Source organism: Streptomyces sp. NPDC006372, assembly GCF_040612515.1.
In the GTDB taxonomy this organism is placed as follows: Bacteria; Actinomycetota; Actinomycetes; order Streptomycetales; family Streptomycetaceae; genus Streptomyces.
Genome location: NZ_JBEXQJ010000007.1, coordinates 1 through 228,753, shown reverse-complemented (window position 1 = coordinate 228,753; position 228,753 = coordinate 1). Strand labels below are relative to the sequence as shown.

At 71.3% G+C, this 228,753-nt stretch carries 207 protein-coding genes, 1 tRNA gene, 2 pseudogenes and 1 riboswitch (1 of these 211 only partly in view); of the genes and pseudogenes, 83 read left to right on the top strand and 127 right to left on the bottom strand.

Annotation, left to right across the window (positions count from 1 at the left end):
• The 8 genes from tpiA to uvrC form a co-directional block, all read right to left on the bottom strand.
• On the bottom strand, positions 1–672 hold the 5' portion of the coding sequence (tpiA, locus tag ABZ016_RS15115; RefSeq protein WP_356917087.1) for a triose-phosphate isomerase. It extends 84 nt beyond the left edge of the window; only the first 672 of its 756 coding nucleotides appear in the window; it begins with the start codon at positions 670–672; its stop codon lies off the left edge, out of view.
• 42 nt (positions 673–714) lie between these two features.
• Entirely contained in the window at positions 715–1,926 is a 1,212-nt protein-coding gene (locus tag ABZ016_RS15110) for a phosphoglycerate kinase (protein WP_356917035.1), read from the bottom strand.
• Between the two features lie 143 nt (positions 1,927–2,069).
• Positions 2,070–3,077 carry a type I glyceraldehyde-3-phosphate dehydrogenase gene (gap, locus tag ABZ016_RS15105; RefSeq protein WP_033310742.1) on the bottom strand — a complete coding sequence of 336 codons (1,008 nt, stop codon included), beginning with the start codon at positions 3,075–3,077 and terminating at the stop codon, positions 2,070–2,072.
• A 243-nt stretch (positions 3,078–3,320) separates the two neighbouring features.
• Positions 3,321–6,275 (bottom strand): M14 family zinc carboxypeptidase, encoded by a 2,955-nt coding sequence (locus ABZ016_RS15100; RefSeq protein ID WP_356917034.1) that lies wholly within the window; start codon positions 6,273–6,275, stop codon positions 3,321–3,323.
• 151 nt (positions 6,276–6,426) lie between these two features.
• A complete protein-coding gene (gene whiA / locus ABZ016_RS15095) occupies positions 6,427–7,419 on the bottom strand; it encodes a DNA-binding protein WhiA (RefSeq protein WP_003989467.1) in 993 nt (330 codons plus the stop codon).
• Positions 7,410–8,489: a uridine diphosphate-N-acetylglucosamine-binding protein YvcK gene (yvcK, locus tag ABZ016_RS15090; protein WP_356917033.1), complete on the bottom strand. Its 1,080-nt coding sequence runs from the start codon at positions 8,487–8,489 to the stop codon at positions 7,410–7,412. The genes whiA and yvcK overlap by 10 nt, the downstream gene beginning before the upstream one ends.
• A complete protein-coding gene (rapZ, locus tag ABZ016_RS15085; RefSeq protein WP_356917031.1) occupies positions 8,486–9,445 on the bottom strand; it encodes an RNase adapter RapZ in 960 nt (319 codons plus the stop codon). Before rapZ ends, yvcK begins: the two co-directional genes overlap by 4 nt.
• Positions 9,442–11,553: an excinuclease ABC subunit UvrC gene (gene uvrC, locus ABZ016_RS15080; RefSeq protein WP_356917029.1), complete on the bottom strand. Its 2,112-nt coding sequence runs from the start codon at positions 11,551–11,553 to the stop codon at positions 9,442–9,444. Before uvrC ends, rapZ begins: the two co-directional genes overlap by 4 nt.
• Before the next feature lie 263 nt (positions 11,554–11,816).
• Between uvrC and ABZ016_RS15075 the strand changes: the two genes are divergently transcribed.
• The 4 genes from ABZ016_RS15075 to ABZ016_RS15060 all read left to right on the top strand — a co-directional run bounded on the left by ABZ016_RS15075 (position 11,817) and on the right by ABZ016_RS15060 (position 15,394).
• Positions 11,817–11,969: a hypothetical protein gene (locus ABZ016_RS15075; protein WP_356917028.1), complete on the top strand. Its 153-nt coding sequence runs from the start codon at positions 11,817–11,819 to the stop codon at positions 11,967–11,969.
• 251 nt (positions 11,970–12,220) lie between these two features.
• Entirely contained in the window at positions 12,221–13,168 is a 948-nt protein-coding gene (locus tag ABZ016_RS15070) for a hypothetical protein (protein WP_356917026.1), read from the top strand.
• 277 nt (positions 13,169–13,445) lie between these two features.
• Entirely contained in the window at positions 13,446–14,489 is a 1,044-nt protein-coding gene (locus ABZ016_RS15065; protein WP_356917024.1) for a LacI family DNA-binding transcriptional regulator, read from the top strand.
• A complete protein-coding gene (locus ABZ016_RS15060; protein WP_356917023.1) occupies positions 14,486–15,394 on the top strand; it encodes a carbohydrate kinase in 909 nt (302 codons plus the stop codon). The genes ABZ016_RS15065 and ABZ016_RS15060 overlap by 4 nt, the downstream gene beginning before the upstream one ends.
• A 43-nt stretch (positions 15,395–15,437) precedes the next feature.
• Here ABZ016_RS15060 and ABZ016_RS15055 read toward each other — a convergent pair whose 3' ends face one another.
• Positions 15,438–16,301, bottom strand: a complete 864-nt coding sequence (locus tag ABZ016_RS15055; protein ID WP_356917021.1) for a helix-turn-helix domain-containing protein — start codon at positions 16,299–16,301, stop codon at positions 15,438–15,440.
• Positions 16,302–16,402: 101 nt separating this feature from the next.
• Between ABZ016_RS15055 and ABZ016_RS15050 the strand changes: the two genes are divergently transcribed.
• A complete protein-coding gene (locus tag ABZ016_RS15050) occupies positions 16,403–16,966 on the top strand; it encodes a YceI family protein (protein ID WP_356917020.1) in 564 nt (187 codons plus the stop codon).
• A gap of 66 nt (positions 16,967–17,032) precedes the next feature.
• On the opposite strand, the gene uvrA is transcribed toward ABZ016_RS15050, so the two are convergent.
• Positions 17,033–20,044, bottom strand: coding sequence for an excinuclease ABC subunit UvrA (gene uvrA / locus ABZ016_RS15045; RefSeq protein ID WP_356917019.1), 3,012 nt, complete (start codon positions 20,042–20,044; stop codon positions 17,033–17,035).
• Positions 20,045–20,266: 222 nt separating this feature from the next.
• Between uvrA and ABZ016_RS15040 the strand changes: the two genes are divergently transcribed.
• From ABZ016_RS15040 to ABZ016_RS15020, 5 genes are all read left to right on the top strand, one after another.
• A complete protein-coding gene (locus ABZ016_RS15040) occupies positions 20,267–20,956 on the top strand; it encodes a maleylpyruvate isomerase family mycothiol-dependent enzyme (RefSeq protein WP_356917018.1) in 690 nt (229 codons plus the stop codon).
• A 10-nt stretch (positions 20,957–20,966) separates the two neighbouring features.
• On the top strand, positions 20,967–21,623 hold the full coding sequence (locus ABZ016_RS15035) for an MBL fold metallo-hydrolase (protein WP_356917017.1): 657 nt from the start codon (positions 20,967–20,969) through the stop codon (positions 21,621–21,623).
• Between the two features lie 148 nt (positions 21,624–21,771).
• Positions 21,772–22,617, top strand: coding sequence for an ABC transporter substrate-binding protein (locus ABZ016_RS15030; protein WP_356917086.1), 846 nt, complete (start codon positions 21,772–21,774; stop codon positions 22,615–22,617).
• Positions 22,614–23,528, top strand: a complete 915-nt coding sequence (locus ABZ016_RS15025; RefSeq protein WP_356917016.1) for an amino acid ABC transporter permease — start codon at positions 22,614–22,616, stop codon at positions 23,526–23,528. Before ABZ016_RS15030 ends, ABZ016_RS15025 begins: the two co-directional genes overlap by 4 nt.
• A complete protein-coding gene (locus ABZ016_RS15020; RefSeq protein WP_356917015.1) occupies positions 23,525–24,277 on the top strand; it encodes an amino acid ABC transporter ATP-binding protein in 753 nt (250 codons plus the stop codon). Before ABZ016_RS15025 ends, ABZ016_RS15020 begins: the two co-directional genes overlap by 4 nt.
• Positions 24,278–24,317: 40 nt before the next feature.
• On the opposite strand, the gene aroQ is transcribed toward ABZ016_RS15020, so the two are convergent.
• Positions 24,318–24,791 (bottom strand): type II 3-dehydroquinate dehydratase, encoded by a 474-nt coding sequence (gene aroQ / locus ABZ016_RS15015; protein ID WP_356917014.1) that lies wholly within the window; start codon positions 24,789–24,791, stop codon positions 24,318–24,320.
• Positions 24,792–24,903: 112 nt separating this feature from the next.
• Here aroQ and ABZ016_RS15010 point away from each other — a divergent pair, with 112 nt between their 5' ends.
• Both ABZ016_RS15010 and ABZ016_RS15005 read left to right on the top strand, forming a co-directional pair.
• Positions 24,904–25,950, top strand: coding sequence for a S66 peptidase family protein (locus ABZ016_RS15010; RefSeq protein ID WP_356917085.1), 1,047 nt, complete (start codon positions 24,904–24,906; stop codon positions 25,948–25,950).
• Positions 25,951–26,045: 95 nt separating this feature from the next.
• Positions 26,046–27,320, top strand: coding sequence for an MFS transporter (locus ABZ016_RS15005; protein WP_356917013.1), 1,275 nt, complete (start codon positions 26,046–26,048; stop codon positions 27,318–27,320).
• On the opposite strand, the gene ABZ016_RS15000 is transcribed toward ABZ016_RS15005, so the two are convergent.
• The 6 genes from ABZ016_RS15000 to ABZ016_RS14975 all read right to left on the bottom strand — a co-directional run bounded on the left by ABZ016_RS15000 (position 27,310) and on the right by ABZ016_RS14975 (position 35,644).
• On the bottom strand, positions 27,310–28,410 hold the full coding sequence (locus ABZ016_RS15000; RefSeq protein ID WP_356917012.1) for an ionic transporter y4hA: 1,101 nt from the start codon (positions 28,408–28,410) through the stop codon (positions 27,310–27,312). The genes ABZ016_RS15005 and ABZ016_RS15000 overlap by 11 nt on opposite strands.
• Positions 28,411–28,546: 136 nt before the next feature.
• The gene (locus tag ABZ016_RS14995) at positions 28,547–29,548 is read right to left on the bottom strand and encodes a TerC/Alx family metal homeostasis membrane protein (protein WP_356917011.1); all 1,002 of its coding nucleotides are present in this window, start codon (positions 29,546–29,548) and stop codon (positions 28,547–28,549) included.
• Between the two features lie 225 nt (positions 29,549–29,773).
• Positions 29,774–31,789 (bottom strand): TerD family protein, encoded by a 2,016-nt coding sequence (locus ABZ016_RS14990; RefSeq protein ID WP_356917010.1) that lies wholly within the window; start codon positions 31,787–31,789, stop codon positions 29,774–29,776.
• 76 nt (positions 31,790–31,865) lie between these two features.
• Complete coding sequence (locus ABZ016_RS14985) at positions 31,866–32,444, bottom strand: TerD family protein (RefSeq protein WP_356917009.1); 579 nt, start codon at positions 32,442–32,444, stop codon at positions 31,866–31,868.
• 139 nt (positions 32,445–32,583) lie between these two features.
• Positions 32,584–34,731, bottom strand: coding sequence for an excinuclease ABC subunit UvrB (gene uvrB, locus ABZ016_RS14980; protein ID WP_356917008.1), 2,148 nt, complete (start codon positions 34,729–34,731; stop codon positions 32,584–32,586).
• Between the two features lie 40 nt (positions 34,732–34,771).
• On the bottom strand, positions 34,772–35,644 hold the full coding sequence (locus ABZ016_RS14975) for an MHYT domain-containing protein (RefSeq protein ID WP_356917007.1): 873 nt from the start codon (positions 35,642–35,644) through the stop codon (positions 34,772–34,774).
• A 283-nt stretch (positions 35,645–35,927) separates the two neighbouring features.
• Here ABZ016_RS14975 and ABZ016_RS14970 point away from each other — a divergent pair, with 283 nt between their 5' ends.
• The gene (locus ABZ016_RS14970; RefSeq protein WP_356917006.1) at positions 35,928–36,812 is read left to right on the top strand and encodes a glycerophosphodiester phosphodiesterase family protein; all 885 of its coding nucleotides are present in this window, start codon (positions 35,928–35,930) and stop codon (positions 36,810–36,812) included.
• 47 nt (positions 36,813–36,859) lie between these two features.
• Entirely contained in the window at positions 36,860–37,414 is a 555-nt protein-coding gene (locus tag ABZ016_RS14965; protein WP_356917005.1) for a methylated-DNA--[protein]-cysteine S-methyltransferase, read from the top strand.
• 14 nt (positions 37,415–37,428) lie between these two features.
• Here the strand turns inward: ABZ016_RS14965 and ABZ016_RS14960 are convergent, their stop codons facing one another.
• On the bottom strand, positions 37,429–37,857 hold the full coding sequence (locus tag ABZ016_RS14960; RefSeq protein ID WP_356917004.1) for a VOC family protein: 429 nt from the start codon (positions 37,855–37,857) through the stop codon (positions 37,429–37,431).
• A 106-nt stretch (positions 37,858–37,963) separates the two neighbouring features.
• Here ABZ016_RS14960 and ABZ016_RS14955 point away from each other — a divergent pair, with 106 nt between their 5' ends.
• Positions 37,964–38,872 (top strand): pseudouridine-5'-phosphate glycosidase, encoded by a 909-nt coding sequence (locus ABZ016_RS14955; RefSeq protein ID WP_356917003.1) that lies wholly within the window; start codon positions 37,964–37,966, stop codon positions 38,870–38,872.
• Entirely contained in the window at positions 38,869–39,789 is a 921-nt protein-coding gene (locus ABZ016_RS14950) for a PfkB family carbohydrate kinase (protein ID WP_356917002.1), read from the top strand. Before ABZ016_RS14955 ends, ABZ016_RS14950 begins: the two co-directional genes overlap by 4 nt.
• Positions 39,790–39,814: 25 nt before the next feature.
• On the opposite strand, the gene ABZ016_RS14945 is transcribed toward ABZ016_RS14950, so the two are convergent.
• A complete protein-coding gene (locus tag ABZ016_RS14945; RefSeq protein ID WP_356917001.1) occupies positions 39,815–40,609 on the bottom strand; it encodes a methyltransferase in 795 nt (264 codons plus the stop codon).
• Positions 40,610–40,882: 273 nt separating this feature from the next.
• Here ABZ016_RS14945 and ABZ016_RS14940 point away from each other — a divergent pair, with 273 nt between their 5' ends.
• Positions 40,883–42,010, top strand: coding sequence for a magnesium and cobalt transport protein CorA (locus ABZ016_RS14940; RefSeq protein WP_356917000.1), 1,128 nt, complete (start codon positions 40,883–40,885; stop codon positions 42,008–42,010).
• 63 nt (positions 42,011–42,073) lie between these two features.
• On the opposite strand, the gene ABZ016_RS14935 is transcribed toward ABZ016_RS14940, so the two are convergent.
• Positions 42,074–42,502, bottom strand: a complete 429-nt coding sequence (locus ABZ016_RS14935; RefSeq protein ID WP_356916999.1) for a CBS domain-containing protein — start codon at positions 42,500–42,502, stop codon at positions 42,074–42,076.
• A 128-nt stretch (positions 42,503–42,630) separates the two neighbouring features.
• Complete coding sequence (locus tag ABZ016_RS14930; protein WP_356916998.1) at positions 42,631–43,263, bottom strand: uridine kinase; 633 nt, start codon at positions 43,261–43,263, stop codon at positions 42,631–42,633.
• 65 nt (positions 43,264–43,328) lie between these two features.
• Here ABZ016_RS14930 and ABZ016_RS14925 point away from each other — a divergent pair, with 65 nt between their 5' ends.
• The 3 genes from ABZ016_RS14925 to ABZ016_RS14915 all read left to right on the top strand — a co-directional run bounded on the left by ABZ016_RS14925 (position 43,329) and on the right by ABZ016_RS14915 (position 46,384).
• Positions 43,329–44,027, top strand: a complete 699-nt coding sequence (locus tag ABZ016_RS14925) for a DUF2293 domain-containing protein (protein ID WP_356916997.1) — start codon at positions 43,329–43,331, stop codon at positions 44,025–44,027.
• 260 nt (positions 44,028–44,287) lie between these two features.
• Complete coding sequence (locus ABZ016_RS14920) at positions 44,288–44,767, top strand: anthrone oxygenase family protein (protein WP_356916996.1); 480 nt, start codon at positions 44,288–44,290, stop codon at positions 44,765–44,767.
• Positions 44,768–44,893: 126 nt separating this feature from the next.
• A complete protein-coding gene (locus tag ABZ016_RS14915; RefSeq protein ID WP_356916995.1) occupies positions 44,894–46,384 on the top strand; it encodes a glutamate synthase subunit beta in 1,491 nt (496 codons plus the stop codon).
• 66 nt (positions 46,385–46,450) lie between these two features.
• Here ABZ016_RS14915 and ABZ016_RS14910 read toward each other — a convergent pair whose 3' ends face one another.
• Entirely contained in the window at positions 46,451–46,954 is a 504-nt protein-coding gene (locus ABZ016_RS14910; RefSeq protein ID WP_356916994.1) for a carboxymuconolactone decarboxylase family protein, read from the bottom strand.
• Between the two features lie 47 nt (positions 46,955–47,001).
• On the opposite strand from ABZ016_RS14910, the gene ABZ016_RS14905 reads away from it, so the two are divergent.
• Positions 47,002–48,414, top strand: a complete 1,413-nt coding sequence (locus ABZ016_RS14905) for a PLP-dependent aminotransferase family protein (protein WP_356916993.1) — start codon at positions 47,002–47,004, stop codon at positions 48,412–48,414.
• Between the two features lie 35 nt (positions 48,415–48,449).
• Here ABZ016_RS14905 and ABZ016_RS14900 read toward each other — a convergent pair whose 3' ends face one another.
• The 3 genes from ABZ016_RS14900 to ABZ016_RS14890 all read right to left on the bottom strand — a co-directional run bounded on the left by ABZ016_RS14900 (position 48,450) and on the right by ABZ016_RS14890 (position 50,472).
• Positions 48,450–49,262 carry an SAM-dependent methyltransferase gene (locus tag ABZ016_RS14900; RefSeq protein ID WP_356916992.1) on the bottom strand — a complete coding sequence of 271 codons (813 nt, stop codon included), beginning with the start codon at positions 49,260–49,262 and terminating at the stop codon, positions 48,450–48,452.
• Positions 49,263–49,356: 94 nt separating this feature from the next.
• Positions 49,357–49,611, bottom strand: a complete 255-nt coding sequence (locus ABZ016_RS14895; RefSeq protein WP_356916991.1) for a DUF397 domain-containing protein — start codon at positions 49,609–49,611, stop codon at positions 49,357–49,359.
• Positions 49,612–50,472 (bottom strand): helix-turn-helix transcriptional regulator, encoded by an 861-nt coding sequence (locus ABZ016_RS14890; RefSeq protein WP_356916990.1) that lies wholly within the window; start codon positions 50,470–50,472, stop codon positions 49,612–49,614.
• A 248-nt stretch (positions 50,473–50,720) separates the two neighbouring features.
• On the opposite strand from ABZ016_RS14890, the gene ABZ016_RS14885 reads away from it, so the two are divergent.
• From ABZ016_RS14885 to ABZ016_RS14875, 3 genes are all read left to right on the top strand, one after another.
• Entirely contained in the window at positions 50,721–51,383 is a 663-nt protein-coding gene (locus tag ABZ016_RS14885) for an ATP-binding protein (protein WP_356916989.1), read from the top strand.
• Positions 51,380–51,814: a hypothetical protein gene (locus ABZ016_RS14880; protein ID WP_356916987.1), complete on the top strand. Its 435-nt coding sequence runs from the start codon at positions 51,380–51,382 to the stop codon at positions 51,812–51,814. Before ABZ016_RS14885 ends, ABZ016_RS14880 begins: the two co-directional genes overlap by 4 nt.
• 250 nt (positions 51,815–52,064) lie before the next feature.
• Complete coding sequence (locus tag ABZ016_RS14875; protein ID WP_356916986.1) at positions 52,065–54,044, top strand: ABC transporter ATP-binding protein; 1,980 nt, start codon at positions 52,065–52,067, stop codon at positions 54,042–54,044.
• A gap of 23 nt (positions 54,045–54,067) precedes the next feature.
• Here the strand turns inward: ABZ016_RS14875 and ABZ016_RS14870 are convergent, their stop codons facing one another.
• From ABZ016_RS14870 to ABZ016_RS14860, 3 genes and pseudogenes are all read right to left on the bottom strand, one after another.
• Entirely contained in the window at positions 54,068–54,250 is a 183-nt protein-coding gene (locus tag ABZ016_RS14870; protein ID WP_003989511.1) for a hypothetical protein, read from the bottom strand.
• A 158-nt stretch (positions 54,251–54,408) separates the two neighbouring features.
• Positions 54,409–54,886: pseudogene (locus ABZ016_RS14865) on the bottom strand (DUF899 family protein).
• A 126-nt stretch (positions 54,887–55,012) separates the two neighbouring features.
• Positions 55,013–56,377 carry an amidohydrolase gene (locus tag ABZ016_RS14860; RefSeq protein WP_356916985.1) on the bottom strand — a complete coding sequence of 455 codons (1,365 nt, stop codon included), beginning with the start codon at positions 56,375–56,377 and terminating at the stop codon, positions 55,013–55,015.
• Positions 56,378–56,429: 52 nt separating this feature from the next.
• Between ABZ016_RS14860 and ABZ016_RS14855 the strand changes: the two genes are divergently transcribed.
• Positions 56,430–57,374, top strand: a complete 945-nt coding sequence (locus ABZ016_RS14855; RefSeq protein WP_356916984.1) for an endonuclease/exonuclease/phosphatase family protein — start codon at positions 56,430–56,432, stop codon at positions 57,372–57,374.
• A 99-nt stretch (positions 57,375–57,473) separates the two neighbouring features.
• On the opposite strand, the gene ABZ016_RS14850 is transcribed toward ABZ016_RS14855, so the two are convergent.
• Positions 57,474–59,372 carry an FUSC family protein gene (locus ABZ016_RS14850; RefSeq protein ID WP_356916983.1) on the bottom strand — a complete coding sequence of 633 codons (1,899 nt, stop codon included), beginning with the start codon at positions 59,370–59,372 and terminating at the stop codon, positions 57,474–57,476.
• 255 nt (positions 59,373–59,627) lie between these two features.
• Between ABZ016_RS14850 and ABZ016_RS14845 the strand changes: the two genes are divergently transcribed.
• Positions 59,628–60,605 (top strand): expansin EXLX1 family cellulose-binding protein, encoded by a 978-nt coding sequence (locus tag ABZ016_RS14845; RefSeq protein WP_356916981.1) that lies wholly within the window; start codon positions 59,628–59,630, stop codon positions 60,603–60,605.
• Positions 60,606–60,611: 6 nt separating this feature from the next.
• Here ABZ016_RS14845 and ABZ016_RS14840 read toward each other — a convergent pair whose 3' ends face one another.
• Complete coding sequence (locus ABZ016_RS14840) at positions 60,612–61,388, bottom strand: nucleotidyltransferase domain-containing protein (protein ID WP_356916980.1); 777 nt, start codon at positions 61,386–61,388, stop codon at positions 60,612–60,614.
• Positions 61,389–61,532: 144 nt separating this feature from the next.
• Between ABZ016_RS14840 and ABZ016_RS14835 the strand changes: the two genes are divergently transcribed.
• Together ABZ016_RS14835 and ABZ016_RS14830 are read left to right on the top strand one after the other, a co-directional pair.
• Complete coding sequence (locus ABZ016_RS14835) at positions 61,533–61,946, top strand: RidA family protein (RefSeq protein WP_356916979.1); 414 nt, start codon at positions 61,533–61,535, stop codon at positions 61,944–61,946.
• A gap of 10 nt (positions 61,947–61,956) precedes the next feature.
• A complete protein-coding gene (locus ABZ016_RS14830; RefSeq protein WP_356916978.1) occupies positions 61,957–62,562 on the top strand; it encodes a gamma carbonic anhydrase family protein in 606 nt (201 codons plus the stop codon).
• Between the two features lies 1 nt (position 62,563).
• On the opposite strand, the gene ABZ016_RS14825 is transcribed toward ABZ016_RS14830, so the two are convergent.
• Both ABZ016_RS14825 and ABZ016_RS14820 read right to left on the bottom strand, forming a co-directional pair.
• The gene (locus tag ABZ016_RS14825; protein ID WP_356916977.1) at positions 62,564–63,286 is read right to left on the bottom strand and encodes an aspartate/glutamate racemase family protein; all 723 of its coding nucleotides are present in this window, start codon (positions 63,284–63,286) and stop codon (positions 62,564–62,566) included.
• Between the two features lie 5 nt (positions 63,287–63,291).
• Positions 63,292–64,743: an NCS1 family nucleobase:cation symporter-1 gene (locus ABZ016_RS14820; protein ID WP_356916976.1), complete on the bottom strand. Its 1,452-nt coding sequence runs from the start codon at positions 64,741–64,743 to the stop codon at positions 63,292–63,294.
• Between the two features lie 169 nt (positions 64,744–64,912).
• Here ABZ016_RS14820 and ABZ016_RS14815 point away from each other — a divergent pair, with 169 nt between their 5' ends.
• The gene (locus ABZ016_RS14815; protein WP_356916975.1) at positions 64,913–65,569 is read left to right on the top strand and encodes a GntR family transcriptional regulator; all 657 of its coding nucleotides are present in this window, start codon (positions 64,913–64,915) and stop codon (positions 65,567–65,569) included.
• Positions 65,570–65,583: 14 nt separating this feature from the next.
• Here the strand turns inward: ABZ016_RS14815 and ABZ016_RS14810 are convergent, their stop codons facing one another.
• Positions 65,584–66,288, bottom strand: a complete 705-nt coding sequence (locus ABZ016_RS14810; protein WP_356916974.1) for a uracil-DNA glycosylase — start codon at positions 66,286–66,288, stop codon at positions 65,584–65,586.
• 109 nt (positions 66,289–66,397) lie between these two features.
• Here ABZ016_RS14810 and ABZ016_RS14805 point away from each other — a divergent pair, with 109 nt between their 5' ends.
• The gene (locus ABZ016_RS14805) at positions 66,398–66,937 is read left to right on the top strand and encodes an RNA-binding S4 domain-containing protein (protein WP_356916973.1); all 540 of its coding nucleotides are present in this window, start codon (positions 66,398–66,400) and stop codon (positions 66,935–66,937) included.
• An 18-nt stretch (positions 66,938–66,955) separates the two neighbouring features.
• Here the strand turns inward: ABZ016_RS14805 and ABZ016_RS14800 are convergent, their stop codons facing one another.
• Both ABZ016_RS14800 and ABZ016_RS14795 read right to left on the bottom strand, forming a co-directional pair.
• Positions 66,956–67,429: a DoxX family protein gene (locus ABZ016_RS14800; protein ID WP_356916972.1), complete on the bottom strand. Its 474-nt coding sequence runs from the start codon at positions 67,427–67,429 to the stop codon at positions 66,956–66,958.
• 144 nt (positions 67,430–67,573) lie between these two features.
• A complete protein-coding gene (locus ABZ016_RS14795) occupies positions 67,574–68,254 on the bottom strand; it encodes a class I SAM-dependent methyltransferase (RefSeq protein ID WP_356916971.1) in 681 nt (226 codons plus the stop codon).
• A gap of 161 nt (positions 68,255–68,415) precedes the next feature.
• Here ABZ016_RS14795 and ABZ016_RS14790 point away from each other — a divergent pair, with 161 nt between their 5' ends.
• Positions 68,416–68,679, top strand: a complete 264-nt coding sequence (locus tag ABZ016_RS14790; protein ID WP_356916969.1) for a DUF6343 family protein — start codon at positions 68,416–68,418, stop codon at positions 68,677–68,679.
• An 83-nt stretch (positions 68,680–68,762) separates the two neighbouring features.
• On the opposite strand, the gene ABZ016_RS14785 is transcribed toward ABZ016_RS14790, so the two are convergent.
• From ABZ016_RS14785 to rpsA, 4 genes are all read right to left on the bottom strand, one after another.
• On the bottom strand, positions 68,763–69,143 hold the full coding sequence (locus tag ABZ016_RS14785; protein WP_356916968.1) for a tetratricopeptide repeat protein: 381 nt from the start codon (positions 69,141–69,143) through the stop codon (positions 68,763–68,765).
• A gap of 50 nt (positions 69,144–69,193) precedes the next feature.
• Positions 69,194–69,814: a dephospho-CoA kinase gene (coaE, locus tag ABZ016_RS14780; protein WP_356916967.1), complete on the bottom strand. Its 621-nt coding sequence runs from the start codon at positions 69,812–69,814 to the stop codon at positions 69,194–69,196.
• Positions 69,815–69,936: 122 nt separating this feature from the next.
• Positions 69,937–70,875: a PAC2 family protein gene (locus ABZ016_RS14775; RefSeq protein WP_356916966.1), complete on the bottom strand. Its 939-nt coding sequence runs from the start codon at positions 70,873–70,875 to the stop codon at positions 69,937–69,939.
• A 177-nt stretch (positions 70,876–71,052) separates the two neighbouring features.
• The gene (rpsA, locus tag ABZ016_RS14770; protein ID WP_356916965.1) at positions 71,053–72,552 is read right to left on the bottom strand and encodes a 30S ribosomal protein S1; all 1,500 of its coding nucleotides are present in this window, start codon (positions 72,550–72,552) and stop codon (positions 71,053–71,055) included.
• 361 nt (positions 72,553–72,913) lie between these two features.
• On the opposite strand from rpsA, the gene ABZ016_RS14765 reads away from it, so the two are divergent.
• Positions 72,914–73,726 carry a class I SAM-dependent methyltransferase gene (locus ABZ016_RS14765; protein WP_356917084.1) on the top strand — a complete coding sequence of 271 codons (813 nt, stop codon included), beginning with the start codon at positions 72,914–72,916 and terminating at the stop codon, positions 73,724–73,726.
• 113 nt (positions 73,727–73,839) lie between these two features.
• Positions 73,840–76,380, top strand: coding sequence for an ATP-dependent helicase HrpB (gene hrpB, locus ABZ016_RS14760; RefSeq protein WP_356916963.1), 2,541 nt, complete (start codon positions 73,840–73,842; stop codon positions 76,378–76,380).
• Here the strand turns inward: hrpB and ABZ016_RS14755 are convergent.
• The 3 genes from ABZ016_RS14755 to ABZ016_RS14745 form a co-directional block, all read right to left on the bottom strand.
• Complete coding sequence (locus ABZ016_RS14755; RefSeq protein ID WP_356916962.1) at positions 76,370–77,362, bottom strand: DUF3068 domain-containing protein; 993 nt, start codon at positions 77,360–77,362, stop codon at positions 76,370–76,372. The two genes, hrpB and ABZ016_RS14755, sit on opposite strands and share 11 nt — an antisense overlap.
• Before the next feature lie 25 nt (positions 77,363–77,387).
• Entirely contained in the window at positions 77,388–77,522 is a 135-nt protein-coding gene (locus tag ABZ016_RS14750) for an SPW_0924 family protein (protein ID WP_345665400.1), read from the bottom strand.
• Between the two features lie 138 nt (positions 77,523–77,660).
• Positions 77,661–79,424 (bottom strand): lytic transglycosylase domain-containing protein, encoded by a 1,764-nt coding sequence (locus tag ABZ016_RS14745; RefSeq protein ID WP_356916961.1) that lies wholly within the window; start codon positions 79,422–79,424, stop codon positions 77,661–77,663.
• Between the two features lie 335 nt (positions 79,425–79,759).
• Here ABZ016_RS14745 and ABZ016_RS14740 point away from each other — a divergent pair, with 335 nt between their 5' ends.
• Positions 79,760–80,617 (top strand): DUF4184 family protein, encoded by an 858-nt coding sequence (locus tag ABZ016_RS14740; protein WP_356916960.1) that lies wholly within the window; start codon positions 79,760–79,762, stop codon positions 80,615–80,617.
• A gap of 513 nt (positions 80,618–81,130) precedes the next feature.
• On the opposite strand, the gene polA is transcribed toward ABZ016_RS14740, so the two are convergent.
• On the bottom strand, positions 81,131–83,857 hold the full coding sequence (polA, locus tag ABZ016_RS14735; protein ID WP_356916959.1) for a DNA polymerase I: 2,727 nt from the start codon (positions 83,855–83,857) through the stop codon (positions 81,131–81,133).
• A gap of 176 nt (positions 83,858–84,033) precedes the next feature.
• Here polA and ABZ016_RS14730 point away from each other — a divergent pair, with 176 nt between their 5' ends.
• The 7 genes from ABZ016_RS14730 (at position 84,034) to ABZ016_RS14700 (ending at position 93,562) form a co-directional block, all read left to right on the top strand.
• Positions 84,034–86,313 carry an FdhF/YdeP family oxidoreductase gene (locus ABZ016_RS14730; RefSeq protein ID WP_356916958.1) on the top strand — a complete coding sequence of 760 codons (2,280 nt, stop codon included), beginning with the start codon at positions 84,034–84,036 and terminating at the stop codon, positions 86,311–86,313.
• Positions 86,314–86,369: 56 nt separating this feature from the next.
• Positions 86,370–86,858 (top strand): hotdog fold thioesterase, encoded by a 489-nt coding sequence (locus ABZ016_RS14725; protein WP_356916957.1) that lies wholly within the window; start codon positions 86,370–86,372, stop codon positions 86,856–86,858.
• A 799-nt stretch (positions 86,859–87,657) separates the two neighbouring features.
• Complete coding sequence (locus tag ABZ016_RS14720; RefSeq protein WP_356917083.1) at positions 87,658–88,887, top strand: branched-chain amino acid ABC transporter substrate-binding protein; 1,230 nt, start codon at positions 87,658–87,660, stop codon at positions 88,885–88,887.
• A gap of 323 nt (positions 88,888–89,210) precedes the next feature.
• Positions 89,211–90,140: a branched-chain amino acid ABC transporter permease gene (locus ABZ016_RS14715; protein ID WP_356916956.1), complete on the top strand. Its 930-nt coding sequence runs from the start codon at positions 89,211–89,213 to the stop codon at positions 90,138–90,140.
• 4 nt (positions 90,141–90,144) lie between these two features.
• Positions 90,145–91,959 (top strand): branched-chain amino acid ABC transporter permease, encoded by a 1,815-nt coding sequence (locus ABZ016_RS14710; RefSeq protein ID WP_356916955.1) that lies wholly within the window; start codon positions 90,145–90,147, stop codon positions 91,957–91,959.
• A gap of 5 nt (positions 91,960–91,964) precedes the next feature.
• Complete coding sequence (locus tag ABZ016_RS14705; protein ID WP_356916954.1) at positions 91,965–92,849, top strand: ABC transporter ATP-binding protein; 885 nt, start codon at positions 91,965–91,967, stop codon at positions 92,847–92,849.
• Positions 92,846–93,562 (top strand): ABC transporter ATP-binding protein, encoded by a 717-nt coding sequence (locus tag ABZ016_RS14700; protein ID WP_356916953.1) that lies wholly within the window; start codon positions 92,846–92,848, stop codon positions 93,560–93,562. The genes ABZ016_RS14705 and ABZ016_RS14700 overlap by 4 nt, the downstream gene beginning before the upstream one ends.
• A 70-nt stretch (positions 93,563–93,632) precedes the next feature.
• Here ABZ016_RS14700 and ABZ016_RS14695 read toward each other — a convergent pair whose 3' ends face one another.
• Positions 93,633–94,289: a response regulator gene (locus tag ABZ016_RS14695; RefSeq protein ID WP_356916952.1), complete on the bottom strand. Its 657-nt coding sequence runs from the start codon at positions 94,287–94,289 to the stop codon at positions 93,633–93,635.
• Positions 94,290–94,390: 101 nt separating this feature from the next.
• On the opposite strand from ABZ016_RS14695, the gene ABZ016_RS14690 reads away from it, so the two are divergent.
• Positions 94,391–94,474, top strand: a tRNA-Leu gene (locus ABZ016_RS14690).
• Positions 94,475–94,559: 85 nt separating this feature from the next.
• Positions 94,560–95,348 carry a helix-turn-helix domain-containing protein gene (locus ABZ016_RS14685; RefSeq protein ID WP_356916951.1) on the top strand — a complete coding sequence of 263 codons (789 nt, stop codon included), beginning with the start codon at positions 94,560–94,562 and terminating at the stop codon, positions 95,346–95,348.
• A 4-nt stretch (positions 95,349–95,352) separates the two neighbouring features.
• Here ABZ016_RS14685 and pyk read toward each other — a convergent pair whose 3' ends face one another.
• Positions 95,353–96,789 carry a pyruvate kinase gene (pyk, locus tag ABZ016_RS14680; RefSeq protein ID WP_356916950.1) on the bottom strand — a complete coding sequence of 479 codons (1,437 nt, stop codon included), beginning with the start codon at positions 96,787–96,789 and terminating at the stop codon, positions 95,353–95,355.
• A gap of 211 nt (positions 96,790–97,000) precedes the next feature.
• Here pyk and ABZ016_RS14675 point away from each other — a divergent pair, with 211 nt between their 5' ends.
• Complete coding sequence (locus ABZ016_RS14675; protein WP_356916949.1) at positions 97,001–97,447, top strand: GNAT family N-acetyltransferase; 447 nt, start codon at positions 97,001–97,003, stop codon at positions 97,445–97,447.
• A gap of 24 nt (positions 97,448–97,471) precedes the next feature.
• Here the strand turns inward: ABZ016_RS14675 and ABZ016_RS14670 are convergent, their stop codons facing one another.
• Complete coding sequence (locus ABZ016_RS14670; protein WP_356916948.1) at positions 97,472–98,191, bottom strand: SIMPL domain-containing protein; 720 nt, start codon at positions 98,189–98,191, stop codon at positions 97,472–97,474.
• Between the two features lie 165 nt (positions 98,192–98,356).
• Here ABZ016_RS14670 and ABZ016_RS14665 point away from each other — a divergent pair, with 165 nt between their 5' ends.
• Positions 98,357–100,159, top strand: a complete 1,803-nt coding sequence (locus tag ABZ016_RS14665) for a 5'-nucleotidase C-terminal domain-containing protein (RefSeq protein WP_356916947.1) — start codon at positions 98,357–98,359, stop codon at positions 100,157–100,159.
• 16 nt (positions 100,160–100,175) lie between these two features.
• On the opposite strand, the gene ABZ016_RS14660 is transcribed toward ABZ016_RS14665, so the two are convergent.
• The 6 genes from ABZ016_RS14660 to ABZ016_RS14635 form a co-directional block, all read right to left on the bottom strand.
• Complete coding sequence (locus ABZ016_RS14660) at positions 100,176–101,642, bottom strand: SidA/IucD/PvdA family monooxygenase (protein WP_356916946.1); 1,467 nt, start codon at positions 101,640–101,642, stop codon at positions 100,176–100,178.
• Positions 101,639–103,156 carry an aminotransferase class V-fold PLP-dependent enzyme gene (locus tag ABZ016_RS14655; protein WP_356916945.1) on the bottom strand — a complete coding sequence of 506 codons (1,518 nt, stop codon included), beginning with the start codon at positions 103,154–103,156 and terminating at the stop codon, positions 101,639–101,641. The genes ABZ016_RS14660 and ABZ016_RS14655 overlap by 4 nt, the downstream gene beginning before the upstream one ends.
• A 114-nt stretch (positions 103,157–103,270) precedes the next feature.
• Positions 103,271–104,104 carry an NAD(P)H-binding protein gene (locus ABZ016_RS14650; RefSeq protein ID WP_356916944.1) on the bottom strand — a complete coding sequence of 278 codons (834 nt, stop codon included), beginning with the start codon at positions 104,102–104,104 and terminating at the stop codon, positions 103,271–103,273.
• Between the two features lie 113 nt (positions 104,105–104,217).
• Positions 104,218–106,710 carry an aminopeptidase N gene (gene pepN, locus ABZ016_RS14645; RefSeq protein WP_356916943.1) on the bottom strand — a complete coding sequence of 831 codons (2,493 nt, stop codon included), beginning with the start codon at positions 106,708–106,710 and terminating at the stop codon, positions 104,218–104,220.
• A gap of 67 nt (positions 106,711–106,777) precedes the next feature.
• Positions 106,778–107,329 carry a response regulator gene (locus tag ABZ016_RS14640; protein ID WP_356916942.1) on the bottom strand — a complete coding sequence of 184 codons (552 nt, stop codon included), beginning with the start codon at positions 107,327–107,329 and terminating at the stop codon, positions 106,778–106,780.
• A 142-nt stretch (positions 107,330–107,471) separates the two neighbouring features.
• Positions 107,472–107,822, bottom strand: a complete 351-nt coding sequence (locus tag ABZ016_RS14635) for a chorismate mutase (protein ID WP_356916941.1) — start codon at positions 107,820–107,822, stop codon at positions 107,472–107,474.
• Between the two features lie 112 nt (positions 107,823–107,934).
• On the opposite strand from ABZ016_RS14635, the gene ABZ016_RS14630 reads away from it, so the two are divergent.
• Complete coding sequence (locus ABZ016_RS14630; protein WP_356916940.1) at positions 107,935–108,822, top strand: hypothetical protein; 888 nt, start codon at positions 107,935–107,937, stop codon at positions 108,820–108,822.
• A 112-nt stretch (positions 108,823–108,934) separates the two neighbouring features.
• On the opposite strand, the gene ABZ016_RS14625 is transcribed toward ABZ016_RS14630, so the two are convergent.
• The 5 genes from ABZ016_RS14625 to ABZ016_RS14605 form a co-directional block, all read right to left on the bottom strand.
• Complete coding sequence (locus tag ABZ016_RS14625; protein WP_356916939.1) at positions 108,935–110,590, bottom strand: cytochrome bc complex cytochrome b subunit; 1,656 nt, start codon at positions 110,588–110,590, stop codon at positions 108,935–108,937.
• 74 nt (positions 110,591–110,664) lie between these two features.
• Positions 110,665–111,393, bottom strand: coding sequence for a VWA domain-containing protein (locus ABZ016_RS14620; RefSeq protein ID WP_356917082.1), 729 nt, complete (start codon positions 111,391–111,393; stop codon positions 110,665–110,667).
• A gap of 344 nt (positions 111,394–111,737) precedes the next feature.
• Positions 111,738–113,201 carry a glutamate synthase subunit beta gene (locus ABZ016_RS14615; RefSeq protein ID WP_356916938.1) on the bottom strand — a complete coding sequence of 488 codons (1,464 nt, stop codon included), beginning with the start codon at positions 113,199–113,201 and terminating at the stop codon, positions 111,738–111,740.
• Positions 113,194–117,801, bottom strand: a complete 4,608-nt coding sequence (gene gltB, locus ABZ016_RS14610) for a glutamate synthase large subunit (RefSeq protein WP_356917081.1) — start codon at positions 117,799–117,801, stop codon at positions 113,194–113,196. The genes ABZ016_RS14615 and gltB overlap by 8 nt, the downstream gene beginning before the upstream one ends.
• 384 nt (positions 117,802–118,185) lie before the next feature.
• Positions 118,186–118,917 (bottom strand): VIT1/CCC1 transporter family protein, encoded by a 732-nt coding sequence (locus ABZ016_RS14605; protein ID WP_356916937.1) that lies wholly within the window; start codon positions 118,915–118,917, stop codon positions 118,186–118,188.
• Between the two features lie 227 nt (positions 118,918–119,144).
• Between ABZ016_RS14605 and ABZ016_RS14600 the strand changes: the two genes are divergently transcribed.
• The 6 genes from ABZ016_RS14600 to ABZ016_RS14575 are packed head-to-tail and all read left to right on the top strand — an operon-like array spanning position 119,145 to position 125,963.
• Positions 119,145–120,194: an ADP-ribosylglycohydrolase family protein gene (locus ABZ016_RS14600; RefSeq protein WP_356916936.1), complete on the top strand. Its 1,050-nt coding sequence runs from the start codon at positions 119,145–119,147 to the stop codon at positions 120,192–120,194.
• Positions 120,191–121,399 (top strand): ADP-ribosylglycohydrolase family protein, encoded by a 1,209-nt coding sequence (locus ABZ016_RS14595; RefSeq protein ID WP_356916935.1) that lies wholly within the window; start codon positions 120,191–120,193, stop codon positions 121,397–121,399. Before ABZ016_RS14600 ends, ABZ016_RS14595 begins: the two co-directional genes overlap by 4 nt.
• Positions 121,400–121,406: 7 nt before the next feature.
• Positions 121,407–122,576: an ADP-ribosylglycohydrolase family protein gene (locus ABZ016_RS14590; RefSeq protein ID WP_356916934.1), complete on the top strand. Its 1,170-nt coding sequence runs from the start codon at positions 121,407–121,409 to the stop codon at positions 122,574–122,576.
• Complete coding sequence (locus ABZ016_RS14585; RefSeq protein WP_356916933.1) at positions 122,564–123,964, top strand: ADP-ribosylglycohydrolase family protein; 1,401 nt, start codon at positions 122,564–122,566, stop codon at positions 123,962–123,964. The genes ABZ016_RS14590 and ABZ016_RS14585 overlap by 13 nt, the downstream gene beginning before the upstream one ends.
• Entirely contained in the window at positions 123,961–125,148 is a 1,188-nt protein-coding gene (locus ABZ016_RS14580) for a CoA transferase (RefSeq protein ID WP_356916932.1), read from the top strand. Before ABZ016_RS14585 ends, ABZ016_RS14580 begins: the two co-directional genes overlap by 4 nt.
• Positions 125,145–125,963: a CoA ester lyase gene (locus ABZ016_RS14575; protein WP_356916931.1), complete on the top strand. Its 819-nt coding sequence runs from the start codon at positions 125,145–125,147 to the stop codon at positions 125,961–125,963. Before ABZ016_RS14580 ends, ABZ016_RS14575 begins: the two co-directional genes overlap by 4 nt.
• A gap of 56 nt (positions 125,964–126,019) precedes the next feature.
• Here the strand turns inward: ABZ016_RS14575 and lgt are convergent, their stop codons facing one another.
• The 11 genes from lgt to hisI all read right to left on the bottom strand — a co-directional run bounded on the left by lgt (position 126,020) and on the right by hisI (position 134,746).
• Positions 126,020–126,991: a prolipoprotein diacylglyceryl transferase gene (gene lgt / locus ABZ016_RS14570; protein ID WP_356916930.1), complete on the bottom strand. Its 972-nt coding sequence runs from the start codon at positions 126,989–126,991 to the stop codon at positions 126,020–126,022.
• An 84-nt stretch (positions 126,992–127,075) separates the two neighbouring features.
• Positions 127,076–127,852, bottom strand: a complete 777-nt coding sequence (locus ABZ016_RS14565; protein ID WP_356916929.1) for a thioredoxin domain-containing protein — start codon at positions 127,850–127,852, stop codon at positions 127,076–127,078.
• A gap of 86 nt (positions 127,853–127,938) precedes the next feature.
• On the bottom strand, positions 127,939–128,757 hold the full coding sequence (gene trpA, locus ABZ016_RS14560) for a tryptophan synthase subunit alpha (RefSeq protein ID WP_356916928.1): 819 nt from the start codon (positions 128,755–128,757) through the stop codon (positions 127,939–127,941).
• A complete protein-coding gene (gene trpB / locus ABZ016_RS14555; RefSeq protein ID WP_356916927.1) occupies positions 128,754–130,040 on the bottom strand; it encodes a tryptophan synthase subunit beta in 1,287 nt (428 codons plus the stop codon). Before trpB ends, trpA begins: the two co-directional genes overlap by 4 nt.
• Before the next feature lie 107 nt (positions 130,041–130,147).
• Positions 130,148–130,312: a hypothetical protein gene (locus ABZ016_RS14550; RefSeq protein ID WP_356916926.1), complete on the bottom strand. Its 165-nt coding sequence runs from the start codon at positions 130,310–130,312 to the stop codon at positions 130,148–130,150.
• A 21-nt stretch (positions 130,313–130,333) separates the two neighbouring features.
• Entirely contained in the window at positions 130,334–131,143 is an 810-nt protein-coding gene (gene trpC / locus ABZ016_RS14545; RefSeq protein ID WP_356916925.1) for an indole-3-glycerol phosphate synthase TrpC, read from the bottom strand.
• A 139-nt stretch (positions 131,144–131,282) separates the two neighbouring features.
• Complete coding sequence (locus ABZ016_RS14540) at positions 131,283–131,717, bottom strand: DUF2752 domain-containing protein (RefSeq protein ID WP_356916924.1); 435 nt, start codon at positions 131,715–131,717, stop codon at positions 131,283–131,285.
• A gap of 84 nt (positions 131,718–131,801) precedes the next feature.
• Positions 131,802–132,053, bottom strand: coding sequence for an HGxxPAAW family protein (locus tag ABZ016_RS14535; protein ID WP_356916923.1), 252 nt, complete (start codon positions 132,051–132,053; stop codon positions 131,802–131,804).
• Between the two features lie 109 nt (positions 132,054–132,162).
• Positions 132,163–132,804: a TIGR02234 family membrane protein gene (locus ABZ016_RS14530; RefSeq protein WP_356916921.1), complete on the bottom strand. Its 642-nt coding sequence runs from the start codon at positions 132,802–132,804 to the stop codon at positions 132,163–132,165.
• A gap of 41 nt (positions 132,805–132,845) precedes the next feature.
• On the bottom strand, positions 132,846–134,339 hold the full coding sequence (locus ABZ016_RS14525; RefSeq protein ID WP_356916920.1) for an anthranilate synthase component I: 1,494 nt from the start codon (positions 134,337–134,339) through the stop codon (positions 132,846–132,848).
• A gap of 11 nt (positions 134,340–134,350) precedes the next feature.
• Positions 134,351–134,746 (bottom strand): phosphoribosyl-AMP cyclohydrolase, encoded by a 396-nt coding sequence (hisI, locus tag ABZ016_RS14520; protein WP_356916919.1) that lies wholly within the window; start codon positions 134,744–134,746, stop codon positions 134,351–134,353.
• Positions 134,747–134,829: 83 nt separating this feature from the next.
• Here hisI and ABZ016_RS14515 point away from each other — a divergent pair, with 83 nt between their 5' ends.
• Positions 134,830–135,465 carry a TIGR03085 family metal-binding protein gene (locus ABZ016_RS14515; protein ID WP_356916918.1) on the top strand — a complete coding sequence of 212 codons (636 nt, stop codon included), beginning with the start codon at positions 134,830–134,832 and terminating at the stop codon, positions 135,463–135,465.
• Between the two features lie 54 nt (positions 135,466–135,519).
• Here ABZ016_RS14515 and hisF read toward each other — a convergent pair whose 3' ends face one another.
• From hisF to hisD, 8 genes are read right to left on the bottom strand one after another with little or no spacing between them, the layout of a single operon-like run.
• The gene (gene hisF / locus ABZ016_RS14510; RefSeq protein WP_356916917.1) at positions 135,520–136,275 is read right to left on the bottom strand and encodes an imidazole glycerol phosphate synthase subunit HisF; all 756 of its coding nucleotides are present in this window, start codon (positions 136,273–136,275) and stop codon (positions 135,520–135,522) included.
• On the bottom strand, positions 136,272–136,673 hold the full coding sequence (locus ABZ016_RS14505; RefSeq protein ID WP_003989582.1) for a RidA family protein: 402 nt from the start codon (positions 136,671–136,673) through the stop codon (positions 136,272–136,274). Before ABZ016_RS14505 ends, hisF begins: the two co-directional genes overlap by 4 nt.
• On the bottom strand, positions 136,670–137,395 hold the full coding sequence (gene priA / locus ABZ016_RS14500; RefSeq protein ID WP_356916916.1) for a bifunctional 1-(5-phosphoribosyl)-5-((5-phosphoribosylamino)methylideneamino)imidazole-4-carboxamide isomerase/phosphoribosylanthranilate isomerase PriA: 726 nt from the start codon (positions 137,393–137,395) through the stop codon (positions 136,670–136,672). Before priA ends, ABZ016_RS14505 begins: the two co-directional genes overlap by 4 nt.
• 3 nt (positions 137,396–137,398) lie before the next feature.
• Positions 137,399–138,040, bottom strand: coding sequence for an imidazole glycerol phosphate synthase subunit HisH (gene hisH / locus ABZ016_RS14495; RefSeq protein ID WP_356916915.1), 642 nt, complete (start codon positions 138,038–138,040; stop codon positions 137,399–137,401).
• A complete protein-coding gene (locus tag ABZ016_RS14490) occupies positions 138,037–138,201 on the bottom strand; it encodes a hypothetical protein (RefSeq protein WP_003989585.1) in 165 nt (54 codons plus the stop codon). The genes hisH and ABZ016_RS14490 overlap by 4 nt, the downstream gene beginning before the upstream one ends.
• Positions 138,198–138,791 (bottom strand): imidazoleglycerol-phosphate dehydratase HisB, encoded by a 594-nt coding sequence (gene hisB, locus ABZ016_RS14485; protein WP_030248649.1) that lies wholly within the window; start codon positions 138,789–138,791, stop codon positions 138,198–138,200. Before hisB ends, ABZ016_RS14490 begins: the two co-directional genes overlap by 4 nt.
• Positions 138,788–139,894, bottom strand: a complete 1,107-nt coding sequence (locus tag ABZ016_RS14480; RefSeq protein WP_356916914.1) for a histidinol-phosphate transaminase — start codon at positions 139,892–139,894, stop codon at positions 138,788–138,790. The genes hisB and ABZ016_RS14480 overlap by 4 nt, the downstream gene beginning before the upstream one ends.
• Complete coding sequence (gene hisD, locus ABZ016_RS14475) at positions 139,891–141,216, bottom strand: histidinol dehydrogenase (RefSeq protein WP_356916913.1); 1,326 nt, start codon at positions 141,214–141,216, stop codon at positions 139,891–139,893. The genes ABZ016_RS14480 and hisD overlap by 4 nt, the downstream gene beginning before the upstream one ends.
• Positions 141,217–141,393: 177 nt before the next feature.
• On the opposite strand from hisD, the gene ABZ016_RS14470 reads away from it, so the two are divergent.
• From ABZ016_RS14470 to ybaK, 4 genes are all read left to right on the top strand, one after another.
• Complete coding sequence (locus tag ABZ016_RS14470; protein WP_356916912.1) at positions 141,394–142,971, top strand: oxidoreductase; 1,578 nt, start codon at positions 141,394–141,396, stop codon at positions 142,969–142,971.
• 158 nt (positions 142,972–143,129) lie between these two features.
• Entirely contained in the window at positions 143,130–144,161 is a 1,032-nt protein-coding gene (locus tag ABZ016_RS14465) for a hypothetical protein (RefSeq protein ID WP_356917080.1), read from the top strand.
• Between the two features lie 11 nt (positions 144,162–144,172).
• A complete protein-coding gene (locus ABZ016_RS14460; RefSeq protein ID WP_356916911.1) occupies positions 144,173–144,913 on the top strand; it encodes an LON peptidase substrate-binding domain-containing protein in 741 nt (246 codons plus the stop codon).
• Positions 144,914–144,924: 11 nt separating this feature from the next.
• Complete coding sequence (gene ybaK / locus ABZ016_RS14455) at positions 144,925–145,428, top strand: Cys-tRNA(Pro) deacylase (protein ID WP_356916910.1); 504 nt, start codon at positions 144,925–144,927, stop codon at positions 145,426–145,428.
• A gap of 138 nt (positions 145,429–145,566) precedes the next feature.
• On the opposite strand, the gene ABZ016_RS14450 is transcribed toward ybaK, so the two are convergent.
• The 4 genes from ABZ016_RS14450 to ABZ016_RS14435 all read right to left on the bottom strand — a co-directional run bounded on the left by ABZ016_RS14450 (position 145,567) and on the right by ABZ016_RS14435 (position 149,550).
• Positions 145,567–146,271, bottom strand: coding sequence for an AAA family ATPase (locus ABZ016_RS14450; RefSeq protein WP_356916909.1), 705 nt, complete (start codon positions 146,269–146,271; stop codon positions 145,567–145,569).
• A gap of 56 nt (positions 146,272–146,327) precedes the next feature.
• Positions 146,328–147,149 carry an ABC transporter permease gene (locus tag ABZ016_RS14445; RefSeq protein WP_356916908.1) on the bottom strand — a complete coding sequence of 274 codons (822 nt, stop codon included), beginning with the start codon at positions 147,147–147,149 and terminating at the stop codon, positions 146,328–146,330.
• Positions 147,150–147,240: 91 nt separating this feature from the next.
• Complete coding sequence (locus ABZ016_RS14440) at positions 147,241–148,215, bottom strand: ABC transporter ATP-binding protein (protein WP_356917079.1); 975 nt, start codon at positions 148,213–148,215, stop codon at positions 147,241–147,243.
• Between the two features lie 123 nt (positions 148,216–148,338).
• Entirely contained in the window at positions 148,339–149,550 is a 1,212-nt protein-coding gene (locus ABZ016_RS14435; protein WP_356916907.1) for an NYN domain-containing protein, read from the bottom strand.
• 222 nt (positions 149,551–149,772) lie between these two features.
• Here ABZ016_RS14435 and ABZ016_RS14430 point away from each other — a divergent pair, with 222 nt between their 5' ends.
• Entirely contained in the window at positions 149,773–149,937 is a 165-nt protein-coding gene (locus tag ABZ016_RS14430; protein ID WP_356916906.1) for a hypothetical protein, read from the top strand.
• 114 nt (positions 149,938–150,051) lie between these two features.
• Here the strand turns inward: ABZ016_RS14430 and dnaE are convergent, their stop codons facing one another.
• Entirely contained in the window at positions 150,052–153,594 is a 3,543-nt protein-coding gene (dnaE, locus tag ABZ016_RS14425; RefSeq protein WP_356916905.1) for a DNA polymerase III subunit alpha, read from the bottom strand.
• 216 nt (positions 153,595–153,810) lie between these two features.
• On the opposite strand from dnaE, the gene ABZ016_RS14420 reads away from it, so the two are divergent.
• The 5 genes from ABZ016_RS14420 (at position 153,811) to ABZ016_RS14400 (ending at position 159,031) form a co-directional block, all read left to right on the top strand.
• Positions 153,811–155,136, top strand: coding sequence for a DUF2252 domain-containing protein (locus ABZ016_RS14420; protein ID WP_356916904.1), 1,326 nt, complete (start codon positions 153,811–153,813; stop codon positions 155,134–155,136).
• Between the two features lie 79 nt (positions 155,137–155,215).
• Positions 155,216–155,908, top strand: coding sequence for a hypothetical protein (locus ABZ016_RS14415; RefSeq protein WP_356916903.1), 693 nt, complete (start codon positions 155,216–155,218; stop codon positions 155,906–155,908).
• Positions 155,909–155,986: 78 nt separating this feature from the next.
• A complete protein-coding gene (locus ABZ016_RS14410; protein ID WP_356916902.1) occupies positions 155,987–156,796 on the top strand; it encodes a thioredoxin domain-containing protein in 810 nt (269 codons plus the stop codon).
• A 92-nt stretch (positions 156,797–156,888) separates the two neighbouring features.
• Complete coding sequence (locus tag ABZ016_RS14405) at positions 156,889–158,559, top strand: alkaline phosphatase D family protein (RefSeq protein ID WP_356916901.1); 1,671 nt, start codon at positions 156,889–156,891, stop codon at positions 158,557–158,559.
• A 115-nt stretch (positions 158,560–158,674) separates the two neighbouring features.
• The gene (locus tag ABZ016_RS14400) at positions 158,675–159,031 is read left to right on the top strand and encodes a hypothetical protein (RefSeq protein WP_356916900.1); all 357 of its coding nucleotides are present in this window, start codon (positions 158,675–158,677) and stop codon (positions 159,029–159,031) included.
• A gap of 15 nt (positions 159,032–159,046) precedes the next feature.
• Here the strand turns inward: ABZ016_RS14400 and ABZ016_RS14395 are convergent, their stop codons facing one another.
• Positions 159,047–159,616 carry a dienelactone hydrolase family protein gene (locus ABZ016_RS14395; protein ID WP_356916899.1) on the bottom strand — a complete coding sequence of 190 codons (570 nt, stop codon included), beginning with the start codon at positions 159,614–159,616 and terminating at the stop codon, positions 159,047–159,049.
• A 108-nt stretch (positions 159,617–159,724) separates the two neighbouring features.
• Here ABZ016_RS14395 and ABZ016_RS14390 point away from each other — a divergent pair, with 108 nt between their 5' ends.
• Positions 159,725–160,849: a mechanosensitive ion channel domain-containing protein gene (locus ABZ016_RS14390; RefSeq protein WP_356916898.1), complete on the top strand. Its 1,125-nt coding sequence runs from the start codon at positions 159,725–159,727 to the stop codon at positions 160,847–160,849.
• Positions 160,850–160,901: 52 nt separating this feature from the next.
• Here the strand turns inward: ABZ016_RS14390 and ABZ016_RS14385 are convergent, their stop codons facing one another.
• The 6 genes from ABZ016_RS14385 to ABZ016_RS14360 all read right to left on the bottom strand — a co-directional run bounded on the left by ABZ016_RS14385 (position 160,902) and on the right by ABZ016_RS14360 (position 166,881).
• Entirely contained in the window at positions 160,902–161,642 is a 741-nt protein-coding gene (locus ABZ016_RS14385; protein ID WP_356916897.1) for an SDR family oxidoreductase, read from the bottom strand.
• A gap of 38 nt (positions 161,643–161,680) precedes the next feature.
• Positions 161,681–163,267 (bottom strand): Na+/H+ antiporter, encoded by a 1,587-nt coding sequence (locus tag ABZ016_RS14380; RefSeq protein ID WP_356916896.1) that lies wholly within the window; start codon positions 163,265–163,267, stop codon positions 161,681–161,683.
• A 96-nt stretch (positions 163,268–163,363) separates the two neighbouring features.
• The gene (locus tag ABZ016_RS14375; RefSeq protein WP_356916895.1) at positions 163,364–163,843 is read right to left on the bottom strand and encodes a GNAT family N-acetyltransferase; all 480 of its coding nucleotides are present in this window, start codon (positions 163,841–163,843) and stop codon (positions 163,364–163,366) included.
• Positions 163,840–164,784 (bottom strand): RluA family pseudouridine synthase, encoded by a 945-nt coding sequence (locus tag ABZ016_RS14370; RefSeq protein WP_356916894.1) that lies wholly within the window; start codon positions 164,782–164,784, stop codon positions 163,840–163,842. Before ABZ016_RS14370 ends, ABZ016_RS14375 begins: the two co-directional genes overlap by 4 nt.
• Before the next feature lie 64 nt (positions 164,785–164,848).
• On the bottom strand, positions 164,849–165,541 hold the full coding sequence (gene lspA / locus ABZ016_RS14365; RefSeq protein ID WP_356916893.1) for a signal peptidase II: 693 nt from the start codon (positions 165,539–165,541) through the stop codon (positions 164,849–164,851).
• Positions 165,542–165,630: 89 nt separating this feature from the next.
• A complete protein-coding gene (locus ABZ016_RS14360; protein ID WP_356916892.1) occupies positions 165,631–166,881 on the bottom strand; it encodes a TraR/DksA family transcriptional regulator in 1,251 nt (416 codons plus the stop codon).
• A gap of 627 nt (positions 166,882–167,508) precedes the next feature.
• On the opposite strand from ABZ016_RS14360, the gene ileS reads away from it, so the two are divergent.
• A complete protein-coding gene (ileS, locus tag ABZ016_RS14355) occupies positions 167,509–170,652 on the top strand; it encodes an isoleucine--tRNA ligase (protein ID WP_356916891.1) in 3,144 nt (1,047 codons plus the stop codon).
• Positions 170,653–170,818: 166 nt separating this feature from the next.
• Here ileS and ABZ016_RS14350 read toward each other — a convergent pair whose 3' ends face one another.
• From ABZ016_RS14350 to rsmH, 17 genes are all read right to left on the bottom strand, one after another.
• Positions 170,819–171,946, bottom strand: a complete 1,128-nt coding sequence (locus tag ABZ016_RS14350; protein WP_356916890.1) for a DivIVA domain-containing protein — start codon at positions 171,944–171,946, stop codon at positions 170,819–170,821.
• 55 nt (positions 171,947–172,001) lie between these two features.
• Positions 172,002–172,289 (bottom strand): YggT family protein, encoded by a 288-nt coding sequence (locus tag ABZ016_RS14345; RefSeq protein WP_356916889.1) that lies wholly within the window; start codon positions 172,287–172,289, stop codon positions 172,002–172,004.
• 59 nt (positions 172,290–172,348) lie between these two features.
• The gene (gene sepF, locus ABZ016_RS14340; RefSeq protein ID WP_356916888.1) at positions 172,349–172,990 is read right to left on the bottom strand and encodes a cell division protein SepF; all 642 of its coding nucleotides are present in this window, start codon (positions 172,988–172,990) and stop codon (positions 172,349–172,351) included.
• Between the two features lie 127 nt (positions 172,991–173,117).
• Positions 173,118–173,837 (bottom strand): YggS family pyridoxal phosphate-dependent enzyme, encoded by a 720-nt coding sequence (locus tag ABZ016_RS14335; protein WP_356916887.1) that lies wholly within the window; start codon positions 173,835–173,837, stop codon positions 173,118–173,120.
• Positions 173,838–173,843: 6 nt separating this feature from the next.
• A complete protein-coding gene (pgeF, locus tag ABZ016_RS14330) occupies positions 173,844–174,575 on the bottom strand; it encodes a peptidoglycan editing factor PgeF (protein ID WP_356916886.1) in 732 nt (243 codons plus the stop codon).
• A gap of 10 nt (positions 174,576–174,585) precedes the next feature.
• Positions 174,586–175,779 (bottom strand): cell division protein FtsZ, encoded by a 1,194-nt coding sequence (gene ftsZ / locus ABZ016_RS14325; protein ID WP_356916885.1) that lies wholly within the window; start codon positions 175,777–175,779, stop codon positions 174,586–174,588.
• 288 nt (positions 175,780–176,067) lie between these two features.
• Positions 176,068–176,862: an FtsQ-type POTRA domain-containing protein gene (locus ABZ016_RS14320; RefSeq protein ID WP_356916884.1), complete on the bottom strand. Its 795-nt coding sequence runs from the start codon at positions 176,860–176,862 to the stop codon at positions 176,068–176,070.
• 26 nt (positions 176,863–176,888) lie between these two features.
• Complete coding sequence (gene murG / locus ABZ016_RS14315) at positions 176,889–177,986, bottom strand: undecaprenyldiphospho-muramoylpentapeptide beta-N-acetylglucosaminyltransferase (protein WP_356916883.1); 1,098 nt, start codon at positions 177,984–177,986, stop codon at positions 176,889–176,891.
• A 6-nt stretch (positions 177,987–177,992) separates the two neighbouring features.
• Positions 177,993–179,357, bottom strand: a complete 1,365-nt coding sequence (ftsW, locus tag ABZ016_RS14310) for a putative lipid II flippase FtsW (RefSeq protein ID WP_356916882.1) — start codon at positions 179,355–179,357, stop codon at positions 177,993–177,995.
• A gap of 134 nt (positions 179,358–179,491) precedes the next feature.
• Positions 179,492–180,934, bottom strand: a complete 1,443-nt coding sequence (gene murD / locus ABZ016_RS14305) for a UDP-N-acetylmuramoyl-L-alanine--D-glutamate ligase (protein ID WP_356916881.1) — start codon at positions 180,932–180,934, stop codon at positions 179,492–179,494.
• Entirely contained in the window at positions 180,916–182,007 is a 1,092-nt protein-coding gene (gene mraY / locus ABZ016_RS14300; protein WP_356917078.1) for a phospho-N-acetylmuramoyl-pentapeptide-transferase, read from the bottom strand. Before mraY ends, murD begins: the two co-directional genes overlap by 19 nt.
• Positions 182,007–183,422, bottom strand: coding sequence for a UDP-N-acetylmuramoyl-tripeptide--D-alanyl-D-alanine ligase (gene murF / locus ABZ016_RS14295; RefSeq protein WP_356916879.1), 1,416 nt, complete (start codon positions 183,420–183,422; stop codon positions 182,007–182,009). Before murF ends, mraY begins: the two co-directional genes overlap by 1 nt.
• Positions 183,423–183,450: 28 nt before the next feature.
• Entirely contained in the window at positions 183,451–184,971 is a 1,521-nt protein-coding gene (locus tag ABZ016_RS14290) for a UDP-N-acetylmuramoyl-L-alanyl-D-glutamate--2,6-diaminopimelate ligase (protein WP_356916878.1), read from the bottom strand.
• A gap of 180 nt (positions 184,972–185,151) precedes the next feature.
• On the bottom strand, positions 185,152–186,915 hold the full coding sequence (locus tag ABZ016_RS14285) for a penicillin-binding protein 2 (protein ID WP_356916877.1): 1,764 nt from the start codon (positions 186,913–186,915) through the stop codon (positions 185,152–185,154).
• A 5-nt stretch (positions 186,916–186,920) separates the two neighbouring features.
• Entirely contained in the window at positions 186,921–187,115 is a 195-nt protein-coding gene (locus ABZ016_RS14280) for a hypothetical protein (protein ID WP_356916876.1), read from the bottom strand.
• Between the two features lie 9 nt (positions 187,116–187,124).
• Positions 187,125–187,574, bottom strand: coding sequence for a septum formation initiator family protein (locus tag ABZ016_RS14275; RefSeq protein WP_356916875.1), 450 nt, complete (start codon positions 187,572–187,574; stop codon positions 187,125–187,127).
• Between the two features lie 54 nt (positions 187,575–187,628).
• Positions 187,629–188,585 (bottom strand): 16S rRNA (cytosine(1402)-N(4))-methyltransferase RsmH, encoded by a 957-nt coding sequence (rsmH, locus tag ABZ016_RS14270; RefSeq protein ID WP_356916874.1) that lies wholly within the window; start codon positions 188,583–188,585, stop codon positions 187,629–187,631.
• A gap of 418 nt (positions 188,586–189,003) precedes the next feature.
• On the opposite strand from rsmH, the gene ABZ016_RS14265 reads away from it, so the two are divergent.
• The 4 genes from ABZ016_RS14265 (at position 189,004) to ABZ016_RS14250 (ending at position 194,672) form a co-directional block, all read left to right on the top strand.
• Positions 189,004–189,555, top strand: coding sequence for a carbonic anhydrase (locus tag ABZ016_RS14265; RefSeq protein ID WP_356916873.1), 552 nt, complete (start codon positions 189,004–189,006; stop codon positions 189,553–189,555).
• A 349-nt stretch (positions 189,556–189,904) separates the two neighbouring features.
• Positions 189,905–190,921, top strand: coding sequence for a MoxR family ATPase (locus tag ABZ016_RS14260; RefSeq protein ID WP_356916872.1), 1,017 nt, complete (start codon positions 189,905–189,907; stop codon positions 190,919–190,921).
• Entirely contained in the window at positions 190,921–192,279 is a 1,359-nt protein-coding gene (locus tag ABZ016_RS14255) for a DUF58 domain-containing protein (protein WP_356916871.1), read from the top strand. Before ABZ016_RS14260 ends, ABZ016_RS14255 begins: the two co-directional genes overlap by 1 nt.
• Positions 192,279–194,672: a DUF3488 and transglutaminase-like domain-containing protein gene (locus ABZ016_RS14250; RefSeq protein ID WP_356916870.1), complete on the top strand. Its 2,394-nt coding sequence runs from the start codon at positions 192,279–192,281 to the stop codon at positions 194,670–194,672. The genes ABZ016_RS14255 and ABZ016_RS14250 overlap by 1 nt, the downstream gene beginning before the upstream one ends.
• 179 nt (positions 194,673–194,851) lie before the next feature.
• On the opposite strand, the gene ABZ016_RS14245 is transcribed toward ABZ016_RS14250, so the two are convergent.
• The 3 genes from ABZ016_RS14245 to ABZ016_RS14235 form a co-directional block, all read right to left on the bottom strand.
• Positions 194,852–195,250 (bottom strand): DUF3040 domain-containing protein, encoded by a 399-nt coding sequence (locus ABZ016_RS14245; RefSeq protein WP_356916869.1) that lies wholly within the window; start codon positions 195,248–195,250, stop codon positions 194,852–194,854.
• 278 nt (positions 195,251–195,528) lie between these two features.
• Entirely contained in the window at positions 195,529–196,335 is an 807-nt protein-coding gene (locus ABZ016_RS14240) for a methyltransferase (RefSeq protein ID WP_356916868.1), read from the bottom strand.
• 171 nt (positions 196,336–196,506) lie between these two features.
• Positions 196,507–197,070, bottom strand: coding sequence for an SAV_6107 family HEPN domain-containing protein (locus ABZ016_RS14235; RefSeq protein ID WP_356916867.1), 564 nt, complete (start codon positions 197,068–197,070; stop codon positions 196,507–196,509).
• Positions 197,071–197,261: 191 nt separating this feature from the next.
• Here ABZ016_RS14235 and ABZ016_RS14230 point away from each other — a divergent pair, with 191 nt between their 5' ends.
• The 4 genes from ABZ016_RS14230 to ABZ016_RS14215 all read left to right on the top strand — a co-directional run bounded on the left by ABZ016_RS14230 (position 197,262) and on the right by ABZ016_RS14215 (position 202,805).
• Complete coding sequence (locus ABZ016_RS14230; protein WP_356917077.1) at positions 197,262–198,077, top strand: ATP-binding cassette domain-containing protein; 816 nt, start codon at positions 197,262–197,264, stop codon at positions 198,075–198,077.
• Entirely contained in the window at positions 198,049–200,133 is a 2,085-nt protein-coding gene (locus ABZ016_RS14225) for a YhgE/Pip domain-containing protein (protein ID WP_356916866.1), read from the top strand. Before ABZ016_RS14230 ends, ABZ016_RS14225 begins: the two co-directional genes overlap by 29 nt.
• Before the next feature lie 47 nt (positions 200,134–200,180).
• On the top strand, positions 200,181–200,810 hold the full coding sequence (locus ABZ016_RS14220; protein ID WP_356916865.1) for a TetR/AcrR family transcriptional regulator: 630 nt from the start codon (positions 200,181–200,183) through the stop codon (positions 200,808–200,810).
• 486 nt (positions 200,811–201,296) lie between these two features.
• Positions 201,297–202,805, top strand: a complete 1,509-nt coding sequence (locus tag ABZ016_RS14215; RefSeq protein WP_356916864.1) for an NAD(P)/FAD-dependent oxidoreductase — start codon at positions 201,297–201,299, stop codon at positions 202,803–202,805.
• 21 nt (positions 202,806–202,826) lie between these two features.
• Here ABZ016_RS14215 and ABZ016_RS14210 read toward each other — a convergent pair whose 3' ends face one another.
• The 6 genes from ABZ016_RS14210 to ABZ016_RS14185 all read right to left on the bottom strand — a co-directional run bounded on the left by ABZ016_RS14210 (position 202,827) and on the right by ABZ016_RS14185 (position 208,088).
• Entirely contained in the window at positions 202,827–203,765 is a 939-nt protein-coding gene (locus ABZ016_RS14210; protein WP_356916863.1) for a hypothetical protein, read from the bottom strand.
• A 56-nt stretch (positions 203,766–203,821) separates the two neighbouring features.
• Positions 203,822–204,745 carry a methylenetetrahydrofolate reductase [NAD(P)H] gene (metF, locus tag ABZ016_RS14205; RefSeq protein WP_356916862.1) on the bottom strand — a complete coding sequence of 308 codons (924 nt, stop codon included), beginning with the start codon at positions 204,743–204,745 and terminating at the stop codon, positions 203,822–203,824.
• 122 nt (positions 204,746–204,867) lie between these two features.
• Positions 204,868–205,527 carry a thiamine phosphate synthase gene (gene thiE / locus ABZ016_RS14200; protein WP_356916861.1) on the bottom strand — a complete coding sequence of 220 codons (660 nt, stop codon included), beginning with the start codon at positions 205,525–205,527 and terminating at the stop codon, positions 204,868–204,870.
• A gap of 481 nt (positions 205,528–206,008) precedes the next feature.
• Positions 206,009–206,374: an Rv2175c family DNA-binding protein gene (locus tag ABZ016_RS14195; protein ID WP_345665298.1), complete on the bottom strand. Its 366-nt coding sequence runs from the start codon at positions 206,372–206,374 to the stop codon at positions 206,009–206,011.
• 89 nt (positions 206,375–206,463) lie between these two features.
• The gene (locus tag ABZ016_RS14190; RefSeq protein ID WP_356916860.1) at positions 206,464–207,705 is read right to left on the bottom strand and encodes an FAD-dependent oxidoreductase; all 1,242 of its coding nucleotides are present in this window, start codon (positions 207,703–207,705) and stop codon (positions 206,464–206,466) included.
• Positions 207,706–207,737: 32 nt separating this feature from the next.
• Positions 207,738–208,088: a hypothetical protein gene (locus tag ABZ016_RS14185; protein WP_356916859.1), complete on the bottom strand. Its 351-nt coding sequence runs from the start codon at positions 208,086–208,088 to the stop codon at positions 207,738–207,740.
• Between the two features lie 56 nt (positions 208,089–208,144).
• Positions 208,145–208,256, top strand: a riboswitch (TPP riboswitch).
• Here ABZ016_RS14185 and thiO point away from each other — a divergent pair.
• From thiO to ABZ016_RS14160, 5 genes are all read left to right on the top strand, one after another.
• Positions 208,254–209,423 carry a glycine oxidase ThiO gene (gene thiO / locus ABZ016_RS14180; RefSeq protein ID WP_356916858.1) on the top strand — a complete coding sequence of 390 codons (1,170 nt, stop codon included), beginning with the start codon at positions 208,254–208,256 and terminating at the stop codon, positions 209,421–209,423. (Overlaps the previous riboswitch by 3 nt.)
• Complete coding sequence (gene thiS / locus ABZ016_RS14175; protein ID WP_356916857.1) at positions 209,420–209,620, top strand: sulfur carrier protein ThiS; 201 nt, start codon at positions 209,420–209,422, stop codon at positions 209,618–209,620. The genes thiO and thiS overlap by 4 nt, the downstream gene beginning before the upstream one ends.
• 2 nt (positions 209,621–209,622) lie before the next feature.
• Positions 209,623–210,420: a thiazole synthase gene (locus ABZ016_RS14170; protein WP_356916856.1), complete on the top strand. Its 798-nt coding sequence runs from the start codon at positions 209,623–209,625 to the stop codon at positions 210,418–210,420.
• Between the two features lie 209 nt (positions 210,421–210,629).
• Complete coding sequence (gene pknB / locus ABZ016_RS14165) at positions 210,630–212,564, top strand: Stk1 family PASTA domain-containing Ser/Thr kinase (protein WP_356916855.1); 1,935 nt, start codon at positions 210,630–210,632, stop codon at positions 212,562–212,564.
• Positions 212,565–212,623: 59 nt separating this feature from the next.
• Entirely contained in the window at positions 212,624–213,502 is an 879-nt protein-coding gene (locus ABZ016_RS14160) for a deoxyribonuclease IV (protein WP_356916854.1), read from the top strand.
• A 13-nt stretch (positions 213,503–213,515) separates the two neighbouring features.
• On the opposite strand, the gene ABZ016_RS14155 is transcribed toward ABZ016_RS14160, so the two are convergent.
• Positions 213,516–214,166 carry a sulfite oxidase-like oxidoreductase gene (locus ABZ016_RS14155; RefSeq protein ID WP_356916853.1) on the bottom strand — a complete coding sequence of 217 codons (651 nt, stop codon included), beginning with the start codon at positions 214,164–214,166 and terminating at the stop codon, positions 213,516–213,518.
• A 172-nt stretch (positions 214,167–214,338) separates the two neighbouring features.
• Between ABZ016_RS14155 and bfr the strand changes: the two genes are divergently transcribed.
• On the top strand, positions 214,339–214,815 hold the full coding sequence (bfr, locus tag ABZ016_RS14150; RefSeq protein ID WP_356916852.1) for a bacterioferritin: 477 nt from the start codon (positions 214,339–214,341) through the stop codon (positions 214,813–214,815).
• Positions 214,816–214,831: 16 nt separating this feature from the next.
• Here bfr and ABZ016_RS14145 read toward each other — a convergent pair whose 3' ends face one another.
• Positions 214,832–215,056: a (2Fe-2S)-binding protein gene (locus tag ABZ016_RS14145; protein ID WP_356916851.1), complete on the bottom strand. Its 225-nt coding sequence runs from the start codon at positions 215,054–215,056 to the stop codon at positions 214,832–214,834.
• Positions 215,057–215,214: 158 nt separating this feature from the next.
• The gene (locus ABZ016_RS14140; protein WP_356916850.1) at positions 215,215–216,567 is read right to left on the bottom strand and encodes a class II 3-deoxy-7-phosphoheptulonate synthase; all 1,353 of its coding nucleotides are present in this window, start codon (positions 216,565–216,567) and stop codon (positions 215,215–215,217) included.
• Between the two features lie 96 nt (positions 216,568–216,663).
• Here ABZ016_RS14140 and ABZ016_RS14135 point away from each other — a divergent pair, with 96 nt between their 5' ends.
• Positions 216,664–216,720: a trp operon leader peptide gene (locus ABZ016_RS14135; RefSeq protein ID WP_071528813.1), complete on the top strand. Its 57-nt coding sequence runs from the start codon at positions 216,664–216,666 to the stop codon at positions 216,718–216,720.
• A gap of 103 nt (positions 216,721–216,823) precedes the next feature.
• Complete coding sequence (locus ABZ016_RS14130) at positions 216,824–218,680, top strand: anthranilate synthase family protein (protein ID WP_356916849.1); 1,857 nt, start codon at positions 216,824–216,826, stop codon at positions 218,678–218,680.
• 39 nt (positions 218,681–218,719) lie between these two features.
• Here ABZ016_RS14130 and ABZ016_RS14125 read toward each other — a convergent pair whose 3' ends face one another.
• Genes ABZ016_RS14125 through ABZ016_RS14110 form a run of 4 tightly spaced genes read right to left on the bottom strand, consistent with a single transcriptional unit; the run spans position 218,720 to position 222,533 of the window.
• Positions 218,720–219,748, bottom strand: coding sequence for a 6-phosphofructokinase (locus ABZ016_RS14125; protein ID WP_356916848.1), 1,029 nt, complete (start codon positions 219,746–219,748; stop codon positions 218,720–218,722).
• Positions 219,749–219,801: 53 nt separating this feature from the next.
• The gene (locus ABZ016_RS14120; protein WP_356916847.1) at positions 219,802–220,491 is read right to left on the bottom strand and encodes a response regulator transcription factor; all 690 of its coding nucleotides are present in this window, start codon (positions 220,489–220,491) and stop codon (positions 219,802–219,804) included.
• Positions 220,488–221,714: a DUF5931 domain-containing protein gene (locus ABZ016_RS14115; protein WP_356916846.1), complete on the bottom strand. Its 1,227-nt coding sequence runs from the start codon at positions 221,712–221,714 to the stop codon at positions 220,488–220,490. Before ABZ016_RS14115 ends, ABZ016_RS14120 begins: the two co-directional genes overlap by 4 nt.
• Positions 221,715–221,741: 27 nt before the next feature.
• Positions 221,742–222,533: a lysophospholipid acyltransferase family protein gene (locus ABZ016_RS14110; RefSeq protein WP_356916845.1), complete on the bottom strand. Its 792-nt coding sequence runs from the start codon at positions 222,531–222,533 to the stop codon at positions 221,742–221,744.
• Between the two features lie 202 nt (positions 222,534–222,735).
• Between ABZ016_RS14110 and ABZ016_RS14105 the strand changes: the two genes are divergently transcribed.
• Together ABZ016_RS14105 and ABZ016_RS14100 are read left to right on the top strand one after the other, a co-directional pair.
• Positions 222,736–223,533, top strand: a complete 798-nt coding sequence (locus ABZ016_RS14105; RefSeq protein ID WP_356916844.1) for an alpha/beta fold hydrolase — start codon at positions 222,736–222,738, stop codon at positions 223,531–223,533.
• Positions 223,526–224,137, top strand: coding sequence for a hypothetical protein (locus ABZ016_RS14100; protein WP_356916843.1), 612 nt, complete (start codon positions 223,526–223,528; stop codon positions 224,135–224,137). Before ABZ016_RS14105 ends, ABZ016_RS14100 begins: the two co-directional genes overlap by 8 nt.
• Here ABZ016_RS14100 and ABZ016_RS14095 read toward each other — a convergent pair.
• The 6 genes and pseudogenes from ABZ016_RS14095 to ABZ016_RS14070 all read right to left on the bottom strand — a co-directional run.
• Positions 224,134–224,880: an endonuclease/exonuclease/phosphatase family protein gene (locus tag ABZ016_RS14095; RefSeq protein ID WP_356916842.1), complete on the bottom strand. Its 747-nt coding sequence runs from the start codon at positions 224,878–224,880 to the stop codon at positions 224,134–224,136. The two genes, ABZ016_RS14100 and ABZ016_RS14095, sit on opposite strands and share 4 nt — an antisense overlap.
• Positions 224,881–224,990: 110 nt before the next feature.
• Positions 224,991–225,944, bottom strand: a complete 954-nt coding sequence (locus ABZ016_RS14090; RefSeq protein WP_356916841.1) for an ROK family glucokinase — start codon at positions 225,942–225,944, stop codon at positions 224,991–224,993.
• 144 nt (positions 225,945–226,088) lie between these two features.
• Complete coding sequence (locus ABZ016_RS14085; RefSeq protein WP_356916840.1) at positions 226,089–226,589, bottom strand: DUF5304 domain-containing protein; 501 nt, start codon at positions 226,587–226,589, stop codon at positions 226,089–226,091.
• Between the two features lie 68 nt (positions 226,590–226,657).
• Positions 226,658–227,833 (bottom strand): ArsA-related P-loop ATPase, encoded by a 1,176-nt coding sequence (locus tag ABZ016_RS14080; RefSeq protein WP_356916839.1) that lies wholly within the window; start codon positions 227,831–227,833, stop codon positions 226,658–226,660.
• Positions 227,834–227,948: 115 nt separating this feature from the next.
• Positions 227,949–228,386: an SRPBCC family protein gene (locus tag ABZ016_RS14075; RefSeq protein ID WP_003989665.1), complete on the bottom strand. Its 438-nt coding sequence runs from the start codon at positions 228,384–228,386 to the stop codon at positions 227,949–227,951.
• Between the two features lie 111 nt (positions 228,387–228,497).
• Positions 228,498–228,753 (bottom strand): annotated as a pseudogene (locus ABZ016_RS14070) (metallophosphoesterase); the annotation flags it as partial.

The window sequence follows — 228,753 nt, the reverse complement described above, 5'->3', positions numbered from 1 at the left end:
CTGGGCCATGATCTCAGCGACGTTGCCGGACTTCACGGAGCCGCCGTACTGGATGCGGACCTTGTCGGCCAGGTCCTGGGAGTACAGCTCGGCGATCTTGCCGCGGATCGCCGCGCAGACCTCCTGGGCGTCCTCGGCGCCGCAGACCTTGCCGGTGCCGATGGCCCAGACGGGCTCATAGGCGATCACGACGGTTTCGGCCTGCTCGGCGGAGAGGTCCTTCAGACCGCCCTCGACCTGGGTGAGGGTGTGGGAGACGTGGTTGCCCGCCTCACGCACCTCCAGCTCCTCGCCGACGCACAGGATGGGGGTCAGGCCGTGCTTGTAGGCGGCCTTGACCTTGGCGTTCACCAGCTCGTCGGTCTCGCCGTGGTACTGGCGGCGCTCGCTGTGGCCGATGGCGACGTACGTGCACTTCAGCTTGGCCAGCATCGGCCCGGAGATCTCACCGGTGAAGGCGCCGCCGTCGTGCGCCGAGATGTCCTGGGCGCCGTACTTGATCTTCAGCTTGTCGCCGTCGACCAGGGTCTGCACGGAGCGCAGGTCGGTGAAGGGCGGCAGGACGGCGACCTCGACGGCCTCGTAGTCCTTGTCGGCCAGGGCGAAGGCGAGCTTCTGGACGTGGGCGATGGCCTCGAGGTGGTTGAGGTTCATCTTCCAGTTGCCCGCCATCAGCGGCGTGCGCCCGGAAAGATTAGATGGAGCCATGAAAGGTCAGTCCTCCAGTGCGGCGAGGCCGGGGAGCGTCTTGCCCTCGAGGTATTCGAGGGAGGCGCCGCCACCGGTCGAGATGTGGCCGAATGCGTTCTCGTCGAAGCCCAGGATGCGCACGGCCGCGGCGGAGTCGCCACCACCGACCACCGTGAAGGCCTTCGAGTCGAGGAGTGCCTGGGCGACGGCCTTGGTGCCCTCGGCGAAATCGGGGTGCTCGAAGACGCCCATGGGGCCGTTCCAGAAGACGGTGGCGGCGTCGGTGATCTTCGAGGCGTACAGTGTGCGGGACTCGGGACCGATGTCCAGGCCCATCTGGCCGGCCGGCATGGCGTCCGCGGCGACCGTGCTGGGCCGGGCCGGAGCCTTGGTCTTGAGGTCCGGGAACTCCGGCGCGACCACGACGTCCACGGGCAGGACCAGCTCGACGCCGCTCTTCTCGGCGCGCTCGATGTACTCCCGGACGACCGGGAGCTGGTCCTCCTGGACCAGGGACGAGCCGATCTCGTGGCCCTTGGCCTTGAGGAAGGTGAAGACCATGCCGCCGCCGATGAGCAGGCGGTCGGCCTTGCCGAGCAGCTGGTCGATGACGGCGAGCTTGTCGGACACCTTGGCGCCGCCCAGGACGACGGCGTAGGGCCGCTTGACGTCGTCGGTGAGCTTCTTCAGGACACCGACCTCGGTGGCGATGAGGTAGCCGGCGTAGTGCGGCAGGCGGGCCGGAAGGTCGAAGACCGAGGCGTGCTTACGGTGCACCGCGCCGAAGCCGTCACCGACGTAGAGGTCTGCGAGGGCGGCGAGCTGTTCGGCGAAGGCGCCGCGCTCGGCGTCGTCCTTGCTCGTCTCACCGGCGTTGAAGCGCAGGTTCTCGACGAGGGCGACCTGGCCGTCGGCGAGGCCGGCGACGGTGGCCCGGGCGGACTCGCCGACCGTGTCGGTCGCGAAGGCCACGTCCGACCCGAGGAGCTCACCGAGGCGCGCGGCGGCCGGGGCGAGGGAGAAGGCCGGGTCCGGGGCACCCTTGGGGCGGCCCAGGTGCGAGGCGACGACCACGCGGGCGCCCGCGTCGGCGAGAGCCTTGACGGTGGGCAGCACGGCGCGGATACGGCCGTCGTCGGTGATGGTGGTGCCGTCCAGCGGCACGTTCAGGTCGGCGCGGACGAAGATCCGCTTGCCCGCCACCCCTTCGGCAAGGAGTTCGTCGATCGTCTTCATGCAGGGACTCCTGAAAGAGCTCGTGATCGCTCGTAAGCGCTCGTGATCGAACAGCTCTGATCTGTACGTGAGTCAGGGCTCGGACAGCGCGACCGCGCGCTGCCCGAGCCCTGCTCTCACATCGTGGTGCCTGATCTATTCGATCAGAGCTGGTTACCGACGAAGACCGTCAGGTCGACGAGGCGGTTGGAGTAGCCCCACTCGTTGTCGTACCAGCCGATGACCTTCACGTTCTTGCCCTCCTGGACCATGGTCAGGGAGGAGTCGAAGGTGCAGGACGCCGGGGCGTTGACGATGTCGGAGGAGACGATGGGGTCCTCGGTGTACTCGAGGATGCCCTTCAGCTCGCCCTCGGCGGCCTTCTGGAAGGCGGCGTTGACCTCTTCCTTGGTGACCTCGCGGCCGAGCTCCAGGACGAGGTCGGTGACCGAGCCGGTCGGGACCGGGACGCGCATCGCGATGCCGTCCAGCTTGCCCTTGAGCTGCGGCAGGACCAGCGCGGTGGCCTTGGCGGCACCCGTGGTGGTCGGGATGATGTTCTCGGCGGCGGCGCGCGCCCGGCGCAGGTCCTTGTGCGGGAAGTCCAGGATGCGCTGGTCGTTGGTGTACGCGTGCACCGTGGTCATCAGGCCCTTGACGATGCCGAAGTTCTCGTCGAGGACCTTCGCCATCGGCGCCACACAGTTGGTGGTGCAGGAGGCGTTGGAGATGACGTGGTGGTTGGCCGCGTCGTACTTGTCCTGGTTGACGCCCATCACGATGGTGACGTCCTCGTCCTTGGCGGGAGCCGAGATGAGGACCTTCTTGGCGCCGCCCGCGATGTGCTTCTCGGCGTCGGCCTTCTTGGTGAAGATGCCGGTCGACTCGATGACGATGTCGACGCCCAGCTCGCCCCACGGGATGTCGGCGGGGTTGCGCTCGGCGAGGACCTTGATGGTCTTGTCGCCGACGGTGATGGTGTCCTCGGTGTGCGAGACCTCCTGCTTGAGGCGGCCCAGGATCGTGTCGTACTTCAGCAGGTGAGCGGTGGTCGCGGTGTCACCCAGGTCGTTGACAGCCACGATCTCGATGTCTGCACCCTGCTCCAGGAGCGCGCGGAAGTAGTTACGCCCGATGCGGCCGAAGCCGTTGATGCCTACGCGGATCGTCACGAACCGATCTCCTCGTTGGTACGCCGGCCATGAGGTGCCGGCGAGCTCTGTTTGGGATGTCCCCGACCGCCTCCGACCCTACCTCCCTGAGGCCCCGGTGGTGACATCCAGATGCCCCATACACGGCAGGGCGGTCCGTACCGGCCAGTAGGGGTACGGACCGCCCGCCGCCGAGAGCAAGATCACTCGATTTCGCTACCCGGCGTGGTGCCTGTTGACCGAGAGTTCCCTGGTCCCGGGAGGTCACACGTCGAGGGAGGCGAGCGCCTTCCTCATCAATGCCGCGCGGTCGGCCGCGGTGACGACGTGCTCCAGACCGAAGCCCAGCAGCACGGTGTCGTCGGTGGTGACCGCGCCGTAGGTCTGGAAGAGGGCCCCGGTGCGGGCCCAGTCCTTGAGGACGGCCGGGCTGCCCGCGGGCGGTCCGGCCACCTTCCAGGCGCCGAGCGAGGTTTCGAAGCCCTCGGTCTCCTTCGCCGTGCCGCCGACGACGAGCGAGGCCTCGTCGGCGAGGACGCCGTACCCGCCGGTGCCCGGGTCGGTGACGTAGCTGATCGAGAGCTCGACCGACTTGCCGGCGTACGCGCTCAGGTCGAAGTTCACCTGCTGCCAGCCTCCGGAGGACCCGGTGATGCTGTACCACTGCCCGGTGCTGCCGGTCGCGGTGCAGCCGCCGTCCGACAGGGTCAGGTAGTGCTTCAGCCAGGGGTGCTCGCGGACGTAGAAACCGCCCTCGCACTCCGTCGGCACGGTGGCCTCGGTGGCGCCGCCCTTCTCGGGCAGGGTCGTCCAGTCGTCGGCGCCCGTGGTGTGGGCCTCGACCAGGACGTGGTCGTAGCCGGACTCGGTGTTCCACATGAGCTGGGTGCGCAGCGCGGGCTGGTCGGCCGCGGTGACACCCGTGAGGTCCACGGTGCGTGTGAGGCGCTTGTAGGCGTCGTCGGTGTGGACGGCGGCGGCCATCGAGGAGCCCGCGTACGGACCGTACGGGTTGACCGCCCCGGCGAACTGTCCGGCGCCCTTGCTCGCGAACCGCGGGTACTGCTCGGCCGGCAGTTCGTCGGAGGTGACGTTGTACCGGCCCGCCTTGTCCAGCGGGTTCCCGGGCGCGTCGGTGAGCGGGCCCGTGAAGCCGCTCAGCTCCCCGGAGCCGGTGAAGCCGGTGGCCCCGGAGGCCGTGGTACGGCTGTAGGCGCCGAGGTAGTACTGGCTGAAGTCGTTGGACAGGGTGCCGCCGCCGAGGTCGACGCTGCCGCCGGTCTGCTCACCGGCCTCGATCAGCCTGCCGCCCGCGTTGAGGAAGGCGCGCAGTTGCAGCTGCGTGGCGTTGCCGGGGACGCTCGCGCCCGTGTAGTGCACGACGGTGTCGAAGTGGCTCAGCACACCGAGCGCGTCGGGTGCACCCTGCCGGGCGACATCCCAGACGACGGCCTTGCGGCCGTTGGCCTTGAGCGCGTCGACGTACTTCTGGGCCTGTGTGGCGGTCGCGCCCTCCTCGGCGACGACGAGGGTGTTCGCCCGGGGCCGCTCGGCGACGGTGTAGGTGAAGCGCTCGCTGGAGACCTTCTTGCCGTTCCTCGTCTCCGCGGTGAACCACACCTCGACCCGGTCGCCCGGGTCGCCGTCCTTCACCTTGGCCCGGTACTCGTCGAAGTAGAGGTTGTCCTCACCGCCGTAGGTCTCGCCGCCCTTCCAGGGCCGGAGCGCCATGTCATGGGTGCGGCCGCCGTTGACGCGGTACCTCAGTTCCTTGTCCCGCAGCGACTTCCGCGCCACCACGGAGACCTCCTGGTCACCGCCGCGGGCGTACGACGTCGGGAACGCGGCCGGGGTGAAGTCGGCGGCGCTCTGTCCGACCGACGAGGACGGCCGGTCGGGGTGGGAGGCGGACTCGGCGACGGAGAGCGCGAACGGGACGTTCTTGGCGAACTCCTGCTGGATCAGCTTCTCGTCGTCCGGGAAGGTGAAGACCGACCGGCAGTCGGCCGCCTTCCACTCGTCGTTCGGGTCGGCGTTCGAGGCCGTCTGACAGGTCGACATCTCAGGGGTGAACATCGCGATGCCGTTGACGTTCGCCGCGTGGCCGTCCGCCTCGCCGTTGGTGGTGTACAGCTCGGAGGAGAGCTGCGGGTGGTAACCGGGGATCGCCGAGTTCTCGGGCGTGCCGGCGAGCGCCTCGTACAGGACGTCGTCCGGCGTCGGCGTGGCCACCTGCCAGCCCACTCCGTACAGCAGCAGTTCGGCGGCGGAGTGGTAGTTGATGCCGTACGTGAAGCCGATCCGCTTCTCGAAGGCGTGCAGGGCCTTGGTCTCCGGCTCAGAGTTCGGGCCCGGGCCACGGTAGGTCTCGCTGGTGGGGTTGGGGGACGAACCCTCGTCGTCATAGCCCCACTTGTAGGCGAAGTTGCGGTTGAGGTCGACGCCGTCGCCGGGGCCGATGACGCCGTCGCCGTTCATGTCGCGCAGGTTCTTGCGCCACATGCGGTTGTCGTCGGCGGCGAAGGTGTAGTCGTAGCCGTCGGGGTTGGCCGAGAGGACGAACCACAGTTCGGTGGAGTCGACGATCTTCTTGATCCGCCGGTCCTTCTTGTAGTTGTCCAGGTAGTGGTGCATCAGCCGCCGGGTCATCTCCGGCGTGATCCACTCGCGGGCGTGCTGGTTGGACATGTAGAGGACGGAGGGCTTGGAGCCGTCCTTCGCCTTCTTCGCCCCCCGGGTGAGCTTCAGCGCGAGGATGTCCTGGCCCTTGACGGTCTTGCCGATGGAGACGACCTTGGTGAGGTCCGGGTTCTCCTGAGCGGCCTTCAGGATCTCCTCCTTCAGGCCGCCCTTGCCGCTGTACGGGCGAAACACACCTTCGGCGGCTTCCCCGACGCGGGCCTTCGCCCTGGTGGAGAGGTCGTGCTCGGTGAGGTCGACGCCCTGCTGCTCCAGCTTCTTCGCCTGCCGGCCGGTCAGGTAGACCTCGACGGTGGCGGTGCCCTTCGCGGGTACCCGCTCGCTGAGTTCGTGGCCGTCCTGGCCGGCGGCGAGCAGCAGGGGTACCTGCTGCCGGGTGACGTCGGCGCGGAAGACCTTGACTTCGTCCGGGTCGGACGGGGCTGTGCTGTCCGGTTGTGCCTGGGCGATGGGTGCGATGCTCGCTCCGCCGATCAGGAGCGCGCCGACAGCGAGGATCGATCTCGCTCTTCGTCTCATGAACCCCCCTAGCGTGGGTCCGCCACAGCAGCGAACAGATGCCAGGCTCATGACAGTCCATGATCGAGTCAAGAGCGCCTGGACGACACGCAAAAGCCGGTGCCGATCACCCAAGTGGGCGCCGACCCCGGCTTTTTGACGGACTGTGGGATCAGCCCACGAGGTTGTCGGCGAGCTCCTCCTCGGCGAGGTTGGCCTCCGTGCCCGGGATGCCGAGGTCGGAGGCGCGCTTGTCGGCCATGGCGAGCAGGCGGCGGATCCGGCCGGCGACGGCGTCCTTGGTCAGCGGCGGGTCGGCGAGCGCGCCCAGCTCCTCCAGGGAGGCCTGCTTGTGCTCCATGCGCAGCCGGCCGGCGGCGGCGAGGTGCTCCGGGACGTCGTCGGCGAGGATCTCCAGGGCGCGCTGGACACGGGCACCGGCGGCGACGGCCGCGCGGGCCGAACGGCGCAGGTTGGCGTCGTCGAAGTTGGCGAGCCGGTTCGCCGTGGCACGCACCTCGCGGCGCATCCGGCGCTCCTCCCAGGCCAGCACCGACTCGTGGGCACCGAGGCGGGTCAGCAGGGCCCCGATCGCGTCACCGTCGCGGACGACGACCCGGTCCACACCGCGCACCTCACGGGCCTTGGCGGCGATCGACAGGCGGCGGGCGGCGCCCACCAGGGCGAGCGCGGCCTCGGGCCCCGGGCAGGTCACCTCGAGGGAGGAGGAGCGGCCGGGCTCGGTGAGCGAGCCGTGCGCCAGGAAGGCTCCGCGCCAGGCGGCCTCGGCGTCGCAGGTGGCCCCCGAGACCACCTGCGGGGGCAGGCCGCGGATCGGGCGGCCCCGCCCGTCGACCAGGCCGGTCTGGCGGGCCAGCTGGTCACCGCCGGCGACCACGCGCACCACGTAACGCGAGCCGCGGCGCAGTCCGCCCGGTGCCATCACGATCAGCTCGGAACTGTGCCCGAAGATCTCCAGGATGTCCCGCTTGAGGCGGCGGGCCGCCATGGCGGTGTCCAGCTCCGCCTCGATCACGATCCGACCGCTCACCAGGTGGAGGCCGCCGGCGAACCGCAGGATGGCGGAGACCTCCGCCTTTCTGCAGCAGGTCCGGGTGACGGGGAGCCGGGAGATCTCGTCCTTCACCGCTGCCGTCATCGCCATGGGCCGATCCTTCCATGCATCCGAAAAATACGGTCGTACGCGGCGGCCAACAGCTCCGGGTCGTGCCTCGGGGTCCCGTCGGGCCGGGCCACCGGCGCCAGCTCGACCGCGGCCCCGAACCGCTTGGCGGCGTCGGTCAGGGAGTCACGGTCGGGCACGGCGGCCTCGTCGGCCAGCACCACGTCCAGGGCGAGTTTAGGGGCGTGTCGTCCCAAAACCTCCAAATGACGCTGCGGGGAGAAGCCCTCGGTTTCTCCGGGCTGCGGGGCGAGGTTCAGGGAGAGTACCCGGCGGGCCTTGGTCTGGGTGAGCGCGTCCAGCAGCTCGGGCACGAGCAGGTGCGGGATGACCGAGGAGAACCAGGAGCCGGGACCGAGCACCACCCAGTCCGCGTCCAGGACGGCGTCGACCGCCTCGGGCACGGCGGGCGGGTCGTTCGGCACCAGGTGCACGGACTGCACTTCGCCCGGGGTGAGGGCGACGGTGGCCTGGCCGCGGACGGTGTCGACCTCGTCCGGGCGATCCGGGTCGTGGCCCTTGACCAGGGCCTGGAGCTCCAGCGGGACGGCGGACATCGGAAGCACCCGCCCCTGGGCGCCCAGCAGGCGACCGACCAGGTCGAGGGCCTGGACGTGGTCGCCGAGCTGCTCCCACAGGGCGACGATCAGCAGGTTGCCGACCGCGTGCTCGTGCAGGTCGCCCTTGGACTGGAAGCGGTGCTGGATGACACGCGCCCAGGTCTGGCCCCAGTCGTCGTCGCCGCACAGGGCGGCCAGCGCCTTGCGCAGGTCGCCGGGCGGCAGCACGCCCAGCTCGTCCCGGAGCCGGCCACTGGAGCCGCCGTCGTCGGCCACGGTGACGACGGCGGTGAGGTCACCGGTGATCCGGCGCAGCGCGGCCAGCGAGGCGGACAGGCCCATGCCGCCGCCGTGGGCGACGACCTTGGGCTGGGCTCCCCGGCGGCGCGGTCTGCCGCCCCGGGCTTCGGCGGGCCGGCCGGCCTTCCCGCCGGTGTTTCCCTCGGGCGTCACCCGGCGCAGCCCCCTCAGCCGGGGAGTACGTCGTGTCATTCGCGTCCCATGTCCCGGTGGACGACCACCGTCTCCACGCCCTCGGCCGCGAGCCGGGCCGCCAGCTTCTCCGACATGGCGACCGAGCGGTGCTTTCCGCCCGTGCAGCCCACGGCGATGGTCACGTAGCGCTTGCCCTCACGGCGGTAGCCGGTGGCGACGAGCTGGAGGAGCTCCGTGTAGCGGTCGAGGAACTCCTTGGCGCCGGGCTGGTTGAAGACGTACCCGGAGACCTCCTCGTTGAGGCCCGTGAAGGGGCGCAGCTCCGGGACCCAGTGCGGGTTCGGCAGGAAGCGGCAGTCGACGACCAGGTCGGCGTCGACCGGCAGGCCGTACTTGTAGCCGAACGACATGACCGTGGCCCGCAGCTCCGGCTCCTCCTCGCCTGCGAACTGGGCGTCCATCTTGGCGCGCAGCTCGTGCACGTTCAGGCTGGAGGTGTCGATCACCAGGTCGGCGTCGCCGCGCAGCTCGCGCAGGAGCTCGCGTTCGGCGGCGATGCCGTCGACGATGCGGCCGTCGCCCTGGAGGGGGTGCGGGCGGCGCACCGACTCGAAGCGGCGCACCAGGGCGTCGTCGGAGGACTCCAGGAAGACGATCCTCCGGGTGACGTTCTTCGCCTCCAGGTCGGCGAGGGACTCGCGGAGGTTGTCGAAGAAGCGGCGGCCGCGGACGTCGACGACGACGGCGATGCGGGCCACGTTGCCCTGGGAGCGGGCGCCGAGCTCCACCATGGTGGGGATCAGCGCGGGCGGCAGGTTGTCGACGACGAACCAGCCGAGGTCCTCCAGGCACTTCGCGGCCGTCGAGCGGCCCGCCCCGGACATGCCGGAGATGATCACCAGCTCGGGGATGGCCGCGTCCGGGGCCGTGGCCTTCTCGTTGGGCGTGCCCGTAGTCACCTGTGCTCCGTCTCCGGCTTGCTCTGTGCTGCTGTCGTGCTCGTTCACATTCATGTCTCCTGCCCCCGTCGTTCGTCCGGGGCTCCCGTCCTCACGGGTTCCCCACTGGAACCCATGGTGCCGGGTTCCTCTTCCATGATCTCCCCAGTCGCCGTGTTGACGGCGGGTGCGGCCGGGGCCGCCTGGGCGAGGGCCGCCGCGATCGTCTCGGCGGTCTTGCGGCCTATGCCGGGGACCTCGCAGATCTGGTCGATGGTGGCGGATCGCAGTTTCTTCAACGAACCAAAGTGCTTCAGAAGTGCCTGCTTGCGGGTGTCCCCGAGGCCCGGGACGTCGTCCAGGGGGCTGGACCGGAAGCGCTTGGACCGCTTGGTGCGCTGGTAGCTGATCGCGAACCGGTGGGCCTCGTCACGGACGCGCTGGAGCAGGTACAGGCCCTCGCTGGTGCGGGGCAGGACCACCGGGTCGTCGTCGCCGGGCAGCCAGACCTCCTCCAGGCGCTTGGCGAGGCCGCACACGGCGATGTCGTCGATGCCGAGGTCGTCCAGGGCCCGGCGGGCGGCCGCGACCTGGGGGGCGCCACCGTCGACGACCACGAGCTGGGGCGGGTAGGCGAACTTCTTGGGGCGGCCGTCGTCCTCGGTGAGGGTGTTCGCGGTGTCGGCGGGGTCCGTGCCGGTGAGGGGGCTCTCACCGTTCCCGGTCGTCTCGGCGGTCTCGGTGGTCTCGGTGGTCTCCCCGTCCGTCCACTCGCCCGTCTTCTCCTTCTCGGCGAGGTAGCGCCGGAAGCGGCGGGTGATCACCTCGTGCATGGAGCGGACGTCGTCCTGCCCGGCGAAGCCCTTGATCTGGAAGCGGCGGTACTCGCTCTTGCGGGCCAGCCCGTCCTCGAAGACGACCATGGAGGCCACAACGTCGTCGCCCTGGAGGTGGGAGATGTCGTAGCACTCGATCCGGAGCGGCGCGCTGTCCAGGTCGAGCGCGTCCGCGATCTCCTCCAGGGCGCGCGAGCGCGTGGTCAGGTCGGAGGCGCGCTTGGTCTTGTGCAGCACGAGCGCCTGCTGGGCGTTGCGCTGCACCGTCTCCATGAGGGCCTTCTTGTCGCCGCGCTGCGGGACGCGCAGGGAGACGCCGGAGCCGCGCCGCCCGGCGAGCCACTCCTGGACGGGCTCCACGGGGTCGGGCAGGGCGGGGACCAGGACCTCCTTGGGGACGGCGTCGCCGGTCTCCTCGCCGTACAGCTGCTGGAGCGCGTGCTCCACGAGGGCGCCGGTGGTGATCTCCTCCACCTTGTCGGTGACCCAGCCGCGCTGGCCGCGCACCCGTCCGCCGCGCACGTGGAAGATCTGGACGGCCGCCTCCAGCTCGTCCTCGGCGACCGCGATCAGGTCGGCGTCGGTCGCGTCGGCGAGCACGACCGCGTTCTTCTCCATGGCCTTCTTCAAGGCCTCGATGTCGTCGCGCAGCCTGGCCGCCCGCTCGTACTCCATCTCGTCGGCCGCTTCCGCCATCTGCTTCTCCAGACGGCGGATGTACGTGTTCGTCCGGCCGGTCATGAAGTCGCAGAACTCGTCGGCCAGTTCCCGGTGCTCCTCGGCGGAGACCCGGTCCACGCAGGGGGCCGAGCACTTGCCGATGTATCCGAGGAGGCAGGGGCGGCCGGTGCGGGCGGCGTTCTTGAAGACGCCGGCCGAGCACGTGCGCACGGGGAAGACGCGCAGCAGCAGGTCGACGGTGTCGCGGATCGCCCACGCGTGCGCGTACGGACCGAAGTACCGGACGCCCTTCTTCTTGTGACCGCGCATCACCTGCACGCGCGGGTACTCCTCGTTCATCGTCACCGCGAGGTAGGGGTAGCTCTTGTCGTCGCGGTACTTGACGTTGAACCGGGGGTCGTACTCCTTGATCCAGGAGTATTCCAGCTGGAGCGCCTCGACCTCCGTGGACACCACCGTCCACTCCACGGACGCGGCCGTGGTCACCATGGAGCGGGTGCGCGGGTGCAGGCCCGCCAGGTCCTGGAAGTAGTTCGCCAGGCGCTGGCGCAGGCTCTTCGCCTTCCCGACGTAGATCACCCGGCGGTGCTCGTCGCGGAACCTGTAGACCCCCGGCGAGTCGGGGATCTCACCCGGCTTGGGGCGGTAGCTGGAGGGGTCGGCCATGTCTCACACCCTACTGGCGAGCACCGACACTCCGGCGGGGCCGCGGGACCCGATCACGGGCCCGGCGGGGTGGCAGTTTCCAACGGCATGCGCCGCCCCGGGGTTACGGCCCGCCGGGAGCGGGAATGGGGGTCACCCACGGGACACGGCGACGTCCGGCGGACGAAGCCCGTCCCGGTGCAGGCACAGGTTGTCGGTGCGGACCGCCGTTCCCGGTGCGGAACGAGCGGGCCACGGGTCGGAGGGCTGCGCGGATGAAGCGGATGCGGATCGAGAAAACCCGGCGGGCGGCCCGTGCCCGCCGGTACACGGACGAGCCGTTGGCACTGCGCGACGCCCTGGACCCACGCGATCCCGACATCACGCGGGCCAAGCGTCTGGCCCTGCGGGAACAGGGCGGAAGCGACCACTCCTAGCGGGCCACGGATCCGCAGCGAAACGCCCGGGGTGCGTGCCCCGGGCGTTTCGCATGTCCGGGTGGGCCCGGCCGGGAGTACGTCACTGTCCGGCATCAGGTGTTGTCGGGACCAGGTCAACACGCTTCAATGCGGGGGAACTCGGGGCGCTGAACGACGGCGTACGGATGTGAAGGCCTGCCCTGCGCCGGTGGGACCGCCCCGCGCGAACGGTCTGACCAGCCGTTGCCGACTCAGAGAGAGGCCCCTGCATGCCGCACGCCCCACAGCACGCGGACGTCGCCACCGCGGAACTGGACTCGGCCCTGCGAGGCGGCCCCTTCCACGTCGCCCTGCGCGCCGCGATCGCGGCCCGCGGGCTGCCGCTGCAACGCGTGCAACACCATCTGTCCCGCCACGGCGTGAAGGTCGGCGTCACCAGCCTGAGTTACTGGCAGCAGGGCGCCAGGCGCCCACAGCGCCCCGAGTCGCTGCGGGCCGTACGGGCGCTGGAGGAGATCCTGGAGCTGCCCGAGGAATCGCTGCTCCGGCTGCTCGCCGAGTCCGGCGAGAGCCCGTCCGGGCATCGGGCGTCGGCCCGGTCCTACCGCTCCCTGGTGGAGGCCTCCGGGGTTTTGGACCAGCTGCTGGCCGAGCTGAACTGTCCGCCGGACGGCGGCCTGCACACCCTCGGGCACCACGAGCGGCTCCGTATCGGGGCCGGACGCGAGCTGGCCGAGCGTGAGTCGCACCACATCGTGCGCGCCCACCGGGACGGCGTCGACCGTTTCGTGGCCGTCCACCACGGCGACCGCGGAGCCGAGCCGGAGCACATGCGGGTGCACGCCCTGGAGAACTGCCGGACCGGACGTGTCCGTTGGCACGGCGACACCGGTCTGCTCGCGGCCGAGCTGCTCTTCGACACCCGGTTGCGGGCCGGGGACACGTTCCTGTTCCGCTACGGGGTCGAGGACGGCACGGCGGGCGTGTCACGCGAGTACGTCCGCGGTTTCGACTCCCCCGGCGGCCAGTACGCGCTCCAGGTGTGCTTCGACGCGGCGGCCCTCCCGCTGCGCTGCCACCGGTTCGCCCAGCAGACGACGGCGGCCCCGCGCACGGGGTGCCAGGAGCTGGCACTGAGCGGGCAGCACCGGTCCGTGCACCTGGTCGAGCCGCGGGCGCGGGTCGGGTTCGTGGGGATCGGCTGGGACTGGGATTGAGGTCCTCTCCTGCCCGAGGGCAGGAGATTCCGGCCCGTACCGCTACGCGGCACCACCATGGGTTCCTGTTTCACAGGCCACCGCCGACCGGTGGGGGTCGGTCTTACACAGCCAGCGGGGCGGGTCGGGGCGGCCCCGGCGGCTGGTCCGAGGGCGGGGGCGGGTCCGGGACCGGTGACCGTCCCCGGTTCGAGGCCGGACGTAAACGCTTGCGTAATCGTTTACGTCCCGCCTGGGATGCGGTACCTTCCTCGCCGGAAGCGGAGGAGGGAACGCCATGGCGACCATGGCCGACGTCGCACGCAGCGCCGGTGTCTCGGTGGCGACCGTGTCGCACGTGCTGAACGGCACACGGCCGGTGCTGCCGCACACCCGCCAGGCGGTCCTGGACGCCGTGGAGCAACTCGGCTACACCACGAACACGCTGGCCCGTTCTCTGGTGACGTCCCGCACCCGCTCCATCGGGCTGGCGGTGTCGGCGATCAGCAACCCGTACTTCACGGAGATCCTCCAGGGGGTCGAGGCCGCCGCGCTGGAGGCCGGCTACAGCCTGCTCATCGCCGATCCCCACGACGACCCGGACCACGAGCGCAAGGTCGTCCAGCTGCTGCACGAGCGCCGGGTGGACGGCATGATCGTCGCGCCCTCCGCGGATCCGCGCGGGCTGCTCGCGTACCTGGGGCGGCACGACGTACCGGCCGTGTTCCTCGACCGGCTCGTGGACGCCCCGGAGACGGACGGCGGCCCGCGCTTCGACCAGGTCTGCGCCGACAACGCCGAACCGACGTCCCGCCTGGTCACCCATCTCGCGGGGCTCGGCCACCGGCGGATCGGGCTGGTGGCGGGGCTGCCGGGGCTCAGCACCACGAGCGAGCGGATCACCGGCTACCGGAGCGGCCTCGCCTTCGCGGGCCTCCCCTACGAGGAGCGGCTCCTGGTGCACGGCGACTCGGAGTCGGCCGGCGCCGAACAGGCCACCGCCACCCTGCTGTCCCTCGCCGTGCCGCCCACCGCGCTGGTCACCGGCAACAACGCGATGACCATCGGCGCGCTGCGCACCCTGCGCGCCCACGGCCTGTCGGTGCCGGGCGACATCGCGCTGTGCTGTTTCGACGACTTCACCTGGGCGGACCTGTTCTCGCCCCGGCTCACCGCGATCGCGCAGCCCAGCAGGGAGATCGGCGCGCAGGCCGTACGCGTGCTCCTGGAGCGTCTCGCCGAGCCGGACCGGCCCGTCCGGACCGTGCGGCTGCCCTGCGCCTTCGTCCACCGCACGTCGTGCGGCTGCCCCGAACCCTCCGAGGAAGGACCCCTGTCGTGATCGTCGTCGCCGGTGAGGCACTGATCGACCTGGTACCGCAGGGCACGGGGGCCCTGGCGGCGCTCCAGCCGGCGCTCGGCGGCGGCCCCTACAACACGGCGGTGGCGCTGGGCCGCCTCGGCTCCCCCGCCGCCTTCTGCTCCCGGGTGTCGTACGACGCCTTCGGCGAGGCCCTGCTGGACCGGCTGCGCGAGACCGGAGTGGACGTGTCGTCGGTGCAGCGGGGCGCCGAGCCCACGACACTCGCCGTCGCCACCGTCGGCGAGGACGGCTCGGCGGCGTACTCCTTCCACGTCGAGGGGACGGCGGACCGGATGTTCACGGCGCCCTCCGCCCTGCCCTCCGGCACCCGGGCGGTCTCCTTCGGCACCTGTTCGCTGGTGCTGGAGCCGGGGGCGAGCGCATACGAGGAGCTGATGCGTACGGCGGCCGGGCAGGGTGTGTTCACCGCGCTCGATCCGAACATCAGGGCCGGGCTGATCCCGGACGCGGACGCCTACCGGGCGCGGTTCAAGAGCTGGCTGCCGTCGGTGTCGCTGCTGAAGCTGTCGGCGGAGGACGCCGAGTGGCTGGGCGGCACGCCGTGGGAGTGGCTGTCGGCCGGCCCGGCGGCGGTCGTGATCACCAGGGGCGGCGAGGGGCTGACCGCCTACACCGCCGACGGTGGGGCCTACGCCGTGCCGGGCGAGCGGGTCGAGGTCGTGGACACGATCGGCGCGGGTGACACGGTCAACGCCGCGCTGCTGCACGGGCTGGCGGTGCGGGACGCCCTCAGCCGTCCGGCGCTGGCCGCGCTGGGGTCCGACGGCTGGGCGGAGCTGCTGGGTTTCGCGGCCCGTGCGGCGGCGATCACCTGCTCCCGGGCGGGTGCGGAGCCGCCGTACGCCCACGAACTGGACGGCTGACGCGAGCCGGGCTCCGGACACGGGCCCGCCCGGCGCGCATCGCTCAGCCCGTCTCCCCCACCGCCCTCAGCGCGCCGGGGCGGCGGCCGTCGAGGCGGTCCAGGGCGGCGGCCGTGGCCTCGTCCGCGGGCAGGTGGACGACGACGGTCTGCCCCTCGTCGGACAGCGAGAGCGTCTCGAGCAGCAGCCTCAGCGAGCCGGCCTCCGGGTGTTCGAGGTGCTGGGAGCCCGTCCGCCGGGGCGTCAGGGCCAGATCGGTGAACCGGTCGGCGAAGTCCGCCCCCGCCGTCACCGTCAGCTCGTCGGCCAGCTCGGCGAGGTACGGGTCCCGCAGGGGGACGCCGTGCCGGAGCCGGGCGACGAGGTCGTCGGCCACCCGGTCCCAGTCGCGGTAGGCACCGCGGGCCCGTTCGTCGGTGAACAGGTACCGGAGCAGGTTGGGCCGCTCGTCGTCGAGCAGGCCGATGGGGCCGACCAGTCGCTGGTAGCCCGCCGTGTGGGCGAGGACGTCGCCGATCCAGTTGACCACCACGGCGGGGGCCGGCTCCAGACGGTCCAGGACGGCCCGTACGGTGGGGCGTGCGGTGCGGCTGAGGGACGGGGCCGCCGCGCAGATCAGCGGGTCGCCGCCGTCCGCCTCCTTGGTCAGGCGGCGCAGCAGCATCCGGTCGGTCAGGGACAGGCTGAGGGCGTCGGCCAGGGCACCGAGCACCTGGGCGGACGGGTTGCGGTCCCGGCCCTGTTCCAGCCGGGTGAGGTACTCGACGCTGATCCCGGCGAGCGTGGCCAGTTCGGCCCGCCGTAGCCCCGGGGTGCGGCGCCGTGCACCGGTGGGCAGGCCCACTTCGGCGGGGCTGACGGCTTCGCGCCAGGTGCGCAGGAACGTGCCCAACTCGTTGTCGCTCACCCGCCGAACGTACATCGGGAGCGAGCGCGGATCGTGGCCCTGCCACTACCAGGCTCCGGCCGGTCTCCCTCACGGGCCGCGCGGGCCTCAGGGTGGAGGGCATGACGAATGACACCGCCACCGCCGCTTCCGCCGCCGCCCTGCCGCTGGTCCCGGGTGACTGGGCCCTCGACCCGTTCCACTCCTCCGTGAACTTCACCGTCCGCCACCTGGGCATCGCCAAGGTGCGGGGGCGCTTCCAGCGGCTGGAGGCCGAGCTGTTCGTCGGGGAACGGGTCGAGGACGTGCGGATCTCCGCGACCGTCGACCTGGCCTCGATCGACACCGGCAACGCCGACCGGGACGCGCATGTGCTCGCCCCCGACCTGCTCGACGTGGAGAAGCGCCCGACGATGACGTACCGCTCGACGCGGGTGACGGGCGAGGGCGAGGACTGGACGATGGAGGGCGAGCTGACGATCGGCGAGGTGACCCGGCCGGTGACGCTCGCGGTGGAGTTCGGCGGGCTGGTCGACACGCCCATGGGCGGCGGCCGGCACGCCGGGTTCGACGCGACGGGCGAGATCCGGCGCAGCGAGTTCGGGCTCGACTTCGCCCCCGGTCTGCTCGGCGAAGTGGTGAAGATCCAGCTCGACATGCAGTTCGTGGAGCCGAAGAACGGCTGACGGACACACGCCGACGCGCCGTGCCCCCAGGTGTCCGCCCGGGGGCACGGCGCGTCGGTACCGCTCTCAGCCCTTGGCCGTCCGCGTCGTCTTCTTCGCGGCGGTCTTCGTGGTCTTGGCCGTCGCCTTCTTGGTGGTGCTGCTGTCGACCGTCCTGGCGGCGGTCTTCTGCGCCGGGACGGTCTTCTTCGCCGTCCTCTTGCGCGGGGCCTTCACCGAGGACGCGTCGCTGACCCGGTCGGCGCCGAGGATCTCGCGCAGGAACTTGCCGGTGTGGCTGGCCGGGATCCCGGCGACCTGCTCCGGCGTGCCCTCGGCGACGACCAGGCCGCCGCCGGCGCCGCCTTCGGGGCCCATGTCGACGACCCAGTCGGCCGTCTTGATCACGTCGAGGTTGTGCTCGATGACGATGACCGAGTTGCCCTTGTCGACCAGTCCGGACAGGACCGTCAGCAGCTTGCTGATGTCCTCGAAGTGCAGACCGGTGGTCGGCTCGTCCAGGACGTAGACCGTGCGGCCGGTGGAACGGCGCTGGAGCTCGCTGGCGAGCTTGACGCGCTGGGCCTCACCGCCGGACAGGGTGGTGGCGGACTGGCCGAGCCGGACGTAGCCGAGGCCGACGTCCTTCAGGGTCTTCATGTGGCGGGAGATCGAGGGAACGGCCTCGAAGAAGTCGGTGGCCTCCTCGATCGGCATGTTGAGGACGTCGGCGATGGACTTGCCCTTGTAGTGGACCTCCAGGGTCTCCCGGTTGTACCGGGCGCCGTGGCAGACCTCGCACGGGACGTAGACGTCCGGGAGGAAGTTCATCTCGATCTTGATGGTGCCGTCGCCCGAGCAGTTCTCGCAGCGGCCGCCCTTGACGTTGAAGGAGAAGCGGCCGGGCAGGTAGCCGCGGACCTTCGCCTCGGTGGTCTCGGCGAACAGCTTGCGGATGTGGTCGAAGACGCCGGTGTACGTGGCCGGGTTGGAGCGCGGGGTGCGGCCGATGGGCGACTGGTCGACGTGCACGACCTTGTCGACGAGGTCGTCGCCGTCCACACGCGTGTGCCGCCCGGGCACGCTCCGCGCGCCGTTCAGCTCGCGGGCCAGGTGGGTGTAGAGGATGTCGTTGACCAGGGTCGACTTGCCGGAGCCGGACACGCCGGTGACGGCGGTGAAGACGCCCAGCGGGAACGAGACGTCGATGTCCTGGAGGTTGTTCTCCCGGGCGCCGTGCACCGTGAGCTGCCGGGACGGGTCCACGGGGCGCCGGATGCCGGGCAGCGGGATGGCCTTCTTACCGGACAGGTACTGACCGGTGTACGACTCGGCGTTGGCGAGCAGCTCCTTCAGGGAGCCGCTGTGCACGACCTTGCCGCCGTGCTCACCGGCGCCGGGGCCGATGTCGACGATCCAGTCGGCGGTCTTGATGGTGTCCTCGTCGTGCTCGACGACGATGAGGGTGTTGCCCATGTCGCGCAGCCGGACCAGGGTCTCGATCAGCCGGTGGTTGTCGCGCTGGTGCAGGCCGATGGACGGCTCGTCGAGGACGTAGAGGACGCCGACGAGGCCGGAGCCGATCTGGGTGGCCAGCCGGATGCGCTGGGCCTCGCCGCCGGAGAGGGTGCCGGCCGCGCGGTTCAGCGAGAGGTAGTCCAGGCCGACGTCGACCAGGAACCGCAGTCGCTCGTTGACCTCCTTCAGCACGCGCTCGGCGATCTTCTTGTCGCGGGCGGTGAGCTTCAGCTCGCCCAGGAAGTCGGCGCAGTCGCTGATGGACATCGCGGAGACCTCGGCGATGGACCTGCCCATGATCGTGACCGCGAGGACGACCGGCTTCAGGCGCGTGCCCTCACAGGTGGGGCAGGGCACCTCGCGCATGTAGCCCTCGAAGCGCTCGCGGCTGGAGTCGCTCTCGGCCTCGCTGTGCCGGCGCTTGACGAAGGGGACGGCGCCCTCGAAGGCCGTGGTGTAGCGGCGCTCGCGCCCGTACCGGTTGCGGTAGCGGACCTCGACCTGGGTCTTGTGCCCGTGCAGCAGGGCCTTCTTCGCGCGCTGCGGCAGGCCCGCGAAGGGGATGTCCGTGCGGAAGCCCAGGGCGTCGGCGAGGGCACCGATGAGGCGGCCGAAGTAGTCCTTGGTGTGGCCGTGCGACCAGGGGTGGATGGCGCCGTCGTCGAGGCTCTTGTCCGGGTCCGGGACGATCAGCTCCGGGTCGACCTCCATGCGGGTGCCGATGCCGGTGCAGTCCGGGCAGGCGCCGAAGGGCGAGTTGAAGGAGAAGGAGCGGGGCTCCAGCTCCTCGAAGGAGAGGTCGTCGTACGGGCAGTACAGGTGCTCCGAGTACATGCGCTCGCGCTCGGGGTCGTCCTCGGGGAGGTCGACGAAGTCGAGCACGACCATGCCGCCGGACAGGCCGAGGGCGGTCTCGACGGAGTCGGTGAGGCGGCGTTTGGCGCCGTCCTTGACGGTGAGGCGGTCGACGACCACCTCGATGGTGTGCTTCTCCTGCTTCTTCAGCGTCGGCGGATTCGACAGCTGGATGGTCTCGCCGTCCACCCGCGCGCGGGAGTAACCCTTGGTCTGGAGGTCGGCGAAGAGGTCGACGAACTCGCCCTTGCGCTCGCGCACCAGCGGCGACAGCACCTGGAAGCGGCTGCCCTCGGGCAGTTCCAGGACCTTGTCGACGATGGCCTGCGGCGACTGGCGCGAGATCGGGCGGCCGCACTCGGGGCAGTGCGGCTTGCCGATGCGCGCGAAGAGCAGGCGCAGGTAGTCGTAGACCTCGGTGATGGTGCCGACCGTGGAGCGCGGGTTGCGCGAGGTCGACTTCTGGTCGATGGAGACCGCCGGGGACAGACCTTCGATGAAGTCGACGTCCGGCTTGTCCATCTGGCCGAGGAACTGCCGGGCGTACGAGGAGAGCGACTCCACGTAGCGCCGCTGCCCCTCGGCGAAGATGGTGTCGAAGGCCAGCGAGGACTTGCCCGACCCCGACAGGCCCGTGAAGACGATGAGCGAGTCGCGCGGGAGGTCGAGCGAGACGTTCTTGAGGTTGTGCTCGCGCGCTCCACGAACGATGAGACGGTCGGCCACGCCGGTCCGCACCTTTCTTGAGAGAAATGACAGGGGCGGGGCCCCCGTCTTTCTCAGACTAGGGGGAGCCACTGACAACGCCGGTCGGGTTCACGGGTTGCCAACAAACCCCGGCTCTCCAGCATGCCCGACGCCACGTCCGACCATATAGCACGTGCATTCGATTTACGGCACTCGTTCACCACCTTCACCCGAAGGTGTGGCGAGGCTAGGGTCAGCACCATGATGGATCACGCGCATGACCTGGAGTCTGTACGTGACGCGACCGAGCGGCTGCTCCTCGCAGTCGGCAAACTGGACAACGCGTCTGTGACGGAGCCGTCACGCCTGCCCGGCTGGACCCGCGGCCACGTCCTGGCCCACCTCGCCCGCAACGCCGACGCCCTCGTGAACGTCCTCGACGGCCGGCCCATGTACGTCTCCGGCGAGGCCCGGGACGCCGACATCGAGCGGGACGCCCCGCGCCCCCTCGACGTGCACATCACCGACCTGCGTGAGAGCGCGGCCCGCTTCCAGGAGACCGGGGCCGCTCCCGCGGACTGGTCGCGCACGGTGGAGCTGCGCAACGGGGTCACGGACTCCGCGTCCCGGGTGCCGTTCCGGCGGTGGGTGGAGATGGAGCTGCACCACGTCGACCTGGGGATCGGGTACGAGCTGGAGGATCTGCCGGCGGACTTCACCGAGCGGGAGATCGACTTCCTGGCAGACCGGTTCGCCGGGCACCCCGGCGTACCTCCCACCCACGTCACGGACGGCACACGCGCGTGGCGCACCGGACGGGAGTCGGAGGACGGCGCCGAGGTGACCGTCACCGGCTCCCCGGCGGAGCTGCTCGGCTGGCTGGCCGGACGTCGCGACGGGTCCGCGCTGACGGTGGACGGCGCCCCGCTCCCGGCGCTGCCCCCGCTATAGGCTGGCGGACATGACGTACAGCGGCGAGGTGACGGTCGGCGGACCTGCCGACGTGCACGAGCTCAAGGACCTGATGATCACCAAGATCGCGGTGGGTCCGATGAACAACAACGCCTATCTGCTGCGCTGCCGGGCGACGGACGAGCAGTTGCTCATCGACGCCGCGAACGAGGCGCACACCCTGCTCGGCATGATCGGTGACGACGGCATCGCGTCCGTCGTCACGACCCATCGGCACGGTGACCACTGGCAGGCGCTCGCCGAGGTCGTGGCGGCCACCGGCGCCCGCACGTACGCGGGCCGCGAGGACGCCGAGGGCATCCCCGTACGGACCGATGTGCTGGTCGACGACGGGGACGTCATCCGGGTAGGGCGCGTGGAACTCACCGCGCGCCATCTGGTCGGGCACACACCCGGCTCGATCGCTCTCGTCTACGACGACCCGCACGGCCATCCCCATGTGTTCACCGGGGACTGTCTCTTCCCCGGCGGTGTGGGCAACACCCACAAGGACCCCAAGGCGTTCGCCAGTCTCCTCCACGATGTGGAGACAAAGATCTTCGACGTGCTTCCGGACGAGACGTGGGTCTACCCGGGGCACGGCAACGACACCTCACTGGGCGCGGAGCGTCCGCAGCTGCCGGAGTGGCACGCGCGCGGGTGGTGACCGCTTGCGCGGGGCGCATGCGCTGTTGAGTAGTGAGCCGCGCACGCGCCCCGTGTGAATCGTTCGCACACGCCGGGGTCGCACATGCGCTCCCCTCTCCCCCGGTTGAGCGGTCAACTGGAAGGAGCCCCGCGCAGGATGACGGCTCCTGGGCGGATGGGCCGTCGTCCTCCTCGCCGCCGCCGTGAGTTGTGCACCGCAGCCGGAGGCGTCGGACAAGCCTTCGGCGTCCGGGAACAACACCTGCGAGAAGGGCGAGCAGGCCACCCGGACCTCGGGCAAGCTGACCATCGCCACCGACGAACCCGCCTATGAGCCCTGGTTCAAGGACGGCGATCCCGCGAACGGCAAGGGATTCGAGTCGGCGGTCGCCTACGCCGTCGCCCGGCAGCTCGGCTACGGCAAGGACCGGGTCGTCTGGCAGACCGTCCCGTTCAACAAGGCCTTCGCACCCGGCGAGAAGACCTTCGACTTCGACATCAACCAGGTGTCCGTGAGCGCCGAGCGGAAGAAGGCCGTGGACTTCTCGTCCGGTTACTACGACGTGCGCCAGGCCGTCGTCGCACTCAAGGGCACCAAGGCCTCGAAGGCCACGGGCATCGCCGGTCTCAAGGGCTTGAAGCTGGGCGCCCAGGTCGGCACCACCAGCCTCGACTACATCGAGAACGTGGTGAAGCCGACCCGGCAGGCCGCCGCCTTCGCCAAGAACGACCAGGCCAAGTCCGCCCTGAAGAACGGCCAGGTCGACGCCATCGTGGTCGACCTGCCGACCGCCTTCTACATCACAGGCGCCGAGGTCACCGACGCGACGATCGTCGGCCAGTTCGAGAACCAGGGCGGCACACCGGAGCAGTTCGGTCTGGTGCTCGACAAGGGCAGCGCCCTCACCCCGTGCGTGACGGACGCGGTGGACGCGCTCCGCGAGGACGGCACGCTCGCGAAGATCGAGCAGCAGTGGCTGTCGGACGCCGTCGACGCTCCGGTGCTCAAGTGACGGTCACCGAAGAGGAATCCGGGGCGGACTCGGGCAAGGGCTCCGGTGAGGAGGGCGTGCGCGACGCGTACGCCCCGTCGCGGCGGCGGATCGAGCGCGAGCGCTACAAGCGTGCCCGGGCCCGCCGGGCCACGGCGATCGCCGCTCTCTCGACCCTGGTCACCGGAGCCGTCCTCTACCTGGTCGTCGTCAATGCCCCGGGCTGGCCGCGCACCAAGGAGACCTTCTTCGACGGGGGGTACGCGCGCGAGGCGTTCCCCAAAGTCCTCGAAGGGCTGTGGCTGAACGTCCGGCTGCTGCTGGTCTGCGGGGCCGCGGTGCTCGTCCTCGGCATGCTGATCGCCGTCGCCCGTACGCTGCGCGGGCCGGTGTTCTTCCCGCTGCGGGCCCTGGCCGCCGCGTACACCGACTTCTTCCGGGGGCTGCCGCTCATCATCAACCTGATGATCGTGGTCCTCGGTGTCCCGGCGCTGCGACTCCAGGGCGTGACCGTCGACCCGGTGCTGCTCGGCGGCGCCGCGCTCACCCTGACGTACTCGGCGTACGTCGCCGAGGTGTTCCGGGCCGGCATCGAGTCCGTGCACCCCTCGCAGCGCGCCGCGGCCCGCTCGCTCGGGCTCAGCAACCGGCAGGCCCTGCGGTACGTGGTGCTGCCTCAGGCGGTGCGCCGCCAGGTGCCGCCGCTGCTGAACGACCTGGTGTCGCTGCAGAAGGACACCGGGCTGGTGTCGATCGGCGGGGCGGTGGACGCCGTACGGGCCGCCGACATCATCGTCGGCCGCAGCCTCAACTACACGCCGTACATCGTCGCCGGTCTGGTGTTCGTCGCGCTGACCATCCCGATGACCCGCCTCACGGACTGGGTGACAGCGCGGATGGACCGCCGCCGGGCCCAGGGAGGAGCCACATGAGCGAGACGCCCGTGTTGCGGATGGAGTCCGTCCGCAAGACCTTCGGCGGCTCGGTCGTGCTGCGGGACATCGACCTGGAGGTCGCCCCGCACACGGTCACCGCGCTGATCGGCGCGTCCGGCTCCGGCAAGTCCACGCTGCTGCGCTGCGCGAACCTGCTGGAGGAGATCGACGACGGGGCGATCTGGCTGGACGACGAGGAGATCACCGACCCGCGCGTCGACCAGGACACCGTGCGCCGCCGGATCGGCGTGGTGTTCCAGGCGTACAACCTGTTCCCGCACATGACGGTCCTGGAGAACATCGCGCTCGCCCCGCGCCGGGTGCACGGCGTGCCCCGGGCCGAGGCCGAGGCACGCTCACGTGAGCTGCTGGAGCGGCTCGGGCTGGGCGGCAAGGCGGACGAGTATCCGGACCGGCTGAGCGGCGGCCAGCAGCAGCGGGTGGCGATCGTCCGCGCCCTGGCCGTCCGGCCCCGGCTGCTGCTGTTCGACGAGATCACCGCCGCCCTCGATCCGGAGCTGGTGGGCGAGGTCCTCGCCGTCGTCCGCGGGCTGAAGGACGAGGGCATGACCATGGTGCTGGCCACGCACGAGATGGGCTTCGCGAGGGAGGTCGCCGACCAGGTGTGCTTCCTGGAGGGCGGTGTGGTGCTGGAACGCGGCACGGCCGAGCAGGTCTTCGGGGAGCCGCGGCAGGAGCGCACTCGGCGCTTCCTGCGGCGGGTCGTGGAGGCGGGACGGCTGTAAGGGGCGCCCGCCAGGGTCTGCGGGGCTTGCCTTCACCGGGTCACGTGTCTGCCGTGCCCGCCCCCGCCAGCGCCGCGACCCGCTCCACGCCGAACACGTACCCCTGCACCCCGCAGCCCGCGATGACCCCGTCGGCGCGCAGCGACACGTAGGAGTGGTGCCGGAACGACTCGCGCTTGTGGATGTTGGAGATGTGGACCTCCAACACCGGCATGCCGTCGCAGGTGTTGAGCGCATCCAGGATGGCGACGGAGGTGTGCGAGTAGGCGCCCGGATTGATCACGATCCCGCAGTGGTTCAGCCGCGCCTCGTGGATCCAGTCGACGAGTTCGCCCTCGTGGTTGGACTGGCGGAAGTCGACCGTGCCGCCGTGCGCGGCCGCCGCCTTGGCGCACAGGGTCTCGACGTCGGCGAGGGTGTCGGAACCGTAGATCTCCGGCTGGCGCTGGCCGAGCAGGTTCAGGTTGGGGCCGTTGAGGATCATGATCGGGGCGTTGGCCAGGGTGCGGGGCACGGTTCCTCCGGTCCGGTCGGGGTCGGGCGGCCCGTGGCGGACCGCTGCTCACAGCCGGTTTATCACGGTGCGCCGGAGGGTCGCCGGGCCGTAGCCTCCCGGCATGACGAGCCTGACCAGCCCGAGCTACCCGCCCAAGCCGTCCCCTGGTGACCGCATCGCCGTGATCTCACCGTCGTCCGGTCTGCCGGGGCTCTTCCCGCTCCCCTACGAGCTGGGCCTGGAGCGGCTGCGCAAGGAGTACGGGCTGGAGCCGGTCGAGTACCCGGCGACCCGCACGATGGGCGCCACGCCCGAGGAGCGGGCCGACGACATCCACGCCGCCTTCGCGGACCCGGACATCAAGGCGATCATCGCGTCGATCGGCGGGGACGACCAGATCACGGTGCTGCCGCACCTGGACCGGGAGTTGATACGGGCCAACCCGAAGCCGTTCTTCGGGATGAGCGACAACACGAACCTGCTCGCGTTCCTGCGCACCTGCGGCATCGTCGGCTTCCACGGCGGGAGCGTGATGTGCGAACTGGGCCGCCCCGGGGCCATGCATCCGCTGACGGCCGAGTCCTTGCGGGCGGCCCTGTTCACCTCCGGACCGTACGAGCTGCGCCCCGCCGAGCGGTGGCGTGACGTCGACCGGGACTGGGCGGATCCGGCGACCTTCGACGCCGAACCGGAGACACGGCCGGGGACCGGCTGGACCTGGGTCAACCCGGACCGGGTGGTCGAGGGCCGTAGCTGGGGCGGCTGCCTGGAGATCGTCGGCCGGCTGCTCATGGCCGACCGCGAGATCGCGCGCGACCTGTCCGAGTACGACGGCGGTGTGCTGCTCCTGGAGACCTCGGAGGACATGCCGAGCGCCACGGAGGTCTTCTCCACCCTGCGGAACATGGGCGAACGCGGGCTGCTCCGGCGCTCCTCGGCCCTGCTGATGGGCCGCCCGAAGACCTGGTCCTTCGAGCGGCCCAACAGCCCGGAGGAAGCCGCCCGTTACGCGTCCGACCAGCGTGCGGCGGTGCTGCGCGCCCTGCGCGCCTACGCCCCTGGCACCACGATCGTCTTCGACGTCGACTTCGGACACACCGATCCACAACTGGTGATCCCGTACGGCGGCACCGTACGTGTGGACGGTCCTGCCCGGCGCATCACGGTCACGTACTGAGGACCCCCCGGGCCCTCCACGCGCCCCCGTAACCCACCGTCACCGTGGGTAGTTGACGCGGCATGCACGACGTACGCACCGTAAGGGCACCTTCCATGCCGCGCCTGGCGGCCGCCTCGCTCGCCGGCACGGCCATCGAGTTCTACGACTTCTTCGTCTACGGGACCGCGGCGGCCCTGATCCTGGGACCGCTGTTCTTCCCGACCTTCTCGCCGGTGGCGGGGACGCTGGCCGCCTTCGCCACCTTCGGCGTGGGCTTCGTGGCACGGCCCCTGGGGTCGGTGCTGTTCGGGCACATCGGGGACCGGCGGGGACGGCGGCCGGTCCTCGTCGCCTCCCTGCTGCTCACCGGCGCCTCCACGGTCGCGGTGGGCTGTGTGCCGACGTACAGCGCGATCGGCGTGGCCGCTCCTCTGCTGCTCCTGGTCCTGCGTTTCCTCCAGGGTCTCGGGCTCGGCGGGGAGTGGGGCGGGGCGGTGCTGCTGACGGTGGAGCACGCGCCCGCCGGACGGCGCGGGCTGTGGTCGAGCTTCCCGCAGGTCGGGCCGGCGCTGGGGTTCCTGCTCGCCAACGGTGTGGTGCTGGGGCTGTCGGCGACGCTGTCCGAGGCCCAGTTCGCGGCGTGGGGGTGGCGGGTGCCGTTCTGGGCGGCGGGGGTGCTGGCCGTCGTGGGGCTGTGGCTGCGCTCCTCGCTCGCCGAGAGCCCTCGTTTCCTGGAGATCGACGACCACGCGCGCGTGCCGCTGGCCGAGGTCCTGCGTGACCACTGGCGCCTGCTCCTGCTGACCGGTGGGGCGCTCGCGATCGGCTACGCGATCTTCTACGCGGTGACGACCTGGTCGCTCGCCTACGGCACGGAGCAGCTGGGGGTGAGCCGCAGTGTCATGCTGACCTGCATCATGGCCGCGGTGGTGGTGAAGGGCGCGCTCACGCCACTGGCGGCGGTGCTCGGGGATCACTACGGCCGGCGTCCCCTGTGCCTTGCCGGGTGCGCGGCCGCCGCCCTGTGGATGTTCCCGATGGTCGTGCTCCTCGCCACCGGCGATCCGCTGCCGATGTTCCTCGGCTTTCTCGGGGCGATGCTCGCGTTCATCACGATGTTCGCCGTGATCGCGGCGTATCTGCCGGAGCTGTACGCGCCGCGGGTGCGCTGCACGGGCGCCGCCGTCGGATACAACCTCGGCGGGGTGATCGGCGGCGCGCTCACCCCGATCGTGGCGACGGCGCTCGCCGAGCAGGGCGGGCGGGTGCCCTGGGGCGTGGCCGCCTATCTGACGGCGATCGCGCTGCTCAGCCTGGGGTGCTTCGCGCTGCTGCCGGAGACCCGTCCGGTTCCCGCGGCGGCGGGGGCGGAGGCGGCTACGGGTTGACGGCGAGCTCCAGATAGGCCGCGAACAGCACCAGATGGACCCCGCCCTGGAGCGGCGTGGCCCGGCCCGGCACCACGGTCAGCGAGGCCACCACCACGGTCAGGGCGAGCAGCAACATGTGCGTGGCGCCGAGACCGAGCACCAGCGGGCCGGAGAGCCACACGGACGCGAGCGCGACCGCGGGAATGGTCAGTCCGATGCTGGCCATGGCCGAGCCGAGGGCGAGGTTCAGGCTGGTCTGCACCCGGTCGCGGCGGGCGGAGCGCAGCGCGGCGATGCTCTCCGGAAGCAGCACCAGCAACGCGATGATCACGCCGACGACGGCCTGGTGCAGCCCGGCTGCCGCCACCCCGGACTCGATGGTGGGCGAGACCCCTTTGGCCAGACCGACCACGCCGATCAGCGCCAGGCCCAGCAGCCCGAGACTGATCAGGGCGGTGCGGGCCGTCGGTGCCTCGGCGTGCTCCTCCGAGGTGATCACCTCGCCGTGCCGGGTGATCGGCAGGAAGTAGTCCCGGTGCCGCACGGTCTGCGTCGCGACGAACAGGCCGTACAGGACCAGTGAGGAGAGCGCGGCGAACGTCAGCTGGACGGTGGAGAACTCCGGGCCGGGCTTGCTCGTGGTGAACGTAGGCAGGACCAGGCTGAGCGTCGCCAGGGTCGCGACGGTCGCGAGCGCGGCGCCGGTGCCCTCGGGGTTGAAGACGGCCGTGCCGTGCCGCAGGGAGGCGACCAGGAGGCAGAGGCCGACGATGCCGTTGCAGGTGATCATCACGGCTGCGAAGACCGTGTCGCGGGCCAGTGTCGAGGTCTTGTCCCCGCCGTCGGCCATCAGGGTGACGATGAGGGCGACCTCGATGATCGTGACGGCGATGGCCAGCACGAGGGATCCGAAGGGTTCGCCGACCCGGTGCGCCACCACCTCGGCATGGTGCACGGCGGCGAGGACGGCTCCCGCGAGGACCAGGGTCACCAGCGCGACGATCACGCCGGGCAGATCACGCCCCCAGGTGAGGACGAGCAGCACGACCGCGAGCAACGGCACCAGGGTCGTCCACTGCGTCGTGAGCGGCCTGCGCCGAGCGGTCATGGAGTTGATCGTCGCAGACGCCCGGGGGGCCCGCACTCCGGTCGTGCGGGCCTTTCGAGCCACAAGCACCGGGACCGGTGGTCGGCAACTCGCCGCGCACCGGTCCCGGTGATGGTTGTTCCTACGTCCGACGTGGTCAGACGTCGATGCTGTCCTTCGGAGCGCTTCCGCTCTGCCCCTGCGCCGCCTCGGCCGCCGCCTGCTTCTTGGAAGCCCGCAGGCTGGTGATCGTGGTGACGATCAGGACGGCACAGATCACGCCGAGCGAGACCGGAATGCTGATCTCGGGGACGTGCACCCCGGACTCGTGCAGAGCGTGGAGCACCAGCTTCACTCCGATGAAGCCCAGGATGATCGACAGGCCGTAGCTGAGGTGGACCAGCTTCTTCAGCAGGCCGCCGATGAGGAAGTACAGCTGGCGCAGGCCCATCAGGGCGAACGCGTTGGCCGTGAAGACGATGTACGGGTCCTGCGTCAGGCCGAAGATCGCCGGAATGGAGTCCAGGGCGAACAGCACGTCCGTGGTGCCGATCGCGAGCATCACGACCAGCATCGGGGTCATGACCCGCTTGCCGTTCTCCTGGATCCACAGCTTGGTGCCGTGGTAGCGGTCGGCCACACCGAAGCGGCGCTCGGCGGCCTTGAGCAGCTTGTTCTCCTCCCAGTCCTCGTCCTCCTCGTCCGCGCGGGCCTCCTGGATGAGCTTCCAGGCGGTCCAGATGAGGAAGGCGCCGAAGATGTAGAACACCCACGAGAAGCTGGCGAGGATCGCCGCACCGGCGGCGATGAAGATGGCCCGCAGGACCAGGGCTATGAGGACACCGATCAGCAGCACACGCTGCTGATACTGCGAGGGCACCGCGAACTTCGCCATGATCAGGACGAAGACGAAGAGGTTGTCGACGCTCAGCGACTTCTCGGTGATGAAGCCCGCGAAGAACTCACCGGCGGGCTGGCCGCCGCCGAAGAGGAGCAGGCCGAGCCCGAAGAGCGCGGCCAGGACGATCCAGACGATCGTCCAGATCCCGGCTTCCTTGATCGACACGTCGTGCGGCTTGCGGCCGATGAAGAAGTCGACCGCGATCAGGGCGGCGAGGCCCACGATCGTCAGGACCCATAGGGTCACGGAAACATCCACTGCGCCTCCGGCAGTCGTTAACGGCAAATGTCAGCGTCGTCGCTGCCGGAGGTCTCTTCCACCCAAGGATGGGCCGACGCCCCGGGATCTGGCCTGATCCGTATTGACGGGAACGCCGCAGCAGACAGGGAGTACTCCCCTCCGTGCCGACAACAGTACCGCAATCACCAAGAAAAGGTAAAGCGCTCGGCAAAAGAAAGGGAAAAGCGCCTGGTCAGTGGCCCTTTACGTGTACTTGGTGCGGGCGGCCGCGACCTGGCTGAGCACCTGCTGGAGCACCTGGCTGCCCGGCGGCACGAGCGAGGGCTCGTACGTCCAGGCGTGACCGACCCACGGGTCGGCCAGGTGGTCGTCGGCCACCGGGGTCAGTCGCAGCAGCGAACGCCACAGCGGGTCGAGCAACGGTCCGTAGGCGGAGGACTCCTCCCGGTCGGCCACCATCATCAGGTGGACGCCGAAGGCGGGGCCCTCGTCGGCGAGGTAGCGCAGCTGGTTCACGGCCCGGTCGTCGAAGCCGTGCGGGAAGTCGTTGACGATCAGCAGCTGCTGCGAGGTGTCGAAGCCCGGCGGGAGGGAGTCGGCGGCGCCGCCCCGCACCGCCATCTGCACCAGGTCGACCCGCTGGGTGAGCCGGGCCAGCACGTCGGCCACCCCTGCGGCGCCGAGCGCGGGCGGGGCCGCGAGCACACCGCTCTGCACGAGGGGCACCAGCGGTTGTCCCCCTGAACCGGCCGGGTCGATGACGTGGACGGTGAACTCGCCCGCCGGGTACACCGCGAGCAGCCGGGCCGCGTGCGCGACCGCCGTCTCCATGGCCAGACGTCCCATGGCGTGCGCGTCGGTGAGCGAACCGTCGAAGGACGCGGTCCGGCCGCTGTCGATCCACAGACCGCGCTCCAGCGGCAGCCGGACCAGCATCGGGATGCGGATCCGGTCGGCCTCGGGGAGATGGAGGTCGCCCAGGCGCAGAGCCATGGGAATCTCCATCGGTACGCGGTAGGCGTGCCACACGGGGTTGTCCCAGCGGGCATACGCCGGCGGCAGGGCCGGTTCGACGACCTCGGTTTCCGCCGTGAGCTGGGCAAGGTCCCGGTCGAAGGCCTCCCTGGCCTGGGCGACGAGCTGGGCGTGCCGGGCCCGGGCCGCCTCACGGGCGGCGTCTCCCTGACCGCCGATCCGGCTGCGCGGGTCGGACAGGAGCTGCTCCAGCTCCTTGTCCATGCGTGACTCGGCGAAGTCCACGGCGCTGCGATAGGCGGCGGTGGTGCGGGCGAGGTCCTCGAACATGCCCCACACCTGGTTGTAGAGCCGCTCGTCCATGGACCAGCCGGTCGCGTCGCCCGCGACGGGCTGTGCGGGCTGCCCGGGTGCGGCCGGGGGTGCGGTGGGCGGAGGCGGGGGCGGGGCGGTGTTCTGGCGGCGCGGGTGGCTGTAGTCGATCGGGCCGCCGCCCGCCGTGGGTGCGGAGGGCTGGGTGACGGAGGAGGGGTCCGGTGCGCCGGGGGGATACGCCGGCGGCGGTGGTGCGGGCTGTCCCGGCGCGCCGGGGGTCTGCCCGCCGTAGGGGGAGACCGGGGGTACGCCCTGGGGAGCGGTGCCGCTCTGGTCCGGGCCGAGGGCCGGGGCGGCCGCCTGCCGGGAGCGGTCGCCGTCCGCCGTTCGGGGCGGGGGCGCCTGCACCGAGCGGGTCAGGCCCTGGGCCACCGCGTCGTCGATGCTGCCGGCGAGCTGCTGGGCCTGCGGCAGTCCCTGGTCGGTGAGGAGTTCGGCGAGGCCGCCCGCGTACCCCTGGCCGATCGCCCGGACCTTCCAGGCGCCCTGCCGGCGGTACAGCTCCAGGGCGACGACCGCGGACTCGGTGTCCAGACCGGTGATGGTGTAGCCGGCGATCTCGCCGCCGTCGAGGCCGGTGACGGCGACGAACGGCGCGGCCACGGCCCCGAACCGCACGGGACCCGGTCCACCCGAGGGCAGGGCGAGCAGCACGCTGACACGGTGGACGGCCTCCGGCACGGCACCCAGGTCCACCGCGAGCCGGTGGTCGGCGGCGGCCTGCCGGGAGACCTCGAGCCCCGGCTGGGTGGGGGCGCCCGGGTGGGCCACCCACTCCACGCCGCGGATTCTGCCGTTCTCGTCACTGAGCGCGGCCGCGGCCACGATCGGCGTGCCGGCCGAGACCCTGATCTCGAGACGGACCTGGGAGAGCGGGTGGTTCTGCCCCCGCACCAGCTCGGCCGTCATCGCCTTCGTCCCCCTGTGTCGTTGTCTGGTGTCGTGTGCCCCTCGACGGCCTGCCCGGGCCGCCTGGCCCGGGGTCCTAGAGGACGGGCAGGATCGCCGGCATCAGGTCCTGGAAGGTACGGCCGTTGGCCGGGTTGCCGAGGGCCGTCATGCTCCAGCCCTGACCCGAACGGTGCACCTTGGCCATGATCTGGGCCGTGTACTGACCGCCGCCGGCCAGCGTGTAGCGGGCGAGCTCCTGGCCGTTGGTCTCGTCGACCAGGCGGCAGAACGCGTTCTGCACCTCCTGGAACGTCTGGCCCGTGAAGGAGTTCACGGTGAAGACGATCTGGTCGATGTGGACCGGGACACGCGAGAGGTCGACGAGGATCGCCTCGTCGTCGCCGCCCTGGCCGACACCGCCGACGAGGTTGTCGCCGGTGTGGCGCACCGAGCCGTCGTCACTCACCAGGTGGCGGAAGAAGACGACGTCGACCGGCTGCTTGTCCGCGAACAGGACGGCGGACGCGTCGAGGTCGATCTCACGCGTACGCGAGCCGAACAGGCCGCGCCGGGGGGCCGCCTGCCAGCCGAGACCCATGCGCACCGCGGTCAGGCTGCCACCGTCGTTCTTCTGCAGACTGATGGCCTGACCCTTGGTCATGTTGACGGTCACGCGCTGATTCCCCTCTCGAACGTCCCCTGTTGCCGCGAAGTCGCGGTTGATCAGAACCCTACGCAGGGGGACTGACAGTGCCGTACCCCGGTCCGCACTTTGTGTCGGTCTTGCAACACTGCGCGTACGCGGTGCGCTGTCAGGCCAGTCCGGCCTCCTTCATCTGGCGCAGTTCCTTCTTCATCTCGGAGACCTCGTCGCGCAGCCGGGCCGCGATCTCGAACTGGAGCTCCGCGGCGGCGGCCCGCATGCGCGTCGTGAGCTCCTCGATCTGCTCGGCGAGTTCGGCCGCGGGACGGTCGGTCGGCACCGTTTCCTTGGACCTGCCCTTGCCCTTGGCGGCCTTGGTGGCCTCGGCCGCCTTGCCGCCGAGGGACGGCACGGGTGCCTTGGTGCCCCCGCCGTCCTTCCGCCCCTTGCGGTAGCCCGTGCCGAGCAGCTGCTCGGTGTCGACGTCCTCGCGGGCGATCTGGGCGACGATGTCGTTGATCTTCTTGCGAAGCGGCTGGGGGTCGATGCCCTGCTCCGTGTTGTACGCGATCTGCTTCTCCCGGCGCCGGTTGGTCTCCTCGATGGCCTTCTCCATCGCCGGAGTGATCTTGTCGGCGTACATGTGCACCTGGCCGGAGACATTGCGCGCGGCGCGGCCGATGGTCTGGATCAGGGAGGTGCCGGAGCGCAGGAAGCCCTCCTTGTCGGCGTCCAGGATCGCCACGAGGGACACCTCGGGCAGGTCGAGCCCCTCCCGCAGGAGGTTGATGCCGACCAGCACGTCGTACTCGCCGGAGCGCAGTTCACGGAGCAGTTCGACACGGCGCAGGGTGTCGACGTCGCTGTGCAGATAGCGCACCTGGATGCCCAGCTCCAGGAAGTAGTCCGTGAGGTCCTCGGCCATCTTCTTGGTGAGGGTGGTGACCAGGACGCGCTCGTCCTTCTCGGTGCGCTGCCGGATCTCGTGCACCAGGTCGTCGATCTGGCCCTCGGTGGGCTTGACGACGACCTCCGGGTCGACGAGGCCGGTGGGGCGGATGATCTGCTCGACGACCCCGTCCGAGCGGGACATCTCGTAGTTCCCGGGGGTGGCCGACAGATAGACCGTCTGGCCGATGCGCTCCTGGAACTCCTCCCACTTCAGGGGGCGGTTGTCCAGGGCCGAGGGCAGCCGGAAGCCGTGGTCGACGAGGGTGCGCTTGCGGGAGGCGTCGCCCTCGTACATGGCGCCGATCTGCGGGACGGTGACGTGCGACTCGTCGATGACGAGCAGGAAGTCGTCCGGGAAGTAGTCCAGCAGGGTGTTGGGCGGGGAGCCGGGCAGGCGGCCGTCGAAGTGCATCGAGTAGTTCTCCACGCCGGAGCAGGTGCCGATCTGGCGGAGCATCTCGATGTCGTAGGTGGTGCGCATCCTGAGGCGCTGGGCCTCCAGGAGCTTGCCCTGCTTCTCCAGCTCCGCCAGGCGCTCGCCGAGCTCCTTCTCGATGTCGTTGACGGCCCGCTCCATGCGCTCGGGGCCGGCGACGTAGTGGGAGGCCGGGAAGACGTACAGCTGCTCGTCGTCGCTGATGATCTCGCCGGTGATCGGGTGCAGGGTGGACAGCGCCTCGATCTCGTCGCCGAACATCTCGATGCGGACGGCCAGCTCCTCGTAGACCGGGAAGATCTCGATGGTGTCGCCGCGGACGCGGAAGGTGCCGCGGGTGAACGCCATGTCGTTGCGCGTGTACTGGATGTCCACGAAGCGGCGCAGCAGCTCGTCGCGGTCGATCTCCTCGCCGACCTTGAGGGGGACCATGCGGTCCACGTACTCCTGCGGGGTGCCGAGGCCGTAGATGCAGGATACCGAGGCGACCACGACGACGTCGCGGCGGGTGAGCAGCGAGTTGGTCGCGGAGTGGCGCAGGCGCTCGACCTCCTCGTTGATCGAGGAGTCCTTCTCGATGTAGGTGTCCGACTGCGGGACGTAGGCCTCGGGCTGGTAGTAGTCGTAGTACGAGACGAAGTACTCGACCGCGTTGTTCGGGAGCAGCTCGCGGAACTCGTTCGCCAGCTGGGCGGCCAGCGTCTTGTTCGGCGCCATCACGAGCGTGGGGCGCTGGAGCTTCTCGATCATCCACGCGGTGGTGGCGGACTTGCCGGTGCCGGTCGCGCCGAGGAGGACGACGTCCTTCTCGCCTGCCTGGATGCGCCGGGCCAGCTCGGCGATGGCCGTCGGCTGGTCGCCGTTCGGCTGGTAGGGGCTGACGACCTCGATGGGCGCCACCGTGCGTTCGATGTGGGAAACGGGCCGCATGGAATCCACCGTACGACCCCGCACTGACAACGGGCTCCGATCAGCGGTTCTGCGGGGTTCGGGAGCCTCGGTGCGCCACCGGGCGGCGGGGGCGGAACCGCAGGCGGCGGGGGTTGTGGTGGGCGGCGCTGTGGGTGTGGGCCGGGATGCCGGGCTTGTGCTCGACGGGGGCGACGGTGGGCTTGCCCATGACCATCAGCGGGTCGAACATCACCACGACGCCCGCGAGGAGGAGGAAGGCGAGCGGTCCGATCAGCATGGGCGCGAGCAGGGAGGCGGGCGACTCGCCCGTGGTGGGTGCGGCCGTGCCGTGCACGTGGACGTCGAGGGCCGCCATGCCGGTGTAGTGCATGCCGGTGACCGCGAGCCCCATCACGAGGCTGGCGCCGACGCTCCACAGGAATCCCCTGACCTGGCCGGCCGCCCACAGGGCGGCGGTGGCAGCGCCCATGGCGATCGCGACGGAGATGCCGACGGTGAACGTGTTGTACTCGAGCTTCCCGTCCAGGCGCATGCTGGCCATGCCGAGGTAGTGCATCGACGCGATGCCCAGGCCCGTGATGGTGCCCCCGGTGAACAGGGCCGTCCCCCGGGCTCCCTTGTAGCCGACGATGAAGATCCCGACGCCCACCATCACGATCGCGACGGCCAGGCTCGCGAAGGTCATCGACTTGTCGTAGTGGATCGGGGTCCCGCTGACGGTGAACCCCATCATCGCGACGAAGTGCATGGTCCATATGCCGGAGCCGATGGCGGCCGAGCCCAGGGCGAGCCAGCCGGGGCGCCAGGACTGGGCGACGAGCATGGATCTGGTGGTGCAGCGCAGGCCCAGGGCGCCTCCCAAGCAGGCCATGAGGTAGGCCACCAGGGGTGTGACCAGGCCGTAGCTGAATCCGTCGACCGTGCCCTGCATGCGCGGCTGCCCTTCCCGCCCTTTGCGTCCCGGAATTCCTGATGTGCGCCCCCTCCCAGGACCGCACAGCGGTCAGGGTTGACGCAGAGAGTATGACCCCCACCGGAATGGTCGAACGACTTTCCGGCAAAGAAACACGGCCCTGCCCCAGTTGTGCGGCACCAGTGAGCGGAGTGGGGTCATCTCCGTTCAACCTGTGGCCATCCTGTACCCCTCTCGCGTTGACCCTCTGCTGTCAGAGTTGAGCTGTCTGTAACGTGATCGCTCGACGTGAGGAGTACGCATGCACGCGCGCGCTGTTGCCGCCTCCACCACCGCACTCCTGGGGACCGCCGGCCTCCTCTTCCCCGTCTCCCCCGCGGCCGCGGCCGACGCCCGCACGGCACCGCTGGTCATCGCGCACCGCGGTGGCTCGGCGTACGCGCCGGAGAACACGCTGGCCGCCGTGGACAAGGCGGCCGAGCTGGGCATCGGCTGGGTGGAGAACGACGTCCAGCGGACCTCGGACGGTGAGCTCGTCGTCGTCCACGACGACAATCTGCGGCGGACCACCGATGCCGAGGAGGTCTTCCCCGGCCGGGCTCCCTGGAAGGTGAAGGACTTCACCGCCGCCGAGATCGCCCGTCTCGACGCGGGCAGCTGGTTCAGTCCCGCGTACGCGGGCGCGCGTGTGCCGACGCTGAAGCAGTTCGTGCACCGTGTCGAGCGGCATCACCAGAAGCTGCTTCTGGAGATCAAGAACCCGGAGCTGTATCAGGGCATCGAGCAGCAGACGCTGAAGGTCCTCAGCAACGAGGGCTGGCTCGACCGGTCGCACCTGGCGGACCGGCTGATCGTGCAGAGTTTCAGCGCGGGCAGCGTGCGGGCGGTGCACGAGCTGAAGCCCGGCGTGAAAACCGGCCTGCTCGGCACACCGCCGGTGCGGGACCTGCCGGACTACGCCGATTTCGCCGACCAGATCAATCCCTCGTACAGCACCCTCTCCACGGCGTACGTCTCCTCCGTCCAGGCGTTCGACGGGCCGCACGGCAGTCCGATGGAGGTCTTCGCCTGGACGGTGGACGACGCGGCGACGGCCCGGCGGGTCGCCCGGTACGGCGTAGACGGGATCATCACGAACAGGCCGGACGTGGTGCGGGAGGCCGTGGGAGGCTATTCCCGCTGGTGAGGCCGCGGACGCGGGGCGTTGTCAGTGGCGGGTCGTACCGTGGGCGCATGGACAGTCAGGGGCAGGTCGAGCCGCGGGTCGTGTGGGCGGTCGTCGAGAGCGGAATCGGGCCGTTGCTGCTGGCCGCGAGTCGGGACGGCCTGGTCAACGTCGTGTTCCACGCCACGGACGCGGTGCGGGACCGGGCGGTCGAGCGGCTGGCGTCGCGGTTCGGCACCGAGCCCGTCGAGGCGCCCGGCTCTCCGCTGCTGGCCGAGGCGATACGCCAGGTCGAGGGGTACTTCGCGGGTCGGCGCCGCGATTTCGACCTGCCGCTGGACTGGTCGCTGATCTCCGGCTTCAACCGGGAGGTCCTGCGCGAACTGGCCTCAGGCGTGCCGTACGGCACCGTCGTCGGGTACGGCGATCTGGCCGGGCGGGTCGGTCAGCCGGGAGCCGCCCAGGCGGTGGGCACGGCGATGGGCGCCAACCCGCTGCCGGTGGTCGTGCCGTGTCACCGGGTCGTCGAGAGCGGGGGCGGCATCGGCGGCTTCGGGGGCGGTCTGGAGACGAAGCGGAAGCTGCTCGCCCTGGAAGGGGTGCTGCCCGAGCCTCTCTTCTGAGGCCGCGGTCCCGGTCAGTCGTAGTGCCGTGCCTCGAAGACGTTTCCGTCCGGGTCACGGAAGTAGAAGCTGCGCGTGGACTTGCCCCGGGCTCCGAAGGAGTCGTACGAGAGGTCCGACACCGGCACGGAGCGTTCCTCGAGGCGGCTCAGGAGCGCGTCGAAGTCCTGGCGGGGCAGCGACAGGCAGACGTGGTTGACGGGGTGCCCCGCGCTGTCGGCGGCACCGGGCAGCATCGTCATGCGTTCGGCGAAGGTCAGCGGCATGAGGTCGAGGATGGTCTCGTCGTTGACGCGCACGGAGGGGAAGGGTGCCTGCCCCGCGGCGAACTCGGTGAGCCTGAGCGTCTCCATGCCGACGGCCTTCTCGTAGAAGTCGGCGGCGGCGACCGGGTCGCGTACCCAGAGGACGACGTGGTCAAGACGTGCGGTGTGGTCCGTCATACCCCCAGGCTCGTGACGCCTCCGGCGGCCCGCAAGGGTTTGGCCCGGCGCGCCGCCCGCCAGAGATGAGGGAAGACCGACTGACCGACTGACAGGAGGCAGGCGCGTGGTGCTGGTGGTGTCCGAAGAAGTGCGGGAGGCGATCGACGCGCGTCGACCCGTGGTGGCCCTGGAGTCCACGATCATCGCCCACGGGCTGCCGCGTCCGCGCAACCTCCAGGTGGCGCTGGAGTTGGAGACGGCCGTACGGCAGGAGGGCGCGGTGCCCGCGACGATCGCCGTGCTGGACGGGCGGCCTCGAGTCGGCCTGGACAAGGATCAGCTGGAGCGCGTCGCGAACGAGGACGGGATCCGCAAGCTGGGTCACCGGGACCTGCCGCTGGCGGTGGCCTCCGGGGCGAGCGGGGCGACCACGGTGTCGGCGACGGCTCTGCTGGCGGCCCTGGCGGGCGTACGGGTGTTCGCGACCGGCGGGCTCGGCGGGGTGCACCGGGAGTGGACGGTGACGCAGGACGAGTCGGCCGACCTGGGTCTGCTGGCGCGGACCCGGATCACGGTGGTGTGTGCCGGGGTGAAGTCGATCCTGGACGTGCCGGCGACGCTCCAGCGGCTGGAGACGCTGGGTGTCGCGGTGGCCGGGTACGGCACCGGCCGGTTCCCCGGCTTCTACCTGTCCGACTCGGGGCATCCGGTGGACTGGACACTGGAGTCGCCGGAGCAGGTGGCGGGCGTCATGCGGGCCCAGGACGCGCTCGCCGGGCCGGAGTCGGCGCTGATCGTCGCCAACCCCGTCCCCGAGGCGGAACAGCTCGATCCGGAGCTGCACGCGCGGGTGCTCGCGGACGCGCTGCACGCGTGCGAGGCGGAGGGGATCACCGGCCAGGCGGTCACGCCGTTCCTGCTCGATCACCTGGTACGGCACACCGACGGTGCCTCGTTGAGCGCCAATTTGGCGGCGGTCCGCGGCAACGTACGCCTGGCGGCGCGGATCGCGGCGGCCTGGGTCCGGGGATGACGGGAGGCGGGTGCGAGGGTGGGGCGCTGCTGGTCGTGGGGGACGTCGTCACGGACGTCGTGGCACGGCACCGGGGGCCCCTCGCGGCCGGGACGGACACGGCTGCCTCGATCCGGACGGTGCCGGGCGGGGCGGGTGCCAACGTGGCGTGCTGGGCCGCTGACCGGGGTGCGACGGAGGTGCGGCTGCTCGGGCGCGTGGGGGCGGAGGCCGCCGCCTGGCACGAGCGGGAGCTGGCGGCCCACGGTGTGCGGCCGCGGCTCGTCGTCGACCCGGAGGCGCCGACCGGCACGGTGATCTGCCTGGTCGACGGGGGTGCTTCGGCGGAGCGGACGTTTCTCACCGACAGCGGGGCGTCGCTGCGGCTCGAACCGGCCGACTGGTCGGACGCGCTGCTCGACGGAGCGGCCCGGCTGCACCTGTCGGGTTATCTGCTGTTCTCGGAACCGAGTCGCGCCCTGGTGGCGGTGGCGCTGGAGGCGGCACGCGCGCGGGGCGTGCCGGTCAGCCTGGACCCCGCCTCGGCCGGGTTCCTGAAGGAGCTGGGCGCCGAGCGCTTCCTCACGCTCGCCGACGGAGTGGACGTCCTGCTGCCCAGCCGGGACGAGGCGTGCCTGCTGACGGGGCGGAGCGACGCGGCCGAGGCGGCTGCCGAGCTGAGCCTGCGCGTTCCGCTGGTGGTCGCCAAGCAGGGCCATGAGGGGGCGGTCGTGGCCCGTTCGGGACGGGTGTACGCGCGCGTTCCGGCCGTGCCGGCGACGCCGCGGGACACCACGGGCGCCGGTGACGCCTTCACCGGCGCCTTCCTCGCCGCCCTGCTCGCGGGTGCCGGCCCGCAGGAGGCGGCGGAGGAGGGCTGCCGGGCGGGCGCGAGGGCGGTGGAACATGTGGGCGGCAGACCGCCCCGGTCCGGCTGATGTCTCGTGTCCCGCTCGGCCCGGGCTACGGTTTGCGCCCCCACGCGGAGATCATCGGAGCCGTCGTCAGGTCGAGGACGCCGGACGTGACGTTCGTGAGGTGGCGGTTGATGTCCTGGTCCGTGGCGAGGCCCGCGGCGACCAGCTGGTCGCGGATCTGGCGGATGGTGAGGGACTCCAGGGCGGCACAGGCCGGCGAGGCGATGGGGAAATAGGCGTCGGCCTGCACGCGGGTCAGGCCGGCCTCCCGCAGCAGGCGCGGGAGGGTGCGGCCGCAGGGAAGCTCGGTCCCGCGGTCGGCGAGCAGTCGCCGGAAGCCCTGCCGCAGCCGGTTCGCGAGCTGTTGCTCGGAGCCGCACTCGTCGGGGCAGAGCAGGGGCTGGAGGGCGGGGTCGGCGTCCTCGACGAGGAGGCGGCCGCCGGGGCGCAGCGCCTTGACCATGGTCCGCAGCGCCCGTTCCCGGTCGGGCGTGTGGACGAGCGCGAGGCGTGCGTGCACCAGGTCGAAGCCCTCCCCCGGCGGCTCCTGCCCGACCAGGTCGTGCACGAGCATCCGGACGGGCGGACGGGGGGCCGGGAAGAGCCGGTCGGGATCGGCGTCGGTCGCGACGACGCGGCCGGTCGGGCCGACCTTCTTCGCCAGCCAGGACACCACGGAGATGCCGCCGGCACCGACCTCCCAGCACCGCCAGCCGGATCCGACGCCGAGTGCCTCGAGATGCTGGAACGTCGTGGGGTCGAAGAGAGCGGCGAAGGCGCTGAAGTGCTCTGCCGCCTCGGTCTGCCTGTTGTCGAGGAGGTACCCATCGGTTCGCGTCATGCCGTGATCATCCCAGTTGTCCCACTTGTCCGTGATGGTCGACGCTCCGACACGGAGAACCGCACCGCGTCGGCACGCGTCGCTGCCTTCGTCGGCATCACCGTGTCCGGCAGGCGCCGATGGCTTGGCCCACGGCGCCGACGGCTTCTCCACAGCCGGGAACAAAGCGGAACGAGCCGTTTCCACAGGCTTACCCGCAGCTCACGTCGGCCTGGCAGACTGGCGCGCCAAGGCGCAGGAACGGCGCGAGGAGATCCACGCAAGGAGATCCAGATGTCCATGGCAGGGAATCTGCGGAAGGTCACGAGCCTCGGTGGGGTCGGCGGCCTCCGCAAGGTGGCTCGGCTGGCTCGGCGACGCCCGCGCGTCGACCTGAGTCACCCGGCCCGCTCCCCGCTGGGCTCCTCGGTGGTGAACTGCGTGACGTACCGGGACGGTGTCCGCACCCCCGCGCGCGGAGACCTGGTGGACGTCGTGGAGCAGATGCGCAAGAGCCGGGAGGGCTTCGTCTGGCTCGGTCTGCACGAGCCGACCGACCAGGAGATCGCGGGCATCGCCGAACTCTTCGACCTGCACCCGCTGGCCGTCGAGGACGCCGTCGAGGCCCACCAGCGCCCCAAGCTGGAGCGGTACGGCGAGACGCTGTTCGCGGTGTTCAAGACGGTCTGCTACGTGGAGCACGAGGAGCTCACGGCCACCAGCGAGGTGGTGAACACGGGCGAGATCATGGTCTTCGTCGGCCGCGACTTCGTGATCACGGTGCGGCACGGCCGGCACGGCTCGCTGGGACCGCTGCGCGAGGAACTGGAGTCGGACCCCCGCCAGCTCGCCAAAGGCCCGTCCGCGGTCCTGCACGCCATCGCGGACCATGTGGTGGACGACTACCTGACCGTCACGGACTCGGTCCAGGAGGACATCGACCAGGTCGAGACGGACGTGTTCGCGGAGACCGGCGCACGGGCGGATCCCGGGCGCATCTACCAGCTCAAGCGTGAACTCCTCGAGCTGAAGCGGGCGGTGGTGCCGCTCAGCCGGCCCCTGGAGGATCTCGCCACACGGCCGATCCGGACGGTCGACCCGGAGATACAGGCGTACTTCCGCGACGTCTCGGACCATCTGCTGCGCGCGAAGGAGCAGATCGCCGCCTTCGACGAACTGCTCAACTCCATCCTTCAGGCGCACCTCGCGCAGGTCACGGTCGCGCAGAACGAGGACATGCGGAAGATCACGGCGTGGGCCGCGATCATCGCCGTGCCGACGATGGTCTGCGGGGTGTACGGCATGAACTTCGACCACATGCCGGAACTGCACTGGCGATACGGCTACGGCATGGTCATCGGCGTCATATCCGTCGCGTGCCTGGTGCTGTACCGGGGCTTCCGGCGCAGCGGCTGGCTCTGACGACGACCGGGACCTGCGGGGCGACCGCGGAGTGATCGCGGCCGACCGGGGCGGCCCGCGAGGTCAGCCCCGAACGGTCCGGGCGTAGACGCTCCCGGCCCAGGAGGCGATCTGGTCGTCCGCCAGATGCCGGGCCAGGTCGGCCTCGCTGATCATGCCGACCAGGCGCTTGTCCTCGATCACGGGCAGCCGGCGGATCTGGTGCTCCCGCATCTCGCGGAGGACCTCACCGACATCGGCGTTCGCGTCGATCCAGCGGGGCGTGCCCTTGGCCATCTCGCCCGCTGTCACCCGGGCCGGGTCGTGGCCCATGGCGACGCAGCCGACGACGATGTCGCGGTCGGTGAGGATGCCGCAGAGCCGTTCGTTCTCGTCGCTGATGGGCAGCGCCCCGACGTTCAGTTCACGCATGAGCTGGGCGGCGCGGTCCAGGGTCTCGTGGGCGGGGATCCACTGGGCGCCGCGGTGCATGATGTCTCCGGCGGTGGTCATGAAGTACCTCCCGGTGCCGGACGGCCGGCGCGGTACGGGACGCACCGCGAGTCCCGACGCTCTTCATTCTTGCCGCGCGGTCCGGCCCTCGCACACGGAACGGCGTCCCGCGCCGGCCCGGCAGCGGCTCAGCCGCCCCATGCCGGGTGGCGCGGATCGTCGGCCCGTACCAGGACGTCGGCCGCGCCGGCCGGGCCGGTCTCCTGCTCGTAGCGCTCGAAGGCCGGGAGGGTCCAGTGCTCGGCCTCGGGTGTGCGGCGGCGCAGGGCGCCCGGGGAGAGCAGGACGTGGACGCTCAGATCGAAGGGGAACCAGTGCCGGAGGAGGAAGGGCCCGTGCAGCAACAGCACGCCGCCGGGCGGGAGTCGGACCTTGGGGCTGCGGGTGGCCCGGTCGGCGGCCGGGTCCCACAGGTCGGGCAGGACACTGCCGTCGCCGCCGGCTTCGAGCGGGCCGAACACCTCGCGCCACAGGGCGCCGGTGTCGTACCAACCGCTGTAGTAGGACTCCACGTCCCGGTGGCCGTACTCCAGTCGCACGGAGGCGGGGCGCAGGAAGCCCTCCGTACCGACGACGAGGGAGGAGCGGCCGCGGATGCGCAGCGCCTCGGAGACGCGCTGGGCGAGGTCCCCCGGGCGCGCGGCGGGGGCGCCGTCGAAGGCGATGCGCGGCCAGGGGCTGCCGTCGGCGGGCTTCAGGTCGAGCAGACGCTCGGCGAGCAGGTCGCCGAGCCTGTCCCAGGTGATCGCTTCGAGTCGCACAGGCCCATGATGCGCCAGGCCACGGCAGGCGTGCCGGGCGCGGTCCGCGGGGGAATGAACCACACATGGCCCCGCGTGCGACGCTCCCGCCCCACACCGGACTTCTCGCCTTTCAGCCCCTCAGGAGGCGGCACTGCGCCGAGTGCCGGCAAGGGCCGCTGCCGCTGCTCGTCCTGGAGGACGGCGCCCCGCGGTGCCTCGACTGCGCCGACCTCGCGCATCTGGTGTTCGTGCCGCGCGGCGACACCGCGCTGACCCGCAGAGCGCGGGAGGAGAGCGGGCTGTCGGCGGTGGTCGTGCGGTTCAACCGGCGCAAGAGCCGTTACGAACGGCAGGGCGTTCTGGTCGAGGAGGCGGCACTGGCGAGGGCGGAGCAGCGGTGCCTCGCCGACGCGGAGGCCCGACGGCAGCGCCGGGTGCGGGACGCACGGCGGCGGGCGGCCCAGGACGAGCTGTTCGTCCAGGCGTTCGCGGCGGAGATACGGCGGCTGTTTCCCGGGTGCCCGGCCGCGCGGGCACAGGCCGTCGCCGCGCACGCCGCGGAGCGGGGCAGCGGGCGGGTGGGGCGCAGCGCGGCGGGGCGGGCGCTGACCGAGGGGGCCGTGACCTCGGCGGTCGTGGCGTCCGTGCGGCATCTGGACACGCCGTACGACCGGCTGCTGATGAGTGGCGTACCGCGGTACGAGGCGCGGCGGCGGATCGCGCCGATGGTGGAGACGGTGCTGAGGGGGTGGGCGGTGGAGGGGCTCGGTTCCACGGGGTGAACGGCGAGGGCCCCGGCGTGCGGGAGCCTGCCGCGCGACTCCTCGGCAGGTCGCCGCACCGGTGTGCGAGGTCGGCCGTACGGTGGGCCACGCGCGCCGACCGGCCCGTCAGGCCCAGGTCAGAGCCGGTCGGCGAGTCCTGGACGTTCGCGCATGCCCCCGCGCCGCTCAGCCATGGTCACCGTGCTCGTACGGCTATTCACTTGTGGTGAGGAAGGGTGCCGGGCAGGATCCCGGCTCTACGGGCGGGAGAGCCTGACATGATCGACGGACCGTACTTCGTACTGACGGTGCTGGGCGTGCTCGGGACCGGTCTGGTGGCCGGGGTGTTCTGCGGCTTCTCGACCTTCGTCATGCGGGGCCTCGCCGCGCTGCCGCCCGCGCAGGGGGTGGCCGCGATGAACGCGATCAACGTGGCGGCGGTGACACCGCCCTTCATGGTGGTCTTCCTCGGTACGGCCCTGGTGTGCGCGGTGATCGCCGTGGTGACGTTCGTGCTGTGGCCGGACGAGGGGACGGTCGAGCTGCTGGTGGGCAGCGCGCTGTACCTGTTCGGCTCGTTCGGGGTCACCATGGTCGCGAACGTGCCGCGCAACGACACGCTGCTCGGGCTGGATCCGGGCACGTCGGAGGGGGCGGCGTACTGGCCGGTGTACGTGCGTGAGTGGACGATGTGGAACCACGTCCGCACGGCCGCCTCGGCCGGGGCGGCGGTGGCGTTCGTGCTGGCGCTCACCTGACGCCTCCGGCCTGCGAGAACGTGCTGTCCGCCACCCTGCGGCCGGGCCGCAGCGGACGTATCGTGGCCGCAGGAGTGCCGCCCGGCGACGCACGGCCCGCGACACGCGTACGCAAGGAAGACGGCCATGGCCGATCCCAAGGGTTTCATGACCACCCCCCGCCGGGAGTGGCCGCGCAGACCCGTCGAGGAGCGGGTGCGCGACTGGAACGAGGTCTACGTACCCGGGGCGCTGCTGCCGATCATCAGCAAGCAGGCCGACCGCTGCATGGACTGCGGTGTCCCCTTCTGCCACGAGGCCTGCCCGCTGGGCAACCTGATCCCCGACTGGAACGACCTGGTGTCCAGGGAGGACTGGCGGGCGGCGGCCGACCGGCTGCACGCCACCAACAACTTCCCCGAGTTCACCGGCCGGTTGTGCCCGGCGCCGTGCGAGGCGGGGTGTGTACTGGCGATCAACCAGCCGGCCGTCACCATCAAGAACGTCGAGTGCGCGATCGCCGACCGGGCCTGGGAGGAGGGCTTCGCGCCGCCACGGCCGCCGGAGCGGCTGTCCGGCAAGACGGTCGCGGTCGTCGGTTCGGGGCCCGCCGGACTGGCCGCGGCCCAGCAGCTCACCCGGGCCGGGCACACGGTCGCCGTGTACGAGAGGGACGACCGGCCCGGCGGGCTGATGCGGTACGGCATCCCCGAGTTCAAGATGGAGAAGCACCACCTGGAGCGGCGGCTGGAGCAGATGCTGGCCGAGGGGACCAAGTTCCGTACGTCGACGGCGGTCGGACGGGATGTCGGGGCAGCCGACCTGCGGAGTCGTTACGACGCCGTGGTGATCGCCACGGGGGCGACCGCCTGGCGTGAACTGCCCGTGCCGGGAAGGGAGCTGACGGGAGTTCACCAGGCGATGGAGTACCTCCCGCTGTCCAACCGTGTCCGCGAGGGCGATCTGGAGACGTCCCCGCTGTCGGCCGCCGGTCGGCACGTCGTCATCATCGGCGGCGGCGACACCGGGGCGGACTGTCTGGGCACGGCCGTGCGGGAGGGCGCCGCCTCCGTGACCCAGCTGGACATCTACGCGCTGCCCGGCGCGCAGCGCGACGAGGACACCGAGCCCTGGCCGACCTACCCGGTGCGGGTCTACCGGTTGTCCGCCGCCCACGAGGAGGCCGGTGACCTGCGGACGGCTCCGGTCGCGGACGCGGACGCGCGGCTGTTCGCTGCGTCCACGCTGCGCCTCGACGGGGACGGGGAGGGACACGTGCGGTCGCTGCACCTGGTCGAGGTGGACGCGCGGCGCCGCCCGGTGGAAGGCACCGGGCGGACGCTCCCCGCCGACCTCGTGCTGCTCGCCCTCGGCTTCACCGGGCCCGACCGGCAGGACGGGCTCGTCGACCAGCTGGGGCTGGAGATGGAGCCCCGGGGCACGATCACGCGTGACGCCGGTTTCGCCACGAACGTGCCGGGCGTCTTCGCCGCGGGAGACGCCGCACGGGGCCAGTCGCTCATCGTCTGGGCGATCGCCGAGGGGCGGGCGGTGGCGGCCGCCGTCGACCGCCACCTGACGGGCGGTTCGACGCTGCCCGCTCCGATCGGGCCGTACGACCGGCCCATGGTGGTCTAGCGCCCCGGGCATGAGGCCCGCCCGGACACCAGGCCACCGCGCCACCGGGCCCGGGCCACCGGAACGTCACCGCTCGTCCCTGCCGGCCACCTTCCCGGTCGACAGCGCCACCCGGTTCCACGTGTTGATCGTGCAGATCAGGGCGAGCACCTGGGCCAGTTCCCGCTCGTCGAAGTGGGTCGCGGCCTGTGCGTAGACGTCGTCCGGGACGCCCGCGTCGGCCACGAGGGTCATCGCCTCCGTGAGGGCCAGGGCCGCCTGCTCCCGCTCGGTGAAGAAGTGGCGGGCCTCGCGCCACACGGCGACCATGTGCAGCCGGTCCTCGCTCTCACCGGCCTTGCGGGCGTCGCCCGTGTGCATGTGGAGGCAGTACGCGCAGTGGTTGAGGTGCGAGGCGCGGATCTGGATCAGTTCGACGAGGGCCGGGTCGAGGCCCTCACGAGCGGCGGCGTCGAAGGCGACGAGGGCCCGGAAGGCCTTCGGGGCGGACTTGGCGAACTCCAGCCGGGGCGCCTTCACCTGCGCGGGGTCCGTGTTCGTGTTCGGCGTCGTGTGCGTGTTCGTCGTCATGTCCTTCAACCTATGGGCCGGAAAGACCCGCTGTAGGGTGCACTTCTGTGGCTGATTCATGGGTCAATTCCGCGGAACGGATCGGGGCCGACCTCCATCTGGAGCTGACCGGGCCGGGTGGTCGGCGTGCGGCGCTGATCCGTGCCCTGCGCGAGGCCGTACGCAGCGGGCGGCTCGCTCCGGGCACGCGGCTGCCGCCGTACCGGTCGCTCGCTGCCGACCTCGGTGTCGCCCGCAACACGGTGGCCGACGCGTACGCGGAACTCGTCGCGGAGGGCTGGCTCACCGCACGTCAGGGTTCGGGCACCCGGGTGGCGGAGCGTGCGCAGCCGCTGCGGCCGGCCGCTCGTGTGCCCCGGAAGGCACCGCCACGCGTGCGTGGACCCCGGCACGACCTGACGCAGGGCACCCCGGACGCCTCGGCGTTCCCGCGCACCGCCTGGCTGGCCTCCTACCGAAGGGCCCTCCAGCAGGCCCCCAACGAGGTGTTCGGCCCGGGTGACCCCGCCGGCCGGGCGGAACTGCGGGAGGCGCTCACGGAGTACCTGGCACGCGCGCGTGGCGTGCGGACCGAGCCGGGCCGGATCGTGATCTGCTCCGGATTCGCGCATGCGCTGCGGCTGCTGTTCGGAGGCGGCGTCCTGCGCGGGCCCCTGGCGGTGGAGGCGTACGGGCTCGGGTTCCACCGGGAGGTCCTCGCCGCCGCCGGTGTGCGGACCGTGCCGCTCCCTCTCGACGAACACGGCGCCCGGGTCGACCGGTTGGGGCACGAGCGAGCCGTGCTGCTCACCCCGGCGCACCAGTTCCCGACCGGGGGGCCGCTGCAGCCCGCGCGCCGGACGGCCGTGATCGACTGGGCACGCACGCGTGGCGGGCTGGTCCTGGAGGACGACTACGACGGGGAGTTCCGCTACGACCGCAAGCCGGTCGGCGCGGTGCAGGGACTCGACCCCGAGCACGTGATCCACATCGGCTCGGTCAGCAAGAGCCTGTCACCGGCGGTGCGGCTGGGCTGGATGGTGCTTCCGGAGCGCCACGTCGGCGCCGTTCTGGCCGCCAAGGGGGAACGGGAGGCGTGGGCGAGCGTCCTCGACCAGCTGTGCCTCGCCGACTTCATCACCTCCGGGGCGTACGACCGTCATGTACGGCGTATGCGGCAGCGGTACCGGCGCCGCCGGGACCGGCTGGTCGCGGCGCTCGCCGCGCACGCGCCGCACATCGAGGTCACCGGCGTCGCGGCCGGTCTGCACGCGGTGCTGCGGCTGCCGCCCGGCACCGAGGCCTCCGCGGTCAAGGCCGCCGTCTGGCAGGGCGTCTGTCTCGACGGCCTCGCCGCGTTCCGGCACCCGGCCGCGGACACGGCGGCGGGCGACGGCCTGGTCGTGGGGTACGCGACCCCCTCCGAGCATGCGTACGGGCCGGCCCTGGAGGCGCTGTGCCGAGCACTGCCACCGCCCTGACCGGCCCGAAGCCCGACCGGGAAGCCCTCGGGGTCCTACGGCTTGCGCGCCACCGCCCCGTACCCCGGGATCACCCCGTCGTCCTGGCCGGGCACCGGCTCACCCAGTTCGGGGTGCCAGCGGTGGGGCACCTCGATGCCGGGCTCGACGAGGTCGAGGCCGTCGAAGAAGCGGGTGAACTCCTCGCGGGAACGCAGGGCCAGGGTGACGCCGGCGGCGCGCAGCTTCTCGGTGGCCGCCTTCGACTCCTCCGGAGTGAAGTCGGCGGTGGCGTGGGTGATGACCAGGTAGCTGCCGGAGGGCAGTTCGGCGAGCAGGCGACGCACCAGGTCGTGGGCGCCGTCCTCGTCGGAGACGAAATGCAGCAGGGCGACGAGCGACAGCGCGACGGGCCGGGTGAGGTCGAGGACCTTCCTCGCGCCCTCCAGGACGGCGTCCGGGTCACGCACGTCGGCCTGGAGATACTCGGTGGCCCCCTCGTCCGTGCCGCGCAGCAGGGCGGCCGCGTGGGCCAGCACGATGGGGTCGTTGTCGCAGTAGACGACCCGGGTGTCGGGGGCGATTCCCTGGGCGACCTGGTGCAGGTTGGGCTCGGTCGGGATGCCGGTGCCGACGTCGAGGAACTGCCGTACGCCGCTCTGCGCCAGCCAGCGCGTGGCCCGTTGCATGAAGGCGCGGTTGACCCGGGCCATGACCGGCACCCTCGGGTCGAGGGTGAGCATCTGCCGGCCCATCTCCTCGTCGACCGGGTAGTTGTCCTTGCCGCCGAGGTACCAGTCGTACATCCGCGCGGGATGGGGTCTGGTCGTGTCGATCTGGACGGCCGAGGCGGGGTTCTGCCCGGTCATGAGGCACTCCGTAAGGCGCGAGGGGTGGTCGATTCAGCACCACCGTATGGAAGTTGAGCGAGATGGAAGTTGAGCGAGAACAACGGCGAGCACCTCACGACAGCAGGAAGTCCGCGTCCCCCGCCTTGGCCCCCTCGATGAAGGCCGTCATCTCGGCGGTGGTGTAGATCAGCGCCGGGCCGTCGGGGTCGGTGGACTGACGGACGGCGATCCGGCCGTCGGCGAGCTTCATCGCCTCCAGGCAGTTCCCGCCGTTCCCACCGCTCCAGGGCTTGTGCCAGCCTTCGCTGCCCAAGTCACGCGCGGGCATGCCGTTGTAGACCTGTTTGCGCGGCTTGATGCGATCCATTCAGAGCTCCTTGCGGAGATCCCGGAGGATCTCCTTCGTGCGATGTGCCGTAGCGGCCTGCGCCGCCATGCGGTCCATGACCTCGAGGTGGGTCGCCACCTCGGCGCGCGCGTCCAGGTAGACCGCGCCGGTCAGGTACTCGCTGTAGACCATGTCCGGAAGTTCGGGCATGGCGAATCGGAACAGCACGAACGGCCCGTACGTACCCGGGTGCGGCCCGGCCTCGAACGGGGCCACCTGCAGCGTCACGTTGGGCAGCTTCGTGGCCTCGAGCAGTCTGTCGATCTGGGCACGCATCACCTCCGGGCCGCCGACCGGGCGCCGCAGCACGGTCTCGTCCATCACGACCCACAACCGGGGCGCGTCCGTCCGGGTGAGCAGTTTCTGGCGCCGCATGCGCAGGGCGACATGACGCTCGATGTCGTCGGGCCGGGTCTGCCCTATGGCGCCCGAGCGGAGCACTCCGCGCGCGTAGTCCTCGGTCTGGAGCAGCCCGGGGACGAAATGGGGCTCGTAGCTGCGGATGACGCCGGCCGCGCCCTCCAGGCTCACGTACATCGAGAACCAGCCGGGCAGAATGTCGTGGAAACGCTGCCACCAGCCGGGCTTGTTGGCCTCCTCGGCCAGCTGGACGAAGGCGTCGGCCTCCTCGTCGGAGATTCCGTAGGCCTTCAGGAGCAGTTGCAGGTACGGGATTTTGAGCGCGACCTCGGCCATCTCCATACGGCGGACGGTGGCGGGAGCGACACGGAGGATGCGGGCGGCCTCCTCGCGCTTCATCCCGGCGCTCTCCCGCAGGTCCAGCAGGCGCCGGCCGAGGACGACCTGACCGACCGTCGGCGCGGACCGCGGTTCACTCACGCTCCACCTCCACCAAGAGTTCTGACGAACCGGCCACACAAGAACGCTGACAGCCCGGCGGCGCCATGCGAAGACCCTGACCGAAGTAACCAAGTTTCCGAACAAACGTTCCGAACAGTTCTTCGACGATCTCAACTGGCGCCGCGCGGGGTGCTGTTGCGAGCAGTGTGCCACGGCCTTCCAGACCGTCACACAGCACTCTGCAATTTTCAGAGTGACACTTGCCAAGTGTTCACGGCGCGGCGATAGTGGCAAGCGTGATTCCGTCCGCGCCCTTAGGAACAGATGCCGCCGCAGGCCCTCACGGCCTCGGTACCGCCACGGAAGCAGTCCCCGCGGGGGCCGCCGCCGGGCGCCGGTTCCGTTTCGAACTGGCCGCACACCCGGGTTCCCCCGCACAGGCCAGACGCCTGACGCGGGCCCGGCTGACCGGCTGGTCGGTGTGCGAGGACACCTGCGACAGCGCGGCCCTGGTGGTCTCCGAGCTGGTCACGAACGCCATCGTGCACACGGCGAGCACGCACATCGTGTGCGAGCTGCACGACGGCGACGACCTGGTGCGGATAGCCGTGCGTGACGAGGGCTGCGCACCGGGCCAGCCCCACGCGGCCGGCCGCACCCGGCCCGAGGAGGAGCACGGGAGGGGACTGCTCCTCGTCGACGCCCTCTGCGACGCCTGGGGTGCCCATGAACACGGCCCCGGGCTGCTGGTCTGGGCCGAACTGCCGCGGACGGCGGACACTCCGCACGAGCCGCCGGAGCCCCGGAACGACCTCGGCTGGGGCGCCCGTCCGAAGCCGGGCCCGTCCGACGGCCGGGGCGACGGGGACGAGGCGCACCCGGCACGTCACACCAAGGGCATGGACCAGGTCCCCGCGCAGGAGCGGCGCGGACAGCGGAGGCCCGTATGAGCCCCGGGCGCGCCGGCCGCGTCCTGAACCTGGACACCCTGGCCCGCCTCCAGCACGGGCTGCGCGCACCGAGCCGGGCACTGCGCCTGCCCGTGCCCGACGGCATGACCGCCCCGCTCGGCTGCGACGCGATCGCCGTACCCGCCCGTCTCGGCCCGTTGGTCATGCCCCGGCTGCCCCGCGTGGGCTGCGTCTACGCCGACGGGACGACCTGGTGGTGGCTGGTGCCGTCCGACTCCGACCACGCCCTGGAGTGGCCGGCCCCCGCGCACTACGCCAACGGCGCGGTCGTCCCGGACCTGCCACGGCTCCCCGACCTGATCCACCGCCCGGACGGCACGCTTCCGTACACCCCGCCGATCCCGCTGTACCTGGCTCTGTGCCGCGTGACGGGAACGGCTCCGGCCTGGTCGCGACAGGTCAGCGCGTAGGACCGGACGAACACGGGGCCGACCGGGCACCACCAGACCCGACGAGCACCCCAGCCCGGTCGAGCAGCCGAGCGAACGCTCACTCTCCCGCACCACACCACGACCCCGCACCGCCCCACGCCTCCCCCGGTCAGGTCGTGCGCCCGCGCGCATCCGGCGCCCCGGGCTGCGCCCTGCCCGGACGGGCTCCGCCCCCGCCATAGTGGTCCGCCTCACAAGCGGGGCACGAGGTGGGGGAGGTCGGTCGACCGTGGGGAAGAAGCGGACCGCGCCGGAGGTGTCCGAGTCGGAGCGGCTGCTCTTCGGCGGACCGCTGCGCTACGACATGGGCTGGAACCAGCACGCCGACGCGTTCCTGGAACTGAACTTCCGAGCCATGATCACCAGGCTGCCGTCCCTGCTGACGTCCAGCCTGCGGCTCGCCCGGCAGGCCGACCGGGGGGCCGCCCGGATCGTCCTGGCCGCCGAGGCCGGCCGGGGTGTGGCGCAGGCGGTGAGCCTGCTCGCGGTCAACAGCGTGCTGGCCGGGCTGATGGGCGGCGGCCCGATCGGGGACCGGCTGCGCGGAGCCGTGCCCGCGCTGGTGACGGTGGCCGTCGTGATGCTGCTCGCGGCACTGCTGCGGGCCGCGAGCACGTACGCCACCGGCCGCCTTGAGCCCAAGGTGGAACGGGTGGCGACCGAGCTCTACCTGGAGCGGGCCGCGGCCGTCGAGCTGGCCGCGATCGAGGATCACGCCTTCCACAAGCTGCTGGACACCGCCCAGTACGGCGCCGCATCCGCCCGCCGGATGATCATGTACGGGACGCGGGTGATCAACGCGATGATCTCGCTGGTCGCGGCGGCCGGCGTGCTGACCGTGCTGCACCCGGCGCTTCTGCCGCTGCTGGTGACGATGACGGTGCCGAGCGCGTGGAGTGCCCTGACCGTGGCCCGGCGGCGCTACGAGTCCTTCCACACCTGGGTGCAGCACGTACGCGCGGGCCATCTGCTCGGCAACCTGCTGATCGAGCCCGAGGCCGCGCCCGAGATCCGGGTGCACGGCGTGGGCGCGTTCCTGCTGCGGCACTTCCGTGCGATGTCCGAGACGGCCGAGGCCGAGCAGGCCCGCCTCGCCCGGCTCGCCGCGCGCACCGGGCTGATCGCCGCGGCGTGGACGGGCCTGGCGACGGTGGCGACGTACGCGACGCTCGGCGGGCTGCTGCTGGCGGGGGCGATGGCCCTGTCGGTGGCGGGTACGGCCGTGATCGCGATCCGTACCGGCTCCCAGAGCCTCGACACGCTCGTGGTGGAGGTCAACGCGCTGCACGAGGAGGCCCTCTTCGTCGGCGACCTGCAACGGCTGTACACGGAGGCGGCGCAGCGGGCCATCCCGGTGGGAGGGCGGGCGCTGCCGGAGAACCCGCGCGAGATCCGCTTCGAGAACGTCACGTTCCGTTACCCGGGCGAGTCCGCCCGGCCCGCCCTCGACGACGTGACGCTCACCCTCCCGCTGGGCCGGATCGTGGCGCTGGTCGGCGAGAACGGCTCCGGCAAGACCACTCTGGTCAAACTGCTCGCCGGGCTCTACACCCCGGAGCGGGGGCGGATCCTGTGGGACGACGTGGACGCGGCGACCGCGGACCGGCACCGGCTGGCGGAGCGGATCGCGATGGTGGCCCAGGACTTCAAGCGCTGGCCGTTCACGGCCCGGGTGAACGTCGCCCTGGGTCGCACGTCGGCGCCGGTGTGCGAGGAGCGGCTGGCGACATCGATCGCCGAGGCCGGGGCGGAGACGGTCATCGCGGACCTGCCGCGTGGGCTGGACACACTGCTCGCCCGCAACTTCAGCGGCGGGCACGAACTGTCGGGGGGCCAGTGGCAGCGGCTGGGCATCGCCCGCGCGGCGTACCGCAGGGGCCGCATCCTGATCGTGGACGAGCCGACGGCGGCGCTGGACGCCCGGGCAGAGCTGGAGGTCTTCGAGCGGATCCGGGCCCTGGCGGACAGCGGTCAGACGGTCGTCCTGATCACGCACCGGCTGGCGTCCGTACGCCACGCGGACCTGGTGCACGTCCTGGACCAGGGCCGGCTCGTGGAGTCCGGGACGCCGGACGAGCTGCTGGCGACCGGCGGCCTCTACGCCGAGCTGTACGCGCTCCAGGCGGAGCAGTTCGCCAAGCCGGCCACGCCCTCCACGCCGGTCACGCCGCCCGCTCCCGTCAGGGTGCCGGCGCCGAAGGCGGGCTGAGCCACGCCTTGCCGGGCTGCCGGTCAGGCGGTGGCGTCCGCGCCGTCCCCGCTGCGCACGATCACCAGGAACATGTCTGTCGCGAGGTCCATGACAACCTCGGCGGGCAGGCCTTCCAGACGCCGCGCCTGCGCGAACTCCTCCGCCGGCCAGGAGCCACGCGGCCCACCGGCGGGAAAGCGCTCGAGCACCGTTCGCCCGTTCACCACCCTGCACCTCCATGTAGCGCTGTACTCGTAGAGTTAAACGCCAACCATGGGGTGAACGGCTCGCGAAGTGACGGTTCTGAGACGTAGTTGACACTCGTTCACCGCCAAGTGTGACCAACCTCTCAGCCTCTTGGCGTATGTGTTCACCTTCCGTATCAATCTTCGTACTCGTCGTGATACCGGATCCGCTCACTCCCCGCAGGGGCACCGAGAGCCGACGCACGCCCCGCCGGCTTCTCCCATCCCTCCTGCCGGCCCAGTGCCGTGAGGTCCAGCAGGCTGGTGGTCGAGCCGAGGCCGTCGAGACCGCGCTCGTACGTCGAGTAGGTGTGGATGAGCGAGATGCCCTATTTGATCCAGGAATCCGGAGCATCTGCGGCAGCCGGCGTCCCACTCGGGCGCGAACATGAAGTGGTAGACGACGAGCTGGTGCCGCCCCTCGAACAGGTCGAGCAGCGTGGCCTTTCCGTCCCCGCCCTCGAACACGTACTCCTCGTCGATCTCCACCATGGGCAGTCCGCGCCGCTCCGCGTTGAGCGCGTCCCGCGCGCGCGTGGCGGCCTTCTCCTTGACCAGCAGTTCCGCGCGCGCCGCGCGCCACCGCTCGCGGGAGACGATCTCCGGAAGCGACATGGGCCCCGCCTGTCCTACGGCTCCGTTCGGGTGGGTGACCGTGGGAAGGGGCGGAACTCATCGCCGGCTCACGAAGTTTTTTCCGCGTACGTCACCGGCAGTGCGGCCGGCCCCCGGGCGCGGAAGTCAGGTGTCGTACGTCTGGACGCGCCGGCCGTGGCCGCGGTCGACGAGCGCGGGCAGGCGCCGCTCCAGCTCCCGCACCACCGCCGGCACGTCGATCGTCAGGAGCTCCCGGTCGCGCATCAGGATCCGCCCGTCCACGATCGTGGTGCGCACGTCGGCGGAACGGGCGCTGTGCACCAGGGTGGCGGCGAGGTCGTGCACCGGCTGGGTGTGCGGTCCGGTGAGGTCGACCAGGACGATGTCCGCCCTCCGCCCCGGCGCGATGCTGCCGACGCTGTCCCCCAGTCCCACGGCCCGGGCGCTCTGGAGGGTGGCGTGGTGCAGGGCCTGGCGGGAGGTCAGCCAGCGGGGGTCGTCCTCGGACGACTTCTGGATCAGCGAGGTGAGGGCCATGGACTCCCACACGTCCAGGGAGTTGTTGGAGGCGGCCCCGTCGGTGGCGAGTCCGACGTCGACGCCGATGTCGCGCAGGGCGCGGACCGGGGTGGTGTCGGGCCAGGCGAACTTGAGGTAGCCGCGGGGCGCGGTGGCGACGGCTGTCCGGCCGCCCGCCCGTTCCAGCAGGGGGAGGTCGCGGTCGGTGATGCCGGTGCCGTGGGCCAGGAGCACGTCGGTGTCGAGGATGCCGGTGCGTTCGAGGACCTCGATCGGGGTGACGCCGTGGCGGGCGAGGCTGGTGTCGGTCTGGTCGCGGTTCTCGGCGGCGTGGAGGTGCACGGGCAGGGCGTGTTCGCGGGCGAGCCGCGCGGTGGCCGCGAGGTCGGTGTCGTCGACGGTGTAGGGGGCGTGCGGGGCGAGCGCGGTGGTGACACGGCCGTCGGCCGAGCCGCGGTGGCGCAGCGCGAACTCCAGGGACCGCTCCCGGCCTTCGGGGCCCTGTGAGGAGAAGTAGGTCTCGCCCAGCAGCGCCCGCATGCCGCACTCCGTGACCGCCCGCGCCACCGCGTCCATGGCGAAGTAGTGGTCGGCGAAGCAGGTGACGCCGGCGCGGATCATCTCGGCGCAGGCGAGCCGCGCCCCCAGCTCGACGTCCTCGGCCGTGAGGTTGGACTCGACGGGCCAGACGACGTCGTTGAACCACTCCTCGGTGGGCAGGTCCTCGGCGAGGCCGCGCAGCGCGACCATCGGCGCGTGCGTGTGACAGTTGATCAGGCCGGGCAGGGCGACCTGGCCGCGGGCGTCGAGGCGCTCGACGGCGGCGAGGTCCGCGACCGCAGCGGTGGTCGTCACCGCCTCGACGGCCCCGCCGCGTACGACGATCGCGGCGTCCTCCCGGAACCCGATCCGTTCTTGATCGTCGTGCACGAGGACGGTACATGCGCTGATGATGAGCTCGGCGGGACTGTCCGCGGCGGAAGGCGTCATCACGCCAAGGTACGACCGGTGCGTAGGGGTCGGCTTCGGAAAGGAGCCCGGCATGCTGCTCGGCACGTGGAACCTGGAGAACCTGTACCGGCCCGGTGGCCCGTTCGGCCCGAAGGACGAGGCCGGGTACGACGCGAAACTCGCCGCCCTCGCCGCCGTCGTCACGGAACTCGACCCGACGCTGCTCGGCGTGCAGGAGGTCGGCGACCCCGAGGCCCTGGAGGACCTGGCCGGGATGCTCGACGACGACTGGCACCTCGCCCTGTCCGAGCACCCGGACAGCCGGGGCATACGGGTCGGGTTCCTGAGCCGTACCGAGCTGCGGGTGGTGGCCGACACGACGGCGTTCCCGGCGGAGCTGCGTCCCGTGCAGGTGGACGACGCGGGGCTGACGGTGTCCCGGGCGGGGCGGGGCTTTCTGGCGGTGGAGGTCGGTGACGGGCCCCTGTGCGTGGCCGTCTGCCACCTGAAGTCGAAGCTGCTGACGTACCCGGACGGCCGGTTCCAGCCGCGCGACGAGGGCGAACGGGCCCGCTACGGCGCCTACGCCCTGTACCGGCGGGCCGCCGAGGCGACGGCCCTGCGCGCCCTCGCGGACGAACTGCTGGACGGCGACGGGCGGGCCAGGGACGTGGCCGTACTGGGCGACCTGAACGACGAGGTGCAGGCGGCGACCACCCAGATCCTGCTCGGCCCGCCGGGTTCGGAGATCGGCACGCCGGGCTACGACAGGGCCGACGTGGGCGACGCGTCACGGCTGTGGGACGTGGCCCCGCTCATTCCGCCCGGACAGCGCTGGTCCCGCGTCAACTCCGGGCGACGCGAACTGATCGACCATGTGCTGGTGAGCCACCGCTTGGCACACCGGGTGACCGCGGCGGGCGCGGGGCTGCCCGGCGAGGGCCCGCCCGGCCTCCCGTCGGTCGGACCCGACCCCTCGGAGCGCCGGGGTGCCCCCGGCTCGGATCACGCGCCGGTGTGGATACGGGTCGGCTGAGGCGGCACCGCGACGTCGAGGCGCACGACCGGGTGAGGACGCAATGCGAGGCGCCGGGTCCGTTCGCCACCCTGCGAGGCCCATCAGCGGGAGAGGGCGTCACCCGGCGAGGGGTGTCCGGGGTGGTCGCAGGCCCAGCCGCTCCCCGGGGCCGGCGAGTTCGTCGATGAGGGCGGTGAGACGTTCGGTGTGCCGTGCGTCGATGCGGCCCGTGTCGTCGAGGTGGACGGCGCAGGCCGTCGTGGTGTCGACGAGGCGTTCGAGGAGGTCGGCCACCTCGTCCGCGCCCTCGGTGTGCCGGGCGAGGGCGGGCAGTTCGTGCGCGGCGAGGGTGATGACCGACCGGGCCTCGGCGAGGGTGCGGTAGGCCTCGCGGCGCAGGGTCCAGCGGGTGGCACGGTGGTCGGAGGGGGTGCCGGGGGTGCCGATCCGCGGGGTGTCCGCCTCGGCGAGGACGTGGCCGAGGTAGGTGTACGCGGCCTCGCTCGCGGCCGTGAGCCGCCCCCGCACACCCCCGCCCTTCTGCCCGGGCATCGTCAGGTGGCCGACGATCAGCACGATCGCACAGGCCAGCAGCGTCTCGCCGATCCGCCCCGCGGAGGCCTGCGCCTCGCCGCCGACCATGACCAGGGCGAGGACGAGGACGGTGACGACGGCGGTCTGGGCGGCGAAGTGCCGGGTGGCGACGGGGATGAGCGCTCCGCTGAGGGCCACCAGCGCGATGAGCCCTTCGGGCCGGGGCAGTACGGCGGCGAACCCGGCGAAGAGGACGGCGCCGAGCACGGTCCCGGCGGCCCGGTTCAGCACCCGTGAGACGAGGGGGCCCAGGTCGGGCTTGACGAGGAAGACGGCGGTGGCCGGCAGCCAGTACCAGTGGTCGTGCTGCCCGTACCACCGGCCGTGGTGCAGGGCCTGGGCGATCGCCGCGCTGGCTCCGAAGCAGAGGGCGACGCGCAGCCCGTACTCGCGTCCGGCGGTACCGAAGGCGGACCGCGTCCGGTCCCTGAGGGTGCGGGCCCGGGTGTGCAGGTCCCCGCCCCGGCCCTGGTCGAAGACCTCGGCGGCGTGCAGCAGGGCGTCGTCGAGGGCGCGCAGCGCGGGCGCCGACCGGGTGGGGGCGGGCAGCGGTCCGGTGTGGGTGTTGCCGCGCACGGCGGCGGCGAGCCGCCGGGGTCCTTCGGAGGCCCGCTCCGCTATGGGCTCTCCGGCCCACGCGAGCGCGGTGGCGGCCTCGGCGAGGGGCAGGGCGGCGGCGTACTGCGCGTGCAGCCGCCGCTCGGCGGACGAGGAGGCGTACCGCCGCAACCGGGGCCCGGTGAGGGCGTCCTGGGCGTGGTCGAGGGCGGCGGTGAGCGCGGCCCGGCGGCGGATGGCCTGCGGTCCGCCGACGGAGTCGAGGAGGTCCGCGACGGCGTCGTACACACCGGCGACGGCCTTCCGCTCCCCGTCGAACCGGAAGTCCCCGGCGAGCGACCCGGGTGTGGGCAGCACGAGCCGCAGCACCAGCAGCCACCCGGCGCCGGCGAGGAAGGCGAGCGCACGCTGCCACCCCGCCTCCGGCAGGGGCATCCCGGCCCCGATGGCCGAGCCGACGAGCAACTGCGTCCCGACGGCGGACGCGACGGGCCCGATCGCGCTGATGCCGCCGGCGACGAGACCGGCGAGCGTGAGGATCACGGTCAGCACGACCGCCCCGGTCTGCTGCCCGGCGTACGTCCCGATCAGCAGCCCCAGGGCACCACCCAGCGCCGGCACCCCGAGGCGCCTGACCGAGGCCCGCCGGCTCCCGGGCCGGTCGTTGATCCCGGCGAGCATGGCGGCGATGGCGGCGACCACCCCGAGGGAGGTGTGCCCGGCTCGCACGGCCACCAGCAGCAGCGGCCCGGCGGAGAGCGCCCCGCGTGTCACCGCGCTCCAGGGCACCGGCCCCCGCTGGGCACGCAGGGCATGGGCGAGCCAGGGCGGCAGCGCGAGGGTGAAGCGGCGGGTCCGGGACACGGGGTTCCTGTCGTCTCGTCGAGGGCAGGGGTGAGCCTTCGGGCGACGGCGGCCGGGGCGGGGTGTGGCTGTTCACGGTAGGCGGGGTTCCTGGAGGAAAGGTTTCCGTGATGTGACGTCCCGTGCGTGAGCCGGGTTCTTTATGACCACAACCGGCAGTCGCTGAGGGAAGGGCCACGCCCCGGCAACCTTTTCGGCGCCGACGGCCACTGATGAGGCACAAGCGCGTGTTCCGAACCAGCTAAGGACTCATCCGTGGCATCCCGTTCCCACCGGCGTCCCCTTCGCAGGAGGCGTTCGGCCCTCGCCTCCGCGATCGCCCTGGCGTCCGTCGCACTCCTCGTCTCCCTGGTGGTGGCACTCCGCCCCGGGGACGGAGGCCGGCCGGACACCGTGCGAGCCGCCGCCGAGCCCTCCACGAGCCCACGGGCGAGCGCCACACCCACCGAGCCGAAGGCGAAGGCGAAGGCCAAGCCGCAGTCGAAGCCCAAGCCGAGGCCGAAGCCGTCCGAGGTGAGCCCCACCCCGGCGCGCACCTCGGCCTCCGCGCCGGCCCGGCCCTCCCCCGTCGGCGGCCCGCGCTCGGCACCGCGGGCCGTGTCCGGCTCGGCACCACTGGCGGGGCGGATCAAGCCCCAGGTCTCCTACGACGGAGTCGCCACGCACTACGACGCCGCGGACGGCGACGGCGCCTGCCTGTACGGTCCGAGCCCCGACCTCATGGTCGCCGCGATGAACACCACCGACTACGAGACGTCCAAGGCATGCGGGGCGTACATCCTCGTCCGCGCGGCGAACGGCGCCTCCGTCACGGTCCGGATCACCAATGAATGCCCCTCGCCCTGCGCCCCGGGACAGCTCGACCTCAGCAAGCAGGCCTTCGCCAAGCTCGCCGGTCTGTCCGCGGGCCGCATCCCGGTCACCTGGAGCCTGCTGAGCCCGAGCACCTCGGAGACCGTCTCGATCCGCTACAAGACCGGCTCCAGCCGCCACTGGTGCGGGATCCAGGCGCTCGGCCACCGCAATCCGCTGGCCCGGCTGGAGGTGAGCACCGGGAGCGGCTGGAGCCGTCTGACCCGTACCGAGTACAACTACTTCCTCTCCCCTGACGGCACCGGCTGCGGCGGCAGCCTCCGGCTCACCGACATCTACGGCGAACAACTCACCGTCGACGGCATCGCGCTGCGCCCGGACGCCGTACAGCCGACCCGCGTCCAGTTCGCCCGGCACTGAGCGTGCTCAGGTGGTCCCCTCCGCCCGTCCGGCGCGAAACAGCGCCTCCGCGTCGGCGATCGCCCGGACGAGGGCGTCGGGGCTCGCCGACAGGTTCGCCACGAGGGCGTCCGCTTCGCCGAGGCCGGCCCGGGTCACGAGCCCCTTCTCGTTGGTGACCCACTCCCCGCGTGCCGCCAGCACCGCGTGCGCCGTCTGGGTCGCGGCGAGGGCGATCGCGCCGGCGACCTGGGTGACCGAGCCCTTCGGCGCGTGGCCCGCCTTGGCGTACGCGAGGGTGGCCGTCGCCATGCCGTGCCAGTGCCGCGGGGCGGTCTCGCGAAGGGGCGGCGGGTAGGCGCCGGGGCGCGGCAGGGTGCCCCGCAGCACCTTGTTGATCGCCAGTTCGGCGGCGAGCAGGTAGGTCGGGATGCCTGCCAGGTGGAACATCAGGGGCTCGACGCGGAAGCGGCCGCGCTCCGCTTCCGTCAGTTCGCGGTCGACGACGTCGAGATCGCGGTAGTGGACGTCCACGCGCCGGCCCTGGACGGTCAGCCAGGCGCCTCCGTTGAAGACGCCGCCGCCCCACGCGCCGACTTCGCTGACCTCGCCCTGCCATCCGACCGCCCGGAGATCGTCCGGGTCGAAGGCGCCCCGGTAGTAGACCGCCATGTCCCAGTCGCTGTCGGGGCGTTCGGTGCCCTGGGCGCGGGAGCCGCCGAGGGTGACGGCCCGGACGGTGGGGAGCGCGGCGAGGCGGTCCGCGGTGCTGTCGAGGAAGGTCTGGTCCGGGAGAGTGGGCACGGGACGGCTCCTGAGCAGGCGGGTGGTCCGGGGAAGCGTAGGGGGATCACTCGGTCGGCGTGAACCGAAATACGGGTGCGTGCGTGCGCGGAGCCTCGCATGATCGGTGGGTTGTCCTGTCGCCGTACGCAGATCGGAGACCCCGTGATCCAGCGCGTCACCGTCCCGAGCCTCTTCCCGCCGCCCACCTACTCCCACGCGTCCGTCGTGGAGGCCGGCACGAAACTGGCCTTCCTCGCCGGATCCGTGCCGCTGGACGCCCGTGGTGAGCTGGTCGGCCCCGGGGATCCCGTCCGGCAGGCCGAGCAGGCGATCGCCAACCTGACGGAGCAGCTGGCCTCCGTGGGGAGCGATCTCGCGCACGTCGTGGCGACCGACGTGTACGTCGTGAGCGGTGAGCCGGCCGTGCTGTCCGCCGTGTGGAGCGTCGTCGAGGCGTCCGGGCTCAGTACCGGTCCGCACTCGTCGACGCTGATCGGCGTGGCGTGCCTCGGGTACACGGGCCAGCTGGTGGAGATTACGGCGACAGCCGTCGTGCCCGACGGGGCGCCGACCTGAGGAGAACTCCATGCTGATCGAGCACCGCGGGCGGCGCCCGGTGGTCCCCGAGTCCGCGTACGTCGCCCCGACGGCCGTCCTGTGCGGGGCCGTCGTCCTCGGCGAGCGCAGCCGGGTGCTGCACGGGGCCGTGCTCACCGCCGAGGACGGCGAGGTGCGGGTCGGCTCGGACGTCGTGGTCATGGAGAACGCCCTGGTGCGGGGGCGGGCCCGGCACCCCACCGTCATCGGTGACGCGGTGCTCGTCGGTCCGCACGTCCACGTCAACGGGGCCACCCTCGAGGACGAGGTCTTCGTGGCCACCGGTGCCTGCGTCTTCCCCGGTGCCGTCGCGGGCGCCGGCTCGGAGCTGCGCATCCACAGCGTGCTGCACGTCAACTCCATGCTGCCGCCCGGGACCGTCCTGCCCATCGGCTGGATCGCCGCCGGGGCTCCCCGGGCGCGGCTCTTCGCACCCGGGGAGCACGACGAACTGTGGCAGCTCCAGGAGGCGCTGGACTTCCCCGGCACGGTGTACGCCGTGCCGCGCGGCACCCCGATGCGGGAGGTGATGGCCCGGCAGGTGGGTTTCTACGGGGCCCATCGCGACGACGTCCCCCTCGACGGCCCGGCGTGAGCTACTGCCGTTCGGGCCTCCCCCACGCCCTCCGTTTCGCCAGCGGCTCGGCGTAGCTCCCCACTCTGCTCGTCGTCAGCCCCAGCGCCACCAGCGACTCCGCCAGTTTGACCGCAGCGGCGACCCCGTCGACGACGGGCAGGCCCAGCTTCTCCCCGACCACGCGCTGCAGCCCGGTCATGCCGGCGCAGCCCAGCACCAGCACCTCGGCCCCGGCGGCGCAGGCTCGTTCGGCGGCGGCCAGGAACGCCGTCTCGGTGCGCTCCTCGTCACCGAGGTCGAGCACGTTCAGGCCCGTGCCCACGACCGCGGCGCAGTTCCGGCCCACGCCCGCCGTCTCCAGGCTGTCCTCGATCTGGCCGCAGGAGCGTTCCAGTGTGGTGACGACGCCGTACCGCCGCCCGAGCAGACAGGCCAGGTGCGCCGCGGCCTCCGTGATGTCGACGACGGGTACGTCCACCAGTTCGCGGACGCCCTCGCGCCCGTGCTCCCCGAAACCGGCCATGACGACGGCGTCGTACGGCGGTCCGTCGTAGGTGCGCAGTGTGTCCAGGACGGCCGCGGCCGACAGGTAGCTGTCGAGCCAGCCCTCCGCGGACTCGGGCCCCCAGGCGGGGGTCAGTCCCGTCACGGTGGTGCCCGGGCCTGCGGCGGCCCGGGCACCTCGCACGATCTCTTCGGTCATCTCCTGCGTGGTGTTGCAGTTGGTGACGACGATCCGCACGTCTCTCAGACCTCCGCGGTGGCGCGCTCGGGGCGGCACAGCGCCGCGTACAGTCCGGCCGCGAGTGCCGTGCCGATGAACCAGGAGTACGGCGCGACGTCACTGAAGGTCTTCACCAGCGCGAGGATCGCCGCGACCCCGGCCGCCGGCAGGAACGCCCACAGGGCCTTGGGGTTGAAGCCCTTGCGGTAGTGATAGCGGGCGCCGGGAGAGGCGTCGAACAGTTCGTCGACGTTCACTCGGCCGCGCTTGACCCAGTAGTAGTCGACCATGATCACTCCGAACAGCGGTCCGAGGAAGGCGCCGAGGCCACCGAGGAAGTAGTTCACGACGGTCGGATTGGAGAAGAGGTTCCAGGGCGTGACGAGCAGAGCGGCGACCGTGCTGATCATGCCGCCGACCTTGAAGGTGATCTTCTGCGGCCAGACGTTGGCGAGGTCGTACGCCGGTGAGACGAAGTTGGCGACGATGTTGACGCCCATGGTGGCGATGGCGAAGGTCAGCGCGCCCACCACCAGCACCCAGGTGTTGCCGATCTCGGCGACCAGGTAGGCGGGGTCGGTGATCTCCTTGCCGAAGACCTCGAACGCGCCCGCGGTGACGATGACCGAGACGATCACGAAGGCCGTGGAGTTGATGGGCAGGCCCCAGAAGTTGCCGCGCTTGACCGACTTGTAGTCGGGAGCGAAGCGGGAGAAGTCGCAGAAGTTGAGCATCAGGGTGCCGTAGGTGGCGAGGACCAGACCGATCGCGCCGAACCACTGCCGCCACTGCTCACCGACGGGGACCGGGTGCGGGGTGGAGGTGAGCGAGATCGTCCAGTCGGCCTTGTAGAGGATCCACCCGGCCAGGGCGATCATCACGAGCCAGATCGCCGGGCCGCAGAAGTCCTGGAACTTACGGACCGATTCCATGCCCCGGCTGATGATCGCCGCCTGGACCAGCCACAGGGCGATGAAGGAGACCCAGCCGAGCGCGTCCAGGCCCAGGAAGGAGCTGTGCGTCCAGGACTCCAGGCTCGGCCAGGCCGCGAGCAGCATCACATTGACCGCGACGGAGGCGAGGTACGTCTGGATGCCGTACCACATGATGGCGATCACGGCCCTGATCAGCGCCGGGATGTTGGCGCCCCAGACCCCGAAGGCGATCCGGCTGACGACCGGGAAGGGCACGCCGTGGCGCTGCCCGATCTTCCCCATCCAGTTCATGCCGATGTAGATGATCACGAAGCCGACCAGCAGCGACGTGAAGATCTGCCAGACGTTCATGCCGAGGAAGAGCAGACCGGCGGCGAAGGTGTAGTTGCCGAGGTTGTGGACGTCGGACATCCACATGGCGAAGAGGTCGAAGACCTTCCAGTTGCGTTTCTTCGCGGGCGCGAGGTCTTCGTTGGTGAGGCGGGGATCGGGGACGAACGCTGGGGCGCCGGTGGCTGCGGCTCGGTCGGCGAGGGACACGGGGGCCTCCATGAGCAAGGGGACGACGGAGGACTGCGCTGCGGGGGGCTGCTCTGCGAATGTTTGGTATACCAAACTCCGCCCATGGTCTCGCCGTCAACAGTTCTGACAGATATCGCTCCTGTTAACGCTCCGTAAAAGACACCTCGCGTCGGCGAAGATGGGCTGTATGACGAAGATCGAACCCCTGGGGGCGGTGCGCGAACGCGTCACGTCCGAGCTGCGGCAGCAGATCATCGCGGGCAGCCTGCTTCCGGGCGAGCGCCTGGTCGAACGCGAGCTGGCGGAGCGTTTCGGCGTCTCACGCGTCCCGGTCCGGGAGGCGATCCGGGCACTCGTCGCCGAGGGCTTCGTCCACTTCGAGACACCCCGCCGCACGGTCGTACGCCGTCTCACCCCGAACGACGTCAAGGAACTGTTCGAACTGCGCGAGGCCCTGGAGGTCTACGCCGCCGAACTCGCCGCGTCCCGTGCGACACCAGAGGACCTGGCCGAGGTCCAGGAGCTCATAGGCCGCGCGGCCGCCGCCACCGAGGCCGGGGACGCCGAGCTGATCACGGACCTCAACAGCCGCCTGCACGACCGCATCATGGCGATGGCCGGCAACAGCCTGCTGACCGAGGCCCTGGAACCGGTCGCCGGCCGGCTGCGCTGGATGACCCGGCGCAACGAGGAGTGGCCCCAGCTCGTCGTGGAGCACCGCGAGCTGTACGAGGCCATCGCCTCGGGCGACCCGGACCGGGCCCGCGCACACGCGCTCACACACGTACGGACCAACTACCGCTCCACGATGCGGCATCTCTTCGGGGACGAGGAAGCGCTCTAGCCGTATCGCCCTCGTCAGTCCCCGGTCACCGGCAGCCCCGCGGCCCGCGCGGCTGTCCGCAGCACGTCGCGCAGCATCTCGGGGGTGAGCCGGCCGGTGAAGGTGTTGCGCTGACTGACGTGGAAGCAGCCGAAGAGATCCAGGCCGTCCAGCTCGAAGCGGGCTCCGTGGGCGAAGGCGGGACGGGGCCGGGGCACGGACCAGCCCGCCTCGGCGAACGCGGGCAGCGCGGCCTGCCAGCCGAAGGCTCCGAGCACGACGACGGCCCGCAGCGTCGGACGCAGCAGCCCCAGCTCCCGCACCAGCCAGGGGCGGCAGGTGTCCCGCTCCTCGGGGGTGGGCTTGTTGGCCGGCGGTGCGCAGTGCACCGGTGAGGTGACCCGGACCCCGTACAGCTCCAGCCCGTCGTCGGCGTGCACGGCGGTGGGCTGGGAGGCGAGACCGACGTCGTACAGCGCCTCGTACAGAACGTCCCCGGACCGGTCGCCGGTGAACATCCGGCCGGTGCGGTTCCCACCGTGGGCCGCGGGCGCGAGCCCCACGATCAGCAGCCTCGCATCCCTCGGCCCGAACCCGGGCACCGGCCGGCCCCAGTACGTCCAGTCCGCGTACGCGGCACGCTTCTCACGCGCCACCTCCTCACGCCAGGAGACAAGCCGCGGACAGGCCCGGCAGTCCGAGATCCGCTGGTCGAGGAGGGGGAGACCGCTGGCGTCCATGACTCCACGGTAGGCGGGACCAGGACCGGCCCCCTCACAGGGGCGTCGGGTCGGCCGGAGGATCGCTTCCCCGCCCGTCCGGGCCCCTGGGAGGACTAAGGTCGGTGGCATGGCTTCTCAAGGTGCGGAGAACGGCGGGGCGGGCGGCGCTGAGACTCGGGATCCGAAGGTCGCCGCGGCGATCGCCGCCGCCGAGGCCGCCGGGCCGCAGGCCGGCGAGACCGTACGTGTCGACAGCTGGATCTGGTCCGTGCGTCTCGTCAAGACCCGTTCCCTGGGGGCCACCGCCTGCCGGGGCGGGCACGTGCGTGTCAACGGTGAGCGTGTGAAGCCCGCCCACGCCGTGCGCGTCGGCGACGAGGTACGCCTGCGGCACGACGGCCGGGAGCGGGTCGTCGTCGTCACACGGTTGATCCGCAAGCGGGTCGGCGCTCCCGTGGCCGTCCAGTGCTACATCGACAACTCCCCGCCGCCCCCGCCCCGCGAGGCCGTCGCCCCGGCCGGCATCCGCGACCGCGGCGCGGGCCGCCCCACGAAGCGCGACCGGCGCGAGATGGAGCGCCTGCGAGGCCTGCCCAGCCCCGGGTCCGGCAGCGGCTTCGGCCCCGGCCCCGTCCCTGGCGGAGGGTCGGGCGAGCCGAGGCCGTGAGCGGTGCACGCGGCGGGGTCAGGCGCGGAGCCTCAGCAGTCGCAGCAGGTCGGCGTTGTGCTCCCTCCGCGCCCAGGCGATGAGGGCGAGCGGCACGATCAGGATGAGCGGCGTCGCCGCGTACTGCCCGTCGAAGACGGTGACCTGGACGATGAACGCGCCCACCATCAGCGCGCTCAGCGCCATCGCCGCCACCGACTGCAACACCGGGATCAACAGGGCGACCGCTCCGGCCAGTTCGAGCGCCCCGATGGTGTACATCCCCGCGCTGCCCCAGCCGAGTTCCTCGAAGGACTCGACGGCCGAGGAGTGTGCGATCAGCTTGGGCAGAGCGCTCGCGACGGCGTAAAGGAGGGCGAGCAGCACCTGGAGACCGCGCAGCGCGATCCGGGCACGCCGCCCGCGAGCGGTCGCCGACTCGGCGACCACGCCCCCGGCCGGGGCGGAGGTGGCGGATGTGACGGGAGCGGTGGTCTCGGACGTGGAGGACATGGAGGTCTCCTGGGGAAGCGGTTCGTGGCGATGACGCAGAGGTAGACCGCCCCCACCCCTGGAACTCATCGCCTCCCGGCGGGCTTTCCGCCCCGACATGCCCAGGACCCACCGCGCCCTACGGCCTCCGACACTCCCTGGCGCCTAGGCTGTCGGCACCGCCCTCACCCAGATCTTGTTGTCCGTCAGGTACTCGTCCACCCTGAGCCCCGTCTCCTCCAGCGCCTCCTCGAACTGCTCCTTGGTCAGCGGGCGAGCGCGGAACGTCTGGGTCCAGACCGCGTCCGGGAACTCGTACTCCGCGCGCACCGAGTTGACCCCGTCGCCGATCGGCTCCGACGACACGATCCGTACGGTGAAGCCGCTGGGATCGACCCGTTCGCGCGGCACGTTCGCGTGGTAGTCCTCGCCTTCCCGCTGGATCAGCACGCTGCCGCCTTCCGCGAGATGACGCACGCAGGTCCGGAGCAGGCCTCTTCGGACCTCGGCGTCCCCGGCGTGCACCAGGAACGAGGCGAGCAGCACCACGTCGAACTTCTCACCCAGGTCGAGATCCTCGATCGGGCTGCATATCGTCCGCGCCCCTCGGACCCGCTCCAGCATCTCGGCGGACTCGTCCACCGCCGTGACCGTGAACCCGCGCTCCAGCAGCGCGTGCGTCATGCGGCCGACTCCGCTGCCCAGCTCCAGGATGTGCGCTCCCTTGGGCGCCGCGGCCGCGATGATGTCCGGTTCATCACCGATGGGGAGCCGTGTATAGAGCTCCACCGCACAGCCGTCCGGAGTGATGGCTCCGGGCCCCGTCCCCTCGTACCCCTCACGCATTTTCAGCTCCATGCCGGTCCAACGGCCCGTCCCCGCACGCCAGTTCCCGCTCCGGCCGTCTTCACCCGTCCGAGTGAGCGCAGCCCCGCGCGAGCCCCGGCATCCTCTGTTGGTCAGCGCTCGCGCCGAGGAGTACGTTGCAAACAGGAGTGGAGATCGTGATGCGTACGGGCAGTGAACCGACGACTGCGCGCAGTGCTCTGCGGGCGCGGTTCTGGCTGAGCCTGTGGGGGCTGGTCTGGGCGCTCTTGGGGACGGTCGCGTTCACGATCGTCGGGCGGACCGGCTGGGCGATCGCCTGCGGCGTGCTGCTGCTGGTCGTCACGATCGATCTCGTCGTGGTCATCAGGCACATCCGCCAGGGACCGCACTACCAGCCGGGCCCCGACATCCCGCCCTACCGGCCGCCGGACAGCCGCCCCTGAGCCGGACGCTCGGGGCCCGGCCCCCACGGCGGACACTCAGAGCCGGGCAGGCCGCAAGAACGGCGCGAGCGACAGCTGCCGGCTCACGAGTCGAAGCGCGCCGCCTTCAGGAACTCCGGGTTGGGGTCCAGCGCGGCGGCCAGGCGGAAATGGCGCTGGGCCCGCTCAGGATGGCCCTGCCGCTCATAGGTGCGAGCGAGCGCGAAGTGCGCGAAGGCGTTGTCCGGCTCACGCTCCAGGACGATGGAGAACTCCAGCTCGGCCGGCCTCAGCTGCGCCGCCGCGAAGAAGGCCCGCGCGCGCAGCAGTCGCGCGGCGGTGTTCTCCGGGTGTGCGGCGACGACTTCGTCGAGCAGCTTCACCGCACCCCGCGGATCACGCGCCGCGAGCAGTTGCTCGGCGGCACGGAAGTCGATGACGTCCGTCTCCGGGGTGCGTCCGTTCGAACCGCTGGTCTCGGGCACGGCACAGTCCTTCCCTCACTGGACGCAGTCAACGCTCCCCGGAGGTGACGCTATTCCGCGGGGGACGGCCGGGACGCCTGCGACCTGCGCTCCAGCTCGGCCCACAGGTCCTTCACGCGCCGCTCCAGATCCTCCAGCGGGACGTCGTTGTCGATGACGACGTCGGCGATCTCCTGACGCTGCTCCCGTGTCGCCTGCGCGGCCATCCGCGCCCTGGCGTCGTCCTCGGTCATGCCGCGCAGCCGTACGAGCCGGTCGAGCTGGGTCTCGGGGCTCGCGTCGACCACGATGACGACGTCGTACAGCGGTGCCAGGCCGTTCTCCGTGAGGAGCGGGACGTCGTGGACGACGACCGCGTCCTCGGCCGCGGCCTCTTCGAGGTCGCGGGAGCGGGCGCCGACCAGGGGGTGGACGATCGAGTTGAGGGTGCCGAGCTTCGCCGCGTCGGCGAAGACGATGGAGCCGAGCTTCGGCCGGTCCAGGCTGCCGTCGGCGGCGAGCACCTCCGCACCGAAGGCCTCCACGACCGCGGCGAGACCAGGGGTACCCGGTGCGACGACCTCCCGCGCGATGCGGTCCGCGTCGATCAGCACGGCACCGCACTCGACGAGCAGCCGTGACACCTCACTCTTGCCGGCGCCGATACCGCCGGTCAGGCCAACCTTCAGCATGTGCCGCAGCCTAGACGCTCCGCCGGGGAGCGGTTCCGGGTGGTGCGGGTCGTCTTCTGCGCGCGAGCCGTCCTGGGCTGGTCGCGCGGTTCCCCGCGCCCTTGCCGGGGCGCTGCCCCGGGTCAGTTGTCGCCTTCTCGCTCCGCCAGGAACTTCTCGAACTCCTGGCCGATCTCGTCGGCCGACGGGATGTCCACCGGCTCGGCGAGCATGTTGCCGCGGGACTCGGCGCCCGCGACGGCGTCGTACTGGTGCTCCAGACCCTCGACCAGAGCGGTGAGGTCCTCGTCGCCCTCGCGGATCTGCCGGTCGATCTCCGTCTGGGTGCGGTGGGCCTCCGAGCGCAGGGCATGGGCGATCCCGGGCAGGACCAGTCCGGTCGCCGCCGTGATGGCCTCCAGGACCGTCAGGGCCGCGTCCGGGTACGGAGAGCGGGCGATGTAGTGCGGGACGTGGGCGGCCACCCCCAGGACGTCGTGCCCCGCCTGGAGCAGGCGGTACTCGATGAGGGACTCGGCGCTGCCGGGCACCTGCGCCTCCTCGAACGGGCTGCGGTGGCCCGGGACCAGGTCGGTGCGGTTGCCGTGCGGAGTGAGGCCGACGGGCCGGGTGTGCGGGACGCCCATGGGGATGCCGTGGAAGTTGACCGAGAGGCGGACGCCGAGCCGCTCGACGATCTGCTTCACGGCCGCGGCGAAGCGTTCCCACTCCACGTCCGGCTCGGGGCCGGACAGCAGCAGGAACGGCGCCCCGGTGGCGTCCTGTACCAGCCGCACCTCGAGGGCGGGGTCCTCGTAGTCGCTCCAGCGGTCGCGCTTGAACGTCAGCAGCGGGCGGCGGGCCCGGTAGTCCACCAGCCGGTCGTGGTCGAAGCGGGCGACGAGCTGGTGGGGCAGCGAGTCGAGCAGCCGGTCGACGATCTGGTCCCCCGTCTCCCCGGCGTCGATGTATCCGTCGAAGTGGTAGAGCATGACAAGACCGGCCGACTCCTGGGCCAGCGCCATGTCGACGACGGACAGCCCCTTCGGCTCCCATGCGTACAAACCCTGCGGATCAAGCACTGTGACCGCCCCTCCTCGTGTTCATACTGCACAACGTCCTTGCGGGCACGGGCATTCCCCGGAGGAGGAGAACATCGATCTTGGCAGCGGATCCGGGGCAAGGTTCCCGGAGCACGGCTGAGGGGCCGCACCTCGGAAGGTACGGCCCCTCAGTCAGGAGCTACTGCTCAGCGGGCGTCAGCTCTGGCCGCCGGCGAGCTTCTCGCGCAGAGCGGCGAGCGCCTCGTCCGAGGCCAGCGCACCGGAGTTGTCCGGGCCCTCGGAGGAGTACGAACCGCCACCGGACGCGGCCGGAGCCGCACCGGCGGAGCCGGCACCCTCAGCCTCGGCCTGGGCGTCCGCCTCGCGGGACTTGATGACCTGCGCCTGGTGCTGCTCGAAGCGGGTCTGCGCCTCGGCGTACTGGCGCTCCCACTCCTCGCGCTGCTTCTCGTAGCCCTCGAGCCAGTCGTTGGTCTCGGGGTCGAAGCCCTCGGGGTAGATGTAGTTGCCCTGGTCGTCGTAGGACGCGGCCATGCCGTACAGGGTCGGGTCGAACTCGACCGCCGACGGGTCGGCACCGAAGGACTCGTTGGCCTGCTTCAGCGAGAGGCTGATGCGACGGCGCTCGAGGTCGATGTCGATGACCTTGACGAAGATCTCGTCGTTGACCTGGACGACCTGCTCCGGGATCTCCACGTGGCGCTCGGCCAGCTCGGAGATGTGGACCAGACCCTCGATGCCCTCGTCCACGCGGACGAACGCACCGAACGGAACCAGCTTCGTGACCTTGCCGGGCACGACCTGGCCGATCTGGTGGGTGCGGGCGAACTGCTGCCACGGGTCTTCCTGGGTCGCCTTCAGCGACAGGGAGACGCGCTCGCGGTCCATGTCGACGTCGAGAACCTCGACGGTGACCTCCTGGCCGACCTCGACAACCTCGGACGGGTGGTCGATGTGCTTCCAGGACAGCTCGGAGACGTGGACCAGACCGTCGACGCCACCCAGGTCCACGAAGGCACCGAAGTTGACGATCGAGGAGACGACGCCGGAACGGACCTGACCCTTCTGGAGGGTGGTGAGGAACGTCTGGCGGACCTCGGACTGGGTCTGCTCCAGCCAGGCACGGCGGGACAGGACCACGTTGTTGCGGTTCTTGTCCAGCTCGATGATCTTCGCCTCGAGCTCCTTGCCCACGTAGGGCTGAAGGTCGCGGACGCGGCGCATCTCGACCAGGGAGGCCGGGAGGAAGCCACGGAGGCCGATGTCGAGGATGAGACCACCCTTGACGACCTCGATGACGGTACCGGTGACGATCCCGTCCTCTTCCTTGATCTTCTCGATGGTGCCCCAGGCACGCTCGTACTGGGCGCGCTTCTTCGAGAGGATCAGGCGGCCTTCCTTGTCCTCCTTCTGGAGAACAAGGGCCTCGATCTCGTCACCGACGGCGACGACCTCGTTGGGGTCGACGTCGTGCTTGATCGAGAGCTCGCGGCTCGGGATCACACCTTCGGTCTTGTAACCGATGTCGAGCAGGACCTCGTCCCGGTCGACCTTCACGATGACGCCGTCGACGATGTCGCCGTCGTTGAAGTACTTGATCGTCTCGTCGATCGCGGCGAGGAAGGCTTCCTCGTTACCGATGTCGTTGACCGCTACCTGCGGGGTGGTGGCGGTGGTCTCGGTGCTGCTCGTCATGTGGGAAAGGGCTCCGGTACGGACATTGAAGTCGTAGGTACTGCTACGCCGGGAGCCCGTTTCGCTCTGCAGAAGCCGGACAGCCAAGGAAGCGCCACACAGAACCGGTGGCGCCTCGACAACCGAGGGGACATACATACAGATGCGAGCGCAGCCTGCTACGTCTGAGGTGCGCAGGCCCGCAGCGCAACTTGTAGCATACGGGGGCAGCCGGGCAGGGTCAATGCGCGAAGCCGCCCACGCGGGGTGGAACACCGCATACCCGGCACAAGTCGTGTCGTTCGAGGCCACGCAGGGCGAACGACGCCCTCCTTGTGACCCGCCGGGGCCGACTTGACGGAAGAGTACGACGAGGGAGCCGATCATCCAAGAGCCCGAAGCGCCCGAACCCGAGGCCACCCGCCGTACGGCCGGTGTCACGGAGAGCTCCCGCGCCAACCGTGGCTGGTGGGACCGCAACGCGGACGAGTACCAGGTCGAGCACGGCACGTTCCTCGGCGACGACCGCTTCGTGTGGGGTCCCGAGGGACTGGACGAGGTGGAGGCCGAGCTGCTCGGTCCGCCGGAGGAGCTGAAGGGCAGGGACGTCCTGGAGCTCGGCGCCGGCGCCGGGCAGTGCTCGCGCTGGCTGGCCGGGCAGGGCGCCCGCCCGGTGGCCCTGGACATCTCGCACCGGCAGTTGCAGCACGCGCTGCGCATCGGCGGCTCCTTCCCCCTGGTGTGCGCCGACGCCGGTGCGCTCCCCTTCGCGGACGGCTCGTTCGACCTGGCCTGCTCGGCGTACGGGGCGCTGCCCTTCGTCGCCGATCCCCGGCTGGTGCTGCGGGAGGTCCGCCGGGTGCTGCGGCCCGGGGGCCGTCTCGTCTTCTCGGTGACGCATCCGATCCGCTGGGCCTTCCCGGACGAGCCGGGGCCCGAGGGGCTGTCGGTGTCGTCCTCCTACTTCGACCGCACGCCCTACGTCGAGCAGGACGAGGAGGGTCGCGCCGTCTACGTCGAACACCACCGGACGCTCGGCGACCGCGTCCGGGACGTCGTGGCTTCCGGCTTCCGGCTGGTGGACCTGGTGGAACCGGAGTGGCCGGCCTGGAACACGTCCGAGTGGGGCGGCTGGTCGCCGCTGCGCGGCAACCTGATCCCGGGGACGGCGATCTTCGTCTGCGAGCGGGACTGAGCCGCTCCGCGGGAAGAGCCGCGTTCGGCCGTCCATAGCCTGCGGCGCCGTCGTGGCTGTTCGCGCGGTTCCCCGCGCCCCTGGACGGCGCGGGTCGTACGACACTAGGGGCCGTGATCCGTTACGACGCCCTGGACGCCCTTCCCGTACGTGATGCCCTGCCCGATCTGACCGACGCTCTGGACGGGCACGGCACCGCCGTTCTCGTGGCGCCGCCCGGCACCGGCAAGACGACCCTGGTGCCGCTGGCGCTGTCGGGGCTGCTCGGGGAGGGGCCCCGGCGGCGGGTGGTCGTCGCCGAGCCCCGGCGGATCGCGGCCCGGGCGGCGGCGCGGCGCATGGCGTGGCTGCTGGGCGAGAAGCCCGGAGAGAGCGTCGGCTACACGGTGCGCGGGGAACGGGTCGTCGGGCGGCACACGCGGGTGGAGGTCGTCACCACCGGTGTGCTGGTGCAGCGGTTGCAGCGGGACCAGGAACTGGCCGGTGTCGACGTGGTGCTGCTCGACGAATGCCACGAGCGGCATCTGGACGCGGACACCGCGGCGGCGTTCCTGTGGGACGTACGGCAGACGCTGCGGCCGGAGCTGCGGCTGGTGGCCGCCTCGGCCACGACCGACGCCGAGGGGTGGGCGCGGTTGCTGGGCGGGGCGCCGGTGGTGGAGGCGCGGGGTGCCTCGCATCCGGTGGAGGTCGTCTGGGCGCCGCCGGTGCGGCCGGTACGGCCTCCGCACGGGATGCGGGTCGACCCGGCGCTGCTGACGCATGTGGCGTCGTTGGTGCGGCGGGCGCTGGCGGAGCGGGACGGGGACGTGCTGTGTTTCCTGCCGGGCGTCGGGGAGATCGCCCGGGTCGCCGGGCAGCTCGGGGATCTCGGGGACGTAGAGGTGCTTCAGGTGCACGGGCGGGCGCCCGCGGCGGTGCAGGACGCGGTGCTGACGGGCGGGGAGCGGCGGCGGGTGGTGCTGGCCACGTCGGTGGCGGAGTCGTCGCTGACGGTTCCCGGGGTGCGGGTGGTCGTCGACTCCGGGCTGGCGCGGGAGCCTCGCGTCGACCACGCGCGCGGGCTGAGCGCGCTGACGACGGTGCGGGCGTCGCAGGCTGCCGGGCGACAGCGGGCGGGGCGGGCCGGGCGTGAGGCGCCGGGGGCGGTGTACCGGTGCTGGGCGGAGGCCGAGGATGCGCGGCTGCCGCGTTTTCCGTCGCCGGAGATCAAGGTGGCCGATCTGACGGCGTTCGCGTTGCAGGTGGCGTGCTGGGGGGATCCGGACGCTTCCGGGCTGGCGTTGCTGGATCCGCCCCCTGCCGGGGGGATGGCGGCGGCGCGGGGAGTTCTGAACGCTGTGGGGGCTGTCGACTCCGTCGGGCGGGCCACGGAGAGGGGGGTCTTGCTGGGTCGGCTGGGGGTCCATCCTCGGTTGGGGCGGGCCTTGGTGGATTCCGTTGCGTTGGTGGGGGCTGAGCCGGCCTCGGAGGTTGTCGCCTTGCTGAGTGAGGAGGCGCCTCGGGAGTACGGGGACGATCTGGTGGGTGCGTTGCGTCGTGCTCGGCGCGGGGGTGACGCCTATGCGTCGCGGTGGCGGAGCGAGGTTCGGCGGCTGCGGGCTGTTGTTTCAGGGGTTTCCCACCCGCCGGCCCGTAACTGCCCTCAAGAGGCCGGAGTCGAGGCCTGGAGCAACTCCACGGAAGAGCGGCGGGTCGGGCTCGTTGCCGCTCTCGCCTTTCCCGAGCGGGTCGCCAGGCGTGACGGGGCTTCGTATCTCATGGTCTCCGGGACCCGGGCCGAGGTCGGTGAAGCCGGTGGGCTGCGTGGCGCCCCCTGGATCGCTGTCGCTGTCGCCGACCGGCCGGTCGGCAGGGGGCACGCGCGCGTGCAGCTCGGGGCCGTCGTCGACGAGGACGTGGCCCGGCTCGCGGCGGGTGCCCTGCTGGAGGAGCGGGACGAGGTGCGCTGGGACGGCGGGGACGTCGTGGCGCGGCGGGTGGAGCGGCTGGGGGTGGTGGAGTTGGTGGTGCGGCCGCTGAAGGACCCCGGCCCCGGGCTCGTGCGCGGCGCGCTGCTCGACGGGCTGCGGCAGGAGGGGCTCGGGCTGCTGCGGTGGTCGGCCGAGGCCGAGGTCCTGCGGCAGCGGCTCGCGTTTCTGCGGCTGCACGTCGGCGAGCCCTGGCCCGATGTCTCCGACGAGGCGCTCCACGCGCGTGTGGAGGAGTGGCTGGAGCCGGAGCTGAGCCGGGCCAGGCGGCGGGCCGACCTGGCGCGGATCGACGCCGGGGAGGCGCTCGCCCGTCTGCTGCCCTGGGCATCCGGCGAGGCGGGCCGGCTCGACGAGCTCGCCCCGGAGCGGATCACCGTGCCGAGCGGGTCGAGGATCCGGATCGACTGGTCCCGGCCCGAGCAGCCGGTGCTCGCGGTGAAGTTGCAGGAGATGTTCGGGCTCCAGGAGTCACCGCGGGTCGCCGGGGTGCCGCTGCTCGTCCATCTGCTGTCCCCGGCCGGGCGGCCGGCCGCCGTCACGGCCGACCTCGCCTCCTTCTGGCGGGACGGCTACAAGGGCGTGCGGGCGGAGTTGCGCGGGCGGTATCCGAAGCATCCGTGGCCCGAGGACCCGGCCGCCGCCGAGCCGACCCGGCACACCAGCGCCCGGCTCAGGCGCTGACCGTCGAGGGTTCCTCGGTCTCGGTGGCGGCGGGGCCGGACGGGCGGCGGCCGCGGGCCTCCAGGTGGAGCGCGAGGGCCAGGAGGAGGACGCCGAGGGTCAGGAAGCCCCACGGCAGCCAGGACGTCATCAGCAGGATGACCAGGCGCTGGGACTTCACCAGGTCGACGGTGTGGTTGAGGTAGTCCTCGCGCATCTTCACGTGCCCGGCGAACGCGGTCACCTTGTCACGGTCGCCGAGGAGGGTGCCGCCGCGCAGTTCCTCCTTGTGGAGCTCCTCGCCGTAGACGGGGGCGCCGGTGAGGGGTTCCACCCAGAACTTGCGGACCGTGGTGTACCAGCGGGTGGTGCCGGTCCCGGCGACCGCCTCGGGGGTGAGGCCCTTCACGGGCAGGGTCTTCGGGATCCTCACCTTGGTCCAGGGGATGGTCTGCTCGAAGTAGTAGACCTCCAGGCCGCGGAAGTCCTGGGTGCCCTTGTACTCGATGGGGGCGGTGACGCGGGCCTGGGCGTCGAAGTACTCGTAGTCCCTCTTCTCCGTGAGGAACGGCCACTTGAACTCGATGCCCTGGCGGCGCACCGGGTCGCCGTCGACCGTCTCTCCGGTGGCGTGGACGGGTTCCTGGGTGTGGGCGTCGAAGATGTAGCGCTCGGGGATCTTGGACACCATCTCGCCGTCGGGGCCCACGACGTAGGACAGCCCGTCCCAGACGACGACGTCGCGGCCGGCTGACTCCTCGATGCGTTCGGAGGCCTCGACGTTGCCCTTGAGGGTCTGCACGATGGTGACCTTGGAGACCTTCTTCGCCCGCATCGTGCCGTAGTCGAGGAGGGTGGCGTCCTTCGCCTCCAGGACCATGTCCTGGTACTGGTTCGCGGGAACCTTGGCGAGGCGCGGGAAGGCGTACCAGCGCAGCAGCGGGGACAGCGCCGCGAAGAACACGGCGAGGGCGAGCAGGACCAGGCCGGCCTTGCGGCGCATCTCGGCCTCCCTCCCGGGCGGGCGGTCAGGGGTGTGCGGGCACCGTCGTCAGCAGCGGTTTCGGGGACGTCCCGCCCGAGGGGGTGCCGAGGGCGGTCAGTGTCAGGACCACGGCGAGCGCGACGGCGAGACCGGTGGCGGCGGCGACGAGGGTGCGCATACGGGGCCTCCCCACGGCTGGAGCTGATACACCGTCAGCTTTCGGGGCACCGTAGCAACGGGCGGCGGAGATGAGAACAGGTTGCACAGACAACGACGCCCCTCCTTGGGGAGGGGCGTCGTGTGTCGTGTTCGGGAGCTACGCGCTGGGGCTCGCCGACGGGCTCGGCGAGGACGTCTCCGCCGCGGCCACGGTCAGTTCGACGGTGAGGGTCGCGCCACCCGCGGTGCCGATGCGGAGCAGGAACGTGCCGGTGGTGTCGTCCGCGTACAGCTTCGGCAGTTTCAGCAGGCCCTTGGCGTCCGTCTTCAGGCCCGTCAGGGTGCGTACGGCCTCGCCGTCGGCGTCCTTGAAGTAGGGGCCCTTGTCGCTCGCGGTCGGGTCGTCCGCCGACTTGATCAGTGTGGCGGTGGCGGCGACACCGTCCGCGACGGCGCCCTGGTAGGTGGCCTTCACCTCGACCTGGTTCGCGAACTCGCCGCCCGGGGTGCAGGTCAGGGCGGCGTCACCGGTGCGGGTGAGCTTGTCGGCGGCGCGTTCGGTGACGGTGGCCTTGTAGTCGAGGCCCGCGACCGTACGGCCCACGACGGTGGCGCGGACGGTGACACCGCCCGTCTTCTCCCCCGCCTGCAGGGCGGGCGCGACGGCCACGCCGGAGCTGTTGGTGGCGACCGTGGCGACGCTCTCGCCACCGGCGAAGGTGGTGTCCGTGTCGCCGATGATCGTGAAGCGGATCCGGACCTTGGCGACGGCCTTGCCGGCCTTCGTCTCGGCGCGGGTGCTGATCCGCTTGCCGAACGCGTCGCCGGCCATGGCGGTGAGCTTCGCGGTCCCGGCGTCCTCCAGGTGATCCACCGTGTCGGTGGGGGTGGGGGGCGTCGTGGGGGGTGTGTCCGGGGTGCCGGGCGGGGTGGTGGTGGGGGGCTTCGGGGTCGTCGTGCCGCCCCCGCCGGGCTTGTCGGGCCTGGGGCTGGGCTTGGGCGTCGAGCCGCCCGGAGCTTGGGTGCCCGGGGTGGTGCCCGGCCCGGAGGGGGTGGAGGGCGTGGAGGGGGTGGGTCTCGCCCCGGCCCCGTTGTCGCTGCGGTTGCCGGGCAGGGTGCCGGTGCCGTCGGGAACCTCGTGCGTGCCCTTGCGGTAGTACTCCAGCCACCTCATGACGAGGTTCAGGTACTCACGCGAGTTGTTGTAGCTGAGGATCGCGCGGTCGAGGTCGCCCTGGACGGACAGGTCCCAGTCGTTGCGGCACAGGTAGTGGCCGGCCGCGAGGGCGGCGTCGTAGACGTTGTTGGGGTCCTTCTTGCCGTCGCCGTTGCCGTCGCGGCCCGCCCAGGCCCAGGTGGACGGAATGAACTGCATCGGACCGACGGCCTGGTCGTAGTCGCTGTTGCCGTCGTAGGCGCCGTTGTCGGTGTCCTTGATGAGGGCGAAGCCGTTGCCGTCGAGCTGCGGGCCGAGGATCGGCGAGATGGTGGTGCCGTCGGCTTTGACGCGCCCACCGCGGGCCTGGCCAGACTCCACCCGGCCGATGGCCGCGAGGAGTTGCCAGGGCAGGTTGCAGCCGGGCTTGGCGTCGCGCAGAGCGGTCTCGGCCTTCTTGTAGGCGTCGAGAACGGTGGCGGGGATGCCCGCCTCGGTGGTGCCGGGGGTGACCGGTCCGGTCCCGGTGCTCGGTGACGGGTTCGGGCTGTTGAGCGGCGGCAGGTCCGTGTAGTACGGCGAGTTGCCGGTGGCGCTGCCGTCGGAGGCGCTCGCGTCGGGTGAGGGTATGGCGTCCGCGGCGCTCTGTCTGCCGTGGTCGTTCACCCCCGGAGCCTGTGAGGCGGACAGGGCCGCGACCGCTACCGCGGCCACGGCGGTGGTTGCCGCCCCCTTGCGCAGCCTCCTGCCGAATTGCGCCGCCATAGAGTGAACCCCTCCCGTGGACGCCGAGCGCCCGTCTCCGTGTGTCGCGCGCTGCCGTGCCGCGTTCGCACTCTGGTGATGCGTTCGCGTTCTTCTGTTGCGTTCGCTCTGTTGTGACGATCGAGGGGGCCGAGTGGTTGCCCTCCGACCGGTGTGTCTCCCGCCCGGGCGCGGTGACCCTGGCGACCCTACGGCAACTTCCTTTGCGCGGGCACCCGTTCGTGCCCGATTTTCACCAGTTGGTCATGTGGCGGGTGTGGCGGGCGACCGGTGTTCGAGGTCCCGCATACTGAACCCTCCGACCGCCCGGACAACGACCGTCACGAGGAGCCGAGTTGCCGTTCACGCTGAGCCACGCCGCGGCCGTGCTGCCCGCCGTACGCGCCGACGGCACCGGCCGGGGGCGGCTGGTGCCGGCCGTGCTGGTGGCGGGCTCCTTCGCGCCCGACATGACCTACTACGCGGCGAGTGCGGTGTCCGGGGCGATGGAGTTCGGTGACGTCACGCACTCCCTGCCGGGGGTGTTCACGGTCGATGTGGTCATCGCCTGGCTGCTGGTGGGGCTGTGGTTGCTGGTGCGCGAGCCGCTGGTGGCGTTGTTGCCGCGGACCCGGCAGGGTCGGGTGGCCGCGCTGCTGCGGTGCGGGGTGCCACGCGCCCGGGTGCGGACGTCCCTGGTGGTGCGGTGGTACGGGTCCGCGGTGCTCGGCGGGCTGACGCATGTCGTGTGGGACGCGTTCACCCACCTCGACCGGTGGGGGATGCGGCTGTTTCCGGTCCTGGGCCGGGAGGTGGCGGGCTCGCCGCTGTACTGGTACCTGCAGTACGGCGGTTCGGCGGTGGCCGCGGTCGTGATCGCCGTGTTCGTGGCGTACGGGCTGCGCCGGGTGCCTGCGCGCGAGCCGGTGGGGATCCCGGTGCTCACGGTGCGGGACCGGTGGGCGGCCGGTGCGGTGATCGGCGGTTTCGCGCTGCTGGCTGCGGTGCAGCGGGCCGTGCACTGGTGGGCCTACTGGGGCTCGGTCGCGAAGCCCTGGGAGATCATTCCGACGGTGTGCTTCGGCGCGGGCGCGGGGCTGGTCCCGGCGCTGCTGCTGTACGCCGTGGGAGTCAGGGTCTGGCGCCCCGTCCCGGTCCCGGCCGGCCCCACCCGCGCCGACGACGCGGAGCCGAGCCGTCCGGCCGCTCTTTGAGGGGGGCGGTTGTCGTGGTGACGAACGCGGTGAGGGTGTGCGCGGGGCGGGACCGTGGCGACAGCGCGAGGACGAGGGCCAGGTAGCCGTGGGCCAGGTCGGCCCAGGAGTGGGGGCTCCTCGCGGAGGTCTTGGCGGTCCTGACTGTTTCGAGGTTGTCCGGGGGCTGGGCTGCGAGGGCATCGGCGTCACTGAGGTCGGCGGGTCGTCGTCCGTGAGTCAGGCGCTGCCTCAGGTCCGCCGTCGCCTCGCGCAGGGCTGTGGCGGGACTGACGGGGACTCGGATCGTGCCGGCGTCGACCGCGAAGGGCGGGACCTGCGGGAGTGCCGCGCCTGTTGCCGTGCGGCGGAGGAGCGTGCGTATACCCATGCCCGCATCCTTGCGACCGCCCGGGACATGGGCGCCTTCTCGAGGGCCACGCGAGTGATGCGCCCGAAACGGCACCCTGCCACGGACAGGGTGCCCTCGGACGTGCTCTTGCTGCCGAGGGCACTCCACCGTCCCGGAACGGACTAGTGCGCTGCCGACTCCCAGTCCGACCCCGAGCCCACCGAGACGCCCAGGGGGACGCGGAGCTGGACCGCGTTCGCCATTTCGCGGCGGACGAGTTCCTCGGCGGTCGCACGCTCCCCGGGGGCGACCTCCAGCACGATTTCGTCGTGCACCTGGAGCAGCATGCGGGACGTCAGGCCGGCCTCCTTCAGTGCGCTGTCCACCTTCAGCATGGCGATCTTGACGATGTCGGCCGCCGTGCCCTGGATGGGCGCGTTGAGGGCCATCCGCTCGGCCGCCTCGCGACGCTGGCGGTTGTCGCTGTTGAGGTCGGGCAGGTAGCGGCGGCGTCCGAAGAGCGTCGCGGTGTAGCCCGTCGCCCGGGCCTCGTCGACCGCCCGGCGCAGATAGTCCCGTACGCCGCCGAACCGCTCGAAGTAGGCGTCCATGAGGGCGCGGGCCTCGGCCGCCTCGATGTTCAGCTGCTGGGAGAGGCCGAAGGCGGAGAGGCCGTAGGCCAGTCCGTACGACATGGCCTTGATCTTGCGGCGCATCTCGGCGTCCACCGCCGTCGGCTCGACCGCGAAGACCTGTGAGGCGGCCGTGGTGTGCAGGTCCTCGCCCGAGGTGAAGGCCTCGATCAGGCCCTCGTCCTCGGAGAGGTGGGCCATCACGCGCAGCTCGATCTGGCTGTAGTCGGCCGTCATCAGGGACTCGAAGCCCTCGCCGACGACGAAGCCGCGGCGGATCGCGCGGCCCTCGTCGGTGCGGACCGGGATGTTCTGCAGGTTCGGGTCCGTGGAGGACAGGCGGCCGGTGGCGGCGACCGTCTGGTTGAACGTGGTGTGAATACGGCCGTCGGTTGCGATCGTCTTGATCAGGCCCTCGACGGTGACGCGGAGCTTGGCCTGCTCGCGGTGGCGGAGCATGATCACCGGCAGTTCGTTGTCCGTCTGTCCGGCGAGCCAGGCGAGGGCGTCGGCGTCCGTGGTGTAGCCGGTCTTGGTGCGCTTCGTCTTGGGCAGGGCGAGCTCGCCGAAGAGGACCTCCTGGAGCTGCTTGGGCGAGCCCAGGTTGAACTCGTGCCCGGCCGCCGCGTGGGCCTCCTTCACCGCCTGCTGGACAGCGCCGGCGAACATCTGCTCCATGGCCTCCAGGTGCGCCCGGTCGGCCGCGATGCCATGCCGCTCCATGCGGGCGAGCAGCGCGGACGTGGGCAGCTCCATGTCCCGCAGGAGGTCGGCGGCGCCCACCTCCTTCAGGCGGCTCTCGAAGGCCTCGCCCAGGTCGAGGACGGCACGGGCCTGGATCATCAGGGCCTCGGCCTCGGCTCCCTCGTCCTCACCGAAGGCGAGCTGGCCGTCGGCCTCGGCGGCGGGGGCCAGCTCGCGGTGCAGGTACTCCAGGGAGAGCGCGTCCAGGTCGAAGGAGCGGCGGCCCGGCTTGACCAGGTAGGCGGCGAGCGCGGTGTCCATGGTGACGCCCTCGACGCTCCAGCCGTGCTCGGCGAGGACACGCATGGCGCCCTTGGCGTTGTGGAGGATCTTGGGCCGGCCGGCGTCCGCGAGCCAGGCCGCGAAGGCCGTCTCGTCGGCCTCGTCCAGCTGGGAGGGGTCGAACCAGGCGGCCGGTCCGCCGGGGGCGGCGAGCGCGACCTCGGCGACCGAGCCGGTGCCCAGTGCCCAGGTGTCGACGGTGGCGATGCCGAGGGGCTGGGTGCCGTGCTCGGTGAGCCAGCCGGTGAGCTCGCCGGTGCCGAGCACCGTGCCGTCGAGCTGCACGCCCTCCGTGCTGATCGGAGTGGTCTCGGCCTCCTCGGCGCCGGGGTCGACGGCGAAGAGGCGCTCGCGCAGCGAGGGGTTGCGGATCTCCAGGGTGTCCAGGACCATCGCGACGGCCTTGCGGTCGTAGGCGGCCCGCTCCAGTTCCGTGACGCCCTTGGGGAGCTCCACCCGGCGCTCCAGCTCGGTGAGCCGGCGGTTGAGCTTGACCGCTTCCAGGTGGTCGCGGAGGTTCTGGCCGGCCTTGCCCTTGACCTCGTCGACGCGCTCGACGAGGTCGGCGAAGGAGCCGAACTGGTTGATCCACTTCGCGGCGGTCTTCTCACCGACGCCGGGGATGCCGGGGAGGTTGTCGGAGGGGTCGCCGCGCAGGGCCGCGAAGTCCGGGTACTGGGCGGGCGTCAACCCGTACTTCTCGAACACCTTCTCCGGGGTGAAGCGGGTCAGCTCGGAGACGCCCTTGGTCGGGTACAGGACCGTGGTGTGCTCGCTGACCAGCTGGAAGGAGTCGCGGTCGCCGGTGACGATCAGCACCTCGAAGCCCTCGGCCTCGGCCTGGGTGGCGAGGGTGGCGATGACGTCGTCGGCCTCGAAGCCGTCCACCGCGAAGCGGGCCGCGCCCATCGCGTCGAGGAGCTCGCAGATCAGGTCGACCTGGCCCTTGAACTCGTCGGGGGTCTTGGAGCGGTTCGCCTTGTACTCCGTGAACTCCTGCGACCGCCAGGTCTTGCGGGAGACGTCGAAGGCGACCGCGAAGTGCGTGGGCGCCTCGTCACGCAGCGTGTTGGCCAGCATCGACGCGAAGCCGTAGATCGCGTTCGTGGGCTGGCCCGTCGCGGTGGTGAAGTTCTCCGCGGGCAGCGCGAAGAACGCGCGGTAGGCCAGCGAGTGCCCGTCCATGAGCATCAGTCGCGGGCGGCTGCCGCCGGAGGTCGTGTCGGTCGTCTTCGATGCTGTCTCTGCCACGCCCCCGATCCTGCCACGCCCCACTGACACTCGGCCCCGCCCCCGGCTCCGGGCCCGACCGCGCGGGCGCCGCGGCGAGGGCGTCGCCCGAAACCCGCCCCCTCCGGTGTCACCACCCCGTGCGAGGATCAGAGGCCTGTCTCACAGCACAGTCGGCAGTCGAAGGGGAGCGCGCGATGGTGTCGAAGCCGCCCAAGAGTGATCCGGTTCAGGACGCGCCGCAGGTCGCCGGGCCGAAGCACGCGGCAGCGGGGATCCCGGCGATCGGCCACACGCTGCGTATCGCCCAGCAGCAGATGGGTGTGAAGCGCACCGCGCTGACGCTGCTGAGCGTGAACCAGAAGGACGGCTTCGACTGCCCGGGCTGCGCCTGGCCCGAGCCGGAGCACCGGCACAAGGCGGAGTTCTGCGAGAACGGCGCGAAGGCCGTCGCCGAGGAGGCCACCCTGCGCCGGGTCACGCCCGAGTTCTTCGCCGCGCACCCGGTCGCCGACCTGGCCGGCCGCAGCGGCTACTGGCTGGGGCAGCAGGGCCGCCTCACCCACCCCATGTACCTGCCCGACGGGGGCACGCACTACGAGCCGGTCACCTGGGAACGTGCCTTCGACATCGTCGCCGAGGAGATCGCCGCCCTCGGCTCCCCCGACGAGGCCGTCTTCTACACCTCCGGCCGCACCAGCAACGAGGCCGCGTTCCTCTACCAGCTCTTCGCCCGCGAGCTGGGCACGAACAACCTGCCCGACTGCTCGAACATGTGCCACGAGTCGTCCGGCTCGGCGCTCTCCGAGACCATCGGCATCGGCAAGGGCAGCGTCCTGCTGGAGGACCTGTACAAGGCCGACCTGATCATCGTCGCCGGCCAGAACCCGGGCACGAACCACCCGCGCATGCTCTCCGCCCTGGAGAAGGCCAAGGCGGGCGGGGCGAACATCATCAGCGTCAACCCGCTGCCCGAGGCGGGCCTGGAGCGCTTCAAGAACCCGCAGACCCCGCAGGGCATGCTCAGGGGCGCCGCGCTCACCGACCTGTTCCTGCAGATCCGCATCGGCGGCGACCAGGCCCTGTTCCGCCTGCTCAACAAACTGATCCTCGACACCGAGGGCGCGGTCGACGAGGCGTTCGTCCGGGAACACACCCACGGGTACGAGGAGTTCGCGGAGATCGCCCGCGCCGCCGACTGGGACGAGACGCTCAGGGCGACGGGCCTGACCCGGGAGGAGATCGAGAAGGCCCTCCGCATGGTCCTCGCCTCCGAGCGCACCATCGTCTGCTGGGCCATGGGCCTCACCCAGCACAAGCACTCCGTCCCCACGATCCGGGAAGTGGTCAACTTCCTCCTCCTGCGCGGCAACATCGGCCGCCCGGGCGCGGGCGTGTGCCCGGTGCGCGGCCACTCGAACGTGCAGGGCGACCGCACCATGGGCATCTTCGAACGCCCCGCCCCGGCGTTCCTGGACGCCCTGGAGAAGGAGTTCGGCTTCGCCCCGCCGCGCGAGCACGGCTACGACGTCGTACGCGCCATCCGCGCCCTGCGCGACGGCGAGGCGAAGGTCTTCTTCGCCATGGGCGGCAACTTCGTCTCCGCCTCCCCCGACACGGACGTCACCGAGGCGGCCATGCGCCGGGCCCGGCTGACCGTGCACGTGTCGACGAAGCTGAACCGCTCGCACGCGATCACCGGCGCGCGGGCCCTGATCCTGCCGACGCTCGGCCGTACCGAACGCGATCTCCAGGGCAGCGGGGAGCAGTTCGTGACCGTCGAGGACTCGATGGGCATGGTGCACGCCTCCCGGGGGCGGCTGGAGCCCGCGAGCCGGCAGCTGCTGTCCGAGCCGGCCATCGTCTGCCGCCTCGCCCGCCGCGTGCTGGGCGAGAGCAGCGCGACGCCCTGGGAGGAGTTCGAGAAGGACTACGCGACGGTCCGGGACCGCATCGCGCGCGTGATCCCCGGCTTCGAGGACTTCAACGCGCGCGTGGCCCGCCCCGGCGGCTTCGCACTCCCCCACGCCCCGCGCGACGAGCGCCGCTTCCCCACGGCCACCGGCAAGGCCAACTTCACCGCCGCGCCCGTGGAGTACCCGGAGCTGCCCGAGGGCCGCCTGCTGCTGCAGACGCTCCGCTCGCACGACCAGTACAACACCACGATCTACGGCCTCGACGACCGTTACCGCGGCATCCGGAACGGCCGGCGGGTGGTGCTGGTCAACCCGGAGGACGCCCGGGCCCTGAAGCTCACGGACGGCGGTTACGTCGACCTGGTCAGCGAGTGGAAGGACGGCGTGGAGCGCAGGGCGCCCGGTTTCCGCGTGGTGCACTATCCGACGGCCCGGGGCTGCGCCGCCGCGTACTACCCGGAGACCAACGTGCTGGTGCCGCTGGACGCCACGGCGGACACCAGTAACACCCCGGCCAGCAAGTCCGTCGTGGTGCGTCTGGAACAATCGGCCACCGACTGAGCGTTCGCTCAGCAAGAGACGCAGCCGAGTGATGAGGACGAACGGAGCCGGGCCCGATGGGTGAGCAGCAGCATGTGAAGTTCCCGCAAGAGGTCATCGACGAGTACGCGGCACTCGGAGTGGACCTCCTGGCCCTCTTCTCCGCGGGCCACCTCGGGGACCGGATGGGCGTCCAGATCTCCGAGGCGTCGGCGGACCGGGTCGTCGGGACGATGCCGGTCGAGGGCAACACCCAGCCCTACGGGCTGCTGCACGGCGGGGCCTCCGCGGTGCTGGCCGAGACCCTGGGCTCGATCGGATCGATGCTGCACGGCGGCAGCTCCAAGATCGCCGTGGGCGTCGACCTGAACTGCACCCACCACCGCGGGGTGCGCTCCGGCCTGGTCACCGGTGTGGCCACGCCCGTGCACCGGGGGCGCTCGACCGCCACGTACGAGATCGTCATCACCGACGAGAACGACAAGCGGGTGTGCACCGCACGGCTCACCTGCATGCTGCGCGAGGTGCGGCCCGGCGACGAGGAGCTCATCCGCTCCGCGGGCTGATCCGGACGCTCCGGACGCAGGGAAACCCCTGAAGGGACGGCCGCACTCTCGCCGCGGCCGCCCCCTCCTCCCCCGCGGGGCTTCTGGCGCTCCACGCTTCCACCTCTCCCTGGACCAGACGTGCGGTCCGGGCTCGACGCGGCGGCGAAGAAGTACCCCGGGAGACCCGGCCGCGCAGGCCGCCTCGTCAACTCGACCGGCACGAAGCAGAGTTACGACGTCATCGGCACCGACGTGCCCCGCCTGGCCCACCGGTTCGCCGACCGCTGGACCGCGCTGCCGCCCAAGGGCCCTGACGAACCCCTCAACTCCCGTGGCGGCACAGGCCGCTCCAGATTCACGGTCACCGTCGAAACAGCCGTTTCCGATTGTTCGGACTCCCCCGGACGCGCACCACCCCTTTCTCGGCGTAACGCTGCGTAACGCGCGCGCAATACAGCGGCACGGATTCGTCCTCGGCCGCGCCCACTCCCGGGATCTTTCCGATCCGGTCCGCGCCGCCTGCGCCCCGGCCACCGCGCGATCTCGGCCACGGCCAACCGGAAGTGCGCGTTCTCATAATGCGGACTTCGGCGAAAGTCCACCAAACCCGCCGAGAGGGTCCGCCGTCGAGACCGGGCATCCACGACGTCATAACAAGAAAGTCACAAGCCAGCCCGCGCCGCTGACCCTGCCCTTACCCCGGGCTTAGAGTCACGGCCAGTCACCGCTCCATCGGGAGTTCGGTACCAGCGCGGCACTCACCCCCCGACCAGGGCGGGGCCTGCCTGTGAAAGGACTGATTGTGCGACAGCGTTCCTTGGTGATTCTTACCTCCGTTCTCACGACCGGAGCTCTGACTCTCACCGCCTGCGGTTCCCGAGACGACAGCGGTGACAAGGGCGGAGACAGCGGGAGCGGCACGACTCTGACCATCGGCGTCGACGCCCCCCTGTCCGGTGAGAACTCCACCACCGGCCTCGGCATCCAGTACGGCGCTCAGATCGCCGTCGACGACGCCAACAAGAACAACTGGGTCCCGGGCGTGAAGTTCAAGCTCAAGGCCCTGGACGACAAGGCGCAGCCCGCCACCGGCCAGTCCAACGCCACCAGCATCACCGGCGACAAGACCGCCGTCGGCGCCGTCGGCCCGCTGAACTCCGGCGTCGCCCAGACGATGCAGCAGGTCTTCGCCTCGGCCAACATGGTCCAGATCTCCCCCGCGAACACAGCCCCCGAGCTGACCCAGGGCAAGAACTGGCAGACGGACAAGAAGCGTCCGTTCAAGACGTACTTCCGTACCGCCACCACCGACGAACTCCAGGGCAGCTTCGCGGCCGGCTACGCGTACAACGGCCTCAAGAAGAAGAAGGCCTTCGTCGTCGACGACAAGCAGACCTACGGCGCCGGCCTCGCCAAGATCTTCAACGACCAGTTCAAGAAGCTCGGCGGCAAGGTCGTCGCGACCGATCACGTCAACACCGGTGACAAGGACTTCGGCTCCCTCGTCACGAAGATCAAGAACTCCGGTGCCGACCTGCTCTACTACGGCGGCCAGTACGACGAGTCCGCGCTGATCACCAAGCAGCTCAAGGACGCCGGCGTCAAGATCCCGCTGTTCGGCGGCGACGGCATGTTCGCCTCCACCTACATCGAGGCCGCCGGCAAGTCCTCCGAGGGAGACCTCGCCACCGCGATCGGTGTCCCCGCGGACACCCTGCCCGCGGCCAAGCAGTTCATCCAGACGTACAAGGACAAGGGGTACAAGGGCGACTACGGCGCCTACGGCGCCTACGCCTACGACGCCGCCACCGCCATCATCAAGGCCGTCAAGGCCGCGGCCGACGCCAACGGCGGCAAGGTGCCCACCGACATCAACGACCTGCGCTCCAAGGTCGTCGACGGAGTCCAGAAGTCCGACTTCGAAGGCCTCACCGGCAAGGTCTCCTTCGACCAGTACGGCGACACCACCAACAAGCAGCTGACGGTCTACCAGGTCGAGAAGGGCGCCTGGAAGGACGTCGAGACCGGCACCGCCGACCTGAAGTAGTCCCGGCCCCCCTAGGGCCTGTCGCTCGGATCACGCCGCAGACGCGGGGTCTGGCACGCGCCTCTGCCGCGTTGTCGTCGGTTGCCGATGCTCCGCATCGACGCCCTCCTCCGCCTTGCAGAGGCACGCACCAGACCCCGCTCACCGGCGCCGAACGGCACCGTTGGATTTCTGCGGCCTGATCCGAACGACAGGCCCTAGCCGCACCACGGGCCGCGCGGGAGGAGGACCCCGACCGCGCGGCCCGTTTTCACACCCCCACACAGCACGCGACCACGCACGCATCCAGTGCACACGACCACCAGCGACATGGAGGCCATGCGGTGAACACCCTGCCGCAGCAGCTGGCCAACGGGCTGCTTCTCGGCTCGATGTACGGGCTGATCGCCATCGGCTACACGATGGTGTACGGCATCGTCCAGCTCATCAACTTCGCGCACGGCGAGATCTTCATGACCGGGGCCTTCGGCGCCCTCACGGTCTACTTCTACATCCTGCCCGACGGCACCTCGATGGCCATCGCCGTCCCCCTGATGCTCATCGGCGGCGCCCTCGTCGCGATCCTCATCGCCGTCGGAGCGGAACGGTTCGCCTACCGCCCCCTGCGCGGAGCACCACGCCTGGCACCGCTCATCACCGCCATCGGCCTCTCCCTGGCCCTCCAGGAAGTCGTCCGCAACTTCTACCCCGGCGCCGACCGCGCCCGCGCCTTCCCCGGCCTCGACGCCACCCACGACATCGGCTCCGTCACCATCAAGGACGCCGACATCTTCCTCATCCTCGCCGCCGTCGTCTGCATGGCCGCCCTCGCGATCTTCGTCCGCCGCAGCCGCACCGGCCGCGCGATGCAGGCCACCGCGCAGGACCCCGACACCGCGCAGCTGATGGGCATCGACACCAACCGCATCATCGTCATCGCCTTCGCCATCGGCGGCTTCTTCGCCGCCGTCGCGGCCGTCGCCTACGGACTGAAGTACGGCAACGTCGACTACCGCATGGGCTTCCTCATGGGCCTGAAGGCCTTCACCGCGGCCGTCCTCGGCGGCATCGGCAACATCTACGGCGCCATGCTCGGCGGCGTCGTCCTCGGCATCGCCGAAACCCTCGCCTCCGCCTACATCGACGAGATCCCCGGCATGAACCAGCTCGGCGGCCAGAGCTGGGCGAACGTCTGGGCCTTCTGCCTCCTCATCCTCGTGCTGCTGTTCCGGCCCCAGGGCCTGCTCGGCGAGCGCGTCGCGGACAGGGCGTGATCACATGACCGAGACGACCAAGACCCCCGCTCCGGACGCCGTCCCCACCCCGACGCCCGCGGCACGCGGCCTCATAGGGCTGCCCCCGGCGGCCGCCCGCGCCCTGCTGCTCGCCGGCGGCATCGCCACCGCGGCCTCCGCGTTCCTCGCCTGGACCTGGACCGACGAGTTCCCCGGCGACCTCACCATCAACGGCTACCCCGGCGGCCTGCAGTGGCTGACCTTCACCGCCGGCGTCCTCACCGCACTGTTCGCCCTCGCCGGGTACGGCGTCCGCGGCCTCGGCTGGCTGCTGCCCGCCCGCAACAACGCGCCGCTCGCCCTGAGCGCGCTCGGCGGATTCGCCGTCACCTGGTTCACCGTCATCGCCATCAGCGTCGAACTCGGCGGTGCCGTCAACCTCGAACCCGGCGGCTGGATCGCGGCCGTCGCCTCCCTCCTGCCCGTCATCGGCGCCTTCGCCCTGCCCCAGGAGCGGACCGGCACCGACGGCACCAAGGAAGCCCTCAAGGCCTACGTCGCCAAACCCGACCACATCCCCGCCGCCCAGGCCACCGCACCCTGGGTCCAGCGGGCCGTCATCACCGCGGTCACCGTCATCGGCCTCGGCGTCTTCACCTACGGCATCGACACCGAGTACGGCGAACTCTTCGTCGGCTACCTCTTCGTCGTCGTCTTCGCCATGTGGGCCCTGCACACCGCCGGCCTCCTCGACCGGTTCTCCCACCTGCTCGCGGCCAACCGCAGCTTCACCCTCGCCATGGGCTTCGCCGCGGCCATCGCCTTCCCCTTCACCCAGACCGACGACCACTACGCCAACATCGGCGTCAACATCCTGATCTTCGGGACCGTCGCCCTCGGCCTCAACATCGTCGTCGGCCTCGCCGGACTCCTCGACCTCGGCTACGTCGCCTTCCTCGGCGTCGGCGCCTACACCGCCGCCCTGGTCTCCGGCTCCGAGTTCTCCACCATCTCCGGCGTCCACCTGCCCTTCTGGGCCTCCGCCCTGGCCGGCGCCGCCGCCTCCCTCGTCTTCGGCGTCCTCATCGGCGCCCCGACCCTGCGGCTGCGCGGCGACTACCTCGCCATCGTCACCCTCGGCTTCGGAGAGATCTTCCGCATCGCCGTCAACAACATGGACGGCCAGTCCGGACCCGACGTCACCAACGGCCCGAACGGCATCCCCTCCATCCCCGACCTGAACCTCCTCGGCTTCAACTTCGGAGAAGCCCACGACATCGGCGGATTCACCCTCGGCAGGTTCGCCAACTACTACCTGCTGATGGTCCTCATCATGGCCATCGTCGTCCTCGTCTACACCCGCGCCGCCGACTCCCGCATCGGCCGCTCCTGGATCGCCATCCGCGAGGACGAGACCGCCGCCACCGCCATGGGCATCAACGGCTTCCGCGTCAAGCTCATCGCCTTCGCCCTCGGCGCCGCACTCGCCGGCCTCGCCGGCACCGTCAGCGCCCACGTCACCTACAGCGTGGTCCCCACGCCGTACCAGTTCGCCGGCTCCACCCCGCCCAACTCCGCGTTCCTCCTGGCCGCGGTCGTCCTCGGCGGCATGGGCACCGTCGCCGGCCCGCTCCTCGGCGCGGCCCTCCTCTACCTGCTCCCCGAGAAGCTCGTCTTCCTCCAGGACAAGTCGCTCCTCGCCTTCGGCATCGCGCTCATCCTCCTCATGCGCTTCCGCCCCGAAGGCATCATCGCCAACCGCCGGCGCCAGCTCGAATTCCACGAGACCGGCCAACTCGACGTACCGAAACAGACCACGCTGACCGACGAACCGGCCGTCACCAAGGCGGGGGCATAAGCACGATGACTACACAGCCGACACCTGTACTCGAAGCCCGCGACGTCACGATGCGCTTCGGCGGCCTCACCGCCGTACGCTCCGTCGACTTCACGGTCAACGCCGGCGAGATCGTCGGCCTCATCGGCCCCAACGGCGCCGGCAAGACCACCTTCTTCAACTGCCTGACCGGCCTCTACGTCCCCACCGAGGGCACCGTCTCCTACAAGGGCACGGTCCTCCCGCCCAAGCCCCACCTGGTCACCCAGGCCGGCATCGCCCGCACCTTCCAGAACATCCGGCTGTTCTCCAACATGACGGTCCTGGAGAACGTCCTCGTCGGCCGCCACACCCGCACCAAGGAAGGCCTCTGGTCCGCCCTCCTGCGCGGCCCCGGCTTCAAGAAAGCCGAACGCGCCAGCGAGGAACGCGCCATGGAACTCCTCGAGTTCATCGGCCTCGCCCACAAGCGCGACCACCTCGCCCGCAACCTCCCCTACGGCGAACAGCGCAAGCTGGAGATCGCACGGGCGCTGGCGTCGGAACCCGGCCTGCTGCTGCTCGACGAACCCACGGCCGGCATGAACCCCCAGGAGACCCGGGCGACCGAGGAACTCGTCTTCGCCATCCGCGACAAGGGCATCGCCGTCCTCCTCATCGAGCACGACATGCGCTTCGTCTTCAACCTCAGCGACCGGGTCGCCGTCCTGGTCCAGGGCGAGAAGCTCGTCGAAGGCACCTCCGAGGTCGTCCAGGCCGACGAACGCGTCATCGCCGCGTACCTCGGCGAACCCTTCGAAGGCGACCCCGGAGAAGCCGAAGCCGCAGAGGTCGAGGCCGCCGAAGCCGCCGCCGAATCCGCCGCCGAAGCGCCCAGCACCACCAGCAGCACCAAGGGAGAGGCCAAGTGACCGCACTGCTCGAGGTCGAAGACCTCAGGGTCTCCTACGGCAAGATCGAAGCCGTCAAAGGCATCTCCTTCAGCGTCGAAGCCGGCCAGGTCGTCACCCTCATCGGCACCAACGGCGCCGGCAAGACGACGACCCTGCGCACGCTGTCGGGACTGCTGAAGCCGACCTCCGGAAAGATCTTCTTCGACGGAAAGCCCCTGAGCGGGGTCCCCGCCCACAAGATCGTCGCCCTCGGCCTGGCCCACTCCCCCGAAGGCCGGCACATCTTCCCCCGCCTCACCATCGCCGAGAACCTCCAGCTCGGAGCATTCCTCCGCAAGGACAAAGAAGGCATCGAGAAGGACATCCAGCGCGCCTACGACCTCTTCCCCATCCTCGGGGAACGCCGCAAGCAGGCGGCGGGGACGCTGTCGGGCGGTGAGCAGCAGATGCTCGCCATGGGCCGCGCCCTGATGTCCCAGCCCAAGCTCCTCATGCTCGACGAGCCCTCCATGGGACTCTCCCCGATCATGATGCAGAAGATCATGGCGACGATCTCGGAGCTCAAGTCCCAGGGCACGACCATCCTGCTCGTCGAGCAGAACGCCCAGGCGGCGCTCTCCCTCGCCGACCAAGGCCACGTCATGGAGATCGGCAACATCGTCCTCTCCGGGACGGGGCAGGACCTGCTGCACGACGAGTCGGTCCGCAAGGCGTACCTCGGCGAGGACTGAGACCCGCCCCAGGACACACGACGAGGCCCGCCCCGGCAGGGGGCGGGCCTCGTCTGTGCGTGTGCGCCGGTCAGCCCTTGTTGGCCTTCTTCTCCTCGGCGTCCTCGATGACGGCCTCCGCGACCTGCTGCATCGACATCCGCCGGTCCATCGAGGTCTTCTGGATCCACCGGAACGCGGCCGGCTCGGTCAGCCCGTACTCGGTCTGCAGGACGGACTTGGCCCGGTCCACCAGCTTCCGCGTCTCCAGCCGGAGCGTGAGGTCCGCGACCTCCTTCTCCAGCTCCTTCAGCTCCGTGAAGCGCGAGACGGCCATCTCGATCGCCGGCACGACGTCGGTCTTGCTGAACGGCTTCACCAGGTACGCCATGGCACCCGCGTCCCGGGCCCGCTCCACCAGGTCACGCTGCGAGAACGCGGTCAGCATCAGCACCGGCGCGATGCTCTCCTCGGCGATCTTCTCGGCGGCGGAGATGCCGTCCAGCTTCGGCATCTTCACATCGAGGATGACGAGGTCGGGCCGGTGCTCGCGAGCCAGCTCGACGGCCTGCTCCCCGTCCCCGGCCTCACCGACGACGGTGTACCCCTCCTCCTCCAGCATCTCTTTCAGATCGAGCCGGATCAGGGCCTCGTCCTCGGCGATGACGACCCGGGTCGTCATCGGAGGCACGTGCGACTTGTCCTCTTCAGGCACGTCAACAGGCTGGGGCGACTCGGGGGCACTCACGTGGGCTCCTTGGTAGGGGCAGGCCGGTACTGCTCCCAAGAGCGTACCTAGCAGCAAGGGCACACGGTGAACCGGTACACTTCTGGTCGGTCACCCGACCTGCCCGGTTGGAGGAACTGGTCAGACTCGCGGCACTCAAAATGCCGTGCCCTTTGGGCATGTGGGTTCGAATCCCACACCGGGCACTTTTTCAAAAGCGGAGGATCACGTTCGCGTGGTTCTCCGCTTTTTTACTGCCCGAGGTCACAACGGGTGACGCAGAGTAGTCACATGCACGTACATAGCACTGAAGTGCGACACCAGGCGTTGACACTACTGCGCGGGGGCGTCAAGAACGCGGACGTGGCCCGCAGCCTGAACGTGCCGCTGGGGACGGTCGGCTACTGGAAACACCTGGACCGGGCCACACGCGGCGAGTGTCCCGGCAGGCATGACCCGAAGTGCCCTCGATGTGACGGGCGGAGACTCGACGAGCCCGCCTACGCGTACTTGCTCGGCCTCTATCTCGGCGACGGTCATATCAGCCACTACTCCGAGCACCGCGTGCCCAACCTCATGATCACGTGTACGGAGTCGTGGCCCGGACTCATGGACGACTGCGAGCGGGCCATGCGCGCGGTGTTCCCCGAGAACTCCGTCTGCCGTGTCCGCAAGACCGGCTGCCGCAACGTGAAGGTCTACTCGAAGCACCTGCACTGCCTCTTCCCGCAGCACGGTGCCGGCAAGAAACACGAACGCCCCATCGTCCTCGCCCCCTGGCAGCAAGTCATCGTCGACGCTCATCCCTGGGAATTCATCCGGGGGCTCATTCACTCCGACGGGTGCCGGATCACCAACTGGACGACCCGCGTGGTCGCCGGCGAGCGCAAGCGCTACGAGTATCCCCGGTACTTCTTCACCAACGTCTCCGAGGACATTCGACGGCTCTACACCGACACCCTTGACGAGCTCGGTGTCGAGTGGACGCACTGCACCCGCAACGGCAACCCGTACAACATCTCCGTCGCCCGCAAAGCCTCCGTGACCCTCATGGACGCCCACGTCGGCCCCAAGTACTGACGGGCTACTCCGGGGTGTCGTCCTCGCCGATGTGGTGGACGCGGACCATGTTCGTCGAGCCGGAGACGCCGGGTGGGGAGCCCGCGGTGATGACGACCGTGTCGCCCTGCCGGCAGCGGCCGGAGCGGAGGAGGAGTTCGTCGACCTGGTCGACCATCGCGTCCGTGGAGTCCACGCACGGGCCGAGGAACGTCTCCACGCCCCACGTCAGACTGAGCTGGGAGCGGGTGGCCTGGTCGGGGGTGAAGGCGAGGAGGGGGATCGGGGAGCGGTAGCGGGAGAGGCGGCGGGCGGTGTCGCCGGACTGGGTGAAGGCGACCAGGAAGCGAGCACCGAGGAAGTCGCCCATTTCTGCGGCGGCCCGGGCCACCGCGCCGCCCTGGGTGCGGGGCTTGTTGCGTTCGGTGAGCGGCGGGAGGCCCTTGGCCAGGATGTCCTCCTCTGCCGCTTCGACGATGCGGGCCATGGTGCGGACCGTTTCGACGGGGTGTTTGCCGACGCTCGTCTCGCCGGACAGCATCACCGCGTCCGTGCCGTCGATGACGGCGTTGGCGACGTCGGAGGCCTCCGCGCGGGTCGGGCGGGAGTTGTCGATCATCGAGTCGAGCATCTGGGTGGCGACGATGACCGGCTTGGCGTTGCGCTTGGCCAGTTTGATCGCGCGCTTCTGGACGATCGGGACCTGTTCCAGCGGCATTTCGACGCCGAGGTCTCCGCGGGCGACCATGATGCCGTCGAAGGCGGCGACGATGTCGTCGATGTTCTCGACGGCCTGTGGTTTCTCGACCTTGGCGATGACGGGGAGGCGGCGGCCTTCCTCGTCCATGATGCGGTGGACGTCCTGGATGTCGCGGCCGGTGCGGACGAAGGAGAGGGCGATGACGTCGAAGCCGGTGCGCAGGGCCCAGCGGAGGTCGTCCTCGTCCTTCTTGGAGAGGGCGGGGACGGAGACGGCGACGCCTGGGAGGTTGAGGCCCTTGTGGTCGGAGATGACGCCGCCCTCGACGACCGTGGTGTGGACGCGGGGGCCGTCGACCTCGGTGACCTCCAGGCAGACCTTGCCGTCGTCGACGAGGATGCGTTCGCCGGTGGTGACGTCGGCGGCGAGGCCGGCGTAGGTGGTGCCGCAGCTGTCGCGGTCGCCTTCGGCGCCTTCTTCGACGGTGATGGTGAAGGTGTCGCCGCGTTCAAGGAGTACGGGGCCTTCGGTGAAGCGGCCGAGCCGGATTTTCGGGCCTTGAAGGTCGGCGAGGACGCCGACGCTGCGGCCGGTCTCGTCGGCGGCCTTTCGTACCCGGTGGTAGCGCTCCTCGTGCTCGGCGTGACCGCCGTGGCTGAGGTTGAAACGGGCGACGTCCATTCCGGCGTCGACCAGGTCTTTGATCTGGTCGTACGAGTCGGTGGCTGGCCCCAGTGTGCAGACGATTTTGGCTCGGCGCATGGCCTGAGCCTAAGAGTTACCGACCGGTAGAGAATTGGTCGCGAGTGACTACTCACCGGACTTTGAATGAAGCGTTATTGACAAGTGTTGAATTGTGCGGCGGGGCGCTCCGATGAGCACCTGGAGAATTCGTCAGCCTTTTCGAGATGACGTTGCTGAGCGGATCGCGGCGCTGCACCCGGAGAGTTGGCGTACGGCGTACGCAGGGATCATGCCGAGCGGTTTTCTGAGCGGTCCCCTGTTCGAGGACCGGCTGGAGCTGTGGCATGGGCGGCTGCTCGAACCAGAACCGGCCGCCGGACTGGTCGTGGCCGTGGACGGCGGCGAGATGGCCGGTTTCGCGTATCTCACGCCGCGCCCCGACGGCCGCGTCCTCCTGGACAACCTGCATGCCCGGCCGGGCCGTACCGGTTCCGGCATCGGAGGCCGGCTGTTGCGCCACGCTCTCGCGTGGGCTGCCGCCGAGCATCCCGGGAAGGACGTCTGTCTGGAGGTGCTGCGCGCCAACACGCGTGCCATCGCCTTCTACGAGCGACACGGTGCTGTCCGTACCGGCGAGCGTGTCGGCCTGTTCGAACAGGGCTTTGAGCTGCCCGAGTTGGAGTACACCTGGGCGGCCGGGTCCGTGTCGACGGCCTCGAGCTCGGCGGCCGAGTGATCGCGTCCCCACTCTCCCGTGGGGCTACAACCGCGGCGGCACCATGGTGAAGCGGGCGTTGATCTGGGCGTGGACCCGCTGGCGTTGGGGTTCGAGGTCGAGTGGGGCCGCCGCGGTGTCGGGGGCGGCCGCGCCGTAGGCCATGGAGCGCGCGCGGCCGGGGGCCTGGGGGTAGGCCGGCGGGCCGTTCTCGGCGCCGATGTCGGCGAGCTCGACGAGGGCGGCGAGGGAGGTGCCGAGTGCCTCGGCGTACTCGCGGGCTCGCTGGACGGCTTCCCCGACGGCCTTCTTGCGGGCTTCGCGGTGGGCCGGCGAGTCGGGGCGCAGGGCCCACCAGGGGCCGTCCACGCGGGTCAGTTCCAGGTCGGCGAGGCGGGTGGTGAGTTCGCCGAGGGCGGTGAAGTCGTTGAGTTCGGCGGTGACGTGGACGCTGCCGTGGTAGGTGCGGACGCGTTCGCCGCGGCCGTGCTTGACGAGCTCGGGGGTGATGGAGAAAGCGCCGGTCTCCAGGCGTTCGACGGCGTCGCCGTAGGTCTTGACGAGGTCGAGGACGCCGGCGTTGCGGCGGGTGAGGTCGTCGAGGGCGGAGCGCCGGTCGCGGCCGCGGGCGGCCACGGTGATGCCGATGCGGGCGATCTCGGGGTCGACTTCGAGGCGGGCCTCGCCGCGGACGGCGATGCGCGGGGCGTCGGGTGTGCCGTAGGGGACGGCGGGCTGGGTGGCATCTCCGGCGGGCGCGGTCATACGGCCCACTCTGTCATGTGCTGACGGGCCGCGGGTGTGGGGTCGCTGATCCGGGGTCATCCAAATCGCAACCTGCCGGGTCTGTTGCCGGCGGTCACGGCCGGGTCAGAATCTACGCGCGTTATCTACGCGCGTCGTTCACAGTTTCCGCGAGGAGAGCCAGACATGCCGTTGAACCGCCGGAAGTTCCTGGAGAAGTCCGCCGTGACCGGGGCGGGGGTGGCGCTGGCCGGTGCGGTCGGGGCGCCGGGCGCGCAGGCGGCCGAGGCGCGGGGCGAGCGGCCCGCGAAGCGGTACGCGTTCACCGTGATGGGGACGACGGACCTGCACGGCAATGTCTTCAACTGGGACTACTTCACGGACAAGGAGTTCGACGACAAGGACCACAACGACGTCGGCCTCGCGAAGATCTCCACTCTCGTGAACCGGGTCCGCGAGGAGAAGGGCCGCCGCAACACGCTGCTGATCGACGCGGGCGACACCATCCAGGGCACGCAGTTGTCGTACTACTACGCCAAGGTCGATCCGATCACGGCCAAGGGCGGCCCGGTGCATCCGATGGCGCAGGCCATGAACGCCATGGACTACGACGCGGCGGCGCTCGGCAACCACGAGTTCAACTACGGCATTCCGGTGCTGCGGAAGTTTGAGCAGCAGTGCCGTTTCCCGCTGCTGGGTGCGAACGCGCTGGACGCGAAGACGCTGCGGCCGGCTTTCGCGCCGTACAGCATGCATCGGCTGCGCACGCCGTTCGGGCGGGACGTGAAGGTGGCGGTGCTGGGTCTGACCAACCCGGGGATCGCGATCTGGGACAAGGCCAACGTGCAGGGGAAGATGACGTTCCCGGGTCTGGAGGAGCAGGCCGCTAAGTGGGTGCCGAAGCTGCGGTCGATGGGCGCGGACGTCGTCATCGTGTCGGCGCACAGCGGCTCGTCGGGGACGTCGTCCTACGGTGACCAGCTGCCGTACGTCGAGAACGCGGCCGGGCTGGTGGCCGAGCAGGTGCCGGGCATCGACGCGATCCTGGTCGGGCACGCGCACACGGAGATCCCCGAGTACTTCGTCACCAACAAGAAGACCGGCAAGCAGGTCGTGCTGTCCGAGCCGCTGAAGTGGGGGCAGCGGCTGACGCTGTTCGACTTCGAGCTGGTGTGGGCGAAGGGCTGCTGGAAGGTCGAGAAGGTCGGCGCGAAGGTCCTGAACTCCAACACCGTGGCGGAGGACCCGAAGATCACGAAGCTGCTCTCCGACGAGCACGCGAAGGTCGTGACGTACGTCAACCAGGTCATCGGCACCAACGCGGCGGAGATGACCTCGGCCGAGGCGCCGTACAAGGACGTGCCGATCATCGACCTGATCAACCACATCCAGGCCGACACGGTGAAGCAGGCGCTGGCGGGCACCGAGCACGCCGCGCTGCCGGTGCTGTCGCAGGCGGCGTGCTTCTCGCGGTCCGCCAGGATCCCGGCGGGCGAGGTGACGATCCGGGACGTGGCGGGCCTGTACGTCTTCGAGAACACGCTGGAGGCGCGGCTGATGACGGGTGCGCAGATGAAGGCGTACCTGGAGTTCTCGGCGAACTACTACGTGCAGACGGCACCGGGCACGGAGGTGGACCCGGCGAAGCTGACGAACGCGAACGGCACGCCGGACTACAACTACGACGTGGTGAGCGGCCTTTCGTACGAGGTCGACATCGCGAAGCCGGCCGGGTCGCGGGTGACGAACGTGCGCTTCGAGGGGCAGCCGCTCGCGGACGACGCGCACTTCGTGTTCGCCGTGAACAACTACCGGGCCAACGGCGGTGGGAACTTCCCGCACGTCGCCGCCGCCCAGGTGCTGTGGTCGAACTCGGACGAGATCCGCAACACCATGATCGCCTGGGTGAAGGCGAAGGGGTCGATCGACCCGGCCGAGTTCGCCGCGGTGGACTGGAAGCTCACGCGGAACGGTACGCCCGTCTTCTAGGGCCTGGGAAGCTTCATCACCTTCGGTCGACCAGCGGGGTCAGTGCCGGGGCCTCTCGGGGCGGCGGGACCTGCTGCGGCCGGGTCAGGCCGAAGGTGGTGAAGGCGGTTCGGCGCGGGAGCGCGTACGCCTCCCTGCCGGTGAGGGAGTTGAGGATGATCGCGCTGCGCCAGGCGGCGAGGCCCAGGTCCGGGGCGCCGACGCCGTGGGTGTGGGTCTCGGCGTTCTGGACGTAGACCGTGCCGGTGACGGAAGGGTCGAGGCTGAGGCGGTGGTCCTCGTCGACCCGGGGGCGTTCGCGGCTGTCGCGGCGCAGGTAGGGGTCGAGGCCGGCGAGGACGCGGCCCAGGGGGCGTTCGCGGTAGCCGGTGGCGAGGACGACGGCGTCGGTGGTGAGGCGGGAGCGGCTGTCCTGCGGGCCGTGTTCCAGGTGCAGTTCGACCTTGGTCGTCGCGACGCGGCCCGCCGTGCGGACGTGGACGCCGGGGGTGAGGACGGCGTCCGGCCAGCCGCCGTGCAGGGTGCGGCGGTAGAGCTCGTCGTGGATGGCGGCGACGGTGGCGCTGTCGATGCCCTTGTGCAGCTGCCACTGGCCGGCGACGAGGCGGTCGCGGGTGGACTCGGGCAGGGCGTGGAAGTAGCGGGTGTGGTCGGGTGTGAAGTGCTCCAGGCCGAGTTTGGAGTACTCCATGGGGGCGAAGGCCTCCGTGCGGCCCAGCCAGTGGAGTTTCTCCTGCCCCGCGGGCCGGTTGCGCAGCAGGTCGAGGAAGATCTCGGCGCCGGACTGTCCGATGCCCACGACCGTGACGTGCCCGGCGGCGAGGAGGGCGGCCCGGTGGTCGAGGTAGTCGGCGGCGTGTACGACGGGCACGCCGGGTGCCTGCACGAGGGGGGCGAGGGGGTCCGGGACGTAGGGCTCGGTGCCGATGCCGAGGACGACGTTGCGCGCGTACGTGCGTCCGAGGGCCTCCGCTTCCCCGTCGCTGTCGAGCTGGGTGAAGTCGACCTCGAAGACGTCGCGTTCGGCGTTCCAGCGGACGGCGTCGACCTGGTGGCCGAAGTGGAGACCCGGGAGGTTCTCGCTGACCCAGCGGCAGTAGGCGTCGTATTCGGCGCGCTGGATGTGGAAGCGCTCGGCGACGTAGAAGGGGAAGAGCCGCTCGCGGGACCTGAGGTAATTGAGGAAGCTCCAGGGGCTGGTGGGGTCGGCGAGGGTCACCAGGTCGGCGAGGAACGGGACCTGGATGGTGGAGCCTTCGATGAGCAGGCCGGAGTGCCAGCCGAAGGTGGGGCTCTGGTCGTAGAAGACGGTGTCGAGTGCGTCGAGCGGCTGGGCGAGGGCGGCGAGAGAGAGGTTGAACGGGCCGATGCCGATACCGACGAGGTCGCGTGGGGCGTCGGGGTCGCGGTGCGGGTGCTGGGGCGAGGCTGCAGGGGCGGGGCTCGGCTCGCCGTTCGGCCGGTGACTCGGCACGGGGTTCATCGGGGGGTGTGTCCTTCCACGAGTGTCGCTCGCCGCGCTGCCACGAGGTGCAGGAGCGCGGTCAGGTCGTCGGGCCCGGTGGCGGGGTTGAGGAGGGTGGCCTTGAGCCAGAGCCGACCGTCGGGGCGGGCCCTGCCGAGGACGGCGCGGCCGTCGGTGAGGAGCGCGCGGCGTACGGCGGCCACGGTGTCGTCGGTGGCGCCGGTGGGCCGGAACAGGACCGTGCTGATGACCGGGCGGGCGTAGAGGTCGAACCCGGGGTGGCCGTCGACGAGGGCGGCGAACTCGTGGGCCCTCGCGCAGACCTGGTCGACGAGCGTGCCGAGGCCGCTGCGGCCGAGGGTCCTGAGGGTGACGGCGAGTTTGAGGACGTCGGGGCGGCGGGTGGTGCGCAGGGACCGGCCGAGCAGGTCGGGCAGGCCGGCGTGGGTGTCGTCGTCGGCGTTGAGGTAGTCGGCGCGTTGCCCGAGGGCGGTGAGGTCGCGGGCGTCCTTGACGGCGAGGATGCCGGCGGCGACCGGTTGCCAGCCGAGTTTGTGCAGGTCGAGGGTGATGGTGTCGGCGGCGTCGAGTCCGGTGAGAGCGGCGCGGTGCCGGTCGCTGAAGAGCAGGCCTCCGCCGTAGGCGGCGTCGATGTGCAGCCGGGCGCCGTGGGCGGCGCAGCGGGCGGCGATCTCGGGCAGCGGGTCGATGAGCCCGGCGTCGGTGGTGCCGGCGGTGGCGGCGACGAGCAGCGGGGCGGGCAGGCTGGTGAGGGCCTCGTCCAGCGCGCGTGGGTCGAGCACGCCGGTCGGGGTGGGCAGGCGGACGGGTTCGGGCAGCCCGAGCAGCCAGGCGGCCCGGGCCAGGGAGTGATGGGCGTTGGCCCCGCACACCAGCCGCACGGACCCGCCGTACGCCTCCCTTGCGAGGAGGAGGGCGAGCTGGTTGGACTCGGTGCCGCCGGTGGTGATGAGGGAGTCGGGGAGCTCGGACGAGCGCGGCGGCGCGACACTCCGGGGCGCACCGGTCGAGTGGGACTCGCCGGGGTTCAGCCACGCATCGGCCGAGCCGAGCCCACCACTCCCACGCGCCCCACCCGTCCGGCCGGGCTCCCCGTAGATCTCTCTCGCCAGTGCCCCCGTCACCAGGGCCTCCAGTTCCGACGCCCCGGGTCCCTGGTCCCAGGAGTCCAGGGACGGGTTGAGGGCGGAGGCGGCGAGGTCGGCGGCGGTGGCGAGGGCGAGGGGTGGGCAGTGGAGGTGGGCGGCGCACAGGGGGTGGGCCGGGTCGGCGGCGGTCTCGGCGACCGCGTGGACCAGGGTGCGCAGGGCGTGCGGGTCGCCCTGGCCGGGCAGGACCTCCCCCACCGCCTCCCGCATCCGCGCGGCGACCGTGTCCGGCCCGCCCGCCGGCAACGGCCCGCCGCGCGCCCGGGCTCCCGTTTCCAGCGCGTCGAGCACGATGTCCAGCAACGTCCGCAGGGCGTACGGGCCTTCGGGACCCGAGGAGAGGGGCGGGGGTGGCGTGCTCATGGGCTGTCTGTCCTCCGGGGCGCGGGGCGGTGCGCCCGAACAGCCCAACGACCGGATGCGGGAGGAGGTTGTTCCTCTGGGGAAAACCTGCCGAGAACCGCCCGGCGGGAGCCCTCAGCCCTTGAAGTCGTCCGCGTGGTCCTCGGCCCAGACCGCGAAGGGGCGGGCCGGGCGGCCGGTGATCTCCCGTACCGTGCCGGTGATCTCGGGCGGTACGCCGACCGTGGCGGCGAAGGACTTCAGCAGGGCCTGGAGCATCTCCGGCGGGACGTGCGGGAACAACTCCGCCGCGGCCTTGTCCGGTGACACTTCGGTGAAGCCGAGCTCGCGCCCGAGGGCCCTGCCGATCGCGGCGACCTGCCCGGCGTTGGTGATGGCCTCGGGTCCGGTGAGGCGGTGGGCGGTGCCCTCGTGGCCGTCGTCGAGGAGGGCTCGTTCGGCGACGGCGGCGATGTCGTCCTCGTGGATCGGCGCGGTCTCCCCGTCGGCGAAGACGCCGCGGACGGTGTCGCCGGAGCGGATCTGCGGGGCCCACTGGAAGGCGTTGGTGGCGAACGCGTTGGGGCGCAGGAAGGTCCACGTCAGGCCACTGTCGCGGATCTGCTGTTCGGCGGTGGCGTGCATGACGTGGATGGGGTGGGACTCGTCGGCGCCCGAGTCGATGATCCCGGAGGACAGCAGGACCACGTGGCGCACTCCGGCGGCCCGGGCGGCGTCCAGGAGGCGTGGGGTGCGGTCGCCGCCCGCCTGGACGTACAGGAACAGCTCGGTGACGCCCTCGAACAGGGCGGCCGGTGCGTCGGGATCGAGCCGGACGGTCTCGACGCCGGCGGGCAGGCGGGCCCGCGCCGGGTCGCGGGTCAGGGCCCGCACGGGCCGGCCGGCGGCGACGAGGCGTTCGACCAGGGCACGGCCGACGTTTCCGGTGGGACCGGTCACTGCGATCACGAAGGGCTCCTCGGGTCTGATCGTGTGGTCCTGCCCGAGGTTAGGGAGCGCGGCCCGCCCGCCGCATCGGCGGACAGGACGAGTCGCGCCGCCCACGCCCTACGTCTCCGGTCCTAGATCTCCTGCCCCTGCTGGACCCGCAACGCCCGTGCCAGGTCGTCGAGTTGGTCGATGAGCTTGCGGCGCAGCGCCGGGATCGGTCCGGCGTCGCGCAGGCACTCCTCGCCGAGCCGGAGGGTCTCCGTGTCGACGGCGTGGGCGGGGAAGGCCCAGCGTCCGGCGGCGTCGGCGACGGCGGGGCCCCGGCGGGCGGCGAGGGCGACCGCGTCCGGGTAGTAGCGCGGCACGTACGCGCGGACCAGGTCGGCCTGTTCGGGCTGCCAGAAGCCCTGGGCGGTGGCGGTGAACAGGTAGGCGGACAGGTCGTCGGAGCCGAACATCGCCTGCCAGGCGCGGGACTTGGCCTCCGGGTCGGGCAGGGCGGCCCGGCAGCGGGCGGCGCCCTCCTGGCCGGTGGCGCTCGGGTCGCGTTCCAGTTCGGCGGCGATGGCGGCCTCGTCGGTGGCGCCGAGGACGGCGAGCCGTCCGAGGACGCGCCAGCGCAGCTCGGGATCGAGCTCCGGGCCGCCCGGGACGGTGCCGTCGGCGAGCCAGGCGGCGATGGTGTCGGGGTGGGCGGCGACGTCGATGCGGTGGCGTACGGCGATGAGGCGCAGGCCGGGATTGTCGCCGTCCTCGGTGCGGCGGATGAGGTCGCGGCACAGCTCGGAGAGGGTGGCGAGCGCGGCGGGCCGTTCCGCCGGTGTGACGTAGCGGTCGGCGAGGTACGTGGACGCGAAGGCGAGCACGCCCTGGACGATGGCGAGGTCCGTCTCCAGCGGGAGATGGGCCCGGGCGGTCTCCAGGTAGGCGGCCGGCGCCAGTTCGCCGTCCCGGACGGCGTCCCGCAGGGCGTTCCAGACGACGGCGCGGGTGAGGGGTTCGGGCAGGCCGGACAGTTCCTTGCGGACGGTCTCGAAGGACTCGGGGTCGAAGCGGACCTTGGCGTAGCTGAGGTCGCCGTCGTTGAGGAGGAGCAGTGCCGGGCGCTTGCCGATGGGGTGGGCGCCGGTCTGCGGCAGGTCCAGGTCGAGGCGTTCGCGCAGGACGAGCTGCCCGCCGTCGTCGCCGAGGTCACGGTCGTAGAGGCCGGCGGCGATGCGGTGGGGGCGGCTGCCGGTGCGTTCGACGGTGAGGGCGCAGGTGCCGTGTTCGCCGGGTGCGAGGTGTGGGGCGAGGGTGTCGACGCCGGTGGTGCGCAGCCAGGCGTCGGCCCAGGCGTGCACGTCGCGGTCGGTGGCGCCGGCGAGGTTGTCGATGAAGTCGGCGAGGGTGGCGTTGCCGAACTTGTGCCGGGCGAAGTGGGCGTTGATGCCGGCGAGGAAGTCCTTCTCGCCGAGCCAGGCGACCAGTTGCCGCAGCGCGCTCGCGCCCTTGGCGTAGGAGATGCCGTCGAAGTTGAGCAGGGCGGAGGCGGTGTCGTCGACCGCCTCGGGTGCGACGGGGTGGGTGGAGGGGCGCTGGTCGGCGTCGTAGCCCCACGCCTTGCGGTTGACGCCGAAGTCGGTCCAGGTGTCGCTGAAGCGGGTCGCCTCGGTGAGGGTCTGGTAGCCCATGTACTCGGCGAAGGACTCGTTCAGCCAGATGTCGTCCCACCACTTGAGGGTGACGAGGTCGCCGAACCACATGTGGGCCATCTCGTGGGCGACGACCATGGCGCGGGTCTGCCGCTCGGTGTCGGTGACGGCGGAGCGGTAGACGAACTCGTCGCGGAAGGTGACCAGTCCGGGGTTCTCCATGGCGCCCGCGTTGAACTCGGGGACGAAGGCCTGGTCGTAGGAGTCGAAGGGGTAGGGCTCGTCGAACTTCTCGTGGTAGCGGTCGAAGCAGGCGCGGGTGATGTCGAGGAGTTCGTCGGCGTCGTCGTCGAGGTAGGGGGCGAGGGAGCGGCGGCAGTGCAGGCCGAAGGGGAGGCCGCGGTGCTCGGTGCGCACCGAGTGCCAGGGGCCGGCGGCGACGGCGACGAGGTAGGTGGAGATCAGCGGGGTGGGTGCCGCCGTCCATACGCCGTCGGTGAGCGTGGTGACGCCGTTGGAGAGGACGGTCCAGCTTTCGGGGGCTGTGACGGACAGGTCGAAGACGGCTTTGAGGTCGGGCTGGTCGAAGGCGGCGAAGACGCGCTGGACGTCCTCCATGAACAGCTGGGTGTAGACGTAGGTCTCGCCGTCGGTGGGGTCGGTGAAGCGGTGCATGCCCTCGCCGGTGCGGGAGTAGCGCATGCGGGCGTCGACGCGGAGTTCGTGTTCGCCGGCGGTGAGGTTCCGCAGGGGCAGCCGGTTGCCGTCCAGGGTGTCCGGGTCGAGGGGTTGTCCGTCGAGGGTGGCGGAGCGCAGTTCGGCGGGCTTGAGCTCGACGAAGGTGTCGCCGTCCGTGCGGGCACCGAACCTGATCAGAGTGCGGGAGTCGAAGGTCTCGTCCCCGGTGGTCAGATCGAGTTCGATCGTGTAGCGGTGGACGTCGAGGAGCTCTGCTCGGGTCTGCGCTTCGTCGCGCGTCAGTACGGACATGCGTGCCATGCTGCCTGATGGCACCGGCAAGGCACAGAGGCGGATCGGTTCGAGCCCGATGTCCGGTCTACGAGTGGTCTTTTTCGAGCTCCCCGGCGTGCGCCCCCAGGGGGCGTTGGGGCGGCACACGCGTGTCGGGACGGTGCGGAGCGGGGCGCGGCGGGCGTGCCGCGGCCTCGGTGGCCTCACCGACGGCGGCGCGCAGCCTGTGCACCTCCCGCTCCAGGGCGAGATGGCGCAGGTGGGCGTCGAAGAGGTAGCGGACCTTGGTGCGCAGGGCCCAGGGGTCGACGGGTTTCATGACGAGGTCGGCGACGCCCAGGCCGAAGGCGGCGGTGGTCAGTTCGTGGTCGGCGCCGAAACCGGTGAGCAGGATCACCGGGATGTGCTGGGTCTGTTCGACGCGGCGCATGTAGCGCACGACCTCGAGGCCGCTCACGCCGGGCATGCGCACGTCCAGCACGAGCAGACCGACCTGGCCGCGGAGCACCTGCTTGAGCGCCTCGTCGCCGCTGGTGGCCCGGCCGAGCCGATAGCCCAGCGGGGCCAGGGCGCTCTCCAGCGCGTACAGCGTGTCCTCGTGGTCGTCGACGATGAGGATCCTGGTATCCGACGGCATGGCCCGACGCCCCTCCCTCGTGGAGGACCAGAGTAAGTCCGGGACGCTGACGCGCAGTGCTCGTCAGCTGACATGCTGTGCTCAGCGCAGCATGCCCGGCGCCGGCCGCCGTGTCACTCCCCCGGGGAAGGGTCGTCCGGGGTCAGTTGCCGCCGGAGGCGGTGCCGCCCAGCGCCTCGTCGGCGATGCGCTCGTGGTGGCGGATGACCTCGGCGACGATGAAGTTCAGGAACTTCTCCGCGAAGGCCGGGTCCAGTTTGGCGTTCTCGGCGAGGGCGCGCAGCCGGGCGATCTGGCGGGCCTCACGGGCCGGGTCGGCGGGCGGCAGCTGGTGTTCGGCCTTGAGGTGGCCGACCTGCTGGGTGCACTTGAAGCGCTCGGCGAGCATGTGGACGACGGCGGCGTCGATGTTGTCGATGCTGTCGCGCAGGCGGGCGAGTTCCTCGCGGACGGCGGGGTCCACGTCGCCCGTGCCGGTGTTGCTGGTGGTCATGGGGCGTCAGCCTACGGGGCGGACGCCCGGCGTCCGCAGGTCGTCTCACTCCTCGGAGCTGCTCGGGTTTCGTACAGTGGAACCGGGTTCAGGGGCGTCTTGGGGGTGAGGCGTGGCGAACGACGGGCCGGTCGAGCACGGCTACCCGCATCTGGAGACGGTGCGGGCCGCCATCACGGCGCTGTACAAGCGGCTGTCGTACGACACGATCCGGACGTTCGCGACCAGTGTGCTCCCGGCAGACGTGGCGTTCTGCGACACGGACGACCTGTATCTGGGGGCGCAGCGGGTGGCGCACGAGCTGGTGCGGCACTACCGGCTGCCGGACGCCCGGCTGATCGTGAGCTTCCGGGAGATGCGGCACGCGGCGAACGTCGAGCTCGCGGCCGGGCCGGAGTACTTCGTGGAGCTGAACGACCGGTTCCGTACGCATCGCCGGGACATCGGGGCGGCCCTCGCCCACGAGGTGATGCACGTGTACCTGCACCGCCTGGACCTCTCCTTCACCGGCGTCCGGGACAACGAGATCCTCACGGACACGGCGACGACGTACCTGGGCGCGGGCTGGCTGCTGCTGGACGCGTACCGGGAGGACGGGGCGTCGTCGCAGAAGCTGGGGTATCTCACGCCGGAGGAGTTCGGGTACGTACTGGCCAAGCGTGCGCTGCTCTTCGGGGAGGACCCGTCGGTGTGGTTCACCAGTGCGCAGGCGTACACGGCGTACGTCAAGGGCATGGCGCTGGCGCGCCGTGACGGGCAGGAGCCGCCGCTGACGGCGGCGGGGTGGGCGGGGCGGCGGCGCTACGCCCGGGACCGGCGGCACGCGCCGGCCGGGCCGCCGCAGGAGGGCGTGCGGTACCGGTTCTCCCCCGACGGGGACGGGCGGCTGCGTGTTTCGTTTCCCTGTCCGACCTGTCACCAGCGGATCAGGGTGCCGGTGCGGGGCAGGGTCCGGGCGCGGTGCGCCTTGTGCGGGAGCGTGCTGGAGTGCGACACGTGAGCGGCTGATGTGCCCTCGGCGGCCCCGTCGGGCTGCCGTGTTCCCGGTGGTCCTCTCGGCCTGCCGTGACCTCGACGGAACCCCTCGGCCTGCCGCGCCCCCGGCGGCTCCGTCAGTGCCGGTGATCGCCGCCGGTGATCTGCCGGTACTCCTCCACCGTCGGTTTCTCGATCCGCGCGTCGGGCCCGAACATGGCCTTGGCCAGCCGGGCGCGCAGCCGCTCGGACCGCTTGACCTTGCGTCGCACGCCGCCCGCGTCGACCTCGGGTCCCGTCTCGTACGGCGGGTTCTGCTCGTGCTGGGTGAGGGTGAACAGCTCGGACTGGGGGAGCGGCTCGTGCGCCTCGGTGTACTCGCCGGTCGGCATCCGTCTGATGGTGCCGGTCTCCCTGCCGTGCAGCACCTTGGCGCGGTCGCGGCGCTGGAGGCCCATGCAGATCTTCTTCGTGACGACGAAGGCGGCGATCGGCAGCAGGAACGCGCCGATCCGCACGAACCACGTGATCACGTTGATGGACAGGTGCAGATGCGTGGCCACGATGTCGTTGCCGCCGCCGATCAGCAGCACCGCGTACAGGGTCAGCCAGGCCACGCCCAGGCCGGTGCGGACGGGCGCGTTGCGCGGCCGGTCCAGGATGTGGTGCTCGCGTCTGTCGCCGGTGATCCACGCCTCGACGAAGGGGTAGACGCCGAGGGCGAGCAGGACCAGCGGGAACAGCGAGAAGGGGATGAACACGCCGAGCACCAGGGTGTGCCCCCAGAGGTTGATCTCCCATCCCGGCATCACCCGGATCAGCCCCTCGGAGAAGCCCAGGTACCAGTCGGGCTGGGCACCCGTGGTCACCACGTCGGGGCGGTAAGGGCCGAAGGCCCACACGGGGTTGATCTGGGCGAGCGCGCCCATGACCGTCAGGACCCCGAAGACGAGGAAGAAGAAGCCGCCCGCCTTGGCCATGTAGACCGGCAGGAAGGGCATCCCGACGACCGACCGTTCCTTGCGTCCGGGGCCCGGGAACTGGGTGTGCTTGTGGTAGAAGACCAGGATCAGATGGACGGTCACCAGGGCCAGCATGATCCCGGGCAGCAGCAGGATGTGGACGGGGTACAGCCGCGAGACGATGTCGTGCCCCGGGAACTCGCCGCCGAAGAGGAAGAACGACAGGTACGTCCCGACGATCGGGATCGACAGGATCGCGCCCTGCGCGAAGCGGATGCCGGTGCCGGAGAGCAGGTCGTCGGGGAGGGAGTAGCCGGTCAGGCCGGTGATGATGCCGAGCATCAGCAAGGTCCAGCCGAATACCCAGTTGAGCTCGCGCGGCTTGCGGAAGGCGCCCGTGAAGAACACCCGCATCATGTGCACCAGCATGCCGGTGATGAAGACCAGCGCCGCCCAGTGGTGGATCTGCCGGATCAGCAGCCCGCCGCGCACGTCGAAGCTGATGTCCAGGGTCGACTCGAACGCCTTGGACATGGGCACGCCGTTGAGCCGTGTGTAGGAGCCGTGGTAGACGACCTCCTGCATGCTCGGTTCGAAGAACAGGGTGAGGTAGACGCCGGTGAGGATCAGGACGACGAAGCTGTAGAGGGTGACCTCGCCCAGCATGAAGGACCAGTGGTCCGGGAAGACCTTGCGCATGTTGGCCCTGGCCAGCGCGTACAGGCCGAGCCGGCCGTCCGCCCAGTCCGCGAGCCTCTCGCCCTTGCCGGCGGGTGGACTCCTGTGCGCGGAGCCCGTCCCGTACACCGGTCGAGCGCCGTCGTCGCCCATACGTCGTCGCCTCCCGTGGGATCCATCCCAGCGTGGCACGGCATGGCGGGGGCGCAAACGGGGCGTGAAGCGGCCTAAGCCGACGGTCGCACGATCCCCTGGGCCCGTGCGGCCGCCAGCCACGTCGGGAACTCGCCCACCAGCCGGTCGTACAGCTCGGCGTCCGGGACCCCGCGTGGATCCTCGCCCGCGTGGAAGAACCCGGCGTTGTCCACGACCCGCTTCTCCGGTACGGCCAGTTCGTCGAGCTTGCGCAGGAAGTCGAACTGCTTGCTGCCGGGGTCGCCGAAGCCGATGAACTGCCAGAACAGGGGGAGCTTCGCCGCCTTGCACAGGTACCGCTCCGCGGCGAGCTTGCTGACGGGCCCGCCGTCGGTCTGGAACACGACCAGGGCGGGATCTACGGACCCGCTGTCCAGGTAGTGGTCGATGACGGCGTCCATCGCCAGGTGGTAGCTGGTCCTGCCCATGTGCCCGAGCCCGGCGACGATCCGGTCGATCCGCCCCTGGTGGTCGGCCAGGGCGATCTCGGTCTCGGCGTCGACGTCGGTGGAGAAGAACACGACCGGGACCGTGCCGTCGTCGTCCAGGTGGGCCGACAGCCCCAGCACCCGGTCGGCCAGCGCCTGGACACTGCCGTCCTGGAAGTACGGCCTCATCGAGCCGGAGTAGTCGACCACGAGGTAGACCGCGGCCCGCAGCCCGTCCAGTCCGTGCTCGGTGAGGGACACTCCGGCGCTCTTGTAGAGGTCCACCAGCGCGGGAGCGGTCTCCTGCACCTTGCTCAGACTGATCGCGGCCATGGCCCCCACCCTCTCACCCCTAGGCGACCACTCCGTCGCCCCGTTCCAGCACCCGGTCGGCCGGGCCGAGGAGTTGCGGGTCGTGATGGCGACGAGGGCCGTGACGCCCTCGCTGCGGACCACGGCGCGCAGCAGTTCCATCACCGCCAGTCCGGTGCCGACGTCGAGCCGACCGGCGAGCTGGACTCGGCGACGGGGCAGCACAGGAACGGGAACGGCTGAGGGCGGGACGGGAAACGGCTGCGGACGTGCGACGGCGCCTGCCCGTTCGTCCGGTCGGGGACAAGGGGCAGGCGCCATCTGTGTTCCGCACGCCTTTGTGCGGGACGTTCCTTGGGTGCGCGTCAGACCATCAGCGCACGGTCCGTCGGCCGGATCGGTGCCGGCAGCTCGCTCGCGCCCGCGAGGTGGCGGTCCACCCCGCGCGCCGCCGAGCGGCCCTCCGCGATCGCCCACACGATGAGCGACTGGCCGCGGCCGGCGTCACCGGCGACGAACACGCCCGGCACGTTGGTCTGGAAGTCGGCGTCGCGGGCGATGTTGCCGCGCTCGTCGAGCTCCAGGCCGAACTGGTCGACCAGGCCGTTGTCGCGGTCGGTGCCGGTGAAGCCCATGGCGAGGGTGACCAGCTGGGCGGGGATCTTGCGCTCCGAGCCCGGCTTCGGGGTCAGCTTGCCGTCGATGAACTCCACCTCGGTGAGGTGCAGCCACTGGACGTTGCCGTCCTCGTCGCCCTCGAAGTGCGTCGTCGACACGGCGTAGACGCGCTCGCCGCCCTCCTCGTGGGCCGAGGTGACCTTGTAGAGCATGGGGAAGGTCGGCCAGGGCTGGTTGACCGGGTGCCGCTCCTCGCCCGGACGGGGCATGATCTCCAGCTGCGTGACGGAGGCCGCGCCCTGGCGGTGGGCGGTGCCCACGCAGTCCGCGCCGGTGTCGCCGCCGCCGATGACCACGACGTGCTTGCCCTCGGCCGAGATCGGGGGCGCCACGAAGTCGCCCTCCTGGACCTTGTTGGCCAGCGGCAGGTACTCCATGGCCTGGTAGATGCCCTGGAGCTCGCGGCCGGGCACCGGCAGGTCACGGGCCGTGGTCGCGCCGACGGCCAGGACGACCGCGTCGTAGCGCTTCTTCAGGTCCGTGGCCTTGAGGTCGCGGCCGATCTCGATGCCCGTGCGGAAGCGGGTGCCCTCCGCGCGCATCTGCTCGATACGGCGGTTGATGTGCCGCTTCTCCATCTTGAACTCGGGGATGCCGTACCGGAGGAGGCCTCCGATGCGGTCCGCGCGCTCGTAGACGGCGACGGTGTGACCGGCGCGGGTCAGCTGCTGGGCGGCGGCCAGACCGGCCGGGCCCGAGCCGACGACCGCGACCGTCTTGCCGGACAGGCGCTCGGGAATCTGCGGGGCGACGTCCCCGGTCTCCCACGCCTTGTCGATGATCGAGACCTCGACGTTCTTGATGGTGACGGCCGGCTGGTTGATGCCGAGCACACACGCCGACTCACAGGGAGCGGGGCACAGGCGGCCCGTGAACTCCGGGAAGTTGTTCGTCGCGTGCAGGCGCTCCGACGCGGCCGCCCAGTCCTCGCGGTAGGCGTAGTCGTTCCACTCGGGGATCAGGTTCCCGAGCGGGCAGCCGTTGTGACAGAACGGGATGCCGCAGTCCATGCAGCGGCTGGCCTGCTTGCTGATGATCGGCAGCAGGGAGCCGGGGACGTAGACCTCGTTCCAGTCCTTGACGCGCTCCTCGACGGGGCGGGACTTGGCGACCTCGCGCCCGTGGTTCAGGAAGCCCTTCGGGTCAGCCATTGATCGCCGCCTCCATCATCTTCTCGTGGGTCTCGGTCTCGGAGAGACCGGCTCGCTCGGCGGCGTCCTTGGCGGCGAGCACTGCCTTGTACGTGCTGGGGATGATCCTGCTGAAGCGCTCGACGGCGGTGTCCCACTCGGCCAGGAGCTTCTCGGCGACGGTGGAACCCGTCTCCTCCTGGTGGCGGCGGACCACGTCGTGCAGCCACTGCTTGTCGGTGTCGTCCAGGGGCTCGACGGCGTCCACGTTGCCGGCGTTGACGTTGTCCCGGTCGAGGTCGATGACGTACGCGATACCGCCGGACATGCCGGCCGCGAAGTTGCGGCCCGTCTCGCCGAGCACCACCGCGTGACCGCCGGTCATGTACTCGCAGCCGTGGTCGCCCACGCCCTCGGAGACGACCGTCGCGCCGGAGTTGCGGACGCAGAACCGCTCGCCGGTCTTGCCGCGCAGGAACATCTCGCCGCCGGTGGCGCCGTAGGCGAGGGTGTTGCCCGCGATGACGCTGTACTCGGCGAGGTGGTCGGCCGCGCGGTCCGGGCGGACCACGATCCGGCCGCCGGAGAGGCCCTTGCCGACGTAGTCGTTGGCGTCGCCCTCCAGACGCAGCGTCACACCGCGCGGCACGAAGGCGCCGAAGGACTGGCCCGCGGAGCCGGTGAAGGTGATGTCGATGGTGTCGTCGGGCAGGCCCGCGCCACCGAACTTCTTCGTCACCTCGTGGCCGAGCATGGTGCCGACGGTGCGGTTGATGTTGCGGATCTGCACCTGGGCGCGGACCGGCTGAGCCTCGGTGGCGTCCGAGGCGGCCAGGGCGTCGGCCGCCAGCTTGATCAGCTGGTTGTCGAGCGCCTTCTCCAGGCCGTGGTCCTGGGCGATCAGCTGGTGGCGGACCGCGCCCTCGGGCAGCTCGGGCACGTGGAACAGCGGCTCCAGGTCCAGGCCCTGCGCCTTCCAGTGGTCGACGGCCCGCGTGACGTCGAGGGTCTCGGCGTGGCCGACGGCCTCCTCGATGGAGCGGAAGCCCAGCTCGGCGAGGATCTCGCGGACCTCTTCGGCGATGTACTGGAAGAAGTTCACGACGTACTCGGCCTTGCCGTTGTAGCGCTCGCGCAGGACCGGGTTCTGCGTGGCGATGCCGACCGGGCAGGTGTCCAGGTGGCAGACGCGCATCATGACGCAGCCGGAGACGACGAGCGGAGCGGTCGCGAAGCCGAACTCCTCGGCGCCGAGCAGCGCGGCGATGACCACGTCACGGCCGGTCTTCAGCTGGCCGTCGGTCTGCACGACGATGCGGTCGCGCAGGCCGTTGAGCAGCAGCGTCTGCTGGGTCTCGGCCAGGCCGAGCTCCCAGGGGCCGCCCGCGTGCTTCAGCGAGGTGAGCGGGGAGGCGCCCGTGCCGCCGTCGTGGCCGGAGATGAGCACCACGTCCGCGTGGGCCTTGGACACACCGGCCGCGACCGTGCCGACGCCGACCTCGGAGACCAGCTTCACGTGAATCCGCGCCTGCGGGTTCGCGTTCTTCAGGTCGTGGATCAGCTGGGCCAGGTCCTCGATCGAGTAGATGTCGTGGTGCGGGGGCGGCGAGATGAGGCCGACGCCCGGCGTCGAGTGACGCGTCTTGGCGACCCACGGGTAGACCTTGTGGCCGGGCAGCTGGCCGCCCTCACCGGGCTTGGCGCCCTGGGCCATCTTGATCTGGATGTCGTCGGAGTTGACCAGGTACTCGGAGGTCACACCGAAGCGGCCGGAGGCGACCTGCTTGATGGACGACCGGCGGGCCGGGTCGTACAGGCGCTCCGGGTCCTCGCCGCCCTCACCGGTGTTGGACTTGCCGCCCAGCTGGTTCATGGCGATGGCGAGGGTCTCGTGCGCCTCCTGGGAGATGGAGCCGTACGACATGGCGCCCGTGGAGAACCGCTTGACGATCTCGGAGACCGGCTCGACCTCGTCGATGGAGATCGGCTGCCGGTCCGACTTGAAGCCGAACAGGCCGCGGAGCGTCATCAGGCGCTCGGACTGCTCGTTCACCCGCTCGGTGTACTTCTTGAAGATGTCGTAGCGGCCGGAGCGCGTGGAGTGCTGGAGGCGGAAGACCGTCTCGGGGTCGAACAGGTGCGGCTCGCCCTCGCGGCGCCACTGGTACTCGCCGCCTATCTCCAGGGCGCGGTGCGCCGGGGCGATGCCGGAGGCCGGGTAGGCCTTGGCGTGCCGGGCGGCGACCTCCTTGGCGACGACGTCGATGCCGACGCCGCCGATCTTGGTGGCGGTGCCGTTGAAGTACTTCTCGACGAAGGTCTCGTCGAGACCGACGGCCTCGAAGACCTGGGCGCCGCGGTAGGAGGCGACGGTCGAGATGCCCATCTTGGACATGACCTTCAGCACGCCCTTGCCGAGGGCGTAGATGAGGTTGCGGATGGCCTTCTCGGGCTCGATGCCGGGCAGGAAGGTACCGGCGCGGACCAGGTCCTCGACGGACTCCATCGCCAGGTACGGGTTGACGGCGGCGGCGCCGTAGCCGATGAGCAGGGCGACGTGGTGGACCTCGCGGACGTCACCGGCCTCGACCAGCAGGCCCACCTGGGTGCGCTGCTTGGTGCGGATGAGGTGGTGGTGGACGGCCGCGGTGAGCAGCAGCGACGGGATCGGCGCGTGCTCGGCGTCCGAGTGGCGGTCCGACAGGACGATCAGGCGGGCGCCGTTCTCGATGGCGGCGTCGGCCTCGGCGCAGATCTCCTCGATGCGGGCGGCCAGCGTGTCACCGCCGCCGTGCACCCGGTACAGGCCGGACAGGGTCGCGGCCTTGAAGCCGGGCATGTCGCCGTCGGCGTTGATGTGGATGAGCTTGGCCAGCTCGTCGTTGTCGATCACCGGGAAGGGCAGCACGACGCTGCGGCAGGAGGCCGCGTTCGGGTCGAGGAGGTTGCCCTGCGGGCCCAGCGCCGAGCGCAGCGAGGTGACGAGCTCCTCGCGGATGGCGTCCAGCGGCGGGTTGGTGACCTGCGCGAACAGCTGGGTGAAGTAGTCGAAGAGCAGCCGCGGGCGGTCCGACAGGGCGGCGATGGGCGAGTCGGTGCCCATCGAGCCGATCGGCTCGGCACCGGCCTTGGCCATCGGCGCGAGGAGGACGCGCAGCTCCTCCTCGGTGTAGCCGAAGGTCTGCTGGCGGCGGGTGACCGAGGCGTGGGTGTGGACGATGTGCTCGCGCTCGGGCAGGTCGCCCAGCTCGATCTCGCCGGCCTCCAGCCACTCCCCGTACGGGTTTTCGGCGGCGAGCTCGGCCTTGATCTCGTCGTCCTCGATGATGCGGTGCTCGACGGTGTCGACGAGGAACATGCGGCCGGGCTGCAGGCGGCCCTTGCGGACGACCTTGGCCGGGTCGATGTCCAGAACGCCGACCTCGGAGCCGAGGACGACGAGGCCGTCGTCGGTGACCCAGTAGCGGCCGGGGCGCAGACCGTTGCGGTCGAGGACGGCGCCGACCTGCTTGCCGTCGGTGAAGGTGACACAGGCCGGGCCGTCCCAGGGCTCCATCATCGTGGAGTGGTACTGGTAGAAGGCGCGCCGGGCCGGGTCCATGGAGTCGTGGTTCTCCCACGCCTCCGGGATCATCATCAGCACGGAGTGCGGCAGGGAACGGCCGCCCAGGTGCAGGAGCTCCAGGACCTCGTCGAAGGAGGCGGAGTCGGAGGCGTCCGGCGTACAGACCGGGAAGATGCGCTCCAGCTCCTTCTCGGAGGAGCCGAAGAGGTCCGAGACCAGCTGCGACTCGCGCGCCCGCATCCAGTTGCGGTTGCCCATGACCGTGTTGATCTCGCCGTTGTGCGCGACGAAGCGGTACGGGTGGGCCAGCGGCCAGGACGGGAACGTGTTGGTGGAGAACCGGGAGTGCACGAGCGCGATCGCGGAGGCGAAGCGGCGGTCGGACAGGTCCGGGAAGAAGGGCTCCAGCTGGCCGGTGGTCAGCATGCCCTTGTAGACGATCGTCCGGGCGGACAGCGACGGGAAGTAGACGCCGGCCTCGCGCTCGGCGCGCTTGCGCAGCACGAAGGCCTTGCGGTCGAGGTCGATGCCCGTGGCGGGAACGGCCGCACCGTCGCTGACGAAGAGCTGGCGGAAGACCGGCATGGTCGACCGGGCGGTGGCACCCAGCAGCTGGGGCGCGACCGGGACCTCACGCCAGCCGAGGACGGTGAGGCCTTCGTCGGCCGCGATCGTCTCGATCCGGGAGACCGCCTCGGCGGTGGAGTCCTCCGGCAGGAAGGCGATGCCGACGGCGTAGCCACCGGCCTCGGGCAGTTCGAATCCGGCCACGTCACGGAAGAAGGCGTCCGGGACCTGCGACAGGATGCCGGCGCCGTCGCCGGAGTCGGGCTCGGAGCCGGTGGCACCGCGGTGTTCGAGGTTGCGCAGGACGGTCAGAGCCTGTTCAACCAGGGTGTGGGACGCCTCGCCGGTGAGGGTGGCGACGAAGCCGACGCCGCAGGCGTCGTGCTCGTTGCGGGGGTCGTACATACCCTGCGCAGCAGGGCGAGCATCCATGAACGACCAGTTCTGGCCATTCGCGGAATGCTGGGACGGCTGGCGCGGCGTACGCATCGGCTCTCCCGTCGTCGTCATGTGGCATATGCAAAGTGCCGAGGGACGACGCTGGCCCTCGCGTGATCGCAAAATTTCGAGCAGGTTACATGATGGAGCGGTTCTCGGAAACCGGGATAATCCGTTCCAGCATGCGGACACCGGAGGTTCGCGGCGGGGGTTCCGCACCGACGGTGGAAGCTATGGGGACCAGTACGGAACGACCGGGTGAGATCGAAGCCCGACGGGCCCGAGGGCAGGGCGGGCGTCTTCGCCCACCCCGCTGGGGGGGTACGTGGCGGGCCTCGTTGCCCGCAGCGCTTACGGCTCATGCCCGGTGGTTGCGCAGTCGAAACCAGCGAGTAACGGCTACTTATGCGGCCCCACGCATAAGTGCAAGCCGAGCTATCCTACGGCCGTTCCGAACAAGGTGCCCAGGGCGTACGTCACACCGGCCGCCGCGCCACCGAGGAACAGCTGCCGCAGCCCGCTGTACCACCAGGTGCGTGCCGTCACCCTGGCCACCACCGCGCCGCACAGGAAGAGCCCGAGCAGTGCGAGCAGCACGGCCGGCACCAGGCTGCTCGCCCCCAGCAGGTACGGCAGCACGGGGATCAGGGCGCCCAGCGCGAAGGAGCCGAAGCTCGACACCGCGGCCACGGTGGGCGAGGGCAGGTCGCCGGGGTCGATACCCAGCTCCTCCCGGGCATGGATCTCCAGCGCCTGCTCGGGATCCTTGGACAGCTGGCGGGCGACTTCGTCGGCCAGCTTCGGCTCGACCCCTCTCGACCGGTAGAGCGCGGCGAGCTCGGCCTCCTCGTCCTTCGGGTGCTTGCGCAGCTCACGCCGTTCCACGTCCAGCTCGGCCTGGACGAGCTCGCGCTGCGAGGCGACGGAGGTGTACTCACCGGCGGCCATGGAGAAGGCGCCGGCGGCCAGGCCCGCGAGTCCGCTGAGGACGACGGTCTGCTGACTGACCGCGCCGCCCGCGACACCGGTCATCAGAGCCAGGTTGGAGACGAGGCCGTCCATCGCGCCGAACACCGCGGGGCGCAGCCAGCCACCGTTCACGTCCCGGTGGGTGTGGTTGTCCCGGTGCGCCTCGTGCAGCGTCGCCTCGGTTTCGATGATGGCCATGGAAGATCCCCGATCCCTTCCCCGGAAAGGCTGATTTGGACGAGTTCCAAACTTTTACAACACCCAAAGTACGCCCTGAATTCCGGTCTCACCAGCAAGGAAAGGCTGGGCTAACCTGGGGTTTTACCCCTCATCGCTCATTTGATGACAGTGACGCACAGATGTCGACCGGGTGATGCTGCGGTCGGGAAGGCTGGGGGCGGTCGCCGGAGTGGGACACATCCCGTATGGCATCGATCGCCTGCATCCCCTCCGTCCCGGCGCCCGGGGACGCCGCCGAACTTCGCGAACGGGCCCGTGGCGCACTGCTGGGCCTCGCCGTCGGTGACGCCCTCGGGGCCCCGGCCGAGAACATGAAACCCTCCGAGATCCGCGCCCGGTGGGGCCGTATCACCGGCTACGTCACTGATAACCCGTCCGGCACGGACGACACCGAGTACGCGATCTTCTCCGGACTGCTGCTGGCCCGGCACGGCTCGGCGCTCACCCCGGCGCATGTGGAGGCGGCCTGGCACGAGTGGATCGCCGACCGTGACGAGGGCCCGTTCCGTGGCGCCGGCTTCAGCGAACGCGGCACGCTGGAGAACCTCCGCCGAGGCCTGGCCGCCCCCATCTCCGCCCAGCACCGGCACGCCTGGAGCGACGGTCTGGCCATGCGCGCGGCCCCCTTCGGGGTGTTCGCGCCGGGCCGCCCGGCGGAGGCGGCCCGGCTGGCGGCGGTCGACGGCTCGGTGAGCCACGACGGCGAGGGCATCTACGGTGGCCAGGCGGTGGCGGCCGGGGTGGCGGCGGCGATGGCGGGCGCCCAGCCGGTCGCGGTGGTGGCCGCCGCGCTCGCGGTCGTTCCCGACGACTCCTGGACGGCCCGCTGCCTGCGCCGCGCCGTGGCGGTGGCCCACCGCGGCGAACGCGCGGTCCGCTCCGCGGTCGTCATCGGCGGCTACCCCTGGACCGACCTGGCCCCGGAGGCGGTCGCCCTCGCCTTCGGCGCGTACGCGGCGGCCGACGGCGACTTCGAACAGTCCGTCCTCACGGCCGTGAACATGGGCCGCGACGCCGACACGACGGCAGCGGTGGCGGGGGCGCTGGCAGGTGCGACACGAGGAGTGTCGGCGATCCCGGAGTCCTGGGCGGCCCCCATCGGCCCGGTCCGAGGCCGCTGCCTCCCCGCCATGACCGGTTACCACGTACTGGACGTGGCGGACCTGCTGACGCCGAGGGCGCCCGGCCCGTCGGACTTCCTCCTGGCGGGCGACGGAACGGAGGCCCTCTCGTGACAACGCACGGACCGGTGGCCGCCGACGGCGAAGTCGCCCCACGGGAGAGCAGGGCCCCACGGAAAACAGTTACGGGGGGTGCGCGGGTGGGAGACAAAAGGGCCGAAGGCCTCCTGCTCGGACTCGCCGCAGGCGACGCCGCCGGCTGGCCCGCCGCCCGCCACAGAGCCGCCCGCATGCCCGACTGGACCCGCCGCCTCACCCGCGAACTGGACACCTTCGCCGAGCACAACGCCACGACGACCCTCCCCGTCCCCATCGCCCTGAACCAGCCCCCGGAACCCCTCCGCCTCGGCCCCTCCGACGACGCCGAATGGGCGGCCTTCGCCGCCGAGGCCCTCCTCCGCGCCGGCGACGACACCGTCCTGGGCGACCTCAGCCGAGACCGCCGCACCCGCGCCGCGATCGACCTCACCTGGAACGCCGTCGCGAGCGAGGTGGCCGCGGCGGCACAACGCGCCCCCGAGATCGAGTCCGCCGTCCTCCCCCTGCGCGCCCGCATCTCCGTCCGCGCCGGCCTCGGCAACCTCGCCACCGGCCTGCGCCCGCCCGCCACCGGCCACGACAACCCGCACTACTTCGACGACGCGGCCTGCGTACGCGCCTGCGTCCTGGCCGTTGCCCACCCGGGCGACCCCCGGCGCGCCGCCGACCTCGCCGAGTTCGACGCCCGCTACACCCAGGACGGCGACGGGGTGCACGGCGCCCGCGCGATGGCCGCGGCCCTCTCCCTCGCCCTGGCCGGCGCAAACGTCGACGCCTGTGTGACGGCGGCCCTCACCGAGCTCCCGGAGGAGACCGAGATCGGCCGCAACGCCCGCCACGCGCTCCGCCTCGCCGCCGCCTCGGACAGCGCCTTCGCCCTGGCCCCTCCCCTGGAACACCAGATCGTCGACCACGTCTACAGCTACGGCATCGCCGCCGCGGAAACGGTCCCGGTCGCCCTCGCCCTGGCCACCGCCGCCCGGGGCCGTATCGCGGAGGCGGTCCCCGCGGCGGCCTGTCTGTCGCGGGTCGCGGACTCCGCACCGGCCCTCGCGGGCGCGCTCACCGGCGCCCTGGGCGGCGGCGCCTCGATCCCCGCCTCCTGGCGGGAGACCTGCCGCACCCTCTCCGGCTGCGTCCTGCCCCGCCTCACCGGCACCGACCTTGTGGAACTCGCCGGACTCCTGGAAGCCGCCCAACCGGCCCACCCGGGTGGATGATGCGCCCATGAAGCCCAAACCCCACCAAAACGCCCTGCTGGACGAGCGCATCACCGGAGCCCTGGTCGGAGCGGCTGTCGGCGACGCCCTCGGCGGCCCCGTCGAGGGCTACTCCCCCGAGCAGATCCTCGAACGGCACGGCGGCCGCGTCCACGGCGTCGTCGGCCCCTGGCACGGCGACGCCTGGCGCACCGCCCGCCCCCTCGCCCCGTACCACAAGGGCGACGGCCACGTCACCGACGACACCTTGATGACCCACGCCCTGGTCCGGGTCTACGCCCGGGTCCGCGACCACCTGGACGCCTACGCGGTCGCCGACCACCTCGTCCCCGACCTGATGACCGAGCCGCGCTGGATCCCGGAACTGGAGACCGAGGCCCTCCCCCTCCACCGGATCTTCCTGGCGGAGAAGTGGCTGGTGACGAGGATCCACTACGGCCATGCCGACCCGCGCGAGGCCGGCACCGGCAACATCGTCAACTGCGGCGCGGCGATGTACACGGCCCCGGTCGGCCTGGTCAACGCGGCCAACCCGCCGGCGGCGTACGCGGAGGCCCTGGACGTCGCCGGTGCGCACCAGTCGTCGTACGGCCGTGAGGCGGCCGGTGTCCTGGCCGCGGCGGTGGCGGCGGCGTGCATGCCCGGGGCGACTCCGGACTCGATCATCTCGACGTGCCTGTCCCTGGCGAAGGACGGCACCAGAACGGCCATCGAGCGGGTCTGCGAAGAGGCGGGCCGCCACACGGACTTCGAGTCGGCGCTCGGACCCCTGCGGGCTGCGGTGGCTCCGTACGACACGGTCGGCCCCGACTACCGCTCCCCCTCCCTCGGCGCCCGCCGGCCCTCCCGGCTCCACTCGATCGAGGAACTCCCCATCGCCCTGGGCATGGTGCTCGTGGCGCAGGGCGACTTCCGCCACGCGGTCCTGGGCGCGGTGAACTACGGCCGGGACTGCGACTCGATCGCCACGATGGCCGGGGCGCTGGCAGGGGCCCTGGGCTCGCCACCACCCGAGGACTGGGCCAAGACCGTCGCGGAAGCGAGCCGCCTGGACCTCTGGCACCCGGCGACGACACTCGCCGAGGTCACGCGCGAGATCTTCACCCGGGACACGACCCGCCGCCGCACCCACGAACAGGCCTTCGCGTCCCTCGGAGGCCGGGAATGCTCCGACTGACCTGGGTGCAGCCGGAGGACCTGCTCGGCCACGAACTCCGCCAGGCCGCCCAGGACGGCCGTGAACCATCGGCGATCGCGGCCCGCTGGCGACGGGCAGGCGGCCCTGAGGCCCCCCTCACGGCGGGCGCCTCCCCGGCCCCGGCGTCCCGCTACCTCCGTCACCTGGCGGGCGACCTCCTGGACGAACTGGCCGACCTCCCCGGCACACTGTCGGACGACGAACCCACGGACCTGGAGAACATCAAGGCGGCCTGCCCCCAGTGGCCGCCGCCCACGAACACATGCCCCCCGCCGGCGCCGGTGAGCGTCCCGACTCCCACCCCGGCCACACCCCACCAGCGCCTGGAAGCCGCCTGGCTGGGCCGAGCCACAGGCTGCCTCCTCGGCAAACCAGTCGAGAAACTCCCCCTCGAAGCCATCCGCCAACTGGCCAGAGCCACCGGCAACTGGCCCCTCACCACGTACTTCACAGCCCGGGGCGTCCCCCAAGACCTCCTGGAAGAACACCCCTGGAACCGCCGCTCGGCGGCAACCTCCCTCGCCGAGAACATCGACGGCATGCCCGAGGACGACGACCTCAACTACCCCCTCCTCAACCTCCTCGTCCTCCAACGCCACGGCAGAACCTTCACCACCACGGACGTGGCCCGCACCTGGCTCGAAGAACTCCCCGCCGGCCGCACCTTCACCGCCGAACGCATCGCCTACCGCAACCTCCTCACCGGCCTGGAGCCCCCACACACCGCCCGCCACCGCAACCCCTTCCGCGAATGGATCGGCGCCCTGATCCGCGCAGACGTCCACGGCTGGACCAACCCCGGCGACCCGGCCGCCGCCGCAGAACAGGCCCACCGCGACGCCACCCTCACCCACACTGCCAACGGCGTCTACGCGGCGATGTTCACCGCGGCCACCATCGCGACGGCCGCGACAGGCGAACACGACGTCCACACCTGCCTGCGCACCGGCCTCACCGTCGTCCCCCCGCGCTCCCGTCTCGCCCGAGCCGTACGCGGGGCCATCCGACTGGCCGGCGAGCACGACGACTTCGACACGGTCGTCGGCGAACTCCACGCCACCCACGCCCCGACGTACCACTGGGTGCACGCCATCCCCAACACCGCCCTGATCGCCGCCGCCCTCACCCACGCGAACGGCGACTTCTCCGGCTCCATCTGCCGTGCCGTGAGCGGCGGTTGGGACACGGACTCGAACGGCGCGACAGCCGGCGGCATCGCCGGCCTGCTGGCCGGACACCCCGCGGCGCTCCCCGACCGCTGGACGGCACCCCTGAAGAACCGGCTCTCCACGTCCGTCGGCGACTTCAACGGCATCGGCTTCGACACCCTCGCCCACCTCACGCACCGGGAGACCCACCGCTCATGACCGCGCCCCTCACCGGCCTCCGCGTCCTCGACCTCGCCACCCTCTTCGCCGGCCCGCTCGCCGCCACCCTGCTCGGCGACTTCGGCGCGGAGGTCGTCAAGGTCGAGCATCCGTCGAGACCGGACCCGTCCCGCGGCCACGGTCCGTCGAAGGACGGCGTGGGCCTGTGGTGGAAGATGCTCGGCCGCAACAAGCGCACCATCACGCTCGACCTGTCGAAACCCGGCGGCCGCAGCACCCTGCTGCGCCTGGCCGCCACCGCCGACGTGGTCATCGAGAACTTCCGCCCCGGCACCCTGGAGAAGTGGGATCTGGGCTGGCCGGAACTGTCGGCCGCCAACCCGCGCCTGGTGCTGGCCCGCGTCACCGGCTTCGGCCAGTTCGGCCCCTACGCGCACCGCCCCGGCTTCGGCACCCTCGCCGAGGCGATGAGCGGCTTCGCGGCGATCACCGGCGAACCGGACGCGCCTCCGACACTGCCGCCGTTCGGCCTGGCCGACTCCATCGCCGGCCTGACGACGGCCTACGCCGTCATGACGGCCCTCGCCGCCCGCGACCGCACCGGCGAGGGCCAGGTCGTCGACATGGCGCTGATCGAACCGATCCTGGCCGCCCTCGGCCCCCAGCCCCTCTGGTACGACCAGCTCGGCCACGTCCAGTCCCGCACCGGCAACCGTTCCCCCAACAACGCCCCGCGCGGTGTGTACCGCACCGCGGACGGCACCTGGGTCGCCGTCTCGACGTCGGCCCAGTCGGTCGCGGCACGCGTGATGCGCCTGGTGGGACGTCCCGAACTGATCGACGAGCCGTGGTTCGCCACGGGCGCCGACCGCGCCCGCCACGCCGACGTCCTGGACGAGGCGGTCGGCTCCTGGATCGCCGCGCGCACCCGCACCGACGTCGTCGCGGCCTTCGAGACGGCGGAGGCCGCGGTGGCCCCGGTCCAGGACGTCCGGGACGTGATGACGGACCCGCAGTACCGGGCCCTGAACACCATCACCACCGTCGACGACCCGGAACTGGGCCCCCTGCGGATGCAGAACGTCCTCTTCCGGCTCTCCGCGACGCCCGGCGCGATCCGCTGGGCCGGCCGCCCGCACGGCGCGGACACCGACGAGGTCCTGACCGAACTCGGCCTCACCGAGACCGACCTCAAGGCCTTGCGCACGGAGGGCGCCCTGTGACGGCGGCGCCCCCGCTCACCTGGCTCTACGCACCGGGCGACCGCCCGCACGTGGTGTCCAGGGCGCTCGCCTCCGGAGCCGACGTCGTCGTGGTCGACCTGGAGGACGCGGTCGCCCCGGACCGGAAGGCCTACGCCCGCGCGGCCACCGCCGAGCTGCTCGGCGAGCCCCAGCCGGTCCCGGTCCATGTCCGCGTCAACGCCCTCCACAGCCCCTGGGCCGAGCAGGACTTCGCCGCGGTCGGCCGGGCCCCGGGCCTGTCGGGGCTGCGGCTGCCCAAGGTGACCTCCGCGGCCGAGGTCGTGCGCGGCGCACGCCGAGCCGCCCCCGTCGGCCTCTACGCCCTCCTGGAGTCGGCCCTCGCCGTCGAACAGGCCTACGCCGTCGCCACGGCCCACCCGTCGCTGCGGGGCATCGCCCTAGGGGAGGCGGACCTACGGGCCGACCTGGGCGTACGCGACGACGCGGGTCTCGACTGGTCACGCTCCCGCGTGGTGGTGGCCGCCCGGGCCGCGGGCCTGCCCCCGCCGGCGCAGTCGGTCCATCCGGACATTCGCGACCTGGACGGGCTGGCCGCCTCCTGCGCCCACGGCCGCGCCCTGGGCTTCCTGGGCAGGGCCGCGATCCACCCTCGCCAGCTCCCGGTGATCGAGCGGGCCTTCCTGCCCACCGAGGAGGAGATCGAGCAGGCGGAGACGATTCTCAAGGCGGCGGCGACGGAACCGGGCGCCCAGGCCCTTCCGGGCGGGCGCTTCATCGACACGGCGGTGGTCACGGCCGCCCAGAGGACCTTGTCCCTGGCACGCCGCCGGTAGACGCGCGAGGGGCGCCCGGACAGGTCCGGGCGCCCCTCGCGTCGTACGGCTGATCGTCAGGTCTTCTTCGCCGACCCGGCCTCGTCCTTGGACGCGTCGTCGGCGTCGCCGGCCTTGTCCTCGCTGTCGTCCTTGCCCTCGCGGTCGGCCTCGTTCTCGCCGTCCGCCATGGTCTCGCCGTCCGCCTTGCCGTCCGCGGCGGCTTTACCGCCGGCGGCGGGCTCCACCACGGCCTCCCGGCCCGGTCGCGTCTTCGCCGAGACCACGAGGTACACGACCGCGAGCAGGAACACGAAGATCGCGGTCCACACGTTGAGGCGGAGGCCCAGGATGTGGTGGGCGTCGTCGACGCGCATGTACTCGATCCACCCACGCCCCGCGCAGTACGCGGCGACGTACAGCGCGAACGCCCGGCCGTGCCCGAGCCGGAAGCGGCGGTCCGCCCAGATGACCAGGAGCGCGACGCCGATGCACCACAGCGACTCGTACAGGAACGTCGGGTGGTACGTGCCCGGCACGCGGCCGTCCGCGGAGGAGGTGATCTCCAGGGCCCAGGGCAGGTCGGTGGGCTTGCCGTACAGCTCCTGGTTGAACCAGTTGCCCCAGCGGCCGCACGCCTGTGCCAGAGCGATGCCCGGCGCGACGGCGTCCGCGTACGCGGGCAACGGGATGCCCCGGCGCCGGCAGCCGATCCACGCGCCCAGCGCGCCCAGCGCGATGGCGCCCCAGATGCCGAGCCCGCCCTCCCAGATCTTGAAGGCGTCCACCCAGTCACGGCCCTCGCTGAAGTACAGCTCGTAGTCCGTGATCACGTGGTAGAGCCGACCGCCGACCAGGCCGAAGGGCACGGCCCAGACCGCGATGTCGGCCACCGTGCCGGCCCGCCCGCCCCGGGCGATCCAGCGCTTGTTGCCGAGCCAGACGGCAACGAAGACGCCGATGATGATGCAGAACGCGTAGCCGCGCAGCGGAATGGGGCCGAGGTACAGCACCCCGCGCGACGGGCTGGGAATGAAGGCAAGTTCCATGGCAAGGTCGACGCTACCGTGCCGGACCGGGGCGGCGGCAGGCAGCCCGGCTACGGGTCCATAACGGGCGCGTGAGAAAAGCCTTCACTCCTTGTTCTGCTTCTGCACCATCTTCTTGAGCTTCGCCGGGGTCATCGTCCGGTCCTGGTAGATGTTCTCGCCGTCGAACAGCACCGTCGGCGTGCCCGAGAAGCCGCCCTTGTTGAACGCCTGGTGGGACTTGACGACCCAGCCGTTGTGCGTGCCCTTCTCGACGCAGGTGCGGAAGGCCGGGGTGTCGAGGCCGTCCACCTTGCCGGCCAGCTCGATCAGCTTGGCGTTGCCGGCGTAGGCGTCGTCGACCTCCGAGGGCTGGTTCTCGAAGAGCACGTCGTGGTACGCGGCGTACTTTCCGGCGTCCTGGGCGCAGGCCGCGGCGTTGGCCGCGTTGCGGGAGCCGCTGCCGCCCATGTTGCCGTCGATGAGGGTGACCAGGTGGTACTCGACCTTGAGCTGACCCGCGTCGGTCAGCTCGTGGATCACCGGCCGGTACGCCGTCTCGAAGGACCTGCAGGCCGGGCAGCGGAAGTCCTCCCACACCGTGAGCGTGGACTTGGCGCTGTCCTTGCCGACCGGGATGGCCAGGCCGTCCTTGCCCTGGGCTCCCGAGGGCGCCACGACCGGGCCCGACGCCTCGCTCTCGTCGTCCTTCCCGGCGTTGGCGGCGACGACGCCGATCACCGCCGCGAGTCCCAGGACGGCGACGACGGCCCCGCCCACGATCAGCGCGCGCCGGCGCTTGTCCGCGGACTTCTGCTTCTCGCGCTCGACCGCCAGCCGCTCCCGGGCGGTGCGCTTTCCCTCATGGTTCTTCTCGCTCACACCCCGGAAACGAACCGGGGAGGCGCACCGCGCCTCCCCGGCCCCAGGTCCACCCGTAAGAGGGACCCGTATGACTTCCCGCTTTCTTACGCCTGCCGGCGCACGCCCTTCGCGAGGTCCCCCGCGAGCGCCCGCACGGCCTCGACACCGGCCGCGTCGTCCGGGGCGTCCAGCATGGCCTTGACGAAGGCCGAGCCGACGATCACGCCGTCGGCGAAGCCGGCGACCTCGGCGGCCTGGGTGGCGTTGGAGACGCCGAGTCCGACGCAGACGGGCAGGCCGGTGCCGGTGGCGCGGGTGCGTCCCACCAGGTCCTCGGCCTGCGAGCTGACCGTCGCGCGGGTGCCCGTGACGCCCATGAGGGAGGCGGCGTAGACGAAGCCGCTGCCCACCGCGGTGATCTGCGCGAGCCGCTCGTCCTTGCTGCTGGGCGCGACGACGAAGACGGTGGCGAGACCGTGCTTCTCCGCGTGCTCCCGCCACAGCGCCGACTCCTGCACGGGCAGGTCGGGCAGGATGCACCCGGCGCCGCCCGCCTCGGCGAGCTCAGCCGTGAACCGCTCGACGCCGTAGCGGTCGATGGGGTTCCAGTACGTCATGACGAGGATGGGCTTGCCGGTGGCGGCGTGTGCCTCGCGGACGGTGCGCATCACGTCGGCGATCTTCACGCCGCCGCGCAGGGCGATGTCGTCGGCGGTCTGGATGACGGGCCCGTCGAGGACGGGGTCGCTGTGCGGCAGGCCCACCTCGACGACGTCGGCGCCGCCGTCGATGACGGCCTTGATCGCCGCGATGCCGCCGTCCACGGTCGGGAACCCGGCCGGGAGGTAGGCGATGAGCGCCGAGCGCCCTTCGGACCTGGCCGTGGCGAGGGTGTCGGTCAGCAGCCGGATGTTCCCGCTCACTTGGCGTCCCCCTCGATCTCGGCGGTGTCGGCGTCCGCGTCGGCGGCGACCTCGGCGTCGGTGTCGTAGAGGCCGAAGTAGCGGGCGGCGGTGTCCATGTCCTTGTCGCCGCGGCCGGACAGGTTGACCACGATCAGTCCGTCCTTGCCCAGCTCCTTGCCGACCTCCAGGGCGCCGGCCAGCGCGTGGGCGCTCTCGATGGCCGGGATGATGCCCTCGGTGCGCGACAGCAGGCGCAGGGCCTGCATGGCCGCGTCGTCGGTGACCGCGCGGTACTCGCCGCGGCCGGTGTCCTTGAGGTAGGAGTGCTCGGGGCCGATGCCCGGGTAGTCCAGACCGGCCGAGATGGAGTACGGCTCGGTGATCTGGCCCTCGTCGTCCTGGAGGACGTACGAGCGCGAGCCGTGCAGGATGCCGGGCTCGCCGGCCGTCAGGGTCGCCGCGTGCTCGCCGGTGTCGACACCGTGCCCGGCGGGCTCGCAGCCGATGAGGCGCACGTCCGTGTCCGGGATGAAGGCGTGGAACAGGCCGATGGCGTTGGAGCCGCCGCCGACGCAGGCGACGGCCGCGTCGGGGAGGCGGCCGGCGCGCTCCAGGAGCTGGCGGCGGGTCTCGACGCCGATGACGCGGTGGAAGTCGCGGACCATGGCGGGGAAGGGGTGCGGCCCGGCGACCGTGCCGAAGAGGTAGTGGGTGTGGTCGACGTTCGCCACCCAGTCGCGGAACGCCTCGTTGATGGCGTCCTTGAGGGTACGCGATCCCGACTTCACGGCGATGACCTCGGCGCCGAGCATGCGCATGCGGGCCACGTTGAGGGCCTGGCGCCGGGTGTCGATCTCGCCCATGTAGATCGTGCAGTCCAGGCCGAAGAGCGCGCAGGCGGTGGCCGTGGCGACGCCGTGCTGTCCGGCGCCCGTCTCGGCGATGACGCGGGTCTTGCCCATGCGCTTGGTGAGCAGGGCCTGGCCGAGGACGTTGTTGATCTTGTGGGAGCCGGTGTGGTTCAGGTCCTCCCGCTTGAGGAAGACCCGGGCGCCGCCGGCGTGCTCGGCGAACCGGGGCACTTCGGTGAGGGCGCTGGGGCGGCCTGTGTAGTTGACCAGGAGGTCGTCGAGTTCCTTGGCGAACTCGGGGTCGTGCTTGGCCTTGTCGTACTCGACGGCCACCTCGTCGACGGCGGCGACGAGGGCCTCCGGGATGAATTTTCCGCCGAAGGCCCCGAAGTAGCCTTCGGGGTTCGGGGTTTGCCCCTCGGGGTCGGGGATGAAGTACTGGCTGGGCATGCGGATACCTTCACGGTGAGTGTGTGGGATGCACTAATCGCCGTGGGGGCGGGGAGCATGTGTTGGCTGCGGGCCGTGTGTGGTTGCTCGCGCAGTTCCCCGCGCCCCTAGAAGTCCTGCCATCGCATGCCGTTGACCTGCCCGGGTTCGTCACCGATGACGTACCGGACGCGGCGGCCGTGGACCCGGCGCGCGGGCGCACGGCAGCCGCGGGGGCGGCAGCCGCGCGCGAGGCGGGCGTACCGGTCCACGGTCGTCATGGTGGGAGTCATCGGGGCAAGCCTAGCGGGTGATCAGCCCCGGCCGTGCCGGAGTGCGGGGTGCTCGCCCGCGGCGACCAGGTCGGAGACCGCAGTCCTGGGGTCCTTGCCCGTGACGAGGGACTCGCCCACCAGGACCGCGTCGGCACCGGCGTTGGCGTACGCGATGAGATCGTGGGGTCCGCGGACACCCGACTCGGCGATCTTGATGATGTGGTCGGGGATCTCCGGCGCCACCCGCTCGAAGGTGCCGCGGTCGACCTCGAGGGTCTTGAGGTTGCGCGCGTTGACGCCGATCACCCGGGCGCCGGCGTCGACCGCGCGCTCGACCTCGTCCTCGTCGTGCACCTCGACGAGCGGGGTGAGCCCGATGGACTCGGCGCGCTCGATGAGGGACTCCAGGGCCGGCTGGTCGAGGGCGGCGACGATCAGCAGGACGACGTCGGCGCCGTAGGCCCGGGCCTCCCACAGCTGGTACGACGTGACGACGAAATCCTTGCGCAGGACCGGGATGTCCACGCGGGCGCGGACGGCCTCCAGGTCGGCCAGCGAGCCGCCGAAGCGGCGCTGTTCGGTGAGGACCGAGATGACCGCCGCGCCGCCCGCCTCGTAGTCGGCGGCGAGCCCGGCCGGGTCGGCGATCGCGGCCAGCGCGCCCTTGGAGGGGCTGGAACGCTTGACCTCGCAGATGACCTTGACGCCGTCGCCGCGCAGGGCGGCCGCGCCGTCCTTGGCCGCGGGAGCCTTCGCCGCGCGCTCCTTGAGCTCGTCGAGGCTGACGCGCGCCTGCCGCTCCGCGAGGTCGGCACGGACTCCGTCGATGATCTCGTCGAGCACACTCACGCGAGCGGCCCCCTTCCAGACGGTTGCGAGTTCCAGCGACCAGTCGAAAACCGATGGTCACTGCGATGGTATCCGCAGCGGGGCGTAGGCCTCGCATCCGGTTGACGGCGGTCCCAGTACCTGGACATACGCCAGTTGATCAAGGATGGAGCCAGCCACCGAAGGGCAGGTTCCGGACAACGGTGAAGAGCAGCAGCAACACGCCCAGGCCCCACATCGGGACCGGCCCGGGGTCGATCCGCAGCGGGCGCCCGCGGACCGCGTGGACCACCCATACGGTCCACAGCACGGCGAAGGCGAGATAGCCGAGGACGGCCAGGGCGTTGTCCTGGAACGCCGCCGGGAAGTTCCCGTGGACGAAGGCGTGCGCGCTGCGCAGTCCGCCGCAGCCGGGGCAGTACAGGCCCGTGTAACGCAGCAGCGGGCACACGGGGTAGTGGCCGGGTTCGTTGGGGTCCACCGCGCCCACGTAGGCGAAGGCGGCGGCGACGGCCGCGAGCACCCCGGCGGGGACGGCCAGGCGGCCCGGGAGGCTCCGCGTCGCCGTTCGGCTGTCGGTGTTCACGGGATGCATTGTGCCCCGCGCGTGCGTGAGGGGCGGTCCCGGCACCCCTGGGCCGGCCGCCCCTCACGCGACAACGCGGTGTTCCGCCGGGGGTCAGCCCTCGGCGCGCGCCGGCTCGCGGTCGCCCGTCATCTCGTGCGGCTGGTGCAGGTCCTTGGGCTGGCCCATGCCCATCATCCGCATGACGCCGCCGACGACACCGCCGAGCAGCACGACGACCATGCCCGCCCAGAAGCCCGCCGGCTGGTCCATCACCATGAACGCGCCCGCGACGCAGAAACCGATGAAGGCGATCGTGACACCGGTCCAGGCGGCCGGGGTGTGACCGTGGCTGCTGCCCGCCATTGCTTGCTCCTCGTTGCTGTGTGCGTGTCTGAGCAGGACGCTCGGGCCCATTGTCCCGCACCCGTGCCCACGAGGTGAGCGGGGGTGCTCCCCGCGCTGCTCGCGCCGTTCAGGCCCCGGTCGGGTCCTCTCCCCGGTCGAGTGCCTTCCACAGGTCCTCGGGCCGGTCCGGATCGACGGCGGGAGCCTTGCGGCGCGGCTGGGGCGTGCCGCCCCGCTCGTAGCGGCCGGACATCGCGGGCCACCGCCGGCCGTAGCGCAGGGCGAGCAGTCCGGCCAGCAGGAGCAGCACGCCGCCGACGACGGCGACGTAGGGCCAGGCCGTGTGGCTGAGGGCCGCCACGGAGGCAGTGGTGTCACCGGAGGCCTCCGCGGCCTTCTCGTCGAGGGCGGAGCCGTCGGAGGCGCCGATCAGGGCGGCGGCGACGGTGCCCGCGCCGGACAGCGCCAGCAGCGCGGCCACGACGACGCGGCCGGCCCGGCGGACGGCGAAGACGGCGACGAGCGCGGCGAGGCCCACGATGGCGAGCGCCGCGGGGACGCCCGTGACGTCGCTGCCCTTGGCGGACAGGGGGAAGGCGCCGCCGGCCACCGTCGCGGTGCCCTCCGCCCATTGCTGCCGGGAGGCGAGCAGTGCCACGGCCGCGCCGAGGGCACCGGCGAGCAGCGCGACGGCGAGGCTCAGGCGGCCGGCCCGGGCGGATCCGGCGGCTTCGGAACGGGGGTGAGGTACAGCAGTCACATACCCCACTATCGCTTGAACCCCGGGCGAACCCTCACCCGGGGTTCATCTCATGCCTTTCCCAGCCGGTTCGCCGTGTGCACGGCCCGCAGGACCGCCGCCGCCTTGTTGCGGCACTCGGTGTCCTCGGCGACCGGGTCGGAGTCGGCGACGATGCCCGCTCCGGCCTGGACGTAGGCGGTGCCGTCGCGCAGCAGGGCGGTGCGGATGGCGATGGCGGTGTCGGAGTCGCCGGCGAAGTCGAGGTAGCCGACGCAGCCGCCGTAGATCCCGCGCCGGGACGGTTCGAGTTCGTCGATGATCTGCATGGCGCGGGGCTTGGGGGCGCCGGAGAGGGTGCCGGCCGGGAAGCAGGCGGTGAGGACGTCGAAGGCCGTGCGGCCGGGGGCGACGCGGCCGGTGACGGTCGAGACGATGTGCATGACGTGCGAGTACCGCTCGATGGACATGAAGTCGACGACCTCGACCGAGCCGGGCTCGCAGACCCGTCCCAGGTCGTTGCGGCCGAGGTCGACGAGCATGAGGTGCTCGGCGCGCTCCTTGGGGTCGGCGAGCAGTTCGTCGGCGAGGGCCTGGTCCTCCTGCGGGGTGGCGCCGCGCCAGCGGGTGCCGGCGATGGGGTGGACCATGGCCTGCCCGTCCTCGACCTTGACCAGGGCCTCGGGGGACGAGCCGGCGACGTCGAACCCGTCGAAGCGGAACAGGTACATGTACGGGGACGGGTTCGTGGCCCTGAGGACCCGGTAGACGTCCAGCGCGCTCGCCGTGCACGGCGTCTCGAAGCGCTGGGAGGGGACCACCTGGAAGGCCTCGCCGGCCCGGATGCGCTCCTTGACGTCCTCGACGGCCTCCTGGAAGTCGGGGCCGCCCCACAGCGCGGTGTACTCGGGGAGCTCGGAGGGCGGCAGCGCGGCCGGGGGCTGGGGGACGGCGCGGGAGAGGTCGGCCTCCATGGCGTCGAGCCGGGCCACGGCGTCGGCGTGGGCCTCGTCGACGCCGGTCTCCAGGTCGTTGTGGTTGATCGCGTTGGCGATCAGCAGGACCGAGCCCTCCCAGTGGTCCATGACGGCCAGGTCGCTGGTGAGGAGCATGGTGAGCTCGGGCAGCTTCAGGTCGTCGCGCTCGCCGGGGCCGATCTTCTCCAGGCGGCGGACGATGTCGTAGCCGAGGTAACCGACCATGCCGCCGGTGAAGGGCGGCAGGCCGAGGTCCTCGGCGAGGTCGCGCGGGGTGTGCAGGGCCTCGATGGTGGCGCGCAGGGCGGCGAGCGGGTCACCGCCTGTGGGGACGCCGACGGGCGGGGTGCCGAGCCAGTGAGCCTGCCCGTCGCGCTCGGTCAGGGTGGCGGCGCTGCGGACACCCACGAACGAGTAGCGGGACCACGAGCGGCCGTTCTCGGCGGACTCCAGCAGGAAGGTGCCCGGGCGCTCGGCGGCGAGCTTGCGGTAGAGCGCGACCGGGGTGTCGCCGTCGGCGAGGAGTTTGCGGGTGACCGGGATGACCCGCCGGTCGGCGGCTAGCTTGCGGAACGTCTCGAGGTCCATGGCGGCTGACCTTACTGATCCGTCGCGGAGGCGTCGGAGCCGCCGTCCTTGAGCAGCACGTCCTCGTCGAAGCAGGTGCGCGCGCCGGTGTGACAGGCGGCGCCGACCTGGTCGACCTTCACCAGGACCGTGTCGGCGTCGCAGTCGAGGGCGACGGACTTCACCCACTGGAAGTGGCCGGAGGTGTCGCCCTTGACCCAGTACTCCCGGCGGCTGCGGGACCAGTACGTGCAGCGGCCGGTGGTGAGGGTGCGGTGCAGTGCCTCGTCGTCCATCCAGCCGAGCATGAGCACCTCTCCGGTGTCGTACTGCTGGGCGATGGCGGGCAGGAGGCCGTCGGCGCTGCGCTTGAGGCGGGCGGCGATCTCCGGGTCGAGGCTGCTGGGCCGTGGGGACTTGCTGGTCATGACGACCATTGTGCCGCGCGCCACTGACGGGCCTGGTGGAGTGTCCACTGGGCGGACCTTCCACGCGGTCGTAGGCTGGCCGCATGTCGACCCATGCCAAGCGTGAACGACTCCTCCTCGCCGACCTGTTGGAGACAGCGGGCCCGGACGCGCCGACCCTCTGCGAGGGCTGGACGACCCGGGACCTCGCCGCGCACGTGGTGGTGCGCGAACGCCGGCCGGACGCCGCGGGCGGGATACTGATCAAGCAGCTCGCGCCGCGCCTGGACCGGGTGATGGCGGAGTACACCGACAAGCCGTACGAGGAGCTGATCCAGCTGATCCGTACGGGTCCGCCGCGTTTCTCCCCCTTCTCACTGAAGCCGGTCGACGAGGCGTCGAACATCATCGAGTTCTACGTCCACACGGAGGATGTCCGCCGCGCCCAGCCGGACTGGTCCCCGCGCGAGCTCGACGCGGTGTTCCAGGACGCCCTGTGGTCCCGGCTGGAGCGCACCGCCCGCATGATGGGCCGCGGCGTCCCGACGGGCCTGGTGCTGCGCCGCCCGGACGGCCAGACGGTGGTCGCCCACCGCGGCACGCCGGTGGTCACGGTGACCGGCGAGCCGTCCGAGCTGGTGCTGTTCTCGTACGGCCGGCAGGGCAAGGCGAAGGTCGAGCTGGACGGCGACGAGGCCGCGATCGAGAAGCTGCACGAGACGAAGCAGCTGGGGATCTGAGAAAAGCCCCGGCCGCGTCGAGCGGCCGGGGCCTCCAGCAGGGGCGCGGGGGCGTCACCGCACCGGGTGGCCGGCCTCCCGCAGTGTTCCCTTGACCTCGCCGATCCGCAGGTCGCCGAAGTGGAAGACGGACGCCGCCAGCACCGCGTCCGCGCCCGCCTCGATCGCCGGCGGGAAGTCGGTCAGCCTGCCCGCGCCGCCCGAGGCGATCACCGGGACCGTGACGTGCTTGCGTACGGCCCGGATCATCTCCAGGTCGTAGCCGTCCTTGGTGCCGTCCGCGTCCATCGAGTTGAGCAGGATCTCGCCCGCGCCCAGTTCGGCGGCCCGGTGCGCCCACTCGACGGCGTCGATGCCGGTGCCGCGACGGCCGCCGTGGGTGGTCACCTCGAAGGAGCCGGACTCCGTGCGGCGGGCGTCCACCGAGAGGACCAGGACCTGGCGGCCGAAGCGTTCCGCGATCTCACGGATCAGCTCCGGGCGGGCGATCGCGGCCGTGTTGACGCCGACCTTGTCCGCACCGGCCCGCAGCAGCTTGTCCACGTCCTCGGCGGTACGCACGCCACCGCCGACGGTGAGCGGGATGAACACCTGCTCGGCCGTGCGGCGCACCACGTCGTACGTCGTCTCGCGGTTGCCCGACGAGGCGGTGATGTCCAGGAACGTCAGCTCGTCGGCGCCCTCGGCGTCGTACACCTTGGCCATCTCGACGGGGTCGCCCGCGTCGCGCAGGTTCTGGAAGTTGACGCCCTTGACGACCCGGCCGTTGTCCACGTCCAGGCAGGGGATGACTCGGACCGCCAGGGTCATGAAGTCACGGCTCCTCTGAATGCTTCGATTTCCACGGACACCAGCACACGCGGGTCGATGAAGCCCTCCACCACCAGGAAGGTCGCGACCGGGCGCGCGGTGTCGAACAGTTCCTTGTGCGCGCGGCCCACCTCGTCGAGGTCGCGTGCGTGCGCCAGGTACATGCGGGTGCGGATCACCGACGCGGCGCCGAGCCCGAACTCGGCGACCGCGTCGAGCGCGCTGGTGAAGGCCACCTTCGCCTGCTCGTACGGATCACCTTCCCCGTACAGCACGCTGCCCTTGAAGGACGTGGTGCCCGCCACCAGCACATGGTCGCCCGCCGCGACGGCACGTGCAAAACCGAAGGACTCTTCCCAGGGACTTCCGCTCTGCACCCGCCGCACGGCATCGCTCATGACGACACTGCCTCCAAGGCCTCTTCCAGGGTGAACGCCTTCGCGTACAGCGCCTTCCCTACGATCGCGCCCTCGACACCGAGCGGCACCAGCGCGGCGATGGCCCGCAGGTCGTCCAGCGACGAGACGCCGCCGGAGGCCACGACCGGGCGGTCGGTGGCGGCGCAGACGTTCTTCAGCAGCTCCAGGTTCGGGCCCTGGAGCGTGCCGTCCTTGGCGATGTCGGTGACGACGTAGCGGGCGCAGCCCTCGTTGTCGAGGCGTGCCAGCGTCTCGTAGAGGTCGCCGCCGTCGCGGGTCCAGCCGCGGCCGCGCAGGGTCGTGCCCCGGACGTCCAGGCCGACCGCGATCTTGTCGCCGTGCTCGGCGATGACCTTGGCGACCCACTCGGGGGTCTCCAGGGCGGCCGTGCCGAGGTTCACGCGCGTGCAGCCGGTGGCGAGGGCGGCGGCGAGGGTGTCGTCGTCGCGGATGCCGCCGGACAGCTCCACCTTGATGTCCATCGCCCGGGCGACCTCGGCGATCAGCTCGCGGTTGTTCCCGGTGCCGAACGCGGCGTCCAGGTCGACCAGGTGCAGCCACTCGGCGCCGGACCGCTGCCAGGCGAGGGCGGCCTCCAGCGGGGAGCCGTACGAGGTCTCCGTGCCGGACTCGCCGTGCACGAGGCGGACGGCCTGGCCGTCACGGACGTCGACCGCGGGGAGGAGTTCGAGCTTGGCCATTGTCTACAGGGTTCCGATCCAGTTGGTGAGCAGCTGCGCTCCGGCGTCGCCGGACTTCTCGGGGTGGAACTGCGTGGCCCACAGGGCGCCGTTCTCGACGGCCGCGACGAACGGCTTGCCGTGCGTGGACCAGGTGACCCTGGGGGGCTCGATCGTCGGGTTGTGGGTCTCCAGCGACCAGTCGTGGACGGCGTAGGAGTGCACGAAGTAGAAGCGGGCGTCCGTGTCGAGGCCGGCGAACAGCTGCGAGCCGGCCGGGGCGTCCACGGTGTTCCAGCCCATGTGGGGCACGATCTCGGCCTGGAGGGGCTCGACCGAGCCGGGCCACTCGTCGAGGCCCTCGGTCTCCACGCCGTGCTCGATGCCGCGGGCGAAGAGGATCTGCATGCCGACGCAGATGCCCATGACGGGGCGGCCGCCGGACAGCCGGCGGTCGACGATCCAGTCCCCGCGGGCCTCGCGCAGGCCCTTCATGCAGGAGGCGAAGGCGCCGACGCCGGGCACGAGCAGCCCGTCGGCGTTCATGGCCTTGTCGTAGTCACGCGTGATCTCGACGTCGGCTCCGGTGCGCGCCAGGGCACGCTCGGCGGAGCGGACGTTGCCGAAGCCGTAGTCGAAGACGACCACCTTCTTCGGGCTGCTCAATTCCACACCTCCAGCCTCACGACACCGGCCGCCAGGCACATCGCGGCGCCGATCGACAACAGCACGATCAGGCCCTTGGGCATCTTCTGCTTGACGAAGGAGTAGATCCCGCCGACGAGGAACAGGCCGACGACGATCAGCAGGGTCGAGGTGCCGTTCACAGGGCGCCCTTCGTGGAGGGGAGGATGCCGGCCGCGCGCGGGTCGCGCTCGGAGGCGTAGCGCAGGGCCCGGGCCAGCGCCTTGAACTGGCACTCCACGATGTGGTGCGCGTTGCGCCCGTAGGGCACGTGCACGTGGAGCGCGATCTGGGCCTGGGCCACGAAGGACTCCAGGATGTGCCGGGTCATGGTGGTGTCGTACTCGCCGATCATCGGCGCCATCTTCTCGGGCTCGGTGTGCACGAGGTAGGGGCGGCCGGACAGGTCGACCGTGACCTGGGCGAGGGACTCGTCCAGCGGGACCGTGCAGTTGCCGAAGCGGTAGATGCCGACCTTGTCGCCGAGGGCCTGCTTGAAGGCGGCGCCGAGCGCGAGGGCGGTGTCCTCGATGGTGTGGTGCGAGTCGATGTGCAGATCGCCCTCGGTCTTCACCGTGAGGTCGAACAGTCCGTGCCGGCCGAGCTGGTCGAGCATGTGGTCGTAGAAGCCGACGCCGGTGGAGATCTCCGTCTTGCCGGTGCCGTCGAGGTCGATCTCGACGAGGACCGTGGTCTCCTTGGTCGTCCGCTCCACGCGTCCGGTGCGGCTCATGAACTCTGCTCCTTCTTCAGTGCACGTACCGCGTCGAGGAACGCGTCGTTCTCTTCGGGGGTGCCGGCGGACACCCGCAGCCATCCGGGGATGCCGTTGTCCCGGACCAGGACGCCCCGGTCGAGGATCTTCTGCCAGGCCGTGTGCGAGTTCTCGAACCTGCCGAACTGCACGAAGTTGGCGTCGGACTCCACGACCTCGTATCCGGTCGTGCGCAACTCGGCGACCAGGCGGTCGCGTTCGGCCTTGAGCTGCTCGACGTAGCCCAGCAGGGTGTCGGTGTGCTCCAGCGCGGCCAGGGCGGTCGCCTGGGTGACGGCCGACAGGTGGTAGGGCAGCCGGACGAGCTGGACGGCGTCCACGACGGCCGGGTGCGCGGCGAGGTAGCCGAGTCGCAGGCCCGCCGCGCCGAACGCCTTCGACATCGTGCGGGAGACGACGAGGTTCGGGCGGCCGTCGAGCAGCGGCAGCAGCGAGTCGCCGTGGCTGAACTCGATGTATGCCTCGTCGACCACGACCATCGACGGCTTGGCCGCCTGGGCGGCCTCGTACAGCGCCAGGACGGTCCCGGGCGGGACCGCGTTGCCGGTCGGGTTGTTGGGGGTGGTGACGAAGACGACGTCGGGCCGGTTCTCGGCGATGGCCTTCTCGGCCGCCGCCAGGTCGATCGTGAAGTCCTCGCCCCGGGGGCCGGAGATCCAGCCCGTGCCCGTACCGCGCGAGATGAGCCCGTGCATCGAGTACGACGGTTCGAAGCCGATCGCCGTGCGGCCCGGCCCGCCGAAGGTCTGCAGCAGCTGCTGGATGACCTCGTTGGAGCCGTTGGCCGCCCAGACGTTGGCCAGGCCGACCTCGTGGCCGGACGTCTTCGTCAGGTACTCGGCGAGCCTGGTGCGCAGCTCGACCGCGTCCCGGTCGGGGTAGCGGTTGAGGTTGCGGGCCGCCTCACGGACCCGCTCGGCGATGCGTTCGACCAGCGGCTCGGGCAGCGGGTAGGGGTTCTCGTTGGTGTTCAGCCGTACGGGGACGTCCAGCTGGGGCGCGCCGTAGGGGGACTTGCCGCGCAGCTCGTCCCGTACGGGGAGATCGTCGATGCCTGTCACTTGCCTTCTGGAACCTTCCAACCGAACCGAGCCTTGATCGCCGCACCGTGTGCCGGCAGGTCCTCCGCCTCCGCCAGCGTCACCACGTGATGCGCGACCTCGGCCAGCGCGTCCTGCGTGTAGTCGACGATGTGGATGCCGCGCAGGAAGGACTGGACGGACAGGCCGGAGGAGTGGCAGGCGCAGCCGCCGGTGGGCAGGACGTGGTTGGAGCCGGCCGCGTAGTCGCCGAGGGAGACGGGGGCCCAGGGGCCGATGAAGATCGCGCCCGCGTTGCGGACCCGGTCGGCCACGGCCGCGGCGTCCGCCGTCTGGATCTCCAGGTGCTCGGCGCCGTAGGCGTCGACCACCCTCAGGCCCTCGTCGATGCCGTCGACCAGGACGATCGCGGACTGCTTGCCGGACAGCGCGGGGACGATCCGGTCGTCGACGTGCCTGGTGGCGGCGACCTGCGGCTCCAGCTCCTTCTCGACCGCGTCCGCGAGCTCGACGGAGTCCGTGACGAGGACAGCGGCGGCCAGCGGGTCGTGCTCGGCCTGGCTGATCAGGTCGGAGGCGACGTGCACCGGGTCGGCCGTGTCGTCGGCGAGGACCGCGATCTCGGTCGGGCCGGCCTCGGCGTCGATGCCGATCTTGCCGGTGAAGTAGCGCTTGGCGGCGGCGACCCAGATGTTGCCGGGGCCGGTGACCATGTTGGCGGGCGGGCAGGACTCGGTGCCGTACGCGAACATCGCGACGGCCGTGGCGCCGCCGGCCGCGTAGACCTCGTCGACGCCGAGCAGCGCACAGGCGGCGAGGATGGTCGGGTGCGGCAGGCCGCCGAACTCGGCCTGGGCGGGCGAGGCGAGCGCGACGGACTCGACGCCGGCCTCCTGGGCGGGCACCACGTTCATGATCACGGAGGACGGGTACACCGAGCGGCCGCCGGGCGCGTACAGCCCGACCCGCTCGACCGGCACCCACTTCTCCGTCACGGAGCCGCCGGGCACGACCTGGGTGGTGTGCGTGCCGCGGCGCTGCTCGCGGTGGACGATCCGGGCGCGGCGGATGGACTCCTCCAGGGCCGCGCGCACGGCCGGGTCGAGCTCCTCCAGCGCGCGGCTGAGCGCGGCGGCCGGTACTCGTACCTGGTCGAGCCTGACCCCGTCGAACCGCTCGGCGAACTCGATCAGCGCCGCGTCGCCCCGATGATGCACGTCCTCGCAGATGGGACGCACCTTCTCCAGGGCGGCCGCGACGTCGAAGTCGGCTCGGGGCAGCAGGTCGCGCAGGGCGGGGCCCTCGGGAAGGGCGTCGCCGCGCAGATCGATTCGGGAGATCACGTGCTCAATTCTCTCAGACCCGAATCACGCCACGTCCGCTCGTATCAATGGCTGATACAGAAACGACGGGGGCCCGGAAGATCCCCTTCACGTTTCGCGTTCGGAGCGTCACTCAACGGGCATGAACGGTTGTACGAAGAACGTGACCCGCGAGTACCCGGGGAGGAAGGAAACGACGTGACCGAGGGGGCCGGCGTGCCTGCCGGAGAACTGCCCGACGACCTGACCGCGGCCGAGGCGGGCATGTGGCAGGCCTTCCGCAACGGCACGGTGTACGACCTGAGCAGCGGCGATCCGATCGTGGACGATCCGCACGGCGGCCATCCGTGGGGCGAGGAGCGGGCCGTGCGGGCCCGGATCATCTGCTGGCTGCTGCTCGACGGTCCGCCCGCCCTGGCCGGCCGGGTGTCCTCACTGAAGCTGGCCGGCGTGCGGGTCTGCGGCTCGCTGGACCTCGCGGGCGGCACGGTGGAGCCCTACGTCGAGATGCGCCGGTGCCGGTTCGAGGAGGACGTGCTGCTGCCCGAGGCCCGCTTCACGACCCTGCGGATGGTGGACTGCTCGGTGCCGCGGCTGGAGGCGGCCCGGGTGCAGACGGAGGGCGATCTGCATCTGCCGCGCTGCCGCTTCCACCGCGGCGTCCGGCTCACGGACGCGCAGATCGGCACGGACCTGATGCTCAACCAGGCGGTGGTGCAGCGGGACCGCAGCGGCCGGTCGGTCGCCGCGGACGGCATGACCGTCGGCCAGGACTTACAGGCGGAGCTGCTGGAGTCGCACGGCGAGCTGAGCCTGCGCGCCGCCACCGTCGGTGTCTCGCTGAGCCTGCGCGGTGCCCGCCTGGCCAACCCGTACGCGCGGCTCGCGCTGAACGCCCCGCAGCTGACCGTCGAGCGCAGTCTGTATCTGACGCCGGCGGGTGTCGGCGTCCAGGCGATGAGCGGGATGACCCCGGCACAGGGAACCCGGATCCAGCGGTTCGCGTGCGAGGGCGGGATCCGGCTGGACGACGGGCGGTTCGGCGACGCCGTCGACTTCGAGCGGGCCAGATTCACCCTCACCGACGACCAGGAGCTGTCGCTGCGCCGGGTGCAGACGCCGGAGCTGCGGTTCCTCGGGGAGCATCCGGAGCGTGGGCGGGTGGTGCTGTCCGGGGCGAAGATCATCAACCTGATGGACCGGGCGGACGCCTGGCCGGGCCCGGGGCGGCTGCACATGGGCGGCTTCGCCTACGAGAACCTCGTGCCGCGCGGGCCGTTCCCGCTGGCCGAGCGGCTGGACTGGGTGGCGGCGGCGACCGCCGAGTACAACCCGGAGCCGTACGAGCGGCTGGCGGCCGTGCTGCGGGCCGGCGGGGAGGACGAGGACGCCCGCGAGGTGCTGCTCGCCAAGCAGCGCCGGCACCGCGAGAGCCTGCCGTTCGCCGCCAAGCTGTGGGGCTACGCCCAGGACTGGACGGTGGCCTACGGGTACCGGCCGGGCCGGGCCGCGGTGTGGATGGCGGTGCTGTGGGCGGCGGGCACGTTCGCCTTCGCGCAGTCCGGGCATCCGCCGATGAAGCGGGGCGAGCATCCGGAGTGGAGCCCCGCGCTGTTCACCCTCGATCTGCTGCTGCCGGTCATCGACCTGGGCCAGGTGGGGTTCTGGCAGTTGCGCGGCGGCTGGCAGTGGCTGGCGACGGCGATGATCCTGCTGGGCTGGATCCTGGCGACGACGGTGGCGGCGGGGGCGACGCGGTTGCTGCGGCGCAACTGACGGCCGACCGGCGATCCCGGCCATGGTGCGCCGCTCGTGATGCTGGTGTGACCACAGTTGTTGAACTGTCACACTTTTGCCTTCTCTTGACCACGCGGCGTACAACTTTCCGCGAGTTCCATGAACGTACTGGCGCCGCCGTGACCAGCGGTCTTTCAATGGTCGGCACCATGGCTCTGCAGCTGCCGTTCATCCGCCCGGGCCGGATGACAAGGACCGCCTCCCACCCCGTCGGCGGGCCGTACACCGACGACGAGGTGCTGCTCGACGCGCCCGACGCCCGGCTGAGTCCGGCGCTGGTCGCCGCCGCCCGGGGCGACCACGGACCGGCGGCCGGGCTGCTCCACGCCACGCGCGCGGCGGCCGAGTGGGAGCGGCGCGACCGGTACGTGACCCGGCTGGCCGCCTTCGCCCGCTCGCGCCCCGAGTGGCTGGACGCCTGGCTCGCGACCGCCCCGAAGGACCCCGATGCGCTGCTGGTCGGGGCCCAGCTGGCGGTGGACCGCGCCTGGCGGTCCCCGGCCCGGGCCGAGGCGCTGCGCGAGCTGAGCCCCCTGATCACGGCCGCGGCCCGAGGCGATCAGCGGGACCCGGTGCCGTGGCGGCTCGCGCTCGACCACGCCCGGGGCGCCCAGGCGGGGCACACGTACTTCGAGGAGCTGTGGGCGGCCGCCGTCCGCCGCGCCCCGCACCACTACGGGTGCCACGTGGCGGCTCTGCGCTACCTGGCCACCTACTGGCACGGCTCACATCACGAGTGCTTCGACTTCGCCGACCGGGCCGCGCAGGACGCTCCCGCCGACGCGCTCGTCCAGGCCCTGCCGCTGCGGGCGGCCTTCGGCTACCTCACCGACGGCTGCGGCCCCGAAGTGCCGCGCGAGCGACTGGACACGGCCGCGGATCGGGCGATCGCGCTGTCCCCGCGGCTGCCGGCGACCGACCCCTGGCCCGCCCGGATGCGGAACCTGCTCCTCTTCGTCCTGGTGCGCCTGGAGCGCTGGGCGGACGCCCGGGAACAGCTGCGCCTGAACGGGCCGTACGCCACCTCGTTCCCCTGGGACCAGGTGTCGGACGACCCGCTCGGCCATTTCCTGCGGATCCGCGACGACATCCGGGCCGGGGCGGCCGGCCGGCCCTCCGGGCATCCACGGAGTGAACGGGGCGGACGAGTCCGCTCCGGCGACCATTAGGCTTCTGCGTCGTGACCACCGTCCGGCTCCCCCTCTTCCCGTTGAACTCCGTACTGTTCCCGGGGCTCGTGCTCCCGCTCAACGTCTTCGAGGAGCGGTATCGCGCCATGATGCGCGAGCTGCTGAAGACACCGGAGGACGAGCCGCGCCGGTTCGCCGTCGTGGCGATCCGCGACGGCCACGAGGTGGCCCCGAGCGCGCCCGGCATGCCCGACCCGACGGCCCAGCCCGAGCGGGGACCCGCGGCCGGGTTCGGCACGGACCCGGCCAAGGCGTTCCACAAGGTGGGCTGTATCGCGGACGCGGCGACGATCCGGGAGCGCACCGACGGCTCCTTCGAGGTGCTGGCGACCGGCACGACCCGGGTGCGGCTGCTGTCGGTCGAGGCGTCGGGCCCCTTCCTGACGGCCGAGCTGGAGACGCTGCCGGAGGAACCGGGCGACGAGGCCGCACCGTTGGCCGAGGGCGTGCTGCGCTCCTTCCGCCAGTACCAGAAGCGGCTGGCGGGCGCGCGGGAACGGTCCCTGACGACCGGCGCCGACCTGCCCGACGAGCCGGGTGTGGTGTCCTACCTGGTGGCCGCGGCGATGATGCTGGACATCCCGGCCAAGCAACGGCTGCTCCAGGCGCCCGACACCGCCTCCCGCCTGCGCGACGAGCTGAAACTCCTTCGCTCCGAGACGGCCGTCATCCGTAGTCTGCCGTCGTTGCCGGCGTCGGAACTGACGCGCGGCCCGACGAGCCTCAACTGAAGCGGACCGGGATGGCGAAGAAGTCGAAGAAGCAGCAGGCGGGCGGCACCCCCGCGACGGTGGCGCTCACGGCGGCGGGCGTGGAGTTCACGGTCCACTCCTACGACCACGACCCCGCCCACCCCTCGTACGGCGAGGAGGCAGCCGAGGCGATGGGCGTCTCCCCGGACCGCGTCTTCAAGACCCTGGTCGCCGACGTCGACGGCACGCTGACCGTCGCGGTGGTCCCGGTCGCGGGCCAGCTGGACCTGAAGGCCCTGGCAGCGGCGACCGGCGGCAAACGAGCGACGATGGCCGACCCGACCCTGGCGGAACGCACGACGGGCTACGTCCGGGGCGGTATCTCCCCGTTGGGCCAGCGCAAGAAACTCCCGACGGTCCTGGACGACTCGGCCACGTCCCACCCGACGATCTGCGTCTCGGCGGGCAGGAGGGGCCTGGAGGTGGAACTGTCTCCGGAGACCTTGCAGAAGCTGACGGGGGCGGTCCTGGCCCCTGTCGGTCGTCCCGCCTAGCTGCGGGCAGTCGTGCCGCTGGGGCGGCACGGGTGGGCCATGGGGGTCCCCCCTGCTCGAGCGAAGCCGAGAGCTTGGGGGAGGCACCCCGCTCCGCCGGGTTGCGCAACGCCCCGAGCCGGGTACCGACGCCCAGCACTAAGCAGCAGGCGGCCCCTGATACGCCCCGTCCCCGAACTCCGGCTCCGGATCCCGAGGCCCGAACAACGCCGTCAACCCCAGATGAAACACCAGCGCGGCAAACGGCCAGGCCAGCAACCCCCCCTTCGCCCCCAACTTCAACGGCGCCGAGAACGTCACCCCCTTGCCCACCTCCCGCGCACGCGCGACGACATCCTCCCCGGGCCCGAGCCACACCCCGACCCGCCAGGCCAGCAACGCCCCGAGCAGCCCCCCGACGGCCAGCCCCACCACCAGCGGCACACCCCCGCGCCGCCGCAGCAGAAACACCACCAGGGCACTCACGACCCCGAAGCCCAGCGCCAGCAGCGTGAACGTCCCGTCCACCCCGATGGCCTGCTCCCCCTCGGTGTCCTTGAGGTAGACGATCCAGTCGCCGTTCACCACGGCACCGACCAGCGGCACGTGCGGCGCGAGCCACCACCACAGCACCCCGAGCAGCACCCCGCCGAGCGCCACGGCCACCGAGATCACGGCGGCCTCCCGTACTTCCGTCTTCATCCCGGGCCCGTCCTGTCCGTACCAGCCGTGCCCGGCGTACTCGGCGTGCTGGGACCCGGGAGCCTGAGTCCCCTGAGGGGCGGGCCCGTCGGCCGGCGGCTGCCACGCATCCTGTGCGGAACGTTCATGCGGGGGCGGTGGCGGAGTCAGTGGTGCGGTCACCCTGCCATCGTGCCAGGCCCGCCTGTGCTCCGCGTCACCGGACGATCCCTCCCCGCTCACCGGACGGCCGCCCGGCGGTACGCCCAGGTCGCCACGGCGAGCGAGACGACGCCCACGACACCGCACACGGCGAGGTCACCGAGCACGAAGGCCCAGTCGGGGTCCGGCCCGAACGTCCGGGCGAAGGCCTCGACGCCGTACGTCGACGGCAGCAGGTCCCGTGTGAAGCGCACGACCTCCGGCATCCGGTCGGCCGGCAGCACACCCAGCAGCAGCGCCGCGGACATACCCAGCTGACCGAGCAGCGTGGCCAGCTCCGGCCGGGGCGCGAGCAGCCCCAGCGCCGCTCCCAGTCCGGCGAGCGCGGCGCCCGCGAGCGGGATCACGGCCACGAGGATCCACAGATGGGCCAGGGGCAGCCCGAAGAGCACACAGCCGAACACCGCGGTCACGACGGTCCCCGGCAGGGTGAAGGAGGCGTAGGCGCCCGCCGCGCCCAGCACCACCGCGGCCGGTGGCACCGGCAGGGTCGCGTAGTGGTCGAGCCCGCCGCTGGCCCGCAGTTGCCCGAAGTACTGCGCGAGCAGGTTCAGCGCGACGAAGGCGACCACCAGGACCGCCGAGCCGGCGACGACGGCCTGCGCCTCCGCGCCGTCGTCCACGACCCCCCGCATCAGGATCATGATCCCGATCGACTGGAAGGTCGCCACGAACAGCAACGGGATACGCGCCACCCGCGCCCGGGACAGCTGCGCCCGGTAGACGGCCGCCAGCGACGGCCACAACCGCGCGCGAGGTCCGAGCTCGGCCGCGCTCGCGGCGGGCTCCTCAGCGGCCAGGGCACCGCCCGGCAGGACATCGGCGGGTACGACACTCACGTCGCGCTGCTTCCCTTCGCTCGGTCCACTGCGGCAGTCGCCCTGTTCGGTACGGACGCGGCGGCCCGCACGCTCAAGGCCTCGATGCTTCTCACGCCTTCACCAGCCCCTGCCGCGCGGCGCCGCCGAGGGCCAGGTACACGTCCTCCAGGCTCGGCGTGGCCAGCGTGAAGTCGTCCAGGGCGGCGAAGGCCGCCCCGCCGGTGACGGTGGCGACCACCGCCCGGGCCTCCTCGGGCCCGAGCCGGAGCGTCCAGCGACGGCCCGACTCCACGACGCGGTCCTTCAGCGCGGCCACCTCGGGGACGTGCAGCGGTGCCGCGTCGCGCCACACCAGGTCCACCCGCACCTCGCCGGCGACCTGCTCCTTGAGCCCGCCCGGCGTGTCGCAGGCGATCACCCGCCCCCGGTCCAGCACGGCCACCCGGTCCAGCACGGTCTCGGCCTCGATGACGTTGTGGGTCACGAGCAGCACGGTCGTCCCGCGCTCGGCCCGCCGCCGGTCGACCGCCGACCACACGGCCCGCCGTGCCACCGGGTCCATACCGGTGGTCGGCTCGTCCAGCACGAGCAGCGGCCGCTCCCCCACCAGGGCCGCGGCGAAGCACGCCAGGCGCCGCTGGCCCCCGGAGAGCTTCTTCAGCGGACGCCCGGCGAGCGCCGCGAGCCCCAGTTCGTCGAGCACGTCGTCCCGCTCGGCCCGCGCCTGACGTACGTCCAGGCCGCGCAGCCGTCCGGTGGTCTCGGCGGCCAGCGACACGGTCAGCTCGTCGAGGGCGGTCGACTCCTGACCGAGGTAGGCGAGGATCCGTGCGGCCCGCTCCGGGTGACGCACGATGTCGTGCCCGAGGATCTCCACGCCGCCGCCGTCGGGCCGCATCAGCCCGGTGAGCTGGCGCACGAGGGTGGACTTGCCGGCGCCGTTCGGCCCGAGCAGGCCGAAGATCTCGCCGCGCCGGATGTCCAGCGTCACGTCGTCCGTGGCGCGGACCTCGGGGGTTCCGGGCGCGCCGCGCCGGCCCCGGACGGCCGGATAGGTCTTGGTCAGCCCGCGCACCGCGCACACGACGTCACCATCGTGCCGAAATGCCTGTGCCGCGCGCTTACTCACAAGGGACGAGACTACGGGGTCGGGCGCCCCGGTCCGCTCCCGGGGCGGTCCGGGACGGGAAATCCGCCGGCGAAATCATCAGTCGCCGACGGGTGCGTGCTCCACGCCCGTGCGTACACCGATCTCCTTCCAGAATCCGGCCCGGATGGCGTAGCGGTCCCGTTCGTCGATCTGGTCGTCCTTGTGGGCGAGCAGGCCGAAGCGCGCGGCGTAGCGCAGCAGCTCCCCGTCCACGCGGTGCGGGACACGCGGGTACATGCCGGACAGTTTCTGGAGGTGGGTCTGGTCGCCGAGGCGTTCCACCCAGCGCCGGGCGAAGACCTGCCCGACCTCGTAGGGGTCGCCGCCGACCGTGGTGATGTCCTCCTCGCGGTCGGCCCAGCGCTGCTCGGCCGTGGTCAGCTGGGCGAGCGTCGGCATCGAGGCGGCCTCGGGGGGCTCGGCCGTGGGCCGGTCGACCCAGCCTTTGTCGGAGGACCAGCGGAGGGTTGCGGAGGCGGGGTGCTGGGCGGGCTGGACGCCGGGGCCACGCAGGGCTGCCAGGTCTTTGGGCGTGGGGACCCCTTTGGCGGCGGGCACCCGCTCCTCGGTGCCGTTGTGCCCGGTGCCGGCCGCTGGGTGCGGGGGCTGCGGGGCGGGCCGCTCGGCCGCGGCGGCGAGGGCGGAGTCGGGCAGCGGCGCGGAGAGGATCGCGGCGATCTCCGGCCGGGGCACCGGCTGCGGGGCGCACACTCCGCTGTACTCCTTGGCGCGCACGGCCTTGGTGATCCACGTACGGTCCAGCACGCGCCGCTCGTCGGCCTCGGCGACCAGGTCCTCGGACTGGTTGTAGTCGCCGTCGGCGGCCTGGACGGCCCACAGGTGGACGGCGACGCCGTGCTCCTTGGCGGCCATCATGCCGGGCAGCAGATCGCCGTCGCCGGTGACGAGGACGATGTCGGAGCAGGCGCGGTTGCGGGCCAGTTCGGTGAGCTCGGCGTGCATCGCGGCGTCCACGCCCTTCTGCGCCCAGCGGCCATCGCTGCGGGTCAGAGCGCCGAGCCGGACGGTGACCCGGGGCATCACGCGAAGCCTGCGGTGCTCGGGTTGCGGGACGCGGTCCGGGGCGCCGTCGAACCAGTAGATGCGCAGCAGTGGCTGCTGCGTATCGGACTCGGCGCGTTCACGCAGGCCCTGGATGAGGGCGGCGTGGTCGACGGTGATCCGGGACCGGGAGGGCTCCCCGGCGAGGAGACTCGCCGCGGCTCCCAGCAGATACCCGGCGTCCACCAGGACGATGCAGCGGTCCACGCGACTCACCCTCTTCCCAGGAGGTTTGTTTCGGGCTTGCTTCGAGTCTGCCCGACGGCGCGGAGGTTAACGGCCGGAACTCGATCTTCGGCGTGGCGTTTCGGAGGTTCCCGCGGCGACCAGCCCTGTCACGCACGGTAATTGTCCGACATGCGATCGTTGTCGGCCTGTGTGAATCTGGTCCCGGCCCTGGCCCCTAGATCCCCCACAGGAGGCATCACCATGGCCAAGAACAAGAACCGTGACCGTAAGCAGCAGCGTCCGACCGAGCGCGGGCAGCGGGCGGACCGCCGTCCCGCGGCGGAGGCGGAGCCCCAGCCCGAGGTCGAGCTGACCCCCGGTGACGTGGCGTCCCACAAGCGGAAGCGCAGCTTCGGCCACAACTGACATCTGTGTGACGGGTGGTTGAGACCCACGCACATGCGTGAGGGGCGTGCCCCGGTACCGGGCACGCCCCTCAGGCGCGTCGAGAGCTCCCCGTCCCCCTGTCTCCAGGCCCCGTCAGCCCGCCAGGCAGGACGGCCCGAGCAGCACCTTCAGGTCACCGAAGAGCGCCGGGTCGGGCTTCACCCGGTGCCGGTCCAGACGCAGCACGGTCGTCTTGGTCGGGCCCTGGAGCTTGATCCTGACCTCGCTGTCGCCCTTGTGGTGGCTGAGGACCTCGCCGAGGCGGCTGACCAGCGGCGGCGTGACCCGGGTGGCGGGGATGGTGAGGATCACGGGTGCGTTGGTGCCCGCGTTCGACAGGTCCGGCACCATCAGTTCCATGGCCACGAGCCGCGGGATGTCCTCGCGCTTGTCGAGCCGGCCCTTGACGAACACCACGGCGTCCTCGACGAGTTGGGTCGAGACGAGCTGGTAGGTCGCGGGGAAGAACATGCACTCGATCGAGCCGGCGAGATCCTCGACGGTGGCGATGGCCCAGGCGTTGCCCTGCTTGGTCATCTTGCGCTGCAGGCCGGAGATGATGCCGCCGATGGTGACCACGGAGCCGTCGGAATAGTCACCGCCGGTCAGCTGGGAGATGCCCGCGTCGGCCTTGTCGGACAGGATGTGCTCCAGACCGAACAGCGGGTGGTCGGAGACGTACAGACCGAGCATCTCCCGCTCCTGGGCGAGCAGATAGGTCTTGTCCCACTCGTCGGGTGAGAACTCCACGTCGAGCCCGAAGCCCGGCTCGCTGGTCTCGGCCGCCTCACCCATGCCGCCGAAGAGGTCGAACTGGCCCTCGGCCTCCTTGCGCTTGACCGCGACCACGTTGTCGATCATGGGTTCGTAGTGCGCGGTCAGGCCCTTGCGGGTGTGGCCCATGGCGTCGAAGGCGCCGGCCTTGATCAGCGATTCGGTGGTGCGCTTGTTGCAGACCACCGCCTCCACCTTGTCGAGGTAGTCCGGGAAGGAGACGTACTTCCCCTTGGCCTTGCGGCACCTGATGATCGACTCGACGACGTTCGTCCCGACGTTGCGGACGGCGGAGAGGCCGAAGAGGATCACGTCGTCGCCCTGGGCCGCGAAGTTGGACATCGACTCGTTGACGTCCGGCGGGAGCACCCTGATGCCCATGCGGCGGCACTCGTTGAGGTAGACGGCCGACTTGTCCTTGTCGTCCTTCACCGAGGTGAGGAGCGCGGCCATGTACTCGGCGGGGTGGTTCGCCTTGAGGTACGCGGTCCAGTACGAGACGAGTCCGTACGCGGCGGAGTGCGCCTTGTTGAAGGCGTAGCCGGCGAAGGGGACCAGCACGTCCCACAGGGCCTGGATGGCCTCGTCGCTGAAGCCCTTCTTGCGGGCGCCCTCCTGGAAGAGGACGAAGTTCTTCACCAGCTCCTCGGGCTTCTTCTTGCCCATCACGCGGCGGAGGATGTCGGCCTCGCCGAGCGAGTAGCCGGCGATGATCTGGGCGGCCTTCTGCACCTGCTCCTGGTAGACGATCAGGCCGTAGGTGACGTCCAGGACCTCCTTGAGGGGCTCTTCGAGCTCCTTGTGGATCGGCGTGATCTCCTGCTGGCCGTTCTTGCGGAGGGCGTAGTTGGTGTGCGAGTTCATGCCCATGGGGCCCGGGCGGTACAGGGCCGACACGGCGGAGATGTCTTCGAAGTTGTCCGGCTTCATCAGCCGGAGCAGGGAGCGCATGGGGCCGCCGTCGAACTGGAAGACGCCGAGGGTGTCGCCGCGCTGGAGCAGTTCGAAGGTCGTGGGGTCGTCGAGCGGGAGGCTCAGGAGATCGATCTCGATCCCCTTGTTGGACTTCACCATCTTGACGGCGTCGTCCATGATCGTCAGGTTGCGCAGGCCCAGGAAGTCCATCTTCAGCAGGCCGAGCGACTCGCAGCTCGGGTAGTCCCACTGGGTGATGGTGACGTTGTCGGTGTGCCTGACCCAGACGGGCACGTGGTCGGTGATGGTCTCGCTGGACATGATCACGCCGGCGGCGTGCACGCCCATCTGCCGGACCAGGCCCTCGACGCCCTTGGCGGTGTCGATGACCTTCTTCACGTCCGGTTCGTTCTCGTACATCGCCCGGATCTCGCCCGCCTCCGAGTAGCGGGGGTGCTCGGGGTTGGTGATGCCGTCCAGGTTGATGCCCTTGCCGAGGACGTCGGCGGGCATGGCCTTGGTGAGGCGGTCGCCCATCGCGTACGGGTAGCCCAGCACGCGCGCGGAGTCCTTGATCGCGTTCTTGGCCTTGATGGTGCCGTAGGTGCCGATCATGGCGACCTTGTCGGCGCCGTACTTCTCCGTCACGTACCGGATCACCTCGACGCGCCGGCGCTCGTCGAAGTCGATGTCGACATCGGGCATGGAGATGCGCTCGGGGTTGAGGAACCGCTCGAAGATCAGGCCGTGCGGGATGGGGTCGAGGTCGGTGATGCCGAGGGCGTAGGCGACGATCGAGCCGGCCGCGGAGCCTCGGCCGGGGCCGACCGCGATGCCCTGCTTCTTGGCCCACATGATGAAGTCGGCGACCACGAGGAAGTAGCCCGGGAAGCCCATCGAGATGATGGTGTCCATCTCGTACTCGACCTGCTTCATGCGGTCGTCCGGAATGCCGTCCGGGAAGCGGCGGTGCATGCCGCGCAGGGTCTCCTCGCGGAACCAGCTGACCTCGGTGTACCCCTCCGGGATGTCGAACTTGGGCATCAGGTCGCGCTTCTCGAACATGCCCGTGGTGTCGACCATCTCGGCGATCAGCCGGGTGTTGGCGCAGCCCTCCTGCCAGGCGTCCGAGGAGTCGATGGCGTACATCTCGTCCGTGGACTTCAGGTAGTAGCCGGTGCCGTCGAACCGGAAGCGGTCGGGGTCGGAGAGGTTCTTGCCGGTCTGGATGCACAGCAGGGCGTCGTGCGCGCCCGCCTCGTGCGAGTACGTGTAGTGGGAGTCGTTGGTGACCAGCGGGGGGATGCCGAGCTTCTTGGCGATCTCCAGCAGGCCGTCGCGGACCCGGCGCTCGATCTCGATGCCGTGGTCCATCAGCTCCAGGAAGTAACGGTCCTTGCCGAAGATGTCCTGGTAGTCGGCGGCGGCCTTCAGGGCCTCGTCGAAGTGGCCGAGGCGCAGCCGGGTCTGGACCTCGCCGGAGGGGCAGCCGGTGGAGGCGACGATGCCCTCGGACCACTGGGCGATGGTCTCCTTGTCCATCCGGGGCCACTTCTGCAGCCAGCCCTCGGCGTACGCGTCGGAGGACAGCCGGAAGAGGTTGTGCAGACCGGTCGAGTTCACCGCCCACATCGTCTTGTGGGTGTAACCGCCGGAACCGGAGACGTCGTCCCGCTTCTGGTGCGGCTGGCCCCATTGGATCTTGCGCTTGTTGCGCCGGGACTCGGGCGCGACATAGGCCTCGATCCCGATGATCGGGGTGACCCCGGCCTTCTGTGCGGAGTGGAAGAAGTCGTAGGCGCCGTGGAGGTTGCCGTGGTCGGACATGGCGATGTGCGTCATGCCCATCTCGTTGCACGCGTTGAACATGTCCTTCAGCCGCGCGGCACCGTCCAGCAACGAGTACTGGGTGTGGACGTGCAGGTGCGTGAACGGCGGCTTTGACACGGCTGCGGCCTCCAGAGAAAACATATGACACATGGGGCCCGACAGGCTGCGGACAGTCTGGGGGACAGCGTCGAAGTCTATGCCCCGGCACTGACACTCCGGGGGCTGCCCCGCGTACCTTCGTGCGAGGCTCGCGGGCACTCCCGCGGACCACCGCACGTTAGGCAGAGGGCGGACCTGCCGCCCCGAGACGCATGCACCAGGAGGCACCCAGCGATGTCGTTCCCGCAGCTCGACGACGAGCACCGCGGTGAGGAGATCCTCGCCGTCTTCGACACCGCCTTCGGCGAGCTCCTGGCCGCCGACCCGGCCGCGTTCCGCGTGAAGTTCCGGAAGATGGCGGCCTCGGCCTTCGCCTTCTACCGGGGCACGGCGTGCCTCTTCTACCACGATATGGACGCCGAGAAGCGGGGCGGTCCGTACCTGGACGAGCGCACCTCGCGCGTGTGGATCCACGGCGACCTGCACGCGGAGAACTTCGGCACGTACATGGACGCCAACGGCCGCCTGATCTTCAACGTCAATGACTTCGACGAGGCCTACGTCGGCCCCTTCACCTGGGATCTCAAGCGCTTCGCCGCGTCCATCGCCCTGATCGGGTACGCGAAGGCGCTCAGCGACGAGCAGATCACCGAACTGGTGCGGATCTACGCGATCGCCTACCGCGAGCGGATCCACGCGCTGGCCACCGGCGCCAAGAGCGACGAGGTGCCGCCGTTCACGCTGGACACCGCGCAGGGCCCGCTGCTGGACGCGCTGCGTGACGCCCGCTCGCTGACCCGGTTCGGCCTGCTGGACTCGATGACGGAGATCCGCGACTTCGAGCGCCGTTTCGCGCCGGGCGGCGGCTCCGTGGAGCTGGACGCGGCCACCCGCTACAAGGTGCTCGCCGCCTTCGACGGCTACCTGGAGACGCTGCCGGACAGCTCGCTGGCCCGCCCGGACTCCTACCGTGTGAAGGACGTCGTGGGCCGCCGCGGCATCGGCATCGGCTCGGCCGGGTTGCCCTCGTACAACATCCTCCTCGAGGGCCACAGCGACGCCCTGGAGAACGATGTCGTGATCTACATCAAGCAGGCCCAGACCCCGGCGGTCTCCCGGCACATCACGGACCAGGCGATCGGCGGCTACTTCCAGCACGAGGGGCACCGCACGGTCATCTCCCAGCGCGCCCTCCAGGCGCACGCCGACCCGTGGCTGGGCTGGACCGAGCTGGACGGCGCGGGCCAGCTGGTCGCCGAGGTCTCGCCGTACGCGGTGGATCTCGACTGGGGCGACATCGACGAGGCGGAGGAGATCGCCCAGGTGGTGGCCGACCTCGGCCGGGCCACGGCCACGATGCACTCGGCGGCGGACGACCAGTCCGGCGAGTCCCTGGTGCCGTTCTCCACGGAGCGGGCCATCGACGCGGCGATCGCGGCCGACGAGGAGGGCTTCGCGCCGCTGCTGGTCGACTTCGCGCACAGCTACGGCGCGCGCGCCCGTGCCGACCACCAGACCTTCGTGGACCTGTTCCGTAACGGAAGGATTCCGGGTCTGTAGACGGCTTTGGCGGCAGGCGCTCTCACAGGCACCCTTTAGGGGTCTCTTACAGGTCTCCGTGACAGACTCTTCTTTCGCTATGGACATATCCGGGATCCAGCTCAGAGCCGTACGCGCGGCGCTGTTCACGGCCGTGGTCGTGACCCTCAGCACCGCGTCGCACGTCCTGCTGTCCGGAGTCCCGCTGCCGGTGAGCACGGTGGCCGCGGTCGCCACCGCCGTGTTCGTGATCGCGTACGCGCTGGCGGGCCGCGAGCGCTCCTTCGGGCGGATCGCGGCCCTGCTGATCCCGCTGGAACTGGCCGCCGACACGGTGTTCACCACGGGTCAGCACGCCTGTTACGGCCGGGCGGGGGGCCCGGTGGCCGGACCGCTGCGGTCGGTCGGCCTGGACGTGCTGTGCGGAGGCGAGGTCGGCACTCCACTGGCCCGGATGGCCGGGGCCACCGGCACGGACCGGCTCGCGGCCGCGGTCGCGCACGCCGACCCGGCCACCGCCTGGCTGCTGCTCGCCGCGCACATCGGCGTCGGCCTCGCCGCCGCCGTCTGGCTGCGCCGCGGCGAGCGGGCTCTGGCCCAGCTGCTGCGGGCGGTCACGGCGACGACGTTCCGGCCGCTGCTGCTGGCGGTCGCCGCGGTGGCGGTGCGGCGGGCCCCGGCCGGGCGCCGGCTGCCGCCGCGGGCCGCGGACCGCACCTCGTCCGCCCGCGACCTGGTCCTCGCGTACTCCCTGGGACGGCGTGGACCGCCGTGCTCGGTCGCCTTCGCATAAGGCGTCTTCGAGCATCTGCGGTCCCCCATACGTATCCCGCACACGACGTGTGCGCGTCCCCACGGAGAGAGCATCACCATGAGCAAGCGGAACAGCCAGGCGGCGAAGACGGCGGCCCGGGAGCGGCTGCGCGCCGAGCGCGAGCGCGAGGCCAAGCGGGCGAAGACCAAGCGGCAGATCGTCGTCGCCTGCTCCGTCGTCGGCGTCCTGGCGATAGCCGGCGGCATCGGCTACGCGGTCGTCCAGGCCAACAAGCCCAGCTACTGGGAGGGCAAGAAGGACGCCAAGGTCGTCACCCCGGCCAACACCACGGGCGACAAGGGCACCACGGTCGTCATCGGCAAGGACTCGGCCAAGAAGACCCTGAAGATCTACGAGGACCCGCGCTGCCCCATCTGCGCCCAGTTCGAGCAGACGGTCGGTCCGACCGTGAAGAAGGACATCGACGACGGCAAGTTCAAGTTGCAGTTCGTCGGCGCCACCTTCATCGACAACAAGGACAACGGCGAGGGCTCCAAGAACGCGCTGAGCGCCCTGGGCGCCGCGCTGAACGTGAGCGACCAGGCCTTCCTCGACTACAAGGCCGCGCTCTACTCGGCGAAGTACCACCCCGAGGAGACCACCGACAAGTTCAAGGACGACAGCTACCTGATCAAGGTCGCGAACACCGTCCCGGAACTGAAGGGCAACAAGAGGTTCCAGGACGCGGTCGAGAAGGGCACCTACGACGCCTGGGCGATGGCCATGTCCAAGACCTTCGACGACAACAAGGAAGGCGTGAAGGGCACCCCGGCCTTCGTCATGGACGGTAAGCAGCTGAACGGCGGCAACCCGCTGATGACGGTGGCCGACTTCAACCGGGTGGTCGGCGAGGCCCTCAAGAAGTGACGGCAGGTCAGGGACCGGCCACCGCATGAAGAGCGGGCGAACTTTCCGAGTTCGCCCGCTCTGGTGCATACCGATCAGTAACCTGATCGGTCGTGACCAGTCGATACAGATCATCGAAGACGTCAGAGGGCCTCAACTCCCTCACCCCGCGCCGCCGTACGGTCGTCAAGGCCGCGGCGGCGACCGCTGTCCTGGCCGGACCGCTGGCGGCGACCCTGCCCGCGCGCGCCGCCGACCAGGCCCCCGCCTTCCTGCACGGCGTCGCCTCCGGTGACCCGCTGCCGGACGGCGTCCTGCTGTGGACCCGCGTGACGCCCGTCCCGGAGGCCATACCGGGTTCCGGGCTCGGCCCGGACACCGATGTGAGCTGGGTCGTCGCCGAGGACAAGGCGTTCACCACGATCGTCGCCAAGGGGTCCACCACCGCGACCGCCGCCTCCGACCACACCGTGAAGGCCGACATCCGCGGGCTGCGGCCGGCCACCGACTACTGGTTCCGCTTCTCCGCCGGCGGCACCGACTCCCCCACGGCCCGCACCCGCACCGCCCCGGCGGCCGACGCGGCCGTCGCGGGCCTCCGCTTCGGCGTGGTCTCCTGCGCCAACTGGGAGGCCGGCTGGTTCTCCTCGTACCGCCATCTCGCGGCCCGCGGCGACCTGGACGCCTGGCTGCACCTCGGCGACTACATCTACGAGTACGGCACCGGCGAGTACACCACCCGCGGCACGGTGGTACGCCCGCACGCCCCGGCGCACGAGATCGTCACGCTCGCCGACTACCGCGTCCGGCACGCGCGCTACAAGACCGACCCGGACCTCCAGGCGCTGCACGCGACGGCCCCGGTCGTGGCGATCTGGGACGACCACGAGTTCGCCAACGACACCTGGTCGGGTGGCGCCGAGAATCACACGGAGGGCGCCGAGGGTGCCTGGTCCGCCCGCCAGGCCGCGGCCAAGCAGGCCTACTTCGAGTGGATGCCGGTCCGCCCGGCGATCGCGGGCACCACCTACCGCCGACTGCGCTTCGGCAAGCTGGCCGACCTCTCGCTGCTGGACCTGCGGTCCTTCCGCTCCCAGCAGGTGAAGGTGGGCAACGGCGAGGTCGACGACCCGGACCGCACGCTCACCGGCCGCGCCCAGCTCGACTGGCTCAAGTCGGGCCTGAAGTCCTCCGACACGACCTGGCGCCTGGTCGGCAACTCGGTGATGATCTCGCCGTTCGCCATCGGCTCGCTCTCCGCCGACCTGCTGAAGCCCCTCGCCAAGCTGCTGGGCCTGCCGCAGGAGGGACTGGCCCTCAACACCGACCAGTGGGACGGCTACACCGACGACCGCCGCGAGATCCTGGCGCACCTGCGGACGAACGCGATCCGCAACACCGTCTTCCTCACCGGCGACATCCACATGGCCTGGGCCAACGACGTGCCGGTGGACGCCGGCACCTATCCGCTGTCCCCGTCGGCCGCCACGGAGTTCGTCGTCACCTCGGTCACCTCCGACAACCTCGACGACATCGTCAAGGTCCCGGAGGGCACGGTCTCGGCCGTCGCCTCACCCGTCATCCGCGCCGCCAACCGCCACGTCCACTGGGTCGACACCGACCGCCACGGCTACGGCGTCCTGGACATCACGGCCGAGCGCGCGCAGATGGACTACTACGTCGTGTCCGACCGCACGAAACGCGACGCCACGGCCGCGTGGGCCCGCTCCTACCGCACGCGCAGCGGCACGCAGAAGGTCGAGCGGGTCTACGACCCGGTGTGAGCGGCCGTCCAGGAAGAGACGCCTCGAAGTCGTCAACCTGCTGAGGAACTGCTACGTCTTCTTCAGTAGGTTGACGACGCGTCAGCACTTCCGACCCGCAGATGATTGGAGTCACATGGCCACCTTGCAAGGGGTCCTGACGAAATCCGCAGTGGTCGTTGCCGCTGTGGTCCTCGCCGGAGGTACCGCGACCGCCGCCCAGGCTCAGGAATCCGCCGCCGCGGCACCGGCTTACGTCACTCTGTCGGTGCTGAACCCGGACGGCGCCCCCGTCTACGCCAAACCCGATTCCTCGTCGGAGCGGTACCGCGTGGACAAGGCGGGCACCAAGGAGCGCATCCAGTGCTCGACCACGACGACCCCCTCGGGGGCAAGGTGGTTCCGGATCTACGACTCGCACCCAGTGGGCTGGATCTGGTCCGGACACTTCGCCTCTCTGGAGAACCCTCCCAAGGAGTGCTTCCCCCGCTAGGCGGATGACCGCCGGCTACAAGCTGTCGAGGAAGCCGAGCGCCACCCGCCAGGTGGCCTCGGCGGCCTCCGCGTCGTAGTCGGGCAGGTCGGGGTCGGTGTAGAGGTGACCGGCCCCGGCGTACCGGTAGACCTCCACGTCGGCTCCGGTACGGCCCATCTGGAGATACCAGGCGCTCAGCCAGTCGTCCGTCTCGAAGGGGTCCGGCTCCGCCACGTGCAGCTGGACCGGCAGGTCGTCCGCCGTGACGCCCGGCGCGATGTCCGACGTACCGTGCAGAAGCAGCAGCCCGCGCGCCTTCTCGTCGCCGAGGGCGAGGGTCTGCGCGATGGAGGCGCCGAGCGAGAACCCGGCGTACACCAGGCCGCGCTCCGAGTAGGGCGCGGCGGCCAGCACGGCCCGTTTCAGCAGCTCCTCCTTGCCGATCTTCTCGTTGTGCTCCATCCCCTCCTCGACCGTCTCGAACGTACGCCCCTCGAAGAGGTCCGGCGTCCACACCTCGTGTCCGGCCGCTCGCAGTCTGTCAGCGGCCTGGAGCACCGCGGGCCGCAGACCCTGGGTCGAGTGAAAGAGCATGATGTTCATGGAGGCCATGGTGCCAGCGGGGTGTGACAACCCGGCCTCGCGGCATTACCCAGGACGCAGCCGAAGTCACATGTTCATGCACCCCGGGGGCCGGTTAGGTTCGGGGGCATGGAGAACCTGCTACGACCGCTGATCGTGGTCGGTGGCTCGGTCGTGCTGACACTGGTGATCGGCTGGGCGACCGACTTCCTGCTGCGCAAGGCCGACGAACGGCACCATGAGACCCCGCTGTGGGGGCTGCTGCGCCGTGGCCGCATCCCCTACCAGCTCGTCCTTCTCGCGGCCCTGCTGAGAGGGTCGTACGACGAGGCGCAGATGCTGGAGGAGCGCCGCGAGGGCATCGGCCAGACACTGACCCTGGTGCTGATCGGGTCGACCGCCTGGCTGGTGATCCGGATCGCGGCGGCGATCGTCGAGACGTCGTACAGCCGGTACGCCAGCGCCCGGGCCCATCGCGACCCGGCCAGGGTCCGCCGGGTGCGCACCCAGGTGACGCTGATCATGCGGGTGGTGTCCGCGGTCGTCGGTGTGGTGGCCGCGGCGAGCATGCTGCTGACGTTCCCCGCGTTCCGGGCTGCGGGTGCCTCGCTGCTGGCCTCGGCCGGCATCCTCGGCATCGTCGCCGGTGTCGCCGCCCAGTCCACGCTGAGCAACATGTTCGCGGGGTTCCAGATCGCCTTCGGCGACATGGTGCGCATGGGCGACACCGTGGTGGTGGACGGGGAGTGGGGCACGGTCGAGGAGATCACCCTGACGTTCCTGACGGTCAACACCTGGGACGAGCGCCGGATCACGATGCCGGTCTCGTACTTCACGTCCAAGCCGTTCGAGAACTGGTCGCGCGGCACCCCGCAGATGACCGGCACCGTCTTCTGGCACCTCGACCACACGGCCCCCGTGGAGGCCATGCGCGACAAGCTCCGCGACATCCTGCGCGAGTGCCCGGCCTGGGACGGCCGCGCCTACAACCTGACGGTGACGGACACCACCCCGAACACCATGCAGGTGCGAGCGCTGGTGACCGCGAAGGACGCCGACGACATATGGACCGTACGGGTCACGGTCCGCGAGCAGATGGTCCGCTGGCTGGCAGACGAGCACCCGTACGCCCTGCCGCGGGTGAACACGGCGGACGCGGTGTCGCCGCCCTCCCCCAATGGCCATCACCCGTCCCCGGACGGTGTGCCGCTCCAGCAACGCCGCTACCACGGCACGGGACGCCCGGAACGCTGACGGCACGAGAGGGACGGCTGCCCGTGACGCGGGCAGCCGTCCCGTGGAAAGGTCAGCGACCGCGCTCGGCGCCGCCGTTGACCTGGATGACCTGCGAGGTGATGTGCCCGGCGCCCTGGGAGGCGAGCCAGTGCAGGGTCTCGGCGACGTCCCCGGGGGTGCCGGCCCGCCCGGTCGAGGTCTCGCCGATGAGCCGTGCCCGGCGCTCCTCGTCCATCGCGTCCCCGAAGAACTCGGTGTCCTCGATGTAGCCGGGCGCGACCACGTTCACGGTGATGCCGCGGGGGCCCAGCTCGCGGGCGAGATCGTGGGCGTAGGGATGCAGACCGGCCTTGGCCGCCGCGTAGGCCCCGCTCCCGGAGCCCCGGTAGGCGGCGATGGAGCTGAGGAACAGCACCCGTCCGCCGGGCTCGGCGAGCCGCGGCTTCAGCGCCTCGGTGAGGAGGACGGCGGTCAGGGTGTTGAGCCTGAAGTTCACGGTCCAGGTGTGGGCAACACCCGCGAGGGGATCGTCGCTCCCGGCGTCCGGTTCCAGCAGTCCGCTGCCCCCGGCGCTGTGCACGAGCACGTCCACGGCCCCGAACTCCCGCTCCACGAACGAGGCGACACCGCGCACGTCCTGCGGCTCGGCGAGATCGGCCGCGTAGGTCAGCGCCCCGGGCACCGCGGCCTTCTCCAGCACTTCGGGCCGCCGCCCGAGCAGCAACACCCGGTCCCCGCCGGCGGCGAACACCCGGGCCGCCGCGAGCCCGATTCCCGTACCTCCACCACTGATCACTACGTTCCGTGCCATGCCGACGACCCTACGGCCCACCCTCGCCCGACTGTCAACTACCGCAAACTGCGCACATCCAGATGACGCAGCACACGATCGACGACCTCCGGATCCGCCCCGGCCTCGCTCCGCGCCGCCAGCACCTCGTGCCGTGCGGCGCTCAGCATCTCCTGCTGGATCCGCCGCACCTGTTTCACCCGCCGTGCCCGCTCCCGGTACGCCTCCCGCCGCTCGTCCTCGGCCAGTTCGGGACTGATCCGCACGCCGATGTCGAAGGCCCGCCGCAGCATCTGCTCGGACAGCTCCTCCGGCACTTCTTCGGTCTCCTCGATCTCCCGGAGCCGGTGTTTCGCCGCCTTCGACGCCCGAAGGGCCAGCTCCTTCGCCAGCTCCTTCTCCTGATCGGTGTCGGCCTTCACGCCGAGCCGCCGCACCAGCCACGGCAACGTCAGCCCCTGCAGCACCAGCGTCGCCATGATCACCCCGAACGCGATGAAGATGATCTCGTCCCGGCTGGGGAACGGCGCCCCCGCGTCCGTCTCCAGCGGAATGGCCAGCACCAGCGCCACGGAGGCCACCCCGCGCATCCCCGACCACCACATCACCACGGTCTCGCGCCAGCTCACCGGGATGTCCTCGTCGTAGTCCCGCCGCGCGTGCAGCCGTTTGGTGAGCCAGGTCGCCGGCAGCAGCCACAGCAGCCGGACGAGCACGACGACGACCACGACCACCGCCGCCCATCCGAGCAGCTCGCCCCACCGGCCGGTCGCGGTGCGAATGGCGTTGTGCAGTTCGAGGCCGACCAGCCCGAACGCGACGCCGGTGACGAGCGTGTCGACGATGTTCCAGAACGTGTGCCCGGCCAGCCGCGTCATGACGTCGTCGGCGTCGGACCCGTACTCCGCGAGGAACAGCGCGGTGGTGAGCACGGCGAGCACCCCGGACCCGTGCAGTTCCTCGGCCATGACGTACGAGGCGTAGGGCACCAGCAGGGTCAGCCCGATCTGGAGCGTGGCGTCCCCGAGCAGCTCCATCAGCTTGTTCGCGCCCCAGCCCAGCGCGATGCCCACGACCACCGCCACCACGGCCGACAGCACCAGGTCGAACCCTGCCTTCCAGGGCGAGAACGTCCCGCTGACGGCGGCGGCGATCGCCACGTGGTAGAGGACGATGGCCGTCACGTCGTTGAAGAGCCCCTCGCCCTCCAGGATCGACACCAGCCGGCGGGGCAGCCCCAGCTGCCCGGCGACGGCGGTCGCCGCGACCGGGTCGGGCGGCGCGACCAGCGCGCCGAGCGCGAACGCCGCGGCGAGCGGCAGTCCTGGCACGATCGCGTCGGCCACGCCGGCCACACAGGCCATGGTGACGAACACGAGCGCCACGGCGAGCAGGAAGATCGGCCGTTTGTTCGCCGTGAACTGCCGCCACGACGTGCGCCGCACGGCCGCGTACAGCAGGGGCGGCAGCAGCAACGGCAGGATGAGGTCCGGTGGGATCTCGACGTTCGGGACGAACGGCAGCAGCGCGAGGACTATCCCCAGGAGCGTCATCAGCACCGGTGCGGGCACCTTGAACCGGTCGCCCGCCGGGACACTGATCACGGCCCCGAGCAGCAGCACGAACAGCAGGGCCAACTGATCCACGGTCAGCGCTCCGGGAGGTCAAATGGTCACACGACTGCCCTCAAGCCTGCCACGCAACTTCCGAAGCAAACCGTTTCAGCACCCCCCACGAGGGGCTTAAAGCGAACGCCGCATCCCCTGGTGCGGAATGCCCGCCTCCAAGTACTCGGGCCCGTACGCCTCGTAGCCGAGCCGCTCGTAGAAGCGCAGCGCGTGCGTCTGGGCGTGCAGGTCCACGGCCGCGAGGCCGCGGGCGCGTGCCGCCTCCTCGATGGCCCGCACCAGGGCGACGCCGACACCGAGCCCGCGTGCGTGGCCGGACACGGCCAGCCGGCCGAGGGAACCCACCGACGGGTCGGCCCCGGTCTGCGCCACGGCCGCCTCCCCGTACAGCAGCCGCCCGGTCCCGAGCGGCACCCCGTCCTCCCGGACCGCCAGCACATGGACGGCCCCGGGGTCGTACGCATCGTACTCGATCTCCTCGGGCACGCCCTGCTCGCCGACGAAGACCTCCTTGCGCACCGCGAAGCAGGCCTCACGGTCGGCCGGGTCCTCGGCGATGCGCACCACGTAGGACGGCGACGGCGCGCTGCTCATCCGTACGTCTCCTCCCGGACCTGGTCCAGGGCCTTCTGCAGGTCGGCCGGGTAGTCGCTCGCGAACTCCACCCACTGCCCGTCCCCGGGGTGCTCGAACCCCAGCCGCACGGCGTGCAGCCACTGGCGGGTCAGTCCGAGCCGCTTGGCGAGCGTCGGGTCGGCGCCGTAGGTGAGGTCGCCGACGCAGGGGTGCCGGTGAGCGGCCATGTGGACACGGATCTGGTGGGTGCGGCCGGTCTCCAGCTTCACGTCGAGCAGGGAGGCCGCACGGAACGCCTCGATGAGGTCGTAGTGCGTGACGGACGGCTTGCCGTCGGCGGTGACCGCCCACTTGTAGTCGTGGTGCGGGTGCCGGCCGATCGGCGCGTCGATGGTGCCGCTGGTCGGATCGGGGTGGCCCTGGACGAGCGTGTGGTACCGCTTGTCGACCGTACGCTCCTTGAACTGGCGCTTCAGCGACGTGTACGCGTACTCCGACTTGGCCACCACCATGAGCCCCGAGGTGCCCACGTCCAGCCGGTGCACGATCCCCTGGCGCTCGGCGGCACCCGACGTCGAGATCCGGTATCCGGCGGCGGCGAGGCCTCCGATGACGGTCGGGCCGGTCCACCCCGGCGACGGGTGCGCCGCCACGCCGACCGGCTTGGCGATGACGACCACGTCATCGTCGTCGTGCACGATCTCCATGCCCTCGACCGGCTCGGCCACCACCTGCACCGGCGCGGGCGCCTGCGGCATCTCGACCTCCAGCCAGGCGCCGCCGTGCACACGCTCCGACTTGCCGACCACCGATCCGTCGACCGTGACCTTCCCGGCGGCGGCGAGCTCGGCCGCCTTGGTCCGGGAGAAGCCGAACATGCGGGAGATGGCGGCGTCGACGCGCTCGCCCTCCAGGCCGTCGGGCACGGGCAGGGTACGGATCTCGGGAATCGTGCTCACCCGTCGAGTATGCCGGACACGACCGGCAGCCCCGTACGGAGCCTGTGGACAACCCGGTGCGAACTCAGTCCTTGTGGACGGTGCCGTCCGGGTCGAGCCCCTTGAACGACAGCAGCACGATCAGGATGCCGCCGCACACGATCGCCGAGTCGGCCAGGTTGAACACGGCGAAGTGCTTGGGCGCGATGAAGTCCACGACCGCGCCCTCGAAGACGCCCGGCGCCCGGAAGATCCGGTCGGTGAGGTTGCCCAGCGCACCGCCGAGCAGCAGGCCGAGCGCGATCGCCCAGGGCAGGCTGTAGAGCTTGCGGGCGAGCCGGGCGATCACCACGATCACCGACGCCGCGATCACGGTGAAGATCACCGTGAAGGCCTCGCCGAAGCCGAAGGCCGCGCCCGCGTTGCGGATCGCCTCGAACTTCAGCCAGTCCCCGACGATCTCGATGGGCGGGTGGTGCTCCAGCTTGGCCACCACGAGCAGCTTGCTGATCAGGTCGAGGGCGTAGGCGAAGGCGGCGACCGCGAACAGGACCGCGATCCGCCGCTTGCCCCGGGGCCGCCCGGCCGTGGCCTCCGGCCGGTCCATGCCGGACGCTCCGGCGGCCGCCGCGTCGGTGGCGGACCCACCGGCCGGGGCGCGGGTGCCCTCCGAGTCGGCGCGCTCGCCCGACGCCGCGTGCTCGCCGCGCCGCTCCTGCCCGCTACCGGCCGCGTCCGGTGTGTCCGGCGTACCGATGATGCGCTCCGCCTCTGCCACGTGAGTCCCTCAACCTAGGTGCCTGACTGAGGACGAGGGTACGACACACCCTGTGCTCCCCAGGTGCTCAGGAGGCATTCGGCCGCTGGTCAGTACCGGCGCTCCTGCTTCTGCTTGCACTCCACGCACAGGGTGGCCCGGGGGAAGGCCTGCATGCGTGCCTTGCCGATGGGGTTGCCGCAGTTCTCGCACAGGCCGTAGGTGCCCGAGTCGAGACGTTCCAGGGCGCGCTCGGTCTGGACGAGCATCTCGCGCGCGTTCGCGGCCAGGGCCAGCTCGTGCTCGCGGGTGATGTTCTTGGTGCCGGTGTCCGCCTGGTCGTCGCCCGCGCCGTCCCCGGAGTCCCGCATCAGGCCGGCGAGGGACCGCTCGGACGAGGTGATCTCCTCCCGCAGCCGCGTCTCCTCGGACTGGAGCTCGGCACGGGCCTCGTCGACCTCCTTCGCCGTCCAGGGGTCCTCGCCCGGTCGTACCGCGAGCTCACCGGGCTCCGCCGCGCCCCGCGCCTTGGGAACCGGGGTCTTGGCCGCCGTGGCCGTGCCAGGGGTCTTCTTCGCACCCACCGTCGTCGCTCCCGTCTGCTGCGCGGCCTCGGCCGCACCCGCCTTCTTGGCCGTGCTCCCGGCCGTGTCCTGTGTGACCGCGCCGGTCCGGGTGGTGCCCTTTCCGGCCGCGCCCTTCGTGGTGGTGCTCCTGCCTCCGGCGCGAACGCCCTCGGCCCCGACGCCCTTCTCCGCGGCGACGGCCTTGGCGGCCTTCGCCCTCTGGACAGCGGCCTTCTTCGCCGCCGCCCCCTCGCCAACCGGCTTCCCGGCTGCCGCCTTCTCGGTGGCCTTCCTCTTGGGGGCCGTCTTCTTGGTCGCCGTCTTCGTGGCCGCCGTCTTCCTGGTGGCCGCCTTGCCGGCTGCCTTGGTGGCTGCCACCTCCTTGGCAGCCGTCTTGGTGGCTGCCGCCTCCTTGGCAGCCGTCTTCGCGGCCGCTGCCGTCCTCGTGGCCGCCGCCCTCTTGCCGGCCGATTTCCTGGCTGCCGCCTTGGTGGCCGCCGTGCCCTTGGCCTGGGTCTTCTCGGCCTGGGCCGTCTCGGGCGAGACCTTCTGGGGGGTCTTCTTGGCTGTCGCCTTTCCGGTCTTCTTGGCCGCTACCTTCTTGACGGCCGCCTTCGTCTTCGTGACAGCCGCCTTCGTCCCCTCGGTCGCCTTTCCGGCCGCCCCCTTCGCCGCCCGCCCCGCCGAACCCCCCTGCGCGCTCTTCTTCCCGCCCACGTCCTTGGCCGCACCGCCGGAGGCCTCCGCGGACCTGCCGGACGCCGGCTGCTGTACGGCGGTCTTCTTCGCCACCATGGCCGCGGCCCCTTCACATATTGTGATCTTGCTCGCGAAATCGTGCTGGGACGATAAATCGACTTGAGTCCCGCGGCAACGGGGCACACCGCCCGATTCGCCCGCCTCGCGCACGCCGCGCGGCGAACCTGCATCCGTTGTGCCCAGCTCCCCGCCCGGTAATCCGCCGAGCCGGACGTCCCAGGATCCGAACACCTATACCTCGCCAATCGGGTCATCAAACCCATAAATCCCCCAAAGGGAATCCCATAGGCCTCACCGGCCCCGGCTGCCCCGAAAAAGCGGTCTGCCTCTGTCCGCGCGGCGCCGTACACTGGGCGGAGCGAAAAGCGTGGATGGGGACGAGTAGCGGCGTACGCAGCCCAGAGCGACCCGGGGACGGTGGAAGCCCGGGGGCGAGCGCGACGTGAAGATCACCCCGGAGCCGTCGGAAGAAAACCGCCGCCGAGCGCAGTGGCCAGTAGAACCGGCATCGCGACCCCAATGAGGGGGCTCACCGACGCACACCCCGCGCCGGCGGGCCAAGGAGGGTGGTACCGCGGGAGCGCGCCGAAGTCGGCGCAGGCACAGACTCAGCTCTCGTCCCTCCGGACGGAAGGCAGCAAGTCCGCCGGAGGAAGCCCGCTGATGACATCGCCGACGTACCGCCAGGTACCCGCCCAGGTCGACCTGCCCGCCCTCGAGCACGCGGTGCTCGCCTTCTGGGACGAGCAGAAGATCTTCACCAAGAGCCTGGAGCAGTCCGAGGGCCGCCCGGAGTGGGTCTACTACGAGGGCCCGCCCACCGCCAACGGCATGCCCGGCGCCCACCACATCGAGGCCCGCGTCTTCAAGGACGTCTTCCCCCGCTTCCGCACCATGCGCGGCTACCACGTGGCCCGCAAGGCCGGCTGGGACTGCCACGGGCTCCCGGTGGAGCTGGCCGTCGAGAAGGAGCTCGGCTTCTCCGGCAAGCAGGACATCGAGGCGTACGGCATCGCCGAGTTCAACGCCAAGTGCCGTGAGTCGGTCACCCGGCACACCAACGCCTTCGAAGAGCTCACCACCCGCATGGGGTTCTGGACCGACCTCCACGACCCCTACCGCACCATGGACCCCGAGTACATCGAGTCGGTCTGGTGGTCACTCAAGGAGATCTTCAACAAGGGCCTGCTGGTCCAGGACCACCGCGTCGCCCCCTGGTGCCCCCGCTGCGGCACGGGCCTGTCGGACCACGAGCTGGCGCAGGGCTACGAGACGGTCGTCGACCCGTCCGTGTTCGTCCGCTTCCCGCTCACCTCCGGCCCGCTGGCCGGCGAGGCCGCCCTCCTGGTGTGGACGACCACGCCCTGGACCCTGGTCTCCAACACGGCCGTGGCCGCCCACCCCGAGGTCACCTACGTCGTCGCGACGAACGGTGAGGAGAAGCTGGTCGTCGCCGAGCCGCTCGTCGCCAAGGCCCTCGGCGAGGGCTGGGAGACCACCGGCCAGACGTTCACGGGCGCCGAGATGGAGCGCTGGACGTACCAGCGCCCCTTCGAGCTGGTGGAGTTCCCGGCCGAGGCCCACTTCGTCGTCAACGCCGACTACGTCACGACCGAGGACGGCACGGGGCTGGTCCACCAGTCCCCCGCCTTCGGTGAGGACGACCTCAAGGTCTGCCGCTCCTACGGCCTGCCCGTCGTGAACCCGGTCCGCCCGGACGGCACCTTCGAGGAGGACGTCCCCCTCGTCGGCGGCGTCTTCTTCAAGAAGGCGGACGAGAAGCTCACCGAGGACCTCGACAACCGCGGCCTGCTCTTCCGGCACATCCCGTACGAGCACAGCTACCCGCACTGCTGGCGCTGCCACACCGCGCTCCTCTACTACGCGCAGCCCTCCTGGTACATCCGCACCACGGCGATCAAGGACCGCCTCCTCGCGGAGAACGAGAACACCAACTGGTTCCCGGACACGGTCAAGCACGGCCGCTACGGCGACTGGCTGAACAACAACATCGACTGGGCGCTGTCCCGCAACCGCTACTGGGGCACGCCGCTGCCGATCTGGCGCTGCGCGGAGGACCACCTCACCTGCGTCGGCTCCCTCGCGGAACTCACCGAGCTCACCGGCACCGACCAGTCGGGGCTGGACCCGCACCGCCCGTTCATCGACGAGGTCACCTTCGCCTGCCCGCAGGACGGCTGCGGCAGCACGGCCACGCGCGTGCCGGAGGTCATCGACGCCTGGTACGACTCGGGTTCGATGCCGTTCGCGCAGTGGGGCTACCCGTACAAGAACAAGGAGCTCTTCGACACCCGCTACCCGGCGCAGTTCATCTGCGAGGCCATCGACCAGACGCGTGGCTGGTTCTACACGCTGATGGCGGTCGGCACCCTGGTCTTCGACAAGTCGTCGTACGAGAACGTGGTGTGTCTCGGCCACATCCTCGCCGAGGACGGCCGCAAGATGTCCAAGCACCTGGGCAACACCCTGGAGCCCATCCCGCTCATGGACCGGCACGGCGCCGACGCGGTGCGCTGGTTCATGGCGGCCGGCGGCTCCCCCTGGGCGGCCCGCCGCGTCGGCCACGGCACCATTCAGGAGGTCGTCCGCAAGACGCTCCTCACGTACTGGAACACGGTCGCCTTCCAGGCCCTGTACGCCCGTACGTCCGGCTGGGCCCCGTCCGCGGCCGACCCGGCCCCGGCCGACCGCCCCGTCCTGGACCGCTGGCTGCTGTCCGAGCTGCACGCGCTCACCGACCAGGTCACCAAGTCCCTCGACGCCTACGACACCCAGCGCGCCGGCAAGCTGCTGTCCGCGTTCGTCGACGACCTGTCGAACTGGTACGTGCGCCGCTCGCGCCGCCGCTTCTGGCAGGGCGACAAGGCGGCCCTGCGCACGCTGCACGAGGTCGTCGAGACGGTGACGCAGCTGATGTCCCCGCTGACCCCGTTCATCACCGAGCGGGTCTGGCAGGACCTGATCGTTCCGGTCACCCCGGGTGCTCCCGAGTCGGTCCACCTGTCGTCCTGGCCGGAGGCGGACCTCAACGCCATCGACCCGGAGCTGTCGAAGCAGATGGTGCTGGTGCGCCGGCTGGTGGAACTGGGCCGTGCCACGCGAGCGGAGTCGGGCGTCAAGACGCGTCAGCCGCTGTCGCGCGCGCTGATCGCCGCGTCGGGCTTCGACGCGCTGCACTCCGAACTGCGCACGCAGATCACGGAGGAGCTGAACGTCGAGTCGCTCGCCACCCTCAGCGAGGTCGGCGGTTCCCTGGTGGACACCACCGCGAAGGCCAACTTCCGCGCGCTGGGCAAGCGGTTCGGAAAGCGCGTCCAGGACGTGGCCAAGGCCGTCGCGAACGCCGACGCGGCCGCCCTCTCCCTCGCCCTGCGCGAGGGCACGGCGTCGGTCGAGGTCGACGGTGAGACGATCACCCTGGCTCCCGACGAGGTCATCATCACCGAGACCCCGCGCGAGGGCTGGTCGGTCGCCTCGGACTCCGGCGCGACGGTCGCCCTGGACCTGGAGATCACGGAGGAGCTCCGCCGTGCGGGTCTGGCCCGTGACGCGATCCGCCTGATCCAGGAGGCCCGCAAGAACAGCGGCCTCGACGTGGCCGACCGCATCGCGCTGCGCTGGACGGCGACCGACCCGGCTGTCACCGAAGCCCTGACCGAGCACGCCGGTCTGATCGCCGACGAGGTCCTGGCGACGGACTTCGTGCAGGGCGAGGCGGACGACAGCTACGGAACCCCGTTCACGGACGAGGGCCTCACGCTCACGTTCCGCCTGCGCAAGGCGTAACCCGCAGACCGAAGGCCCGGACCCGCCAAAGATCTTGGTGGGTCCGGGCCTTCGGCGTTGCGTACGCACGAACGCGCGTGGCAAAAGGGCGGGGCCCCGGGTGTGAACCCGGGGCCCCGCCCTGAACGCTGCCGATGTCTACGCCGTACTACTGGCCATCAGGCCGTCAGTTGTCATCCTCGTCGATCAGGAAGCCTCGCATGGGCGAGGGCGCCTGACCCATCGGCGAGGGGCCCTGCGGACGCACCGGCGCCATCGGCTGGGTCATCGCCGGAGACATCTGCTGCTGACCGCCGTAGGACGGACCGGACGGCGAGGGGGCGCCGCCCATCGTCTGGTTGCCACCGCCGTAGGACGGGGCGCTCGCGCCGGCCGGAGCCATCGAAGGCGCCGGGGACGGCGGGAGGGAGGCGGCCGCGGGAGTGCGCGGCGGGGCCAGCGAGTCGTCGGCCTGGGTCTCCAGCTGACGCAGCTGCGACTCCAGGTACGACTTCAGGCGCGTGCGGTACTCGCGCTCGAAGCCGCGCAGGTCCTCGACCTTGCGCTCCAGCGTGGCGCGGGCGGACTCCAGGGAGCCCATCGCGACGCGGTGCTTCTCCTGCGCGTCCCGCTCCAGGGCGTCGGCCTTGGCACGGGCGTCACGCTCCAGACCCTCGGCACGCGAACGCGCTTCCCCGACGATCTTGTTGGCTTCGGAACGGGCCTCGGCGATCGCCTGGTCGGCGGTCTGCTGGGCCAGCGAGAGGACACGGGCGGCGCTGTCGCCACCGGGGCCTCCCTGACCGGGGCCGCCCATCGGACCGCCCATGGGGCCGCCCATCGGACCACCCATCTGCTGCTGCATCGGGGGCTGGCCCATCGGACCCGGACCGCCCGGACCCTGGCCCATCGGACCGGGACCCTGCGGACCACCCTGACCGCCGGGACCGGCGGGCAGCTGCGGGGCACCGCTCGGCAGCTGGGGCGGACCACCCATGGGGCCACCCATCTGCTGCTGCGGCGGGCCCGATATGCCGGCGGGTACAGGACCACCGGGACCGCGCATGCCCTGCTGCTGCGGGGGCTGCTGCTGATCCTGCTGCTCCGGAGGCTTGCGCATGTTCTGCTGGTTCTGAGCAGCGGCGCGCGTGGCCGCGGCCAGCTTGGCGCGCAGGTCCTCGTTCTCGCGGAGCAGGCGGGTCAGTTCGGCTTCGACCTCGTCGAGGAAGGCATCGACCTCGTCCTCGTCATAGCCTTCTCGGAGGCGGACGGTCGTGAACTGCTTGTTCCGCACGTCCTCGGGGGTCAACGGCATCTCTTCACCTCAACGTAGTCGTCGGCAGTCGGCAAGACCGTATCTGTCACATCGCTCACATCACGTTCCTCACGACCGTGATCAGGATGTAGACGATGATCATCAGAACGAAGAAGGACAGGTCGAGCGCCACGCCCCCGAGACGCAGCGGCGGGATGACCCGCCGCAGAAGCTTGAGCGGTGGATCCGTGACAGTGTAAGTGGCCTCAAGAACGACCACCATCGCCTTGCCGGGTTGCCATGAGCGGGCGAACTGGAAGACATAGTCCATGACCAGTCGGAAGATGAGCACGATGAGGAAGCACATCAGCGCGATGTAGACGACATCCAGAACCACGCTCATGACCTCTTGCTTCCCTCTCCCCTGTGCCCTGCTCGGTACTGCTTTTCCGGTGGTGCGTCTCAGCTCTGGTTGAAGAACCCGCCCTCTGCGATGCGGGCCTTGTCCTCCGCCGTGACATCGACGTTAGCAGGCGACAACAGGAACACCTTCTGCGTCACCCGCTCGATGCTGCCGTGAAGACCAAACACCAAACCGGCCGCAAAGTCGACAAGTCGCTTCGCATCTGTGTCGTCCATCTCAGTCAGATTCATGATCACCGGAGTGCCTTCACGGAAGTGTTCCCCGATGGTACGGGCCTCGTTGTAGGTCCGTGGGTGAAGCGTGGTGATCCGGTAAGGCTCTCGTTCGGACACGACCTTGGGCATGATCACCGGTGCGTTCTTCTCCAGACTTGCGCGTTCTTGTGTGATGGACGCCACGGGCGCGATGCGCGCCGGGCGGCCGGATTCCGCGGGTAGCGAAGCGGAACGAGGGGCCGGCTCACGAGGAGGGGACGGCTGTACGACTCGTACCTCTTCGTCCCTTTGGGGCTGATGTGAGATATGTGGTTGATGGGACGGCTCGTGCCGTCGGTGATCCCGCTCGGGTTCGGGGTCGAGTTCAGGTTCGAAGTCGTCGTCGGGGTCGAATCCGCGGCCGTCGTACCCATCGTCCTCCACGAGGCCGAGGTAGACCGCCATCTTGCGCATCGCGCCGGCCATGCTCTGAGTCCTCCGCTCTGTGGTGGATCGGCTGACGACTGCCAAGTGCCCGCGATCCACGAGGCCCTTGTCCGCCTAACGGCGGCAATGACCATATTTTCTGCTGTGGTCCGACTTCCTGGCGACGTTACCGGAGCCTGGGGCGGACTCCGAGTACCGCGCTGCCGACGCGTACATGTGTCGCTCCGGCCGCCACGGCCTGTTCGAGGTCCGCACTCATCCCCGCGGAGACCATGGTGGCAGTCGGATGGCTCCTGCGCAGGTCAGTCGACAAATCCAGCAACCGCCCGAACGCCGCCTGTTCGCGCCCCGCGTACTCTCCGGTGAGCGGTGCGACGGTCATCAGTCCACCGAGCCGGAGCCCCGGCGCCCCGGCGATGAGACCGGCCAACTCGCCGATGCCGTCGGGCGCCAGACCGCCCCGCTCGCCCCGGCCGCTCTCACCGGCGTCGAGTGCGACCTGGATGAGACACCCCAGCTCGCGCCCGGTGCGGACGGCCTCCTTCGACAGAGCAGTGACGAGCTTGGAACGATCGACAGACTGCACGAAGTCCGCGTAACCGGCCACGGATCGCACCTTGTTGGTCTGGAGTTGACCGACAAAATGCCAAGTAAGGGGCAGATCCATACAGGCGGCGGCCTTGGGGGCCGCGTCCTGGTCACGGTTCTCGGCGACGTGGCGGACGCCGAGTTCCGCCAGGATCCGCACATCGCTCGCGGGGTAGGTCTTGGTGACCACGATCAGGGTCACCTCGTCACGCTGCCGCCCCGCGGCGGCGCAGGCGTCGGCGATACGTCGTTCCACTTTCGCCAGATTCGCGGCGAGTTCGTCCTTACGGTCCGTCATGCCTCATCAGTCCAGCCACACATAGCCCGCGAGCCGACCGGTGGTGCGCTCGCGGCGGTACGAGAAGTGATCGCCCGACTCCAGCGTGCACACCGGCGACTGCTCCCGGTCGCGCACCCCGAGTCGTTCGAGCTGGGCGTGCACTCCGGCGCTCACGTCCACGGCCGGCGTGCCCCAACTCGTCTCGGCGTACGCCGCCGGCTCGACGGCGGCCACCTCGGCGCGCATCGCCTCGGGCACTTCGTAACACCGGCCGCAGACGGTGGGTCCGGTGCGGGCGACGATCCGGGAGGGCTCGGCACCCAGCTCCGTCATCGCGCGTAGCGCGGCCGGGACGACCCCGGCGATCATGCCGGGCCGGCCCGCGTGGGCCGCGGCGACGATCCCGGCCACGGGATCGGCGAGCAGCACCGGCACGCAGTCGGCGGTGAGCACGGCGAGGGCGAGGCCACGCCGCACGGTGACGATCGCGTCGACCGACGGGATCTCGGACGAAGATCCCCACGGTCCGTCCACCACCGCCACGTCGGCCCCGTGCACCTGGTTCATCCAGACCACCCGGTCCGGATCGACGCCCAGGGACTTGGCGGCGATGTCGCGGTTGGTGCGTACGGCGTCGGGGTCGTCGCCGACCGCTCCGCCGAGGTTGAGCTCCGCATACGGAGCGGCGCTCACCCCGCCCCACCGGTCGGTGAAGCCGAAGTGCGCGCCGCTCACGTTTTCGCGCTGTCCTATCACGTCAGAAGGATCACTTGAGGAAGTCCGGTACGTCCAGTTCCTCGGCCGCGCTGTCCGAGTAGGTCCGCGGCGCCGGCGGGACCGGCGGGGCGACCGGGATGTCGCTGACCGGCTCCGGAGCGGGCTCCGGGTCCTCCTTCGGGGTCACGCTGCCGAGCGATCCGAAGGACGGGCGGCTCTCCGTCTGGCGTGCCGGGGCCGGCTCCTCGCGCTTGGCGGAGGACGAGCCGAGGACGTTGTCCCGCTTGGCGGGAGGCTGGCCGCCGTCGAAGCCGGCCGCGATCACGGTGACCCGGACCTCGTCGCCGAGGGCGTCGTCGATCACCGCGCCGAAGATGATGTTGGCTTCGGGGTGGGCGGCCTCGCTCACCAGCTGGGCGGCCTCGTTGATCTCGAAGAGACCGAGGTCGGAGCCGCCGGAGATGGAGAGCAGCACACCGCGGGCGCCGTCGATGGAGGCCTCCAGCAGCGGCGAGGAGATCGCCATCTCGGCCGCCGCCACCGCGCGGTCGTCGCCGCGGGCCGAGCCGATGCCCATCAGGGCCGAGCCGGCCTCGGACATGACCGACTTGACGTCGGCGAAGTCGAGGTTGATGAGGCCCGGGGTGGTGATGAGGTCGGTGATGCCCTGGACACCGGAGAGGAGGACCTGGTCGGCCGACTTGAAGGCGTCGAGCACCGAGACCTGGCGGTCCGAGATGGACAGCAGCCGGTCGTTCGGGATGACGATGAGGGTGTCGACCTCTTCGCGGAGTTCGGCAATGCCGTCCTCGGCCTGGTTCGCGCGGCGCCGCCCCTCGAAGGTGAACGGGCGCGTGACCACACCGATGGTGAGGGCACCGAGCGAGCGGGCGATGTTGGCCACGACGGGCGCGCCGCCGGTGCCGGTGCCGCCGCCTTCACCGGCTGTCACGAAGACCATGTCGGCCCCCTTGAGGACCTCCTCGATCTCCTCGCGGTGGTCCTCGGCGGCCTTCCGGCCCACGGCCGGGTTGGCTCCGGCGCCGAGTCCGCGGGTGAGTTCACGGCCGACGTCCAGCTTGACGTCGGCGTCGCTCATCAACAGAGCTTGCGCGTCGGTGTTGATGGCGATGAACTCGACGCCCTTGAGACCGACCTCGATCATCCGGTTGATGGCATTGACACCACCGCCGCCGACACCGATGACTTTGATGACTGCGAGGTAGTTCTGCGGTGCTGCCACGTCGAAGGCCTCTCGCCTCGAGTTACGTGTCGCCGAATCACTGTGACGCGCTGCGCCCCGCGACCCGACGACTGATGCCGAATGGGACGGTCCGTATCGCCGACCCGAACCCTAACCCTGAAGTTTAGGGTTACCAGTGTGTCTGTTCCTTGGAGTCTTCTGAACAGGACACTAAGTCGACAAGTGGCGCACGTTCAACGAACACGCCGAACCTCCCGTTTTTCTTTTCACCCTATGTGATCAGCCGTAGCACTGCCCAACCAGGGTGCTGGCCTGCGCGGATGTGCGTCAACTCCCTGATGACGCGGGCGCGGTGGGAACACTCACGTCGAAGTGCCGCGCGCCGGGCGAGGCTTTCATCAGGGCGGTGAGCGCACGGGCCTTCGCGGCGCCCTTCTCACTGCTCCCCCAGCCGACCGTGCGGCCATCCGCCAGCTCCAGCGAGATGTCGTCGTAGGAACGGACCTTGACGGTTCGTGTGTCGTGCGCGACGGCGGCCGGAACGGCACGGGCGACGACCACCGCCTCGCGCACCAGCCGGGACTCGCCGAAGCGGCGCAGGCTCGCGGCCGCGGAGCTGGACCGGGACAGCGTCAATTCCAGTGCGGGCACGCCTTTCGGCGCCTCGGAAACCGTGGCGAAACGGACACCTTCATCGTCCACTTCGACGAACTTTCCGCCCTTTTGGACAATCAGAACCGGAGTCCGCTCGACCACTTTCAGGCCGATTCCATGGGGCCAGGAACGGACCACGTCAACCGAGTCGATTCGGGGCAATTTCCGGCGCAGCCGCGTCTCGATCGCATCGGTGTCGACGGAAATCAACGGCTTCCCGAGGGGAACCCGTGCGGCCGCCCGGACCTGAGCTGGCGTCAGGACCCGTGTACCCGACACGGAGACCTTCTCGGCGCGCAGCCACGCGGAGCCCCAGAACAGCCAGACGGTCGGAAAACCGAGGAAGACAAGGGCGAGTCCCAGGATGACGATCACACGAAGCCGGGCCCGCCTCGACCGCAGACGAAGCGGCGGGCCGGACGACTCCTGCTTGCGTTCACCGCGCTCGGCGGTCGTCGATCCGGCCACGCTCCCCTGCCTTCCGTCATACAGTCCTAACGATGTGCACGACTGGCGGCGATCGCCTCGTACACCATGCCGACGAGCAGGTCGTCGGCGTCCCGGCGGCCGAACTCGGCGGCGCTGCGGGACATCTGGTACAGCCGGTGCGGGTCGGCGAGCACGGGCAGGACGTTCTGCTGGACCCACTCGGGGGTCAGCTCCGCGTCGTCGACCAGCAGACCGCCGCCGGCCTTGACCACCGGCTGGGCGTTGAGCCGCTGTTCGCCGTTGCCGATGGGCAGCGGGACGTAGGCGGCCGGGAGCCCGACGGCGGAGAGTTCGGCGACGGTCATCGCGCCCGCACGGCAGAGCATCATGTCGGCCGCGGCGTACGCGAGGTCCATCCGGTCCAGATAACTTACCGGGATGTAGGGGGGCATCCCCGGCATCTGATGGACCTGCGGCAGTTCGTTCTTCGGACCGACCGCGTGCAGGATCTGGATCCCGGCCTGCTGGAGCCAGGGCGCGACCTGCTGGACGACCTCGTTGAGGCGGCGGGCGCCCTGGGAGCCGCCGGTGACCAGCAGCGTGGGCAGGTTCGGGTCCAGGCCGAACGCGGCGCGGGCCTCAGGGCGTACGGCGGCCCGGTCCAGGGTGGCGATGGAGCGGCGCAGCGGGATGCCGATGTAGCGGGCGTTCCGCAGCTTGCTGTCGGGCGTGGAGACGGCGACCTGGCTGGCGTACCGCGAGCCGATCTTGTTGGCCAGGCCCGGGCGGGCGTTGGCCTCGTGGATGACGATCGGCACACCGAGGCGCTTGGCCGCGAGGTAGCCGGGCAGGGCGACGTAGCCGCCGAAGCCGACCACGGCGTCCGCCTTGGTGCGCTCCAGGATCTGCTCGGTCGCCTTGATGGTGCCGCGCAGCCGGCCCGGGACGGTGATCAGCTCGGGGGTGGGCTTGCGCGGCAGCGGCACGGCGGGGATCAGCGCGAGTTCGTACCCACGCTCGGGTACGAGACGTGTCTCGAGGCCGCGCTCCGTGCCCAGGGCCGTGATGCCCACGCTCGGGTCCTGCCTGCGCAGGGCGTCCGCGAGGGCGAGCGCGGGCTCGATGTGGCCCGCGGTTCCTCCGCCGGCGAGTACGACATGCACCGAAATTCACCGCTCTCCGGACGAGCGCGCCGCCGAGGCACGCCGTCGCATCGTGTTCCATCTCCGGGGACTCCGCTTGGAACCGGTGCCCCCAGCCCCCCGCTTTCTACCAAAGCGGGGTTGCCGCATCGCAAGCGCCGCCCGCGCAGCGGGCTCGTCGCGTGCGAAGGCGATCAGCAGCCCGATGGCGAACATGGTCGGCAACAGGGCGGATCCTCCGTAGGAGAACAGCGGGAGGGGGACACCGGCGATCGGCAGCAGACCGAGCACCGCACCGATGTTGATCACGGCCTGGGCCGTGATCCAGGTGGTCACGCCTCCCGCGGCGTACCTGACGAAGGGGTCCTCCGTGCGTCCGGCCACGCGGATACCCGCATAGCCTAGAGCCGCGAAGAGGGCGAGTACCGACAGCGTCCCCGCGAGGCCCAGTTCCTCACCGGTGACGGCGAAGATGAAGTCGGTGTGGGCTTCGGGGAGTTGGCCCCATTTCTCCACACTCGCGCCCAGCCCGGAGCCGAAGATTCCGCCGGAGGCGAGGGCGTAGATCCCGTGCACGGCCTGCCAGCAGTCGACGGGGCCCGACTGGGGTTCGGTGGCGCCGAGGCACTGGAGGCGGGCCATGCGATTGGCGCTGGTCTTGATGAGGATCAGGCCGAGCACGGCGGCGACCGACAGCACCCCGGCGAACAGCCGCGTGGGCGCGCCGGCCAGCCAGAGGAGGCCGAACAGGATGGCCGTGAGGATGATCGCGGTGCCCATGTCCCCGCCGATCATGATCAGGCCGAGCAGCATGAAGGCGGCCGGCACCAGCGGCACCAGCATGTGCTTCCACTGGGTCAGCAGCCTCTTGTCCTGCTTGCGGGCGAGCAGGTCGGCGCCCCACAGGACGAGGGCCAGCTTGCCGAACTCACTGGGCTGGATCTGGAAGGAGCCGCCGAGCGAGATCCAGTTCTGGTTGCCGTTGACCGACACTCCTATCCCCGGGATCTGGACCAGGACCATGAGGAAGACGGCGCCCGCGAGGATCGGATAGGCCAGTGCCCGGTGCAGCTTCACCGGCATCCGGGAGGCCGCGAACAGCAGACCGGAGCCGATGACCGCCGCGAGCAGCTGCTTGCGGAAGAAGTACGAGCCCGGCAGCGACATCTGCAGCGCGGTGATCTGCGAGGCCGAGTAGACCATCACCAGACCCAGCACGGTGATCAGCAGACTGCCGCCGAAGATGAGGTAGTAGGCGGTCAGCGGCCGGTCCCAGCCCCTGCGCGCACGGTGGTAGAAGGCGAAGACGCCCTGCTGGCGCGGGAGCCGGGCCGCGGCGGGGCGCTTGGGAACGCGTGGAGCCGGAGGCCGTCCGGTACGGCTGGTGGGCATCGCCGCTCACCCCTCCGTGCCGGTGGTGAACGTTCCGTAGCGAACGCTCCCCGGCCGCTCGGGCTCCAGCCACATCCGTGTCACGCGTCCCTCCCAGGTACGCCCGGCACCCCGCCGGGCAAGGCGGACCCGGGTCAGCCCTCGCCGGAGCCGAGCTCACGAACGGCGTCCGCGAAAGCGTCCCCGCGCTTGTTGTAGTTGGCGAACATGTCCATGGAGGCACAGGCCGGAGCCAGCAGCACCGTGTCGCCGGCGCGAGCGAGCCCGCGCGCCTCCTGGACCGCCGCGCGCATCGCCCCAGTGTCGGTCCGGTCGAGGTCGACGACGGGTACTTCCGGGGCGTGTCGCGCCAGGGCTTCGCGGATGAGCTCGCGGTCCGCGCCGATCAGCACGGCCCCGCGCAGCCGCGGCGCCGACTTGGCGACCAGCTCGTCGAAGGTGGCGCCCTTGGCCAGCCCGCCCGCGATCCAGACGATCGACTCGTACGCCGCCAACGAGGCTTGTGCCGCGTGGGTGTTGGTGGCCTTGGAGTCGTCGACGTACGCGACGCCGTCCACGTCGGCCACGTGCGCGATGCGGTGGGCGTCCGGGGTGAAGGCCCGCAGGCCGTCCCGTACGGCCTGGGCGGGTACGCCGTAGGCGCGTGCGAGGGCCGCCGCCGCGAGGGCGTTGGCGATGTTGTGCGGGGCCGGCGGGTTCACGTCGGCGACCTCGGCGAGTTCCTGGGCGTTCTTCTGCCGGTTCTCGACGAAGGCCCGGTCGACCAGGAGGCCTTCCACGACACCGAGTTGGGAGGGCGCCGGGGTGCCGAGGGTGAAGCCGACCGCCCGGCAGCCCTCCTCGACGTCGGCCTCACGGACCAGGTCCTCGGTGGCCTTGTCGGCCACGTTGTAGACGCAGGCGATGCGATTGCCCTCGTAGATCCGGCCCTTGTCGGCGGCGTACGCCTCCATGGAGCCGTGCCAGTCGAGGTGGTCCGGGGCGAGGTTGAGCACCACGGCCGAGTGGGCGCGCAACGACGGCGCCCAGTGCAGCTGGTAGCTGGACAGTTCCACGGCGAGGACGTCGTACCGTTCCTCGCCGAGCACCGCGTCCAGCAGGGAGACGCCGATGTTGCCGACGGCGGCGGTGCGCAGCCCGGCCGCCGTCAGGATCGAGGCCAGCATCTGGACGGTGGTGGTCTTGCCGTTGGTGCCCGTGACGGCCAGCCAGGGGGCGGCGTCGGGGCCGCGCAGGCGCCAGGCCAGTTCGACGTCGCCCCAGACCGGGACGCCCGCCCGCTCCGCCGCCGCGAAGAGCGGCTTGTCCGGCTTCCAGCCGGGCGCGGTGACGATCAGCTCGGAGCCCTCGGGCAGGGTGTCGCCGTCACCGAGGCGCACGGTGATGCCCAGCGCCTCCAGCTCGTCGGCCTGCGCCCGTGCCCGCTCGTCGGCGCCGTCGTTGACGACCGTGACGATCGCGCCGAGGCCGTGCAGCACCTTGGCCGCCGGGACGCCGGAGACGCCGAGGCCGGCGACGGTGACGTGCTTGCCCTGGAAGTCGAAGGGCTCCGAGGAGGTCACTTGTCCGCTGCCCATCCTGCGTAGAAGAGTCCAAGTCCGACGATCACGCAAATGCCCTGAATGATCCAGAAGCGGACCACGACAAGGACTTCGGACCAGCCCTTGAGTTCGAAGTGGTGCTGGAGTGGCGCCATCCGGAAGACGCGCTTGCCGGTGAGGCGGAAGGAACCGACCTGGATCACCACGGACATGGTGATCAGGACGAACAGACCGCCGAGGATGGCGATCAGCAGCTCGGTGCGGGAGCAGATCGCGAGGCCGGCGAGCACACCGCCGAGCGCCAGCGAACCGGTGTCACCCATGAAGATCTTGGCCGGCGAGGTGTTCCACCACAGGAAGCCGAGACAGGCGCCCATCAGCGCCGAGGCGACCACCGCGAGGTCGAGCGGGTCCCTCACCTCGTAGCAGGCACCCGGGTTGGTGAGTGTCTGCGCGTTGGCGCAGGACTCCTGGAACTGCCAGACGCCGATGAAGGTGTACGCGCCGAAGACGAGCACCGAGGCGCCGGTGGCCAGACCGTCCAGACCGTCGGTCAGGTTCACGCCGTTCGACATCGCGAGGATCATGAACAGCGCCCAGACCACGAAGAGCACGGGGCCGATCGTCCAGCCGAAGTCGGTGATGAACGACAGCTTCGTGGAGGCGGGGGTGTTGCCGCGGTTGTCCGCGAACTGCAGCGAGAGCACCGCGAAGCTGATGCCGACGATCAGCTGGCCCGCCATCTTCGCCTTGGCTCGCAGACCCAGTGAACGCCGCTTGACGATCTTGATGTAGTCGTCGAGGAAGCCGACCAGGCCCATGCCGACCATCAGACCGAGCACCAGCAGCCCCGAGAAGGTCGGCGCCGCGTCGGCCTCCGGGTCCAGATAGCCGGTGATCACCTTGGCCAGGAAGTACGCGGCGACCGTGGCCAGGATGAAGGCGATACCGCCCATGGTCGGCGTACCGCGCTTGCTGGCGTGCTCGCGCGGGCCGTCGTCCCGGATGTACTGGCCGTAGCCCTTGCGGGCGAGCAGCTTGATCAGCAGCGGGGTGCCGATCAGGGTGAGGAAGAGACCAATGACTCCTGCGAACAGGATCTGCTTCATCATCGGGCGGAAACCTCACCCTCGGCACCGGACTCGAGCAGCGCCTGCGCCACGCCCTCGAGGCCGACCGAACGGGACGCCTTCACGAGTACGACGTCCCCCGGGCGCAACTCGCTGCGCAACAGGTCGACCGCCGCCTGTGCGTCGGACACGTGCACCGACTCCTCACCCCACGAACCCTCGTTATATGCGCCCAGTTGCAGCCAGGCGGCTTCCCTGCCACCGACCGCGACGAGCTTGCTGACGTTGAGCCGGACGGCAAGCCGTCCGACCGCGTCGTGCTCGGCGAGAGCCTCGTCCCCGAGCTCGGCCATCTTGCCGAGCACCGCCCACGTACGGCGTCCCTTGCCCATGGCCGCCAGCGCGCGCAGCGCGGCCTTCATGGACTCGGGATTCGCGTTGTAGGCGTCGTTGATCACCGTCACGCCGTCCGGGCGCTCGGTGACCTCCATCCGCCAGCGGGAGAGGGAGCCCGCCTCGGAGAGCGCGACGGCGATCTCGTCTGCGGACATGCCCAACTCGTGGGCGACGGCGGCCGCGGCGAGCGCGTTCGACACGTGGTGCTCACCGTACAGGCGCATGGTCACATCGCTTGCACCGGAGGGTGTGTGAAGCCTGAAAGCGGGCTGTCCGGTGTCCGTGAGTCGCACGTTCTCGGCGGAGACGTCCGCTTCGCCGGACTCTCCGAAAAGGATCACCTTCGCCTTCGTACGGGAGGCCATGGCCCGTACGTAGGGGTCGTCCGCGTTGAGGATCGCGGTGCCGCCGTCGGCCTCGGACGGCAGGGACTCGACGAGTTCGCCCTTGGCCTGGGCGATCTGCTCCCGGCCGCCGAACTCGCCGATGTGGGCGCTGCCGACGTTGAGGACGAGGCCGATCTTCGGGGGCGTCAGATCGGCGAGGTAGCGGATGTGCCCGATGCCGCGGGCGCCCATCTCCAGGACCAGGAAGCGGGTCTCCTCGGTGGCGCTGAGCGCGGTCAGCGGCAGTCCGATCTCGTTGTTGAGCGAGCCGGGCGTGAACACCGTCGGCGCCTTGCGCTGGAGCACCTGCGCGATGAGGTCCTTGGTGCTGGTCTTGCCCGCCGAGCCGGTGAGGGCGACGAGGGTGGCACCGAGACGTCGTACGACGTGCCGCGCGAGGGCGCCGAGGGCCGCCTGGACGTCGTCCACGACGATGGCGGGCACTCCGACGGGCCGGGTGCCGAGCACGGCCACCGCTCCCGCCTCGACGACCGCCGCCGCGAAGTCGTGGCCGTCCACCCGCTCACCGGCGAAGGCGGCGAACAGGCTGCCCGGCCCCGCCTCTCGGGAGTCCCGGACGACCGGGCCGGTGACCTGGACGGACGGATCCGGTATGTCGTGTGTCTGCCCGCCGACGACTTCTGCGATCTCGGCGAGGGAGAGGGCGATCACAAGTTCATCCCCTGGATCATGCGGGATTTCATCCCTGGGTCTTCTGGATGGCTTCGCGAAGCACCTGGCGGTCGTCGAAGGGACGGACCACCCCGGCGATGTCCTGGCCCTGTTCGTGGCCCTTGCCCGCGACCAGGACGGTGTCGCCGGGCTCGGCACGGGCGACGGCGGCGGCGATCGCGGCGGCCCGGTCCTCGAAGACCTGCACCTCGCCGCGCTCGTACGCGGGCACGGAGGCCGCGCCCTGGAGCATCGTGGCGAGGATCGCGAGGGGGTCCTCGGAGCGGGGGTTGTCGGAGGTCAGTACGGCGGTGTCGGCGAGCCGGGCCGCGGCGGCGCCCATCGGCTCGCGCTTGGTCGTGTCCCGGTCGCCGCCACAGCCGAGGACGATGTGCAGCTTGCCCTCGGTGACCTTGCGCAGAGCCCGCAGCACGGACTCGACGGCGTCGGTCTTGTGGGCGTAGTCGACGACCGCGAGGTAGGGCTGTCCGGCGTCCACGCGCTCCAGGCGGCCCGGCACCCCGGGTACGGCGGCGACGCCGTCGGCGGCGGCCTGCGGGTCGAGGCCGGCGACGGCGAGGGCGACGATCGCGGCCAGGGTGTTGGCCACGTTGAAGGGACCCGGCAGCGGCGACTTGGCGCTGATCCGCTCGCCCTTGGGACCGACGACGGTGAACGTCGAGTCCAGCCGGCCCACCACGACGCCCTCGGCGCGCCAGTCGGCGTCGGGGTGGCCCTCGACGGAGTAGGTGACGACCGGGACGGTGGCCTCGTTCGCCAGCCGGCGCCCGTACTCGTCGTCGACGTTGACCACGCCGAGTTTGCCGCGTTTCGGCGTGAAGAGCTGCGCCTTGGCCTGGAAGTAGTCCTCCATGCCCGAGTGGAACTCCATGTGTTCCGGGCTGAGGTTGGTGAAGACGCCGATGTCGAAGACACAGCCGTCGACGCGGCCGAGGACCAGGGCGTGGCTGGAGACCTCCATGGCGACCGCCTCCACACCGCGCTCGCGCATGACGGCGAACAGGGCCTGGAGGTCGGTGGCTTCGGGGGTGGTGCGCTCGGACTTGATGCGTTCGTCGCCGATGCGCATCTCGACCGTGCCGATCAGGCCGGTGGACCTGACCGTCTTCAGGCCGCCTTCGACCAGGTAGGCGGTGGTGGTCTTGCCGGAGGTGCCGGTGATGCCGATCTGGAGCAGGTCCCGGCCGGGGTGGCCGTAGATCGTGGCGGCCAGCTCGCCCATCCGCGCGCGCGGGTCGTCGACGACCAGGACCGGCAGTCCGGACGCGGCGGCGCGCTCGGCGCCGGTCGGGTCGGTCAGCACGGCGGCGGCGCCGAGGCCCGCGGCCTGGTTGACGAAGTCGGCGCCGTGCAGCCGGGCGCCCGGGAGGGCGGCGTACAGGTCGCCGGGGCGCACGGCGCGGGAGTCATGGGTGATGCCCGTGACCTCGGCGGCGCTCTCCGGCCTGGTGGCACCCAGCTGATCGGCGAGTTCCGCGAGGAGTGTGGCGGAGACCTGCGCCGGCCTGGGCGGCCCGGGGTATGTCACGGGATGGCCCTTCTGGGTGGTTTGGGACTGATCAGCGTGTGGCACGGCGGTGAGCGTACCGGGCGTACCCGCCTCCGGGCGAAGTGAGGGGCGGGCAGCGCTCTGGTTCCCGGGGTCGGGGGTGATCGTTGTCACGAGGTGGTTCCTGGCTGGTTCCGTGCTGATCGGGGCTGTGGCCGATCAGCGGCCGAAGGTGACCGGCAGCTTCGCGGGCTTGGCCCCGGTCGGCGGGACCTGGAGGGACTTCAGCGCGAATTCCATGACCTGCTTGTAGACGGGGCCGCAGATCTGGCCGCCGAAGTAGCTGCCGCTGGTGGCGTTCTGGATGGCGCAGTAGACGGTGACGCGGGGTTGGTCGGCGGGCGCGAACCCGGCGAAGGACGAGGTGTAGCCGTGGTACTTGCCGGTGGCCGGATCCACGCGGTTGGCCGTGCCCGTCTTGCCCGCCACGCGGTAGCCGGGGATGCGCGCCTTGGTGCCGGTGCCCTCCTCGTCGTCCACGACGGACTCCAGCATCTGGGCGAGCGTTTTCGCCGTCTTCGCACTGACGATCCGCTTCTTCCCGGGCTCGGGGGCCGGGGTGAAGCGGCCGTCGGAGCCCGTGGTGCCGCGGACGAGAGTGGGTTCGACGCGGACGCCGCCGTTGGCGATGGTCGAATACACGGACGCCGCCTGCATGGCGTTGAGCGAGACGCCCTGGCCGAAAGGGATCGTGTACTGCTGCGAGGTCGACCACTTGTCCGGCGGGGCCAGGATGCCGTTGGTCTCGCCGGGGAAGCCGAGGCCGCTCTCGCTGCCGAGGCCGAACGCGCGCAAGTAGCGGTAGAGGACCTTGTTGGCCTCGGCCTGGGTCTTGCCGAGCTGGCCGGTGGCGAGGATGGTGCCGATGTTGCTGGACTTGGCGAGGACGCCGTTGAGGGTCAGGTACCAGGTCGGGTGGTCGATGTCGTCCTTGAAGAGCCGGTCGCCGCGGTGCAGCCGGTTGGGCACGACGACGTGCGTCATCGGGGTGGCGGCGTTCTCCTCCAGGACGGCGGCCATCGACATGACCTTGGCCGTGGAGCCGGGTTCGAAGGCGTCCTGGACGGCGGCGTTGCCGAGGGCGGCCGGGTCGGCGTCGGACAGGTCGTTCGGGTCGAAGCCGGGTGAGTTGGCCATGGCCAGGATCTGGCCGGTGCGGGTGTCCTGGACGATGACGTAGCCGCGGTCGGCCGCGGACTCGCGCACCTGGTCGGAGATGGCCTTCTGGGCGGCCCACTGGATGTCGCGGTCGATGGTGAGCTCGACGTCGCTGCCGGGCACGGCGGGTGTCTCGGTGGAGCCCGCGGTGGGCACGAGCCGGCCGCCGGACTGGGCGTAGCGGATCTTGCCGTCCTTGCCGGCGAGCTGCTTGTTGAGCTGCAGTTCGATGCCGCCGCCCGGCTTGCCCTCGCCGTTGACCCAGCCCAGTATCCCGGCTGCGAGGTCGCCGTTCGGGTACACCCGCTTGCTGGTGGCGACGGAGAAGACGCCCGAGAGGACGTTGTGCGTGGACTTGTCCGTCTCCGCCTTCTTGGCGAGCGCGGACTTCAGGTCCTTGATCTGCTTCCAGACCTGCGGGGTCTGCCGGGAGGCCAGTTTGACGTACCGCAGGGCCGTGTTCTTGGGCCGCAGCTTCTTGACCAGCGTCTCCTGGTCCTGTCCGAGGATCGGCGCGAGCAGCGCGGCGGCCTGCTCGGGCCCGTCGCCGATCTTCAGCATGCCGGGGGCGAACATCGTGGGGTCGGCCGTGATGTCGTAGGCGTCCTCGCTGGTCGCGAGGGCCACGCCGGACCGGTCGGTGATCTCGCCCCGGTCCGCGGCGAGCACCTGCCCGACGTACCGGTTCTGCTCGGCCTTCGCGGCGTAGGTGCTCGCGTCGACGGCCTGCACCTGGAAGAGCCGTACGACGAAGGCGATCAGCACCAGCGTCAGCCCGAGCCCGACCAGGCGCAGCCGGGGCCGGGGGCTGCCCAGCCGGAGGGGCCGGGGCGCTCCCGGGCGTCCCTGCGCCGGGCGCCGTGCGGGCCGGGCACCGGGCCCGGGCCGGCGTCGCCCGTCGGGGCGGACGGGCCTGGCGGGGCCGGGTACGCGGCGGCGGGGTGGTTGCCTGCCGTGGTGGTCATCCACTTCCGTCACCTGCCGGGGGTCGGGGCGAGGCCGTTGGTCATGGCCTCGGGGGCGAGCACCAGGGGGATGTGCGCGGCGGTCCGCGAGACGCCGGGGGCGGCGCTGGGGACGCCCTTGACGGTGCCGTCGGGGTCGAGGAAGGCGGGGTCGCCGCCCGGGACCATGCCGAGTTCACGGGCGCGGCGCTGGAGGGCCTCGGGAGCGGAGTAGGCGTCGATGTCCCGCTGGAGGGCCTGCTCCTCGTCGGTGAGGCTCTTGGTCTCGCGCTGGAGGTCGTCGAGCTTGAACGCGCCTTCACTGAGGGCCGAGTTCAGCACCAGGAGGCAGATGAGGCCGCCGCCGAGCAGGAGGACCACCAGGAAGACGAAGGGCGTGCGGGCCGCCTGTCCGGGGCCGGTCGGAAAGAGCCGCGCGAGACGTGCCGCCCTGCCCTTCAGTTCGGGTTTACTGCTCACTCACGCTCCCTCGGGTCCCGGGCACCCGCCCGCCCTGCACGTGGCTCACGGCCCTCATTCGATGGATTCCCTGATGCGCTGCGCTCCGCGCAGCCGCGCCGGTGCCGCGCGCCGGTTCTCGGCGATCTCCTCCTCGGTGGGGAGTTCGGCACCACGGGTGAGCAGCTTGAGCCGCGGCTGGTACCGCTCGGGCACGACGGGCAGCCCGGGCGGCGCGGTGGTGGCGGCGCCCGCTGCGAACACCTGCTTGACCAGCCGGTCCTCCAGCGAGTGGTACGACAGCACAGCGATCCGCCCGCCCACGGCGAGGGCCTGCACGGCGGCCGGGATGGCCCGTTCCAGGACGGCGAGTTCGCCGTTGACCTCGATGCGCAGGGCCTGGAACGTGCGCTTGGCCGGGTTGCCGCCGGTGCGCTTGGCGGCCTGCGGCAGCGCGTCCCGGATCAGTTCGACCAGCCGCGCGCTGTTGGTGAACGGCTCCTTCTCCCGCTCCCGCACGATGGCGGCCACGATCCGCTTGGCCTGCTTCTCCTCGCCGTACGCGCGCAGGATGCGCACGAGTTCGCCCGGCGGGTAGGTGTTGAGGACCTCGGCGGCACTGGCTCCGGTCGTCTGGTCCATGCGCATGTCGAGCGGGGCGTCCTGCGCGTAGGCGAAGCCGCGGTCGGCCTCGTCGAGCTGCATGGAGGAGACGCCGAGGTCGAACAGCACGCCCTGCACGCGCCGGATGCCGAGCTTGTCCAGCACCTCGGGGAGTTCGTCGTACACGGCGTGGACGAGGGTGGCCCGCTCCGAGTGGGGCGCGAGCCGCTCGCCGGACAGGCGCAGGGCCTCCTTGTCGCGGTCGAGGGCGACGAGCCGGGCCTCGGGGAACCGCTCGAGGAGCGCCTCACTGTGGCCGCCGAGACCGAGGGTGCAGTCGACGACCACCGCGCCCGGGCCCTCCAGCGCGGGTGCCAGCAGATCCAGGCACCGCTGGAGCATCACCGGGACGTGTCGACTCTCGCTCAAGGGGCCCTCTCAGATCCGGGCGCGGCCGTACGCACCGCCGGGTCCCCGCCCGCTCGTGAAGGGGAGGCCTGCCGGCGCCGGAAGCGTCAGCCGGCCGGGAGCGGGAGGAGGCCGAGCCGTACGTACGCGCCGCGCACGTGGGGAGAACTCCGGGCGTCGCCGGGTCTCCGGGAAGAACAGTCCAGCGAGGGGTCTCGCCTCCCGCTTCGCGTCACTTTAGTCCACCCTGTCTGCCGGTCAATCAACCGGCCTGCGCGTCGCGGCGGTCGGCGCGAAAGACGCGGCAGGGCGCGCGAAATCACCCGCACGGAGACACCCGCGCCGCCCATGTGGGTTACCTCACCACCACAGCTCGCTGACAATCTTTGTCCACTCCCACAGGAGGCCTGGACAGGGTGTGACCAGTAACGTCATGACTATGACGACTTCTGCATCGGTACCCACGGGTTCGGAGAACGCCACAGCGGGTGGCGGCACGGTCACGGACCGTATCGTTGCGGCGAACGCCCAGTACGCCGCCGCCTTCGGCCACGCCGGGATGGACGCCAAGCCCGCTCTGCACGTGGCCGTCGTGGCCTGCATGGACGCACGCCTCGACACGCTCGGCGCACTCGGCCTGGAGCTCGGCGACTGCCACACCATCCGCAACGCGGGCGGTGTGGTCACGGACGACGTGATCCGCTCCCTCACCATCAGCCAGCGCAAGCTCGGCACGCGGAGCGTGGTCCTCGTCCACCACACCGGCTGCGGCATGGAGACCCTCACCGAGGACTTCCGGGGCGACCTGGAGGCCGAGGTGGGCCAGCGCCCGTCCTGGGCGGTGGAGTCCTTCCAGGACGCCGAGCAGGACGTACGGCAGTCGATGCAGCGGGTGCGCACCTCGCCCTTCCTGCCGCACACCGACGATGTGCGCGGATTCGTCTACGACGTGACGACCGGCCTGCTGCGGGAGATCGACCCGGCCTCCTGACCTGGGCGCCGGGCCCGCCCACCCCGGAAGGCCACCTGCCGCAGCTGTCGAAAGCCTGTCAGTCACACGTTCGAAAAGGCCGCAAGACCGACATATCGCGGCCAGTTGTCCACAGTCGAGTGACACGAATCGGTAACGGCAGCAAGAATGCGGGGGTGGTGTCACGCGGAACGTTTCGCGCGTGGTGCCCGTGGTTCGGGGTGGGCCGGTCCGCGTCATGCGGCGTCGGCTCGGGAAAATGGGGTATTCCGTGCTTCCTGAGAGCACGGGAAAGGCCGAGGAGCGCCGGGTGACGACCTATGACGATCGAGCTGGCCGTGGGGGTCCTCCCGCCCGAGATTTCTCGAGGGTGGGAGATGATCTGACCGCCGTGGTGGAGCGCGTGCGGGATTCGGTGGAAGGCGTGATCGAGGGCAAGCCCGAGGTCGTACGGCTCTCGCTGACGGTACTGCTCGCCGAGGGACATCTGCTGATCGAGGATGTCCCGGGAGTCGGCAAGACGATGCTGGCCAAGGCACTGGCGCGGTCCATCGACTGCTCGGTTCGGCGCATCCAGTTCACGCCCGACCTGCTGCCGTCGGACATCACCGGTGTGTCCATCTGGGACCAGCAGCGCCGCGACTTCGAGTTCAAGCCGGGCGCGATCTTCGCGCAGGTCGTGATCGGCGACGAGATCAACCGCGCCTCGCCCAAGACGCAGTCCGCGCTCCTGGAGTCGATGGAGGAGCGCCAGGTCACCATCGACGGCAAGACCTACGAGCTGCCCAGCCCCTTCATGGTGGTGGCGACGCAGAACCCGGTCGAGATGGAGGGCACCTACCCGCTGCCGGAGGCCCAGCGCGACCGCTTCATGGCCCGGGTCTCGGTCGGCTACCCCAGCGCGGAGGCCGAACTGCAGATGCTGGACGTGCACGGCGGGGTCTCCCCGCTGGAGGACCTCCAGCCCGTGGCGCACGCGGACGAGATCCTCAAGCTCATCGAGGCGGTGCGCGGTGTCCACGTCGCCGAGCCGGTCCGGCGCTACGCGGTGGACCTGGTCGGTGCCACCCGCACCCACCCCGACCTGAGACTGGGCGCCTCCCCGCGCGCGACGCTGCACCTGCTGCGCGCGGCGAAGGCCTCCGCGGCCCTGAGCGGCCGGGAGTACGCCCTGCCGGACGACGTGCAGGCGCTCGCCGTCGCCGTGCTGGCCCACCGGCTGCTGCCCACCGCGCAGGCCCAGCTCAACCGCCGTACCTCCGAGCAGGTCGTCGAGGAGATCCTGCAGCGCACCCCGGTGCCCGCGGCGCCCCAGCAGCAGAGCGGCTTCGGCGGCCTGGGCCGGAATGTGCCCGCGTATCCCCAGCAACCGCCGCGGACGCTGTGATGACGACCGCGGGGACGGGACACGCGGACGCCGACCGGGGCGAGAAGGGCGGCGTCCGCACCGCCCTCGCCGGTCTGACCACCCGCGGACGCTCCTTCCTGGCCGCCGGAGTCGCGGCCGCCGTCTGTTCGTACGTGCTCGGGCAGGGCGACCTGCTGCGCGTGGGCCTGCTGCTGGCGGTGCTGCCGCTGGTGTGCGCGACGGTGCTGTACCGCACGCGCTACCGGGTCGCGGGCAGCCGCCGCCTCTCCCCCGCGCGTGTGCCCGCCGGCAGCGAGGCCCGGGTCCATCTGCGGATGGACAACGTCTCGCGCCTGCCCACGGGCCTGCTGATGCTCCAGGACCGGGTGCCGTACGTGCTCGGCCCGCGGCCCCGCTTCGTGCTCGACCGGGTGGAGGCGGGAGGCCGGCGCGAGGTGTCCTACCGGGTGCGTTCCGACCTGCGCGGCCGCTACCCGCTGGGTCCGCTCCAGCTGCGCCTGACCGACCCGTTCGGCATGTGCGAGCTGACCCGGTCCTTCTCGACGTACGACAACCTGACGGTGATCCCGCGCGTGGAGCCGCTGGCGCCGGTGCGGCTCAGCGGCGAGGCGAAGGGCTACGGCGACGGACGGCAGCGTTCGCTCGCGCTGGCCGGCGAGGACGACGTGATCCCGCGCGGCTACCGCTACGGCGACGACCTGCGGCGCGTGCACTGGCGCTCCACCGCCCGCTACGGCGAGTTGATGGTGCGCCGCGAGGAGCAGCCGCAGCGCGCCCGCTGCACGGTGCTGCTCGACACCCGGGGCATCGCCTTCGCGGGCGCGGGCCCGGACTCGGCCTTCGAATGGGCGGTGTCGGGCGCCGCGTCCGTGCTGGTGCACATGCTCGAACGGGGCTTCTCCGTGCGGCTGCTGACGGACACCGGCACCGCGGTGCCCGGCGAGGGCGGTGACGGTTTCGCGGGCGCGAGCCAGGGGTCGGCGGACGCGGCCGGGCTGATGATGGACACCCTCGCGGTGATCGACCACTCCGACGGCGCGGGCCTGTCGCGGGCCTACGACGTGCTGCGCGGCGGGAACGAGGGGCTCCTGGTGGCGTTCCTCGGCGACCTGGACGAGGAGCAGGCGGCCGTGGTGGCCCGGATGCGCCAGCGCAGCTCCGCAGCGGTGGCCTTCGTGCTGGACAGCGACACCTGGGTGCGGGAACCGAGCGACGTGCCCGGTCCGTTGGAGGGGAGCGGGGAGCGGCTGCGCATGCTGCGCGAGGCGGGGTGGACGGCCGTGGGCGTGCCACGGGGGGCTTCCCTGGACGAGTTGTGGCGGCACGCGGACCGGGAACGCAGGGGCGTGGCCGCCGCGAGCGGGGAGGGACCGTGATGAGCGGGCGGGTTCGACTGACGCTGGGCGCGTGGGCGGCCACGCTGATGGCCGCGTGCGCCCTGCTGCCCCTCGTCAAGCCGGCCACGTGGATCGTGCAGGCGGCCTTCCTGCTGGCCGTGCAGGCGGGCGTGGGCGCCGCGGCCCGCCGGGTACCGCTGGCGCGTCCGCTGACGGTGGCGGCACAGGCCGTGGTCACGGTGCTGCTGCTGACGTTCGCCTTCGCCCGTGAGCAGGCCCTCGTGGGGCTCGTGCCCGGGCCCGAGGCCCTCGACCGTTTCGCGCTCCTGCTCCGCCAGGGCGGGGACGACATAGCGCGGTACGCGATACCGGCACCGCTGGAGTCCGACGGCATCCGGCTAATGCTCGTCGGCGGCGTCCTGATCATCGGGCTGCTGGTGGACACCCTCGCGGTGACCTTCCGCAGCGCCGCCCCGGCCGGACTGCCGCTGCTCGCGCTGTACTCGGTGGCCGCGGGGCTGTCCGACGGGGACGCCGACTGGCTGTGGTTCCTGGTGGCGGCGGGCGGCTATCTGATGCTGCTGCTGGCCGAGGGGCGGGACCGGCTCTCCCAGTGGGGCCGGGTCTTCGGCGGGTCTTCGCGCACGGCCGGCGGGGAGCCGAGCGGCGTGCTCGCTCCGGTCCGCACCGGCCGGCGCATCGGCGTGGTCGCGCTGGGCATCGCCCTGGTGGTGCCGCTCGGCCTGCCCGCGATGAACGGCGGCCTGCTGGACTCGGTGGGCACGGGCGCGGGCGGCGGCGCGGGCGGCGGCGGGACGATCTCGGCCGTGAACCCGCTGGTGTCGCTGCGCGACAGTCTGAACGTCGACGAGGACAGGCAGGTCCTCTCCGTGAAGACGAAGATGGCCGACGTCTCGGACCTGTATCTGCGGATCGTGTCCCTGGACGACTTCGACGGCACCACCTGGAAGCCCTCCCGGCGGTCCATCACCGCCGTCCCCGACGGCACCTTCCCCACCCCGATCGGCCTCGGCCCCGACGTCAAGCGCACGGAGGTCGACAGCACCATCACGGCGGCCGGCTGGTACGCCCAGGACTGGCTGCCCATGCCGTACCCGCCGAGCGGTGTGGACATCAAGGGCAACTGGCGCTACGAACCGCTGGGCATGACCCTCGTCGGCGACCACGGCCAGAACACCCGCGGCCTGACCTACCAGGTCAAGAGCCTGGACGTGCAGCCGACGGCGGAGCAGCTGGCCACGGCGGGGCCTCCGCCGGCGTCCATCGAGCGCGACTTCACCAAGCTGCCCGACTCGCTTCCGGCGGTGGTGGGCCGCACGGCCCGCCAGGTCACCGCGGGCGCCGGCAACCCGTACGACCGGGCGGTCAAGCTCCAGGACTGGTTCGCCGTGAACGGCGGCTTCGAGTACGACACCCAGGTGCAGGTCGGCAGCGGCTCGGAGGGGATCGCCCGCTTCCTGAGGGACAAGCAGGGCTTCTGCGTGCACTTCTCCTTCGCGATGGCCGCGATGGCCCGCTCCCTGGGCATACCGGCCCGGGTCGCGGTGGGTTTCGCACCGGGCTCCCCGCAGGCGGACGGCTCGGTGTCGGTGGGGCTGCGCGACGCGCACGCGTGGCCCGAGCTGTACTTCGAGGGCGTGGGCTGGACCCGCTTCGAGCCGACCCCGAACCGCGGATCGCTGCCGCCCTACACCTTGCCGGAGGACTCCGGCAGCTCGGTGCCGGACGCGGCGCGCCCGACCGAGACGTCGTCCGCCGCGCCCTCCGCGACGCCCTCGGCGAGCGAGAGCTGCACGCCGGAGCAGAAGAAGCTGGACGGCGGCTGCGGAGCTGAGTCCCCGCAGGCGGCGCTGCCCACGGACGACGACGGCCCGAGGTGGTACGCGATGGTGGGCTGGGCCCTGGCCGGCCTCGCCGTGCTGGCGCTCCCCCTGGCCCCGATGCTGTGGCGCAAGCGGACCCGCGCGGTACGGCTGGGGGCCCACGGCCGCGGCGAAGCCGACGAGGCGCCGCACACGCTGGCCCTCTGGCAGGAGCTGACGGACACCGCGTGGGACTTCGGTATCCCGCCGGACGAGTCCCTGACCCCCCGCAAGGCAGCCGCCCGGATCGTCCGGCTGGGCGAGCTCGAGGCGACGGCCGCGGCCTCGGTGCACCGGGTGGCGAACGCGGTGGAGCAGGTCCTGTACGCCCCGCGTCCCCGCCCGGTGCCGGGTCTCACGCAGGACGTGCGCCGTGCGGCGGCGGGCCTGAGCGCGGCGGTCGGCCGCGGGGCACGGCTTCGTGCGGTCCTCGTCCCCCGCTCCACGGTGCGCGTGCTGTGGGCGGTGTCGGCCTGGTGGTCGGGGCTGCGGGCCCGCGTCCTGGCGGCGAGGCCGACGTGGCGCAAGGCGTCGGGACAGCAGGGCTGAGGACGCCGGAAAGCCCCGGTTCCCCGGGCCGGGGAACCGGGGCTTTCCTGCTGAACGAAAGAATTGCCCCGGGACGAGGCGCGCTGACATACGTCAGGGGGTGACCACCGGCTTGGTGGTCACCCCCTGACTCACGTCTTCACGCAGTCCTGGAGCGCTGCGCTCCGGGGCTGATGTGGCTAATGGCCGCCCTGTTCGTCGCGGCGCTTCTGCCAGCGCTGCTCGATGCGGTCCATCATGGAGCGCCGCTGCCGGCCCTGACGGCGGGCCTGCTGTCCTCCGGCTCCGGCCGCCTGTTCCCCCGGCTTGAGGGCCTTGCGCCAGCCGGTCACGGCGAGCACCGCGCAGCCCAGCATGACGAGGAAGCCCACGACGCTGAGCCAGACCTGCTTGGCGACCATACCGGCCATGAGGAGCGCAATACCTACGAGGAAGCCCGCGACCGCCTGGTAGACCCGTCGCCGGGTGTACGTACGCAGCCCGCTTCCCTCGAGCGCCGTCGCGAACTTGGGATCTTCGGCGTACAGCGCTCGCTCCATCTGCTCGAGCATGCGCTGCTCGTGCTCCGAGAGCGGCACGGAGTCCTCCTCATCGTGCAGTCGCCGGGGCGACCCGGGGGTCCCTTCAGGATAGGCAGGGAATCGCCCCCGTGAAACCCGCCCCTCTGCGCCAACTGGCCAACCGGAACCCGCCATGGACGTCCCGGCTCGCTGAGGCTTCCATTCCCCGGCGGCCGATCCGTCATGCCGGAACGGTCTCCCTCGATCATACGGCGCCAAGCCCCCGTTCGGGGGGCCTGTGGCGTACTCCATGCACAGTCAACCTGCTGATCAGCGGCGGTACCTCAAGAAGGGACTCAGGCCCCGGCAGCCCCATCGGTCTCACTGGCCCCACTGGTTTCAGCAGCCTCACCGGTCTCACCGAGCACATGGAGCTGCGTGGCCACGGAGCGGAAGGCCGGGAGCTCGGCCGCGGCCTCCTCCAGCTTCAGCAGCGCTTCCACGGCCCCGGGCTCGGTGTCCACGAGGACGCCGGGCACGAGGTCGGCGAAGACCCGCACGCCGTGCACGGCACCGACCCGCAGGCCGGCGGCCTCGACCAGGCCGGTGAGCTGGTCTGCGGTGAAGCGGCGCGGGACCGGGTCACCCGTGCCCCATCGTCCGTTCGGGTCGTCGAGCGCCTGCCTGGCCTCCTTGAAGTGACCGGCGAGGGCGCGGGAGAGCACGGCGCCCCCGAGACCGGCGGCGAGCAGGCTGAGGACGCCCTCCGTGCGCAGGGCGGCCACCGCGTTGCGCACGCCCTCGGCCGGGTCGTCCACGTACTCCAGGACGCCGTGGCACAGCACCACGTCGTAGGCGCCACGCTCGGCCACGTCGAAGAGGCCGTGGGCGTCGCCCTGCACGCCCTTCACACGGTCGGCCACTCCGGCCTCGGCGGCACGGCGCTCCAGGGCGAACAGCGCGTTGGGGCTGGGGTCGACGACGGTGACCCGGTGGCCGAGGCGGGCCACGGGCACCGCGAAGTTGCCGCTGCCGCCTCCGGTGTCGAGGACGTCCAGCGACTCCCGACCCGTGGCCTTGACCCGGCGGTCCAGGGCATCCTGGAGGACCTCCCAGACCACGGCGGTACGGAGTGAGGCGCGGGGGCGCATCGGGTCCGACACGTCAGTTGACTCCTCGGCGCGGCACCGCCTCTTGCGCGGCGGAGCGAACGGGGCGCCTTCCCCGGTCCCGGCGACGGGGAGGGAAGACTTCAGGCGTCCCCCACCCTATTGCCTCCGGCAGGGCGGGCGGCATGGCCGGGCCCCGGTGGGGCAGCGCGCCGCCGGCCCTCGTCAGCCCGCGTCCGGCATGTCCCTCCCCGCCCCCGGGTCCTCCGGCCGGTCCCGGTCCTGGCGCGGCTGCGGGAGGACCGGCTGCAGCACCAGCATGCGTTCGACGATGCGGAGGAACATCGCCACGTCGCGTATCAGGTCGTCGGCGTCCCGGCTGGTGGCCGCGCCCTGGATGCCCGCTTCGGCCCGGGCGCGACGCCGGGCCCCGGAGGCGAACAGCGCGCTCCACTCGGTCAGTTCGGGCGCGATCTCGGGGAGCACTTCCCAAGCGCTCCTGATTTTGGCCCGGGCCCGGGACGAGGTCTCCGGCCGGCCGCGGGCGGCGAGCACGGCCGCCGCGGTGCGCAGGGCGGCGAGGTGGGCCGTCGCGTAGCGCTCGTTCGCCGTTTCGAGGGCGGTGGCCTCGTCGAGGCCCGCGCGGGCCTGGGCGAGCAGGTCGAGGGCGGCGGGCGGGGCCGTCGCCCGGCGCAGCACGGGGTGTACGTCGCTCGCCGGGCCGGTCAGTGAGGGGGCAGGGCCGGTGGCGCGGCGCCGGCGGGCGGCGCTTGCGTGGTAGCTGGCCATGACGAACCTCCTGTCGTCTGCGTGACGGCACGTCCTGCCACGGAGTGCCGTATGTGACCCATCGTGAGGTATGGCACTGACAATCCGTTCTGACCTGCTGTTTTGCCTCGATCGTAGGTTCGGAGTAGTTTTTGCACTGACCAGTCAGTTCAAATCTGTTTCACGATCGAGGGAGACTCGTGGGGGAACGAGTGGGAGGGGTCCGGGTCGCCGCCGAGGGCCTGGGGATCAAGGGACCACGCGGATGGGCGTTCCGCGGGGTGTCCTTCGACGCCGAGCGGGGGGCGCTCGTCGCGATCGAGGGTCCGTCCGGGTCCGGCCGTACGTGCCTGCTGCTCGCGCTGACGGGGCGGATGAAGCTCACGGAGGGCGCGGCGGCCGTGGGCGAGGCCCGGCTGCCGAAGCAGATGCCGGCGGTGCGCGGCCTCAGCGGCCTGGCCCACGTGCCCGGGGTCACCGACCTCGACCCGGCCCTGACGGTCGGCGAGCACCTGCGGGAACGGGCCCTGCTCCAGCGGAGGTTCGGCGACTCGCTGCGCGGTCTGCTGCGTCCCCGGAGCGAGCGGGCGGCCGAGGCCGGGCGCCGCGTCGACGAGGCGCTGGCCGCCGCCGGACTGGACCTGGAGACGCTGCCCAAGGGGCCGCGCACCGCCGTACGCGATCTGGAGCGACTGGAGGCGCTGCGGCTGTCGGTCGCGCTCGCCCTGGTCGGCCGGCCGCTGCTGCTCGGGATCGACGACACCGACCTCAAGCTCTCGGACGGCGAACGGGACGAGGTCTGGGCCCTGCTCAGCTCCCTCGCCGACGCCGGCACGACGGTCGTGGCCGTGTGCGCCGAGGCCCCCGAAGGCGCCCTCCGGGTGTCCACACAGGAGAGCCGGGACGACGCGTCCGACTCGGCCGCCGCAGACACCGACGACACCGACGACACCACAGACACCGAGAACGCCGATGCCGACCAGGGAGAGGAGAAGGCCGATGCGCTCACCGAAACTGGCCGCTCTTGAGCTCCGCCGCTTCGGCCGGGGGAAGCTGCCGCGCGCCGCGCTGGTCGCACTGCTGGTGCTGCCGCTGCTGTACGGCGCGCTGTACCTCTGGTCGTTCTGGGACCCGTACGGCCGTCTGGACCGTATCCCCGTGGCGTTGGTGAACGACGACAAGGGGGCGACCGCCGGCGGGAAGAAGATCACGGCGGGCGACGACATCACGAAGGGGCTGCGGGACAGCAGGACCTTCGACTGGCAGGAGGTGAGCGCCGCCGAGGCCCGCGAGGGCGTCGAGGACGGCACCTACTACCTGTCGCTCACCCTGCCGGCCGACTTCAGCGAGCGGATCGCCTCCAGCTCCGGGAACTCCCCGGAGACCGGCGCCCTCCAGGTACGTACCAACGACGCGAACAACTACATCGTCGGGCAGATCTCCCGGACGGTGTTCAGCGAGGTGCGGCAGGCCGCGTCCACGAAGACCTCGCGGTCCTTCCTGGACAGGATCTTCGTGTCGTTCTCCGACATCCACGGCAAGACCGTGCAGGCGGCGAAGGGGGCCGACAAGCTCAACGGCGGTATCGGGAAGGCCGAGAAGGGCTCCAAGGACTTGGCCGACGGCCTGAAGGACGCCAAGGACGGCAGCGGCGAGCTGTCCACGGCCCTGAGGAAGCTCACCAAGGGCGCGGGCGCCGTGGAGGACGGCACCCGGGGGGTCGCGAACGGCACGCAGCAGCTCGCCGACCGGGTCAACGGCACGGCCGGCAAGGTGGGCCCCTTCCTCCAGGGCAACGAGAAGACCATCGGCGACACGGCCCAGCTCGTCGCCGACTCCTCCGGGGTGATCCGCAAGCACCTCGGCACGCTGGTGAAGACGGCCCCGACCGCCGCCAAGGGCGCCCGCGCGGCGTCCGGCACCCTGGACGACGTCTACGCCAGGCGCTGCGACGACCCCGTGCTGCCCGACCCCGCCTGCGCCGACCTGAAGAAGGCCAAGGACGCCGCCGCCGACGTCACGCTCATCGCGGACGACCTCAACACCCTGATCGCGGACCAGGACGGTGACCTGGACCGGCTCGACAAGAACCTCGCCACCCTGCAGAAGCAGTCCCAGGCCCTCGCCGACCGCGCGCCGCACCTCTCCGAGGACCTGGACGACGCCGTCAAGAAGATCAACAAGCTGAACGACGGCGCGGCGAAGGTCGCGGCGGGTGCGAAGAAGCTGCACACGGGGCTCGGCAAGGCCAAGACCGGTGCCGTCGAACTGGACAAGGGCGTCGGCAAGCTGAAGACCGGCGCGGACGACCTCAACGGCGGCATCTACAAGCTGGTCGGCGGCTCCGGCGAGCTCGCCGGCGGGCTGCACGACGGGGCGGAGAAGATCCCCGACTACGACAAGCAGGACCGCGACCGGCGCACCGAGGTCATGGCCGACCCCGTGCGGCTCGCCTCCCAGGACCTGCACAAGGCGCCCAACTACGGCACCGGGTTCGCGCCGTACTTCATCCCGCTCTCCCTGTGGGTGGGCGCGATGGTGGCGTACATGCTGATCACACCGATGAACCGGCGTGCGCTCGCCGCCGGCGCCTCGGCGTGGCGGATCGCCCTGGCGGGCTGGCTGCCGGTGGTGGCGATCGGGGTGCTCCAGACGGTGGCCCTGATGTCGGTGCTGCACTTCGCGGTCGGTCTTCAGATGACGCGAGCGGCCGGGACGGTGGGCTTCCTGTTCCTGGTGACGGCGTGCTTCGCGGCGATCGTGCAGTGGCTGAACGCGCGCTTCGGGGCGGCGGGCCGGATCCTCGTCCTCGCCCTGCTGATGCTGCAGCTGACCTCGGCGGGCGGCACGTACCCCGTGCAGACCAGTCCCGGCTTCTTCAACGCGCTCCACCCCTTCCTGCCGATGAGCTACGTCGTCGAGGCCCTCAGGCGGCTCATCACGGGCGGTGGTCTCGAACCGGTGTGGCAGGCGTGCGTGGTGCTGACGGCGTTCACCGCGGGTGCCCTGGCGCTGACCGCGGTGGCGGCCCGCCGCCGCCAGGTGTGGACACTGGACCGGCTGCATCCGGAGCTGAGCCTGTGAGCCCTTCCGTCACTTCTCCTGGAAAGGTTCCTGTGACAATCAGGGCCATGGAAAGCAGCAGTGCCGCGTCGGGCGGCAGCACGCGCCGCGAGGCCACCCGGCAGAAGCTCTACGAGGCGGCCGTCACGCTCATCGCCGAGCAGGGGTTCTCCGCCACGACCGTGGACGAGATCGCCGAACGTGCCGGGGTCGCCAAGGGCACGGTCTACTACAACTTCGCGAGCAAGTCCGTCCTCTTCGAGGAGCTGCTGCGACACGGGGTGGGCCTCCTCACCGCCTCCCTGCGGGAAGCGGCGGAGCGGACCGCCCGGGACGGCGGCACCAAGGTCGACGCCCTGGACGCGATGATCCGCGCGGGGCTGGTCTTCATCGACCGCTACCCGGCCTTCACCCAGCTGTACGTGGCCGAGCTGTGGCGCACCAACCGGACCTGGCAGTCCACGCTGATGGTGGTCCGGCAGCAGGCCGTCGCGGTCGTGGAGGACGTCCTGCGCGAGGGCGTCGAGGGCGGCGAGTTCAGCGACGAGATCGACGTCCCGCTGACGGCGTCCGCGCTGGTCGGCATGGTCCTGGTGGCCGCGCTCGACTGGAAGTCCTTCCAGGCGGAACGCTCCCTGGACGACGTCCACGCGGCCCTGTCCCGGCTGCTCCAGGGACGGGTCAGCGGCTGCCGCTGACCGGACGCCACCCCGTGCACACGCGAAAGCCCGTGCACATGTGAAAGCGCCGGTCCGGTGTGGCCGCGTCCCCCGCGGGCCACCTCGAACCGGCGCCTTCCCTGCTCCCCCGTTTTCTCCTGCTCCCCCGTACGTCCCCCCGCAGGACCCCCGTTCGGTCGTCCCCCGGTTCTCCCCCGTGCCTCGCTCCCGCCGACGTCGTCGGCGGAAGGAGCGGATCGCGGGCCGGCCCCGTTCCGGCGCCCCGTGTCGCCGGTGCCGGAGCCGTGCCCCTCTCCGTGGGCTCCACTCTCTCGTTCTCGCAGGTCGTCCCCCATCCGCGCGGGTACTCAACTCCCCGGCTAGGTACGGATACTCAGGGGTGCGCACCCGGCCCCAGAACGCTCCGCCGCCGGCTGGTCACGAGCGCGTCCGCGCCCGTACTCGGAGGTCGTCGGCGAGGGCTGGCGGTGGGGGCTGTCGGTGGGGGCCGATAAAGTCCCTGGCATGGCACGGATTGCGGTGATCGGCGCCGGGATGGGCGCGCTGGCGGCCGCCGCCCGGCTGGCCGTAGCGGGCCACCGGGTGGTGGTGTACGAGCGGACGGACACGTACGGCGGAGCGCTGCGCCGCTTCGAGCGCGACGGGTTCGCCTTCGACACCGGCCCCGGCCTGCTCCCGCTGCCCGCCGTGCACCGCGACCTGTTCGTCAAGACCGGCAAGGAACCGCTGGAGGAGTGCGTCGACCTGGTCCAGGTCGACCCCTCGTCGCGGCACGTGTTCGCGGACGGCACCGAGGTGTCCCTGCCGAACGCCTCGCGCGCGGGAGTCGTCGCGGCCCTGGACGAGGCACTCGGCTCCGGGACCGGCGAGCGGTGGGGGGACTTCCTGGTCCGGGCCCGCGAGGCCTGGGACCGGACCCGCCGGCCGCTGCTGGAGGAGCCGCTGTGGCCGAACTGGCAGGTGCTGGCCGAGCGCGAACCGTACCCGGCGGTGCCCCACAAGCGGCTGCTGCGCACCCGCCGGGCGGGCACGCTCGCCGAGGTCGGCGCCTGGGAACTGCGGGACCCCCGGCTCGCCGCCCTCCTGGAGAGTCACGCCGTCGAGCAGGGGCTCGACCCGCGGACCACCCCGGCGAGCGCGGCCGTACTGCCCTACATGGAGCACGCCTTCGGCACCTGGTACGTGCGCGGCGGTCTGCGCGAGCTGGCCCGCGCGGTGTACGAGCGGTGCGTGGCCCGCCGGGTCGAGTTCCGCTTCGGCGCCGAGGTGACCGGGGTCCTGGAGAAGGACGGCAGGGCGTCGGGTGTGGAACTCGCCGACGGGGCAGTGGCGGAGGCGGACTTCGTGGTCGCCGGTCTCGCACCCGGTCTGCTGGGCCGGCTCACGGCGGGGACGGTGCTGCGGGGTGACGGCGAGGTGCCGCCGCAACCCCCTGCGGCCAGCCGGCTCACGGTGCTGCTGGCCCTGCGCGGCGACCGCCCCGAGGGCACGCCGCACCGTACGGTGGTGCACGCGGCGGACCGCGAGGCCGACTTGGAGGCCCTGTTCGGCCCGGCGGCGCGGCGCCCGCGTCCCACGGTCACGGTGCTGCGGCCCGGCGATCCGGCCCTGGTACCGGGCCCGGGCCACGAGGCGGTCACCCTCACGACGGTGGTGCCCACCGGGCCCGGCGACGCCCGGCCCGGCGAGCCATGGGGCGACCTCGCCGAGAACATGATCACGGTCGCCGAGCGTGTCGTACCCGACCTGCGCGACCGCCTGCTCTGGCAGGAGGTCCGCACCCCGGCCGACGTCGCGGACGCGACGGGCGCGGACGGCGGGGCGGTACCGGTGCCGGCCCTGGCGGCGGCCGGCGGGCGGCTGCTGCATCCGTCCAACAGCACGCGTGTACCGGGCCTGTTCACGGTCGGCGGCTGGGCGCACCCCGGTGGCGGTCTGCCGCACGCGGGCATGTCGGGCGCGCTGGTCGCGGGACTGATCGTGGAGGGGCCGGACTTCCGGGGCTCGCAGTAGCCGGCGGGGGAACCGCCGGCTTCAGAAACGGTACTGCTCGTCGAAGCCGTTCCCCTGCGGCTGCTGCCCGTTGCCCTGGTACGGGTAGGGCTGCTCCGGCGGCAGTTCCTGACCGTACTCGTCGGTGTTGCGCTGCTGCGGCACCCACGCACCGCCGGGCGGGTTCTCGCCGCCGTAGGTGCCGGCGTACTGCTCCTGGCCGTACGCCTGCTGGCCGTAGTACTGCTGGTCGCCGTAGCCGGAGTCGTACGAGCCCGAGCCGTAGGTCCCGGTGCCGATGTACGGGTCGGAGTAGGCGGCGTACTGCTGCTGGCCGGCCGCGTCGTAGCCCTGCTGCTGGCCGTAGCCCGAGTAGTCGTAGGCGTAGGACTGGTCGGTGCCCTGGGACGGGGCGGCGTACTGGTCGTGGGACGGGCCCTGCTGGTAACCGGTGTCGCCGTAGACGCCGTAGGAGCCGGTGTCGTCAGGCATGGGCTGCGGCTCGTAGACGGCGGTGGTCTCGGCGTCCGCCGGCCGGCCCTGGCGCGCGGGGGTGAAGACGTCGTCGCGGTCGTAGTCGTCGTCCTGGCCGTAGGCGGCGGTGTCGTGGCGGTAGGCGGCGCCCTCGTCGCCGTAGCCGCCGCCGGCCGCCTCCAGCCCGGAGACCTCGAGGGTCGGCTCCTGGCGGCCGCGCTCACCGCGGCGGCCCTTGCCGCCGCCGAGTGCCGGCGCGTTCATCGCCCAGCCGGACGAGAAGCCGCTGCGGAACGACAGGGTGACGTAGGTCTGCCCGACCGCGAAGGCGGCCGCGCCCAGTCCGATCACGACGACCGACGGGATCAGGACACCGATCACGACTCCGAGGAAACCGGCGAAGGCGAGCAGCCGCCAGCGCAGCCGCGCCTTGTACTGCAGCAGCACCTCGCCCAGCAGCCACAGCGCGACGATGCCGAACGCGATGTAGAGGACCGCCCAGCCCATGTACGCCCCTCTCCCAGTGGCCGCTACGCAGTGTGTCGTATATCGGTGCGAACGGTCTAGGCCTGCGGTGGGTGGTGCAGGCCCAGGTTCTCGTAGATTTCCAGCGTCGCCGTGGAGTTGTTGAGCGTGATGAAGTGCAGACCCGGCACACCCTCGGCGAGCAGCCGCGCACAGAACTCCGTGGCGTATTCGATACCAATGGAGCGTACAGCGGCCGGATCGTCTTGCGCTGTCCGGATCCGCTCTTCCAGGGCGGCCGGGAACGCGGCGTTGGTGAGGGACCCGATCCGCTCCAGCGTCTTCACACTGGCGATCGGCATGACCTCGGGGATGATCGGGGTGTCGCAGCCGGCGGCCGAGACGCGGTCGCGCAGGCGGAGGTAGTCCTCCGGGTGGAAGAACATCTGGGTGATGGCGTAGTCCGCGCCCGCCCGGCACTTGTCGACGAAGTGGCGGACGTCGGTGTCCCAGTCGGCGGAGCGGGGGTGCATCGCCGGGAAGGCGGCCACGCCCACGCAGAAGTCGCCGGACGCCTTGATCAGCTCGACGAGCTCGGCGGCGTAGGCGAGGCCCCGGGGGTGCGGCACCCACTCGCCCATCGGGTCCCCGGGGGGGTCGCCGCGCAGGGCGAGCATGTTGCGGATCCCGGCGTCGGCGTACTGGCCGATGATGTTGCGCAGGTCGGCCACCGAGTGGTCGACCGCCGTGAGGTGCGCGATCGGCGTGAGGGTGGTGTCCGAGGCGATCGCCTCGGTCGCCTTGACCGTGCCCGCGCGGGTGGAGCCGCCCGCGCCGTAGGTCACGGAGACGAAGTCGGGCGCCACCGCCTCGACCCGGCGCAGCGCGTTCCACAGGTTCCGCTCACCCTTCGGGGTCTTCGGTGCGTAGAACTCGAACGAGTACGTCGCCTTGCCGGTCGCGAGCATGTCGCGGACGGTGCGTGCGTGGTCCGACCTGATGGATGCGGTGCCGAGGGCCATACCGGCAGGTTAGCCAGGGCCGGTCGGTCCCCCAACCGGACCCTGGACATTTGCCCGAATTGTCGCCCTGCTGTCCACTCCTTGGACAAAACCCTGGACAAATGCTTGGACAAACGGGCGTACTACGCCGCTCGCAGCCGCTTCGCGAACTCGGCCGCCGCCGCACCCGGATCCTCGGCCTCGGTGATCGCCCGTACGACGACGACCCGCCGGGCTCCCGCTTCCAGGACCTGATCGAGGTTGGCGAGGTCGATGCCGCCGATGGCGAACCAGGGGCGGTCCGTGCCCAGGGCGGCGGTGTGGCGGACGAGGTCCAGGCCGGGGGCGTGGCGGCCGGGCTTGGTGGGGGTGGGCCAGCACGGGCCCGTGCAGAAGTAGTCCACGCCGTCCTGGACGGCTGCCGCGGCGGCCTCGGACTCGGCGTGGGTGGAGCGGCCGATCAGGACCTCGTCGCCGAGGATCGCGCGGGCCGCCGGGACGGGGAGGTCGCCCTGGCCGAGGTGCAGCACGTCGGAGCCGGCGGCGTGGGCGACGTCCGCGCGGTCGTTGACCGCGAGCAGTTTGCCGTGCCGGGCGCAGGCGTCGGCGAGGACGGCCAGGTGCTCCAGCTCCTCGGCCGCCTCCATGCCCTTGTCCCGCAGCTGCACGATGTCCACGCCGCCCGCCAGCACGGCGTCCAGGAACTCGGCGAGATCACCCTGCCGCCGTCGGGCGTCGGTGCAGAGGTAGACCCGGGCGTCGGCGAGCTGGGCGCGTGCGGTGGTGGCGGCTGTGCCGGGCATGTGTGTCCCCCTGGTTCGTGGTGGCGTACGGGTGCGGGGATGCGGCCCGTACGGGTGGTGCCGGGCTGCCGGTGCGGCCCGTGCGGAAGGCGGGGCCCGGGCGCAGGGTGCAGCCGGACCGGCAGGCGTCTCCCGGGTGAGGGTGCCACGCGTGCGGAAGGCGTCTCCCGGTGCCGGTGACTCGGGCGATGGGTGTCCACGGGCGGCGAGGACCGCCGGAGGCGTGAGGGTGACCGGTCCCGGAGAGGGCGGCCGTCCGCGAGGGACCGCCACGCAACCCCTCGGCGCGTCCCGAGTCTCTCACCCGGGCGGACCACTGCCGAGGCCCTCATCGGAGGCTCCCGCCAGGGTGGCGCGCCCCGGACAGGCGCGAGCCACCCCTGGGCCGTGGCCTCGCGGGCCCCGGCCCACACACCGGGCGGTTGTTCAGGCCCGGCCCCGCTCGTACGACAGGGCCGGACGGTTGTTCGGTCGAGGTCGGTCAGACCGCGAGCGCCTGGGCGCGACGCTTCACCTCCGTGCCGCGATTCTCGTTCAGCGCCTGCGCCGGGGTGCCGGGCAGGCTGGGGTCGGGGGTGAAGAGCCACTCCAGCATCTCTTCGACCGTGAAGCCGTCGTCCCGCAGGAGCGTCAGGGTGCCGGACAGGCCCTTGACGACCTTGTCCCCGTCGATGAAGGCCGCGGGGACGTGCAGCGCGCGGTTCTCACCACGGCGTACGGCGATGAGCTGGCCCTCCTTGACCAGCTGCCGCACACGCGTCACCTCGACGCCGAACTGTTCGGCGATGTCGGGGAGGGTGAGCCAGGCAGGGACGAGAGCATCGATCTTTGCGTCAATCTCGGTCACGGAAACCAGCCTGCCATCCCCCACTGACAGGAGGAAGTCAGACCGGTCCGGCCGGGCGGACGCACGGCCCCCCGGCCCACCTCCCGGCGCTATGCCGTCGCCGCCTTGAGGGGCCTCGCCGGATCCGCCAGCAGCGTCGGGTTCATCGGCGTGCCCGACTCGATCAGGCGGCGTCCCTGAGCCAGGTCCCGGGGGCGGCCCACCGCCAGGAGCGCGACCAGCCGGTCACCGCGCAGCCAGCAGACCGACCAGGCCGGTCCGGCCGGGTCGCCCCGCCACAGGGTCGTGTCGGCGGCCGCGTGGTGCCCGGCGTACTGCACGAACCGTCCGAACTGCTCGGACCAGAAGTAGGGCACCGGGTCGTACACCGCCGGCGGCTCCCCCGAGGCCCGGCCGGCGATGTTCAGGGCCACGGTGCGCGGCCCCTGCAGGGCGTTGTCCCAGTGGTGCACCAGCAGGCGCTCGCCGTACCGCCCCGAGGGGAAGGAGGCGCAGTCCCCGACGGCGTACACGTCCGGCACGGTCGTGTGCAGGTGCTCGTCGGCCACGATCTCGCCGTGCTCGCCCAGCTCGATCCCGGAGCCGGACAGCCAGGCCGTGGCGGGACGGGCGCCGATGCCGACGACGACGGCGCCCGCGGGCAGCCGTGTGCCGTCGTCGAGGAGCACCGCGCCGGGCTCGACGCGCTCCACGCGCGCCTGCGTCCGCAGCACGGCCCCCGCGTCGGCGTACCAGCCGGCCATGGGGGCGGCGACCTCGGCGGGCAGCGCCCCGGCGAGCGGCCGTTCGGCGGCCTCCACGACGGTCACCGCGCAGCCGGCCTCGCGGGCGGCCGTGGCGAACTCCGCGCCGATCCAGCCCGCGCCGACGACCACGATGTCGTGCTGCCGGGCCAGCACCGGCCGCAGCCGCTCGGCGTCGTCCAGGGTGCGCAGCAGATGCACGCCCGGTACGCCCTCCGCCCCGGGCAGCCGGATCGGTTCGGCGCCGGTCGCGACGACCAGGACGTCGTACGGCACGGGTCCGCTCTCGGTGTCCAGCTCCCGGTCCCCCGGGCGCAGGCCGGTCACCTCGCAGCCGAGCCGCAGCTCGATGCCGAGGGCCTCGAAGTCGACGTCGAACGCGGAGCCCTCGGACTTGCCCAGCAGGACGGCCTTGGACAACGGCGGCCGGTCGTACGGCTGGTGGGGCTCGGCGCCGACCAGGAGGACGCTGCCGGTGAAGCCCTGCTCCCGCAGGGCGACGGCGGTCTGCACACCGGCCATGCCCGCGCCCGCCACGACCACTCGCCGCGGTTCGGCGGACCCTGCTTCCTGCGTCTGCTCGCTCACCTGATCACCATAGACAACTGACGTTCTGTCAGTCAGTGCCCGAGCGCCGTGACCTGCTCCACAACGCTCGTCCCGCTGCCCCGCTGGGACTCCCACTCCCAGGTCTCCTCCAGCCGGACCCGCCCGTCGGGCAGGTCCACGACCGTCGACACGCAGTGCCCGGAGGACGTGGTCCCGTCCTCCTTGAGCTGTACGTACCGGAAGTCCAGCCTGTCTCCCTCCCTGGTACCCACGAGACGGCCGCGTACGACGTCGCCGCCGGTGTACTCGGCCCAGATCTCACCGTCCCGCTCGTGGTACGTGAACCGGGTGCGGGTCCCCACCTGACCGGGTGCCTGGTCGGCCACCGGGGCGAGGACGAGACCGTCGAGGGATCGGGCCATGGGCGGAGGCTCCCTTACTGCGGCACGGGGCGTCGGGCTAGGGTTGGTGGCCAACGTAAGGCACTCGCGGGAGCCCGGACGCACCGGGCTGAGAGGGAGGCTGGCGGCCTCCGACCGTACGAACCTGATCCGGGTCATGCCGGCGAAGGGAGGGGCTGGACGCCCATGTCGCGTACGCGAACCTCAGACGTCCTCGTCATCGGGGGCGGGATCATCGGCCTGGTCACGGCCTGGCGGGCCGCGGGGCGGGGCCTCAGCACGGCCGTGGTGGACCCCGGGCCGGGCGGCGGGGCAGCCCAGGTCGCGGCCGGCATGCTGGCCGCCGTCACGGAACTGCACTACGGCGAGCAGACCCTGCTCGGCCTGAACCTCGCCTCCGCTCGGCGCTACCCGGCCTTCGCGGCCGAGCTCACCGAGCTGACCGGTCACGACCTCGGCTACCGCCGGTGCGGCACGCTCGCCGTCGCCCTGGACGCCGACGACCGGGCCCACCTGCGCGAACTGCACGCCCTGCAACAGCGGTCGGGCCTCGACTCGCAGTGGCTGTCGGGGCGGGAGTGCCGTCGTCTGGAGCCGATGCTCGCACCGGGTGTGCGCGGCGGGCTGCGGGTCGACGGCGACCATCAGATCGACCCGCGGCGGCTGGCCGGGGCGCTGGTCGCCGCGTGCGAGCGGTCGGGGGTGGTCTTCCACCGGGTCCTGGCCGAGCGGCTCACCGTCGCGGGTGACCGGGCCACGGGCGTCGTCATGGCCGACGGCACCGAGCTGGGCGCGGGTCAGGTCGTGCTGGCCGGGGGCAGTCTGAGCGGTCGGCTCGCCGGCGTCCCGGAGGATGTGCTGCCGCCGGTGCGGCCGGTGAAGGGGCAGGTCGTACGGCTGACCATGCCCGAGCGGCACGGGCCGTTCCTGAGCCGGACGGTGCGCGCGGTCGTCCGCGGCAGCCAGGTCTACCTGGTGCCGCGCGCGAGTGGCGAACTGGTCGTCGGCGCGACCAGCGAGGAAACGGGCTGGGACACCACCGTGACCGCCGGCGGCGTGTACGAGCTGCTGCGCGACGCGCACGAACTGGTCCCCGGCATCACCGAGCTGCCGCTCACCGAGACCCGTGCCGGGCTGCGGCCCGGCTCCCCCGACAACGCACCGCTGCTCGGGCCCACCGCTCTCGAGGGTCTGCTGCTGGCCACCGGCCACTACCGCAACGGCGTCCTGCTCACGCCGGTCACCGGCGACGCCCTGGCGCACGCCCTGACGACGGGTGAACTGCCCGAGGTGGCCCGGCCCTTCACCCCGAAGCGCTTCAGTACCGTCACCGCACTCACGGAGCAGCCCGCATGAACATCTCCGTCAACGGAGAGCCCCGGGACGTCCGGCCCGACACGGCTCTCGCCACCGTCGTGAGCTCGCTCACGACGTCACCCTCCGGTGTGGCCGCCGCCCTCAACGAGACCGTCGTCCCGCGCGCGCAGTGGCCGTCCACCCCCCTGGCCGAGGGAGACCGTGTGGAAGTCCTCACCGCCGTCCAAGGAGGCTGACCATGGCCGACGATCCGTTTGTCCTCGGTGGTACGTCCTTCACGTCCCGCCTGATCATGGGTACGGGCGGCGCGCCCAGCCTCGACGTGCTGGAGCGGTCGCTGGTGGCCTCCGGGACGGAGCTGACGACCGTCGCGATGCGCAGGGTGAACGCCTCGGTGCACGGCTCGGTGCTGTCCGTCCTGGAGCGGCTCGGCATCCGGGTGCTGCCCAACACGGCGGGGTGCTTCACCGCCGGAGAGGCCGTCCTCACCGCCCGTCTCGCGCGCGAGGCCCTCGGCACGGACCTGGTCAAGCTGGAGGTCATCGCCGACGAGCGGACACTGCTGCCGGATCCGATCGAGCTGCTGGACGCGGCCGAGACGCTGGTCGACGACGGGTTCACGGTGCTGCCGTACACCAATGACGACCCGGTGCTGGCGCGGAAGCTGGAGGACGTCGGCTGCGCGGCGATCATGCCGCTGGGGTCGCCGATCGGGTCCGGGATGGGGATTCGCAATCCGCACAACTTCCAGCTGATCGTGGAGCGGGCGGGGGTGCCGGTGATCCTGGACGCGGGGGCCGGTACGGCGTCCGATGTGGCGTTGGCGATGGAGTTGGGGTGTGCGGGTGTGATGCTTGCCTCGGCGGTGACGCGGGCGCAGGAGCCGGTGCTGATGGCTGCCGCCATGAGGAACGGGGTGGAAGCGGGGCGGTTGGCGTATCGGGCGGGGCGTATTCCTCGGCGGCATTTCGCGGAGGCGTCTTCGCCGACGGAGGGTGTTGCCGTGCTCGATCCGGAGCGGCCTGCTTTTCAGTAGCTGTGCGATGTCGCTGGGGCGGGGTGGGCGCGCAACCCGGCGGAGCGGGGTGCCGCTGCGCCCACCCGTGCCGCCCCCAGCGGCACGACTGCCCGCAGCGGCAGCGGCAGGGGCAGGGGCGTGCGATGCACGTCACAGGTCCGCTTCAGTCATGCCCCGATGGTGGGCGCGGCGAGTGGGTGTCAGTTGTGGCTCGTACACTCGCCTGCGTGGACACGACCCTTCAGGACCCCTTGGTCGGGCAGGTGCTCGACGGCCGGTATCGCATCGACGCGCGGATCGCGGTCGGCGGGATGGCCACGGTCTACCGGGCCGTGGACACCCGGCTCGACCGGATCCTCGCCCTCAAGGTGATGCACCCCTCGCTCGCGGTCGACGCCTCGTTCGTCGAGCGGTTCATCCGCGAGGCGAAGTCCGTGGCCCGCCTGGCCCACCCGAACGTGGTGCAGGTCTTCGACCAGGGCAACGACGGCTCGTACGTCTACCTCGCGATGGAGTACGTCGCGGGCTGCACCCTGCGGGACGTGCTGCGCGAGCGCGGGGCCCTGCAGCCGCGTGCCGCCCTGGACATCCTGGAGCCGGTGCTGGCCGCGCTGGGCGCCGCGCACCGCGCCGGGTTCGTGCACCGCGACATGAAGCCCGAGAACGTCCTGATAGGGGACGACGGCCGGGTCAAGGTCGCCGACTTCGGGCTGGTGCGGGCCGTCGACACCGTGACGAACACCACCGGCACCGTCCTCGGCACGGTCTCGTACCTCGCACCCGAGCAGATAGAGAACGGCACCGCGGACCCCCGCGTCGACGTGTACGCGTGCGGCGTGATGCTGTACGAGATGCTGACCGGCGACAAGCCGCACGACGGGGACTCCCCCGCCGTGATCCTCTACAAGCACCTGCACGAGGACGTCCCGCCGCCCTCGGCCGCCGTGCCCGGTCTGGCGTACGAGCTGGACGAGATGGTGGCCTCGGCCACCGCCCGTGCCCCGGAGATCCGCCCGCACGACGCGGTGGCGCTGCTGGCGCAGGTCCGTGACGGGCGCGGCCGGCTGACCGCGGAGCAGCTGGACGTCGTGCCGCCGCAGGCGCTCACGGCGGACCACGACAACACCGACGACCGTACGAGCGTGATCCCGCGCGCGCTCACCACGCCGCGCCCCCTGCCGGTCAACGAGGACGAGGAGGGCCCCGAGGCCGCGGTCGACCGCACCAGCCGTTTCGAGTCCCCGCCGCCCCCGCCGTCCCGGCGCCGCTCGGGGTCCCGGCGCGGCCCCATGGCGATCGTCGTCGCCGTCCTGCTGGTGCTGGGGATCGGCGCCGGTGTCTGGTACATCAACTCGGGCCAGTTCACCGAGGTGCCCCCGTTGCTGGCGAAGACCCAGGCCCAGGCAGAGGACCGGCTGCAGGACGCCGGGCTCGACCTCGGCAAGGTCGAGCACGCCTACAGCGACACCGTGGAGCGCGGCACCGTCATCAGCAGCGACCCGAAGGCCGGGACCCGCATCCGGGGCAACGACTCGGTGTCCCTCACCATCTCCGACGGCCCCCAGAACGTGCGGGTGCCCGCCCTGGCGGGCCAGAAGCTGGACAAGGCGCGGTCCCTGCTGAAGGACGACGGTCTCGAGCCGGGCATGGTCACCCGGGAGTTCAGCGAGGACGTGCCGAAGGGCTCGGTGATCTCCGCGCGGCCGGCCGACGGCACGAAGGTGCGCGCGGGCTCAGCCGTCGCGCTGGTCGTCAGCAAGGGCAGTCCGATCGACATCCCCGACGTCACCGGTGCCGACCTGGCCGACGCCCGGTCCGAGCTGGAGGACGCCGGCCTCAAGGTGAAGGTCTCGACCGAGCGGGTCAACTCCTCGGAGTACGACAAGGGGCAGGTCGTCAAGCAGAGCCCGGTCCCCGGCGGCACGGCGGCCGAGGGTGACACGGTGACGCTGACGCTGTCGAAGGGCCCCGAGATGATCGAGGTGCCGGACGTGGTCGGCGACAGCGTCGACGACGCCACGCGGACGCTGGAGGGCGCCGGGTTCCAGGTCGACGAGGACCGCGGTCTGCTCGGCCTGTTCGGCGACGAGGTCAAGAGCCAGTCCGTCGAGGGCGGCCAGACCGCGCCCAAGGGCTCGACGATCACCATCAAGATCAGGTGACGGCGGCGGGCAGGAGGCCCGTGGACGGGGCAGGGCCGGACGCATGACACCCTGAACGGGTGAACAATCAGCTGTCCGGCCCCTCCCGCAACCCCGTGGGCGGCCACGTCCCCGTGGCCGGTGGGCTCCATTCCGTCGGTCTGTCCTACGCCCGTGACCTGGAGGCGGAGACCGTTCAGGTCTTCGTCGCCAACCCGCGCGGCTGGGCCACACCGGCCGGGAACCCCAAGCAGGACGAGGCGTTCCGCGCGGCGTGCGAGGCGGAGTCGGTCCCGGCGTACGTGCACGCTCCCTACCTGATCAACTTCGGCTCGCACACCGAGGCGACCGTGGAGCGGTCGGTGGAGTCGCTGCGGCACTCGCTGCGCCGGGGCCGGGAGATCGGGGCACTGGGTGTGGTCGTGCACACCGGCAGCGCGACCGGCGGCCGGGAGCGGTCGGTGGCGCTGAAGCAGGTACGGGAGCACCTGCTGCCGCTGCTCGACGAGCTGACCCACGACGACGACCCGTACCTGCTGCTGGAGTCGACCGCCGGCCAGGGTGCCTCCCTGTGCTCGCGGACGTGGGACTTCGGCCCGTACTTCGAGGCGCTGGACTCCCACCCGATGCTCGGCGTGTGCCTGGACACCTGCCACATCTTCGCCGCCGGGCACGACCTGACCGGCCCCTCCGGTATGCACCAGACGCTGGACCTGCTGGTGGACACGGTCGGCGAGGGCCGGCTGAAGCTGATCCACGCCAACGACTCCAAGGACGTAGTGGGCGCCCACAAGGACCGGCACGAGAACATCGGCGTGGGCCACATCGGCGAGGACCCGTTCCGGGCCCTGATGACGCACCCCGCGACCGCGGGCGTACCGCTGATCATCGAGACGCCGGGAGGCAAGGAGGGACACGCGGCGGACGTGGAGCGGCTGAAGAAGCTGCGCGACTGCTGACGAGCGGACGACCTCAGAGGCCGGGGCCGTCCCCGGCCTCCTCCTGGTACGAGTAGCGCTGCTCCCGCCACGGATCGCCGATGTTGTGGTAGCCGCGCTCCTCCCAGAAGCCGCGCCGGTCGGCGGTCATGTACTCCACGCCGCGCACCCACTTGGGGCCTTTCCAGGCGTACAGGTGGGGCACGATCAGGCGCAGTGGGAAGCCGTGCTCGGCGGTGAGCAGTTCGCCGTCCTTGTGGGTGGCGAACAGGACCTGCTCAGCGTCGAAGTCGGACAGCCGGAGGTTGGAGCTGAATCCGTACTCGGCCCACACCATCACATGGGTGACGTCGTCGGCGGGCGGGGCGAGGTCGAGGATCGTGCGGGCCGGGATGCCGCCCCATTCGGCGCCCAGCATGCTGAACTTCGTGACACAGTGCAGATCGGCCACGACCGTGGTGTACGGCAGGGCCGTGAACTCCTCGTGGGTCCAGCAGTGCTTGCCGCCGCCGGCGGTGGCGCCGAAGACCCGGAACTCCCAGCGCTCGGGCCGGAACTTGGGGACGGGCCCGTAGTGCGTGACCGGCCAGCCGCGTTGCAACCGCTGCCCCGGGGGCAGCTCGGGCTGCGTCGCTCCTGCTGAATCGCGCCCTTCTCCCGATTCGTGCTCCAGCGGCTGACCCATGACTCCATCCTGACAGACCCCGGGTGATGCCCCTGACCGGGGCCGCATCAAAACGGGCAAATAAAACTAAGCATGCCCTTACTTACTAAGTGAAGACTTACTGGACGATCTTCTTCACCAGTGGAATCATGCGGCGCAACTGTCGGTTTCCCACGTGGAAGGAGCCTCTGCGATGCAGGGCGACCCCGAGGTCCTTGAATTTCTCAATGAGCAGCTGACCGGCGAGCTGACGGCGATCAACCAGTACTGGCTGCACTACCGGATCCAGGACAACAAGGGCTGGACCAAGCTCGCCAAGTACACGCGTGAAGAGTCCATCGACGAGATGAAGCACGCGGACAAGCTCACCGAGCGCATCCTCATGCTGGACGGCCTGCCCAACTACCAGCGGCTCTTCCACGTGCGGGTCGGGCAGACGGTCACCGAGATGTTCCAGGCCGACCGGCAGGTGGAGGTCGAGGCCATCGACCGTCTCAAGCGCGGTATCGAGGTGATGCGCACCAAGGGCGACATCACGTCGGCGAACATCTTCGAGTCGATCCTCGAGGACGAGGAACACCACATCGACTACCTGGACACGCAGCTGGAACTCATCGAGAAGCTCGGTGAGCCGCTGTACCTCGCGCAGCAGATCGAGCAGCCGAGCTAGGCGGAAGCAAGCGGCGTCAGGCGGCGTCCTCGAGTTCCGCGAGCACCGGCTGACCCTGGTCGGCCAGTTCACGGCGAGGGCAGGCTCCCCTGCCCAGGATCGCCTGGATGCGGCGCACACAGGATCCGCAGTCCGTGCCCGCCTTGCAGGCGGAGGCTATCTGGCGGGGGGTGCAGGCGCCGCCGTCCGCGTGCTGCTTGACCTGCTGCTCGGTGATCCCGAAGCAACTGCAGACGTACACGCGGTCCACCTCCCGACGGGTCGTTCTCGGATGTGCCGTCCCCGTTGATCGGTGAGGCTAACCTAACCTTACCCGCCGGGTCCGGAGCACAAAAGCGGAGAGGGGTGCGGATCGTGTGATCCGCACCCCAGTCCATGCTCCGGTAACAGGCGGACCCGTTACTGGTCCCTGTACATCTCGGCCACGAGGAACGCCAGGTCCAGCGACTGGCTGCGGTTGAGCCGCGGGTCGCAGGCCGTCTCGTAGCGCTGGTGCAGATCGTCGACGAAGATCTCGTCGCCGCCGCCCACGCACTCGGTGACGTCGTCACCGGTCAGCTCCACGTGGATACCGCCCGGGTGCGTGCCCAGCGCCTTGTGGACCTCGAAGAAGCCCTTGACCTCGTCGAGCACGTCGTCGAAGCGGCGGGTCTTGTGCCCGGAGGCCGCCTCGAAGGTGTTGCCGTGCATGGGGTCGGTCACCCAGGCCACGGTGGCGCCCGAGGCGGTGACCTTCTCGACGAGCTCGGGGAGCTTGTCGCGGACCTTGTCGGCGCCCATCCGGACGATGAAGGTCAGCCGGCCCGGCTCCCGCTCCGGGTCGAGGCGCTCGATGTACTGCAGCGCGTCCTCGGCGGTGGTCGTCGGACCGAGCTTGATGCCGATCGGGTTGCGGATCTTCGAGGCGAACTCGATGTGCGCGTGGTCCAGCTGCCGGGTGCGCTCACCGATCCACACCATGTGCCCGGAGACGTCGTACAGCTGCCCGGTGCGCGAGTCGACCCTGGTCAGGGCGGACTCGTAGTCGAGCAGCAGCGCCTCGTGCGAGGCGTAGAACTCGACCGTCTTGAACTCCTCCGGGTCCGCCCCGCAGGCGTGCATGAAGTTCAGAGCGTTGTCGATCTCACGCGCCAGCTGCTCGTAGCGCTGCCCCGACGGGGACGACTTCACGAAGTCCTGGTTCCAGGCGTGCACCTGGCGCAGGTCGGCGTAACCGCCGGTGGTGAAGGCGCGCACCAGGTTCAGCGTGGAGGCCGAGGCGTGGTACATCCGCTTCAGCCGCTCGGGGTCCGGGACGCGGGCCTCTTCGGTGAAGTCGAAGCCGTTGACGGAGTCGCCCCGGTACGTCGGCAGCGTCACGCCGTCGCGGGTCTCGGTCGGCTTGGAGCGCGGCTTGGAGTACTGGCCGGCGATCCGGCCGACCTTGACGACCGGCACGGACGCGGCGTACGTCAGCACGGCGCCCATCTGGAGCAGCGTCTTGAGCTTGTTGCGGATGTGGTCGGCGGACACCCCGTCGAACGCCTCGGCGCAGTCGCCGCCCTGGAGGAGGAACGCCTCTCCCTTGGCGACGGCCGCCATCCGGGCGCGCAGCTGGTCGCACTCGCCCGCGAAGACGAGCGGCGGATACGACGCGAGGTCCGCAACGACTGCGCGCAGAGCCTCGGTGTCGGGGTACTCGGGCTGCTGCGCCGCGGGCAGGTTTCGCCAGGTGTTGCCAGCACTCGCGCTGGTCTTAGCGTTCACGGTCACGACCTCAACATTACGGGGTCGTGTCGGGCGTCCCGACCCATGCCCAGCAAGTGAGACACCGCGTACGCCCTGCGGACATCGGGTAAGGTGCGTCGCATGTTCGCGCACTCGACCCAGAACTGGTGGTGGACCGCTCATCCGGCGGCCCACTGACTGCGCGTACGACTGACTTCGCGAAGGCCGCCCGAGGGGCGGCCTTCGGTGTTTCCCGGGGTCCGTTCCTCTCTCACCTCTCACCGAGATGGAGCACGGACCCATGAACCTGCTCGGCTTGCTGGACGATCCCCGCCCGTTCGCCCTGCTGCGCCGCCGCACCCCGGGCCACGACCAGGAGCTGGTCGAGGTCCTGATCGGCCCGGCCGCGCCGTACGAAAGACTTGCCGACCTCCCCGACCGGAGCCTCGCGCTCGTCCCCTTCCGGCAGATCCGTGAGCGCGGCTTCGACGTCCGCGACGACGGCACGCCCCTGCTGGCCCTCACCCCCGAGGAGACGTACGACGTCCCGCTCGCCGACGCCCTGGCACAGCTCCCGGCGCACGAGGTGCGCGTCGAGGACGGCGCCTTCGACGTCGCGGACGAGGAGTACGCGGAGACCGTGGGGCGCGTGCTGCGGGAGGAGATCGGGCGGGGCGAGGGCGCGAACTTCGTGATCCGCCGGACGTACGAGGGTCAGGTCCGGGGGTTCGGCCGGGCCGACGCGCTGGCACTGTTCCGGCGGCTGCTGGAAGGCGAGCGGGGCGCCTACTGGACGTTCGTCGTGCACACCGGCGACCGCACCCTGGTCGGGGCCAGCCCCGAGGTGCACGTCCGGATGTCCGGCGGCACCGTCGTCATGAACCCGATCAGCGGCACCTACCGCTACCCCGCCGACGGGCCCACCCCCGAGCACCTGCTCGGCTTCCTCGCCGACGGCAAGGAGATCGAGGAGCTCTCGATGGTCGTCGACGAGGAGCTCAAGATGATGTGCACCGTCGGCGACATGGGCGGAGTCGTGGTCGGGCCCCGGCTGAAGGAGATGGCGCATCTCGCGCACACCGAGTACGAGTTGCGCGGCAAGTCCTCGCTGGACGTGCGGGACGTGCTGAGGGAGACGATGTTCGCGGCGACCGTCACCGGCTCACCGGTGCAGAACGCCTGCCGGGTCATCGAGCGGCACGAAACCGGGGGACGCGGGTACTACGCGGGCGCGCTGGCCCTGATCGGCCGGGACTCCGGCGGCGCCCAGACGCTCGACTCCCCCATCCTGATCCGCACCGCCGACATCTCCTGCGACGGGCACCTGCGCGTTCCGGTCGGCGCGACCCTGGTGCGCGGGTCCGACCCGGAGAGCGAGGTCGCGGAGACCCATGCGAAGGCGGCGGGGGTGCTGGCGGCGCTGGGCGTACGGCCGGGAAGGCCGCGCGCGGAGGCCGTGCGGCCGCGACTGGCCGACGACCCCCGGGTGCGTGCCGCGCTCGACGGGCGCCGGGCGTCGCTCGCGCCCTTCTGGCTGCGGATGCAGGAGCCCTCGCCGGAGCTGGCGGGACACGCCCTGGTCGTCGACGGCGAGGACACCTTCACCGCGATGCTCGCGCACGTGCTGCGGTCGAGCGGCCTGGAGGTGAGCGTGCGGCGGTACGACGAGGACGGGCTCCGGGAGGCGGTGCCGGCGCACGAAGGGCCGGTCGTGCTCGGCCCGGGGCCCGGCGACCCCTCGGACCTCACCGATCCGAAGATGCGGTTCCTGCGCTCGCTGACCGCCGAGGTGATCCGGGCCGAGAAGCAGGGCGTCCTGGGCGTCTGCCTCGGGCACGAGCTGATCGCGGCCGAGCTGGGGCTGGACATCGTACGGAAGGACGTGCCGTACCAGGGCGCGCAGACGGAGATCGATCTGTTCGGGCGGCGGGAGACCGTCGGCTTCTACAACAGCTTCGTGGCGCGCTGCGACGACGAGGTGGCGCAGGAGCTGGCCGCGCACGGTGTCGAGGTCAGCAGGACCGCGGGCGGGGAGGTGCACGCCGTGCGGGGGCCGGGGTTCGCCGGCGTGCAGTTCCACCCGGAGTCGGTGCTGACGCTGAACGGCGCGGCGGTCGTACGGGAGTTGATGGGGCAGCTGCGCAACACGACCGTGTAGCCGTCCGGGGGCGGTCGCCCCCGGACGTCCGTGTCCCGATCAGCCGAAGAAGACGCCGACCTCCTCGTACAGCGCCGGGTCCACCGTCTTCAGGCGGGCCGTCGCGTCCGCGATCGGGACGCGGACGATGTCCGTGCCGCGCAGGGCGACCATCGTGCCGAAGGCGCCGTCGCGGACGCAGTCGACGGCGTGCAGGCCGAAGCGGGTGGCGAGCCAGCGGTCGAAGGCGCTGGGGGTGCCGCCACGCTGGACGTGCCCCAGGACGGTCGTGCGGGCCTCCTTGCCCGTGCGCTTCTCGATCTCCTTGGCCAGCCACTCCCCGACCCCGGACAGCCGGACGTGCCCGAAGGAGTCCAGCGACTGGTCCTTGAGGACCATGTCGCCGTCCTTCGGCATCGCCCCCTCGGCGACGACCACGATCGGCGCGTACGACGCCCGGAAGCGGGAGGTCACCCAGGCGCACACCTGCTCGATGTCGAAGCGCTGCTCGGGGATGAGGATGACGTTGGCGCCGCCGGCCAGGCCGGAGTGCAGGGCGATCCAGCCGGCGTGCCGGCCCATCACCTCGACGACCAGGACGCGCATGTGGGACTCGGCGGTGGTGTGCAGCCGGTCGATGGCCTCGGTCGCGATGCCGACCGCGGTGTCGAAGCCGAAGGTGTAGTCCGTGGCGGACAGGTCGTTGTCGATCGTCTTCGGGACGCCCACGCAGGGCACGCCGTGCTCGTCGGACAGCCGGGCGGCCACGCCCAGCGTGTCCTCGCCTCCGATGGCGATGAGCGCCTCGACCTCCAGCCGGGCGAGGTTGTCCTTGATGCGGCGGATGCCGTTCTCCACCTTCAGCGGGTTGGTCCGCGAGGAGCCGAGGACGGTGCCGCCGCGGGGCAGGATGCCGCGTACGGCGGGGATGTCGAGACGGACGGTGGCGCCCTCCAGGGGACCGCGCCAGCCGTCCCGGAAGCCGGTGAAGTCGTAGCCGTACTCCTGCACGCCCTTGCGGACGATGGCCCGGATGACGGCGTTGAGCCCGGGGCAGTCGCCGCCTCCGGTCAGTACTCCGACGCGCATGGAACAGTCCCTTCGCCGCAGGTGCCTGACGAAGGGTCAGTGTGACGTGCGCCTCACTCGTCGTCGAGGCCGCGCTCGATCGCGTACCTGACCAGCTCGACGCGGTTGTGCAGCTGGAGCTTGCCGAGGGTGTTCTGGACGTGGTTCTGCACCGTGCGGTGCGAGATGACCAGGCGTTCGGCGATCTGCTTGTAGCTCAGGCCCTTGGCGACCAGGCGCAGCACCTCGGTCTCGCGGTCGGTGAGCCGGGGCGCCTTCGGTTCGTCGGTGTCGGGAGCCGGGGCGGGTTCGGAGGCCAGCCGGCGGTACTCGCCGAGGACCAGTCCGGCGAGGCCGGGGGTGAAGACCGGGTCGCCGACGGCCGTGCTGCGGACCGCGTCCTGGAGTTCCTCGGTGGAGGCCGACTTCAGCAGGTAGCCGGTCGCGCCGGACTTCACCGCCTCCAGGACGTCGGCGTGCTCACCGCTCGCGGACAGCACGAGGACGCGCAGCGCGGGGTCGGCGGCGACGACCTCCTTGCAGACCTGGACGCCGGGCTTGCCGGGCAGGTTCAGGTCGAGCACGAGCACCTCGGGCGCGGCGGCCTTGGCACGCCGCACGGCCTGGTCGCCGTCGCCCGCGGTGGCGACCACCTCGAAGCCCGACTCGGCGAGGTCACGGGCGACGGCGTCGCGCCACATGGGGTGGTCGTCGACGACCATGACCCTGATCGGGTCCTGCCGGTCTCCGGTGGTCTCCGTCATCGCTGCTCCGCCTTCCCCCGTGTGTGTGTCACGTCCTTCGGTACCTTCAACTCGACCTCGGTGCCCTGCCCCGGCACCGAGATCAGCTCCGCGCTGCCGCCGAGGTCGCGCAGCCGGCCGCGGATCGACAGGGCGACTCCGAGCCGCCCCTCACCCTCGGCCTGCGCGAGCCGTCCCTCCGGGATTCCGGGGCCGTCGTCCCGCACGGTGACGATCACCTCGTCCGGCTCGTCCTCGAGCAGGATCCACGCGCGTGCCCGTTCCCCGGCGTGTCTGCGGACGTTGTCCAGGGCGGCCCCGACGGCGGCGGCCACCTCGCGAGCGGCGACCGGCGGCAGGGGCACGGGCGCGCCGGGCTCGGCGAAGCTGACCTCGGCCCCGGCGTACGGCGCCAGCAGGGCGCGCAGGTCGACGGGGCCACTGCGCTCCGGGTCCTCGTCGACGGCCCGGACGACCGCTCCCTCGGCGGCGTCCTCCGAGACCCGGGAAACGGGGACCAGTCCGCCGGAGACCAGGGTGCGCAGCGCGACCTCCTGCTCGCCCGCCATCCGGCCCAGCTCGGCCGCCTCCCCGCCGATCACCGCCCCGCGCCGCTGCACCATCGCCAGCACCTGCAGGACGCTGTCGTGGATGTCCCGGGCGAGGCGCTCCCGCTCCCGCGTCGCGGCCTCGATCTCCAGGGCGCGGGCGAGGGTGCGCTCGGAGGCGCGGGCGACCTCGACGACGTAGCCGATGGCGATGGAGGCGATGCAGACCAGGATGACGTTGTGGACGGTGTCGCGGGCCGGGGTGCCGCGCTCGACCAGGTTGGCGGCGGCCACCAGGCTGGAGGCGAGGGCGGCCCAGCGCCAGCCGCCCTTGACGGCGAAGGCCAGGACGGAACCGGCGGTCCATATCGACGGCAGGGTCGGACCGCCCGCCTGCACCCGCTCGTGCGCGTCGGCGACGGGGGTGAGCAGGATGCCGGTGATCGCGATGGTGAGGTCGGCGGTGAGGAACCGCTTGGTGCAGCGGGCGGCGCCGGCGACCCGCGGCAGGGTGGCCAGGGTCCATCCGCCCAGCACCGCGTAGTAGGCGACGGCGACCCAGGGGCGGGTGAACTCGTCGTAGGCGGTGGCGAACAGACCGACCGCGTACAGCATTGTGAGCACCCGGTAGGCGGTCAGGGCACGCCACAGCGGCTGCTCGACCGACATTCTCATGATGCGCTCACGCTTGGCCATGTCCCCCGCCCCCCGGTGAAGCCCCGACTAGGGCTCGGTCCGTCGCTGCTCCGTCTGGTCCTGCTCGGCCTTTTCCTTCGCGGCCTGTTCCTTCTCCGCCCGGGCGAGCGCGGCCTTCGCCGTCTTCTCGGCTTCCTTCTCCGCCTTCGCCGCCTCCGCGAGCTGCCGCTTCATGGCCGTCGCGTACATGTCGATGTACTCCTGACCGGAGAGCTTCATGATCTCGTACATGACCTCGTCGGTCACGGCGCGCAGTACGAACCGGTCGTGCTCCATGCCCTGGTAGCGGCTGAAGTCCAGGGGCTTGCCGATCCGGATGCCGGGCCGCATCAGCTTCGGCATCACCTTTCCGGGCGGCTGGATCTTCTCCGTGTCGATCATGGCGACCGGGATGACGGGCGCGCCCGTCGCGAGCGCCACTCGCGCGAGGCCGCCCGGCTTGCCGCGGTAGAGCCGGCCGTCGGGCGAGCGCGTGCCCTCCGGGTAGATGCCGAACAGCTCGCCGCGCTCCAGCACCTCGATGCCGCTCTTGATGGCGGCCTCACCCGCGCCACGCGCACCGGAGCGGTCCACGGGCAGCTGGCCGACGCCCTTGAAGAAGGCGGCCGTCAGCCGGCCCTTCACCCCGGGCGTGGTGAAGTACTCGGCCTTCGCGATGAACGTGACCTTGCGGTCCAGGACAGCAGGCAGGAAGAACGAGTCCGAGAAGGACAGGTGATTGCTCGCCAGGATCGCGGGGCCCTCGGCGGGAACGTTCTCCAGGCCTTCCACCCAGGGCCTGAAGGCGACCTTCAGCGGCCCCCCAACAGCGACCTTCATCGCGCCGTACAACAACCGAGTGCCTCCTGTATGTGTCGATCAGACCATAACCCGGACCGCCGTCAAAGGCGCCGACGGCCCTGGTCGGTGTCAGTGCCGTCGCGTACGGTGAAGGTCCCGCGAACGACGTGCGACCTCTTCCATGACGTTCCGTGACATTCGGTGATCGTGTCAGTCCCTTCTCACGACCAGGAGGCCGAAGGTGCCGGTCCTTGCCGGAGCCGAGCCGTTTCGCCACGAGGGCGGGGAGGCGGCCGTCCTCCTCTGCCACGGCTTCACCGGTTCACCGCAGTCGCTGCGCCCCTGGGCGGAGTACCTCGCCGACCGAGGCCTGACCGTCTCGCTGCCGCTGCTGCCCGGGCACGGCACGCGCTGGGAGGACCTGCGGATCACGGGCTGGCAGGACTGGTACGCGGAGGTGGACCGCGAGCTGCGCGTCCTGTGCGAGCGCCGCGAGAAGGTGTTCGTGGCCGGTCTGTCCATGGGCGGCGCCCTGGCCCTGCGGCTGGCCGCGCGGCACGGCGACGCCGTGCGCGGCGTGGTGGTCGTCAACCCGGCGAACAAGGTGCACGGCCTGGCCGCGCACGCCCTCCCGGTGCTCCGCCACCTCGTCCCCGCGACGAAGGGGATCGCCAGCGACATCGCCAAACCGGACAGCAGGGAGCTGGGCTACGACCGGGTGCCGCTGCACGCGGCGCACTCCCTGCGCCAGTTCTTCCGGACCGTGGACCGCGAGCTGCCGCAGGTCACCCAGCCGGTGCTGCTGCTGCGCAGCCCGCAGGACCATGTGGTGCCGCCCGCCGACTCGGCCCGTGTCCTCAGCCGCATCTCGTCGACCGATGTGAAAGAGGTCCTGCTGGAACAGAGCTACCACGTCGCCACGTTGGACCATGACGCGGACCGGATCTTCGAGGAGAGCAGCGCGTTCATCGACCGGCTCGCGACCGGCCTCGGCAAGGAGCCCGGTCTCGGCAAGGAAGGGACGACCGCAGGTGGCTGAGCACGACTCCGACCGCGAGGGCCGTGAGCCGGACGAGAAGGGCGTCCCGTTCGACGAGGAGGCCGCCTGGGCGGCGATCGTCGCCGGGTACGGCGAGGAGCCGCCGGACCCGCCTGGCGCCAAGCCGTTCAAGTCCATCGAGGACCTGGCGCTGCTGGAGTCTCCGACCAATGACGACCGGTTGGACACGGCCGGTGACGCCGCGAAGCCCGCCGAGCCCGAGAAGCCGGAGGCCAAGGGACCCGGGGACAAGCCGGTCAAGCCTCTCGGCGGCTCCGTCTCCTTCGCCCCCGGCGTGGGCCCGCGCGACCACGCGGCGCCCGAGCCCACCGAGGACGACTTCGACGAGGACGACGAGGGCCATTTCGTGCCCCCGGAGCCGCCGCCGCTGCCGACCGCCGACGTCACGGCGAAGTTCGCCTGGCTCGCCGTGCTCGGCGGACCGGTGCTGCTTCTGCTGGCGGTGCTGCTCGGCTGGGAGATGACCTGGTGGCTGGCGACGCTGGGGATCGGCGGGTTCCTCGGCGGGTTCGCGACCCTGGTGACGCGGATGCGGACGGATGACGAGGACGACGACGATCCGGGGCGCGGAGCGGTCGTCTAGCCGGCCGGCACCCTGAGGGCGGCCAGGACCGGCAGATGGTCCGTGGCCGCCCTCAGGTCCGTCTCGGTCACCCCGGGGTGCCCGGCCGGCACGCCGCAGCCCAGCACCTCGATGCCCTTGGTCGCGAAGATCGCGTCGATGCGCTGGTAGGGGTCGGAGGGGGTCCAGGTGTGCTCGCCGCCCCAGGGCGCGGCGGCCCGGCAGTCGGTCAGAGCGTCGGCCAGCCGGCGGAAGGCCGGCCCGTCGGGGCGTTCGTTGAGGTCGCCGCCGGCGATCGCGTGCTCCACACCCATGCCTGCGAGCCGGTCCAGGAGCATGCCGGACTGCTCGTGGCGCTCCTCCTTCTGGAGGGACAGGTGGCAGCTGAGGACGCCGAGCCGGGTGCCGCCGAACCGGACGACGGCGGTGGCGAAGCCGCGGCGGTGCAGGCCGGGGGTGGGGGGCAGGAGGATGTCCTCGGTGCGTTCCACGCCCGCTCGGAGCGAGCTGAGGATCGCCGGGCCCGTGGTGGTGGCGCCGCCGGTGACGGTCACCAGGTCGGCCGCGCGGGCCAGGCGGGCGAGTTTCTTGCGCCAGCGGAAGAAGCGGGGGGCTTCTTGGACGAGGACCAGGTCGGGTGCGCAGGCCTTGATGACGCGGGCCAGGGCGTCGGTGTCGTCGCGCATCGAGCGGATGTTGTAGCTGAGGACCCTGATGACTGCGGAACCGTCTGGTTCGGTACGCGAGTTGGGGAGCAGCGACATGTGATCAATTTACGCCCAACGGGGCGGGGCGCGGGGATGGTGCGCGAGTGCCGGTGGTGTGTGGCTGATCGCGCAGTTCCCCGCGCCCCCAAAAAACAAAAAAGCGGCGTTTACATGATCGGGTCGGGTTCGCGGGCCAGGTCGGCTGCGCCCACCAGGCCTGCCTTGTTGCCCAGTTCCGCCGCTCTGACCTCCGCCACCGGGCGCCAGTTGCCGCCTACCAGCCAGCGCTTGTAGGACTTGCGGATCGGGCCCAGGACCAGTTCGCCCTCGTCGGAGAGGCCGCCGCCGACGATGAAGGCGGAGGGGTCGAAGAGGGAGGCGAGGTCGGCAAGGCCCGCGCCGACCCAGCGGGCCAGTTCGCGGTAGGAGTCGACGGCCACCCGGTCGCCCTGGCGGGCGGCCATGGAGATGTGCTTGCCCTCGATGCCCTCGGGCGAGCCGTCGCCCAGGCCGAGCAGGATCTCGGCGTTCTCGGGGGTGGCGTTGGCGCGCTGCTTGGCGTACCGGACGAGGGCGCGGCCGGAGGCGTACTGCTCCCAGCAGCCCTGCGAGCCGCAGCCGCACAGCAGGCCGTCCGGGACCATGCGGATGTGGCCGAACTCGGCGGCCACGCCGAAGTGCCCGCGGCGCAGCTTGTTGCCGATGATGATGCCGCCGCCGAGGCCGGTGCCCAGCGTGATGCAGATGACGTTGCGGTGGCCCTTGCCGGCGCCGAACTTGTACTCGCCCCACGCCGCGGCGTTCGCGTCGTTCTCCACGACCACCGGGAGGCCCACGCGGGCCTCGACCTTCTCCTTGAGCGGCTCGTTGCGCCAGTGGATGTTCGGCGCGAAGTAGACCTCGGAGCGCTGCCGGTTGACGTAGCCGGCGGCGCCGATGCCCACGCCGACGATGTCGTGACCGACGCGCGCGCCGTCCACCGCCGAGGCGATGGCGTCCACGATGCCCTCGGGCGTGCCCGGGGTCGGCACCTTATGGGTCGAGAGGATGTTGCCTTCCTCATCGACCACGCCGGCCGCGATCTTCGTGCCGCCGATGTCGACGCCGATGGTGAGTCCCATGAATCCCTCAGTTTCGGTCGAGCCCCGCTACGGCCAACGGTACCCGAGGCACTGCCCTCGGGTTCGGCTCGTCCGACCGGTGGGCAGGCCCGGCAAGGGCATGCCGGGCGCCGCTCCCGTGCGGCCTGGGCCCCGGCCGGGGGCTCAGTCGAGGTCGATGCGTTCGCCGGGGCCCGATTCGTCGCCCGGGTCGCGGCGCTCGCCCAGGTCACGCGGGTCGTCCTGGTCGTCGCGGCCGGTCCAGCGGCGCTCCTGGCCCTCGACGGCGGAACGGTAGGCGGCGAGCAGTTCGTTCCCGGCCGCGGCCAGGTGGTCGAAGACGTCCGGGTTGCGTTCGATGACGGGTTCCACGGCGGCCTTCGCCTGCTGGAAGACCTGCCGTACGGCCTGCTGCGCGGCGGGGCCGGCGACCGCGCCGAGCAGCGGGGACTGGATCCCGGACAGCTTGTCCGAGACGGCGTCGACGAGCTTCTTCAGTTCCTCGGCCGCGGAGCCCGGGGGCGGGCCGTACTGGGTGCGACGGCGGGCCTTCTCCGCCTCGAGGTCCTCGGCGCACGCGGTCGCCCAGGCGTCGGCGTCGGTCGCCCGCACCTCGTCCACGGCCTCTTCGCGGGCGTCGTCCGGCGGGGGGAGCTCTTCGCTCATGACGGACTCCTGACTACGGTTCGTCTCTACGACGTTACCCGAACGGGCGTCGCGGGTTCACGGACCGGTCACCGCGTCCGCGGCCACAGTTTCGGGTCGGGGGCGAAGCGGATGCGCAGCTCGCCCTCGCGCAGGGCTGCTCCGTCGACGGAGCAGCGGCGCAGCGCGGAGGGCAGCGGGACGATGCGGCGGAACCGCCCCGCCGTGACGACGAGTTCGTCGCCGCGCCGGACGAGGTCGAGTTCCTCGCGTATGGCGCCGGGCAGCGGAATGTGCCAGACGAGCACGCCGTCCTCGCCGATCCGGTCGGTCACGGGCCACTCGACCGGTTCGACGGGGGTGTCCCGGTCGACGCCGGGCGCCGCCAGGGCGGTGAGGTCGTCGGCGCCGCGCGGGTCGCGGCCGAGGTGGGCGACGGTCCGGACGGGGTGCGACTCCCGCCACTGCTCCAGCGTCTTGCGCTGCTGGGCGACCGGACCGGCCAGCCAGGTGTCCGGGGACGCCTCGGGCAGGACGCGGTTGGCGACGACGGCGTCGGTGCGCAGGCCGCGCAGGGCGAGGCCCAGGCCGGCGGTGCGCAGGGCGTCGGCACCGGCGGGTCCGGGTTCGGCGACCAGCCGTACGACGGTGTCGCGGTCGGCGACGACCGCCTCGACGGCGGCCAGCTCCAGGTCCCAGCGGGCGGCCGTCTCGTACAGCCACTCGGCGGGCATGGGGACGCCCGCGAGCCGGCCCAGGACGGGGCGCAGGGCGCGGGCCGCCTGGCGTTCCGGCGGGAGCAGACGGTGCAGGTAGCGGCGGAGTTCCTCGGGGAGGGCGAGCAGGGCGAGGGCCTGCGGGAGCGGCGGCAGGTCGACGACGAGGAGGTCGTGCCGCTCCGAGAGCGCGGCGTCGCGCAGGGCGCGCAGCAGGGCGAGTTCCTCCGCGCCGGGCAGGGGGGTGAGTTCCTCGGGGTCGAGGCGGGGGGCGCCGAGGAGGTCCAGGGCGGAGGACGCGCGGTCCTGGAGGGCGGCGAGGTCCTTCCGGAAGTCCCGGGCGGGGTCGGGGCGCCAGGCGGTGAGGTGCGGGGCGGCTTCGACCGGGGTGGGGCCCGTGGCCACGCCCAATGCTGCACCGAGGGTGTCGGTGCGGTCGGCGCTGAGAACGAGGGTGCGGGTGCCCTCGCGGGCGGCGTCGAGCGCCGTGGCAGCGGCGAGCGTGGTGCGCCCGCTGCCGCCGGGGCCCATGATCAGGATGGTGCGCATGGGAGTGAACGGTAACCGAGACGCCCTGTTGACCGGCGCGGGGCTGTGACACGTGCGGCTCCGCCGCGCGGGCGCGGTCAGCCACAACGAGCCCGCACCCGGCCGGCCACCGCGATCAGGCAGACTCGACCCTCTTCTTCAGCCCCGCCAGCGCCCGGTCGATGATGACCTTCTCCGCCTTGCGCTTGATCATGCCGAGCATGGGGATCTTGACGTCGACCGTCAGGACGTAGGTGACCTCCGTGCCGCCCGCCCCCGCCGGCTTGAGGATGTACGAGCCGTCAAGGGACCGCAGCATCTGGGACTTCACGAGCGTCCAGGACACCTCGTTCTCGCCGGTCCAGGTGTACCCGAGCACCTGGTCGTCCTTGATCGCACCCGCGTCCATGACGAGGCGGACCTGCTCGGCGCGGCCCTGGGCGTCGGTCTTGAGGACCTCCGCCTCCTTCACCTCGCCGGTCCAGTCCGGGTAGCGGGCGAAATCGGCGATGACCGCCATGACGTCGGCCGGGGCCGCCTCGATGGTGATGCTCGAGCTGGTGTGTTCCGCCATCGCCGTGGCTCCTCCAGATGCGGGCCGGTATGAGGTCGTCGTGCGCACGTGTGTGCAGCGTGAAGGCTACCGCGCACCGGCCCCGCGCATCTCACCCGACCTGGGGCGTCCTCACCATTCCAGCGCCCAGGGCCTCCCGGTCCCCGCGAAGTGCCCCACGTTCACGCACTCGGTGGCGCCGATGCGCATCCTCGGCACCAGCGGCTGGTGCACGTGCCCGAAGAGGGAGTAGCGGGGGCGGGTGCGGCGGATGGCGTCGAGCAGGGCCCGGCTGCCGCGTTCGAAGCGGCGCGCGACGGTGTCGTAGACCAGTTCCGGGACCTCGGGCGGGATGTGTGTGCACAGCACGTCGACCTCGCCCACGGCC

Bases quoted from the DNA above. Each gene is read 5' to 3' on its own strand.
- ABZ016_RS15110 (WP_356917035.1), bottom strand. From the start codon at position 1,926: ATGAAGACGATCGACGAACTCCTTGCCGAAGGGGTGGCGGGCAAGCGG.
- ABZ016_RS15100 (WP_356917034.1), bottom strand. From the start codon at position 6,275: ATGAGACGAAGAGCGAGATCGATCCTCGCTGTCGGCGCGCTCCTGATC.
- whiA (WP_003989467.1), bottom strand. From the start codon at position 7,419: ATGGCGATGACGGCAGCGGTGAAGGACGAGATCTCCCGGCTCCCCGTC.
- yvcK (WP_356917033.1), bottom strand. From the start codon at position 8,489: ATGACACGACGTACTCCCCGGCTGAGGGGGCTGCGCCGGGTGACGCCC.
- rapZ (WP_356917031.1), bottom strand. From the start codon at position 9,445: ATGAATGTGAACGAGCACGACAGCAGCACAGAGCAAGCCGGAGACGGA.
- uvrC (WP_356917029.1), bottom strand. From the start codon at position 11,553: ATGGCCGACCCCTCCAGCTACCGCCCCAAGCCGGGTGAGATCCCCGAC.
- ABZ016_RS15075 (WP_356917028.1), top strand. From the start codon at position 11,817: ATGCGGATCGAGAAAACCCGGCGGGCGGCCCGTGCCCGCCGGTACACG.
- ABZ016_RS15070 (WP_356917026.1), top strand. From the start codon at position 12,221: ATGCCGCACGCCCCACAGCACGCGGACGTCGCCACCGCGGAACTGGAC.
- ABZ016_RS15065 (WP_356917024.1), top strand. From the start codon at position 13,446: ATGGCGACCATGGCCGACGTCGCACGCAGCGCCGGTGTCTCGGTGGCG.
- ABZ016_RS15050 (WP_356917020.1), top strand. From the start codon at position 16,403: ATGACGAATGACACCGCCACCGCCGCTTCCGCCGCCGCCCTGCCGCTG.
- ABZ016_RS15040 (WP_356917018.1), top strand. From the start codon at position 20,267: ATGATGGATCACGCGCATGACCTGGAGTCTGTACGTGACGCGACCGAG.
- ABZ016_RS15035 (WP_356917017.1), top strand. From the start codon at position 20,967: ATGACGTACAGCGGCGAGGTGACGGTCGGCGGACCTGCCGACGTGCAC.
- ABZ016_RS15020 (WP_356917015.1), top strand. From the start codon at position 23,525: ATGAGCGAGACGCCCGTGTTGCGGATGGAGTCCGTCCGCAAGACCTTC.
- ABZ016_RS15005 (WP_356917013.1), top strand. From the start codon at position 26,046: ATGCCGCGCCTGGCGGCCGCCTCGCTCGCCGGCACGGCCATCGAGTTC.
- ABZ016_RS15000 (WP_356917012.1), bottom strand. From the start codon at position 28,410: ATGACCGCTCGGCGCAGGCCGCTCACGACGCAGTGGACGACCCTGGTG.
- ABZ016_RS14990 (WP_356917010.1), bottom strand. From the start codon at position 31,789: ATGACGGCCGAGCTGGTGCGGGGGCAGAACCACCCGCTCTCCCAGGTC.
- uvrB (WP_356917008.1), bottom strand. From the start codon at position 34,731: ATGCGGCCCGTTTCCCACATCGAACGCACGGTGGCGCCCATCGAGGTC.
- ABZ016_RS14975 (WP_356917007.1), bottom strand. From the start codon at position 35,644: ATGCAGGGCACGGTCGACGGATTCAGCTACGGCCTGGTCACACCCCTG.
- ABZ016_RS14970 (WP_356917006.1), top strand. From the start codon at position 35,928: ATGCACGCGCGCGCTGTTGCCGCCTCCACCACCGCACTCCTGGGGACC.
- ABZ016_RS14965 (WP_356917005.1), top strand. From the start codon at position 36,860: ATGGACAGTCAGGGGCAGGTCGAGCCGCGGGTCGTGTGGGCGGTCGTC.
- ABZ016_RS14960 (WP_356917004.1), bottom strand. From the start codon at position 37,857: ATGACGGACCACACCGCACGTCTTGACCACGTCGTCCTCTGGGTACGC.
- ABZ016_RS14950 (WP_356917002.1), top strand. From the start codon at position 38,869: ATGACGGGAGGCGGGTGCGAGGGTGGGGCGCTGCTGGTCGTGGGGGAC.
- ABZ016_RS14945 (WP_356917001.1), bottom strand. From the start codon at position 40,609: ATGACGCGAACCGATGGGTACCTCCTCGACAACAGGCAGACCGAGGCG.
- ABZ016_RS14940 (WP_356917000.1), top strand. From the start codon at position 40,883: ATGTCCATGGCAGGGAATCTGCGGAAGGTCACGAGCCTCGGTGGGGTC.
- ABZ016_RS14935 (WP_356916999.1), bottom strand. From the start codon at position 42,502: ATGACCACCGCCGGAGACATCATGCACCGCGGCGCCCAGTGGATCCCC.
- ABZ016_RS14925 (WP_356916997.1), top strand. From the start codon at position 43,329: ATGGCCCCGCGTGCGACGCTCCCGCCCCACACCGGACTTCTCGCCTTT.
- ABZ016_RS14920 (WP_356916996.1), top strand. From the start codon at position 44,288: ATGATCGACGGACCGTACTTCGTACTGACGGTGCTGGGCGTGCTCGGG.
- ABZ016_RS14915 (WP_356916995.1), top strand. From the start codon at position 44,894: ATGGCCGATCCCAAGGGTTTCATGACCACCCCCCGCCGGGAGTGGCCG.
- ABZ016_RS14910 (WP_356916994.1), bottom strand. From the start codon at position 46,954: ATGACGACGAACACGCACACGACGCCGAACACGAACACGGACCCCGCG.
- ABZ016_RS14900 (WP_356916992.1), bottom strand. From the start codon at position 49,262: ATGACCGGGCAGAACCCCGCCTCGGCCGTCCAGATCGACACGACCAGA.
- ABZ016_RS14895 (WP_356916991.1), bottom strand. From the start codon at position 49,611: ATGGATCGCATCAAGCCGCGCAAACAGGTCTACAACGGCATGCCCGCG.
- ABZ016_RS14880 (WP_356916987.1), top strand. From the start codon at position 51,380: ATGAGCCCCGGGCGCGCCGGCCGCGTCCTGAACCTGGACACCCTGGCC.
- ABZ016_RS14860 (WP_356916985.1), bottom strand. From the start codon at position 56,377: ATGACGCCTTCCGCCGCGGACAGTCCCGCCGAGCTCATCATCAGCGCA.
- ABZ016_RS14855 (WP_356916984.1), top strand. From the start codon at position 56,430: ATGCTGCTCGGCACGTGGAACCTGGAGAACCTGTACCGGCCCGGTGGC.
- ABZ016_RS14830 (WP_356916978.1), top strand. From the start codon at position 61,957: ATGCTGATCGAGCACCGCGGGCGGCGCCCGGTGGTCCCCGAGTCCGCG.
- ABZ016_RS14815 (WP_356916975.1), top strand. From the start codon at position 64,913: ATGACGAAGATCGAACCCCTGGGGGCGGTGCGCGAACGCGTCACGTCC.
- ABZ016_RS14810 (WP_356916974.1), bottom strand. From the start codon at position 66,288: ATGGACGCCAGCGGTCTCCCCCTCCTCGACCAGCGGATCTCGGACTGC.
- ABZ016_RS14805 (WP_356916973.1), top strand. From the start codon at position 66,398: ATGGCTTCTCAAGGTGCGGAGAACGGCGGGGCGGGCGGCGCTGAGACT.
- ABZ016_RS14800 (WP_356916972.1), bottom strand. From the start codon at position 67,429: ATGTCCTCCACGTCCGAGACCACCGCTCCCGTCACATCCGCCACCTCC.
- ABZ016_RS14795 (WP_356916971.1), bottom strand. From the start codon at position 68,254: ATGCGTGAGGGGTACGAGGGGACGGGGCCCGGAGCCATCACTCCGGAC.
- ABZ016_RS14790 (WP_356916969.1), top strand. From the start codon at position 68,416: ATGCGTACGGGCAGTGAACCGACGACTGCGCGCAGTGCTCTGCGGGCG.
- coaE (WP_356916967.1), bottom strand. From the start codon at position 69,814: ATGCTGAAGGTTGGCCTGACCGGCGGTATCGGCGCCGGCAAGAGTGAG.
- rpsA (WP_356916965.1), bottom strand. From the start codon at position 72,552: ATGACGAGCAGCACCGAGACCACCGCCACCACCCCGCAGGTAGCGGTC.
- ABZ016_RS14755 (WP_356916962.1), bottom strand. From the start codon at position 77,362: ATGCGCCGCAAGGCCGGCCTGGTCCTGCTCGCCCTCGCCGTGTTCTTC.
- ABZ016_RS14750 (WP_345665400.1), bottom strand. From the start codon at position 77,522: ATGCGCACCCTCGTCGCCGCCGCCACCGGTCTCGCCGTCGCGCTCGCC.
- ABZ016_RS14745 (WP_356916961.1), bottom strand. From the start codon at position 79,424: ATGGCGGCGCAATTCGGCAGGAGGCTGCGCAAGGGGGCGGCAACCACC.
- ABZ016_RS14730 (WP_356916958.1), top strand. From the start codon at position 84,034: ATGGTGTCGAAGCCGCCCAAGAGTGATCCGGTTCAGGACGCGCCGCAG.
- ABZ016_RS14725 (WP_356916957.1), top strand. From the start codon at position 86,370: ATGGGTGAGCAGCAGCATGTGAAGTTCCCGCAAGAGGTCATCGACGAG.
- ABZ016_RS14710 (WP_356916955.1), top strand. From the start codon at position 90,145: ATGACCGAGACGACCAAGACCCCCGCTCCGGACGCCGTCCCCACCCCG.
- ABZ016_RS14705 (WP_356916954.1), top strand. From the start codon at position 91,965: ATGACTACACAGCCGACACCTGTACTCGAAGCCCGCGACGTCACGATG.
- ABZ016_RS14685 (WP_356916951.1), top strand. From the start codon at position 94,560: ATGCACGTACATAGCACTGAAGTGCGACACCAGGCGTTGACACTACTG.
- pyk (WP_356916950.1), bottom strand. From the start codon at position 96,789: ATGCGCCGAGCCAAAATCGTCTGCACACTGGGGCCAGCCACCGACTCG.
- ABZ016_RS14675 (WP_356916949.1), top strand. From the start codon at position 97,001: ATGCCGAGCGGTTTTCTGAGCGGTCCCCTGTTCGAGGACCGGCTGGAG.
- ABZ016_RS14670 (WP_356916948.1), bottom strand. From the start codon at position 98,191: ATGACCGCGCCCGCCGGAGATGCCACCCAGCCCGCCGTCCCCTACGGC.
- ABZ016_RS14665 (WP_356916947.1), top strand. From the start codon at position 98,357: ATGCCGTTGAACCGCCGGAAGTTCCTGGAGAAGTCCGCCGTGACCGGG.
- ABZ016_RS14660 (WP_356916946.1), bottom strand. From the start codon at position 101,642: ATGAACCCCGTGCCGAGTCACCGGCCGAACGGCGAGCCGAGCCCCGCC.
- ABZ016_RS14655 (WP_356916945.1), bottom strand. From the start codon at position 103,156: ATGAGCACGCCACCCCCGCCCCTCTCCTCGGGTCCCGAAGGCCCGTAC.
- pepN (WP_356916943.1), bottom strand. From the start codon at position 106,710: ATGTCCGTACTGACGCGCGACGAAGCGCAGACCCGAGCAGAGCTCCTC.
- ABZ016_RS14640 (WP_356916942.1), bottom strand. From the start codon at position 107,329: ATGCCGTCGGATACCAGGATCCTCATCGTCGACGACCACGAGGACACG.
- ABZ016_RS14635 (WP_356916941.1), bottom strand. From the start codon at position 107,822: ATGACCACCAGCAACACCGGCACGGGCGACGTGGACCCCGCCGTCCGC.
- ABZ016_RS14625 (WP_356916939.1), bottom strand. From the start codon at position 110,590: ATGGGCGACGACGGCGCTCGACCGGTGTACGGGACGGGCTCCGCGCAC.
- ABZ016_RS14620 (WP_356917082.1), bottom strand. From the start codon at position 111,393: ATGGCCGCGATCAGTCTGAGCAAGGTGCAGGAGACCGCTCCCGCGCTG.
- ABZ016_RS14615 (WP_356916938.1), bottom strand. From the start codon at position 113,201: ATGGCTGACCCGAAGGGCTTCCTGAACCACGGGCGCGAGGTCGCCAAG.
- gltB (WP_356917081.1), bottom strand. From the start codon at position 117,801: ATGCGTACGCCGCGCCAGCCGTCCCAGCATTCCGCGAATGGCCAGAAC.
- ABZ016_RS14605 (WP_356916937.1), bottom strand. From the start codon at position 118,917: ATGGCCATCATCGAAACCGAGGCGACGCTGCACGAGGCGCACCGGGAC.
- ABZ016_RS14600 (WP_356916936.1), top strand. From the start codon at position 119,145: ATGGCATCGATCGCCTGCATCCCCTCCGTCCCGGCGCCCGGGGACGCC.
- ABZ016_RS14590 (WP_356916934.1), top strand. From the start codon at position 121,407: ATGAAGCCCAAACCCCACCAAAACGCCCTGCTGGACGAGCGCATCACC.
- ABZ016_RS14585 (WP_356916933.1), top strand. From the start codon at position 122,564: ATGCTCCGACTGACCTGGGTGCAGCCGGAGGACCTGCTCGGCCACGAA.
- ABZ016_RS14580 (WP_356916932.1), top strand. From the start codon at position 123,961: ATGACCGCGCCCCTCACCGGCCTCCGCGTCCTCGACCTCGCCACCCTC.
- lgt (WP_356916930.1), bottom strand. From the start codon at position 126,991: ATGGAACTTGCCTTCATTCCCAGCCCGTCGCGCGGGGTGCTGTACCTC.
- trpB (WP_356916927.1), bottom strand. From the start codon at position 130,040: ATGCCCAGCCAGTACTTCATCCCCGACCCCGAGGGGCAAACCCCGAAC.
- ABZ016_RS14550 (WP_356916926.1), bottom strand. From the start codon at position 130,312: ATGACTCCCACCATGACGACCGTGGACCGGTACGCCCGCCTCGCGCGC.
- ABZ016_RS14540 (WP_356916924.1), bottom strand. From the start codon at position 131,717: ATGCATCCCGTGAACACCGACAGCCGAACGGCGACGCGGAGCCTCCCG.
- ABZ016_RS14535 (WP_356916923.1), bottom strand. From the start codon at position 132,053: ATGGCGGGCAGCAGCCACGGTCACACCCCGGCCGCCTGGACCGGTGTC.
- ABZ016_RS14525 (WP_356916920.1), bottom strand. From the start codon at position 134,339: ATGGACCTCGAGACGTTCCGCAAGCTAGCCGCCGACCGGCGGGTCATC.
- hisI (WP_356916919.1), bottom strand. From the start codon at position 134,746: ATGACCAGCAAGTCCCCACGGCCCAGCAGCCTCGACCCGGAGATCGCC.
- ABZ016_RS14515 (WP_356916918.1), top strand. From the start codon at position 134,830: ATGTCGACCCATGCCAAGCGTGAACGACTCCTCCTCGCCGACCTGTTG.
- hisF (WP_356916917.1), bottom strand. From the start codon at position 136,275: ATGACCCTGGCGGTCCGAGTCATCCCCTGCCTGGACGTGGACAACGGC.
- ABZ016_RS14505 (WP_003989582.1), bottom strand. From the start codon at position 136,673: ATGAGCGATGCCGTGCGGCGGGTGCAGAGCGGAAGTCCCTGGGAAGAG.
- priA (WP_356916916.1), bottom strand. From the start codon at position 137,395: ATGGCCAAGCTCGAACTCCTCCCCGCGGTCGACGTCCGTGACGGCCAG.
- hisB (WP_030248649.1), bottom strand. From the start codon at position 138,791: ATGAGCCGCACCGGACGCGTGGAGCGGACGACCAAGGAGACCACGGTC.
- ABZ016_RS14465 (WP_356917080.1), top strand. From the start codon at position 143,130: ATGGTCGGCACCATGGCTCTGCAGCTGCCGTTCATCCGCCCGGGCCGG.
- ybaK (WP_356916910.1), top strand. From the start codon at position 144,925: ATGGCGAAGAAGTCGAAGAAGCAGCAGGCGGGCGGCACCCCCGCGACG.
- ABZ016_RS14430 (WP_356916906.1), top strand. From the start codon at position 149,773: ATGGCCAAGAACAAGAACCGTGACCGTAAGCAGCAGCGTCCGACCGAG.
- ABZ016_RS14420 (WP_356916904.1), top strand. From the start codon at position 153,811: ATGTCGTTCCCGCAGCTCGACGACGAGCACCGCGGTGAGGAGATCCTC.
- ABZ016_RS14415 (WP_356916903.1), top strand. From the start codon at position 155,216: ATGGACATATCCGGGATCCAGCTCAGAGCCGTACGCGCGGCGCTGTTC.
- ABZ016_RS14410 (WP_356916902.1), top strand. From the start codon at position 155,987: ATGAGCAAGCGGAACAGCCAGGCGGCGAAGACGGCGGCCCGGGAGCGG.
- ABZ016_RS14400 (WP_356916900.1), top strand. From the start codon at position 158,675: ATGGCCACCTTGCAAGGGGTCCTGACGAAATCCGCAGTGGTCGTTGCC.
- ABZ016_RS14395 (WP_356916899.1), bottom strand. From the start codon at position 159,616: ATGAACATCATGCTCTTTCACTCGACCCAGGGTCTGCGGCCCGCGGTG.
- ABZ016_RS14390 (WP_356916898.1), top strand. From the start codon at position 159,725: ATGGAGAACCTGCTACGACCGCTGATCGTGGTCGGTGGCTCGGTCGTG.
- ABZ016_RS14385 (WP_356916897.1), bottom strand. From the start codon at position 161,642: ATGGCACGGAACGTAGTGATCAGTGGTGGAGGTACGGGAATCGGGCTC.
- ABZ016_RS14375 (WP_356916895.1), bottom strand. From the start codon at position 163,843: ATGAGCAGCGCGCCGTCGCCGTCCTACGTGGTGCGCATCGCCGAGGAC.
- ABZ016_RS14360 (WP_356916892.1), bottom strand. From the start codon at position 166,881: ATGGTGGCGAAGAAGACCGCCGTACAGCAGCCGGCGTCCGGCAGGTCC.
- ileS (WP_356916891.1), top strand. From the start codon at position 167,509: ATGACATCGCCGACGTACCGCCAGGTACCCGCCCAGGTCGACCTGCCC.
- ABZ016_RS14350 (WP_356916890.1), bottom strand. From the start codon at position 171,946: ATGCCGTTGACCCCCGAGGACGTGCGGAACAAGCAGTTCACGACCGTC.
- ABZ016_RS14345 (WP_356916889.1), bottom strand. From the start codon at position 172,289: ATGAGCGTGGTTCTGGATGTCGTCTACATCGCGCTGATGTGCTTCCTC.
- sepF (WP_356916888.1), bottom strand. From the start codon at position 172,990: ATGGCCGGCGCGATGCGCAAGATGGCGGTCTACCTCGGCCTCGTGGAG.
- ABZ016_RS14335 (WP_356916887.1), bottom strand. From the start codon at position 173,837: ATGACGGACCGTAAGGACGAACTCGCCGCGAATCTGGCGAAAGTGGAA.
- ftsW (WP_356916882.1), bottom strand. From the start codon at position 179,357: ATGCCCACCAGCCGTACCGGACGGCCTCCGGCTCCACGCGTTCCCAAG.
- murD (WP_356916881.1), bottom strand. From the start codon at position 180,934: ATGGGCAGCGGACAAGTGACCTCCTCGGAGCCCTTCGACTTCCAGGGC.
- mraY (WP_356917078.1), bottom strand. From the start codon at position 182,007: ATGAAGCAGATCCTGTTCGCAGGAGTCATTGGTCTCTTCCTCACCCTG.
- ABZ016_RS14280 (WP_356916876.1), bottom strand. From the start codon at position 187,115: ATGACCACCACGGCAGGCAACCACCCCGCCGCCGCGTACCCGGCCCCG.
- ABZ016_RS14265 (WP_356916873.1), top strand. From the start codon at position 189,004: ATGACGACTTCTGCATCGGTACCCACGGGTTCGGAGAACGCCACAGCG.
- ABZ016_RS14255 (WP_356916871.1), top strand. From the start codon at position 190,921: ATGACGACCGCGGGGACGGGACACGCGGACGCCGACCGGGGCGAGAAG.
- ABZ016_RS14250 (WP_356916870.1), top strand. From the start codon at position 192,279: ATGAGCGGGCGGGTTCGACTGACGCTGGGCGCGTGGGCGGCCACGCTG.
- ABZ016_RS14235 (WP_356916867.1), bottom strand. From the start codon at position 197,070: ATGGCCAGCTACCACGCAAGCGCCGCCCGCCGGCGCCGCGCCACCGGC.
- ABZ016_RS14225 (WP_356916866.1), top strand. From the start codon at position 198,049: ATGCGCTCACCGAAACTGGCCGCTCTTGAGCTCCGCCGCTTCGGCCGG.
- ABZ016_RS14220 (WP_356916865.1), top strand. From the start codon at position 200,181: ATGGAAAGCAGCAGTGCCGCGTCGGGCGGCAGCACGCGCCGCGAGGCC.
- ABZ016_RS14215 (WP_356916864.1), top strand. From the start codon at position 201,297: ATGGCACGGATTGCGGTGATCGGCGCCGGGATGGGCGCGCTGGCGGCC.
- ABZ016_RS14210 (WP_356916863.1), bottom strand. From the start codon at position 203,765: ATGGGCTGGGCGGTCCTCTACATCGCGTTCGGCATCGTCGCGCTGTGG.
- metF (WP_356916862.1), bottom strand. From the start codon at position 204,745: ATGGCCCTCGGCACCGCATCCATCAGGTCGGACCACGCACGCACCGTC.
- thiE (WP_356916861.1), bottom strand. From the start codon at position 205,527: ATGCCCGGCACAGCCGCCACCACCGCACGCGCCCAGCTCGCCGACGCC.
- ABZ016_RS14185 (WP_356916859.1), bottom strand. From the start codon at position 208,088: ATGGCCCGATCCCTCGACGGTCTCGTCCTCGCCCCGGTGGCCGACCAG.
- thiO (WP_356916858.1), top strand. From the start codon at position 208,254: ATGTCGCGTACGCGAACCTCAGACGTCCTCGTCATCGGGGGCGGGATC.
- thiS (WP_356916857.1), top strand. From the start codon at position 209,420: ATGAACATCTCCGTCAACGGAGAGCCCCGGGACGTCCGGCCCGACACG.
- ABZ016_RS14170 (WP_356916856.1), top strand. From the start codon at position 209,623: ATGGCCGACGATCCGTTTGTCCTCGGTGGTACGTCCTTCACGTCCCGC.
- ABZ016_RS14155 (WP_356916853.1), bottom strand. From the start codon at position 214,166: ATGGGTCAGCCGCTGGAGCACGAATCGGGAGAAGGGCGCGATTCAGCA.
- bfr (WP_356916852.1), top strand. From the start codon at position 214,339: ATGCAGGGCGACCCCGAGGTCCTTGAATTTCTCAATGAGCAGCTGACC.
- ABZ016_RS14130 (WP_356916849.1), top strand. From the start codon at position 216,824: ATGAACCTGCTCGGCTTGCTGGACGATCCCCGCCCGTTCGCCCTGCTG.
- ABZ016_RS14125 (WP_356916848.1), bottom strand. From the start codon at position 219,748: ATGCGCGTCGGAGTACTGACCGGAGGCGGCGACTGCCCCGGGCTCAAC.
- ABZ016_RS14120 (WP_356916847.1), bottom strand. From the start codon at position 220,491: ATGACGGAGACCACCGGAGACCGGCAGGACCCGATCAGGGTCATGGTC.
- ABZ016_RS14115 (WP_356916846.1), bottom strand. From the start codon at position 221,714: ATGGCCAAGCGTGAGCGCATCATGAGAATGTCGGTCGAGCAGCCGCTG.
- ABZ016_RS14110 (WP_356916845.1), bottom strand. From the start codon at position 222,533: ATGAAGGTCGCTGTTGGGGGGCCGCTGAAGGTCGCCTTCAGGCCCTGG.
- ABZ016_RS14095 (WP_356916842.1), bottom strand. From the start codon at position 224,880: ATGTCGCTGCTCCCCAACTCGCGTACCGAACCAGACGGTTCCGCAGTC.
- ABZ016_RS14090 (WP_356916841.1), bottom strand. From the start codon at position 225,944: ATGGGACTCACCATCGGCGTCGACATCGGCGGCACGAAGATCGCGGCC.
- ABZ016_RS14085 (WP_356916840.1), bottom strand. From the start codon at position 226,589: ATGAGCGAAGAGCTCCCCCCGCCGGACGACGCCCGCGAAGAGGCCGTG.
- ABZ016_RS14080 (WP_356916839.1), bottom strand. From the start codon at position 227,833: ATGCGCACCATCCTGATCATGGGCCCCGGCGGCAGCGGGCGCACCACG.
- ABZ016_RS14075 (WP_003989665.1), bottom strand. From the start codon at position 228,386: ATGGCGGAACACACCAGCTCGAGCATCACCATCGAGGCGGCCCCGGCC.